Source organism: Corynebacterium sp. EPI-003-04-2554_SCH2473622, from assembly GCF_001665955.1.
GTDB lineage: Bacteria > Actinomycetota > Actinomycetes > Mycobacteriales > Mycobacteriaceae > Corynebacterium > Corynebacterium pseudodiphtheriticum.
In genome coordinates, this window is record NZ_LZMN01000041.1 from 1 (window position 1) to 183,975 (window position 183,975).

Below are 183,975 nucleotides of genomic sequence, written 5' to 3' on the forward strand. Positions count from 1 at the left end.
CGGGGCAGCAGGCCATGGTGCTCTAGCTGCGGCGGTTGGGCTCTAGCGCTGCGGCTGTAGTGTGCTGCCGTCGGCGGCTAAGGTGTAGGGCATGAAACGCCTCTTGCTCATCGACGGACACTCCATGGCCTTCCGTGCTTTTTACGCACTCCCGGCAGAAAATTTCTCTACCGCCGACGGCAGCACACTACAGCCGCAGCGCTAGAGCCCAACCGCCGCAGCTAGAGCACCATGGCCTGCTGCCCCGTTACGCTTGCCGACGGTCAAGCTCCTGCCATTCCACACTCAGTTCAGGGTTCAGCACAGCGCGCACCCGCTCGACGAGGAAGCAGTACAAGTTATCGGTGCCGTCTTCGATGCCGTCAGCAACGTCTTCTCCGGCGGAAGTGATCGCCACGATGGCCCGGCGCGAGTGTTCCCCGGCGTGTACTAACTGTGCTCCCCATCCACCTTCGCCACGATGGCCGTCTTCATCAGCCGAGAGGCTTTCCAGCCAGGCTTGGGCTAATGCGCAGGCGTCAGCACCTTCGAGGACCGCACGCACGGTAGCTGGGGTGCCGTCATTCCCGGGTGGTCTGCCCCAGAGCCAATCCAAGTTGACGCGGTAGGGATGAAGCATTGGGGTGATACCTTTCGCCGTATTCTTCCCTGGCATTCTAGCTCTGCGAGAATGGAAGAATGAGTGCGGTGGTTCGACAAGTTTGACTAAGGTGTAACGCAAAACCATTTTTGCTGAGCAGCCGACGTCTCGCACGTACGCTAATAGACGTACTCTAGCGTCTATTGCCATGCTAGATGGACGCAGCTCATTGTAGTTCGCAGAAAAAACAAAAATGGCAAGAAAATCGCCCAGGATCACCGAAACAGCTGCGACGGTAATTAAATCCCGAATGGTCCCCATACTTGTGGGACCTGAATGAAAGGAATCAACACAATGACCTTAAAACAAGCATCCGCCCTAGGAGGAATCGTTGTTGCTGCAGCGTATTCGATCATTGCTGATTCTCCGATCTGGGGGATAGTCGTGGCACTCGCGGCACTATCTGGCTACAACTTAGCGACGGCCACTTCCTCCAAAAAGAAAGACAGTGCAGCATAGAATCATTAACGTGGGCACCGACCAAGAACCATAGGCTGGGCAAAATGCACCAAGCACCTCGACCAGCAACCCCGTAAGGCATAATCGGTGCATGGCTACGTTTGAAGAAGTTCTAGACCAGCTACGTGAGAATCAACCACAGGGCAAATACGGTATTGCCTTCGAAAAACTCATGGTGAACTTCTTCCGCACCACACCATCGCTAGCCGAGCAGTTCGATGAGGTTTGCCGTTGGTCTGATTGGCGCTATAACAACGGCCAAACTGACACGGGCATCGATATGGTGGCCCACCGCGTGGCCGACGACAGCTGGGTGGCCATCCAGGCGAAGTTTTATAAGCCGACCACCAGCATCCAAAAAGGCCACATCGACTCCTTCTTTGAGGCTTCTGGCAAATCCTTCGAAACGGAAAACGGCCGGGAACATTTCTCGCACCGCTATATCATCTCGACGACGGATAAGTGGTCCTCGAATGCCGAGGCCGCGCTGGCGAACCAGATCATTGAGACCAGCCGTATCGGTATCGCAGATATTGCCTCTGCCCCGGTGAATTGGGATGTGGCATTCCCTGGTTCGGAGATCCAGGTGAAACTGGAGCGTAAGGAAGCTTTCCAGCCCCGCAAACACCAATCTGAGGCAATCGAAAAAGCCCTGGCTGGTTTCGCTACCCATGATCGCGGCAAGCTGATCATGGCCTGCGGTACGGGCAAGACATTTACGTCGCTGCGCCTGGCGGAACAGTTCGCCCGCGAAAACGGGGGGGGGTAAAGCCCGGGTTTTATTCCTGGTCCCGTCTATCGCGCTACTCTCACAAACCCTGCGTGAGTGGACTGCGCAGGCCACGGTGGACATGCGCAGCTTCGCGGTGTGCTCGGATACCAAGGTGGGCAAAGGCGCCGAGGATATTGCGCCGTATGACCTAGAAGTTCCAGTATCTACAAATGGTAAGCGCCTAGCGGAAGTTTTCAATACCGGCAAGCACTCTGCCGGTCTGCACGTGGTCTTTTCCACCTACCAGTCGCTGCCTACGGTGCACGACGCGCAGCACAACGGCCTTGACGATTTCGACCTGGTCATTTGCGACGAGGCCCACCGCACCACGGGTGTGACGCTGGCTGGCGAGGATGCCTCGAATTTCGTGCGCATCCACGACGCCGACTACCTCAAGGCCGACAAGCGCCTGTATATGACGGCAACCCCGAAGCTTTTCGACGACGATGTCAAAGACAAAGCCGCAGACCACTCGGCGGAGCTCGCCTCGATGGATGATGAAGGCACCTATGGCCCGGAATTTCACCGGTTAGGCTTTGGCGAAGCCGTCGAGCGCGGGTTGCTTACCGACTACAAGGTGTTGGTGATGACGGTCGACGAGGACGTCGCCGCAGAAGCCCTTGCCAACGCCCCAGGACAATTAGTGAACCTCACGACGGCCTCGGCGATCATCGGCGCGTGGAATGCACTGGCGAAACGCTCCGGCAAGTTGCAGGGCACCAAGGACGGCTTCGAGGTTAATGCCAAGCCGATGCAGCGCACGGTGGCTTTCGCGAAAGACATCAAGCATTCCAAACAGATCGCAGATTCCTTCCCTGCTTTGGTGGCCGCACACCAGGAATCGCTGCACGAGCACGCCGCGCTGGAAGACATCAGCCTGCACAACACGGATGTGGCTGTGGCAGCCCAGCATGTCGACGGCACCATGAACGCGATGCAGCGTTCTTCGCGGATCAACTGGCTGGAAGCCGATATTGCCCCGACGGAATCCCGGGTTCTGACCAACGCGCGTTGCCTGTCGGAAGGCGTGGATGTGCCGGGGCTGGATTCGGTGATCTTCTTCCAACCGCGAAACTCCATGGTGGACGTGGTGCAATCTGTCGGCCGCGTGATGCGTAAAGCAGAGGGCAAAGACTATGGCTACATCATCTTGCCGGTCGCGGTACCTCCTGGGGTGAGCCCATCGCAGGCGTTGAACGACAACACGCGTTTCAAGGTGGTCTGGCAGATCCTCAACGCGCTGCGTGCCCACGATGATCGCTTCAATGCCAAGATCAACTCCATCGCGTTGAACGAAGGAAACCCAGACGAGCTACCGGTTGTCGTGGACCCAGTTGCTAACCCGAAAAAGCCGATCGTCGATCCTGCTCCCTCCCCGACCGATAATCCCACTGACGAAGACACAGCGAAGCAGATCGCGCTGTTTTCTTTGGAGCAGTGGCAGGAAGCCATCTACACCAAGTTGGTGGATAAGGTTGGTTCGCGCACGTATTGGGAAGACTGGGCCGATGACGTCGCCAAGATTGCCGAAAACCAGGTCACCCGCATTACTAAGCTTGTCGACGGCGCGGATAAGCACTTGCGCGCTGAATTCGATGATTTCGTCGATGGCCTGCGTAATAACCTGAACGACGGGATTGGTGAAGCCGATGCCATCTCGATGCTTTCGCAGCACTTGATCACTGCTCCAGTGTTCAACGCTTTGTTCGATAACCACGACTTCATTGAGAACAACCCGGTGGCCCAGGTAATGCAGCGTATGACGGATGCGCTGCAAGATGCGCACTTGGACAGCGAAACGGAATCGCTGGAGAAATTCTACGAGTCCGTCCGCGTGCGCGCTTCCGAGGTGACCTCTGCTTCCGGTAAGCAGCAGGTGATCAAGGATCTGTATGAGCGCTTCTTCCGCAAGGCCTTCAAGAAACAAGCAGAAGCCCTCGGCATTGTCTACACCCCGGTGGAAATCGTGGACTTTATCCTGCGTGCTGCCGATGAGGTCTCCCGCAAGCACTTTGGCAAGGGGCTCAGCGATGAAGGCGTGAGCATACTCGACCCCTTCGCTGGGACCTCGACGTTTATGGTGCGTTTGTTGCAATCGGGCCTTATCAAGCCAGAAGATTTGGCACGTAAATTTGCCAAAGAGCTATTCGCCACCGAGATCATGCTGCTGGCCTACTACGTCTCTGCGGTGAATATCGAGACCACCTACAACGCCCTGCGTGAGGAAGCCGCGCAGCGCGACGGTGAACCAACACCGGACTACATGCCGTTTACGAATATCGCGCTTGCCGATACCTTCCAAATCCACGAAGACGGCGATATCCCAGACCTCAACATCTTCCGCGAGAACAACGCCACCATTGAGCGGCAGAAGAACGCTCCCATCAACGTGGTGATTGGTAACCCGCCATATTCTGCCGGCCAAAAGTCCGCCAACGACCTGAACGCTAACCAGAAGTACCCGGGCTTGGATAAACGCATCGCGGACACCTATGCGGCTAAGTCCACGGCGACTTCTCAGCGAACCCTCTATGATTCCTATTTGCGAGCTTTCCGCTGGGCTACCGACCGCATCGGTGATCAAGGTGTGGTTGCATTCGTATCCAATGGCGGGTGGATTGACGGCAATACGGGTGATGGCGTGCGCTTGTCGATGGCCGAGGATTTCACGGACCTTTATGTTTTTAACCTTCGTGGCAACCAACGTACGGCTGGCGAACAGTCTCGCAAAGAAGGTGGTAAAGTCTTCGGCTCTGGTTCCCGCAACTCCGTGGCTATCACCGTCGGTATCAAAGATCCTGTTAAGTCCGGTTTCCAGCTTCACTACCGGGACATCGGTGACTATCTGACAGCCGAAGAAAAGCTAGGGATCGTCGACTCCTCCGCGATTGAAGCCATTGACTGGCAGTCCATTGAACCAAATAAAGAGGGTGACTGGTTGCACCAGCGCTCTGAAGAATTTGAAAAGTGGCCGGTACTGGGTGACAAAAAGTCAAACAAGATTTCTGTTTTCAGGAATTATAGTCTAGGCCTCGCTACAGGCCGAGATGCTTGGGTTACAGGGGAGTCCAAAGCCGTAGTATTCGAAAAGATAAGCATTCTTGAAAACTCATATCGAGAGGCATTTGAGGCTTTCGAAGCCTATATACGCTCGGAGAACATGGACAAGCTTGGTGAGCAAGCGGTCAATGATTTTCTCTCTACCAGATCAAATTTTACTGATCCTCACCGATTTGCTTGGAATAGCAACCTTAAGCAACATCTCGCAAGGCAACGCAAACTTGAGCTAGATAAATCGCAAATCATTAAAAGTCTGTATCGCCCCTTTAAAACAACATGGACGTATTTCGAACGTGATTTGAATGCCAGAGTTTATCAGTTGCCCACGATGTTCCCATCCGAAACACACAGCAATTTTGGTTTTTCGGTCAGTACTCCGAAGGCAAGCTCAGAATTCAGACTTATTGGCTCAAAATTTCTTCCTAATTTAGATCTGCTCGGCCAAACAGGCCAATTCTTCTCCCGCTTCACCTGGTCTCCAGTCGATGCTGAGGACGGTGGTCTGTTCGGTGAGGGGAACGTCGTCAAGCAGGGCGAAACCAGTGCTTACGGCCAAGTCGGTGAGGTTGTTGATGGGTATGTGCGGGTGGACAACATCACGGATGAGATTAAGCAGATCTACCGGGATGCGTTGGGCGGTGATGTCACGGGTGATGACATCTTCCACTTTGTGTACGGCAAGTTGCATGATCCGGGTTATCGGACGCAGTATGCGGCAGATTTGAAGAAGATGCTGCCGCATATTGAAACGCCGTCGTCGCGTGCTGAGTTCGATAAGTTCGCTGCAGCTGGTAAGGAACTCATGGAGTTGCACGTGGATTATGAGTCCGTGGAACCGTGGCCGTTAGATATTCAGGTCAAGGGTGATGAGTCCAACCGTGAGACCTGGCGTGTGCAGAAGATGAAGTGGGCTAGGCGCAAGGATCCGGAAACGGGCAAGAACGTCAATGACGTGACCAAGCTGATCTACAACAAGCAGGTGACCATCTCCGGTATTCCGGCAGAGGCGGATGAGTACATGCTGGGCTCGCGCTCAGCGGTGGCGTGGTTGATTGACCGGTACCAGGTGAAGAAGGACAAGGCTTCGGGGATTGTGAATGATCCGAATGATTGGGCCGATGAGGTGGGCAACCCGCGCTACATCGTGGACCTGATTGGCAGAGTCACGCGCGTGGCGATGGAGACCATGCGGATTGTTGATGATCTTGAGGATTAAGGGACTGAGGAGTTTTCTGGGAAATAGGGGCAACTGAATGGTCAATATCCAAAACATAGTTGATCTCGATTCACACAAAGAACGCAGAGCCAGAAATGATTTGATTCTGCCTGAAAATGGCTAATAACGATTCCAGCCCCTCCCTTGCTCACAGAAGTGACAACAAAATTATTGGTGCAAAAGATTAAACAGCCCGTATGGACGAAAAATCGTTATTAACGAAGTAGTCACAAGCATAACCGGAAAGGCAGTCAGCGCATTAAAACACCCATGGAAGAGGTGTGCCCGTTATCATATAATATGAGCAACTGTCGGATGAGGTCGCCAAACCAAAGATGATGCCGGTGCCCTCGTTCGCTATATTCTGAATCAATAACCATCCACGGTCTCGATACTAGAAAGCTATCACGTCACGCTAAAAAAGGAATAGCTATGCGATTCGCATACTGGACTGTTCGCGTGGTTCCATGGACCTAATCGGGCGGCTGAGTCACGGTTAAAACTCGCGGAATAACGAGGAAACGTCAACACCACCCGAGTAACTGAAATAGTGCATATAACCCATTCACTCAGTTTACCTTTGGTTTAATCAGCCTCCAACAAATCCAATAGAGTATATTTTTTCGAGTTCCCTGCCCGGTCAAGGTGAAGAGATTTGAAGGCAACGGACGCAGCTAAATTCTTTGGATCCATCTCATGCTGGATGCTCGCGATAAGCAGTTGATCGATGCCATTTATTAAAAGTGGGATAACTTTATCCGTGATCGATTCAATGCCGTTACCTACAGCGCGTCCGCTGTGCACAATCAAGTTTCGCTTTCGATATAGACGCTGAAATTCTCTTTGAAGAATCTCGGACGTGCGGTCAAAGATTCTATTCGGATTATTAAAGGCTTCTTGCATCTTTTCGATAGCTAGCCGATCGACGTGGTCAAGAAGGTCGAAATCTTTTCGCTCCAGGATTACACCCTCCATTAGCTTTGATCGTATTATGCTAGCCCCTTCATTTTTGATCTGTGCCGCTATCGAGCATTTTTCTTTGTACCGATCTGCATAATTCTTAGCTAACCACGTCATCTCGGTACGAAAATAGCTTGCCGCGACTACGCGCGCCATCCTTTCGGCGCCAATTCGGTCGTCCTCGCCCGAATCCACCAAGAGAGATTCAATGGCAACCCATCCATTGACTAGCGCCACATGAGGGTTGTTCGTCTGAAGAGGCTCTATAATTGCCAGAATATTTCTGGGTTTAGTTCCGATTTCCAAGTCATGGAGAGCATCCGCTCTTTGGAATGCACGGAGTTTCAAGGGTTGGATTCCACGCCGGGTAGGAAAGGAGTTTCTTTTTTCTTTAGACCACATGATAGGAAGGATGGAGAACCGGTTTTCTGATCCAGATTCAAACTTAAAAGACAGCTGCGAAAGTAATTGTTGTGCTTGACTGGCCGCCTCATTTACGTCTCGCGCTTGCACAGTAAGTATAAAACCACCTTGATGGCGCGCAGTTTTTGCTTGAGGAGCATGCTTGTGTTTCCACTGTTTCAGTTGTTTTGCACTAAGCCACTCACATGGTGGCGTAGGTGAATGAAGGAAGTCAGGAGCACGGTCGACTGGAATTGCAAAGCTAAAATTCTTAGCATCAGATTTTATCTTTTTGTCCAGTTCACGCAGGAGGGTAGAAAATTCGTATCGTCCGTCTTCAGTTTTGTAATCGTGTATAACACTATAGATACTAGGGGCGGGCACACCACAATAAAGCAAGTGCGAAATGATACGCTTTGCAGTTCCCTCTATATCGAGACCTCCAGCTTTACTTGGACAATCGAATATATCTGCCCAGTTTTGTAGATAAGTCTCCTTCAAATCTTGTGCGTGCTTTTCAACTAGTTGTACATCGTGACTATTCTTATTGCTAGCAGAATCTATATTCTGCATGATCTTATTAAGGTTCTTTTGAATAGGGGGCACTCCCATATCGCTTCCAAGAGCTTTACTCATATGGCCGCGCAGCTCCTTTAATGCTACTTCGCTGGTCCCCGGGATTCGCGATTCATTTAAAGCCTCTTCGACTAGTTCGAGTGTTCCAGCGCGCCAATCTCGCCGATGCCAAGGGGTGGTGCGCGAGGTCAATTCAAGCATGCGAGGCACTATGCCCTCTAGTTTTTCTGGTTTGACGATGATCATCGGTGTGCTATCCTTAAACTTGCAAATGGGAATCACGTAAGAGCTATGTCATTACATTTGTGTATTGATCTACTCTTGCCTGTACTCCCATTCTAGCTTCAGAGACGCTCCCCTTCCCATGGGTTGAGCGTTTCTTTTTAGGTTAATGGCTTAGGCCTGGCTTGGGATATGCGACAAAAAGTGTGTCTGGGGTTGTTACCCCCGTGTCGGGGTTAGGTTCCTATCCATCCTTTCTGTACGCCTAGGTTGTGGTTGTAGTCGGTTGGGATAGCGTTGTCGTAGAGGGCTGGTCGTCCTGTTTGCTGGTCGGCTTCGTTCTCGTTGTGGGGCGTGGTGTTGACTTTGGCGAGTGCATCGCGCCCCCAGTTTTGTTGTTTGGCTATTTCGATAGGCGGTCTGGGGTTTTCGGTGTGCAGGTAGAGCCACCATTCGAGCATTCGTCGTTGTCGCTCGCCCGATCTGCCGTGGTGAAGTCTGGTCAGCAATTTCAGTTGCGCGTTGACTCCGCCTTCTAGGCTGTTGGTAGTCGATGCCCACTGGTAGTCGTTGGTTGTTGGTATTTGTGGCGGCTGGAGAAAGCTAAATAGCCATTGTTGCTTGAGGTTACCCTCGTTTAGTGGACACCTTATTAGTGCGGATCTTGTGTCCGTAAGAGAGGATGTTCATTGTGAGTCAACAGCGAAAGAAATACACACCTGAGTATCGACGTGAAGCCGCGAACCTAGTAATCGAGTCGCAGCCCCCAATCGCTCATGTAGCTCAAGGAGATTGACGTCGGACCAGGCCTTTAGGACGGTAGGTAAAAAAATGAGCGCGAACGCCAAGGAGCCTCCAATGGGCTAAGCCAGCCCGATCTTCGTACTGAGAATGCTCGTCTGCGCCGTGAGCTGGCACAAGCCAAGATGGATAATGAGTTTTGTCAAACCCGACAGCCTTCTTCGCTTTAAGGCAACGCGAGAAGAAAAGTTCGAACTAATGCAGCCAGAGCAAGGCGAATTGCAGTATCACACGCATGGCGCGCTTGTTGAAGGTATCTCGGTCCGGATACTACAAATGGGCCTGCACCCAGCAGCAACGGCTTTCCGGCAACGATGATCGCGCAGCATTCTACGCCGATGTTGACCATAAGATTCACCAGATTTGGAAAAACTCCGATCAGGTCTGCGGTGCCCCGCGGATCACCGCAGACCTTACCGAGCGCTACCGTATTTCGCTTAACCGTAAGACTGCGGCCAAGCGGATGCGCATGATGGGCATTGAAGGGATCTCCCCCGCGGGCCTTTGTCCCAGTGACAACGATTCAATCTAAGGTAAGTCCAGGCTTCCTGACCTGGTCAAGCGCATGCTTGATACAGGTGAGCTTAACCGGGTCTGGATGTCGAATATTACCTACCTGCGCACCAACGAGGGCTGGTTATATTTGTGCGCGGTCCGCGATGGCCATTCCCGCAGGGTACTGGGCTGGGCTATGGATAGCGCGCAAGATACTTCCCTGGTCGAACGGGCCCTGCGGATGACGCATACGCTTCCGCGGCGACGTTGCTGAAGGGCTGGTATTTCACGCTGACCACAGAACGCAATTTACCAGCGAGAAGCTGTGGGAAGTATACCGCGACCTTGGCGTTGCCCAGTTGGTGGGGCGTAGCGGTGTGTGCTTCGATAACGCGATGGCCGAGTCATTCTGGTCAACACTTAAAACCGAGTTCTACGACCGCAAGCGCTGGTCAGCCCGTGACGCTGCACGTGCGGGTGTCGCTCGCTGGATTGAAGTTGTCTACAACCGCCGACGCCGGCACTGAAGCGCTCGGGATGCTCAGCCCCGTCGACTTCGAGAACTATATTGGTCTAACCACCAGCAGAAAAGAAATAGCTGCCTAACTATTAGGTAGCTCTATTATGTGTCCACGATTTGCGGGCAACCCCACTGGCCGAGCAGTTCGATGAGGTGTGCTGCTAGTCTGATTAGCGCTATAACAACGGCCAGACTGACACTGGCATCGATATGGTGGCCCACCGCGTAGCTGATGATAGCTGGGTGGCTATCCAGGTGAAGTTCTATAAGCCGACCACCAGCATTCAAAAGTGCCTTATTGATTCATTCTTTGAGGCTTCCAGCAGGTCTTTTGTGACGGAGAAGGGCCGGGAGTATTTCTCGCACCGCTATATCATTTCGGCGACAGATCGGTGATCATCTAATGCCGAAGCCACGCTAGCGAACCAGATCATTGAAACGATCCGCATTGGTATTGCGGATATTAGGTCTCCAGCGATCGAAGAGAATGGGCCTACAGTACTATTCCGAATAGCCTTATGGGAGTGTTAGCAGTTCCCCCAGAGTAAATACGTTTCAATGACATTATTCTCTAGTATTCGACGCGCCTGATCGCAGTTGTTTAAGGTAACAATGACCCGCGAGTTGCACTCATTTAAAAACATAAGCCACAAATCTGAATGCCATGCTGCGGTAGCCATAACGACACCTTCAGAATCATTGTGCGTCTCCTCGATTAGTGAGCCAGCTACGTAATGCCATCCGTTTAATTCTCGTTCTTCACAGTCGCCTATCTCATAACCTTCCGGGAGGTACCAGCAATATTCAGGCCTTCCAAGTTCGGCGCGAAGCGGATACCATAAGAGGCTTAGGTTCGTATCGAAGGGCCATGACACCTTGTTTGCTATCTCAGACTTGAATTGAGTTTCGCTCATTTTTCCGAAAGCATTTCGGAAAGAGCGAGCAGGGAGAACTGGTCGATTAAGGGCCATTCCCACTTCCCGCCATGTACAGGCTCTATTGTCACCCAACGGTGGAAAAATGGAGGACTCCATCCGTACTTCTACTGCATACGAGTAATTCCGACTAAGCGTAGCGAGGCAACCACCGTCATTAATATCGTAAGGGAATATATCTGGGAATGGGACCTCTACAGAGCTTTGAAAATCCCACTTTGGTTCCCCAAATGAATCGTATCTATTGTATGTCTGCATCTAACTAGTATCGTTCTGTAGTTGGCCACTTATAGAAGCCACGTCGACTTATATAAACCGAAGTTTTCTTTACTGCTGGAACCTTCAGAAAACTGTACTGTAGCTAGACTTGGCTCGTCTCCCCTATAGGTCAGCAAATATCTTCCGCCACCGTTGTCTTCGAAGGAACATTTTTGACGGTTACCGCTACCGCTCTTGACGCAGTTTATCGCATGCTGCTCGATGGGCTGAAAGTTGCGGTCTAATTGAGAAGTAGAAACCTCTCTCCTCGCCCGTACCCGTGTTCACTTCAACAGTCTGCTGTACCGCAGGATGGGTGACTGAAGGAGGTACTTCCCCGTAACTCAGACCACTGGGACGGGAAGTTCGGCATGTTTCGACGTTTCAACTCGACGGAGCCCCGCGAAACCTCGCGCCCCACTTTCTGCCCTGCGAGTCCTCGGTTATGGAGACCAACCATGTAATCGGCGAGTTGACCAAGGGGCATTGCCCCCTTCGCCGGGACCTCGACGTTCATGGTGCGCTTGTTGCAATCTGGGCTCATCAAACCAGAAGACATGGCACGCAAATATGCCAACGAATTATTTGCCACCGAGAGCATGTTGCTGGCGTATCCCGCCGCGCGTTTGCACCCAGTTCAACGGCCACGAGCAGAGCCATCAATAGGTATGCGGCGGCGTCAAAAGGTTAAGAGTTCGTGTTGAGGATTCCATACTGAGAGGCCCAACGGTGCTGACGCAATGAGATTCTTTCGGCTTTGGTTGATGACGATCGCTACCGAGTACTGTGCCCGGGTCACCGCTACGTAGAATCCACAAGCACTCTTGTCTTTAAGCTCTTTACCTTTGAGACAGAAGTCCTGGATTGCTCCCGTCGCCAGGATGATCACCCGCTGGTAGGTACGCCCTTTTGAATTGCCAAAGGTTATCGGATTGCGCGCTGTTTGACCTCTCCATGAGCTACTTGAATACCTCAGAACAGTTGGGGTGAACTCAGCAACGTAATGGTCAAGATCTTCTTTTGCAACCAGAAAAATTCCATCGTGGGAAGACTCGTCGCTCATCCTTGACACGGTTGACGAGAATCCGAATCTTTTTGGGAAAATAGTGTCTGAGAAGTCCGCGATAGCCTGGTTGAATCGGTAGGTTTCAACTTTCTCGTCGATATTCAGACGTCCCGAATTCTCAAATTCCCGGTACCACCCCATGAGATTCTGCCGGTCGGCTTTCTTGTTCTTCCGGGAGGATAAGCTGCTGTCAAGGAGGGACTGTCGACTATCACCCACTAGCAGGCACCGAACCGAATCCTGACGCAGTAGACGTGTTATGACGTCTAAACCGCTACGGCTGATATCCTGCGCCTCGTCGATGAGGATTTCATCATAAATGAGGCGGAGACGGTTTTCTACCAGTCCGTCAGCTTTATCAATCAGTCCGGTAGCTAGCTCCTCGAGGTAGTCCTTGTAGATCATCCCGGTTTCATTAAAGTAGCGTCGAGGGTCTGTTTTTTCCTTATACAACAGGCTCATTCGTACATCGCCGGAATCAAAGATAAATCCGGTGACTCGTTGCTCGGGAAAGAGCAGCGGAAGATATGGGCGAACGACGTAGTTTATCAGGAATGCATACCAACCTGTTACGTCTGGCGCGGGTGCTGAGGGGTCGATGTTTTTCTGGAGACGTCCTTCGAGTTCATTCTGCCCGGTCAGCGTCAGTGTGATGATTAGTCGCCGAACGTTGGGTTGACCCTGGCTGCAGTGGTCTATAACGTGCTGGGTTTTTCCCGAACCTGCGCAGGCGTGGACGAATTGGTGCGTCATGACTCTGAGCCGATTCTTCTCTCGAGGGCATCCAATACGTCCTGGATGTATGGCGGTGGATTCAGGGTGTGCTCTGATGCGGCGATGGCTAGGGCCGCATCCGTCTTATTCTTCTGCATCCAAGCAGCAAACGGAGGCACTTTTGCTTTAGGGAACACGAGTTGCAGAGACTCGTTCGTGTTTGCACTTTCAATCTGGGGCTCTAACGTGTTTCCCAGATCCGGATCGCCAATGGACAGGATTCTCTGTCCTTCCTGGAGGTAGGATCTCATTTTTTCTTGCCAATGCTCTGGGGTATAACCGTCGTTGTCCCGGATAGCGAATAGAGAGCGGCCCAACAGAGTTGCCAGTTCAAAGCATCGTTCGAATGACACGCCATTGATGGACATCACGTCTACGCCACAGTCCAATGGTTCACGGCCAAACCTGTCGGTGAAAAACCTGGTGAAGACAATCTCATCGGAGGGCCCCTCTACGACCACGATCGTGTCAGCCAGGATGAGTCGGAGGGTGTCGAATCCGGAGAGCTTCTGGAAGTACCGGATCGTGTCATTTTTCAGCTTGTTGAACCGTGCGGGCGTCCCGTTGCTGAGCAGGGTCACTTGATCAAGTCCGAGTCGGTTGAGGATATAAGAGCTATGCGTTGTGATGAACACTTGCCGGTTTTGAGCAGAGCGTTCAATGTAGGAAATAAGCTGCCGCATTCGGGTGTAGCTGAGGTGGTTCTCTGGTTCTTCGATGAAAACGAGGCTGCTGGTGTCCGCATTTCGCCCCATTGCGAGGATGGTTTTGGCCACCGCCTGATTTCCCTGCCCAGCCATCGACAACGGAACGTCATCGACATCGGGGATGAGCGTGGCTTCCCATGAGGCTGAGCGAGACTGATCGATCTGTACCCCCACCACTGCTCCTGGGATCGACTGATTCTCTTCGGCAAGTTCCTCGTTGAGGTCGCACAGAACCTCGCGGCCAAGGGTTGCGCGGAGCTTGCGATAATCAACAGAGACACGGCTGCGGTCTTTCGGGTCGAGACGAGTTTCTAAGATTTGTCGCGTGTAGTATTCAACGCCACGCTCTGAGCGGATTGTTCGACTATCGATCAACGAGGTGCCGAGTTCCTTGGGGCGTCGCAGCACTGGATGTCCACCAAAGTTCAGCCATTCAACCATGTAATACTCGACTGGGAGAACTTCAGGGCAGTCTTCTTGCTGGAAGTACTCATTTAGCTCCTGCGTGTATTCCGGGTCAGGGTGTGCCCAGATGGACAGGCCAACCGAGTCCGCGTTCTCCATATTATTGACACCTCGGAGTTTTTCCAGCTCACCGCTTTCGACATCCAGGTAGACGTCAATGCGAAACGTTGGTGCATCGCGGTGACTGCGTTCGCTGGGCGGTTTCTCGAAAAAGTCGTGAACCATGGTGTGGTTAAACCAATAAGGATTCAGGTAATCTGCCGCGCGAACCCCGTTGACTCGCCCGGCTAAGGCTAACGTCATTGCTTCCAAAAGCGTTGATTTACCCGCCTCATTTCCACCGACGATAATGTTGGTTCCCACCTCAGGTTCAAACGTAAAGTCCTGGAACCTTCGATATCCTCGAATCTGCACTTTCGTGATTACTGGAGTCATTAGGCCACCACTTGTTTGATCATGGTCACGATGTCGTCGCGTTTGAGTTGCGGGGCGAAGTGGACAGAGACGTTCCCATCGCTGATCGACTCGAAGAACTTCCGAGCGGCCTTGATGCGTAGTTCCTCGGTTCCTCGCAAGTCAGCCTTGGAATCAACGTCCTTAGTCTCGACGATGAAGTTCAGCGACATTTTGCCATCAGCAGTTTTTAGCACGTACATGAAGTCCGGGCTGGTGGTCCCACCAAAATAAACCGGCACTTGGATCGATCGGCGTGGGATTTTGCCGTAGACAACGACCTCGTCGAGAACAGAGTCACGCATCGTGGTCTGTTCCTTCGGGGAGTCGTAGACGAACGCATCGTAGAGGAACTTCTCTGACACCTCGGAGGTGGTGTCGCGGTAGACACCGACGTTTCCTTGCGCAATCGTCTTCAGCGGTTGCCCATCAGGGTCGGTCAGCGCGGTGGCCCCCAGCGGCCCGTCGATACGGGTGTAGGAGAACCGTTTGACATATTCGCGCTGCATCCAGCCATGGAACTGCGCAGCAAACTCACCCAGTGTGGACTTGTTGAAGAAATCGCTAGGAAGCTTCTTCTTTGCGTTATGTCGCACCAAGCCAGCGTGGATCTCGCTGATGGGGAGATAGGTTTGGGTGTAGGCCAGTCTCAGCCACTGTCCATAGGGTATCGACCCGTCAACGGCGTAGGTTTCCTTCGTCGACGAGATGGTCGTCAGCACCCCGTCCGCGCCGGTCGTGAGCAGGTCTTGGGTGAACCTACCGGTTTGTGCCTTGTAGATGCCCTCGTCCAGGATCTCATCGATGCAGGTACTGATTTCGGCTGGTGTGAGGTCATCGAGTTTGAGGTAGTACTTGGCGTTGACTGCCTCCCATAGTTGCTTGAGTTCGGAGTAACGCTCCTTACGGATGCCGACTCGGGCTTTCTTTTCGTCGGTGACAACCTTGCCGGGTTTGAGCTTGCCTTCTGCGAATTGCGGATACAGCTCAAAGAGCGCCTCGGCTTTGCCTTCGATCAAGTTCTTGTCGCTATCAACCAGGCCCTTTTGGAGCAGTTCAATGAACAACTCAGTCTCGTCCCTACCTAGCTGGGCAGCCACACGCGGCAGCAACTCCTTAACCGACGGTGTATGGCCGCCGATGTCTGAGTTGATTTCAGTCACAAGACTGTTGGCGAAGGATTCCTCAGTGTAATCGATGAGGTAGGTCAGCCGGAAGTCCTCATCTGACAAACGGCTACCACTGACATCAACGGGAAGGCGCAGCCCGCGCCCGACCTCTTGGAGTTTCGAGATTTCCGATCCCGACGAGCGTAGTTTCACGATCTGGAAGACATTGGGGTTATCCCAGCCCTCACGCAGCGTCCACTTCGAGAACACAAACCGCATCGTGTTCGGCGACCCATCCGCTCTCGTGAATGACAGCATCGATTGCTTATCGCGAAGAATCAGGTCCACCTCGGCCTGGATCGCCTCATCGGTGGACGCATTATCAGCAGAGAAATAACCACCGTTTGTTGCCGATACATCAGCCAGCGAATTCTTCAAGTATGCGACATAGTCTTTGGCTGCCTGTGAGGTCTTGTCGGCGTGTTCGGCGATAACCTCCTTGAGCTTCGCAGCCAGCAGTTCCTCAAACCGGACGCGTAAGTGGCCTCGACCATCCTCGCCACGGTAGGACTCGATCGAATCAATGAAAAACAGTGTCAAGGTTTTCACACGGGTAGCGCGCCGGAAGTTCTCCCACTCCGTCTCGAAGTGGTTATCCAGCGCACGAGCGATCATCAGCTCTTGATAGGTCTGGGAGTACACTCCAGCCACCACGGTGTCGCCCTTGCCAAGGATCTGGCCGTTGGACAGGCTCACCCCAGACTTAATCGCCGGGTTCTCCGTCTTGCCGACCGCCTCAATCGTGATGCCAGCGAACGCTCCATCTGCCTCAGCCAACGAGCCACCCAACCCCACCGTCAAGGTCTTAGAAGTGTCAAGGTTGGTAAACGTTGCCTGCTTCGGTTTCCGAGCCGACAAACTTGTCAACTTTAATCTCGTGGAGTCTTGACCATCATCCTCCGGGTACTGCACAGCTACGCCTTTGACGAGTTGTTCGTTGAACGCCTCGACCGCACCGAGGTTGAACACCAGATTGTTGTAATCAATGTGACTGGTCTTATCGTCTTTCGGGAAGGTCGCACCAAACCTGATCACGGCTTGGGGTTGAATCTGGTCGATGATCGTCTGGTAGGCCTTATTCTCACGGCGGAACCGATGTGGCTCATCAATAATCACGACCGGACGAGTCGCTGCCAACGCCTCATACGGCTGGCTCGACATCCCCAATACGGTCTGGTCATAGATAGCACCCATCGTCGCTGCCGAGCGCAACATGCCATCAGTCATCAACAACGCATGCACACGGCCCTTGGTTAGCCGAGATGTCGACATGAAATTCGCCACCGCGCTAGGAAAGAACTTCCGCCCCTTTGACCGCTTCTGTGGATCAAGAACATCCAGATCCAGCTTGATGCTGCCACCATAGGTGTCATCGAAATAGCTACGCGCATAATCGGACGTAACGAATGACCTGGTGCCCTGCTTGATCGCTGTCGACGGCACCAGAACGATGAACTTGGTAAACCCATAAATCCTGTTGAGTTCGTACATCATCTGTGTGTAGACCAGCGTCTTACCCGTGCCGGTCTCCATTTTCACGTCGATACCGAGCACACCATCATCCACCCGGCCCCGCCAAGCACCTGGAATTGCAGGTACACCCTCAACCGCACCGTTCTGCAACTCAGAAATGTTATGAGCCAACTGCGGATCAGCCAGATCAAAGACCGGGTTGGCCTCCATCAACCCGCCAGAATCAAAATCCACGCCATGAAAAACACGGGTAATCGCCGTCAGCGCCCGCTGTTGGTGCTCAAGGGTCTGTAGCCTGATCTGCATCGCCTTACAGCCTCTCAATCACAGACACGGTACGACCAGATTTCAGCACCGAGAGATTCTTCTTCAACTCGTGCATCACACCAAACGTGACCGAGTACCCGAACACCACAACACGAGAAACCGCAAGATCCCCGTTCTCAAGCAGGCGAACAAGCTCCACCACATCATCACTCGTTAAACCTGGCGAAATGATATAAGCAGAATCACCACACACATCCAACTTGTAGCCAGCCAAGGCGACCTTCTGCGTGTGAGTGGTCAAACCGTGACCGTCCTCCACCAGCCACGTCGCCAACACCGTGTCATGGCCAGGCGTACCGTTCAGATCGAACTTTGAAACGTAATCGGCAGCCAGCAACGTGTCGTCCTGCTCTGGATCAAACGTCAACAGATCGTCAAGAACCCCACCAGAGGGTTCGTTCAGCCTGTAAAGCTTGAAGCCGTAATCGATATCTGCGCCAGTTTCTTTCTTTATCTTCGCCGCCGCGCGCGCAACGCGCTCACGCCCAATTTCATCAATCTTGCGAAAACCAGTCTTATAAGCATGCGCCGTCGGTTCTAAAACTTCAGGTAGCTGCACGAGTATCCACCGCCGATTCCCAGAGTCCTTGGCGTTCTGGCGCATTAGAGCCTCAGCCGTAGTAGCGGAACCCGAAAAGAAGTCGAGCACAATGTCCTGCTCGCTTTTTGTCCGAATCGTTGCGCCTTCAATTGCTTGCCGCACCAATTCCACAGGCTTGGGGAAACTGAAGTCGGCGGCTAGATTCAACCTATCAAGGTCATTCACTCCGAGTTTATTAAGATATTTCGCGTACCCGTCACCATCGAACTTCTTTAGGACTGTGTAAAACTTAGAGGTATCCTCGGAAATCTTCCTTAATCTACCTACAAGATGGTAGCCGCCCTTCGGAACAAGAACATAGTTCCCGCTCTCTAGTTCTTGATTAACTTCGTGAAGCTTTTGTTCGCCGAGAATTTCGGCAATCTCTTCATAAGGGCAGGTTCCGTACTTTCCAAACTCCTTTCTAAGCCAGTCAGTTTCAACCCAGTAGTCCTCTCCTCCTTTAGAGATAACTTGACCGCGTATATCTTTAGGCCGACCTAGTGGAACAAAGGCGTCGACATTCTTGCAATAGGCCGGTAGATAATCATGACCAATCACTGCCTGCTTGGCCAGACCTCCGCCTTCGGAACGAACGACAACAAATCCTGCGACAAAGTTTTGTTCACCAAAGACCTCATCACACAAAAGCCTAAGGTTAGCCTGTTCGTTATCGTCAATACTGATAAAGATTACGCCATCGTCAGCTAGGAGTTCTTTTGCAAGTTGCAGGCGTGGGTACATGAAAGTGAGCCATGCGGAGTGTGAGGACTTGCCACGCAAATCGAGAACTCGCTCTGCTTCATCTTCGGTGAGTCCGACTTTCTCAACTAGCTGTGGCGCGGTGAAGCTGAAATCGTCGTTGTAGACGAATCCGTCTGAGCCAGTGTTGTAGGGGGGGTCGATGTAGATGCACTTCACTTTCCCTGCGTAGGAGCCGATCAGGTGTTTAAGTGCATCGAGATTGTCACCGACAATGTAAAGATTCTCGGAATCCGCATTTATAGGCTTCGAGTTGTGCCCAAGGTCTGGCACAACCACCGTTTCGGTCTTTGTAGACGTGAGGTACTTCGCATAAGATTTGCCAAGAAAATTCAGCTCATATCCTTCACGAGTGAGATCAACGTCTCCGTCTTGGAACGCCTGTTGAAGTCGATCAATCTTGAAGTTGCCGTCACCGTCGAAGTACTCAGGTAGTAAAGATCGGATCCGTTCGATTTCATAGTCGTTAGGCTTAACAGTTTCGTTGTGTTCGCTAGTGTGTCTGATCATTTCGTTGGCTCCTCGGTAGCTTCACAGATGCCCACTATATCAACCACTATTGCCGTACATATTCGTGCAAGGACGTTGGTTATGACATTGCCGTCCCGCCCATCTTGGCGATGATGGCATCAGACAGACCGGTGGCTACGCGCAAGACTTCTTTGGTCAGACCTCGGCCGATCAGGAGTTTCCATATTGGCTTGAATCTAGCTGATAGAACCCCCGCAAGGAACCAACCAGCAAATGATGTGCGCAATCTGCGGGCTAAAATCAAAAGGCTTATCAAAATCAGCCACTTGTTCGCACTGCAATAAAAACTGATTCGACTCTTATCCTTGCGCAATATCAATTGACGCCAAACTGCGCAGTCATGAGAGAAGACACAGTGCTTGAACTCAACGAAGCATTCAACTTCGCGACTGCGAGTCCGAATACTCGTTTCGCAAATGTGGAAGCCTGGTCACTAAAAATCGAGAAAATGCGAAACACGAGTTCACAGTTAGAATTTGCAAATTCGCGAGTCGAAATCGACAACGATACAGACATCGTAGCCTTCTACTATGAACCTCAGAGTAACAGGCAATCTGATACCTTGAAGCGCGCGCAGGAAATTTGGGATGCTTCGCGAGTGCAATATCTGCCGATTGACGCTGTGGAATCGCGCGCAACCGAGTTAAGCAAGCGACTAGCCGCATGACATTTCGGAATTCGATGCGCCATTATTCATCTGACAAGACCTGGTCACTCCCACACGCCAGGCTGCGTTCGACCAGATAATTGAGTGGGTCGTTGAATTAGAGATATGCGACAAAAGGAAATACGGATTTTAGCAGTAGCCAGATTTTAACAGGTAGTACCTGGTAATAATCCTTCATTTCCGCCTGCCTTTTGGCATAAAATCAACTCCCGACCTGATAGCAGCCAGGGGTTGTTTTGAATGTGTTTTGAGTGCCGGAAAACGACATAAATTTAATTTAATTCAAGTTTACTAATGCCGTACCAGTACGGTAAAGTGATTAACATAAGGCGAAACGGCATTACAACAACTAAATAGAAGAGCTGAGAATGTCAATTACACAGACATCATTGCAACAATCACCTTGATTGTCATGATTTTAATCCGGCTCGACACTCGCAAGTAGTGCCGAATAGCCACTAACAAAAGTCCCGGCCATAATGAGGATGGCCGGGCACCCCCTCACTATACAACACGAAAGGAACATCATGCGTTTTACACTCATCTCCACCGCTGCAGCCACCATCATGACCTTGGCGGGCGCAAGCGCGTTCTTCATTCCTGCATTCATTGCCGTCGGCATTGCCATCGACAAGAATGAAAGGAAAAACTATGCAGCCTAAGATCATTGACGCAGACACGGGGAAAGAGCTTTGGCGCGCCGTAGAGTGCGCCAAACACTGCGACATCACCACTCGCACGTGGGCGAGTTACTACGCGAATGGGCGCACGCCCGACCCTGTGGCCATGCTCGATGGCCGTAGCGCATTGTGGTTCGCCGAGGATATTAAGCACTGGCACGCAAACCGGCCAGGCTCTCCGGCCCAGCTACGCCGGTAGCATTACCCTCCAACCGTTTCCCAGTTGTCAGCGATGCTTGGTTCGAAGCGATTCCCCGTGGGCCTGCCTAATTCTTAAGACCGAGCGGTTTGAGTTCCGGAAAACGACACAAAATTAATTTAATTCCAATTTACTAATACCGTACCAGTACGGCGGAATGATTAATGTAAGGTCGAAAGGCATTACAACAACTAAATAGAGAAGGGGGTGAAAGATGACGTCGATGGTGCGGCTTATCGCCCTAGCGATCATCTTGCGGCTATCGATAGAAGCAGCAAAAGTAATCTCAAACTACAAGATTGAGATGAAAAAGCTGGAGCTAGATAGCTAAGCCCCCCCCCGGGAGCTGAATATCTCTACTACTCAGCTCCCGGGGCGCACCCCCTCAAAATACCACAACCCAGAAAGGACACACCATGGACATCATGTCTAAAATTTCCACCGCACTAATCGTGCTCGCGATACTTATCGCAGTTACCCTAGGGAACACCCCACTATTCTGGATAGTCATGGCCGCCGTTGCGGTTACGCTCACAATTGAGATCGCCCAGCTCGTCCAGAAATGGCGGGAACATGCAGCCTAAGATCATTGACGCGGACACTGGCCAAGAACTGTGGACCGGCGCAGATTGCGCCGACCACATTGGAGTGAGCTACGCAGCGTGGCGTAACTACTCAGCCAATCACCGCACCCCAGAGCACGTCGCCATGATTTTAGGCCGCACACGGCTATGGCTTGCGGACGAGGTGCGCGAGTGGCACGCGAACCGGCCCGGGTCTCCCCATCAACTTCGTAAATAGTGCTAGTCCGCAATTCCGCTAGATCTCACATAGGCCCCTCATTAAGCAGACCCCATCCCTAACGCTGCGCGAATCGCCGCGCCAGCGGTATTGACATCATCAACCCTAAGTTCAATATCGGGTTGGCCCCATTTTTCGCGAACAACAGCAAGTGCTTCAGGCACCGTAAGATCATTATCCGCACAATCAATAATTAGCCCTTGTAATTTATTTCCGGCATCCCAGTCAACGATGTCATTATATACAGTTGAATCATCACAGGTGAAAATCCGTTTTTCATCGCAACACACTAGGCGCAACCGCACAGCCAGCAAAAACGCCCCAAAACTAGCCCACGTGACCCAGATTTGACCCACGTAATTCATTCAGCTTCACAGCCACAGAATCCAAGTCATCATCAAACAAATCCGCGTACACATCCAGCGTCATCGCCGCCGACGCATGCCCCAACTGGCGCTGCACCACCTTCCCATTCGCCCCCGCCGATACCAGCAGACCTGCCGCCACATGCCTAAGCCCATGCGGAGTCAGATCAACCCCGGCGGACTTCGCAGCCACCGAAAACCAGCCCCGACTATCCGGCAACCGCATCGGCCCGCCATCACGCGCCGGGAAAAGCCACGCCGTCGGCAACTTCCCCCGCGCCTGCTTACGCAGCATCTCGCACACAAAACCCGGCGCAGCCACCACACGCGACTCACCAGTTTTAAGCGTGCCAACCTCGATCAGTTTCCCCACTGTTACAGCGTTACGCTGCACATGGATACGCCCCCGCTTCAAATCCAAATCACCCACCTGCAATCCCGCTAGCTCACCCCATCTAAGCCCCACCGTCGCCAATGTCCACACAATCGTCGGATACTTCGACATATCCGCCAGGCGCTCCACCTCCCCCATGGACAAAAACACTTTCTTGCCCTTAGGTACCGCCGGCAGCCGCACACCCCGCGCCGGGTTCGAGTCGATCAGCCCATCCTTGAGCGCAATGTCGAGTATCTGTGCCAGCGCATTATGATTCCGGCGGATTGTTCCCGCCCCACGCTCCTGCGTGTTCACCCATTCCTGCACATGCGACGGCTTACCCCCCCCCCCGCACCGTGCGATGCCCCCACGCTGGCTCCACATGCTTAGACCACGCAACACGAACCGCCCGCTGCGATGATGGTTTCAGCTTGTCCACATTCGTTAACCACAACCCGGACAGGTCAGACACCTGTAGTTTTGGCGGATTTAGCGTCCACCCACTTCCCGGAATCCATATCTAAAGTATTTTGAGCCGCCCACCGCTCCGCTTCCGCCTTACGAGCAAAACCCCGCTTCGTCGTGGTCTTGCCGTCTGGTTTTACATACTTGACTTGCCACCTTTTTCCACGCGCAGTGGAGTACGCGATCACTGATGCCATGCTAAAATCAGCCTTGTCCTTTCATTACCAATGGGGACTAATCGCAGCTAGTTGACGCTAGCTGTCCATACGCCTCACGCATTGAGTTGCCGCTCACGTGAGGCGTTTCTTATATGGCGAAACTACATATTCGCGACACCATTCTCAGCAAAAACCCGATGACGAATCTCATCATTTTTACGCGCATACGCCTTATTGATAAGGAACGCGTCAATCAGTGCCCACATGCCCAGGCCGCCAAGGGTCAAGGTCATGCCGATGGCATAGCCGGTGTTGCCCAGGTAGTAGCGGTGGGCACCGATATAGCCGAGGAATAGCCAGAGCAGCCACATCACGGTTTGGTTCTTTTTGCGGTCGTCGTATTGCATTTGCGCCCGCTGTAGCACTGCGGGGTCAACCTGCTGCTGTTGGTTGGAGTATGGGTTGGTCATGAGTGGTTCCTTTCGGGAAGAGAATGTGATCCAAGTTTTACGACATTGCCCCGCGGGTGTGGTCGAAAAGCTGTTTAGGCCGCGAGTTCGGTATTACGTAGCCATACCTTTAGTAGGCGCTGGGCTACTTCGAGTTCATCCGCGATGGCAGGCAGGTGTCCTTGGTGCCAGATCGCAGCGTTTTCAAATTCTTCGGCGTTTATGAGTAGCCTTGCGGCGAATTGATCGACGCGGTGTTCTTGCCGCTGATCGAAGTGCCCATTACCGGTTGGCGTATCACCGTAGTAGGCGTGGGCTAGGGCGCTGCAGTATTGGGTTATCGATTGGCCGCGCCTGGTGCTGATTATGCGCTTGTCGTGGTTGTACCAGCCGGGTGGGCCGTTGTCATGCCTGACGATCCGTACATTCAGCGATTCCGCTAGTCGGTGAAGTTCAACCGCTGTAATCGTCATTAAACCCCCTTTCTGCGTCCTCATCCGGCCCGTTGTATGCGACGGCATTAAGCGGCATCTCGTTTTCCTTTTCGCGTTGTTCTAGCCGCTCAACCATGATTCGAGCTAGCTCAACATCATCGAGGTCTTCTACCGCATAAGTGGCAGCGTAAGCCATGATGTCTTCCCTAGTTATGGACCCAGCTGCAACCAGCCCGGGGATGGGGTTAACGCCATATGCTGAAGCTAGTTCCACTACTGCATCGGCTTCGCTGTTTTTTAAGCGCCGCTGAATCGTGCTGTGTGTCGTGTGTAGCTTTTCCGCGACATGGCGCCAGGAGTCATTGCCCGTCGTTTCGCTTACCCATTCAGGCAGTGCCATGTTTTCCTGCATGTCATAAATGGTACAAAAATAAGCCAGAAAAAATCAAGCTGACCTGCATGGATTGATAATAAGCCACCCCTATGTGTGTAACTGGTTGACCACAACGCCAAAATGGCTTAAATTTAAGTCATGCCAAGCAAGGAGGACCCAATGACAACAAGAATAAAAGCAAAAACAGAAGCGCTCATCAGCCTACAACGATCACTAAGAAAAACAACAGCGAAATGGCCAAACTTATCGGCTGCACGCGAAAAACCTACCAAAGCGCAATCGAAGGAGAAAACGTATCCGCAGGATTTATGGCCCGAGTCGCATTCACATTCAAATAACCGGGATAACTTTATCCCGCGTGCGGTAGACCATAGCAAGACCGGGTCGAGGCTCATGCGACCAAGCGCCGTAGTGCTTATTCGGCAGCATTTCCAAGCCCATTTCCTTATACCGATCAGACATCTTGACTGCCTTTCCTCCACATGTAGAACCGTCGTACCAGATTCACTAATTACACAACGGATTTCGAATTCAATTTGAAGTGCCCCGGGTTTTGTTTCTAGCGCACCAGTACTTACCCAAACCCCCACCAAGGTGGTGCCATCTCAATTACAGAAAGCTAAGCAGATTCATCAATACCATTCATGTTTACAGCCTGAAGGTAATCATCAGCCCAATCACGCGCACGCTTAATATTGTCCCAATTCGGCGCAATGAAATTAACCACACTCCTCGGGACCGGCCCCAATATGCCAGTAAACAAAAAAGCAATCCCTATCTCAGGATGTCCAGCATCCCTATCCATGCGGGCGTCCTCCAAATCTTCAGCAGAGATATTAATTCTGTCAGCAATATAGTCAAACAGCTCAAAACCGTCGACATGTCGTGCGTCAATGTTCATTTCTTTCTACCCACTTTCCTGAAACGGGATAGGCTGTCATATCATACGGCTCATTGTCCCTAATCCGGTACACAACCCGAATCTTTACACCGTCAACCTCACCAGAAATTGTACGCTTATCACCATTCTTCCTCGCGTTGATCTCCTTAGACTCTAAAAGATCACGCACGGCGTCAACAATCTTTTTGCTCTGACCACCCCGAGGAAACTTCGACGCACCAGAATACCGAGAATCCCACCCATGGCCCGCGCGAGTCGAGGCCAAATGCAACAGCATATCGCCATTATTCGTAGGCCGATCCCGCCCCGTACAACACAGGGCCTGCCCCCGGAAAGCGGACATTACAAAAATCCCTCCTTAAGGAACCTTGTTAGTTATACGAATTTGCCGTGCACCGGCCACGCATCAGGAAATGAATTATCCGGGGCATCTTCCTTCGAGGAAGCACCTGGCTTCATCTCGTCCACTGGGTAATCTGACGGAGGTGCGGCACGCTTAGCAGCCTGCGCCTGTAGCTCCCCAAGACGCTTCGCGTTGTCATCGAACTTCTGCGGGTCCGAGCCAAGCAGATCTGCGTTTTCCTCCGAGATTCCATACTTTGACAGTGCCTTCGACCGGGCAAGCTCCACCTGGAACTGTGTAGTTTTATTGCGCTCTGCTTCCAGTGCTTCCTGGGCGCACTGCAGCTCGGTCTTCTCGGCGTCCTGCATTTCACGGAACTTTTCAGCATCGGCTCGATACTCGTTACGTTCGGTGCGGTATTTCGCGTTTTCCTTGCGTAATTTTTCAGGCTCTTGCTGGTAGGACTCGGTGGTGCGCTCTGTTTTTGAGTTCCCCTCGTCCTGGGCGGGGTCCTGCTGGGCCACCTCGGCGGCTTCGTTTTGTCCGTCGTTGGTGGCGGTGGTTTCTTCTGCCATTGCGTAACCTCCTGGGTTATCTAATTTTGGGCATGAAAAAGCCCCCGCCACCAACCATGTGGTGTGGGGGTTGCGCGCTAAAGAGGAATCGAATCTCAACGAAATATCACCAGATAGCACAAAAGCCACCCCATAAAAACAGAGGTGGCCAAAGATTCAGATTAGATTAGCGAATGCTTTTCGTTAGTAACCGTTTGACTCCGCAACCACTTCATCAGAATCAGGTGCGAACATGGTTACTCGAAAGTTCAACAAGCTAGAAAGAACATCAAACAAAAAACGCTGCGCACTTAGATCCTCTGACTCATAAATGGCGAAACAAGTCTCGATTTCATCGTCGAAGATTTTTAGTTCTTCGGACAACGTAGCCGAAGCCCCGCCATCCACAACGAATCGGTAACAGTCACGATCATTGTCATAAGCGAGTTCACGCACCCTATCAACATCAGACAAAATCGTCAGCACGCGACCAACGGGAGCATCGGTAGTGATTCCTGCACTAGTCGACACGACTCCTCACCACCTCTTGTTTATCCTGGCTTATCACTGTAACTCGTTCTAATTCATCATAACTTTTTAAAGCCTGATCAACCTGATCTAAAGCTTTGTCCATTGCCATTTCGGTCCTGTATGAAGTGTCCTACCTCGCCCCACCACCAGCAACGCTTCAACCTGAAAGACTCAAGTCCACCACCAACACCCTAGAAGGCGGAATCAACGCCGAGGTCAAACGCTTAGCCAACACCCACCAAGGACTAACCCTAGAACACCAACGCCGCATGATCGATTGGTGGCTTTATCTCAAAACACAACTGCCTGACGACCCGCTAGAGATCGCCAGGCAGTGCAACTGGGGCCAAGACCAACTCGCCAAAGTCAATGCCTTGATCCACAAAGAAAACCACACCAACCAGCTACTTGGTCAGCCAGCCCTATACGACCCGGGTATCGATGTTGAATACACGCACTCAATCGGTATCTGGAAAGGCCAGATCTAGGGAATTGGCGACACGCCGTAAAACACACTTTTGTCGTTGAGCCCCATTTTTGACCCAGTTTTGACCCACTTTGACCCAGAACCGGCCTAAATCAGACCAAACCAAACTGAACCGAAAACCAAAAAATACCCAAACTACCTGGCATTTTGCCTGGCAGCTCGGGTTAAAGATGGTGCCCCAGGTGAGACTCGAACTCACACTGGACGGGTTTTGAATCCGTTGCCTCTGCCAATTGGGCTACTGGGGCGTGCGCTAAATAGCCTATAACACCATCCCCTTAATTAACTAATCAGCTGCTCATAAGCTATTTTCGTGACCTTTATCGAATGGCAACAGCTACCAATTACCGACACTTCCCGGTCGGGCCATTACTGGCGCCACACGATGCATATAATAGCGCGCATGGTTACTCATCTCCTCAACATTCTGCGCGGTGCGCTAATCGGTTCCGCAGAACTGGTTCCCGGCGTATCCGGCGGAACCGTCGCGTTGATCGTGGGCATCTATGAACGCGCCCTCCACAACGCCAACCTGCTGCTGAAAGCAAAATTCCGCGAAGTCGAATGGATCTTCCTGCTCACCATCGGCGTCGGCATGTTCGCCGCCGTATTCGGCCTATCCGGCATCCTGAGCTCCTTCGTGGAAGGCACCCCAGATGTTGCCCGCGCCCTATTCTTCGGCATGGTGGCGGTCTCCATCATCGTGCCACTGATGATGATTGACGAGGACCTGAGCAAAAAGAAAGGCCCGGCCATCATCACGTTCCTGATCGCCGCCGGGCTCGTCGCATTCGTTACCGGGTTCACCTCCGAACCGAACCGGGATCCTTCACTGATCACGGTCTTCTTCGCCGCAGCTATTGCGGTCTGCGCCCTGGTGCTGCCGGGTGTATCCGGCTCGCTGATCTTGCTGACCCTGGGCCTGTACAACTTCGTCATCGGCTCGGTCTCCGACCGCGACCTCACCGTGCTGGCTGTCTTCGCCGCTGGCGCACTGACCGGACTGGTGGCCTTCGTGAAGGTCATCAACTACTTGCTGGACCAGCACCGCACCCTGACCCTAGTGGCCATGGCTGGCCTGATGGTCGGCTCATTGCGCGCGATTTGGCCCTGGCAAGGCGACGGTGACGCGAACTTCCTGACGCTCATCCTGATGATGCTGCTTGGCGCGGCCATTGTCGCCGCCTTCGTTATCGCCGACCGCACACAAACGAAGAAGAAGGTACAGGTTTAACCAAACTTTTCGGCGATGGCTTTGGAAACTGGCTCCGGTAACAGGTCCGAAACATCGCCGCCAAAGCGGACGACCTCTTTGACCAACGACGAAGAGGTATAACCGTATTTTTCATCGGTGAGCAAGAAATAGGTATCAATGCCAGATAGCCGCTTGTTCATCTGCGCCATCGGCAGCTCGTATTCATAATCCAACGAGCTGCGCAGGCCTTTGACCAAACAATCAATGTTGTGCTCATCGGTGTATTTCACCAATAGATCACTCCAGGCATCGACACTGACGTTGTCACAATCAACAGAACGCCGGATCAACTCCATACGCTCTTCGACGCTAAACAACCCCTTCTTATTCGGGTTAGCTGTCACCAGCACCGTGACGTGATCAAAAGACTGCGCAGCACGGGTGATGATATCCACGTGCCCCATGGTCACCGGATCAAACGATCCCGGGCACACTGCCGTGGTGCGTTTATTCTGCTGGGTGTTATCGCTCATTGCTTCTCCTTGTGTTGCTGGGTATTCGGAAAGCCAAGGCCCCGGAATTTTCAGTCTGAAATTTCAATTTCGGGGTGTTAGTAGCAGGCTTATAATTATCAGCCGTCGTTCTCAGTTCCACGGTAGTTGGCCATATCCATCCGCGCTTTGCCGTAGGTGCGGCGTTTCAATTTCTGCGTGGTCGGAACAAAGCCTTCTGGCCACGGAGCTTCCGCTGAGCGCACTTCCCGCTCGATCACCACCATCGCATCTGGGTTGAGCACCCGTGGTAGCTGATCCAACAGCTCTGCCAGCTCGTCGTTGCCTACCGCATACGGCGGATCCGCCAGCACCAGATCAAAGCGCTCACCAGTGCGTGCAACATAATCCAGCGCGGGTGCGGCAACCACATCAATCTGGGCGCCGACATCAGCCAACACGGCAGCATTGCCATGGATGATTTCGCAGGCCTCCTGGCTGGCGTCGACAAGCACCACCCGGTCTGCTCCCCTGCTGGCAGCCTCCAGGCCCAGTGCGCCGGAACCAGCAAACAAATCCAACACCCGCGCGCCGGGAAACTCCAAACGCGCATTCAGCGCAGAAAACAGCCCCTCCCGGGCGCGGTCACTAGTCGGGCGAGTACCTTCTGCGGGCACCGCAATCTTTCTGCCACGGGCACTGCCTGCAATAATCCGAGTCATGCCCACCAGTGTAACCGGCGAAAACCTGGCAAACCGCGCTAGCCTAGCTAGGTCTTAGCTAAATACTCATAGCCATCATCGTCAATGCCTGCAACCATCGCGCGCGCCATCGCCACATCGTGTTCGATGATGCTTGCGGCTTGCACCTTCGCTTGCTCAATCAGCGCGGAATCATTCTGCACATCCAGCAACTTCAACTGCGAATGCACACCAGACTGTTCAGTACCCAAAACGTTGCCTTCCCTACGGTGCGCAAGATCAATCTGGGCGACGGCAAAACCATCGTTAGTACCCGCCACCTGCTGCAAACGCGCATTCGCCGGGTGGCCCTCCGGTGCCAAGGTGTGGAACAAACACACCGAAGGCTGGGTGCCACGGCCAATACGGCCACGCAATTGGTGCAACTGCGAAAGACCAAAGCGCTCCGATTCGCGCACGATCATCATCGTGGCATTCGGCACATCCACCCCCACCTCAATGACGGTGGTGGAAATCAACACGTTGATCTCACCAGCAGCGAACTTCTGCATCACCTCTTCTTTATCCGGCCCGCTCATCCGGCCGAACAACACACCAATGCGCGCGCCTGTAATCTCCGTGGGCACATCATCCAGCACCTCACGCTTCGGCGGCTCAAAAGCAGCAAACAACCCATCCTGCGGTAGTGGGCGCTCATCCTCGCCATAACGGGCGAACGGGTCCTCTTCTGCCAGATCCTCCGGGGCGGAATTCGGCATAGCCACCGGCGGGATCTCCGCACCCAGCTTCAGGGCGAGCTCAATCACCCCACCCGCACCATCAATGCGTGGGGTGACCACATACGCCTGGTGCCCGGCCGCGAGTTCTTCTTCCAGCCGGTGCCACATGCGATCGGTCCACCCCTGGTGCTCATGCTGCACCACCGAAGAACTAATCGGTTGACGCCCACGCGGGAGCTGCTTGATCGTCGATTCCGCCAGATCACCAAACACCGTCATCGCGATCGTGCGCGGAATTGGCGTTGCCGTCATCACCAACAGGTGCGCCACCGGGGAAGTCTTGGCGCGCAGCTTATCGCGTTGCTCCACACCAAAACGATGCTGCTCGTCGACGATAACCAAACTGAGTTCGCAAAACTCTACCGTGTCTTCCAACAAGGCATGCGTGCCGATGACAATATCCGCCTGGCCAGAAACAATCTGCAGCAGCGCCTCGCGCTTGGCTTTCACCGGCATGGAACCAGTCAGCAACACGACGTTTGCCTCTACCCTGGCCGCGCGCAAAGTAGCGGTGATGCTGCGGGCGTGCTGCGTCGCCAAGACCTCCGTGGGAGCCAACAACGCGGCCTGCTTATCGTTATCCGCCGCCTGCAACATCGCAGCGAGAGCAACCACCGTTTTGCCGGAGCCGACCTCGCCCTGCAGCATGCGCGACATCGGGAAATTACGCTGCATTTCCCCGCTGATCTCAGATAACGCCGATTCCTGGTCTTCGGTGAGCCGGTAGGGCAAACCGTCGACAAGCTGACGGTATTTGTCCCCCGGCGGCAAGGGGTTGGCACTAGCTTTTTGCGCATCCAACCGGCGCAGCGCCATCACCAACGCGAGGGTGAGCGCTTCTTTGTCTTTCAATGTTTCCACAGCCGGGCCATTGCCAAGAAAAGGTGGAAAATGCAGATCCCACAACGCCTCATTCAGCGTCATACCGCCATTGGCAGGATCTGGCAACAGCGGCATCGTGCGCAAAGATTCATAGATCGCGCCTAAAATCCGCGCAGATTCCAGCCCACCTTTTTGCCGGTAAATCGGAATGAAAGGCTGGGCGGCAAGATAGGTAGTCAGCCCCTCATAGCGCTCCAGCTTTTTCATCGCCCCACTGCTGAAAGTTTTCTTCGGCTTAGCATCAGGGCCTGTAGAAGAATTGCTAAACACCAAGCATTGCGGGTGCGTAACAGTCAGATGCTTCTGAAAAACCCGCACCTTACCAGTGACCATGATCGTCGCACCTTTCCACACCCCAAAAACCTGGTGGTGGAAAAACACCAAGGTCACACCGTTGCTAAGAGTAATCTCGGTGCGTTTTTTACCCGTATCAATCTTCTCCCAGCTCACCACCGTCGAGATAAAAGTAATCGGATCGGCAGAATTAAGATCCTCATCCGTGATGCTGTCATCCCGGCGCGAGAAAGCGCGGGGGAAATACGTGATTAACTCGCCGCACGTGCGGACCTCCAGGGCCTTGGCAATTGCCTTGGCTTCTTTCTCGCCGACGACGTCGGCAAGGTCCCGGTCATCACGCCAGCCCAGCACGTCATTCCACCCCTAGTTCAATTGGCCCTGTTTCCGTTGCAAATACGATGACTTCTACGCCCAGCTTGGCCAGTGCCTCGGCGTCAATAGCGGCCGGAAACGGGGTGAGTACGGTGATTTGTTCGGTGTCGTCGCCGACCAGGTTGGATGCCACGCGTAGTACTTCGGGGCCGAGCTGATCACCGAACTCGGTTGGGTTTTCGATTATTGCTGTGCGCATGGCATTAGCGGCCTCACACATGGTTTCGGTGGCTTCGGCTGGGGGCAGGGTTTTGTCGTACACCGAAATCGCGGCAATGCCCGCGCACAGTGAGGCGGTCTCGATGACCTCCGCGCCCTGGGAACGCCAGCGTTGATGCTGCTGGGCGTTGGTGTAGCCGTTGCTGAGCACGGTCAATTGCGAGAGGTTTGCGGGCGCGGTTGCGGTAGCTGCGCGCGTGTGCGAGGTATTGGTGGAAGTTGCCTTAGCAGAGCCCAGTACACCACGGTATTGTTCTACGAATTCCTGCGGCGCTGCCACTTGCGCACCGGCTTGTGCGAATAGTTCCGCGATTTTGGAATCATCCACCAAGGCCACTAACTGCCGGTGCTTGGTGCGGGATTTAGTGCGAGGTTTAGCGTGAGGTTTAGTGCGAGCAGCCGTGCCACTGTCACTGTCACTGTCATTGCCATTGCCATTGCCATTGCCATTGCCGATGGCATTACCTGTGGCCCCGGTTTGGTCTTCTCGGTGAGCGCCGTCGTCGCCTGCTGATGTCGCCGACAAAGTATCTGCTGATGCTACCGACAGGGCATCGGCCTGGGCATCGGGTAGCACCTCCAGGCGAATATCGCTCGGGCGGCCATGCTCCAGGCTTTCTTCAATCACTGCCCCGGCGCGGTGACTGTGAATGTGCACGGTGGCCTCGGTGTCGTTGACGCGGGCGATGATCAGGCTGTCGCCCAGTGGTGTGATGCCGGCTTCGAGCTGGTCGACGTCGCCGGTGAAAAAGAACATCACCTCCAGGTGGTGGCTGCGGTTCTGGTCGGCGTGCGAGACGAAAGTATCGGTGGCCAGTGCGCTGGCGTGTGGTTCTGTGCGGCCTTCCAGTTCGTCGACCAGCGTTTGCAGCAGCACTAGTAGGCCTACTCCCCCGGCATCGACGACGCCGGCCTCGCGGAGTTCTGGCAGCTGCGAAGGAGTGGCGGCGAGCGCTTGTTCGCCGGCATGGAGGGCACTGCGGGCGGTGGTGAGTAGGTCTGTCTCTGCGGCTTCGGTCGCTGCCGCGGGATCCGTGGCATGCGCGCATGCACGCAGCACGCTGATGATGGTGCCTTCTACCGGCGCTGCGATGGCTTTTTCTGATAATTCCACCGCGCTGTGCAACGCTAAGCGCAACTGTGGGGGTTGCAGGCAGCTATCCGGGCAGGAATCGGCAATGCCGCGTAGTACCTGCGACAGGATCACCCCGGAGTTGCCGCGTGCTCCGCGCGCAGCGCCCATGGCTAGTGCAGTAGCAACGTGGTTATCTGGAGTTTCGGCGGCTTGGGCCAGAGCCGAATCCATGGTGAACGACATATTCGAGCCGGTATCGGAATCCGGTACCGGGTACACATTCAGCCCGTTGATTTCGCTGCGCCGACGCTGCAGCTCTGTAGCTGCGCGCTGCGCCCAACGACGCAGACCTGCCCCGTCGAGGCGGGTGGCAGGTGCGGTGGCGTCGGCAAGAGTATCTGGGCGCAAAGACATGATGTTCTAGCTTACAATCTTATAATTGCCAATCAATTGGCTGGCAACCCTGGTCTGTCAGGTACTGGTTGGCGCGGCTAAACGGGCGGGAGCCGAAAAAGCCCCGGCGTGCCGAAAGTGGTGACGGGTGTGGGCTGGTAATGGCGGGGCAGTCGAGGAATTTCTCGCATTCCTGAGCTTGTTTGCCCCACAGAATGGCCACCAAGTTTTCTGCCGGTAGGGCGCGCAGGATGGCTCCAGTCACTGCCTCCCAGCCTTGTTTGCGGTGTGAGCCTGCTTGACCCGGCGCGACAGTAAGCACCCGGTTGAGTAGCAGCACGCCTTGCTCGTGCCAAGGGCGTAGGTCGCCGTCGGCGGTAACAGCATGCCCGGTATCGGCGGCGAGTTCTTGGTAGATATTCGCCAGTGAGCGTGGCGGGGCTCCGGTGGCTGCCGGGTGGGTGGAAAACGACAGTCCCATCGCGTGCCCGGGTGTTGGGTAGGGGTCTTGGCCGACGATGAGCACGCGGACCTTGTCCAACGGCAGGGATAGGGCGCGGAAGACGTCGTCTTCTGCTGGCAGGTAGTCTCCTTGGCTGGCGTAGCTCATGGCCGCGATGATCTCGTCGCTCACAGTGGATAGTGCTGGGTACCAGGACTTGTCGACGCGATTGAGCAGGCCGGGCCAGGCGGAGAGTTTCTGGGCAAGTTCGGCGCCTGCTTGGTTACCTGTGCTGTCGTGGTTAGCTGCAAGCTCAGTATCGGTCATTGGAAAGACTCCCATCCTTGGTTGGCTGCGCTGTGTTGGATTGGTGTGGCATCCATACAGACATTGTGCTGCGCGGATTTCGTCCCGGCGGTGATCTCACCGATGCGCCGGAAGCCCGACGGCGCGGATTTGGCAGTGGCTGCAAGCAGAGTATGATCTTCTCCCCCACCGAGTACCCAATCCCAGGGGTCCATGCCTAGCACCTGACCAGCGTGGACGAGCAAGTCATCCGGGGCAAGCGCAGCAGAGTCCAGATCGATGCCTACCCCAGAACGTTGACACAACAACTGCAGTTCGCGGAGCAACCCATCCGAGTTATCCGTCATCGCCGAAGCCCCTGCGGCACGGGCGATCATCCCACGGTTGGGGCTGAGCCACGGAGCGCAGTGGGCGTCAACAAGCGAGGTGAGCTCCCGGGGAATATCCGCCCGGCCAAACCGCTCCAGCAACGCCAGCCCAGCCGCCGACCACCCCAGACGGCCATGGGCAACCAGCTGCTGCCCGGCGCGCGCCCGGTCCAAAGTCAGCGGGCTACGGGAACCGCCCAACGAACCCACAGCGGTAATCGTGACAATGAGCTGGTTCGACTTTGTGACATCACCGCCGACCAACTCAGCAGTGTACCGGCGGGCCCGGGTGCCAATGCCTGCAGCAATACCCCGCACGACCTCCAGCGGTGTCTCCGGCGGAGCAGACAGCGACAACAACGCCGCAGTCGGGCGCGCACCCATGGCCTCAATATCGGCGAAATTTTGCAGGATGGCTTTCTGCCCTACCTCTTCCGGGCTGGACCAATCCAGACGGAAATGTCGACCTTCCACCAAGGTGTCGGTGGCGACTACCGTGCGCGAGTTGGGTTGGCCCGGAAATAGCACCGCGGCATCGTCGCCGTTAATCACTGACGGCGCAGCATCGGTAATAGCCTGGATGACCTCGCGCTCACTGACTTCACCGAGGGTACGGCGAGTTGACTGGGTTGGCTGGACTGTCTGGGCTGGCTGGGTCGGCTTATCGCTCACTCATAGCCTTTCATTCGATGCTGTTCGTTAGACTTTCGATTATGACTGCAGATCCCACCAACAATGCAGATAGCGCAGATGGCGCTTCACCAGACAACGAGCTGGCAGCTACCGACCCGGTGGAAGGCATCGGCCGCGCCCCCATTTACACCTCGCTGGGCTTATCACTAGGCCTGGTCGCGGTGGTACTAGCGGGTGCGCGCATCATTGGCGGTGGTGCCCCGACGGTGACACTATCGGATTTGCCCGCCGAACACGCAGATTCTGCCGAATGCCAACAGCTTATCGACTCGCTTCCCGACGAAGTCGCTGACCTCCCACGCGCAGAAATCGCCGAGCCCACCCCCGCCGGTGTGGCCGCCTGGGCCGCCGGAAGCTCTGGTGCTGGCGGAAACTACCGCGACCAAGTAAGCCTGCGGTGTGGCGTGGACACTCCGTTCCAATACAGCGAATATTCACACACGCAGGTGGTTGAAGCCGACGGTGCTAGCTCTAGTGAGAACTCTAGCGGCAGCGCTAGTGACGGTAATACAGCAACCGAATGGCTCGAGGTACAAGACCAAACCCCAGGTTCAACGCTAACCACCTGGTATTCCACCAACCGCTTTCCGACGGTCGCGGTCACCGTTGACCGCGCGGGTAATGGCACTGCCGGTGACGGCGGTGCAGACGGTGGCGCTGGCGGAAATGCTACGGCGCCAGATAGCGCGGCGGCAACCACCCGAGAGGCCCACAAAGCCATCGCGCAATTGACTGGAGCCACAGAGGCCTTAGAACTTCGCAAGCACCAACCGCACCCGGCCCCGTTGTCTGAACTCGCCTCCGGCAGCTCCGACGACCTCGCTGCCTGCCAGTCACTGATCAGCGCCGCTCAGGATGGTTTCACCCCGGCGGAAGGCTACGAACTGTACGACGACACCGCCAAAGACACCATCGCCTGGACGCACCCGGGCTACGAGCCGATCGTGCTGCGCTGCGGCATCGCGGCCCCCGACGTTCCCCTGGGTGAGCGTTTGCAACAAATCAACGAAGTGCCGTGGTTTGAAGACACCGTGCTTGCCGACGGCACTACTGCCTCCACCTGGTACCCGTTGGGCCGGGAAGTTGCGGTAGCAGTATCGACGCCGCAGGCGGCTGCGCAAGAATCACTCTCACGCATCACGGAGCTGCTGAAACAACACACTGCGGCCGCCCCCAATGCCGGTTAGCGCGCCGGGCTTGCCTAGCTGGCTGCTAGCGCGCCAGCGCGGTTTGGGTTGCTAGCGCGCCAGCGCCGTCTGGATCATGGTATCCAGCAACTCCGGGTAGGCAACACCGCTGGCCTGGAATACCTGCGGGTACATCGAAATCGGCGTAAAACCTGGCATGGTGTTGATCTCGTTGATCACCGGGCCGGATGCGGTAACGAAGAAATCCACCCGAGCCAGTCCCTGGCAATCAAGTGCCCGGAATGCGGCCTGCGCCATGTCCTGCAGCTGGCCGGTAACCTCATCGTCATACGGGGCCGGAATGGTCGGGGTGACAACGTCGGCAAGATACTTAGTTTCAAAACCGTAAAAGCCCTCTTCGCTGGCAGCAATATTGTTCAGCTTCGCTGGCACGGAAGCCACGATGCTGCCATCCGGATACTGCAAAACGCCGACCTCAACCTCGTCACCAACGATCTCGGTTTCCACGATCGCTTTGCCCGCCACATCCGCATCGCGCGCGGCATCCAGAGCCGCCGGGAAATCTTTCCAATCAGTGACCTTGGAAACCCCAATCGAGGAGCCACCGCGGGCCGGTTTCACAAACACCGGCAGTCCCAAGCGCTGCTTGTCGTCGTCGGCAAGCTCCTCGCCTGCCCCGACAACTGCCTCGGGGGTGACCGGCAGCTGCTCGGCAACCAGCAGCTTTTTCGTGTACTCCTTGTCCATGCTCGCTGCCGAAGACAACACACCGGTGCCCACGTACGGAATATCGGCTAATTCCAGCATGCCCTGGATGGTGCCGTCCTCGCCGAACGGGCCATGTAGGACAGGAAAAACCACATCGAACTCTGCGTGAACTTTACCGGTGGTGAGATTGTGCAGCACCCGACGCTGCGGGTTCAGCGATAATGCAAGCTCGTCGCGCAGCGTAACTTCCGGCAACTGGCCATCGACAATTTTTAAGCCCTGCTCGCCTACCGTGAACACACCGTCTTTAGTGATGCCGACAGGAATGACCTCATAATGGTCCCGGTCCAAGTGAGCCATGACCGCCGAAGCGGATACGCAAGAAACCGAATGCTCGGTGCTCCGGCCACCATAAAATACTGCCACGCGCGTCTTGTTTGTCATGCGCGTCATGCTACCACCGGCCAGTAGCGTTTCTGCGGCTTATCCGGGCTACTCGGACTTCTTCGACCGTCCCATCAGTGAAACCATCATGTCGGCCACCGCGAGATCTTCATGGCACACGGAATACACCGCCTGGGTCAGCGGCATATCGACGTTATGGTCCTGGGCAAGCTGAAAGATCGAATTCGACGAGATCACGCCTTCCGCTACCTGGCCTTTCGTTGCGGCTTTCGCTTGCGCCAAGCTATCTCCCAAGCCTAAACGCTTGCCAAAAGTGCGGTTGCGAGACAGCTCCGAGTTACACGTAGCCACCAGATCCCCCAAACCGGCCAGGCCCGCGAAGGTGCGCTCGTCGGCGCCCAGGGCGTTACCCAAACGAGTGATCTCCGCCAGGCCGCGGGTGATCAGCGTGGCTTGGGTATTTTCCCCCAGACTCAACCCGGTGGCCATGCCACAAGCCAGAGCGATAACGTTTTTACAGGCCCCACCGAGCTCACAGCCGATGACGTCGGTATTGGTATACGGGCGGATATAGTGATTCGCCACCGCGGCCTGCACCAGCTTCGCGCGATTTTCATCCACGCACGCGATCACGGTAGCCGCGGGCTGTTCCAAAGCAACCTCGCGTGCCAGGTTGGGCCCCGATAGAACAGCGACGCGGTCTTCTTCAATGCCGGCTTCCACGATGACTTCCGTCATGCGCTTCAACGTGCCGCGCTCAATGCCCTTCGAAATCGACAGTACCGTGGCATCGTTGGGAATCAGCGGCGCCCAGGCGCTGACATTATCGCGGAGAGTTTGCGAAGGCACGCCACACACCACGATTTCCGCACCGCCCAATGCGGCCGCGATATCAGTGGTGATTTCCAGGGCGTCGGGAAGCGTAATGCCAGGCAAATAATCCGGGTTTTCCCTGGTGTTGCTGATGGTTTCCGCGAGTTCTTGCCGCCGCGCCCACAAGCAGACGTGGTTTCCGGCATCGGCGAAAACTTTTGCCAGCGTGGTACCCCACGAACCAGCTCCCATGACCGCGACCCTCATTGCGCCTCCTTGAAATACATCCCCACCAGCCTACCGTTTGGGCGCACGCTGGTTATGCAAAATGCGGTGGTTTTGGGGAAAATAGACAGCATGGTGAAAAAATCCCAGATGAGCGAAGCCGATAAAGATAACCAAAGCGGATTTAACCTCTCCGCCCGTTATCACCAAATCGGGAAAAATCCAGGTGCCGAATATCGTAAACCAACGCTGGCAGCTGGTGCCGTGCTGTGGCGCCGCGGTGACAACGGTACTGCAGAGGTCGCGGTGATTCACCGCCCGCGATACGACGATTGGTCACTGGCCAAAGGCAAGGTTGACCCTGGCGAATCACTGGCCGGCTGCTGCGTGCGCGAAATCGCCGAGGAAACCGGTTATCAAGTCCAGCTCGGCTCACTACTGGGATCGGTCAACTACCCCGTGCAAGGACGCACCAAGGTGGTTTTTTACTGGAACGCGAATATCACCGGCGGAAAATTCCAGAAAAATGAGGAAGTCAACAAACTGCGCTGGCTCAGCGTAAACGAGGCACACGAGAAACTCACCTACGACACCGACCGGCGGGTCTTGGAACAAGCAGCCATCCGGCATGACGACGCCGTCGACACGCGCGTACTGTATGTGCGCCACGCCAAAGCACATGACCGCAAAACCTGGAGCGGTGACGACAACTTGCGCCCGCTGCATAAAAAAGGGCGTCGGCAAGCAGAATTTCTGGTGCCCATGCTGAGTGCGTACAAGCCGACCGCACTGTATTCCGCAGAACCTGCGCGCTGCCAATCCACCATTGCCCCATTGTCCGACGCACTAAGCCTGCCAGTGACCACTGAACAGATTGTGGGGGATGCCGGATTGGATGATCTCCCAGCGGCCACCGCGCGATTCCGAGAAATTGCTACCGGCGGTGGGGTTCCGGTCATCGTCTCACAAGGCGGGATGATGCCGGAGATCATCGAGACTTTAGCGGCTGAAGCCGACTTTGACATCGAACCGCGGGAATTTAAAAAAGCCGGCACCTGGGTGCTCGCGCTGCGCGAAGGCAAGCTCGTCGGTGCCGACTATCTGGCCTCGCCACTGCCAGTACGCTAGCTACGAACCTGTGGCTTGAAGCTTGGACGGCGCGATTCGAAATCACTAATCGCGTCGTCATTTTTTAATGTCAACCCGATATCATCCAAGCCTTCACGCAGGCGCCAGGCCGTGTAATCGTCGATTTCAAATGGGTAGACATTCCCGCCGACCTTCACGGAACGCGATTCCAAGTCGACCGTCGCCTCAGTGCCTGGTTCTGCTTCCAGCTGCTTCCAGATCAGCTCGATATCGGACTGTTCCATAATGCCCGCCAACAGGCCGGCCTTACCGGCGTTACCGCGGAAAATATCGGCGAACCGGGGCGAAAACACCGCACGGAAACCGTAATCACCCAGCGCCCAGACTGCGTGTTCACGGGAGGAACCGGTGCCGAAATCCGGGCCGACGAACAGCACGGATCCATTACGGAACTCTTCGCGGTTGAGCACGAAGTCATCGTTTTTACGCCAGTTGGCAAACAGACCGTCCTCAAACCCCGTGCGTGAGACGCGCTTGAGGTAGACCGCAGGAATGATCTGATCGGTATCAACGTTGGAATACGGCAGTGGCACACCAACGCCGGTGTGTGTGGTGAACTTTTCCATGGGTTGTGCTCCTCTTTGTCCTAGCTAGCTTTTACAGATCCGCCGGGCTGGCCAGGGTGCCTTTGATCGCAGTAGCAGCGGCTACGGCTGGCGAGACCAAGTGGGTGCGTCCGCCGGGGCCTTGACGACCTTCGAAGTTGCGGTTTGACGTCGACGCCGAACGCTCGCCTGGGCGCAGTTGATCTGGGTTCATGCCCAGGCACATCGAACAGCCAGCAGTGCGCCATTCCGCACCAAAGTCGATAAAGATTTTGTCCAAACCTTCTTCTTCGGCTTGCTGCTTGACCCACGCCGAGGACGGCACCACCATCATGCGGGTGTCCGCGGCCAACTTGTGTCCGCGGACAACCTCGGCGGCAGCACGGAGATCTTCGATGCGCGCGTTGGTGCAGGAGCCCAAGAAAACGGTGTCGATCTTGATATCACGCAGTGGGGTACCTGGTTGCAGGTCCATGTAGGCCAGGGCTTTTTCTGTAGCAGCGCGGTCGCTGTCGTCGGTGCAGTCTTCCGGGTTCGGCACCACCGCGTCTAGTGGCAAGCCTTGACCAGGATTGGTTCCCCAGGTGACAAATGGGCGCAGCGCAGAGCCGTCGATCTCCACAACAGTGTCGAACTCAGCACCCTCATCCGTCGGCAAGGTCTTCCAATATGCGACAGCTTCGTCGAAGTTTTCTGGGGCGAATTCGCGCCCACGCACGTAGTCAAAGGTCTTTTCATCCGGCGCGACCATGCCTGCACGCGCACCGGCTTCGATAGACATATTGCAGATGGTCATGCGCGCTTCCATCGAAAGCTTCTCGATAGCCTCGCCGCGATATTCAATGATGTGGCCTTGCCCGCCGCCGGTGCCGATCTTCGCAATGATCGCCAGGATTAGGTCCTTAGCCGTTACGTCTGGCTGCAGTTCGCCGCTGACCTCAATGGCCATGGTTTTGAAAGGCTTCAGCGATAAAGTCTGCGTGGCCATGACATGCTCTACCTCAGAGGTACCAATACCCATCGCAATCGAACCGAATGCCCCGTGGGTAGAAGTGTGCGAATCACCACAGACGATAGTCATTCCTGGCTGCGTGATCCCGAGCTGCGGACCGACAGTATGGACAATGCCCTGCTGCTTATCCCCCATGGAATGCAGACGGATACCGAATTCCTCACAGTTTTTGCGCAGCGTGCCCACCTGCGTGCGGGAGGTTTCCTCTTTAATCTCCAGCAGGTTACCTTTAGTAATGCCTTCGGTCGGGACGTTATGATCCTCCGTAGCCAAATGCAGCTCCGGGTGCCGCATGGTTCGGCCATTCATCCGCAGTCCGTCAAAGGCCTGCGGGCTAGTAACCTCGTGTAGCAGCTGGAAGTCGATATAGATCAGGTCTGGTTTGCCGCCTTCTCCTTGAACAACAACGTGATCGCGCCATACTTTTTCAGCCAGAGTGAGTTTTTCTGTCATGGTTTCCACCTCACTTGTTCTCCCACATGTTAGGAAGATAGTATCACGGTATGGGACGGTATAGTGAAATCTCGGGAATCAAGGTGCTCGATCGCGCGATTGCGATTATGAAAGCCACCGCGACAACCCCCATGAACCTCTCCGAACTGTGCACAGACACCGGCATCCCCCGCGCCACCGCACACCGTCTGGCCAGCGCATTGGAGATGCACCGGATTTTGGCACGACGGGCCGACGGACGCTGGGGTGCGGGCCCAGAACTTCCCGGCTCTCAGGACAAACTGGTGGCCACAGCTACCCCATTTATGGAAAAACTGATGGAATCAACCGGCGAATCCGTGCAGCTCTACCAGCGCCGCGGCGACGAACGCATCTGCATCGCAGCCTGCGAACCAGCTTCTGGCCTGCATAACGTGGTGCCGGTAGGTTCGACACTGACTTTGAATTCAGGTTCAGCCGCCCGGGTCCTGCTTGCCGCCATCACCGACACTGTCGAACGCGATCGGATCCTACACACCGCTTCCTACACACTTGCCGACGTCACCGATGCCGTCGAACGTGGCTGGTCAGAATCCATCGGTGAACGCGAACCAGGCCTAGCCAGCATCTCCGCACCAGTGCATGATGCCGCCAATACTGTGGTCGCAGTACTGTCCATCTCCGGCCCAATCGAACGCATGTACCCCAGCCCTAGCGAGTGCTACGCAGGCATTATCCAACAAACCGCACGGGAACTCAGCGCACAATTATAGATTTGCAATGGTTTAAGATTAGGTGTTGCACGCATGCCAAGTGAAAAAGACGCTCCACAGCCAGCACTGATGTGGTTTCGGGATGACCTCCGGTTGCAAGATAACGCGGCACTCGCTTGGGTTGCGAAGCAAGGCCCAGTAATTGCCGTTGTTATCGATGAAGATGCAACTGTGACAGGCGCCCGGGCACTGGGCGCAGCCACACGTTGGTGGTGGCAACGCAGCGTGCACCAGCTGCAACACAAGCTGCATGCTCACGGTGTTCCGCTGCTGTATTACCAGGGCGATCCGCGCGCGATCATTCCTGCCGTCGTCGAAGAGTTCGGGGTATCCGCGGTGGGCTGGTCACGGCGCTATCACAAGCCTTTGCGGGAACTGGATGCACAACTTAAGCGCCTACTGCAAGAAAAAGGCGTAGCTGCGAAAAGTTTTCCTGGACACTTATTAACCGAGCCCTGGGAAGTGCAGACACAACAAGGCAAGCAATATAAGGTCTACACCCCATTTGCGAAAACCGCCCGCGGAGTTGCCGAGGATAATGTTGCCAGCTACCTCAACAATGGCGATGATCAATCCCCTTCGTCGACAAGTCATGATGAACTGGGCCCAATTGGGTTCGCAGGCCCCGGGGCAGATTTGCCGTCCGCCCACCCGCTACCCGATTGGGACGAAGCCGACTGGACGCTTTCCTTAGCCCAACACTGGAGTCCCGGAGAAAACGCGGCCTGGCAGCTAGCCGAGGAATTTTTATCCCAATTAGCTGCAGCTTCAAAGCAGCGAGCCCCTCATTATGCTGCTGACCGTGACCGTTTGGATAAAAAAGCCACTTCCCGACTCTCACCGTACTTACGCTTTGGCGAAATCAGCATCCACCGCCTGTGGGCATTGATCACACAAGCCAGCGATAGTGGCCGTATCACCAATGAGGACGCGTCTGCATTCCTGAGTGAATTATTGTGGCGCGATTTCGCCTGGCACCGGCTCTACCACTTACCGGATCTGCACCAACGCAACGTACGGGAACAGTTCGACCATTTCGATTGGCACTGGGACGAAAATGAAGCCCGACGCATAGCTAGCACGCGCCGGGATCCGCGTTGGCCAGAAACCGAGAAAGACATTCCAGAGATCGCCACAGCCGACGATTTCCACAGCGTGTTTTCGGCATGGCGGGCGGGGAAAACGGGCATTGCGGTAGTAGATGCCGGGATGCGCGAATTGTGGGCAACCGGCACCATGCACAACCGGGTGCGCATGGTGGTGGCCAGTTTTTTGACGAAAAACCTCGGCATACACTGGCGCCACGGTGAAGCGTGGTTCTGGGACACCCTGGTCGATGCTGACCCAGCATCGAATCCATTCAACTGGCAGTGGGCTGCTGGTTGTGGCGATGACGCTGCACCATATTTCCGGATTTTCAACCCTGATACTCAGGCCACGCGCTTCGACCCCGATTACCGTTATATCCAGCACTGGGTTCCGGAGTACGCGACTCCGATATATCCGCAGCCGGTGGTAGAGCTGAAAGCATCTCGTCGCCAAGCCTTAGCCGCCTACGAAGAGATGAAAAACTTCCACCCGCGGCCCGAATAGACAGACCGCGGGTGGAAACAAATGACTTGTTAGTCAGTCACTTGTGCGCTTGTGCCAAGCACTTCTTAGTCGTTCGCTTCTTAGTCGTTGACGTAAAAGGACTGCTTGTTCACGAACTCATCAAGCGCCAGCACGGAAAGCTCACGACCGAAGCCAGAGTTCTTCACGCCACCGAATGGCAGCACTGGCGTCATGGCCTGTGGTAGGTTGACGTGGATCATGCCAGACTCGATCTTGTCGGCAACCTTCTTGGCACGTTCTTTATCTTCCGAGAAGACTGCGCCGCCCAAGCCGTAGTTCGAGTTGTTAGCCAGCTCGATGGCTTCTTCTTCCGAGCTCACGGAGTAGATCTCAGCAACCGGGCCGAAGAATTCGTCGTAGTAGGACTCGGAACCAACTGGTACATCCGTCAGCACAGCCGGACTGTAGTAGGCAGCGGACTCGTGCAGTTCGCCGCCGGTGTGCAGCGTGGCACCTTCTTGCACCGCACGCTGTACCTGGTCGTTGAGCTTTTCCGCAGCATCGCGGGAAGACAGTGGGTAGAACTCGCCCTCGTTCGGGTTGAGTGGATCGCCAGGCTTGTAAGATTTTGCAATACGCACCATCTCGTCAACGAACTCGTCGTAGATATCGTCCATGACGATGATGCGCTTGTTTGAGGTGCACGCCTGACCAGTGTTGTCGATGCGCTTGTCCCAAGCAACCTTTGCTGCGTCCTTGACATCATTCGTATCCAGCACGATGTATGGGTCAGTACCGCCCAACTCAAGCACGCACTTCTTCAGTGCTTTACCTGCCTGTGAAGCAACCGCGGCACCTGCGCGCTCGGAACCAGTCAAGGAAACGCCCTGAATGCGCTTATCAGCGATGATCGTGGAGATCTGGTCGTGATTAGCATAAACGTTATTGAAAACGCCTTCTGGTAGACCAGCCTCGAGGAAGATCTTCTCGAAAGCCGCCGACGACTTCGGGCAGATCTCGGCGTGCTTCAAAATAATGCCATTGCCGTTCATCAAGTTCGGGCCAGCAAAGCGGGCAACCTGGTAGTACGGGTAGTTCCACGGCATGATGCCCAGCAGAACACCGAGTGGCAAACGACGCATCACTGCCTTACCGCCAGGAACCTCAATTGGCATATCAGCGGAGTACTCTTCTGCACGATCCGCGTAAAACGCCAGAATATTAGCGGAGAACTCAACCTCGCCTTCCAGCTCTGGGATCTGCTTACCCATTTCTTCTGCAGCGATCTTTGCTAGCTCGGTTTTACGCTCACGCAGCAAATCCGCGGCCTTGTTCACAATCTTGGCACGCTCTGCGAAACTGGTGTTGCGCCAAGTCTGGAATGCCTCATGAGCCTTGCTCAAAACATCCTGGATTTCCTGGTCTGTCGCCGTATCAAATGATTCGATGACCTCGTTCGTGGCCGGGTTTTGTACGCGATATGGAATGGACATTTTTCTACTTCCTCCGATTACTCGGGTACGCATAGACGAATCATCTGTCGTTAATCAACCTATAAGGATCGATTGTGCCAACCGAGGATACACAAAAACCGGATTACCGTCAGAGCACGAAAAATCCAGTACGTTCTCAGCGAAGACAACTCGCCAGACCTACCAGCGTCCCACAACTGTGAAACCCACTAGCTTCTAATGAGAAACTTCTAATAAGAAAGGAGCCTTCAATGGCTACCCCACACCGCGCTGACCAGTCCCTTCCCACCATTGTCATCTGCCACCCTAAACGCACACCAGTGGGTCGTTACGGCGGCGCTCTCAAAAACGTACCTGCAGAAGATCTCGCCAGCACCGTCGTAACGGCAGTCATGAAAGATTCTGGGCTGGACCCCACAGCAATAGATGACCTGATTTTCGGCCAAGCCTCCCCCAGCAGCGCGGCACCAGCGTTAGGCCGCATTGTCGCCCTTAATTCTGGATTAGGCGAACGCGTGCCCGGCATGCAATTGGATCGGCGATGTGGTTCCGGACTGCAAGCAGTCACCACCGCCGCTGCACATATCGCTGCTGGCGCGGCTGATCTGATCATCGCCGGCGGCGCAGAATCCATGTCCCAGACAGAATACGCAGTAGACGGATCAATCCGCTGGGGAGTGCAAGGCGGAGCGATGGAGCTGCACGATCGACTCACACAGGGACGCGAGCAAGCTGGCGGTAAAAACCACCCGATTCCGGGCGGAATGATTGAAACCGCAGAAAATCTGCGCCGGGAGTACTCCATTCCACGAGACAAGCAAGACGAGCTTGCTGTCAGCTCCCACCAGCGTGCCGCGAATGCACAACAACAAGGATTCTTCGACGCAGAAATCGTGCCAGTACGTATCCCACAACGGAAAGGCGACGACATCATCGTCGACAAGGATGAACACATCCGCCCAGAAACCAGCATGGACTCCATGCAAAAGCTGCGTGCGGTCCGTTCCAAACTGGACGACGACGCCACGGTGACCGCGGGTAATGCCTCCGGCCAAAACGATGGCGCCGCCGCGATGATCGTCACCACCGAGAAAAACGCCGAAAAGCTAGACCTAGCCCCCGCCGTCAAACTCGTCGGCTGGGCCGTGGCCGGGGTAGCCCCAGAAACGATGGGTATTGGCCCGGTGGCCGCCGTCGACAAGCTGTTTCAACGCCTGCAGCTCAGCTTTGACGATATCGACCTGATTGAACTCAACGAAGCTTTTGCCGCACAAGCACTGGCATGTCTACATGAATGGGGCATCGACGCCGACGATCCGCGTTTAAACCCTTCTGGTTCTGGTATCTCTCTAGGGCACCCGGTTGGCGCCACGGGAGCTCGCATGATGGTCACTGCTGCCCACTATATGCACCGCACCAACGCACAGCGCGGGTTGATAACCATGTGTATCGGAGGCGGCCAAGGCCTGGCAGCGGTGATCGAAAAGGTCTAAACTTCCCTACCCCAGCTACACCATCCGCACCAGTACAACACCAAGGAAAATCCCCACCAGCCCACTGACCCGACGAACGGTCAGCGGGCGCTTTGTTGCCCCAATCCAACCGCGTGATTCCAAAAGCTGGCCTGCTGTGATGGTTCCTGACAACGCCGCGATCACCATCAACCCGGTACCCAAAATCGGGGCAAACAACGCTCCCCCGACGACGAAAAACGCGCCCAGAACACCGCCGAGCCATTTCCACCACGGCCCTACCGGGATCGGGCGGAAAACCCGAGAACGGCCAGGCAACACAAGGCTGAGAATGAACAACACCGCAACACCAACCGCAAGTGACAACAAACCGGCGTGAATTGGTGACCCGATAACCGCCCCCAAACGCCCATTAACGGCAGTTTGCGTGGCAGAACCCATGCCGATCGCGATACCAAACCCGCGCCAGGCCCAAGCAGCCACGCCTTGCGCGTTCCCCTCCCACAGGCGACCGCGGCCGATATCAAGCACCACCGCAGTAGCAACCAGAACGATGAGCGCTCCGAACAGGCGCAACGGGGAAATCGGCAACACCTCATAGCCAAACAGGCCAAAGTGATCGACGAGCAAGCCCATCAACATCTGACCAACGATTGGCATGATGACGGTATGCACACTGCCGATCTGCGGGAACAACAAAATATTGCCGACGATAAACGCCACCCCTAGCGGACCGCCTAAAAACAACCACAGTGGGGAGTCGGCAAGCAAAGCAAAATCCGGTAGTGGCTGGCCAGTCAGCAACCACGCGACTGGCAACAGGGAGGTGGTGCCGATAAGAAAAGAGTAGAGCGCCGTAACGACGGGGTCTCGCACGTCGGCACGCAAGCGCGTATTAATAGCAGTTTGTACTGGGACGATTGCGCCTACGCCAATGGCTCCGGGAAGTAACACCCGCCTTCGCTTTACCAGGTACCGGCGATAATATCGGCGATGTGGCGGTTGCCTTCATGCGTGTAGTGGAAGGTCATGTTGTACGGGTCCGACTGGTTGTCCAAGAATCCAGAAACCCAACGCTGCGCCTTCGGAGCGCACTGTCCATGGCCGTGCGTGGCACGCGCCAAATCGAAGTATTCGACGTTCTTATCTGCCGCTACCGTCCTCTGCCAGTCCGCCACTGCGCGCAGCGAGTTACCCAATGGGGCGAACGGGAAGTTGAGATCCACCTGGTTGAAATGAACCGGACACACAAAATCATGCGCGCCAATCATCTCCGGGTATCCCAGAATCTGGATGCGCGCATTCGGTGCGGCATGGCGGATACGGTCAATCTGGTGCCCGACGTAATCGCGGTACGCCTGCTTCTGGTGGGCGTAGATACCAAAACCCTTGAAGTTGTCGTTCAGCCCGATTTGCATGTGCACGTTGGTGGTGTGGGGGTTGAGTTGCTGAGAGTGCAACGCCTGATCAACCTGCATCGCCAACGGACTGTGATTATTCAAAGTGCCATAGGTAGCAGCGCCAGAACACGAGAAATCCGAGACCCGTGCACCATGCCGACGTTCCAGCTCCACCCCGACACGGTCAACGCCCTTCGGGCAGCTGCTGTGTTCTGCAAGCGTAACGCCCGTGGTAAAACCAGGGTTCACGAAATCCACAAATTTATGTGGTGGATTAGCCAGCAGAGAATCACCGAACAGAACGACATTACGCTGCTGTGCTTCCGCCACCGGCGCATGCGCCATTGCGCCGGTTACTCCCACTACTGCTGCAGCTGCAGCAGCGAGTACTTTACGGATCTTCATAGAACCCCTTAACGATCTTCCTTCATTATCACGCGATTCGGCCATCTGCCACCAGAACCACTCTAGTCACATATATGCATCGTAAATTTAGCATCGATCGTTTCATTGCATGGCTTCAGTACCCGAGTACGCTGCTTCAGTACCCGGACTGCACGGCCGCGCTCCGCTACGCTAACTCCCCCATGCTTAACGCCTATCGTTTGTTCTTGCCTTTCCGGCCAAACAAGAAGAAAGCGACAGGGCCCAGCACATCAACTAAACCTGTGACCGCAAACCAAGCTTTTCTGTTCCCACGCAGGCGTTTTTCCGGTGTGTGATACACGTGATGCCACGTAAAGGCTTTTTCTACGACGATATAACTGATTGTCCCTAGAACCAGCTTTTTCGCTTGGGAGCTCAGGTCATTCCATCCCTTGGCTTCTGCAATCTCATCAAGGAGTCCTTGCACTTTGAACCATGGCTTTTCCAACTGTTGTTTTGTACCCATAAACCCCCACCGTACGTGGGATGCGGAAAACGCGCAGGAGATCTTTTTCAGATCAACCTGCGCGCTGATTGTACCCCGTACGGGATTCGAACCCGTGTTACCGGCGTGAGAGGCCGGCGTCCTAGGCCTCTAGACGAACGGGGCTAGAACAAGTGAAACTACACAGCAGTCTCACTGCTGGCCTACCAGGACTCGAACCTAGAACGACGGTACCAGAAACCGCTGTGTTGCCAATTACACCATAGGCCATTGTCACAAAAACTTACGGAAGATATCAATTAACGCTGCTCGCGTTGTATCGATTGTATTTTATTGTCTTCCGTGTCGCTCTGTGCAACGGTTATATACTATAACCATCCATCTAATATTCCACCAAATCAGCAGTATATAGGCACTTTTTACAACATTTTAGGGTGTGTATACCGGTAGATTCATCAGACAATCTACCGGCTACCGGCAAATCCACCAGGCTTATTCCACCAGGCTTGTCCCCCAGCCTTATTCGGCCTTCTGCTCCCACGGAGTTTGCGCACGAGCAGCACGCAGCCGGGTCAACGTAGATTCCTTGCCCAAAAGTTCCATGGATTCAAAGAGCGGAGGCGATACCGCTGCTCCAGAAACGGCCACGCGCAGCGCCCCATAAGCCTTCCGCGGTTTCAGCCCAAGATCCTCAATCAAAGCCTTAGACAATACCGCTTCCAGCCTCTCCGTCTTCCACTCCTCATCGGCCACTACCGCAAGAGCAGCAATTGCCTCATCCAAAGGCTGGATGGCGTCTTCCTTCAGGTTCTTGCGGGCGGATTTCTCATCCAGTTCCAGATCAGCATCGGCGGTAACCAAAAACTTCAACAGGCCGTAAGCGTCGGAAAGTACCTTGATGCGAGTCTGCACCAGATCAGCGGCGACTGCGAATTTCTCCTCTGGGTAATCCGCGGGGAAATCCGTGTATTCGCTCAGGAACTCTCGTAGACGCCGGGTGAACTCGGCGGTGTCCAACAAGCGGATCTGATCCGCGTTGATTGCTTCGAGCTTTTTCTGATCAAAACGCGCCGGATTACCCAGCACATCCTTCACATCGAAAGCCGCGATCAGCTCGTCAACACTGAAGATGTCTTGATCGCTGGATAGGGACCAACCAAGCAGAGCCAGGTAATTGAGCATGCCTTCCGGGATGATTCCGTTGCTACGGTGGTTAAACAAATCCGATTGTGGATCCCGCTTCGACAACTTCTTGTTTCCCTCGCCCATCACGAATGGCAGGTGGCCAAATTCCGGAGTGGCTTCGGCGACGCCAATGCGTTGCAAGGCGCCATACAGCGCCAACTGACGCGGGGTGGATGAGAGGAGGTCTTCGCCACGCAGTACGTGAGTAATTCCCATCAGCGCATCGTCGACAGGATTCACCAAGGTGTACAACGGCTCACCGTTGGAACGGGCCACAACAAAATCCGGCTGCGTCGCGGCTTTGAACTCCACCTCGCCACGTACCAGGTCGGTCCAGGCCCAATCCTGGTCCGGCATACGCAAGCGCCACACCGGTTTACGACCCTCGGCCTCAAACTCGGCGATCTGGTCCTCACTCAAGTCGCGATCATAGTTGTCGTATCCCAGCTTCGGGTCACGGCCTGCTGCACGATGGCGCTCTTCTACCTCGTCCGCAGTCGAATAAGCCGGATAGACCTCGCCGGCATCAATCAGCTTGTTCAACACCTTGGCATAGATGTCTTTGCGCTGCGATTGCCGGTACGGCTCGTGCGGACCACCAACATTAACGCCTTCATCCCAGGCCAGCCCCAGCCAGTCCAGGCCGTCGATAATCGCCTGGTAGGACTCTTCCGAATCACGCTTAGCATCGGTATCTTCAATGCGGAAAATCAGTTTGCCACCGGTATGCCGGGCGTAGGCCCAGTTAAACAGGGCTGTGCGCACCAGCCCGACATGCGGGGTTCCGGTGGGCGAAGGGCAAAATCGTACACGTACATCACTCATAGCAGCCATGGTAGCCCAGTTATCGCACCACTTCGTAGGGGCGGTATTATCGACAGTTATGCAATCGTCCCGTCCTGCCACCGCACCGGATTTTTTGCTCTCTCGAGCACACGGATCTGTGCGCACCCAAGGCTGCGTGGACACCTACACCGACATCGATCAAGCCATCCAAGCGCTTGCCGACGGCCAGCACGAAATGATCGTCGGTGCACTTCCGTTTAACCCGAATGACCGTGCCGCCCTCACGGTGCCTGAATCCATCATTCGGGAAGACGGCCCACTGGAACCACCAGCGTTTTATCGACAGGGCGAGCTACGAGCACGAATCAGCTCGGTGGATCCGGAACCGCAAGAGCATTTACGGCGGGTGGAAGCCGCCATCGACACCATTGTCTCGTCCCGTTTGGAAAAGGTGGTGCTAGCCCGGGCGGTAGACTTCGAATTTCTTGCCGACGTCGACCCACGGCTGGTTGCTGCCCGTTTGATTGATAACTCCGCGCATCGCGACGGCTTCATCGCCGACCTGTCACCTGCTGGACGCGAAGGCCACATGCTGGTTGGTTCTTCGCCGGAGGTGCTGGTAAAACGCCAGGGCTCTACCGTCAGCGCCATCCCCATGGCTGGTTCTGCTGCACGGTCTGCCGATCCCGTAGAAGATGAAAACGCACGTTTTCACCTGCAAAATTCTACAAAAGATCTGCACGAGCACGGTTTCGTGGTCGAGCATTTGCGTACTGCGTTGTCTCCACTGTGCGAGCAGCTGAGCATTCCGGCGAAGCCACAGTTAATCAAAACAAACGAGATGTGGCACTTGGCAACCCCAATCAGTGGGCAATTAAAACAACCGCAATTGAGTGCACTGGACTTGGCAGCGCGCATCCACCCCACCCCCGCTATTTGTGGCACACCGACGGCCGCGGCCGATCACTTAATCCACACCGCGGAATCCGCCCGCGGGTTTTACGCTGGCGCAGTTGGCTGGTGCGATAGCACCGGCGACGGGGAATATTTGGTGGCCATCCGCTGCGCCGAGATTTGGGGTCGACAGGGCCGCACCTGGGCGGGTGGCGGCATTGTCGCAGATTCTGATCCAGAACAAGAATTGGCAGAAACCACAGCGAAGCTGCAGACAATCCTGCGCTCGCTGGGGTTATAAGGCCGCCGGACTTATCCGTCCGAGTGGCCCGGCTTTTAACTCTTAATGGCTCTTAAACAGCTTCTCCGGGCTAAGCGCGTTCTACTGGATTGCCCAGCTTGCCCAGACCAGGGATTTCAATTTCGATGAAGTCGCCTGGCACCATTTCTTCCGTACCAGCCGGTGAACCAGTACACACCACATCACCCGGTAGCAGGGTCATCGACGCAGTGATCTTTTCCAAGATTTGGCCAACAGTATTAATCATCTGCCCGGTGGAAGAATCTTGCTTAATATTCGTTTCGCCCTCGTGGGTGAGGTAGGCCTTGATCGGGTGATCCGATAGATCGAATTTATCGATATCGGTCTCAATCCACGGCCCCAACGGAGCGAAGGTGTCAATGCCTTTAGCGCGCGCCCACTGGCCATCAGAGAACTGCAAATCTCGCGAAGAAACGTCGTTAATGATGGTGAACCCTAGGGTGACGTCTTTCCACTGCTCGGCCTTCAAATTTTTGCACGGGCGAGAAATAACCAATGCCAATTCGCCTTCGAATTCAACGCGAGTGGCGAAATCTGGAATCTTAATCGGCGCGCCAGGACCAGTAATAGCTGTAGGAGGCTTCAAAAACAGTGTCGGCGGCAAGGAGTCTGCTGATTCCTTAAACACCTCTGCGACGTGATCAGCATAATTTCGCCCAAGTGCCACAATCTTCGACGGCAGCATCGGCGCCAATAGTTTTACATCGTCCAATTTCCATTCCTTGCCAGTGAACTCTGGCTCCGTGAACGGGGTAGAAGAAATTTCGCGGGCTACCAGCTCGTCGTCGCCTTCGATGACGACGAAAGCCATACCCTCTGGGTGAGCAATTCGTCCAAAACGCATGTCATCTACTGTACAAGGCCTGCCCCACAAGGCCTACTCTCTAATATCTTTTAATGTGTGCACGCGGCTCGCCGCGGTAATCGCAAGATAGACCTCGGCGCACGCCAGTGCGTCACTCAACGCGTTATGGCTGTTGTAATGCGGTAATTGGTAGCGCTCCCGGATTCGTGGCAGGCGTAGGTCCTCACCACGCGGGTAGGTGGCCATACGTTCCATGTGCCGCCGTTCCAAACTAAACGTGTCGACGACCGTAAGATCCGGGACTGCACCGTCGTACAGCTGCCGACAATGCTTGTGCACAAAGCCCGTTTCGAGTGCAGCAAAATGAGCCAACAGCACGCGCCCATGCAAAGCTTCCAATAACTGCTCCATCGCTTCTTCCGGCTTAACCCCCAACGCAATTTCGTCGTCGGTAAGGCCATGGATGGTGGCCGACTCCCCCACCTCCCCGCCAGCAACCACCACATAGCCCGCACCCGATAAATCAATACTTCGCCCATTTAATGGCACCCAGCCGATCGACAGCATCGTGTCCCGGGCAGGTTTAATTCCCGTGGTTTCCATATCGACCGCAAGCGCTGGCAAATCCTCCAGCGCGGTATCCGGGGCGGGTGCAGCGATATCGAAGGTTTTTTGCCCCCACAAACCACCGGAGATCGTAGAAATAGCAGAAAGAAAACTCATCAGCACTACCGCCTGTTTAAGAAATGCTACGCACGGGATATTTGTTACCCAATGCAGATTGCATCCGCTTGATCACTTGGAAGGAATCACGCAAATGCTCCCGATCCATCTTTGATAGCCGCTTCGGGTCAACGTGATAATCCGGTTGTTCACCGTGCCTCAACTTACGGGCCTGATGGCGCAAGGTGAGTGTGCGCAAGAAATAAAAAGCATCGGCAAGATCACGCGCGCCTTCCTTGGATACACCGACCCCGGCAGAGAGTTCTAACCGCGTAGCGGTATCAACAGCATCGACTCCGGAAGCGATTGCATACAACCGAGCCATCTGCACGATGCTATAGGTGCCTCCGGTTTTGATATTCAGCGTCCGCGCATAATCTCCTGAGCGTTCCACCACCAAACCTTTGAAGAAAGTCAAGGGTGGTTCCCGGCGCGCCGCCAAGCTTGCCAAGTGCGCGTGCAGTCGTTTGGATTCGCCTCCCATGCGCACCGCAGTGCGATGGACTTCGTCGGCAAGCGCGGTATCACCATAAACCGGGCGGAAATCGAAAAAGGTTTGGGCATGCAGCAAAGCATCGGCATCCGGCGCGGTGATCCAGCTGTGGAATGTATCTTCCCACTCCCGGGCTGTTTGACGCCACAACGGATTAGTCGCCATCATATCGCCGGGGCACCATGCCTGTCCGGCCTCTGCCAAACCTTCACACACCCACCGCGCCAGGTTGGCAAAGTACTCGCCATGTTGGTTCGGATTGTAATCATCGGACAAGACCATCGCGTTGTCTTGATCGGAGGATAGTCCCATTTCTCGTCGTCCCTGCGATCCCAGCACCACAAAGGCATACGGGACCGGTGGCGCGCCGAATTGTTCTTCTGCCAGCTCCAACAGCCGGCGGGCGATACTGTCTGCGGCGATAGTCATCATCTGCGCTGCTTCCGCAAAATCACCACTGCGATCGAGAAAACGCGCAATCACCGCGCAAGCCTCTCGATAAGCATCACGCAGTTCCTCGCGGGAAGTCCGTCGAGAAAAGTCTGCGGTTAAGTAAATGGGGTTCACCCGGAGCAAACGTGCAATATCGGCACCAGCGACTACCCCGACGACTTTGCCTTCTTCCAGCACTGGTAAGTGGTGGATTTTCAGCTCGGCCATCAGCAACATTGCTTCAAAAGCCAGTGTCTCTGGAGTGACGGTACGCAGGTCCCGCGTCATCACTTCGCTAACCGGCAAGGAAGTATCCAGTGACTGCGCAACCACGCGGCCGGTCATGTCGCGATCGGTAACAATGCCGCGCAGGGCTCCATCAGCAGTAATCAACAATGAGGAAACTGCTTGTTCCCGCATTTGCTGTGCGGCCGCGGCAATACTGGTTTCAGGCGCGGTTGCCTGTGGGTTCACGATCATGACGTCCCGTAGTGGGGTGCGTAAAACACCGGTGGCGGCGTCGTCGGCAAGATCTTGGGCTGCACTCCGAATTTGTCTGGTTTGTAAAGAATAAAACCGTTCGATATCAGGATGTTCGGCTGCCGCACGCTGAAAAGCTTCGCGCGGCAGTTCCAAGATCAGGCTGTCTTCGACTGCAACGGTGGTATAGCGTGACTCGGCAACCCCAGGATCTGCTACCAGAGTCGAATACCCAAAGCTCAACCCGGGTTCACGGCGGTCCAAAAGCCCACCTTCAGAATCCAAGACATCCATGGCCCCGGAACGGATCACGTGCAAGGTGTCGTTGCGCTGCCCGGCTTCTACGACGGTGGTCCCGCGCCGAATATAGCGCATAGTCATAGAAGCCGAAATTGCCGTTAGAGCATCTGACGGCAAGTGAGAAAACGGTTCGTGTTCAGCCAGAAAGCCGGTGACTTCCTCTACTTCTACGCTCATGCTCCTAGATTACTCGAGACGAACGTAAAAGTAGTCCTTTTCACACATACTTCTTGGCATGAACCAGATTACGAACTACTGGTAAGAAACAAACCACGGACGAGGATTGATCTGGTAGGTCTCTTCCGGCGTGAAGGTCGGGTTGTCTTCATCAATGAAGTTCTTCCACGCCATATACCAGCCGTCGGCAAGATCATTGCGGACCATATCCCAGGTAGCAAACTTCTCCGCTGGCGGGCCGTGTCCATCTGCGTGCAGCACGAAACCAAGCTCTGGGTAATTGGTGTTCACAGCCTCACGATTACGGATCATCTGGTGCTGGAACTGGTGCACCATAAGGCCTTTCTGTGGCAAGTTATTCTCGCGGACTAGCTCTGCCAACCATTCAGAGACCTCATTGATTTCCGCGGCGTCAACGTGTCCAACCTGCTGCAGGGGCACCTCATTAGGGCCTAGCTTCCACTCCGGGTCCAATGCCAGACCTACATAGGGCTGTTTCAACAGTTCCTCGTAGTGCTTGGCCTGTTCCAGCAGGCTTTCGCGGCCGGGTTGCAGGTCCAAGAAAGCATAGCCACCGTCTTCGATAGCAGCGTCGATATACGGTTGCAACTCCGCCGGATCAGTGTAGTTAGTGTACAAGCCATGTGGGCCCGGCTGTGCAGCCGCAATGGTTGCGATGATTTCAAAGGCCGGGATGACTGGTTGCTCATCCAAATGCTGGTACTGATCCACAAGCTCATGCGCGTGGCGAATGGCTTCTTCTGGTGGCATTTCACCCATCACGCCCAGAGCCGGGCCAGCTGGGTGTCCATACAGGGCGATCATTCGACGGCCGGGGAATACGAGTCCGCCCCCACCAGGAAGTTCACCATTTGCTGCCAGTGCAACGGTGCGATCCACGTAATCCTGGTCCCCGAATGCAGCGCCCAAAGTGATGATGTCGCCGTTGAGTGCGGCGTCCATCGATTCTGCGGTTGCGCGGATATCCGGCGCATCCAGCACAGTCACCTCATTGCCCGCAGCCAAAACTGAAGCGACCGAAGCCAAAGCAGTGTGCTCAGTGACGTAAATCGGAGTGGCATTCTTAGCAGAGTTGCCCGGCAGGTTTCCGTTTTCTTCTAAGTGATCCAACAGCCCAGCGATCCGTGGCCCGTCATACGCCCACGGCAACGCCGCAGGTTCCTGAATTGGTTGCGCAGAGTCCACAACGTCGACTGGCGCATCTGCACCGGTAGTAGCAGTCGTACCGGTGCTTTCGCTCGTGCCGTTTGCGGTATGCTCTTCGACTTTTGGCGACCATTCCGACCATTCGTGACCAGCCGGGGCTGTCGGATTTCCGACCGTGATGATGTTTTCGACATCGTGCGAACTGAAGAAATCGACTAAGTCCATTTCAAACTCAGCCATGACGGCGATCATCGGGGCTGCTTCTTCTACAGCAACAGTCGCGGCCGTCCGCTGGGCGCCCTCGTCCTCAGCAGCAACGATAACCGTCGAGAAATCATCATAAAAATCAGCAACGGTGACATCGCCAGTACGATTGCCGTCCGATAAGGCAGTTGCCACTGGTGGTCCAGATTCCTTACTCTCCGTAGATCCGTCGGCAGCCCCTTGCTCATGCGCAGAGCTCAACGGCGAGGTGTCCTCCTCCGCATCAGCACACGCGACCAGTGCGCAAGCCATCACAGCCGCCACACTCAGGCCGCCAGCTTTCTTGGCCCGGGAAGAAATTGCGCGTGATAACAATGACGAGCGTGACGACGAGTGCGACGCCGCTGAAGACGACGCCTTTGCAGAAGAGGCCACCTCGGGCAGATGTGCTTTCGAAAACGAAGGACGAGGATTCATGCTTACTATCCTATGCATTCACCGCCGCGGCGATACGGTCGCCCACCTCGGTCGTAGAAATAGCCTGGTTACCGCGGGAACTAATATCGGCGGCCACCGCTTGTTCAATCTTGGCCGCGTTATCCTCGTCACCAAGATGGCGCAGCAATAGAGCCACCGACAAAATCGCTGCGGTGGGATCAGCAACGCCAGTACCCGCAATATCCGGCGCAGAACCGTGCACCGGCTCAAACATGGACGGGTTTGCGCCCGAGGCATCAATATTGCCGGAGGCAGCTAATCCAATACCACCGGTGACAGCACCAGCGAGATCCGTCAAGATATCGCCAAACAAGTTATCGGTGACGATGACGTCGTAACGCTCCGGATCTGTCACCATGTAGATGGTGGCTGCATCAATGTGGTGGTAATCGACAGTGACATCCGGGTATTCCTGGCCTACCTCCTGTACCGTACGCATCCACAAACCACCGGCGTTGACCAACACGTTTGTCTTGTGCACCAGGGTGAGGTGTTTGCGTCGGTTCCTGGCGCGCGCGAAAGCATCACGGACAACACGCTCCACACCGTATCGAGTATTTTGCGAAACCTCAGAGGCTACCTCATGCGCAGTGCCTTCACGCAGCACGCCCCCGTTGCCGCAATACAGCCCTTCGGTACCTTCGCGAACCACCACGAAATCAATCTCACCGGGATTAGCCAACGGTGAAGAAGAAGTCGGATACAGCTTCGAAGGACGCAAGTTGACATGATGGTCCAAGGCAAAGCGCAGTTTGAGCAATAGGGCCCGCTCCAGCACGCCTGCAGCAACCTTGCGGGGGTCGCCAATAGCACCGAGCAAAATCACGTCGTGTTCGCGAAGCGCGGCGAGGTCCTCATCAGTGAGCGTGTCCCCGGTTTCCAAGTATCTGTCTGCCCCCAGATGGAAATCGGTCACGTCCACGTCGTCACGCACCGCATGCAAGACCTTCAATGCCTCTGCGGTAACTTCGGGGCCAATGCCGTCGCCAGCAATAACAGCGAGTCTCATAGAGTGGTATCCTTTCTCAAAAATGCGCTTTCCCATAGCGTACCCGAACAAGTGATCCCAAACACCAAAGCGAAGCTCAGCACCAATCAACTCGCTAAATAATCAACTTCTGCCACTGCCCCACATCCGGAAAATTCCGCTCACCATCCAACCAACGACGGAACACCTCAGAGGCCGTATGCAAATCCAATCCTCCAATCCCGAAATGTAATTCGGCCGCGCCATTACGCACTTCAATCCAGAAACCCTCATCCGCCATAATGTTGCCCTGCGTACCCACCGAACCCGAGGTCGCAGAATAAAAACACTGAATATAGTGCTGCGTATCCCACTGCGAACTCCGCTGGAAACTCCACTGCGTTTCCTGCTGCGTTTCTTGGTTCTCCTCCGCCGAGGCACTCTGCGCCCGTTCCCCTTCGCGCAAAGACTTTCCAGCATGGACACTGCGCGCAGGCTTGCGGTCAATAATTTTCACATAGTCAGCTCGCGAATATTCAGTGGTGCTCTGCTGCCGGTAAATCTCTTCCAGCACGTCAGCAATCCCGCTTGGCGACGACCAGCCCAAGGTATAGTGCGCCGTCGTCATAGGGTAACGAACCAGGTCATCGCCATAGGCAAGTGTCGTGTCGCGATCCAGATCGACCAGCCCCAGATGCTTCGGGATCACAGCCTGGAAAATCTTGGTCATTGCTGTTGGCTCTTGCTCTGGTGTTATCGCCACCAACACCGCCGCAGGTTGCAGGCTTCGCACGGTCGGCTTCGGGTTAATCTCTCCCAGCATGTCAACGGCATCGCGTAGCGAGCCATTAATTATGTCAAGGTTCAAATCAGGAGCCGAGATATCTGCTGCATACACCTCATGCGGACGGACAGACTTCGGATCAAAAATAGCTAGGTAGCGCGAACGCTCTGGCGTGCCTGGTGAAGCTGCAATCATATCCCCAGCCTAATAGCCAGCGCACTCGGCGGGCCTGCCCCATTCCCTGAACACTGTTTAGTGCAGCTCATCGCACCTATTCGCTTGTGCACCGACAGAGTCAGCGAACCTGTGATGGTTTAAAATATTCTCATGCCGGAGACCATGTATTCCATCAAAATGCGAGCCAGCCGCGCCGGGGCCCATATATCCGGGGCCGAGCGCATAGTACCCGCCGGTTTTGTGAGCCAGATCAGCGAACACCTGCATGCTCGCGCACTTGGGCACCCCAAAGGACGCCCGGATTCTATCGTGGTCACCACCACTGCACTTGCCAAAGACGACATTATCTACCTGCCAGAACTCGCCGTTTCTGAATTACCGTGCGCTTCCCCACACCAGGCTCGCGCACTGGTGACCGATTTGCTAGCGGAAGTAACCCCGCACAGCGAAGTCATCTGGAACTACCTACAAACAGTCACGGGGCTGCGTGGAGCGATGGTGATAGATAGCGCAACGGGCCAACGAGTCGAACCAGATAAGCAACGCGGGGTGCGCGCGAGCACCATGGACCACCGCAGCTCACTAAGTCTTGCTGCCGCAACCGAACCAGACAGCAAAAACTACGTGCGCGAAGCTCGTGTGCTCGCCGCAAAAGTAGCCTCGTGCCCACACGTACTTGCAGAAGTCTGCATCTCCGATGACCCGGACTACACCACCGGATACGTCTGCATACGAGGTCGTTACCATCGCATCGCGAATATGAAGCTGGCTGGTACCGACCAAGGAACTCGAGTGATTGTCGTGAGCCGAGCGGACCAAGAAGCACTCGCCGAAATCTCTGCCTATTTAGAAAACCAAGCAGTGATCGTCGGATGAACCTCACCGAGCTCGCCACCCAGCGTCTAGAAAAATGGCAACAGCAAGGGCTTATGCGCACCCCCATAGAATTTGTCGGACCACAAACCCCGCGGGCGCAGCTAAAAGATCAGCCCAGCGAACGCATCTTGCTGTCATCATCAAATTACCTAGGCCTTGCTACCCATCCAGAAGTTATCGCCGCAGCAAGGTCTGCACTGGAAGAATTCGGCACCGGGTCCGGCGGATCACGCTTAACGACGGGATCCACTACCTGGCATCGTCGCATAGAACGAGAACTAGCCAACTTTGTCGGCTTCGAAGATGCAGTCCTGTTTGCCACCGGGTACCAAGCAAACCTTTCCGTTCTGCAAACGCTGGCACACCCGGATCTGCATATCTTTTCGGATTCGCTCAATCATGCCAGTCTCATCGACGGCATTCGCTTAGCCACAACTTCCGGTACGAAGAAATCGATTTACCCACACTGCGACTACACAGCATTAGAACAACAGCTGGCAGAATGCACCGCTAGGTACAAACTAGTAGTCAGTGATGGGGTATTTTCTATGGACGGTGATATCGCCGACCTAGCCAGGCTGCGCGAAATCTGCACTCACCACGACGCCTGGTTGCTGGTTGATGATGCACACGGAATCGGGACTGTGGGCAAGCACGGGATTGGTAGCACTCAAGTACACAACACCCGCCCCGATATCCTGATTGTCACGGCTAGCAAAGCCCTGGGAGCAGAAGGCGGCTTCGTGGCTTGTTCGACACCGGTCGCAAATTTATTACGTAACCAAGCACGCGGCTACGTGTATTCAACCGCCTGCAGCGCAGCAAACTGCGCGGCTATCTCCGCTGCACTAGAGGTGATTCAAAAGCCACTGACACAGCAACACCCAGTGGTACGCCTCCAACAACGTGCTGCCGCGCTACGAGAAATCACCGGAATTCGCGTTTTCGACGGCGTCGATTCTGACAGCGTCCTTTTTGACAGTGCCCATTCTCCGATCATTCCCCTACCGGTCGGCGCTGAATCTGCTGCCGTGCGCCTGGCCTCCGAGTTAGCAGACCGTGGCTTTCATATTCCGGCTATCCGCTACCCAACCGTCGCACGCGGGCAAGCGATTCTGCGAGCAACTGCTATGGCCACCTTAGAGCTTGCCGACATTACGCAGTTTGCACAAACCCTCAGAGACCTTGGATGGCGACCACCCACACCTGCCAAAGCCATAAGCCCAGGACGATAAAACTAGCCCCCGCCACCATGCACACAAGCCCCTAGCACGACGAACGGTCTGCCCAAATAAAGGACAGACCGCTCGCCAAACCTAGGAGAACTCAGCCAACTAGCTCTAGAACACCAGCTGGAACGATTCTGCAGACAGCTTGTCTGCGATCGTCTTCTCAAGCTCAGCTGGAACTTCTGCTTCCACACGCAAAATCAAAATAGCGCCATCACCCTTAGCAGCCTGGGTCAACGCCGCTGCTTCGATGTTGATGCCAGCGTTGCCCAGTTCAGTGCCAACAACTCCCAGAGCACCAGGAACGTCAGTGTACTGGAAGAACAAGTTACGCCCCTCGGCACGCATGTCTACACCGCGACCATCAATCCGTACGATCTTTTCGATGCGTTCTGTACCAGTCAGCGCACCAACCACCGTGGCTGAAGCACCATTAGAAGCAACAACTTTCACCTGAAGCGAGGAACGGTGGTAAGCAGATTCACTCTGGCTATCCACGCTAATCTGCAAACCACGCTGTTGCGCAACTTGCGGAGCATTAACGAAAGTAATCGCTTCATCCGTCACACCACTGAACAGACCACGGACTGCGGACAGACCCAAAACGTCTAGTTTCTCCGTGGACAGCTCACCGCACCCTGTTACCTCCAGAGAAACTGGGGCACCATCCAAGAAACGAGCGGCCGCAACCCCCAACTTCCGTGATAATTCCAGCCAAAGGGCAACTTCTTCATCAACACGGCCACCAGAAACATTGACGGCATCGGCAACGAATTCACCACGCAGCGCCTTCAGAACAGATGCTGCAACGTCGGTACCTGCCCGGTCCTGTGCCTCCACGGTGGACGCTCCCAAATGTGGGGAAACCACGGTTTCTGGCAACGCAAATAATGGAGAATCAGTGCACGGCTCGGATTCATACACGTCAAAACCGGCGCCACGGTGGTGTCCGGATTTAATAGATTCTGCCAATGCCGATTCGTCAACCAAACCACCGCGAGCCGCGTTGATGATGATCTGGCCCTTCTTCGCCTTTGCCAACAAATCGGCGTTGAACATACCAGCAGTTTCTTTGGTCTTCGGCAAGTGAATGGTCACAAAATCCGAACGCGACATGAGCTCATCGAGCTCCACCAACTCCACGCCTAATTGCGCGGCACGCGCCGGGTTCGCGTAAGGGTCATAGGCGATAATTTCGGTTTCGAATGCTGCCAGACGTTGTGCAAACAACTGGCCAATGTGGCCGAATCCGACGATACCGATAGTTTTATTGAAGATTTCCACGCCTTTGAACGACGAACGCTTCCATTCGCCGTCGCGCAGAGTCTTATCAGCGGCCGGAATCTGTCGCGCTGTAGCCATCAGGAGCGCAATGGCTTGTTCACACGCAGAATGAATATTTGATGTTGGGGCGTTTGCAACCATGACGCCACGTTCAGTAGCTGCATCAATATCAACATTGTCCAACCCGACACCTGCGCGCCCAACGATGCTGAGCTTTGGTGCGGCCTCGAGCACTTCCCTGTCGACGGTCGTTGCCGAACGCACCAGCAGCGCATCCGCATCGCCAACTGCAGCCAGCAGTTCCTGGCGATTTGGGCCATCAACCCAACGAACTTCGACGGCATCGCCCAGGGCGTCGACCGTGGACTGCGCTAGTTTGTCTGCGATTAAAACCACCGGCTTGGTCACTGAAATACTCTCCTGCGAAAATTGGCTTGAATAGAGGTGCTATGAACTTGGGATGTGGTTTGGATTATACAACCAGGTTGGTGTGGCGGCGCGAGCTCCACCGGGATTAAAATTCGTGAAGCGCAACCGCTTAAGACTTGGTATTTTTGCTCTTCGAAACGGTGGTATTTTCTGCTCGCTGTGCAGAAAGTTCTGCAACCCGAATTTTGTGCGAAAACTCCCGTGAGGTTCCAAATTGACGCCCAAAAGCGATCAATGGCCCGTCGGCAAGACCTGCGACCATAGCCAAAGACTCAAAATTACTGGTGAGATCGGTCTCTGGCATCACGCGCACTTTAGCTCCGAAAGCCGTGGCATTAGCTACCGAAATTGCTGGCGATTCATTAGTAGCCACCATCACCGGCGCCATTTCTTTATCACGCCGCGATTGTGCATAAACCGCGGGCAAGGGATCGTGCTCCCGGGTTTCCAACGGATCCCATGTAGCCACCACTTCTTGCTTGCCACCAGGGGTCAGCTGAGATAAAGCGTGTACGAGATTGGCAGGATCACTGACTTCGATTTGTTCAAATTCGTGCGCTGAAAAATCCGCCAAAGCTTGATCGGTGCCAGGGTCATTGAACACTTCGAACGCGCCTGTACTATCTGCGATCCCCACTTTACCGACGGTAAGAACCCTTTCGACCCTTAAGTCTTCAATTAATTGGCGGATTTCGCCGTGCACGCTCCGGTCATAGATCACCACCGGAGCGTATTGTGCTATGCCAATCGACGCTCCCCGGGCAATAGCCCCATCGCGGTTTTCAACCACAATCAGTGTGCGTGATTGTCTAAAGAATTCCCGCACAGTCTCCAAACCGAAGTCCTCCGCGATGACTTGTACCCTATTCGGATAGGCATCATCAACGAACCGGTTCAGATTTTCTGAACGCGCCTGATTAATAGCGGTGGGAATAGCAGAGGTGGTCTTTTCGAAAGGGCGCGATTCAAAATTTTGCTGCACCGAACTACACGAAGAGACCACCAATCCACTGGCAGCGATGACCGCTGCCACCACCGATCTATGGTTAAGCCGTGGCATCAAGTGGGTTTTTCACCCAGCTCATCAGATCGCGAAGCTTCGCGCCTGTGGTCTCAATCTGGTGCTCGTTGGTCTCCTTACGTAGATCCTCGAGCTCCTTGTTGCCGTTTTCCACGTTGTCGATCAGACGCTTGGTGAAAGTACCGTCCTGAATGTCGCTCAGGATATCTTTCATGCGCTGCTTGGTGTCATCGTTGATCACACGTGGACCCGACAGGTAGCCACCGAACTCAGCGGTGTCAGAAACCGAGTAGTTCATGTTGGTCAGACCACCCTCGAACAACAAGTCCACAATCAACTTCAGCTCATGCAGGCACTCGAAGTAGGCCATCTCTGGCTCGTAGCCGGCCTCGACCAGAACTTCGAAACCTGTCTTCACCAGCTGCTCAGTACCACCACAGAGAACTGCTTGCTCACCGAAAAGGTCAGTGACGGTTTCCGCTTCAAACGTGGTTGGGATAACGCCAGCACGAGCACCACCAATTGCAGAAGCATAAGACAGGCACAGGTCATGGCCTTCCTTCTTCGGATCCTGCTCAATAGCGATCAAACAAGGAACGCCTTTGCCGTCTGCAAACTGGCGACGAACTAGGTGCCCCGGCCCCTTTGGTGCAACCATGCCGATAGTGATGTTGTCAGCGGGTTCAATCAGCTTGAAATGGATGTTTAGACCATGGCCGAACAGGACAGCGTCGCCATCCTTCAAATTTGGTGCGATCTCATTGTTATACAGATCTTTCTGAGCAGTATCTGGCGCAAGAACCATGATGACATCTGCCCATTCGGAAGCTTCCGCGTTGCTCTTGACGGTGAAGCCAGCTTCCTCCGCCTTAGCGCGGGACCGGGAATTTTCGCGCAGACCGATAACAACCTCAACGCCGGAATCACGCAGGTTTTGAGCGTGTGCGTGTCCCTGAGAACCGTAGCCAATGATGGCTACCTTGCGACCCTGGATGATCGACAGGTCCGCGTCGTCCTCGTAAAAAGTTTCAATAGCCATAAAAGATCCTTTCTGTCGGATTCTATATTAGAAATAGCTTCTAACCTGATTTTAATCTACCACAATGCGTATCACGCTATGAGACAGATCTGCCACTAGGTGAGATCATTTTCCGGGGGCCATGATCTTCGGGCCACGAGCCAGCGCGATCCGACCACCCATAACGAGTTCACGAACCCCAAATGGCTCAAGCACATCCAACAATGCGCGGAGCTTACCCGAAGTTCCAGTGGCCTCAATGACAACGGATTCCTTAGCGACGTCGACAATCCGAGCCCGGAAAATATTCGCAGCATCCACTACCTGTGGGCGGTTGGAGGCATCCGCAGATACCTTAACCAGCATGATCTGCCGCGCAATTGATTGCGACTCTTCCAGTCGAACAACCTTAAGCACCTCGATCAGCTTGTTCAGCTGCTTCGTGACTTGTTCAATTACGACATCATCTGCATCAACAACCACGGTCAAGCGGTTGATACCAGATTTTTCGGTGCGTCCAGAAACTAGAGAAATGAGGGAATAACCGCGGCGGGTAAACAGCTGCGCAACGCGGGAAATAATACCGTCGACGTCTTGGACTAGGACAGACAACGTGTGGCGAGTCGTCTCATATGCAGCCATGGTTATTTCTCCTGTTCCGGATGCTCTTGCACGGTCTCATGAATTTGTGCTGGGGATTCCCCAGCAGAGTTATCTTCGTCGAAAAGTGGACGCAAGTCTTTCGCGTACTGAATATCCGAGTTCGACGCCCCGGCTGAGACCATCGGCCAAACTTGCGCGTCCTCCCCAACGACGAAATCGATGACGACCGGACGGTCGTTGATCTCCCGTGCTTTCGCAATAGCAGGCGCGACTTCTTCCTTTTTAGTGACCCGCAACGCGACGCAGCCCATCGCCTCAGAGAGCTGCACGAAGTCCGGCACGTAATCGCTGTTTTCTTTCTTCAATTTGGTATTGGAATAGTGCTCGTTGAAAAACAGCGTCTGCCACTGGCGCACCATACCCAAGTTACCGTTGTTAATCAGAGCCACCTTAATCGGGAACCCCTCCATGAAACAGGTGGTGAGCTCCTGGTTGGTCATTTGGAAACAACCATCGCCGTCGATAGACCAGACTTCTTTTTCTGGACAACCGGCTTTTGCACCCATAGCAGCAGGAACGGAATAGCCCATGGTTCCCAAACCACCAGAATTTAGCCACGTGCGTGGCTTCTCAAAATCAATAAACTGCGCAGACCACATCTGATGCTGTCCGACGCCCGCGACATAGACGGCATCCGGACCAGCTGCCTGCGAAAGTTGCTCAATGACATACTGTGGTGACAACGCACCGTCAGCCTGCTCGTCGTAGCCACGAGGGAAACGTTCCTGCAGGCCATGCAAGTAGGTCATCCACGGAGTCAGATCGCGAACCGCGCGGGAAGAATTGTTCTGGAAAGCTCGCAACAGACCCAGCAAAACTTCCCGGGCGTCCCCGACGATCGGAACATCCACTGCCCGAATCTTACCGATCTCCGCCGGATCCACATCAGCGTGGATAACTTTGGCATCCGGCGCAAAGGTAGAAGTATCACCCGTAACCCGGTCATCGAAACGCGCACCGATCGTGATAAGCAAATCGGCACGTTGCAAAGCTGCAACCGCGGGAACCGAACCATGCATGCCCGGCATGCCCATGTGCAGTTCATGCGATTCCGGAAATGACCCCAGCCCCATCAGCGTGGTCACGACCGGGATACCCGTGTATTCTGCAAACTCCCGCAACTCACGGTGCGCTTCCGCCTTAATCACACCACCGCCGATATACAACACCGGTTTGTCCGCCGCGGCTATCAGATCAGCTGCAGCAGTCAGTTGTCGCGGGTGTGGGTTGGTTACTGGCTTATAACCTGGAAGGTCCACCGTCGTCGGGAAAATATAGTCTAACTCTGCAACCTGCAGATCTTTCGGGATATCCACCAACACCGGCCCCGGACGTCCCGTCGACGCCAGGTGAAATGCCGAAACAATCGCTTCTGGGATTTCTTCTACATGCGTAACCATGAAATTATGCTTGGTCACAGGCATTGTGACGCCACGAATATCGGCTTCCTGAAAGGCATCAGTACCCAACATTTTGGAACCTACCTGCCCGGTAATCGCTACAACCGGGACAGAGTCCAACATAGCGTCAGCAAGCGGGGTTACCAGGTTGGTGGCTCCTGGTCCAGAGGTTGCGATCATCACGCCAACCTTTCCAGATGCTTGCGCATAGCCCTCTGCCGCATGGCCAGCCCCTTGTTCGTGGCGTGCCAGCACGTGACGTAGTTTTTCTGAGCTATACAGCGCATCGTATAGCGGGAGCACCGCACCGCCAGGAATGCCGAAAGCAATATCTGTACCAAGGTCTTCCAAGGTTTTCACGATGGCTTCTGCACCGATCATGCGCGTGCTTGCGCTCTTGGAACCGGCGCCGGATGCAGCTACCGACGGGCTGGGCTGGTTTGTGGCCGACACGTTATGGTCTCCATTCCATCAAGGTTTTCTATGTTTCACGCTCGGGTGATCATGCCGAAGACGCAAAATTGCGGTGTTTTATTGCGGTCTTCTCACAACAAAAGCCCCCGACATTCGCACTATGGTGGGTGCTGTCGGAGGCGTGCGTTAATGCGGCTGCAAGTGTGTCCCGTTCGGGCACGCCCCCTAGGGCACTACTACTTGAAGTCGAATTTCGTTGATCACGAGATCTACATTACACAATGATGTGAGAAAACTCGATTTCACCCCCATCTGGCTCACAGCACCCCGTCGATGAAGTCTAAGATACGATTCATGACGCTAGATTTCGTGCTGGAACAGATCTGGCGCTGGTCGATCGAACGTGGCGTAGACTTCGCCTTGCTGTTCATCGGCGCGCTACTCGTTCCTCGGGCAGGACGCCTGGCCCACCGCTGGTCACAACACAGGTCACAGCGCATCGCCGATTTTGATGAATCTAAATCATCACTTGCCGTCGCCGGTGTTGCGATTTATATCGCGCAGCTCATTGCCTACTTCGTGCTGTTCGTGTTTTTCCTGCAGCAACTAGGCTTCTCTCTCGTGGGCGCTACCATCCCAGCTACAGCCGCTTCCGCTGCCGTAGGTCTGGGCGCGCAATCGATTATTGCTGACTTTCTCGCCGGGTTTTTTATTCTGTCCGAAAAACAATATGGCATCGGCGACTGGGTGAAGTTTGAAGGCAACGGAATCGAAGTCGAAGGCACAATCATTCAGGTGACAATGCGCGCCACCCGTATCCGGACCTTGAATGAAGAGACCATCATCGTCCCAAACAGCACCGCCCGCGTCTGCATCAACCATTCGCACTACTGGTCCTCAGCCGTCGTCGTGATGCCAGTCCCGCTGCTCGAAGTGAAAACCCCATGGGAGGCCGTCGAGAGATTCCAAAAAGCAACGCAGCGCGCACTCGAAGTCCCAGAAATCGCCGAAGTCCTCAAAGGCGATTTGGAAATTCACCCAGCGGTCGGCAACGGCATCAACCCTCCCCAGGTAGTTGGAATGCCCTGGACCGTAAATATCCGTGCGATGATTATGACTGAAGCAGGTATGCAATGGATGGTTGAGCGTGGCATCCGCCTGTCTGTAATGGAAGAGTTTTGGAGCGAATACGGTTCAGCCCCAACTATTAACGGCGACCTACAGGGCGAAGTCTCCCTACGAAAGAAACCGGAATATACCGAAAACACCTCAGGTTCTTATGCCAACAACCCATGGGTGGATCTATCCCTTGGCACCACCACACCAGAAGAAAACAGCCAGGAGATCACCGAGCTAACCGCACAAGACTCCGAGCATTACCGCAGGCTGGACCCGCGCACGCTCGTCGGCAAGTTATTGTCGTTCAATGGCAACCTTCGCCCTTCAACAACGGGCCTATCGTTATTGTTTATCGCTCTGCTCATTGTGCGTATTCTCGGCTCCAGCATAGAAATCGACGGCGAACTGGTACACGGTCCGCTGGCACCCCCTGCGACAGAAACCACACTGAAGGTATCCACGAATTAAAGATTTTTCCTTCATCCCGTAGCATGGTCGCCATGAGTGTTGCAGAAAACCCAGCCCAGGGCACCAGTTTCCGCCCAGAGCGCACCCACATTATTGCCGCTGTACTCATCATTGGCATTGCAATCATGGGCATCGCCTGGGCTCCCCTTGTGCTTGGTTGGTTGTTGCTTTTCCCGTTGGCCTTTATCTACTGGGCTCTACGCGCAAAAACAACCGTCACCGCAACAGGCATTACGATTACCTATGCCTTCAAATCCGATGTCACCATCGCCTGGGAGGAATTCCAAGGCATTGGGTTTCAACGATCCCGAGTTTTTGCCAGCACACGGGACGGCAAACAATTCAACCTTCCCGGGGTGACTTTCCAATCACTTCCCGCATTAGAAACCGCATCTCAAGGACGAATCCGAGACGTCCTCACCGAGGGCAAAGAAGCCGCTGACGAAAAAGTTGTGATCACTCATCGCGACGGTCAGCGCATCATGATGACACGGGACGAATTTGAAAAATACGATGGCGTTGCTGCCCAGCACTACGAATCGCACCCGGCCTCTCGCAAACAGCAGCACCAACAAGTCCACGAACACAAGCCAGACCACAGCCCCCGGAAACCACATAGCAAGTCGCGTCAGCAACAACAGCAACGCCGACGTTACCAAGGGGACAGCTGAGAAAACCGGATTTAGGTTATTTCTCCCTGCTTCGCCGACTAAACCGCACAATAGAAAGGCATCCTTGTGTACCCTCTTCGCTCGAAAGTAACAACCGTTGGCCGCAATGCTGCAGGCGCGCGCGCTTTATGGCGTGCCACCGGCACCCGGGATAATGAGTTCGGTAAGCCAATCGTGGCAATCGTGAATTCCTACACGCAATTCGTGCCCGGTCACGTGCACTTAAAGAACGTCGGAGATATCGTTGCCGAGCAAGTACGCGAAGCCGGCGGTGTACCGAAAGAATTCAACACCATCGCGGTGGACGACGGAATCGCCATGGGTCACTCGGGCATGCTGTATTCCTTGCCTTCTCGGGAAATCATCTCCGATTCTGTCGAGTACATGGTTAACGCTCACACTGTCGACGCCATGGTGTGCATTTCCAACTGCGATAAGATCACCCCGGGCATGCTTAATGCAGCTATGCGCCTAAACATTCCCACTGTTTTTGTTTCCGGCGGCCCGATGGAAGCCGGAAAAGCCGTCGTCATCGACGGCGTTGCGCAGACGTCTTCAGACCTTGTCGACGCCATCTCCGCATCGGCTAACGACAAAGTTTCTGACGACGAACTTGCCAAAATCGAGGAATCGGCCTGCCCTACCTGCGGATCATGCTCCGGCATGTTTACAGCCAACTCGATGAACTGTCTGACCGAAGCCCTTGGTTTATCTTTGCCAGGCAACGGCACCACGTTGGCAACACACCAGGCACGCCACGGTTTGTTCCAAAAAGCAGGCCAGTTAATCGTCGACATGTGCGAGCGCTATTACGGTAATGAAGACGAATCCGTCTTGCCACGCAGCGTCGCTACGAAAAAGGCGTTCCGCAACGCAATGGCGCTCGATATGGCCATGGGCGGTTCCACCAACACGATTTTGCATACCCTCGCTGCAGCCCAAGAAGGCGAGGTCGATTTCGATCTACGCGATATCGAGGAAATCTCACACCAAGTGCCGTGTCTGTCGAAAGTCGCTCCCAATGGGGTCTACCACGTAGAAGATGTGCATCGCGCCGGTGGCATCCCCGCGATCTTGGGCGAACTGCGACGCGGCGGTTTGCTGGACGAAGATGTTCATACGGTGCAGTACGACACCCTGGACGGCTGGCTTAACGACTGGGACATCCGCGGGGGCAAAGCAATCACGGACGCCGAGGATCTGTTTTATGCAGCACCAGGCGGTGTGCGCACCACTGAGCCATTCTCCAGCACAAATCACTGGGAATCATTGGATACCGATGCCGAGACAGGTTGCATCCATGATGTTATGCACGCCCATTCTGCCGACGGCGGGCTCGTCGTCTTGCGCGGCAATCTCTCGCCAGATGGCGCTGTACTGAAAACCGCGGGTGTAGACGAAAACCTTTGGGAATTTAGCGGTCCGGCACGCGTGCTGGAATCCCAAGAAGCTGCTGTCAGCGCAATCCTCAAGCGCGAAGTACAACCTGGTGAGGTCGTCGTAATCCGTTACGAAGGCCCTGCCGGAGGTCCAGGGATGCAAGAAATGCTGCACCCTACCTCCTTCTTAAAGGGCGCTGGGCTGGGCAAAAAGTGCGCTCTGATCACGGATGGCCGGTTCTCCGGAGGCACTTCAGGGCTGTCCATTGGGCATATCTCACCAGAAGCTGCAGCAGGTGGTTTAATCGGATTGATCGAAAATGGCGATACCATCCGCATTTCCGTCAAGGACAGGAGCTTAACCCTAGAACTTGCCGACGAAGAAATTGCACGTCGTCGCCAAGAAATGGAAAACCGTGCGCAACCGTGGCAGCCCACCGAACGTAAGCGCACCGTAACCAAGGCGCTGCGTGCTTATGCCAAGATGGCTACCAGCGCAGATAAAGGGGCCGTACGCCAAGTTGACTAGCAGAGACACTAGTTTGCGGCACCACAGTGCTCCATTGCTAACCATTATCGGGCTAATTGCTGGGCTAGCCGCAACGTTTTATCGCATCAACAAAACAGCGTCGCCGGTGGATATGGTGATCTACCGGCAGGGCGTTGACGCATTTTTGCACGGTCGGGAAATGTATTCCGAGCCCATGTTTGCCGGCGACCTCGCGCTGCCATTTATCTATCCGCCGTTTGGCGCACTATTTATGGCACCCCTCAATATAATCCCTGGGATTGATGACACCTTCGCCGGTCGTATCGTCATCGCACTCTCCAACGCACTCTTGCTGCTCTGCTTATGGTTGGTATGGCGCTGGCTACTCGACGCTAACCGCTGGGCCATGCCAGCCGCAGCTATTTCTTGGGCGTTGGCTTTAATCAGTGAGCCGGTGGAGCTCAACCACAGCTTCGCCCAGATTAACGTCATCCTCATGTCGTTGGTGGTACTCGATCTTGTACCCCGCAAACGCACACTCCCACAAGGATGGCTAATCGGCATCGCCGCCGCAATCAAACTAACGCCATTGGCAATGCTGCTCTATTTCCTGCTCCGCAAAGACTTCCGAGCAATAGTCACCGCCGGTATTTCTGCTGCACTCGCAACACTGCTTGCCGCTATCGTGCGCTTCGATGCCACCTGGGAATTTTATGGTGCTCGCCTTCTGGGAATGGGTTCAGGTGGAGATTTCGGAGTCAATACCTCGTACCAATCAAACAGCTCCTGGCGCGGCATGATCCAGCGCTGGTTTAGCAGCGAGCAAGCTTTGGAAGATTCCGGACACCTCGTGACTGCTCTCTGGGCAGTGTTGGTAATTCTAACTATCACCACTGGCGCATGGATCATGATCCAGTTATTGCGCCGTGGCTATCTCGTCGACGCCTGGCTTATCAACGCAGTAATCATGCTATTAATTTCTCCAGTGTCGTGGTCCCACCATTGGGTCTGGTTAGCCGTAGCGGTTCCGGTGTGGTTCTGGCGGGCACATAGCATGCGTGATTACGGCCTTGGGGCTACCGTCGCGCTCTGGATTTCCGTTCTGGTAGTCCTCGAACAACCACCGAAATGGTGGTACGGCGATGCCATCGAAGTACACGCATTAAGCTTTTGGCCGAAGGTATTTGTTAGTGATTTCGTCTGGCTCGGCTTAGCAACCCTGCTCGTTATCGCCTGGGAATGCCGACCACAAGGCAAGTATCACCAGCACAAGAAATCGCTAGCAGGATTGCCCAGCCAAACCGGGACGAGCGATAAAATAACGCTTTAAGCCGACAGTGGGTTGGTTCCTGCCAGCAACCACCATGCGACCACGACTGCCGCAATGCCGAGGATCATAAAGAGCCAGGAGGAGGCTAGCGGGCGTCGTGCCCAGCCGCGCGCACCATCAAGCGCATATAATCCGGGCCCGGTAAATTGAACTACCAGCGCAAGAACTGCTGCCATCACCGGCACCCACAAAGTTTCTTCCCAGTTAAAAACGTTGAGACCAGTTTGCGCCTGGGCAAGCTCGTGGACGACCAAAAACCCAGTCACAATCCACGCAAGCATGGCAGCAACTGGTGCTAACAAGCCAAGCAGCAAGAAAATACCAGCAGCCAATTGTACGGACGGAACTGCGATGGCCACTAAATGTGCTTGGTTATAAGCAGCAAAATCAGATTCTAAGCCTGCAATACCCTCATGGGAGCCCAGTGTGAAAAACGTCCCGGTCGCTTGAATGATCAGCCACGCAGAGAGCGCAATGCGCAGCAGGAACAGCCCCAAATCAATAGTCCCGCGGCGAGTATCAACCGTGGTCACCGGCTCTGCACTAGCAGCGTTGCCAGGCGTTTCGGCTAAGACACCAGTTCCCTGTGCATAAGGCCCATCAACCGGAATCTGTTCATCGTTGGCGAGACCTTGCTGCCCCTGTGGAACACCTTGCTGAGGTGGCCCCGAATACCCGGCTTGTTGTGGTGTAGCAGATGCTGCAACCGGTATGGTGGTCTGCTTGCCAGCAGGATCAATGACTTCGGTAGCGGCAAAATCTTCATCCCGGTATTCCGGACGATGCTCATCCATTGCGTCCGACACGCCAGCATCCGCCGCGCCAGCATTCGGTGCACCAGCATCCGTAGCGCCAGTATTAGTAGCTGCCTCTGGCTGGGCAAACTGCGTCGTTGGCTCGGAATCAACGCTCGCACCAGTAGCGCGGTTTTCGCTAGAATTCGGCTCGATCACCTGAGGAGCTGCCCGGCCAGCTCGTTCGAAAATAGTTGTACGAGCTTCTGTAGACGGAGAAGTTTTCTCTGCGTCAGCTTTTGCCCGTTGTGGTTTTTCGGAAGGTTGGGTCGCCGATGTTTGCGGCCCCTCATAGGTGGGGACGTCGAATGCGTCATCGTGAAAATCCGCTTTATCTGGTTTTCGGCCAGCGTTGCCACCTTGGGCTGTGTTGGAAGTATTTTTTCGATCGCTCATGGACCCAATTTATGCGATCACCCTGCAGAAACCAGGCACCAACCCACCGATAAACCGAAGAGGTTACTAGCACTGGTCCAACAATTCGCCAAGCACTCGATGTTCAGCGTCAGTAGCCCATAACCCGTAAACATATTTCACGTGAACCTGGATACGCCCATAATCGCAACGAAAAGCCTTGTTGGGTGGCAACCAACTGGCAGCATCAGCTGCACCTTTCGCGCGATTGCTGGATGCGTCCACGGCCAAGAGATTAATCGGGTCATTCGCGAAATCACGGCGCTTAGTTTCACCCCATTCGAAAGCCCCCTTCACCCAGGCGTCGCCAAGCGCAACTACGTGTTCGATATCTACCTGATTGTCCCCACGACGAAAGTCAATGTGTTCACCGGTATACGGGCTAGTAAACTCGCCACTTTCCACAAGGCATCCATGGGTCCCATTGCGAACAGAGATCTGAGCTAGATCGCGTTGCAAAATATCATTGCGAGTATCACAGCCATTACGTCCACCAGCGACATTCACATCGTCAGTCCACGCAGAACCAAAACGCTCCCTATCATAGCCGGTTTTCGGGGCTCGGCCTTTGATCTCCAAGCTCTGATGCATGGCACGGTAATCCAGCGAGTCGTCTGTATAGACACCTGGTTGCGCATGCGGAAACGGATGCTGCGCACTCTGATTCTCCGATGCTTCCGCATTCGTTTCCGCAGCCTGTGTGGTGGTAACCGTGGTAGACACCGTGGTAGTTGTAGTCGCACCAGCTTGCCCCTGGGTGGAATCTGCACCCCCAGAAACAGTGCAGCCTGATAACAGCACAGATACTGCGCCCATCAGGGCAATCCCCGTAGTTTTTCTTAGCGCTCGCATAGTGCGCTTAGATTACCACAGCTTTTGCTATAGTTGACACGTCATACAGTTTCCGTTTTAGAGAGAGCAATTACGCATGCCACAAACAGATGATTGGGCCGGAGACGCCCACAACGCCGCCACTAGCGGAGAATTCCGACGCGATACCAACTACATCGGGGACCGTATCCTCGCATCAGTAAGCACCACCCAGGCGCAACTAGCAGAGCAGAACGTCATGCATTGGCCAGTCCAACCACACCGGTACCGACTGGTAGCGGCACGCGCCTGCCCCTGGGCACACCGCGCAGTGATAGTGCGCCGACTACTAGGTCTAGAAAACGTCATTTCCCTAGGGCTAGCCGGCCCTACACACGACAAACGTTCCTGGACCTTCGACCTGGACCCAGGCCAGGTCGATCCTGTACTACGCATTCCTCGTCTCCAGGACGCCTACTTTAACCGCTTCCCCGACTATCCCCGCGGCATCACAGTGCCCGCACTAGTAGAAGAATCTAGCCGAAAAGTAGTCACCAACGATTTCTCGTCGCTCGTGCGCGATTTCCAGACCGAATGGACAAAATACCACCGCGAAGGAGCCCCGAACCTACTCCCACCGCGGGAGCAACACGCAGAAATGCACGAGATTAACGAGTTCATCTTCAAAAAATTCAACAATGGCGTCTACCGCTGTGGATTCTCCGCATCGCAAGAAGCCTACGAACAAGCCTACGCAGATGTCTTCGAAGTATTGGACTGGCTCGAACAGCGCCTAGCATCCCGGCGTTTCATCATGGGTGAGCACATCACCGAAACCGATATCCGGGCTTACGCTACCTTGATTCGCTTTGATGCCGTTTACCATGGTCATTTCAAAGCCAACCGCAACAAAATCAGCGAAATGCATAACGTCTACGGCTACCTGCGCGAACTATTCCAAACCCCTGGGTTTGGCGACACGACGGATTTCACTGAGATCAAACAACATTATTACATCGTGCACCGCGAAGTTAATCCTACGCAGATCGTGCCCGCTGGCCCAGACATGTCCGGGCTGGCACAACCACACGGGCGTGACCATCTAGCTGGTGCACCATTCGCGGAAGGCACCAGCCTCCCCGGCGCACTACCCGAAGAAGAAAAACTAAAAAACCCGACCCAAATGCAACGCGAACTTTTCCGCTTACATTAGGTCGGGTAGAAAACTAAACGCCCATCCGATTAATCGGCTTGCGACCGCTTCTCTTCTTTTTCAGAAGGAGACTCATCTGCAGGCCGCACGGAATCCTGGGCGAGAGAATCCGCATAAGTATCTGCCGTCTTTTCTTCCTTGGCTTCTGCTTGGTTTTCGTCGGCAAGCAACTTGTAGTCTTCGCCGATGCTGAAATCGACATCATCGTCATCATCCAGCTGGGTGGCGACTTCATCCGAAATGTAGTTGTACAGTTCCTTGTCGCCCAAGTTGGACTCCGAAACCAACTTCTGCATTTCTTCGTTGTGCTTCCTTTCAAGCTCCTTATCAGGGTGCAAAGACAAGTACATCAGTTGGCGCAAGCGCGCGCGTTTAGTGGCTTCATCGCGAATCCGCGAGAAAGACTTAACCCAGGCACCAACCAGCACCACAACCATGAACATGCCCATGTAACCCAGAACTGGGTAAACGTATTGCATCAGGATGTCGAAGCCGATAAAGCTGACGGCAAATCCCAGCAAGGTGCCCACAATGAAGATCACGCGGTACTGGTTCTCGCGGCCAGCGGAAAGGCGCTTACCGAGAGCGTAGAACATACCAATTGCGGTGTTAAACACCATGGCGAAGATCACTAGCGCCATGATCAGGCCGAGGTTTTCGTTGATGTCATCAACCAGGGTGAGCATCGGAATCGAGGTTCCATCAATCAACTCTGCATTGAACAACATCGCCATGGTCGCCAGGACCAACATGATGGCGTAAGCGATACCACCGAACAAGCCACCCCAACCAGCTTCACGTGGATCCAGGTAGTCGCCACCAATAACCAAGGTCATCGAGACCGCAAGGATCAATGCGAGACCGTTGTAGTTAAGAGCCGACAACAGCCAGTTACTAATTGGGCTCTCAATTTCAGCAGAACGTTGCGCAACCAAATTCACATCGTCTGGCCAGTTGAAGAAGGTATAGATGGCAACAGAAACAATCGCGATGATAATCAACGGCGTAAGCAAACCGATGATGCGCGAAACTTTATTGACATCCAACATTCCGGCTACAAGAACCAGCACCAGCATAACCGTGGAACCAATCCATGGCTGCCACCCGAACTGCTGCTCTAAGTTAGAACCGGCACCTGCAAGCATCACAAAGCCGATAGAGAACAGGGTGATGACTACCGAAATGTCCAACAAGATGGAGACGATTGGATGTGTGGTGCGTTTAAACACCAAGCGGTGTTCGCGGGCATGGAAATAACTACCCAATTGCAGAAACACAGTTCCAGCCAGGGCCATAATGATGCCTGCTACCGCAGCACCTGCTAGCCCCCACATTCCATAGGACGAGAAATACTGTACGACCTCACGGCCGGTAGCAAAACCTGCACCGACAACGAGGCCCACAAAGGACAGGGCAATACCTGTAATGCGTGTATAAGACACGAATCATCGCTCTTTCTTAGTGTAAGAACATTGTCTTCGAAGAATTGACGTTCCTACGATACACGCACTAAGGCATTTTGTATTGTTGAGCGTTTATTCCGCTAGCTTTTCCGCGATCAATTTGTTGACTTGACCTGGGTCAGCTTTACCCTGCGTAGCTTTCATCACGGCACCGACGATAGCGCCAGTGACCTTCTTGTTTCCGGCGCGGTACTTCTCCACAATATCCGGGTTATCAGCCAAGGCGTCGTCAACTGCTTTTTCAATCGCACCATCATCACGAACGACCTCAAGACCGCGCTTGGCGACGACCTCGTCGACATCGCCCTCGCCTTCCAAAACTCCGTCGACGGCCTTACGCCCCAGCTTCGTGGTCAACTTTCCTTCCTTGACCAACTCCACGACGCGCGCAACCTGTGCCGGGGTAATCTGCAACGCGGCCAGTTCCAGGCCACTTTCGTTGGCCTTGCCAGACAAGTAAGAAACCCACCAGGCACGAGCCTCATCGGCGGTCGCACCGTGCTCCGTAGTCTCAATGATTAGCTCGAGCGCACCCGCGTTGACGAGATCACGCATCTCTTTATCTTTCAGGCCCCACTCTTCCTGAATACGCGCACGGCGAATCCACGGCATTTCTGGAAGGGTCTGCTTGATTTCTTCTACCCATTCGCGCGGAGCAGATACCGGTGGCAAGTCTGGATCGTTGAAATAGCGGTAATCTTCCGCAGTCTCTTTCGGGCGTCCCTGGGCCGTCGAACCGTCCGACTCCTGGTAGTGGCGAGTTTCCAGGGCAATCTCTTCGCCGTTATCCAATGCATAAGCTTGGCGCTGCATTTCGAACCGTACGGCCTGCTCTACTGATTTCAACGAGTTGATGTTTTTCGTCTCGGTACGAGTTCCGAATTCCTCGCTGCCCTTTGGACGCAAGGAAAGGTTGGAATCTACACGCATTGATCCCTGATCCATGCGAGCATCAGAGACGCCGAGCGCTGCAACCAGTTCACGTAAAGCGGTCACATAAGCGCGAGCAACCTCCGGGGCCCGCTCGCCGGCGCCGACGATTGGCTTAGTCACAATCTCGATCAACGGAATGCCAGCACGGTTGTAATCAACCAATGACGCAGTCGCACCGTGAATACGACCATCAGCGCCACCCAAGTGGGTCAACTTGCCGGTGTCTTCTTCCATATGCGCGCGCTCAATTTCTACACGCCACTCGGTGCCGTCATCCAATACCACATCGAGGTAGCCGTCGTAAGCAATCGGCTCATCGTACTGCGAAATTTGGTAGTTTTTCGGTTGATCCGGATAAAAATAATTTTTCCGGGCAAACCGGGAAGATTCTGCAATCTGGCAATTCAATGCCAGGCCAATCTTGATAGCCCATTCCACGCCTTTGGCGTTAACTACAGGCAGTGCGCCAGGCAGCCCCAGCGACACCGGATCGACATTTGAGTTTGGTGCATCACCGAAATGCGCCGAGGAGGTAGAAAACATCTTGGTTTCCGTCCCCAACTCAACATGGACCTCAAGACCCATCACCGGGTCGTACTTTTCTAGGACTTCGTCGTAGTCCAGCAAATCATACATCGCAGCAGTCATAGCCACCATGGTAATGGTTTTGGCCGGGACTTCGTGCACGGGGCTTCAGCACCGCTATTTAGCCGAACAGCGCCTGGGCAATTTCGTAACGACGCATAGGCACAGTTTTGAGCCTAGAGACGACTTCTGCCAGCGGAAGCGTCTCGATATACTCTCCTTTTAACACCACGCAGGAGCCAAATTCGCCGCGATGGGCCGCGCGGGTGGCATGCACGCCAAATCGGCTGGCGAGGACACGGTCAAACGCGGTGGGGGTACCTCCACGCTGCACATGTCCCAGTACGGTGGTCCGCACGTCATAACCAGTAGAACGTGATATTTCCTCCCCGATCAACTGCCCCATACCACCGAGCCGACGGTGGCCGAATTCGTCGACCCCCTTGTCATCAACCGCCATAGTGCCTGGTCGCGGTTGCGCACCTTCCGCGACCACGATAATGCCGTACTTCTCCCCCATCTGGAAACGCCGTTCCATCGACTTGGTGATTTCACTGACATCGAAAGGAACTTCCGGAATCACGATATGGTGAGCACCTCCGGCTAAACCTGCGTGCAAAGCAATCCATCCGGTATGCCGCCCCATGACTTCCACGATAAAGATCCGCTGGTGTGATTCCGCAGTAGCGTGCAGGCGGTCAATTGCGTCAGTAGCAACCGCGACTGCACTATCAAATCCAAAGGTGTAATCAGTTGCCAACACATCATTATCAATGGTTTTCGGCACGCCAATCACAGGGACACCGTTATCAGCCAACCATTTCGCGCCTTTCAGCGTGCCTTCACCGCCAATTGCGATTAACGCATCGACGCGGGCGTCAGCAAGATTATCCTTGATCGTTTCTAAATTAGCTTTGAAAATATCCGGGTGTAAGCGTCCGGTTCCTAAAATAGTGCCACCGCGAACCAAAATCTTATCGATGGCGTCATCGTCGTAAAGGTCGACACGATCGTCATCCAACAAGCCCAACCAGCCGTCGCGGTAACCGACGACAGTGGAATCATGTTCCTGATTCGCCGTGCGAACGACGGCACGGATAACGGCGTTCAGACCTGGACAGTCGCCGCCCGAAGTCAATGTGGCAATACGCATGCTTCTACTGTAGGCAAGCCAGCGCAGAGTTGCAGCGTGCGGTACGTCTCGCTACCGACTACTCCCAATTTTTAGCATTCTCGCCATAGCCACGAATACCTGTTGCCGGCCGAATTCTAAATAGTTTTACGATAAAACAACGAGGTCAACAAACCGATGGCCAATACCACCACGAGCAACAAGAGCGCATTGGCAGCCCCCACCGCTAAACCCGAAGCAGCGACAGTGATTTGCAGCAACGCCGATAAAATAGACACACCGAACACCGAGCCTAATTGCCGCGCGGTGTTATAAACGCCTGAGGCAGCACCCATGATTCGAGGTTCCACATCACGCATGGTAGTAGCCGAGTTCGTGCCCCAGACAAAAGACTGGCCGATTCCCAAAAGGCTCACGGCAACCGCAAGCCACCAAAGAGGAAACTCATGAGCCATGATCCACCAGCATGCTGCGCACGCACTCAGCATCGTGCTAAACCCAGCGACGACAAGATTGCGCGGATGGAATTTATCCGCCATGATGCCCGCGATCGGCGACACAAATAACGAGGTCAACGCCATAGGAACCATCAACAGACCCGCGCTAGCAGAGTCCAAGCCCTGACCGTCTTGCAACCACAGCATGATCGGTAGCATCAACGACGCCGCCATAAAACCCATGCACGCGATGATGATAATCCCCAGCCGGTAATTGTGATTCCGGAATAAAAACAACGGGATCATGGCTTCCATGCCACGTGCCTGCGCAGTAGCTTGCAACCTAATAAAGCCATACAAACCAGCGATGCCGGCCAACAGCATGAGCCAAATCCACCACGCCCAGTCGGCCTCCGGCGCCTGCTGGATCGCACCAACCAATAACAGCATAGAAAGCAAGGACACTGCCACGGACAGTGGATCTAGCTTTCGGGCATAGGTCGGCATACGAGGTACCCACAGCGTCGCCAAGACAACGGCTAGGACGCCTAAAGGCACGTGGATAAGAAATACCGCCTGCCATGAAGACGAGTTAATTAGTGCGCCACCGAGTACCGGCCCGGTAATCGCAGCTACCGAGCCGATAATTCCCCATACCCCTAACGCGCGCCCACGACGCTCACGGGCAAAAACTCGGTTGATTACCGACATAGTCTGCGGCATTTGAATGGATGCGCCGAGTCCTTGTAAGCAACGAGCAGCAATCAATAATTCGATACTAGATGCTGTAGCGGAAGCGACCGCACCAATAACAAAGACGGTAATACCAATGCGAAAGAGGCGTCTTTGTCCGAACCGATCTCCCAACCGACCGGTAAACAACAAAGGAACCACCACGAACAGGAGAAACCCGGAAGATACCCAAAGGGTTTGTGCCAACGAAGCATCGAATTCTCGTCGTATGCTCGGAAGTGCCACCGCAACTAGGGTTTGATCCAGCAAAGACATGAAAAAGCCCAATGAGAGGGCGAACATAGCCTTCCATGCCTGGGCTTCTGGGAGCACTGTCGATTCGGCAGCGGTATGCCTATTTTCTGCGGACGTCTGTCGTCGGCCGTGCGAGGGAGTCACTCCGCTGATCCTAGCGCGGAACCAGTGCTGAGGCCTAGACTAACGGGCATGGCATTAATCGATAAGAAATCTCCGCAAGAAGTATCGACGGCAACCACCACCGCTTTCGGTTTGGTGGGCGGCTATCTCACCGCCGTCCAGACCGGAATCCGCCCCCTCGGTGGTGTGATACTCGGCTCTGCTGGTTACTGGGCGGCACGCTCGTGGGCTGCTAAGACCACTCCGGCAACCACGGCTGGATTGCTGGGCGGATACATCGCAGCATTCGGCCTATCGCATCCTTTGGCCAAGAAGATCGGTTCCTGGCCAGCAGTTGGCGTGGTAACCGCAGCCACCGCGGGTGCGGCGTACGCCCTATCCGATCGGAAATAAAGCACTGGTGGATCGTACCCGGCACCGCCCCTAATACTTGGCCAGCACCGGGTACGTCCTATTTCATTTTAATTGCGCACTAAAGCCTCGTAGGCTGCACCAACGCGGTACAAACGTTCGTCGGCGAAGGCCGGAGCCATAATCTGTAGACCGGTTGGCAACTGGGTATCTCCCGCCATACCAGAAGGTACGGACATACCGCAGACACCAGCCAAGTTCAACGGCAGTGTGCACAAGTCGAAGTTGTACATCGCGGTTGGATCTTCAACCTTTTCCCCCAGAGGAAAAGCTGTAGTCGGCGTCGTTGGTGATACCAGCACGTCGACTTTTTCGTATGCACGGGCAAAATCTTGCGCCACCAGGGTGCGAACGCGCTGCGCTTGTAGGTAATAAGCATCATAATAGCCGACCGACAACGCGTAAGTTCCGACCATGATGCGCCGTTTGACCTCTGGGCCGAAGCCAGCTTCGCGCGAAAGTTCCATGACCCGGTTAGCGGAATTTTCTCCGTCATCACCCACGCGCTTGCCGTATCGCATACCGTCGAAACGGGCCAAGTTGGATGACACTTCACACGGCATGATCAGGTAATAAGCTGCCAATGCGTCGTCGAAGTGCGGGCAATCTACTTCGACGACTTCCGCGCCATTATCCACCAGCGTCTGTACTGCCTTGTGATATTGCTCCATCACGCCAGGCTGCCATCCATCGCGTTCGAACTGCTTGATGACACCAACTTTGAGCCCGGTCAGATCGCCGTTTGCGCCCGCACGGGCGGCAGCAACAACGTCCGGGACCGCTTTATCGATACTGGTGGCATCGTAGGGGTCATGCCCCGCAATTACCTCATGCAGCAATGCGGTATCCAACACAGTGTTCGCACACGGGCCTGCTTGATCCAGTGAAGAAGCAGCAGCAATCAAACCATAACGCGAAACCGTGCCATAGGTGGGCTTCACACCGACAGTATTTGTCAGTGCGGCTGGCTGGCGAATCGAACCGCCGGTATCCGTACCAATGCCCAATGGTGCTTGCCCAGACGCCAAGGCTGCTGCCGTACCGCCTCCAGATCCGCCCGGGGTGCGGTTAGTGTCATAAGGGTTACGCACCGGCCCGTAGGCCGAGTTTTCGTTTGACGAACCCATAGCAAATTCATCCAGGTTAGTTTTTCCTAGGATAGGAATGCCTGCTTCGCGCAAGCGACGAGTCACGGTTGCGTCATACGGGCTATTGTAGCCCTCCAGCATTTTCGAGGCCGCGGTAGTCGGCGCATCAGTGGTAACCAGCAGGTCCTTCAACGCGAGCGGAACCCCAGCTAATGCAGAAGCCGGCTTTTCCCCGTTATCAAGGGCCTTATCCACCGCATCTGCAGCGGCCAATGCCTCTTCTGCACCAACGTGCAAGAACGAATTCAGAGTCTCGTTAGTGTCGTTGATGCGGTCCAGATACGCCTGGGTCACCTCACGCGAAGTAATCTCGCGGTCGTGGATACGCTGCGCCAAATCCGCCGCGGTTTCCGAGGTGATGCCATCTGTTGGGCGGGTAAATTCAGTCATTAATTCTCTACCTCTATCGCTTGTGCAGTATTTATCATGCGCTCACAGGTGAGCACTGAACTAGCCACGAATCTTGGGAACCACGAAACGGTCATCACGTACGTCCGGTGCCTGATCCAAAGCCTGCTCAGAATTCAGCGTGCGCACGACTTCGTCGCTACGCATGGTGGCGTTCACCGAATGTGGATGGCTCATGGGTTCTACCCCGGCAGTATCCACATTTTGTACCGCAGAAACAGCGTTCACAATGCCGTCAATTTGTTCTGCATAAGTCGCGATTTCTGCATCGCTTAAAGCAAGACGCGATAGCTTCGCCAGGTGCTCGATTTTTTCGCGGGATATTTCTGACACAGTCGATTCAATCCTTCAATATTCGTGAATCAATTTTCTCCCGTACTATGCTACGCCACTGGAACCAGTAGCTAAGCAACGCCTGATAGTCCGGTACGTGAGACAACAAAACAAGGTTTCGCCCAACTAAGCAACGCGCCAGATTGCTACGATGGTGACAGCGAACTCGAAGTTCAGAAAGTGGTGGCAATAAATCATGTCGTTTTTGATCCGTGTCCTGCTCCCAGACACTCCCGGAGCGCTCGGACAATTAGCTGACGCCATCGGCCAAACCGGCGGCAATATTCAATCCGTCGACATTATTGAAGCATTTTCTGCTGATGCCGTCATGGACGATATCGTCGTCGACTTGCCCCAAGGAGTAATGGCAGATGCTTTAATTACTGCAGCCAACTCCGTTGACGGTGTCGAAGTTGACTCTATTCGGCCGTTTTCCGGCCGCGTCGACCGCCGCGGGCAAATCGAAATGTTGTCACATCTGGCGACCAACCGCGGCGGGTTACGTACGTCCTTACAAGATTTTGTCTCTGCTTTCCCGAAGGCCTTAACTTCGTCCTGGGCGATCATCGTCGACACAACCGACAAAATCACGCGCGTGGCTGCCTCCAGCGCCGCCCCAGAAGACGACGGTTCGATCCCTGCGGATATTGACATCACTTCTGCCCGTGTTTTGGTTGCCGATAGCGAAGACTGGATCCCTGATTCTTGGCGCATCTTGGATTCGGCTCTCGCTGGCGCGCCACTAGGCGACAGCGGACTGGTCTTAATCATCGGGCGCGCCGGCGGCCCAGACTACCTGGCCAGCGAAGTAGTACACCTAGGCCACCTGGGAAACATCCTGGGCAAGCTGATTGATTAGTGCTCAGCAATTAACGCGCCGTCGAGAAGCTGCACAAACTCCTCTTCCGACAAGATCCGCACGCCCAAATCACGAGCCTTGGTTTCCTTCGAGCCGGCGTTTTCTCCTGCCACCAAATAATCAGTCTTTTTCGAGACTGAGCCGGTAGCTTTTCCGCCGCGCGAAACAATAGCTTCTTTGGCACTATCGCGGCTAAACCCTTCCAGCGTTCCGGTGACCACAATCGTCTTCCCTTCCAACGTTTGTTCCATACGCTGGGAGGCCTCGACTTCCATAGTCACCCCGGCCTGAGCCCACTTGTCGACGATGGCTCGATGCCAATCCACGCTAAACCAATCTTGCAGAGAATTGGCGATCGTCATTCCAACGCCATCCACATCGGCAATCTTGTCGACGTCGGCATCCCGCAATGCCTGCATCGAACCAAAACGCGTGGCCAATGCCCGTGCCGCAGTAGGCCCTACGTGCCGGATCGACAAAGCAATAAGCACACGCCAAAAATCAGCCTGCCGTGCGGTTTCTAGATTCTCTAAAAGTTTCCGACCCGAAGCATTGATCTCACGTTTAGTCTTGTCTTTTTTAACCGTACGGGTATAAACAGTGGAGTTCATCAGCACTTCTTCGTTGATGCCAAACAAATCTGATTCATCAACCACCACCCCACTGGCAATCAAATCGTGCGCTCCCTTTTCTCCCAAGGCTTCGATATCGAATGCTTTACGGGAGGCAAGATATTCCAAGCGCGCCCCTAGTTGTGCCGGGCAAGAGCGGGCATTCGGGCAGCGCCAATCGGCATCACCTTCTTTTTGCGGCGCTAGGGTACTGCCACATGACGGGCATTCACTGGGGAATCTCCACTCATACTCGCTGCCATCACGCTGCGACACCACCGGCCCTAAAACCTCCGGAATGATCTCTCCGGCTTTTCGGATCACCACCGTATCGCCGATCAATACTCCTTTGCGTTTGACCTCTGTCTGGTTATGCAAGGTAGCCATCGAAACGGTAGTGCCTGCGACAAATACCGGCTCCATCACTGCGTACGGCGTCACACGACCAGTCCTACCGACGCCTACCTCAATCCGCAACAGCTTGGTGGTAACTTCTTCTGGCGGGTATTTAAAGGCGATCGCCCACCGCGGTGCGCGTGAGGTTGCTCCAAGCGCACGCTGCGTCGACAAGTCATCGACTTTGACGACCAGGCCATCCATTTCGAAGAAAGCATCATGGCGATGCTCTCCCCAGTACTCCACTTGTGCAAGGACTTCCGCACTGCTCGTTACCCGTTTGGTGTACGGCGATACCGGAAGCCCCCAAGCCTCCAAAGCCTTATAAGCATCCCACTGCGAGTCGGGTGCAAAACCTTCCCGGGCGCCAAGACCATGCGCGATCATGCGCAGCCGACGCTTCTTCACCTCCTCGGTATTTTTCATCCGCAAGCCCCCCGCTGCCGCATTACGCGGATTAGCGAATGTCTCTGGCTTTTTACCTTGCCCTTCAGCGAGTTTCACGCGTTCTTCGTTGATGACCGCGAAATCTTCGGGGTTCATATAAACCTCACCGCGAATTTCGATGAGTTCCGGAACCGGGTATTCCTCGGTAGCAGTGAGTTCGTGTGGAATATCCTCAATGACCCGGGCGTTGGCGGTAATGTCTTCGCCAGTGGTTCCGTCACCACGGGTGGCTGCTCGATCCAGCCGGCCATTGCGGTAGACCAAATCCACCGACAACCCATCGATTTTTAATTCGGTGAGGTAGGCCGGAGCCGGGGTACGCGCAAGCCAATCACGCAGCTCGCCGTCGTCAAAAGCATTATCTAAGCTCAGCATAGGCGCCAAGTGCTCAACATTGGCGAAGCTGGACTCTTCGGGCACCGGCGCGCCGACTTCCATGGTGGGTGAGTCAGGCACCGCCAGTTGCGGGTAGTCTTTCTCCAGCTTCGCTAACCGACGAAGTAGCTCATCGAATTCCGCATCCGGAATTTCGGGTTGCTCGTTGTAATAGCGTTCACGGTGGTAGCGAACCTCGTCGGCAAGTTCATTCCAGCGGCGGCGCAATCCTGCTTCATCAAAACCTGCTTCATCAAAATCACTCACGTGCATCCATTCTAATAGGAGCTCAGCTTCCGTTGAATGTTCGAACCAGTGCGCCTGTCTGTGGACAAGCGCGTCTAGGCTGTAGGTCATGAGTTTCAACGCTTCCCGCATGCTTGCCTTCGACTTAGAAACAACCTCGAACATTCCTCAGGAGGCCCGGATTGTCACCTCCGCCCTGGTCTCAATTGAAGGCTCGACCGTGGATTCGCAAGAAATGCTGGCAAACCCCGGCATAGAAATTCCGCAACCAGCCACCGATGTACACGGAATTACTACGCAATACGCTCGCGAGCACGGCCAAGACCACGATGAAGTACTCGCAAAGACCATCGCAGCAATCAAGAAAGGCTGGGACGAAGGCAAAACGCTGATTGTTTATAACGCGAATTACGACCTGACTGTGCTCCGGAGTTTAGACGAGGATTTCACAGTGACCGGCCCCGTCTTTGATCCGTTCGTTATCGACAAACTGAAAGATAAATACCGCAAAGGCCCACGCACATTAAGCAAAGTGTGCGAGGAATACGGTGTACCACTGGATAACGCGCACGAAGCCACCGCCGATGCCATGGCTGCGGCTCGTGTTGCCTGGAAACAGGTGAACCAGCGGTTCCCGGAGTTAGCAAAGATGGACGATGGTGAGCTAATGGAGTATCAAGCCGTGGGTTACTACGAAATGCAGATGGAATTTAAACGCTACCTGGCTTCCCGTGACCGAGACGCCTCGTCGGTAGCAACTTCTTGGCCAATGCAGGGCTAATTGTAAGATTGGCAGCATGAAAAAGTCACTCGCAACCGCACTCATTGCCGGTCTAGCGGTGCTGTTTGGTGCCATTGCCCTGGGTCCACAACGCATTGCGCTCGCAGACCAAGCAACCGGCAATAAACGACTGGCTGCTGAACTAGCCGAATTAGCCGTTCCCGGACATAATCAGCTCACCGCATTGACTATCGACGATGGCGTGACAGAATACGCTGGTTGGGGTGCTGATAGCGAAACTGAGGTCGAAATCGGCTCAGTCACGAAGATGATGACAGCCGAGCTTCTGCGCCACGAAATCAAAAACAAAGAGGTGGAGTTAGACACCACCCTAGGCGAGTTAATCGACGAACTACACGAACCAGTCGCCTCAGTCACACTGGAAGAAGCCGTCAACCACACCGGCGGATTGCCCCGGATGGCGGGAGTCAATTTCGCTTCAAACTTGGGCTTTTCCGTGCTGGGCACCAACCCATACGAAGGCATTGGGCGTGACGACATTTTTGCCGCTGCCAATGACATCGAAGAATTGGAAAACCGTGGTGAAGAACAATATTCCAACCTGGGTTTCGCATTGCTCGGCTGGGCGCTAGCAGAAAATGCCGGCACCACCTACGAAGAAATGCTTAACGACGTACTTTTCCGGCCGTTAGGCATGCACGATACCTACGTGGCTAGCCAACCGCTTCCCGACGATCAACCGGCAGGCCTACTCAACAACGGGCGGCATGCTCAGCCCTGGGTGACGGAAGGTTATGCACCTGCGGGCATGGTGCGCTCCACCGCTGCTGATATGGCGAAATTTGCGGAATATCTCTTAGAACAAGGCCTGCCCGATTACGGTTGGGCTCCAACCGTTTCTACAGACGACAAAGACAGCGGCGCAGGTTGGCACAACGGACAAACTGGCGGCTATTCTGCCATGCTGGTCGTCGCGCCTGAGACTGCACGAGCTGCCTTCGTCGCAGGCAATACCCCGCGCGGTGTAGAACAAATTGGATTGCAGCTAGCAGGAGAGGAAGTACGGTAATGAACGCAATCATCAACCTCGTCCTGGTATTCTTGTTGATTTTCAACTGGGGATTTGCCGCGTGGAAAGCGCGGGAGAAAAAGGGCTCCTTATCGATCCAAATCATCAACTTATTGGTGAATATCGGGCTAACGATGTTCATTGCCTACGTCGTCGCCTGGAACTCCTTGGTTCCCATTTGGGTCTGGTGGGGTTTAGCCGTGCTCATGGCCGCATCGGTAACGCTCATCGTTTATTACATACTGGAAAGCCATAACCGCAAGGTTCCCAGTTAGAGGTCTCCGATATCCTCGGCCAGCATGCGCGCTACCTCCCTGCTAAGCCGGTAAGTGCGGGCACAATCCAAGATGGTCTTTCCGGGTATCCCCGGTTGCGGGCAAATATCAATCAGTCGGGAACCCGCCAGCCGCTCGATGCCGAGAGTGTCGAGCAAGCGGGCAATTCGCACGGCAAGGCGGCGGGGATTTTCTCCCTGATCATCCCAGATCAGATCTGGAGGCACGCAAGCCAAACCAACCCGTACCCCGGCATCAATCAACTCGGCGAGCTGATCAAGTTTCGCAGTGCCAGTTAACTGGTGTTGATCAATGATGATTTCCCCTACTCCGCCACTATTGCTGACACTTGCTTGCTGTTTATTGTCAGCAACCGCATCAGCAATCACCTGATGTAACGCGTCATGATCTGTCTCCGAAACATTGAGATATTCAACTGGCCCTTCGGAACAACGTGCCAACAAAGCTGCGAAATCATCTGGGTCCAGCGGGGCAATTTTGTGGTAGTCCGTCGCACCCGGAATTTCGCCGCGCACGCACTGGGCTAGGTATGGTTCGTCAATTTGCAGCACGGTCGTGGCAGAAAAACGCCGAGTCATATCGGCACGGAAATTCGCAATCCCCACAGCCAGAGCATCAGCAAGATCGAATAACGCCGAACGGTCACTAAGCACACGATGGCCGTCGGCAAGCTCGATCTGGCTTGCCAAGCTCACCGGACCCATGACCTGTAATTTGATCTCCTGTCCTGCGTGCTGCCAGGTTTCTTCGAGCACATCAATGTCACGCTCGCGGAGATCTTTTAAGAACCAAGACCACCGTTGTGGGCGGGCGCTCAGCTGCCAACTACGAGCTCCGCGATCAACACTTAATGATTCCAGCAGCGCAGCGCTATAACCAACTGCGTCGGATCCCAATCCGCGTTGCGGCAAATGCGGCAAGTGTAACTGGTCACCAAATTCACTGATAACCATGTCCCCGGCTGCCGCCATCGAAGTGCCGGCCAGCGGACCAAGCGCTAGTGAACCCGGGAAAAGTTTTGCCGCTTGTTCTTGCTCTCCAGGTTGGTGCTGTGCCTCCGCTGATTGCAACGTTCGAAACTCCATCCGGCTCATCAGCCCTAGCCCTAAGAACCTGTAGAACAGATAGTTCCAGAGCCCAGCACAATATCGCCCAAACCATCATCGGTTGGCATATACAACACAGCTGCCTGGCCGCGTGCTACGCCTGAAAGCGGTTCTTGCAGGTCCAAATGCATCGAGTCAGCTTCACGATCCACCACCGCACGACACGGCACCACAGAGCCGTGCGCACGCACCTGCACCAAACAATTCAGCTCGCCCTCCATCGCCGGATGCAGATATTTCAGTCGGTCGGCACCGATAGTCTGGATGCGTAAGTCTTCACGCGAGCCCACAGTCACAGTTCCAGTGTTGGCGTCGATATCAGTGACATAGCGCGGACGACCATCCGCTGCGGGGGTTTTAATATCCAGCCCCTTGCGCTGGCCAATCGTATAATTCCACGCCCCGTCGTGCTCTTTCAGCTTTTCTCCGGAATTCTTATCGACGATCATGCCTGGGCGCATGCCAATCGAACGACCCAAGAATGCTTGGGTCCGCCCATCCGGGATAAAACAAATATCATAAGAATCGGGCTTCGCAGCTGTAGAAAAACCATAGCGAGCTGCTTCTTCCCGAATCTGCGGCTTCGGTGTATCGCCAACCGGAAACATGCAATGGGCTAGCTCATCAGCGCTAATCACCCCGAGCACGTACGACTGGTCTTTATTTTGATCCGGTGACCGACGCATATAACCTTCATCGTCAATGGTGGCATAATGCCCGGTAGCGACGGCATCAAAGCCCAGAGCCATGCCTTTTTCCAGCAACGCACGGAATTTAATCTTCTCATTGCAGCGCAGACACGGGTTCGGGGTTTCCCCGATCGCATAAGAATCAACGAAATCATCAATGACTTCTTCTTTAAAGCGCTCAGAAAAATCCCAAACATAGTACGGGATACCCAGCTTGTCGCAAATGCGACGGGCATCGGCGGCGTCTTCCAACGAGCAACAACCACGCGCTTTTTCCCTGGTTTGCTGTGCATCTTGGTGCAGAGCCAAATGCACGCCAACCACATCGTGGCCAGCTTCTACCGCGCGTGCAGCTGCCACTGATGAATCGACGCCGCCGGACATTGCAACCAATACTCGCATGCCTCATAGTTTAAGCCCAGTGTCAAAGCCATGCTTTCAGCCTTCACCAGAGACGAGATCTACCTGCAAAATCCGTCGGCAAGCCCCGTAGAATGACACGCTATGGGACGCAAACGGGCAAGAAACCAAGCGCAAACAGCTTCATCAATCATCGGACGATATGAGATCAGCACAGGGTATGCGGAGATCAAGCCTGATTCATTCCACGACAACGGCTACTACCTTTATGTCAACGGCGTTCCCAGCTCGCACGTACTGCTCGGCGAACCAGACTATTTGGATTTTGCGTATATGCGCTGGTTTGCAGCCAGCATAGAAGAATTTGTACGCGCACACAGCTGGGATACAGGCCGGCTACGAATCACACACCTGGGCGGCGCAGGCTGTTCCATGGCCCGCTACCTAGCGTGGCGTTGGCCAAAAACTCGCCACACCGTCGTGGAACTCGACGCCAGCTTAGGTGAACAGGTACGCAATTGGTTCGATATACCACGCGCCCCAACTGTAAAAATTCGCCCTGGCGAGGCAGCTGAGGCCACTGCCAATTTTCGCCCAGCCAGCCGAGACATCATCATTCGCGATGTGTTCTCTGGCGATACCACCCCGCGCTCGCTCACAAGCACAGAGTTTTACCAGCATGCGCATCAAGCATTAATACCTGGCGGCCTTTTTGTTGCTAACTGCGGTGCACGCCACGGCGCCGCCGAAGTACAAGAAGAAGTTTCCGGTTTAGACAGGTTTTTCCGCCAAGTAGCGCTGATAAGCGATGCGGGTACGCTGCAAGGCCGCAGTGGCGGAAACATAGTGCTCCTGGCGTCCGATTCTGAGCTACCGCAGGCGGGAACTCCTATTTACGATCAAATGCGCAGTGCGCTACTTCGAGGTGCCATGCCCGCAAAATATCTTGATGCCGCACAGACACAACAGTGGGCTCAGGAATAGCAGACCAGGGCTAGAGGCCTGCAACTTTTCGGGCGGTGGCAATAATATCCGGCAGCTGTTGGCACACAACCGCTATATCTTCTTCAGTAGTGCTGTACCCAAGACTAAATCGCAATGCACCACGCGCACGCGCCTCGTCAGTTTCCATGGCTTCAAGCACATGACTGAAACGATTTACCCCGGCTGCGCACGCTGATCCTGTGGAAACCGCAATACCTGCGCGGTCCATCAGCATGATCAAACTATCACCATCGGTGCCTAAGAAAGAGACGTGGAGATGCGTCGGTAAAGCTGGCTCTACCGTGTTAACAACTACATCATCGATATGCGTGGTGATAAAGGAACGCAGTTTATCTCGTAACTGCGCCAGGCGCACACGTTGTTGTTCATGCTCCTCTAAAGATTCCCGCAATGCCGCTGCCAAACCCGCTGCACCAGCGACATCGACGGTACCTGGACGAATTCCACGTTCTTGTCCGCCACCCAAGTAGACCGGTTTCGGCGCCGGGGTACGTTTCGCTAACAACAAACCAGCGCCCCGTGGCCCACCAAATTTATGTGCGCTAGCCGCCAAGGTAGTCGCCTGTAATTCATGGAAATGAATCGGAAGCTTGCCGACGGCTTGCACTGCATCCACGTGCAAGGGAGTCCCGGCTGCTGCTGCACGTTCAGCAATTTCGGGGATCGGCTGAATGGTACCGATCTCATTGTTCGCATACATACAAGCGGCTACAGCCGCTTGGGTGTCGAGAGCAGAAAGATCACATACACGGGCCGCCCCGTCGACAGGAAGATCCACAATCTCTGCCCCCTGGCTAGCCAACGCGTTGGCTACGTCACGGATAGCAGAATGCTCCGAAGGCGGGAGGATAATCCGCCTCGATTCGCTAGCGGCGTATAAACCCTGCAGAGCAATATTGTCGGCTTCGGTACCAGAGGCAGTAAAAATCACCTCAATCGGTTCACACCCCAATAGCTCCGCAACGGACTCGCGTGCGGAATCCAGAACACTACGCGCTTTCCTACCCGCAGCGTATTGCCCGTTTGGGTTCAGTTCACCGGCTGCGTGCACCCACGCGTCAATCGCCGACTGGCGCATAGGAGTAGTGGCAGCGTGATCAAGGTAAGTCATAGACTCCACTCTACTTCCCTATTCCATGGCGCCACGAGGCCCTGCCCACGGCGCCAGTGCGTCCTCGCTGAACCTAGCTCTGTGCTCGTGCTCGTAGCTCCGCAGTTAGGGCGGGCGCTATCTCATGCAAATCGCCCACTACACCCAGATCTGCGACGGCGAAAAACGGCTCATCCGCATCCTGGTTGACGACGATGATGTGTTCTGCAGTCTGCATACCTGCTAGATGTTGGATTGCACCAGAAATTCCGAGACCGATATACAGCTTCGGGCTGACGGTCACACCGGTTTGTCCAATCTGGTGTGCAGGAGCGTACATACCATCATCCACCGCATCACGCGTGGCGCCTACGGCCGCACCCAAGCTGTCTGCCAGTGGCTCGATAACGTCGGCGAAATTCTCTGCCGAACCGACTCCCCGTCCGCCAGCAACCACGTTTTTCGCTTGCAGCAAATCTGGCCGGTCGCCTTTGACGGCGGGAGTAAAGGAAGCAACACGTGCTTCATTCTCAGCGGCGCCGCCGAGCACAATCTTTTCGAGGTTGCCTGCCCCTTGCACGGGATTGGCCTCCGGTTCTACTGCACCGGGACGCAAGCTATACAACGGGCAATCACCCTCTGCTTGCGCAACAACATCCACCGAGCCACCAAAAATACTGTGTTGCGCAGTACCATCAGCATTGATGCCCACTACATCACTAAGAATTCCAGACGCCAGACGTGCACCCAGACGGCCGACGATTTCGTTACCCGCCGTGCCCGCGGCAACCACAATCGGGCCGGGATTCGACGCAGCAACTGTAGACAGCGCATCGACTTCTGGCAGCACTAAACGCTGCTCATAATCCGCAACCTCCGCAGAATAAATCTTGTCCACTCCGGCACTGGCAAGCTCGGCGGGCAGTTGTTCACAACCACCAGGTGCGCTGACGACGACAGCATGCACCGACCCCAAAGGCCGTGCTGCAGCAATCAATTCCTTATTAACCGGATTCAGTTGCCCGTTTTCATGTTCTATCAGCACGTATACGTGTGCCATATCAGTATTGCTCCCTAATTCGCGAAGTTAAATGAGGTTGTTTTCTGCCAGGTAATCAGCAATTTTGCGAGCTTGTTCTTCCGGGCTTCCGGAATCGATCATTACACCAGCACTGCGCGTAGGGCGCTGATTATGGCTGATCACATTCGTGGTGGCGTTAGCCGCTCCAACCATATCGGCATCCAGGCCGATGCCAGCTATATCAACCGTCTTCATCTCATGCTTTTTTGCTTGGCGTAAGCCTTTGAACTTCGGGAATCGCGGGCTATCAGCTTTATCAGTCACCGTCACTAATGCTGGTAACTTAGCTTCGAGCTGCCAGGTGCCTCGGTTATCTTCACGAACCGCAGATACGGTATCTCCATCCACGGAAAGCGAGTGCACAGCAGTGAGCGCGGGAATCTCTTGGAATTCTGCTAGAAGTCCAGGCACGGTGCCAGTAGAACCGTCAGAGGAATAGTTACCCCCGATCACAAGCTGCACATCATCAATGGTCTCGAGCGCGCTATGCAGGGCAAAAGCAGTGCCCAAAACATCGCTGCCAGCCAGTGCCTCATCCGTGATATGCACCGCATCGTCGACCCCCATAGCAATCGCTTTTCTAAGAGCGTCCTCATGATGAGCCGGCCCCATGCTCAAAGCAATCACTTGATATTCAGAGCCTTGTTTCACTGCCTCTTCGCGAACCCGAAGGGCCTGTTCGACGGAGAACTCGTTGATCTCATCAATAATGACGTCGACAGATTCGCGATCCAAACGTGCGTCGTCACGCAACGTCTTGGTGGACCAGGTATCCGGCACGGTCTTCACCAAGACCACGATGGTTGGCATCATTGCCACCTGCCTTTCTTTCACAGTTCAGAATTTGTTTGTGTGGTTCGTTATTAATGCAGACGCGTCTGGTCTCTGAAGCGCATCATACAACGGTGCACTGTACCTGCTCGTTACATGCGATAGGTGACCTACCGCAAACAACTGTACCACTCGGTCTAGTTAAAATAGACCGACCGTTGAATTAGATAGCTAAGATTACGGCATTTTCCCAATCCGATCTTCCGGTTGAAACTCCAAAAATTCTCGATACGCAGGATCTTCCCAACATTTACCAACAATCGGATGAATCACCGTTTCATCGGCGCACCGCATCGCCTCATCAACAGTCTTACACCCGGCTAGTTTTTGTAACTGCGCCCATGTAGGCAATACAAACCGAACTAACCCTGCTCGCCAACCGTCGAGAAGCAGCTGCGGGGAAAACCAATTCGCGTCTTCCGCTTCGCCGCCCGGATCAGGAGCCGGGCGCTGACCATCAGGAACACGGGCAACAAAAGAAAAAGTATCGAACCACAGATGCGTACGATCAGATTTTCCGACCCACCGGGCCCACGGACGCAACAAATCCGAGCGAACCTTCAAATCATGTTTGTGCATGAGATCAGATAGCGCGATCTCATGCGATTCCAAGCTGCGACGCGCATAATCATATGGAGCCACGTTCGCAATTGGTGCACCGTCGCCATGTACCGCCAATAGCGCGCCTGCTTCTTCGAAAAGTTCTCGGACTGCAGCAAACACCAACGCGTGGGCTTTATACTTATTGGTTTCCATTCTGCGCGCCAGCGAAACTGCCGATGGCCCGCACCAATGTTCACCAGAGTCCCACGATCGAGCCGGGAAATCGCGATGATCAACCCCGCCGCCAGGAAACACAGTAATTCCCGGAAAATTGCGCATGGTCGACACCCGCTCTTGAGCGAAAACTTCAAGACCTTGCACACCATCGCGGACCAACAAGACGGTGGCCGCCAACCGAGCCCCCCGGTAACCAGTCATTTCCGCCGGATCAATCGCATCTATTTGATCGCTATGATGCTGACAGTGAAATTGCGTATGCGTCGAAAAATCTGGCATGAAAACCTCAACCGACCTATCCGGCGCGGTGCGAACCACGGCCCCGACTCGTACGCCGAGCAAAAAAGCGTGATCCCAACCGATCCACCTGAATCGGTTGATGGAAGGCTTTCGTGAGGTTTTCTGAAGTCAAAACATCATCCAGCAAACCTTGTGCCACGACTTCGCCTTCGTCCAGCAGCATGGCGTGAGTGAAACCTTCCGGGATCTCTTCCACATGATGGGTAATCATCACGATTGCTGGTGCATCAGGATCCAACGCGAGCTCACCCAGATACCCAACCAGATCCTCTCGTCCCCCTAAATCCATACCTGCAGATGGTTCATCCAAAATCAACAGTTCTGGATCCGTCATCAAAGCGCGAGCCAGCAAAACTCTTTTTCGTTCGCCTTCCGACAACGTTCCCCAAGTGCGCTCCATAAGGTGAAAAGCACCAACCTGCTCCAGGGTATCGTATGCTCGTTCAAAATCCAGTGATTCGTAGTCTTCCCGCCAACGGCCTAGCACCGCATAACCAGCAGAAACCACTAAGTCGTCGACACGTTCACCAGCAGGAATACGGTTGGCGAGAGCCGCGGAAGAAATTCCGACCATCGCTCGTACGTCACGCATATCGGCAGCCCCAAATCTCTGCCCCATCACAAAAGCAGTACCTTCCGAGGGAAATTCTTCGGCTGAAGCCATACGAACCAATGAAGTTTTACCGGCCCCATTGGGACCAATAATTACCCAGCGCTCATCCAGCTCGACCTGCCAATCGACAGGTCCAACCAAACGATTTCCACCGCGGCGTAATCCGACTTGTCGGAAATCGATCAACAAGTCTTCGCTAGTTTCAGGTGTGAGATGTGCGGAGTTCGAAGTCATAATCTAAATCGTCTCTTTCTTCGCGGTGCAAAAACTATTCCTAAGTTCTCCAGGATTGAATGAGCTTCCGGCCTTGCCGCGGTTTTCTAGGCTCAGATCACGCAGTCTCAAACTCATGGATACTCCTCCTCTAGCTTATGCCACGAGCCGAAAAAGGGGATGAAAAGTCTCAAGCGCCAGACCAGATCTTTCTCACCGTTAATCCCAGTCAATTTAGGGCTCATCGAGGACGGAATGCTGCAAACGCTGCCTTGCACTGGAACTCGCGAATAGTTCTTAAAATAATGCGCTCGCCAAATCAGTACGAGCTTGTTTTACCCGTGGGTCTGCCGGATCAAATAATTCGAACAACGAGATAACCCGGGTCCGCAAACGATCTTTGTCTGCACCTGCAGTCAGCTTCATAGTGGAAATCAGGCGAGCAAAAGCTTTCTCTGGTACCCCGGCTAATACTTCGGCGTCAGCAGCATCGAGTTGCTTATCGACGTCGTGCGGCGCCGCATCTCCATCTTGTACAGCATCACCGCTGCGGTTTGCTGGATCGAACCGCTCGATGACTTCCACGGTCTTAAGAGCTAAATCAGCCTGTTTGTCGTCTGGATTATCCTCCAAAATAGCATCATAATGCTCACGTGCCTGCCCATAATCTCCTCTAGCCAGGGCTTGTTCAGCAGCATCGTGCCGCGGGTCGATTTCCGAATCAGTATCCTGCTTTCCAGTAGCATCTGCTGGATTAACGATTGGCTGCGATGTTCCGGGCAGTTTAGAACCAATCTGTTGAATTAACGCGTCCACCCACTGCTGCAAAACCCCAACGGGTTGAACACCTTGAAATTGAGTGAGCGGCTGCCCTTGCCCCAAAGCCACCACAGTTGGTACCGCTTCTGCTCTAAAAGCTTGCACGATGGCTGGGTTTTTATCAGCATCCACATAACCGAAAATAATCTTGCCCAGCGTGGAATCTTTTACAACCAGCTCTTCAAAGTTGCGCTTCATCTCATCCGACTCAGCAGCTCTCGAAGTACCCAGCAACACGACAACGGGCACTTCCGCAGAACGACGAACCACATCAGTTTCGAAATTGTGCTCGTTTACCTCGAAATAAGCAGGTATTTGCGCCCCTGTGCCGCGATCTGGGCGTGCGTTTCCGGTATGACCAGTCGCCCCTGTGCCGGCGGAATTAGCTAAGCCAGCGGTGTTTGCACCACCGGCGGTTGCTTGGGCACGATTTTTCAGTTGTTGCAGATCCACCGCCGATGCGGCGAAACGTGCTGGTTCTTGCCTAGCTGAATCAGGGCGGTCCCCGGGGTTCTGGTCGGCTGGTTGCTGCGGAATAGTCATTAAAATTCTGCCTTCCTAAAAATCCTCAAGGTTGTGATGGGAACTAGCAACCAAGAAAATCGGCGATAGAGCTAGAGCTTCACAACGATCTGTCTTCATTGTTTTCAGCGGGACCGCGGTATTAATCCCCTCTTGATGCATTCTCCGAAGTTTCTGCGAGATGCCGGTTCACGGCGTCGACCTTGGCAGTCAAACCGTTGGTTACGCCCTGGCGAATATCCGCTTTGATAACCAGTGAAACACGTGGAGAGACAGCCTCTACTGCGGAAGTCGCTTTCTTAATCACCGCGAAGACCTCATCCCACTCACCTTCCAATAAGGTAAACATCGAATTTGTCTCGTTCGGCAGCCCCGATTCACGGACGACGCGCACGGCCTCAGCGACCGCTTCAGACATTTCACCAGTCTCATTTGTGGTAGTGGGTGCTACAGAAAAAGCCACAATCATATCTTCCAGGCTACCTGTTTCTGCAAAGACAACGCGCACCGCATTCTTAACGACGCTGCCAACAGCGCGCATGCCAATGACGGCGATCATCCCCTCGCCCACCGGAATCGCGCGGCCAAGCAACAATATGCGCGACCCCCGGCGGAATGTCGAGATTGCAGCCAGGGCACACATAGTATTTAACTGCGCGCACCGCCGCGATCTGCCGATATTGATACGGCCTACCGAAATCCCAACTTGGGCCTTCAGTCACTTGTGTGCCAAACAGGGAACCCCCATCAGCCGGGATACTGAACGGCCTATGTTGCGCCCGCCATGCTTTACCTGACTTCTTGCCTTTTGGGCCGCGAGGTTTCTTCGCTCCCACTTAGAACAACCGCAATTCGTTAGTTTCCAGCCCGCGCAGTTCTTGATAATCCAGCGTCACACACCGAATACCCCGGTCTCGGGCCAGGGCTTTGGCTTGTTCTTTAATTTGTTGTGCCGCAAACACTCCATGCACTGGAGCCAAGAGGCTATCCCGGTTCAACAGCTCAAGATACCGAGACAGCTGCTCAACCCCATCAATACCACCGCGACGTTTAATCTCAACAGCGACGGTTTCACCAGCCGCATTGCGCGCCAAAATATCTACCGGGCCGATACCAGTCGGATATTCTCGGCGCACGAGTGTGTAACCATCACCAAGCGTCGTAATATGTTCCGCAAGCAATTCCTGCAAATGCGCTTCCACCCCGTCTTTGACCAAACCTGGATCCTCCCCAAGATCGTGGCTCGAATCATGGAATACGCGATGCAGAGTAATGCGCAACTGCTCACCTTGGGGGTTTTCAACTACCCAAAGTTTTTCTTCAGTATCTTCCCCATCGATATCAGTAATCGGGGATTCAGCCAATGTACACGGGGAAGTCATCCAGTTCAGCGGTTTATACGCACGGTTGTCCGCATGGACCGAGACAGATCCATCCGATTTGACCATGATCAAGCGATCAGCAGCGGGCAAATGGGCATCCAACCTGCCGACATAGTCGACAGAACATCGGGCAATCACTAAACGCATGCCCACTACCCTAGCGCAGACGCTGCGGCTTGTACCTTTCTTGCCGGCTATCCGGAGCAGATTCCAGCCATGAGCAGAGTGCCATCGCCGTAGCGTTATCTACGGCTAATTCAAAGTGGTCGTCGGGTGTCGATACTTCGAGCACCTGAAGTGATGAGGACATAAAAGAACCCTCGGCATCTGTCACTGAACGTTGACGGTGGAGCGTCAATTCTTGACGTTCGAGTATTACATCTGCAGAGGGTGATAATGAACGAAGCTTGTACATATTTAGCTGCTGGCCATCACAGACTATCCGGCCATGACGCCAGCCGTGTGTACCCTTCGCAGGAAGACGCCGAGCTATGACCGCATTGCCTTTCGACCGCAGAGTGAAGAACCGCCACGCAGCCAACCCTGCGACGAAAACTAGCGCCAATAATACGCATACTGGTAAGAAGCTACCCATAATATCCTGCATTAAGCTGCCACCTTAACTAACAGAAGAGATTTCAGACCAGTTTAATGCGTGACATAGCGTTTGTGAAATGTTTTCATCGGCAAACTGCGGTACGTACGCAAAAAGGCTTTTCCCGAGTTTGGGAAAAGCCTTTCCGATTAACCGTCTGTGTTGGAGCCAGACAGCAGGATTAGATTAACTCTGCGCGACGCTGGGCACGGCGTGCGGTAATTCCGTGCGCACGGACGTATTCATCGTCGGAGGTTTCGTATTCTTCGACGGTAGAAGAATCCCACTCTTCAGATGTGATCGCCCAATCAGCCAAGACCGTGACCTTCTCCTTGGATACGGAGAGGAAACCGCCCTGTACGCCAAAGACAACACGATCGCCATTGGCACCGGTAATCGTCACAACACCGTTGTCCAACAACTGACCGAGTAGGGGCTGGTGCCCAGGCAACACGCCGAGCTCACCATCGGTGGTCTCAGCAGTGACCATGGTGGCCTGGCCGGACCAAAGCTTACGGTCGACCGCGACGAGTTCCACGGTGAATTCAGCCATGTGTGTCGCCTACTTCCTACTTCTCGTTCATCTTTTTGTATTTTGCCTCGACATCATCGAGGCCACCCAAACCATCGAAAGCCATCTCTGGATAGTGGTCAAACTCACCATCACAGATGCGTTCGAAAGCGTCGATGGTTTCTTCCAGAGGAACGGTAGAACCTGGCAAGCCGGTGAACTTCTCTGCGACGTAGAAGTTCTGTCCCAAGAAGCGCTGGATACGACGGGCCCGCTGAACGGTCACCTTGTCTTCTTCTGACAACTCATCCATACCCAAGATGGCGATGATGTCCTGCAATTCCTTGTTCTTCTGCAGGATGTTGATGACGCGCTGTGCGATCGCGTAGTGGCGCTCACCCACGATGCCAGGCTCGAGGATACGGGAGGTCGAAGACAGTGGGTTCACGGCAGGGTAAATACCCTTCGACGCAATCGAACGATCCAGCTCGGTTGTCGCGTCCAAGTGCGCGAAGGTAGTAGCTGGAGCCGGGTCGGTGTAGTCGTCGGCGGGGACGTAAACGGCCTGCAGGGAAGTAATTGACTTACCACGTGTAGAGGTAATCCGTTCCTGCAAAACACCCATCTCATCAGCCAATGTTGGCTGATAACCCACGGCGGAAGGCATACGGCCCAACAGCGTGGAAACCTCGGAACCTGCCTGAGTAAAACGGAAGATGTTGTCAATGAACAACAAAACGTCCTGGTTTTGAACGTCGCGGAAATATTCAGCCATGGTTAGACCAGACAAGGCCACGCGCATACGAACCCCTGGTGGTTCGTCCATTTGACCGAAGACAAGGGCGGTGTCTTGCAACACGCCCATCTCTTCCATTTCCAGGAACAGGTCAGTACCCTCACGTGTACGCTCGCCGACGCCGGCGAACACGGAAGTACCGGAGAAGTTACGAGCGATACGAGTGATCATTTCCTGGATAAGAACGGTCTTGCCGACGCCGGCGCCACCGAACAGACCAATTTTGCCACCCTTAACGTACGGGGTAAGGAGGTCGATAACCTTGATTCCAGTCTCCAGAATCTCGGTTTTACCCTCCAGCGCATCGAATGGTGGCGGATCGCGGTGGATTCCCCACTGTTCGCCGTCGCGGCCCAATCCTGGTTCGTCCAAACACTCACCGAGCGCATTGAAGACGTGTCCTTTGACGGCATCGCCGACGGGAACAGTAATTGGCTTACCAGTGTCGATAACCTCAGCGCCACGGACGAGACCGTCCGTAGGTGCCAACGCAATGGTCCGGATCAGGTTATCGCCGAGGTGCTGTGCAACCTCAAGCGTGATGGTCTTGGCGACTGCCTCGAGGGTGACCTCGACAGTCAGCGCGTTGTACAGAGCAGGCATCGCTCCACGCGGAAATTCCACGTCGACGACCGCACCGGTGACGCGCACGACGCGGCCGGTAGCGTTGGCGCTACCTTCCTGCGTGTTCTGCTCATCGAGAGCTGTAGTCATGATTTAGTCACTTTCTCCGCTGCCGGCAAGCGCACCAGCGCCACCGACGATCTCGTTGATTTCCTGGGTAATCTGTGCCTGACGAGCCTGGTTAGCAACGCGCGACAGGTCGTTGACCAACTCGGTCGCATTATCCGTCGCAGCTTTCATGGCTGTACGGCGCGCGGCAGACTCCGCAGCCGATGCTTCCAGAAGCATTGCGTACAGAATACGTGAGACGTACTTCGGGAGCAGGGATTCCAGTAATAATTCTGGATCCGGCTCGAATTCCATCTGAGCTTCAGTTTCGCCGTGAGTAGTCGAAAAACCTTCGTCGACGACTTCTTCCTCTTGGTAAACAGGCTCAATTGGAAGCAACTGATGAACGTTTACTTCCTGTACGAGCATAGATTCAAACGTTGTGTGAACTACGTGGACCGAATCAAAGCCGAGCAGGTCTTCACCTTCGACAACATTGACTCCGTCGCGATGTGGCGCAGTTCCTTCAGAGCTTGCTTGGAAGCCTTCGATGAGATGCTGGCGCATATCATGGGTAGCTTCCATGCTTGGGTCCTGGGAAAAACCAGTCCACTGCCCTGCGATGTCGACGCCACGGAATTGATAGAAGTCAACGCCTTTACCGCCGGCAACGTAACGCTTGACCTCATAGCCTTTTTCGTCCAAGAGTTTCTCCAACTCATTGGCACGTTTCAGCACGTTGTAGTTGTAACCACCACACATGCCGCGATCAGAAGTAATGACTAGCACTGCGGCCGTCTTTACGTGCTCGCGTGGCTTCAGCATAGGGTGTTCCAGCGTCGTTGCAGACGCCAGGCGCTCCATCACTTCTTGCATCTCCTCAGCGTATGGCTGTGCTTCTTCCACACGAGCCAAAGCTTTGTTAATGCGCGAGGTGGCAATCATTTCCTGCGCTTTGGTGATTTTCTTCGTTGAGTTAACCGACCGAATTCGGTCGCGTAATTCGCGAAGAGTAGCCATGGTTTCCTTCCCTCCCTTCTTTCCTTATCTCGAAGCAATCAGAGTTACTACTGCTAGTTACTTCTTGACGCTCTTTCGGGAGACGTTGAGCTGGTTCTTTTCCACTTCAGACTCCTCCAGAGGATCTTCGTGGTTGTCGATCACAGGCTCACCGGAGGTGGTTTGGAAACCCTTCGCGAATTCGTCGTTAGCATTGCGCAAAGCTTCCTTGGAGTCATCATCCAAAGGCTTACCGCCCTGGATTTGCTCGTATACCTGTGGAACCTCACCCTGCAAGTACTCGTGGAGTTCGGTTTCGTATCGGCGAGTGTCCTCAACCGGAACGTTGTCGAAGGCGCCTTCCGAAGCCAACCAAATCGAGACGATTTGGAATTCCACATTCTGAGGGCTGGACTCTGGCTGCTTCAACAGTTCAACCAGGCGCTGGCCGCGATCAAGCTGGGCCTTGGACGCAGCATCCAGATCCGAAGCAAAGGTGGCGAACGCTTCCAAGTCACGATATGCGGCCAGATCAAGACGAAGGTTACCTGCAACCTTCTTCATGCCCTTGGTCTGAGCAGCACCACCGACTCGGGATACCGAGATACCGACATCGATAGCTGGGCGAACGCCCTGGTTGAAGAGATCGGACTGCAAGAATACCTGGCCGTCCGTAATCGAAATGACGTTGGTCGGAATAAAGGCGCCGACGTCATTTGCCTTAGTTTCAATAACAGGCAACGCAGTCATCGAGCCTGCTCCGAGCTCATCGTTAAGCTTTGCAGCGCGCTCAAGCAAACGGGAGTGCAAGTAGAAAACGTCACCTGGGTAAGCTTCACGTCCTGGTGGACGGCGCAACAGCAACGAGATTGCGCGGTAGGCCTCAGCCTGCTTGGTCAAGTCATCGTAGATAACCAAAACGTGCTTGCCTTCATACATCCACTGCTGGCCAAGGGCAGCACCGGAGAACGGTGCCAACCACTTGAAACCAGCGGCATCAGATGCTGGTGCAGCAACGATGGTGGTGTATTCAAGAGCCCCATGCTCTTCCAACGTGCGACGAACACCGGCGATGGTGGTGCCCTTTTGGCCAATCGCAACGTAGATGCATCGCACCTGTTTGTCCGGATCACCGGACTCCCAGTTTGCCTTCTGGTTAAGGATGGTGTCGATGCACAGAGCGGTCTTACCGGTCTTACGGTCGCCAATGACCAGCTGGCGCTGGCCGCGTCCGATTGGAGTCATCGCATCAATCGCCTTGATGCCAGTCTGCATTGGTTCTTCGACCGGCTGCCGGTCAAGAACGCCAGCGGCCTGCAACTCAAGTGCGCGTTCTTTGTCAGATTTGATCTCACCCAGACCATCGATTGGTTGGCCCAGGGGATTAATCACGCGGCCAAGAAAGTCTTCGCCTACGGGGATGGAAAGTACTTCTCCGGTCCGTTTAACCTCATCACCTTCTGCCAGTGATTCGAAGTTTCCCAGAACTACGACACCGATGGAATCAGTGTCCAAGTTCTGTGCGACGCCAATAACGCCGCCCGGGAACTCCAGGAGCTCATTCGCCATAACGGACGGTAGGCCAGAGACGTTGGCAATACCGTCGGCTGCCGAAATGACCACGCCGACCTCCTCACGGGAGGCCGCCGCGGAATAGCTCGAGGTGTAGTTCGCAATCGCGCTACGGATCTCGTCGGAGGAGATCGTTAGCTCCGCCATGTTCTTCCTGCTCTCGGTTGTGTTTTCCAGCAATTATTTTATAAGGATCGTTTATTACGTCAGCACTGTCAGAAACGCTCTAACCAACGCTTAGCGCTGAACGCATACGCGCCAGCTTAGCCTTGGTCGAGCCATCGATGACTTCGTTACCAACGTGGATGCGCACGCCACCGAGGAGGCTGGGGTCAACCTCATTGTGGATGGACATCCGATGATCATAAATCGTGTGAAGTTTTTCTGCGAGGGCTTCCCGCTGTGCACCAGTCAAGCTTCCAACACTGACTACACGAGCCACCTTGTGGCCGCGCAGTTCGGCTGCCTGCTCAACGAGTGCGGCAACATCGCTAGCCGGATCTTTTTCAATCCTGCCAACCGCATGCAACACGAGCGCCTCGCTAAACATCGTGATGTTTTTACCTTCGAGGAGTCGAGCAAGCAGTGAGCGTCGTTTCGAAGCCTCAACCCGGCGATCAGACAGCAGCATGCATAGCTCGCCTTCCCGGTCCAGTACACGAGACAAAGAAAACAGCTCTTGCTCAACCTGTTCTAACTGGTTTTTGTATTCCGCTCCCCGCAATAAGATGCGACGAGCTCCCGCAACCAAACCGGTTCTTAGGTCTCGTGGGGTTGACCAAGTTAGCCCCACTGCTTTTCTCAGAACATTCAGAGCGTTGGAAGAAAGGTGTTGCGTAAAAACCTCGTCTGCCAAAGCCACTCTTTGTTCAGCAGAGGCTGCATTGTTGGCAAGCGCAACGCGTAGGGGTCGATCACCTTCGATCGCTTCAACGACCTCAAAGATCTCCAAACCGGTCTGCGAGTCAACCTCGACAGCATTCGAAGACTGAGACGAAGTCTCGTCAATAGCTGCGTAAAGTTGTTGCAATGCTTCGCGGCTCGCTGCTTTCATGCTTGCCTACTTTCTTGCGGCTGGTGCCACGTTGTCGAGTTCGGACAAGAACGAATCTACCGTTCCGGATTGCTTAGTAGCATCCGATAGTTCGGTGCCGAGCAAACGCTCAGCCAAGTTAATCGAGTTTTGTCCCAGATCTGATCGCAGATCCGCAATGACTTGTTCGCGGTTCGCAGAAAGCTGCTTGTTGCCAGCTTCAATGATGCGAGTAGCTTCTTCTTCAGCCTTTGCTTTGTGCTCGGCTTCGATTTGCTCGCCGCGCTTACGAGCATCCTCACGGATGGTCGCAGCTTCTGCACGGGCATCCGCCAGTTGTGCGTTGTATTTTTCCAACGCTGCCTTTGCTTCAGCCTGGGCGGCTTCAGCGCGGTCCATCCCGCCTTTAATCCGGTCCTCGCGCTCGTCAAGAACTTCTTGGAATTTCGGGATCACAAATTTTGCGAAGAGGAAGACGACAACTGCAAGCGGAATGATCGACCAGACGATGTCGTAGTTCGCAGGCAAAAGGAGGGAGTTCCCACTTTCGAGTGGCAATTCCTCTCCATGCTCCGCAAGCAAATAAGTGACGTTCATAGGCTCTCCAGTCTTAAAAAGTGTGGTGTTATTTCCGCGCGCTTTTTAGAACAGGAAGCCTGCAACGAGGCCGATAAGGGCAAGAGCCTCAACGAAGGCGATACCAAGGAACATGGTGGTACGAAGCTGGCCAGCCATCTCAGGCTGACGTGCCATACCTTCCACGGTCTTACCAACCAAGATACCGATACCCAGACCAGGGCCAATGGTTGCCAATCCGTAGCCGATGGCGCCCAGCTCGATGGAGGACTCAGTTGCCTGTGCCAAGATGATCTCGTTCATGTGAAAGTCAATCCCTTTCGTGGTTCTCGGTAAGGTTTACCGAGAGTGTAGTTGCTGTGGGGTTATGTAATTAGCCGCGTGGTTCGCGAGTTTGTCAGTGTGCGTCTGCGTGCAAAGACAATTCGATGTACACCGCAGTCAGCAAGGCGAAAATGTAAGCCTGCAAGAAGATGATAATCACTTCGTACAGGGTAAACAGGACCGCTGCCAATACCGTCACACCGGATAGTGCTGTCCAGCCATTGAGCTGCCAGAAGAAGAAGTTAGTGGCGCTAAACAGCAAGACCAAAATAATGTGACCGGCAAGGAAGTTTGCCATCAGACGCAGTGCCAGCGTGATCGGACGCAGGATGAACGTCGAGAAGAATTCGATCGGCACGACCAGAACGTGCAGTAATGGTGGCAGATTAGGAATCACCACCGAAGACTTCACGAATTTGCCGAACCCATAGCGCTTTGCACCGGCATAAATCATGGTGATATAAGCCAGTAGCGCAAGAGCGATCGGCATTCCGATACGTGCATTTGCCGAAATGTTCAGGCCCGGAATGATCGTCGAAACATTCATGAACAAAACTGAGAAGAAGATTGCCGCGAGAATCGGCAGGAACCTTCTACCTTCCTTTTTGCCCAAAATGTCTTCGGCAATGTGGATCCGAACAAAATCCAGCGCGTACTCCATGACGTTCTGCAAACCTGAAGGAACCAGCTTGGGGCTCCTAAAGGCGACGAGGAAGACCACCAGCATGATCGCCAGCATTAGCAAGCGAACAAGCATCAAGCGGTCTAGCGCGAACCAACCACCCAAGAAATCATCAAGGATGATGTGGCCATAGTATTGCCCCGGGAAAAATTCTGGGTCCAGTTCAGGCGAGTGGAACTCACCTCGAAAGGCCATAGTTGTAACGCTCAGCGTTCTCTCCCGTGTTCGGGCCGCATGAATAACTCATACGGTGCGATGGACGTCTTCAAACTCGCTGCCGTTACCACGGACTCCGTCGCACATCAGCGCGGCAACAGCAGGGGAAACAGCGCAGCATTTCAGTCACACCCTTACAGTTACCTGTGAAAGGCGCACCACTATTGCGGTTACCCGTGCAGTATATTATCAGCGTAATCCGATTCTGTCGCCTTGTGGGGGTAACTTTTTCTATTAATAAGCTGACCTGCACAAATTCGCAGTTATTTTTCGCAAAAGTCTCTCACTTTTCATGCAATTAAAGTCACAGAGTTGCGGCAGTGTTTGCCTTTGCCGGGGCCACTTTATCCAACAAAAGTAACTTTGGATGTAACGATGGCCCAGACTTCCGTACCTAAAGTAAGGATGAGCACTACAACGACCGTCACGAATAATGAAACAGTGTGGTAGAAGTCCAAATCTCGGATTGCAAACAGAACCAACACCAACAGCGTAATTTTTAGTAACCAACTCCCAAGCACAACGGCCATCGTTGTGGACGGTGTGGTATTTGCAGTGAGCAATACGCTCACAGCAGTAAACAGCACGAAACTTCCCCCGATACCCGCGCCAAGAAGCACCCCCGATAATCCCGGCAGTCCCGCAATTGCACCCCAAAGCACGAGTGAAGCGATTGTCGCGATGATCAGTGCGCGAATTCCCAACCGCAACCCTCGTTTGAGGGGCAAACTATGATCCTCGTAGGGTGATAACCCCTGAGCGTGATCGTGATTCTTCGCGCCATCAGGACCATCGCCCGTGTTATATCCCTTATTTTTCGCTAGATTCATTAAATCTTTCCTGCCCCTATATCGTGGAAACTCTTTTACCTTTATTCACGGCTTCCGCCTCCCCATTTAACAGATCGCAATTGCTTCAGCACAGTACTAACTATGTATGAAGCACGCTTGACCGTATTAAATAGGTGACTGATTGGACACAAATTTGAGTGCTCGATCGTTGCGACCAAGTTTTCCAGCCTTTAACGGAATCATCGTCACAAGACCTGCTATCAGAAGCGCAAACACCGTCCCAGCCAGCGCTATCCAGGCTGGAACGACAGAAAAACTCACTGCACCAAATGCGACTACAGCAACCCAAAGGTACAACACCAAAACTGTTCGTCGGTGCGTGTGCCCGAGCGATAGCAATCTGTGATGAATATGCTGCTTATCCGCCGCCATCGGCGATTGCCCACGAGCTACCCGGCGCACCACAGCGAGAATAAGGTCCAATACCGGCACAAAAACCGCTGCCAACACAACAATGAATGGAGAAACCAGCGCCACCACATCTGCTGCACCGTATAAGGACATATTAATCTTGCCGCTCGCTGAGGTCGCCGCCGCCGCCAACAATGTACCAATCAGCATTGAGCCGGAATCACCCATAAATATCCTTGAAGGCTCAAAGTTATGAGGCAAAAATCCCGCACAGATACCGACCAAACCCGAGGCGATGATCGCTGGTGGATATGCCGAAACTGCTCCCCCTTGGTCATATAACACTGTCAGGGAAAACACTAAGATCGCGCCTCCCGCAATCATTCCCAAACCAGCTGCTAAGCCATCCAAACCATCTACAAAATTTATGGCATTAATGAGCATCACGGTGAACAACACGGTCAAGATTAGAGACTGGACTTGATCGAGTACGACCGTGGTTCCGTCCCCAATCGGCAGAAAAAGCAGCGTCCAGGTTAATCCCAACAGGCTCATCAAACAGGCTGCAACAATTTGTCCCACCAACTTGAGCACCGCAGTTAGCTCAAATAAATCATCCAACACGCCAACGATGACAATGGCAAAAGCCGACCACAATACCGCCGTCATTTCCGGGGTCACTGGCATAAAACCGCGGTTCAACGCGGGTAACTGCATTGCGAGAGCAACCGCGAGCAAAAAGCCGCTGAACATAGCAACCCCACCAAGCCGGGGAGTTGGCTGAGTGTGCACATCACGCGCGCGGATTTCCGCTATGCGTCCGGAACGCACCATTACACTGCGAACCAGGCCAGTGATCAGAAACGTCACGGCTGCTGCAACCAAAAGCACCAGTCCGAGTTCCCGTATCGGGATTCCCGCCGCTCCCATCAGTTTTTCTCTTTATGCAGTGCCTCCGGCGAAAGCCCAAGCACTTCTGCAATTCGGTCCGTACTAATTGCACCCTCACGCAAAACCACCGGGTGCGACCCCGACAGATCAACGATGGTAGAGGCTTGCCCCACAGGACTATCACCATCATCCAAGTAGACAGCGACATTGCGCCCAAGTTGCTTTTCCGCCTCAAACACCGATTTCGGTGGCTTCTGTCCAGAAATATTTGCCGAAGAAACCGCCATTGGGCCAACTTCCTGCAGGAGCGATATAGCCACGGGGTGCAACGGCATGCGCAACATAACCGTTCCACGCGTATCGCCCAGATCCCAAGGCAGCGAAGGAGCCTGCGGGACGATAAGAGACAGTCCACCTGGCCAAAATGCTTCAATCAGGGTTTTGGTTTGTTCAGGGAATTCTCGGACCAGGCCCTGGACCGTCGCCCACGAACCAACGAGCACGGCTATTGGCATGTCTCGCCCCCGTTGTTTCGCCTCGAGTAACCGAGCGACAGCATCATTGTCAAAAGCATTACACCCTAGGCCGTATAGAGTGTCAGTCGGCATAACCACCAACTCGCCAGCACGTGCTGCCTCTACTGCTGCGCTTATTCCGGCGTTGCGTTGATTACTGTCATCGCAGGAATATGTTGTGCTCATTGCGCCTTTGCCTTTCTCATACCTCACGTGATCGCTGTCGACTTCTCCGTGCCCACACGGGCCGGTCATGGCTACTCGAGATCGCTATATAGATGTCCCTCGGAGCCGCAGCCAATACGTGCTTAGTCTACGCGCTAAGATTTTACGCGTTTGGCAGCAGTCACAAACCGCTTCCTGCCGGTCAAATCAGCTAACGGGGTAACGGCACAAAAATCTGCTTCTGCTTTAAACACCTGGAGTGATTGTTCTGAAGTTGCATCATCATGTTCGAAACCTACTAAACCGCCAGGTCTTAATAAGCGCGCACATTGCACAGCGAGCCCATTAATAACATCCATCCCGCTCTCGCCGGCGAAGACGGCATCATCAGGATCCGCATACACCTCAGCATCTAACGTGTCATCGCGCGGAACATACGGAGGATTGCACACTATGAGATCCACCTGCCCCGCAATGTCGGCTAGCAGCGTCGGATCGAGTACATCTCCGTCGACTAACTCATAGTTGAGGCCACAATGTTGCTGCAAGTTGTACAGGTTTTTTTCCGCCCATCGCATGGCTCGTGAAGAATATTCCACGCCAATGACCCGGGCGGCGCTGAACTCGTGCGCAATATAAGCGGCAAGAGCGCCAGTCCCGGTGCACAGATCTAACACCACCGGGTGCTCGGAAGTAATGTCGCCGACAAGCTTGTCGACGGCCCATTGCGCAAGCACTTCCGTTTCTGGCCGTGGAATGAAAACGCCTGGCCCGACGAGCATATCCAGCGGTCCAAAGGGAGCAGATCCGATAATGTGTTGCAGCGGCTCACGACGTTCTCGCCGCTCAATTGCCGAAGCTAAACCTTTGGGAGCAGGTTCGCGCAAATGAAGAAATACTTCAGCGGACCCTACAGCAAGATAGTGTCCCGCAAGTAAACGAGCCTCACCTGCGGCGTTTGCAATACCGGCAGCAGAGAAACGACGAATGGCTGAATGCAGCACCGCGTGTAGCGGTGGCTGCTTATCCGGCACCGGAAACTCCACGCGTTACTTCGCCTCTAAGCGCTCAGCACGTTCTTGATCCTGTAAAGCCTTGATCAAATCGTGCATATCGCCATTGAGGACGCTATCCAAGTTACTGGCTTTGTATCCGATGCGGTGATCCGCAATCCGGTTTTCCGGCCAGTTATAGGTCCGAATTCGTTCTGAACGGTCCATCGACCGCACCTGCGAAGCTCTTTGTTCACCCGCTTCTTCGTCTGCTTTTTCCCGCTCAATCTGATCCAACCGCGCCTGCAGCACCTGCATGGCCCGTGCTTTGTTTTGGATCTGTGAACGCTCCTGCTGGCAGGTCACCACCAGCCCGGTCGGCAAGTGCGTGATACGAACTGCGGAGTCCGTGGTGTTGACTCCTTGTCCACCTTTGCCTGAAGAACGGTAGACGTCGATACGCAAGTCTTTTTCGTTGATGTCGACCGATTCCACTTCTTCCGGCTCCGGGTAGACCAGAACACCAGCCGCGGAAGTCTGGATGCGCCCCTGGGATTCGGTTACCGGCACGCGCTGTACACGGTGCACTCCGCCCTCATACTTGAAAAATGCCCAAGCGCCATCACGACCAGGGTTTTTCGCACGGAAAGAAATCGTCATATCTTTAACGCCACCGAGATCAGATTCATTCAGCGCAAGTACGTTCCAGGCAAAACCGGCCTTATCGGCGAAACGCTCGTACATGCGGGCAAGGTCAGCGGCGAACAATGCGGCCTCTTCCCCACCTGCACCAGCCTTGATCTCCATAATGATATCTTCAGAATCTTGCGGATCCCGCGGTGCTAACAGGTCAGCAAGCTTTTCCTGCAACTGTTCTACTCGTACCGCAAGTTCATCAGCTTCCGATTGAAAATCATGATCCTCGTAAGCCATCTCCCGCGCAGCTTCTAGATCTTCTTTCGCTGCGGTCAGCTCTTCATAGGTGAGCATGATAGGCCGCAATTCGGCATAGCGTTTCGAGAGCTTACCGAATTGTGCCTGGTCACCGGCAATTGACGGATCTGACATCTGGGCTTCAATGCCACGATATTCAGAAACGACATCGTCGACAAGTGATACCTCATTAGCCATTAATTAGTCCTCTTCTTCAAGCGCCGCTGCCATCGGAGCCGACGACGCAACCTGCATCAAGAATTCGCCATTCGACTTCGTCTTCCGCAGCTGTTTAATCAACAAATCTATAGCCTGGTGCGAATCCAACGCGGACAAAATCCTGCGCAGCTTCGTCATAATGCGCGCTTCTTCTGGCACCAACAGCAACTCGTCTTTCCGCGTGCCCGATGGGTTGACATCAACCGCCGGGAAGACACGGCGCTCGGAGATTCCACGGTCCAGCTTCAGCTCTGCGTTTCCAGTGCCCTTGAACTCTTCAAAGATCACGGTGTCACCAGTCGAACCGGTCTCCACCATAGCGGTCGCAATGATCGTCAATGACCCACCGTTTTCAATGTTGCGGGCCGCACCAAGGAATCGCTTCGGTGGATACAGTGCGTTCGAGTCGACACCACCCGAGAGGATACGACCAGACGCTGGTGACGAATTATTGTATGCACGGCCCAGACGGGTGATCGAATCCAACAACACAACGACGTCCTGGCCCTGTTCTACTAAGCGCTTAGCACGCTCAATAGCAAGTTCGGCAACTGCGGTGTGCTCTGAAGGTGGACGATCAAAGGTTGACGCAATGACTTCACCATTGACGTTGCGTTGCATATCTGTAACTTCTTCTGGGCGTTCGTCGACAAGCACGACCATCAGATAGCATTCCGGATTGTTCGTCGAGATTGCGTTCGCGATGTTCTGCAAGATGGTCGTTTTACCAGCCTTTGGTGGCGAAACGATCAACGCTCGCTGGCCTTTACCAATCGGCATGATCAAGTCAATCACGCGGGTGGTTAGAATCTTCGGCTCAGTTTCCAGACGCAGACGCTTATTCGGGTACAACGGCGTGAGCTTACTGAATTGTGGTCGCTGCTTGGCTTCTTCAGGGTGCAAACCGTTGACGGTCTCCACGAACACCATCTGGTTATACTTTTTCCGATTACGGCCTTTGCCGTGCGACTGTCCACCCCCGGTCATTTTCACCTTGCCGGTTAGATAATCGCCAGTACGCAAATGGAAACGGCGAACCAAATTGGTGTTGACGAAAACATCAAGCGAACTCGGACGATATCCCGTAGTACGCAAGAAGGCAGCATTGCCATCGACTACTTCCAGAATGCCCGCGACTTCTTGCAGACCGTTATTGCGGTTGTCATTGTTACCGCCTTGGTCATTGCCACTATCGTGGTTACCCCCCTGATTATTTCCAGAGTGATCGTTGCTTAACTCGTTATTGTCGCGGTTGTTACCACGATTCCGGTGTTCCCGTGGACCCCGGTTGTCACGGTCGTCGCGGCCACCACGTGCATTGCGGTTACGGTGGTCATGGTCAGTACGATCTTGACGCTCAGATTGGCCACCCCGATCTGCTACCTCAACAACATTGTTGTCAGTACTGCTGTGGTTCTGGGAATCATTTTGTGCCGCTTCCTGCTGGTGATTGTTTTCACCTAAGCGACGAACGCGCCGACCTCGACGCCCTCTGCGGGTGTTAGCAGCCGGGCTAGTATGTTGCACAACGGGCTGCTGCTCCTGGTCTTGCGCTTGAACCGCTTCATCAGCCTCCGACACCTGTGTAGCCTGCAACGATTCGCGACGGGAATCATTGTCGTTCCGGCGATTCCGGTCATGTTCATGCTGCTGGTTGTGCTGGTTGTTGTTAGCGCGAGCTTTAGCACGTGCCCGGCGCGCACGGCGAGCTGCTGCAGGCGAAGGGGTCTCTTCCTCTTGTGCAGCACCAGGGGTGTTCTTTTCTAGACCCGGCTGTTGCTGTCCTTCTTTGCTGTCCCTAGCGCGGTCGCCACCATCCACAGTGACATTTTGCTTTACAGATACGGACTGCTCAGTGTGCTCGGTTGAGGCCGGAGCCTCCTTTTCAGGCGAATTCCGTACGCTGTCTGTTCCGGATTCCTGAGCGGCCAATCGCGCGGCACGCTGTGCTTCTAACTCGGACTTCTTCATTCGCGGCAACGGTTTCTCAGTGGATTTACGTGGCACCTTACCAGTTTCAATTGCTACGATCAGCTCTCCCTTACGCAGGGCAGTGATACTTTTCAACCCTTTGGCGATGGCAAGCTCCCGCAGTTCAGGAAGCTTCATGGAATACAGGTCTGGGTTGTCCGTTGTGCTCACGGATATCCTTTCGCGTCGATTTTTCTCGCGTGATTCAGGTAGCCCCGATAACCGGGGATCCCGGACTACAGCCTGGGCGCGGGCAGTGCGCAACGCGTGCGCGGAAGAAATTGTGAGATGCCTTGGCATCACTTCCGGCTGCTTGCTTTCTGCGCGCAACACCGTGGCAGTAGTGAAAAGTTAAAAGACTAATTCCAAATTTCTCATTCGGATCCCGCTCGGCGAAATACCGCAGCATCTTCGCTCGGGCATTCCTGGTTGTGAGAATTTAGAATAATCGTGCAGACGGTGTGAATACTCTGCCTACCGATTTCACGCACCAGTGTAGCGCACATCAATGTTTTTTCGTATTTACCCCCTAATGGAGCCATATTCCCCTTCGTTCTCTAACCTTTTACTGTCCCGCTAGGCATTATTCGGCAGCCACTATCTAATGCCTGCAGTCACCGCTAAAATTGGGTTCATGCTCTCGACGATGCAGGATCTGCCGCTGTCTGTGTCCAGAATTTTGGAATACGGTCGTAGCACGCACGCCACGACGAAGGTCACCACCTGGTCTCCGAATGGCCCACAGGAAACGACTTTTAGCGCGATCGCGTCCCGGGCAGCGGCATTTGCGCACGCATTACGTACACGTTTTCAGATTGATGGCGACCAGCGGGTCGGCACCTTGCTTAATAACTGCGCCGAACATCTCGAAGTCATGTTTGGCGTGATGTCAATGGGTGCGGTCTTCGCTCCACTCAACAAGCAGTTGATGCTGGATCAATTAACGCACATCGTCAATCACAGCCACACCGAGATACTGGTAGTCGACCCGCGGATGATCAACCAAGCGCGAAAGATTACGGAAGAGGCACCGTGTGTACACACCGTGGCCTTCATTGGTTTACCAAGCCCTAATGAGCTCGCGGATTTCGCGGAGCAGTTACCAGCTCATATTTCGGTGTATTCCTATGAATCCCTATTAGATGGCCAACCAACCACTTTTGTTTGGCCAATAGTTGACGAGCGTGATGCTACCGCGCTGTGCTATTCGACAGGCACAACTGGAGCACCGAAAGGCGTGGTCTATTCACACAGAGCAATCTACTTAGCAGCACTACAACTGCGTACCACTGATTCTCTTGCCATCACTCATGGTGAATCATTTCTGTGTGGTGTTCCGATCTATCACGTGTTGTGCTGGAGCGTCCCCTTCGCTGCTTTTCTATCCGGCGCTCCCTTAGTACTCCCCGACGCTGACACCTCTGCACCGACACTCGCCACGATCATAGAAGCAACACACCCGAGACGCGCGAACGGCGTGCCCAGCCTCTGGATCCAGCTGATGGTGCATTATCTGAAGAATCCACCAGAGCGGATGTCGCTGACAGAAATATTCGCTGGAGGCTCACCAGCGCCACCGTCGTTGATTAAAATCTGGGAAGAGCGCTACGGTGTCGATATCGTCCATGTCTGGGGAATGGCGGAAACTACCACCATAGGCACTGTTTCGCGCCCACCATCAGGCGTATCTGGAGAAGCGCGCTGGGGATACCGGATTTCGCAGGGGCGTTTTCCGTCGATGCTGGAATACCGCGTAGTAAACGACGGAGAAATCGTGCCGAACACCGACCGCAATGAGGGTGAGATCCAAGTTCGGGGAAATCTGGTTACTGGATCATACTTCCATTCTGCTGCAGAAGCGTCCAACGGAACCGCAGCAGAATTCCGAGGCCAAGATGTCGCCGATGATATTGATGCCGCTCGTAACAAGTTTACTGACGACGGCTGGTTACGGACTGGCGATGTCGGTTCCATCACCAAAGATGGTTTTTTGACGGTATCCGACCGTGCCCGGGATGTGATCAGATCCGGCGGCGAATGGATTTATTCCGTTGGGCTGGAAAACATGGTGATGGCTTCCGACAGGGTTGTGGAATGTGCCGTAATTGGCTACCCAAACCCGAAATGGAATGAGCGCCCGTTAGCAGTCACCGTGCTGCACGCTGGTGTACCACGCACCGAAGCTACAGCCAACGAACTGCGCAATTACCTTCGCGAATCACTGCCGAATTGGATGGCACCGGAATATTGGGCTTTTGTCGATTCCATCGATAAGACCTCCGTCGGCAAGTTCGACAAAAAAGATCTCCGTGAGCACCTCGAAGCTGGTCGCTTGGATATCATTGCCTTGCCAGGTCCTGGTGTGCGCATCGAGCAAGAAGATGGCACAGAAGATTCAGAACTCACAGATGGTACATCATGATCATTCCCACTGTCAGACTCATTGTGCCTGCCGCACAGGGATATTAAAATAGGAACTAATATGTCCACATCTGTTGCGCTGCCTGATCCTACTACCCCTCCGACCTCGCCTGTGCAGGATATCGCTAACGATCTTCCTGCAGCCAATGCCGACGGCACCCGTCTACTCCTTGATCGTTACGGGCGCACCGCACGCGACCTACGCGTTAGTCTCACAGACAAATGCAATTTACGCTGCACTTACTGTATGCCAGCCGAAGGCCTGCAGTGGATGCACAATAGCGCAGTGCTTACCGACGACGAAGTTATCCGTTTAGTTCGCATCGCCGTGGAAAAACTGGGGGTTCGAAAATTACGGTTCACCGGTGGCGAGCCCTTACTGCGTAAATCCTTGCCCAGCATCATCGAACGCAGCAAAGCCTTGACAACAGATACCGGGGATGCGCCAGAAATCGCCCTGACTACCAACGGGCTCGGGCTAGATAAGCGCGTGGCTAGTTTGTCAGCTGCCGGACTAGATCGGATTAACATATCCTTAGACACCATCGACAAGGCAAAGTACACGGCCCTAACACGCCGTGACCGTCTGGATCATGTGCTGCGCTCAATCGATAAGTGTGCCGAAGCTGGTTTAAGCCCTATCAAAATCAATGCCTTGGTAATGAAAGGCGTCAATGAAGACGATGTCGTCGATCTCGCGGCTTTTGCACTCGATAAAGGGGCGCAGCTGCGATTTATCGAGCAGATGCCACTAGGACCACGCGAGGCCTGGTCCCGGGAAGATATGATCACCGCCGACGAAATACTAGCGAAGCTGCAATCGTCGTTTATTATGACACCGGCAAAACAACCACGCGGTTCTGCCCCTGCTGCTTTATGGGATGTGTGGAAAAATGCAGATCATAGCGTGCACCGAGGCAAACTGGGCATCATCAGTTCTGTCTCCTATCCGTTCTGCGGAGACTGCGACCGCACTCGCCTTACCGCAGATGGGGCAATTCGCACGTGCCTATTTAGCAACCGCGAAACCCAGTTACGCGATTTGCTTCGTGCTGGTGCCAGCGACGACGAACTAGCCACCATCTGGGCAGCTGCCATGTGGGAAAAACTTCCTGGCCACGGCATCAATGACGAAGGCTTTTTGCAACCTGCACGCACAATGTCTGCTATCGGTGGTTAAGGTGGCGACACAATAATGATTACTTCTTCAGTCTCGGTTGCAGAACACCTAAAGCGTGTACGTGAACTCATACAACCGACCAAGCCCCAGCACCTATCGGTAGAGGAAGCTCATGGACGCTACCTTGCGCAGACTGTGCAGGCCCGCGTCGCTATCCCCTCTTTCCACAATTCCGCGATGGATGGTTTCTTGGTCGATGACAAAGATCTTTCTGGATCTGGTCCGTGGACGCTGCCGGTATCCGGCGAAGTTGCGGCCGGCGGGCTTCCGCAAGAAGTTGTGCCGAATCAAGCCCTTCGCATTATGACGGGGGCCCCGATTTCCGGGGATGCAAAATCGTTGCGGGTGATTCCGTCAGAATTCACGGACGCATCGCTAGGACCCGCACAATTGCCAACACAGGTAACCATCCACGAGGTACCAAAGAAGCGACATATCCGGTTGCGCGGTGAAGTAGTAACACCAGGCGAAGACATCGCTCACCCCAACACACTTATCGACGCTGGGACCCTGGCATTTTTTCTCACCGCTGGTGTCTCTCACGTGTCGGTATACCGTCGCCCGCAGGTTGCTGTGATTTCTTCCGGAGATGAATTAGTTTCCACCGCCAACGTCGGTGCCGCAGCTACTAACAATGTCGACAACGCTGCCGGTGTTGCTACCGGTGTCGGAACCGCAGATGAAAATGCGGATTACCGCATTGCAGATTCCAATGGCCCAATGGTTGCCAATTTGTTGGCTGAGCACGGCCCAGTCGACGTTCGCCGATTCCACGTCGGCGATGGAACCGACAAGCTCACTGCGCTTCTCGACGAACTTACGTCATCAAGCGCACAGCCAGTAGATCTCATCGTTACCACCGGTGGGATCTCACAAGGCGCTTTCGACGTGGTCAAAGCTGCCGCTGTAGATTCCCCAAACGCGGATTTCTGGTTCGGAAACGCAGCGCAGCGACCCGGTTCACCACAAGGCGCCGGCCTATGGAATGGCACGGCTGTCGTAACCCTACCGGGCAACCCTGTTGCTGCCTATGTCTCTGCGACGATATACGTACTTGCCTGCCTATATATTTTGCAGGGTCGCGTAACCTCCACCCCAGCCGAGGCCAGGAGCACAACCGAGTGGTGGCCACACTGCGCTGCCTTAGTTCACGCTCACCCAACCCTGCCACTCCCGAGGCCTGGAAAAACCCAATTGGTACCTGTCCAGGTCGTTCCTGCTGACACCGGATTGCTCGCGGTTCCAAATACCGGAGGAAATCCCGGTTCACATTTCGTCAGTACACTCATAGGAATCGACGGTCTAGCAGTGATTCCGCCAGCAGAAGACGCAGAGCACCCTGATTCCCCTGGAATGGCAACCGTACTCGGCTGGTCTCGTTAACTTCTTGATAGGAAGCGAAAATATATGAAACAACCCCCGCATTTAGACAGTTCCGGCAACGCCTACATGGTCGATGTGACAGAGAAGAAACCAACTGTTCGCGCAGCAACCGCTGTAGCTTCTGTTGTGTGCTCCAAGGAGATTCTGGAAGCCTTACGCAATGGAACCGTCCCCAAAGGTGATGTCTTCGCTGTCGCGCGTATCGGCGGTATCTCTGCTGCGAAACGGGTTCCAGAACTGCTCCCATTGGCTCATACAATCGGGGTTCACGGGTGTGAGGTTTCCCTCGACTTGCTGGAAGATCGCCTGCGCATCGAAGCCACAGTACGAACCGCGGACCGAACAGGCGTGGAAATGGAAGCCCTCACTGCGGTCAACGTTGCCGCACTCAACGTAATCGACATGGTCAAAGGCGTCGATCGAAGCGCATATATTAGCAATTGCGCGATCATTAAGAAATCCGGTGGCCGTTCCGGCGACTGGTCTCGCCCGGAGCCGCAATAGGTCACAAAAACACCACCACGTAAAAGCTATGACCAACGCAAATCAGCCAGAAATTCTTGCCGACGATTCCCCCGCCTACGACGACCTTGCCGTCATTATTTTGGCCGGGGGCCGTTCAGAGCGGATGGGCGGAATTGATAAATCCACGATCCGTCTCAACGGTACCCGGTTAATAGACCATCAACTTGCGGGTGTGCTGTCACTCGGTGTTGAGAAGCAAGCGATCGTGATCGTTTCCACCAAACAGCTAGCTGCAGAAATCTCGCACACTGCAGAAAATCCAGCCTTCGGTGGGCCATTAGCCGGGATTTCTGCAGGATTATCAGCAATTCCGACAGGTGCACAACGTGTAGCAATCTTGAGCGTAGACGCGCCGGACTCGTGGCAGCTACTACCCGCACTTATGGCTGAACTGACACGGCATACGGAACGGGATGCAGCAATCATTGAAGATGCGGCGGGAATCGCGAACCCATTGTGTTCAGTTTGGAAACCGGAACGCCTGCAGGTTAATCTCGCAGAAATTGGTACTGCGCACAACAAGCCAGCCCGTGCTTTAGTGCGTCACGCAGATTGGATTGGCGTCGACGGTGGCGGGCTTGAGGTAGATTACGACAGTCTCGCTGAGTTGAAAGTACGTGGCGCGGTAGAGCTACCTACAGATAATTCCCGCTAAATTTGCACGACTATGTGCTTCTATACTCTGCAGTTACTCGAGCTTGCGGTTCTGCAGAAGAAGTTTATTCAGCCTGCCGCGTGAGCCAGCCGTCAATCCCACCACGCAAATTTCCCAGGCGGGTCATACCCGTCGCCTGTAGGTACGCGATTGCTTGGCTTGAACGCTTACCTGCTGCACAATAAATGACTACCGGGTGCTGTGGATCATGTGCACGAACGGTGCTGATGACTTGAGCTGCGACAGTCTCACCGGCGATTACAGAACTCGCTTGCTCACCAGGGCGCTGAGCACTGCCGTTAAAGGTCGATAGCGGGATATTTAATGCACCAGGAACCGAGTATTCAGCATATTCATCGGGTTCACGGACATCAATGACCACAGCATCCTCTGGAATGTCATCGACCACTAGGCCTTCTTCGAGCTGATTTCCGGGCTCCTCATTAGCGTCTGCCCTTATAGGACCGCTAGACAATACAGACTCACGCGTGATTGCATTAGCTCGTACTGGGATATATTCCCATTCCCCCAACAGCGCGTCGAAGTAACCCAGACGCCCTGATAGCGGCTTTCCAATGCCTGTGAGTACTTTTATTGCTTCTAACGCCATAGCCGAGCCCACCACTCCGACCACTGGTCCCAGCACTCCTGCTTGTGCGCAAGAAGGAACCGAACCAGGCGGTGGCGGCGTAGGAAAAACATCCTCATAAATTGGACCATCGCCTAAACCGAACACTGAAACTTGTGCGTCAAATCCCAGAATTGAACCCCATATATGCGGGATTCCGCTGCGCAATGCAGCCCACGAAATAAGGTATCTGGCACCTAAGTTATCGGTGCCATCTATCACCAGATCAGCCCCAGCAAAAATCTCCCGCGCGTGTTCCCTATCTAGTTCAGCATTGATGACAGCAACCGCTATATGTGGGTTCAGGGTTTTGATAGTATCCCTCGCCGAAGCAGCCTTCGGGGTACCGATTGTCTCAGTGGTGTGGATAATCTGACGGTGCAAATTAGATAACGAGACTTCATCACCATCAATGATGGTTAGCGCGCCTACCCCTGCAGCGGCCAGATACAGCAGCGCTGGAGAGCCTAATCCACCGGCGCCAACCACAACGACGTGCGAACCAGCTAACTTTTCTTGTGCTTGTCGGCCAAAACCGCGCAAGCTAAGTTGTCGCTGATAACGCGCAACCCATTGCGGATCAAACTCCATGTACTCTTTGCCTCCCTAGTGATGCTGTCTCCCTTATGACGTTATGACGATTCACCGTCTAGTCCAGGCCGACCCATTGCGTTGAGCCATCAGTAAGAAATTGTTCTTTCCAAATTGGCACTGTAGCTTTGACACGATCTGCCAATTCAGCACAAGCAGCAAATGCTTCCTTACGGTGTGCACTCGCTACCACAACGGCGAAAGCCAGCTCTCCGATCCCAAGCTTGCCTGTGCGATGCGCAGCCCACAGGCGCACATCCGGGTACTCGGCGGCAATGTCAGCGACGACATTTGACAATTCCTTCTCGGCGGAGGGGTGAGCGGTATACACGAGCTCGTCGACCAAATGTCCGTGGTCATGATTGCGGATAATACCGTCAAAAGTAACAACAGCCCCGGCAGTCGCATCGGGCACCAATCGCTGCGCTTCTTCGCGTAATGGCTCCAACGGCTGGTCAGTAAGGGCAGTACCGATGATGCGCGCGTTTAGCATGCTCTCTCCCGCTTGGTTCGCCGCAGCTGTGGGTTCTCCAGAAGAATTAGGAATGATGTTTGCCATGATTGGTGACTTGGCGTCCTTTCAAAATATTAATTGCATGGACCAACACGTCTTCTAACACCTTGACGCCGTCGCGCACTCCTCCCGGTGAGCCAGGCATAGCCATCACGAAGGTCTGCCCGACAGTGCCTGCTAGCGCACGAGATAGTGTTGCAGTCGGCGTTTTTTCCAGACCTTTTGACCAAAACGCGTGTGCAATACCAGGCAGCTCCCGATCCAGATGTGCTTGGATCGACTCAATCACCTGATCATCTGGACTAATTCCTGTTCCACCTGACGTTAAAATCACGTCAGGCCTGTCAGAACTAGCGAAAATTTCAGCAATAACACGGGATACATCTTTATCCGCGACCACGCGTGCATCCGGGGTGCAAAAGCCTTGCTCCCGTAAAAATCTCACGGCAATGGGGCCGGATTCATCAGTGTAGAGTCCGGCTGCGGCACGAGTCGAGGACACCAGCACCAATCCTCTAGGTGCAGGATGCCCAGCATGCTCTGTATTTTGGTCATGCCCAAACTCAAGAGTATCTACAGTATCGCTACGCGCCATGCTGGCCTTTCTGCTGTGGTGAGCTCACATTCGCCGCACGATCAGTACGGGCTTTCTGCCCCCAATCTTATTCGAAAACCCGCATACCGCGATAGAATGTGCGAATCTCACACTGCTTAGCACACCGTGATATTGCTATCCAGTAAACAATCCTGCCGCGCGTACCATCGTGTCCCATAGCCCGAAGGCCAAACTCACACCGATAAAAATACCCAGAATGAGGGAAACCGCGTTGTGCGCGAAACTAGAGTTGCCTTTTGCCTGACCGCTCTCCTTTGCTTCCCGTTCAGCTTCTTCAACAGCTTTGCGGTCAGCAGCTTCTTTTTGCTTGACGACGTCTACATCGACATAGTGTTTCTCATTGACAGGTTTGATCAAAAGGTTCGCGACGACACCGACAGCCAGCAATCCACACATCAACAATAAACTTGCCCGATACAAGTCAGCACCTTCTAAGCCCGCATCGGCACGGGATTCCACCACCGTGTTCACGATCAGTGGGCCTGCGACACCGGCAGCAGCCCATGCCGTGAGCAACCGACCGTGGATCGCTCCGACGTTGTAGACACCGAATAGATCTTTCAGGTAGGCGGGCACTGTAGAAAAGCCACCGCCGTAAAAAGAAATGATAACCAGCGTACTGAGAACGAAAATGGCCAGCGACGCTGAAGAGAAACTGGCAACCACCAAGTACAAGAGTAATCCGAGACCTAAGTAGAGGAAATAGGTGTTTTTCCTGCCGATCCAGTCTGACACCGTTGACCAGACAAAACGACCCCCCATATTCGCTAGCGACAGCAAGCCAACGTAACCTGCGGCTGCGCCCGCCGTAATTTCTGCGAAATAATCCTGCACCATCGGGGCCGCATTTTCTAAAATTCCAATGCCGGCCGTGACGTTCACGAAAAGCACCACCCACAGCAGCCAAAATTGTGGGGTCCGCAAGGCTGTATTTGCTGACACATTTCCCGTGGTTTTCATCTTCGTTCCGGAGTTATTCTCCGGTTGATATCCCTTAGGTTTCCAGTCTGGATGCGGTAACCGGATCGCATAAGCCCCTAGCGCAATGACCACCAGATACAAGATAGCCAAGGTCAGGAACGTCCCATAGAGGCCGTCGGCAAGATTCGCGGTACCTGAGCCGCCGCCAAAGAATTCCATCATGGTATTGGAAGCAGGACTCGCGATTAAGGCACCGCCGCCGAATCCCATAATCGCCATCCCAGTAGCCAGACCGGGTTTATCTGGAAACCACTTCATCAAGGTTGATACTGGGGAAATATAGCCAATCCCCAATCCGATACCACCGATTACGCCATAGCCCAAATAGACCAGCCATAACTGCCCAATTGCGAGACCAAATATAGCGACGAAAAAGCCAATAACCCAGAACAGGCCAGCAGTTGCCATTGAGGTTCTCGGCCCAACTTTTTCAACCCAGTTTCCAGCAACGGCTGAAGAAAGCCCCAGCATTCCAATAGCAAGGGAGAAGATCCACCCCACAGCCACTTCACGGACAGCAAAAAACTCCATCAACGGGGCTTTAAATACCGAAAAGGCATAAACCTGGCCGATCGATAAGTGAATTGCCAATGCAGCTGGTGGTATTAACCAGCGATTAAATTCTTTCGGCGCAATGATCCTAGTACGCGCAAAGAATGAGGTGGCCGTTGCCATAAGTGTCTCCCCATAATTATTGTAAGTTAATTCACTAACTCTAGTGTGCTAAACATAATAGAGGATGGTGACCCAGACAGCAGAAAATAGGCCGACCTTGTAGTCGTTTTGGGGCTTCCCGGGTTTTCGCTCACATCTTGGTGTCCTAAAACCTCATAGCCCCGTGCAAGGCAAACCAGCTAAAGCGGGTAAGCCCACAACCGCTGACGCGCGTTAACGGTAGCACCAGCCGGAACCCGCACCAGCGCGTCTGCGGCTACTGCCTGCTGCAACAGGTGCGAGCCAGGCCCAGAAACGACTCGCGCTCGAACATGCCCGCTGGAATATTCAAATCGGGCCCGTAAAAATTGATCTTTGTCAGATAGCCCCGTCAAAGGCTCCGCAGAAATAACCTTAATTGGCTCCGGGACCAATCCCACCGCAGGAGCAACGAATAACCGGAAACTCACCAACGACGAGACCGGGTTACCCGGCAAACAAATGCACGGTACACCTGCAAAACTTCCATAACCTTGCGGCCCACCAGGTTGTTGGGCTACCGCACCAAACCAGGCGCCGTCTCCGTCGGCAAGCAGCTGCCGCACGACCTCATATTTCCCTTTGCTAATGCCGCCTGAGGTAACGACCAAATCTGGCTGATGCACGTCGATAGCCTGCTGCAAGCTAGTAGCAAGTGAATCAACGTCATCATCAATATGCACCCGGCCTACCGGCTCTAGCCCGTAGCGCTGTGCTTGCGCCGCCAACATGGGGAAATTCGCATCCGGAATGACGGCGGAGCCAGCTTCCGCATCCAATTCACCAATCTCGGCAACCTCTGCCCCACCGGTAGCAATCAGAACCCGCGCGCGCTTGCGTACCTCAACAGTCGAAACCCCCTGGAATGCCAAAGCTGCAATCGCAGTTGGGCTCAACACCTCGCCGGAATCAACAATAACCTCGCCAGCTCTGCTATCAATGCCTTGTTGCCGTATGAACTGCCCTTGCTGCGCCATAGAAATTTCCCGGCGCGGTGCTGTGGGCTTGCCCCGGGAGGCGTCTGTATTCGTGCCATTAGTACCATCGTTGTGAGTATTTTCCGGAAATTCCGGTGGTAGAGCGTCTTCAACACGCACAATGGCTGCTACGCCTGCGGGGATTTTAGCTCCGGTCATGATTGGCACGATCGTCTCACCGCTATTGTCAGGGTCAATCCCCTGTGGATATTTCAGCGCCGGATCAGCTCCGGCTGGAATATCCGCCCCCACGGAGAAGCTACCCGGCAGGCGGTCCAAGGCTGCCTGGCTTAGGGCATACCCATCGACCTGTGAATTGGAAAACCGCGGCGAATCATACGGCGCGGGAACAGCTGTAACGAGGTAACGGTCTAAAGCATCAGCCACCAGAATGGATTCTGTACTCGGCCAGGTACCGAATTGGGCAATCAATTCGGTGATATTAGCCAAGTGTTCTTCTGGAGTTAGCTTTGTGCTTCCAGCCGCTTGCTGTCGACAGTTGCTCATAATTCTATTTAAGCACTGTTCTATTTAAGGTGTGTTCTATTAAGCAGTGTTCTGTTTAAACACCATGTATTCCAAAAGCGTTATTTAGCCCCTTCCAACGCTCTCAGCCGGGTATGTTCTAGAACATGTTGAGTCTAGAAAATGTTGAGTCTGACTCAGATTTTCAAGCTATTGCATACTCCCGAGCCAACCAGGCAGAATAGTGGTTATCATGCTGAGCATTCATTATTTTTCCGCCGCACGAGCCGCCGCCGGAACCGCAGAAGAAGTAATCACCGAAACTGACCACGAAACACTAGGGGAACTCCTCGATTCCCGCGCCCAGTTGCATACCGGGACCACAGATTCTGGGATGAGTTTGGCAGACATTTTCCCGCGGTGCAGTTTTCTCGTCGACGGTGCTTCCGCGACTCGGTCTACTTCACTGGCTGGAGTGCAACGCATCGACGTATTGCCGCCCTTTGCCGGTGGTTAAAGCACTACCGCAGACTGTCGCCAACGGATATTCCCCGTTAAGTCACTAAACCCATTAAGCATTTGATCTGACCAAGCACCTAAACTAATGACATGTCTGGAGCACAGGAAGGCACGGGGCCTGGTAGAAAAACTGCACAATCCGCTAAAACTCTAAAACCCGCTAAAACCGCAAAAATCAAGGCTGCCCCCGAAGAAGTCGCTGCCAGTACTTGGCTTACCACCGCGACCTCGGCACTTGACGTCGATCCGCGAGTACTTCGTGCCAGTATCAAGGATGTCCTCGACCTCACCAGTATTGTCGCCCACGAACACTCCCGTCCGGCTGCACCGGTGACAGCATTTCTAGCAGGTTTGGCCGCTGGTCAACGCACTGCTGGGAGCACCCATGCTGCACAAATCGAAGCTATACAACAACACCTAGCGCACCTAGCTGATTTAGCACGCGGTACCAGGTAGGTTGTCCGATATGGCGCGAAGGCTTACATCCCGTACTCCGATCACCCGCGTATACCGCGAAGAAATCAACCCTGATATTGCTGCTACAACGGACGCCAGTACTAAGGCACAGCGTGTCAGTCCCGCCGACTCTCGTATTGTTGTCTCCGAGCGCATCGATTCACTCGCGGTCGAAGAACCCTTGCAGATCCGCGTCAATGGCACAGATTTCTTAACGACGATGCGCACACCGGGCAATGATTTCGAGCTCGTCCACGGGCTCCTGCATGCTGAAGGCATCATCAGCCGGGCGTCGGATATTGCGACAATTCGATACTGTGGCGGGGCAGTCGGCAATGACGGCCTCAACACGTATAACACCCTTGATGTGGCTCTAACCCCTGCAAAAACAGAAGATAGCAACCAAGATTTTGCCACTGTCACCGCAGGCAAAAGCGACAGTCAGCCGTTTTCATTGCCTGTACGCTCAGTGCTCACTACCTCAGCTTGCGGCATTTGCGGAACCACCTCGATCGATGACGTCGAAAAGCGTAGTTCCTACCCGATTCACCCAGTTCGCCCCACCGCAGAATTTGTCTTGTCCTTACCAGCGGCACTAGAAGCTGGCCAAAAAGCATTCCGCCGTACCGGTGGTATCCATGCTGCAGGCGCTGTCAGCAGTGACGGGCAACTCATTCTCGCCCGCGAGGATGTGGGGCGGCACAATGCTGCGGACAAGGTAATCGGTGCGATGTTGATGCATGATGATTTGCCGGCAAAACAGATGTATTTGGTGATGACCTCGCGCGCCAGCTTCGAGCTCGTACAAAAAGCCGTACTTGCTGGATTCTCCGGATTGGTGACTGTATCAGCGGCCACATCATTAGCGGTTGATCTTGCACGTCAATCCGGATTTTTTCTCAGCGGATTCACTCGTGAAAATCGTTTTAATTTGTACAATGGATTCTTAGAAGATACCCCCTAGTTATCAGGAGAAATTCATGCTTTCTCGTAACCGCGCAACCGCTATTCGCCGCATCGCCATGGGTGCTGTCGCGGCCAGCGCCATCACTCTGGCTGGTTGCCAATCCAGTGGCGGAGACACCTCCGACTCCACCGCTAACGATTCCAAAGACGCTACTGCAGCGCAGGATGTCACCCTGTTCGCCGCAGCTTCTACCCGCGTAATCGGCGATGAGCTGGTAGAAGAAGCGAAGAAGCTCGACCCACCAGTGAACTTAACGATCAGCAATGCAGGATCCACCGATTTGGTAAATCAAATCAAAGAAGGTGCGCCTGCCGACGTCTTGTTGACCGCAGATACCAAGTCCATGGACAAGGCCAAAGCCAACGGTGACGTCGAAGAATCCAAGATGGTGGCCGCAAACACACTAGTAATGGTGGTTCCCTCCGATAATCCGGCCAATATCAACAGCATCGAAGACCTCAACGAAGACACCACCCTGGTCCTCTGCGACCCGTCGGTTCCATGCGGCAATTTGACAGAGCAACTGGCAGCGGAAAACAACTTAGAGCTACATCCATCCTCGCTGGAACACTCCGTCACCGACACCCTGGGGAAGGTTACCTCCGGCCAGGCTGATGCAGCATGGGTTTATAAAACCGATGCTATTGCTGCCGGTGATAAAGTCGAAGTCATTGAAATTCCCAACTCTGAGGGTTTCGTGAATGACTATCCTGCAGCGGTTCTAAAAAATACGACGAACGCGGAAGCTGCTCAGGCTATTCTCGAATTGCTCCACGGTGAAGCAATGCGTTCGGTGTGGGAAAACGCTGGATTTTTGCCAGCAGCCGCCAAATAAATCACCGTTGAAAATACCGCGCCATGGCACACCCGCATTCTGCTGATTGGACCCCATCCCCAGTTCGACCGAAAAACCCTATTGCCCTGGTTTTTCTCGCTGCGGTAGCCGTGGTGACGGTACTGGGCCCGCTGTTAGCCCTAATCTTGCGTGTCCCTTGGGATCGCTTTACCGAAATTGCCACTAAGGCTTCCACGCTAGAAGCCTTAGGCTTATCCCTGTACGCCGCAGTTTTATCGACGCTCATCACCTTGGCGCTAGGCATTCCGCTTTCACTGTGGTTATTGCAAAGCCGTGCAAGCGGTTGGTTCATTCGCTTACTTTTTGTATTACCGTTAGCAATGCCACCTGTGGTCGCCGGTTTGGCACTCACCGCAGCAATCGGCCGACGTTCTTATACTTCCGGAGTCTTGGATGCGCTTGGCATTAACATCGCTTTTACCTTTAATGGTGTCGTCGCTTCTCACGTCTTTATTACATTACCGTTCATCATCGTGTCCGCAGACTCTGCGCTGCGCCAAATTAACCAAGAAATCATAGATTCCGCACTCAGCATCGGCATGAGCTACCGTCGCGTGATCTGTCACGTGATCCTGCCAACGATTTTGCCTGCGGTCGGCACAGGTGCGGGGTTAGCCTTGGCTCGTTCACTGGGAGAATTCGGCGCCACACTCACTTTCGCTGGTTCCTTACCCGGTGAAACTCGGACGCTCCCATTAGCGATATATCTTAACCGCGAAGTAGACGCAGATATTGCATACGTACAAGCAGCATTGCTAATCTTCATCGCCATCATCGTTCTCTGCCTGTCGGCTCTTCCAGCAGTATGGAGAAAGCGCCATAAGCACCGCGTAAGTCGCAATATCGGGCTCGATCGGCAGCGGCTGGGTGAGCTCACAGGCGCAACCACTAGCCCCGTGGGAATCAACGTGAATGGTTGCCACGTTGAAGCAGGTTCCACCACCGCGGTGGTAGGCGCCAATGGTGCCGGGAAAACGACGCTTATGAAAGCAATCGCGGGACGCTTGGGCGGGGCCGAACTGGATTTTTTTGCTGCTTCTGGCCACGAATCCGTCGATAAGCCGCGAGTCATCATCCTCACCCAAAACCCAGCACTGCCTCCGGCTTCCACTGTGTTACAGGCAATCACCATGGCAACACGAGATACGGGACGTGCGGAAGAATTGTTAAACGCAGCTGGGTTAAGCGAACTAAAATCTGTCCCCGTTCCGGCCTTATCCGGAGGCCAATCACGCCAGGTAGCCATCGTCCGTGCTATTGCGGCCAGCCCAGAAGTTTTGATTTTGGACGAGCCATTTGCCGGTCTGGATAGCTCTATTGCTGCCCAATGGAAAGCTTATTTCCGCTCTACCTCCCAACAACGCACAACATTGCTAGTCACGCACAATGGCCATGACATTTCTTCCTTGTCTGATTACGTAATGTCAGTTGCGGCTGGCAAAATTGTCTCGTATGACAAAACTACGAAACTCACTTCTGCACCAAGCACGAAGTTTCTCGCCACGACTCTAGGGCTTAACGCCCTTGTAGCGCGCTTGTCACAGAATGTAGGGGCAAACGCACTGGGTAGCGGTAGCGTGCAAATTAGTTGCGGGCAGCTCTCACTAACCGTGGGGGAAAAACGCATTGAACTTAGCGACGAAGACTTAAAGGCAAACAACGGAGAAAAGCTCCAAGTCCTTGCAACCTGGTTACCTTCAGATGCCTGGTTAAAGAAGGGCGAAGCGAAAGAGACTACCGCTGAAGAAAATTGTTGGGTCGGCACGATCACGGACATCTCCGTGCCGCACCCCACAGTGTGTGACATAACTGTTTGTACTCACGGCGAACAAGTAAAGATTACTGTCTCGCCACTCGTTGCTTCCGAACTCGGATTAGAACTCGATGATGAAATCACCTGGGGCGTCAGTGCCGATAAACTGGCTGTAACCAGCCTAGCTGCAGAAGAACATAAGAACTAAGAAAATTCCGCAAACCATCTGGTGGTGAGCACTGCCCACCGCCCCGCCAAAGACACAGCGTCCCCTAGACAGAAAAAACTAGGAGCCCGAAGGCATACACGAACTTGCGGGCTCCTAAAATTCTCAGCGCTATTTTTTAGCGACATTCCTCGGCGCAGTGAAAACTAAGCGTGGCTCACACTAGTTTCCACAGGTCCGGCGACTCCAAGTTCAACGACTTTGAGGTTCTGTTCGCGGGCGTCAGCAAGTAATGCTTCGTCAATATCCTCGGTGTGCAAGACCATGATGGTCGGGCCTGCTCCAGACAAATAGGCAGCATAACCGCGATTGCGCAAACGGTTGACCCACTCGGCCGTCACTGGCAGCACATCAGAGCGGTACGGCTGGTGCAACCGATCGCGGGTACCTTCCCACAGCAAATCCGGGTGATGCTGGATGGCCACCGTCATGACGGCTACACGGGAAACATTGAATGCGGCGTCGCCGTGTGTGACGTGGCTCGGCAGCACCCGGCGGACTGCCGGTGTTGAAGCATGGAAATCTGGGACAATCGCAGTCGCACGAATCTCATCGTGTACATCAAGGCTTACAGCCTTATATTCTGGGGCAGAACGTCCGTCCACCGGCACCGTCATCCACGATACCGTGGCTCCACCGAGCACCGAAGCAGCAGCATTATCCGGGTGTCCTTCAAATGCTGAAGACAACTGCACCACCTGGTCGTCGGAAAGAGGATATCCAGCAAGGGCATTCGCGGCAGCCACACCAGCGACGGCCGAAGATGCCGAAGATCCTAGGCCACGCGATTGCGGAATGGCGTTGGTACATGTGACTCGTAGGCCGGGCGCAGTAGCATCAGCTGCGTTTAACCCAGATCTTAAAGCTTTGACGACCAAATGTGAGCCGTCCCGTGGAAGGTCATCTTCACCTTCCCCATAGATCTCGATTTGCAGGCCGGATGAGATAACCTCGACTTCGATGACATCATAAATGCCCAATGCAAGACCTAATGTATCGTAGCCTGGTCCCAGGTTTGCTGAAGATGCAGGAACGCGAACGGTCGCTTTCGTGCCGATTTCAAGTTCAGTGCTCATAAACTGCGTAGCTCCCCTGATTCCCTAAACATCCAAACGGATGACAGAATGCACTTTCTTGACGTCTGAAGACTTCTTCAACGCCTCGACGGTGTCGTGCAATACAGATTCTTTCGCACTGTGGGTGACAACAATAAGACGGGCGATACCGTCTTCATTCTCCTCCTGGCGCACAGTGCGCAAAGAAATCCCCTGTTGTGCGAAAGTGGCAGACAGATCAGACAAAACTCCGGCGCGATCAACCACTTCCATGTCGATATGGTAGCGCGTGTGCACCTCACCAAAATCTGCGATTGGCAAGTTTGCGTAAGTGTTATCGCCCGGTGCTCGGCCGCCATGCACTTTATTCCGGGAAGCTCCCACGAGGTCGCCCAGCACGGCAGAAGCAGTTGGGTCGCCACCGGCACCATTACCGTAGAACATCAGCGAACCAGCGGCTTCTGCCTCCACGAAGATCGCGTTATAGGACTCATTAACCGAGGCCAGAGGGTGATCTTTCGCCACCAGAGTTGGGTGCACCCGCGCATTAACGGCGTCGTTGCCCTGATCGTCGGTGATCTTTTCACAGATTCCAAGCAGCTTAATGACATACCCTGCTTTATCTGCAGCCGCGATGTCTGCAGCGGTGATGTCACGGATACCTTCACAGTGCACATCTTTGAAGTTGACGCGCGTATAGAACCCAAGTGAAGCCATGATCGCTGCCTTGGACGCGGCGTCGTGGCCATCAACATCGGCAGTGGGATCTGCTTCCGCATAGCCCAAGTCGGTAGCAATTTGCAGAGCCTCGTCGTAGCCCATGCCCTCGGTAATCATCTTGTCCAGAATGAAGTTCGTCGTACCGTTGACGATTCCAGAAATACGCTGAATCTGGTCACCGGCTAGCGAACGGCGCAACATACCGACGACTGGGATCGCCGCGGCCACAGCTGCCTCGAAGTATAGATCTACTCCAGATTCTTCTGCAGCTTGTGCGAGTTCATCGGCATGAGCTGCGACAAGCGCTTTATTTGCCGTAACCACAGATTTACCAGCACGCAGCGCAGCAAGCACCAGCTCGCGGGGATATTCAATGCCGCCAATGAGTTCAACGACCACGTCGACGTCGTCACGCGCGATCAAAGCGTGTGCATCGCCGGTAATCATTTCCGGATCTACACCGCGGCGCGGCTTGGAGGTGTCGTCAACTGCAACTCCGCGCAATTCCAATGGGCCCCCGACGCGCTGACGGAAATCCTCGGAATTTTCCGCAAGCAGGCGGATTACCTCGGTACCGACGGTACCCATTCCTAATACCGCAATTCCAACAGGCTTGCCAGCATTGTTCTCGGTATAGGTTGGTGAATTAGCGACCATGTTGTTTCGCATTCCTTCGTAAATCGTCGTTAGTCAGTTACTCAAACGAGCAATTACGTATCTACGCAATCACTCATTCGGCGGTTTTCACGGGCGTGCGCATTCAATGGTACCGGCTTTAACGGCAGACTTAACTTGCTTGGCGAAATTTATTCAGGCCGCATTCGCTTCAGCATCTGTGCTCAGTACGCGCTTCCACTCCACATAGTCAGCTCAATCCGCGTCCCACACCACCTCGAGGCTAAGCAAATCCTCAATGGTTTCGCGACGTAGCATAAGCTCCGCTCTTCCGTCCCGTACTGACACCACTGCTGGGCGGGTAAACGCGTTATACCGCGATGACATCGGATAACAATAAGCTCCCGTCACAGCTAGACCCATCAAATCACCAGTACGAACATCCGCCGGGCAAGCAAAGTCTGGGATCAGAATATCCCCAGATTCACAATGTGCACCCACGAGGCGGGTAGATTTTTGGTGTCCATCAGTAAATCGTGAGACCACTCGCGCATCGTAATCTGCGCCGTAGAGTGCGGGACGAATATTATCCGACATTCCACCATCTACCGCAAGATACCTGCGGTAACGCCCCTCGTCGATTTGCACGTTTTTATCAGTACCGACTTCGTAAACCGTTACCGCTGCCGGACCGACAAGTGCACGACCAGGCTCGACAACAACTTTCGGCGGTTCAATTCCCAAAAAAGCCGCCTTATTATGCACTGCAGTAATCAAATCTTCGGCAATTCCTGCAATGTCCAGCTCGGAGTCATCGGCGAGATACGGCACTCCGTACCCCCCACCCAGGTCCAAAATGGGTAGCTGCAACTCCAAATCTTGGTGCACGCGCGCAAACAATTCCAGCAAGCGATCCGCGGCTAGCTTGAAACCATCAGCATCGAATACTTGTGAGCCCACATGGCAATGGATTCCGTGCAGATCTAAGTTGTTCGCCTGGTGCGCGTCGACGATGGCCTGCCAAGCATCACCAGCGGCTAAGGAAAAGCCAAATTTTTGGTCTTCGTGACTGGTAGCAATGAATTCATGCGTGTGTGCATCCACGCCAGGCGTCACTCGCACCAAAACTGGCTGCTTCCTGCCCAGCTCGGCAGCAATCTCATTAAGTTCGACAAGTTCGCCAGGCGCGTCCAGCACCACGTGTCCTACGTGTGCGGCAACGCAATGTCTTAAAAACTCCCGGTTTTTGGTATTGCCGTGCACCGTAATGTGTTCGGCTGGAAATCCGGCGCGTAACGCAATCAACAGCTCATTAAGTGAGGCTACGTCTAAAGATAAGCCCTCGTCATTGACCCAACGGACAATATGCGTCGACAACATTGCTTTCGAGGCGTAATGCACATTCCTGGCCCCGTGAAACGCCTGCGCCATATCCCGGCATCTGGATCGGAAATCATCTTCATCAAACACCATGACGGGAGTGCCGTATTTCTCGACGATTTCTGGCAAAGACACTCCAGCAATAGCCACCGTGCCGTCGTCCTCACGGCAGGCATTACGGGGCCAAACATGGCTAGGTAGTTCGTTGAAATCAGAAAGGTGCATGCTCATGCGACTACATCCGTTCCGGAGCGTTAACCCCCACCATAGTCAAACCGTTATGCAGTACCTGTCGCGTTGCCCGTGCCAATGCCAACCGAGCGCTATGAATTGGTTCTGCGTCTTCACCAGCTTTTGGCAGAATCTGGCACTGGTCGTAAAAACGGTGAAAAGTCGCTGCCAAATCTTCTACGTAACGAGCGATTCGGTGCGGTTCACGCAACTGCGCTGCGGTGGCTACTACCTCCGGGAAATCACCCAGAGTACGGATCAAGTCGCCTTCCTTATCGTGCAACAACAGACCGAGATCGGGGTCATTGCCGTCGACTTTGAGCTCAGCAGCTTTACGTTCGATGGAGCACAGCCGAGCGTGACCATATTGCACGTAATACACCGGATTGTCGGCAGACTGCGCAGTCCACAATTCCAAATCAATGTCCACCGAGGTATCAACGCTGGAGCGCACTAACGAGTAACGTGCCCCGTCCGTACCAATGGCTTCGACCAAATCCTCCAGGGTAATCACGGTTCCAGCACGTTTCGACATGCGCACCGGTTTGCCATCGCGCAGCAGGTTAACCATTTGACCAATCAATACTTCGACGTTGTCTGGCTCATAACCCAGCGCCTGTGCCGCAGCACGCAAACGTCCGATGTAACCATGGTGGTCGGCACCTAGCATATAGATTGCTAAATTGTGGCCACGATCAAATTTATCGGCGACATACGCGATATCACCAGCAATATACGCGTGGTCACCATCCGATTTAATCACGACACGGTCTTTATCGTCACCAAATTTTTCTGCGCGTAACCACCAGGCACCGTCAGCTTCATACAAATTGTCGTTGTCTTTCAGCATGGTAATTGCTTTTTCGACTGCACCAGACTCATATAAGGAGTTTTCGTGGAAATAAACGTCGAACTCAACACCAAATTCGCGTAATGAGGCTTTGATCTGCTCGAACATCATCTCTACGCCGAGCGCACGGAAGTTTTCCTGTACTTCGGCTGGCTCACCATCAAGTGCTGCGGGGTTCTTTTCGACGACTGCACTAGCGATTTCCCGGATGTAATCGCCTCCATAGCCATCTTCGGGAGTCGGCTCACCTTGCGCAGCAGCCACCAACGACCGCGCAAAGCGGTCAATTTGCCCGCCGTGGTCATTGAAATAATACTCTCGGGTAACTTCTGCCCCGCAGGCTTCCAATACGCGGCCCAAAGAGTCCCCAACCGCGGCCCAGCGAGTTCCACCAAGGTGGATGGGGCCGGTAGGATTCGCCGAGACGAATTCCAAATTGATCCGCTGACCAGACAGTGCATCCGAATTTCCGAATGCTTCCTCTTCCCGTAGGATCTTGGCGACGATTTCCCCCTGTGCGTCGGCAGCCAGGCGAATGTTCAGAAATCCCGGGCCCGCAATTTCTGCTTGGTCAATCGCGGAATTTCCTGCTAATGCTGCCGCCAGCCAGCTGGCGAAATCGCGCGGGTTTGCCCCTGCCTTTTTCGCTACCTGTAGAGCCAGATTACTGGCGTAGTCACCATGCTCCGGGTTGCGCGGCCGTTCCACTGTCACCACCTCAGGCAACGCAGACGTGTCTAAGCCGCGCTCTGCCAAGATGGTGGTGGCGGTGTCTTTAATTAATTGCGAAAGATCAGCTGGAGTCATAGCTCCTTAGTGTAATAGACAAGCAACCTGGCTTAAGAAACAGGCAAATTGAACATTTTTAGAAGTCCACAGAACGGTCGTACGGTGTCCGGCGTTTCCCGACACCTTGCACAACTTAAACCGCTAGCATCGCATGAAGTAACTATTTTCACTTTCGCCACTTTTGGAAGGACTTGTCAGTGCGATCGACACCATTTTTTCAACGGAGCCGTACCACTATCGCCAGCGTTGCTTGCCTGGGCGCTTCCGTTGCGTTGTTCCAACCTTTAACAGCACACGCCGGCATCGCACAACACCCCGCCCGCAATGCGGAGATTACCTGGGAAGACTGCCCCGCGCAGGTGACCGACGACAACGCAGCATGCGGCCGCATCGACGTTCCGACCTATCACGACAACCCAGAAGCTGGCACCATCTCCGTCGGCTTTGTCCGACAGAAAGCTACTGGAAACTCGCGGGGTGCACTATTCGGCAACCCGGGCGGACCTGGCGGAGACGGTTATTCTTACTTCGCAGGTGACATGTTCGAATGGCCGGATGGCATCACCCAAGAATGGGACCGTATCGTCGTTCAGCCGCGAGGCCTACCGGGCTCTACGCCTGTGCGCTGCGATGAACCCCGAGATATCATCGTCAATAATCCCATCGCCCGCCCCGGCGGATTCTGGAAAGATACCTGCGAGAATTCCACACCGGGATATACCGACTCCTTGACCACACAAAACACCGCGCATGATTGGGAGTGGGTACGCCAGGCTCTGGGATATGACGAAATCTCGATCCTCGGCTTGTCCTACGGCACCTACTTGGGATCTGCCTACGCAAGCGCGTACCCACAACATACAGATCGGTTAATCCTCGATTCCGCCATGAACCCCTATGCTTCCTGGGGTGGTGTGCTCGCACAACAAAAACGGGGATACGACAACGCCTACGAAGATTTTTTCACCTATGTGGCTGACCGCAATGACATTTATGGCCTCGGCACCACCCCGCTAGCCGCCTATAACTCTTGGTCGCACAAGGTTTTGGATGAATCCGGAGTAAACCCCACCAATCTGCCCCCAGCTGCCCGAATTGGTGACCTACCAGCAGGATTGGAATGGTCCGGTGCAATCGGCACAGAAATCATCAATGCCACTAGTCAGGGTTCTGCCCAGCTGGAGCATTTAACGCGTTCCGCACTCGTCCCTGGCGCCAGCCTCGATAAATCCCTGACCGCTATCGTGACCCACCAGTTGGTTCCGCAACCACGGCAATGGGACAAGCTCGCGAAACATATCAATGGCAGCGAGGATATGCTTGCTGAGCAGGAACAGCCTACCGAACTCAGTGATGAAGAAATTGAGAAGATCCAGCAAGCGCAAGTTGCCACGATCGCGACGCAGCAGTTATTAGTCTGCAATGAGAACACCGCCCCCACAAACCCGATCTTACTGCCAGAATATCTGTGGGCAAGGTATATCGTCAGTGATATTCCTACTGCCAATTCTTACAGCATGGCGGCTGGCCACACCTGCAACGGTGCGGCGCCGATTACCGGAGTGGCACACTTGGATGGCGCCGAACTTGCCGTGCAACCGCTTCAGGTCAGTGCCACTGGAGACCCACAAACCGTATACGCTGACCACGCAGCTCTTGCCGACGTCATGAACGCGCACGTTCTCACCGTCCATGGCCCAGGCCACGGCCATGTGGGCAACGGCAACAAAGTCATCGACGATATCGTCGTGGATTATCTGCGCACTGGTAAGGCTCCAGAGCAGTCTGATGCACCAGGTTACTTCGAGCAATAACCAGCCCTATTTTTCACAGAAGCACCCGCGACCTGCTAATTATCGCCTATGAGTGACGAGATGTTAGTATTTAGGTCGCGGTAAATTCCGCCGGATTGCCCCCGTAGCTCAGCGGATTAGAGCGTCGGTTTCCGGTACCGAAGGTCGAAGGTTCGAACCCTTTCGGGGGCACACTGTATTGTCTCGAGACATCGTTGCTGTTTTCAACGGTGTCTCGAGACTTTCGTCGTTTAGCTAATTTTCTCTCGCACATAAGCCTGTTAATTATCCGGCCCGGGAGCAGACGATGCAGACGGCGGACACCCATCGGTTGCTTCGTATCCAGGGATATTGTCCACCGCGAGCACGGCATTCATAAAGCGTTGAATGCTTGGTTTATCGTCCTCATCTAAGTGATCGAAAATCAACCTGCGCACCGACTCCACGTGATCAGGCACTGCTTTTTGCAGCCGCTGCATACCGTCATCGGTGAGCACCACGCTGACGCCGCGGCCGTCACCGCTGAAGCGTTCTTTACGTAGCAATCCCCGCTTTTCCATACGCGTGATCTGGTGCGAAGTTCTGGATCGGTCCCACACCAATTCATCGCATAGTGCGCACAAGCGCAGGCAGTGATTAGGCGCTTCCGAAAGAACGACAAGCACCCCGTATTCCGCAGTCGACAATCCGCTAGCATTCAGCAGTGTCTCGTCTAAAACGCGATTGATCTTACGGTTTGCCTGCAAGATGCTACGCCACAGGTCTTGTTCATGATCATCAAGCCAACGTACTGGTTCCGCCATGACCATATACTAACGAATTTTGTTGACAAGTCAGATTTCACCGGATTGATCACTATCCTGCTGGTTATTTCAGATGCGTGCTTAATGAACTAACCGGCGGTCAATTCACGCATCGAATAGCGCTGGGCGCCCACCACCCGGGAATAGCGTTCCGGCATACACGTCAACACGAATACCTGAGTCTGTCGGGCAATTTCACTAAATAACGTCGCCATAAGCCGGAGCCGTCGTGCATCAGTCGATCCCAGCGCATCGTCGACCATAACCGGCACAGGAATTATTGGCAGCTCACCTGCAGCAGTACTGCCCTGCTGGCCGTGAGCAGTCAATGCAGCAACCGCAAAACGAACCAACAACGCCAATTGCTCCTGGGCTCCGCCAGATAGATGCTCAGTCTCTAAAGCCTCATCACCAATGATGCGCTGAGAAATCGCGAGGCTTTCATCTAATTCGAAACTGACAGATTGATCAAAAACCACGCGGGCGAAACGCTCAAGTTCACGGGCAAATGGTTCCATGTATCGCTGGCGTGCAGCATCCCTATGCCGGATTAACGTCTCCCGCAGGCGGGCTGCAGCGTGGGCCCGTCGTTCGACGACGGCATAGTCAGCTTTTCGGTTCTCCAGCTGCGCCTCGGCCTTGTGTAGCCGCTCCGCCGCGCCGGTAGCGGCCTCGATGTGCGAGGTTAGGGCTAGTTTACGATTCTCGGCTTCGCGTATGGTCCTTTGTAACTGAACAAGATGGGCTTTTGCACCCTCCCAGTTCCGCATGGCCATGGAAACATCAGCATCATCGGCAGCGGCTTGTGCAGCTTCCCGTTCGTTGATCGCTTGCTGCCAATGCATATTCGCAAGTTCAACATTTTCACGCAGCTTCTCCATCGAAGCAGAATCCGCACTCACCGAAACTTTTTCTTTAGCGTTAACAACGCGCTCAGTGGCCAGACTGTAGCGTTCACGCACACGCATCGCTTCCGTGTCGGCAGGCCGACCATCATAAACTGCAAGCCTGTTTGCTGCGGCTTCCAATTCTTCACGGGCCTGTTCTTCAACTGCTTCGGCAGTACTCAGTTCCGTTGCAATCTCATCAGCAGTCAATCCTGCTAGCTGGTCCGCGCTCGTTTCGGTGCCAGTTTCGGTGCCAGGTTCAGTACCCGAATCCGCGACTCCACCATCATTGACATACTGATCTAACCCGGCAAGCTCTTGGACCACATCGTCGATATTCTTATCACCTACGACACCAGCTCGCCGGTTCCGCAAAGCAGTGATTTCTCCATCAAGCGCATCGCACGTGGTATAAATCTTTTCTGCACTCTCCAGATCAGAACACTGGAATTCACGCAATAGTTCGTCTAAATGTGCCCGAGCCTGTTCCAGTGCAGATAGCGCGGACTGGGTGTCTTCCTGTTCCCGCTGTGCACTGCGATAGATCGCAGTAATATCGCCGAACTGCACCGACATGCCGTCGGAAAGCGCAAGGCTGTGTTCCGGCTGGAATTTTTCGGTAGCTTGCTCGTCATGTTCTCCGGCCCCGCTCAGCACAGGCGACCCGAGAGAAATTTCGCGGCTACCGGTGTCATCTACGACAGTGACCGTAGTTGGAGAACCTGCACACAGTTCCAGTCGCGCAGCATGGGCGTCGGCAAGCTTTTGTTCAACCACCACATCATCATGAGCTTGGCGCAGACGTTGCCATGCAGACCGATCTATATACGCGGGTAGAGCCGCCAGCTCCGCACGAGCTTCCCCGATCTTTGTATCAATCCCCTCTACCTGGTCTAGTAAGTGACGCAGTTCCTGTGCCCGCTGTGCGTTGCGTAGTTTGCTCGAGGCCACACGGACTGCCTTGTGCCGATCCCGTTGCGCTCGGTATTTTGCATCAGCCTTGTTTTTCGTATCCTGCAGCTGGTCAATGATTACTGCTTCTTGCCTTGCCGCTTCTTCTGCCTGCTGCAGCTGCTCTGACAGTTCGTCCCGGCGCGATTGCTCCTGCTTAAGTTCGTCGATCAGAGCAGTACGGGCTTCTAATAGCTCTAATTGCGAATTTTTCTGCTGCATTGCTTGCCGTACCGATTCCACAGCGTCGCTCAGCCGTTGCTGTACTGTTTCCGCATTCTGCTTCGCAGCTTCCGAATTGGCATATTCGTGCTCTGCATCGGGGATTTCGCCCGCGGCGAGTTTTTCACGTTCACTGAGTTCTTCGTATTCTGCAACGTATCCAGCTACGTGGTCGAGTTGCTTTTTTGCCTCGTCATAACGGGATTGAGCAGCGTTGAGTTCTTCTTCTGCAGCTTTCAACTCTTTCGCAGGCTTACCGGTCTTTGCAGTGTAATAACGTGCGTATTCTGCATTGACGGCCGCAAGCAGCCGTGATTCTTCCTGCGCTTGTTCCGTGCTCGTGCCTGACACAGGAGAAAAGTCAACGTTTTCTGGGATCTCGATTGCTGTGCCTGCTATGTCCTGGGCCGTCGTATTCACGGAGCCGTTGCCTTCATACCATACATGCCCGGATTGCAATGAGCTTTCCACGCTAGGGATGCCGGCTGCGGCGAGCGAATGGTGTAGTTTTCCTTGTCGGACAAACAATGCATCCAACAGGTCGGTATCAAGATATTCACTGATGATCACGCGGAACTCGTTTTCGGCTTCATCACCGCGCAAACTTGCTTTTTTCGGGCTTTGGAATTTCAGCTCGCATTTTTTGCTCGCGGCCGAGCTGGAAAATTGTTTGTAGATTTCCATGCGGTACGGACCAATCGACAGGTCAAGCCGTATCTCTGGCCATCCGGAGCCGTCGGCAGGAACGAGAGACTTAATATCCTTCGGAAACCCCGAATACTTATAATTCAGGCACGCGTCGATGGCGTCCATGATGGTGGATTTTCCCGCCTCATTATCACCATGAATCACGACGACGCCTGTCTCGGGTAACTCAGAAAGCTCCAGCTGGCTAATTCCTCGGACATTGTGCAGGTTGAGTGAGTGTATACGCATCATCGGCGCGCCTCCTTCGTCAATCGGAATAGTAAGTGTGCGCCGTCACGCGCGGCATCGTCGTGGTCAGCATCATTCAACAACTCTTCAAGCGCAGCCCGGGCATAGCCACTAACGTCGAGATTTTCTAGCTCATCTGCTTCTGGCTGGAGATTCAGCCCCTGCGACGACCGCGATTCATACAGTGCCCCGAAGCTAGGGCGAAGCTCCGCTAACTCACGCTCCAACCGCATGGTATCGGTCAAGCTCAACGCACCGCGCAGATAATATTTCACCACCGTGCGTCGCTTGTTGGCGTAACTGTGCAGGTAGTTCAGAAACCCATCAACGGTAGCGGCATCATCGAGTTCGGGTTGAAGTGCGTGAAATTGCCACTGGCCAATAGTGTGCTTGACGACGCTTACTGCTGCTTGCTGCACGGAGTGTGTGGCGGGCTTGGTGATACTGACGACCAACACGTTCCCAGAATCGGTTTCTCCGCCGTCTGTGGGAAAACCCCAGTCCGTTAGTTTATGAAAATCCGTTGTTTCTGGTGCCCCGGAGAACCATACTTTTCCGGTGGTGCCCAGTGACGCCGTGGAATGGGTATCACCAAGAGCGAGATAATCGATAGTCCCTGACTCTAAAGCTGTTTCCACACAATTCAGATCAATCAAATCGGGCTTGATCTCATCGCCATACGATTCCACCTGCCCGTGGCCCACCATCACGCGGATGGCATTTGTTGGTTTCAGCCCCTCTAGTGCGGCAGCTACCAAATCATGGTCCGGGCTTTTCACCAGCAAGGGAGCGCCAACGAGTTCGACACCATCTGCTACTTCCTGTGGCGTGTTGTTATCGATGACGTGAATATTGGACAATTCCCGTGCACTGAAAAAGATGGAATCCGCCACGAGTGGGTCATGGTTTCCGGGAAGCAAATACACCGGCACCGGTAGCGATTGCATCGTCTCTAATGCGCGATCTAATGTCCGTCGCTCTAAGGAATTATCGTCGAAGACGTCACCTGCAACAAGGATGAACGCGCAGCCTTCTTGCTGAGCAAGCTCACCTAATTTTTCAATCGCTAACAGACGTGATTCTTCAAAGCGTGCGCCTGCATCGCCGTCAAGGAAACGTCGATGCATACCCAACTGGAAATCGGAAGTGTGGAGGAAAGTGACGGTCTGATCTGTGCTCGAATGCTTCACAACTACATTGTTAACACAGCCGTCTCACATTACTGCTTCCTGTGCGTTAAATGATGGTACATATCTTCGATATCGGATACGGCACGCAGCAAATCAATATTGGTGTGGCTAACCGCGCGCAATGCTTTGCGCAGAAGGTCTGGGTCTGAATCATCCAGCGCACGGGCGATCTTTGGGCTGGGCACGGCTGGTAATTCCCTGCCACTCCAAAAAGTTTCTGCACCATCTTCGGTGGCTTTGCGGGCGACGTCCTGTGCAGAGGCAGCGATCATCTCTTCGAGTTGCCGCAGTGAGATTCCGCGCAGATGAAAAACGGCTGCCGGATCGGCGTCCAATTTTCCGCCCAGCTCCTCGGCAAATGCGACCAGGTGTTTACAGATCCACGCACTGTCGGGACAATCGCAATAACAGCGAATATCACTATCATCTTCTGCCAGCAGCACTGCCAGGACGTCGTCGGCAAGCTCACCGGCACGAACTCGCTCCATCGCCCCGGAAGTTTCGGCCAACATCCGCCCTACGGAGTTCAATTCAGAAACCGACCGCGGCGGGAGTTGGATAAGCACCGAAAACGGTTGATTCTGTGAGCCGGCTACCTTGCCATGCGCAGCACCGTTGTGAATATCGATCTCCACTACATGACCGCTGCGGGCGTAATCGATACCACGCTGATAGCGTCCGTTATCCGCATTCTCTAGGATCATCCGACGTAGCTCCAAGCCAGCAGATCCCTGCAATGGGCGTGAGCGTTGCATTTGTCGGACGGTCTCATGCAAATCAGGGGCTTTTTCTACCCGCTTTCGTGCCCCAAAGTTCGCATAAATGACATTATCCGACCCGGAATCCGATTCAGAGTCTTTCACACCCTTGGGTACCCCATTCTGCCTACGCTTATCATTCATAGCTATTGCTCACGGTAACTCATTAATTCTGCCAATTGTTGTGGGTCCAATTCAGTAATCCAGCCTTCACCTTCACCCACGATGGCGCCTGCCAAATGTGTCTTTCCGTCAAGAATATCCTGAATGGATTCCTCCATCGTCCCAGCGCTGATCATCTTATACACCGCCACATTCTTCTGCTGGCCAATGCGGAAAGCCCTGTCAGTCGCTTGGTTTTCCACCGCCGGATTCCACCACCGGTCCATGTGCACAACCATCGAGGCCGCAGTGAGATTCAAGCCGGTCCCGCCTGCTTTCAACGACAGAATCATCACGGCCGGACCGTCGTCTGCCTGGAAATCACTCACTAGCCGGTCGCGCTTTTGTTGCGGAACGCCGCCGTGCAAAAAAGGCACGCTTTCTCCGAGTTGCTCGCTCAAATATGGCTGCAGAATCTCCCCAAATGCCCGGTATTGCGTGAATACCAGCATGCGCTGGCCAGACTGCACGGCGTGATCCACCAGCTCCATGAGTTTCTCAATTTTTCCTGAGCGATGTTGGCCTTTCAGCGTCACTGGTGAGCCATCGCCTAAGTAATGTGCCGGATGATTACAAATCTGTTTCATCCGCGTCAGACTGGCCAACACCATGCCCCGGCGCGCCATGCCTTTATCTTTGGTCTCGAGCTGGCGTTGTACGTCATCAACTAGAGCTTTGTACAGGGCAGCCTGTTCATCGCTCAACGTGACGGTGAGCACTTCCTCTGTTTTTTCCGGAAGATCATCGATGATGGCGGGATCTGTCTTCAGTCGCCGGAGAATAAACGGTGCTGTCAAACGTCGTAACCGATCCGTTAATGCCTCATCATTATCGCGTTCAATTGGTTTCGCGAAGTGGTGTCGGAAAAAGCTTGCCGAGCCCAGCACACCCGGATTGGTGAAATCGACAATGGAACGCATCTCGGACAGGCGGTTTTCTACCGGGGTACCCGTCAAAGCAATGCGATGGCGAGAAGGCAAAGAACGCACGCTTTTCGACGCACGCGTCGACGAGTTTTTAATAGCCTGCGCCTCATCTAGCACTACGCGATCCCATTCTATGCGTCCCAGAGCAGAAAAATCGCGACTCACAGTGCCATACGAGGTAATAACGAGATCACGTTCTGTCGCCACACGAACAAACTCATCACCAGTGGCACGCTGGCTGCCGTGGTGCACCAAGATTCGCAGGCTAGGTACGAATTTCGCTGCCTCCCGGGCCCAGTTTCCTACCACTGAGGTCGGCGCCACGACGAGTGTGGGACCAGTCGATTGTTCGCGGTGTTTTTCGATCGCAGTCAAAGACAACAGTTGCAGTGTCTTTCCTAAGCCCATGTCGTCGGCAAGCACAGCCCCCAGGTTGTTGCGCGACATCCAGTACATCCAATCCACGCCGCGGCGCTGATAATCACGCAACTGCGCATGCACGGTATCTGGGATCTCTACCCTCTGGGGTGCTGGTGTTTCCATGCCTCCGAGCAGGCTAGCGTGCCAGTTCGATCCGGTAAATTCGATGGGCTCATCGGCCATCGACTGTAGCGCCAGCTCGCGGAGATCACCGACGGTCACTTCCTGGGCACTAAAACCCCCATTGCCTGGTGAGCCATCTGCATGGGCGGCACCTGCGTTGTTCTTGACAGCGTCGTTATAGGCCTGTCGCAATCTTTCGGCTTCTGCCGCCAGTTCGTCAGCGTCGGGGGAATCCGCCAAGCGTGCCATCTCCGCTAAGCGTGCGGCTTTTTCCATCCGCTTTTTCGCGCGCTTCGTGGCAGTTTCCGACAGCTGATCCATATAGCTACTGATGCGGTTGAGGGCCTGCGTATCTGCCATAACCCAGTTACCGCGTAACTTGATCAAGCCGGATTTCGAGTTCACCAATTCCGACATTTCGTCGTCGCTCAGTTCCTGGTCGCCGATGGAAAGCCGCCAGTTGTATTGCACGAGCTTATCCATGCCCAGTTGCGATTGGGTTGCTTTCTCATTGACCTCGCGAGTTTCTAGTTTGGCGGTGGTTTCGAGCTGCGACCAGGCACGTGGCAGCATGACAGTAAACCCCGCTGTACGAAGATCAGTAATGTCTGAACTCACGAAGTCCACAACATCTTCGGTATCGACGTAGACATCCCAATCACCTGCATTAGCATCGTCGTGCCGACGACGCATGCGCTCTACCGGGTCCAGGTTTGGTTCCAACATCGGCGACACCCGGATTGCTTCCAGGTGCGATTTACGAAGCAACTCGACGCTCGAGTGGTCGAGCTGGTCTGTACGAATGGGCTGTGGAGAATCTGTTCCGGAACGAACTTGCACTCGGATAGGCCACTGCGCATCCGGTTCATCTGGCGGTTCATTCACAATCACGACTAATTGCAAATCAACAGAAGTAATCGAGTCGTTCCAGTCGTTTAGACCACGTAAAAGCGCTCCTTTACCCCGCCGGATAGGTTGACCTTTCAACAGAGCTTGCGAAAAATCATGCCATGGATAAGGGCGGGGTTCGCTAGCTAATGACTGTAACTGCGCAATGGTTATCCAATGCACCAGGTGGTGGGACAGCTCATCGGAAAGATCACGGTTATTTACCGTCAAAATACCCGGACATGCAGCAATCATTTCGCTAAGCCAGCCACGTTCTGACAATCCGGTAGCAAGGTGCCACTGCGGGAACCATTCACCTGCTTGATAACTCAACCGTATAGTGACTCGCCCAGCCTGAACGAATTTCGTCAGCCCCGTATACATACGAATAAGCCAATATAAATCCGGAGCGATCGCATTGCGCTGAGATTCGGTTGCCGCAGGGGATGCGCTGTCAAGAAACTCGAGTTCACTCAGGATTTTCACAGAATCTTCTGGGGCAAAAAGCCCCATCGGAACCATAAGCGAGACGTCTTTGCCCTTGGGGGTGCGCAAGGATATTCGCGCACGATTACGGAAGCTCCGCCGCTGCAACAAAGACTCCACGATCGGAGGAAAAGTACCCGCTGGGACCTGCTCCGGTAGGACAATTTTCCGTCCTTCTACCCTCTCGATCCATAAACTCAAGCCAGAAACAGGCAGCCATAGACCATGCAGAAGGAACGAAGACATAATGGACAGACTACCAGTTCGTAATCGCGACAGAATCCAATTGTTATTATTCTGTTACTTTTGTCAGTGTTCCCTGCTAAGAGCCTAAAAATCCTGATATTTCTCTGAGTTTGACGCAGCTAACATTTGGGTGAGCTGCGAATTCTCACTACGGTAAGGCATTGGTCCACAAAAACCAGGCGTTTTGCTGTGCACGTCAACAACAGTGACCACCGACAAGGTGCTCGCGGTGGCTTGACCACGCAGGAGGCTGCCAGGTTTTCAGTGGTAAGCAGAGCTCGACAAAACTCTTGCCTGGCCGACTAACGCCAGGCCGTGTACAAGAAACACGTATTTTACAGTACGTCAGATGTCTATTTATTAGGAGTAACGGTGACAGAATCAACCTGGTTTGTCATCGCGATCATCATCTACATGTTCGGGATGCTCGCGATTGGCTACTGGAGCTATAAACAAACAGATCAATACGACGACTACGTCCTCGCCGGCCGTGGCCTACCACCGTTCGTGGCCGCCTTATCCGCTGGCGCATCGGACATGTCCGGATGGTTGCTCATGGGACTTCCGGGCGCTTTGTTCGCATCCGGCATGGTTGAGCTGTGGATCGCCATCGGCCTCACGATTGGTGCATGGGTCAACTGGAAGGTTGTCGCCCCACGACTGCGTGCTTATTCCGAGATCGCCGATGACTCGATTACGGTTCCTTCCTTCTTCGAAAACCGCCTAGCAGATAAATCCCGTGTCCTGCGTGTTCTGTCCGCAGCGGTTATCATCTTCTTCTTTACCTTCTACGTTTCGTCTGGCATGGTCGCCGGCGGCCGCTATTTCGAGTCAACATTTGATGGTGACTACCTGCTAGGCCTGCTGATCGTGGCTGCCATCACGGTTGCCTACACCTTTATTGGTGGATTCTTAGCGGTTTCCTACACCGACACCGTTCAGGGCATCATCATGTTCCTGTCCCTGATGATCGTTCCGGTCATGGCGTTCGTTTCTTTGGACAACGGCTCCGATATCTTTAGCTTCGCAGCAAACAACAACTACGCCACCGACGGCGTTGTTGAAGCAAACCCCGAATTCTTTAACTTGTTCAACGTTGGTTCTGCTGCAGCCGTGGCAGCCATCGTCGGTAACTTCGCTTGGGGCTTGGGTTACTTCGGCCAGCCACACATCATCGTGCGTTTCATGGCTCTGCGTAACTCCACCGACGCCCGCGCCGGCCGTTTCTGGGGTATCGGCTGGATGCTGCTCTGCGTCATTGGCGCAGTATTCGTAGCCTTGGTCGCTACTGTCTTCTTCACCCAGACCGGTAACTCCATCACCGATCAGGATTCCTTCGAGACCGTATTCTTGGACATGGCACGGGTAATGTTCCACCCATTGCCAGCAGGCTTGGTCCTGACTGCAGTTCTGGCAGCGATCATGTCCACCATGTCCTCTCAGCTACTAGCGGTGTCCTCCTCTCTCATCGAGGACCTCTACAAGATGTTCGCCAAGCGCAAGCCAAACGAGCAGGTCCTGATCAACCTGTCCCGCACTTGCGTTGTTGCCGTTGCCGTTCTTGCAGGAATTCTGGCAGTGAACCCAAGCGATTCCATCCTTGGCTTGGTTGGATTCGCCTGGGCAGGATTCGGTTCCGCATTCGGTCCAGTCGTGCTGTTCTCCCTGTACTGGAAGCGCCTAAACGCTCCTGGTGCTATCGCCGGTATGGCCACCGGTGCAATCGTCTCGGTTGTCTGGGGCGTATGGTTCTCCGACATCATCTACGAAATCGTGCCAGGCTTCGCCGCCTCGGTAATTGTGCTGGTACTGGTCACCTTGGCAACCAAGGAACCAGAGACAAAGGTCAAGAAGCAGTTCGATCAGGCTTCCAAATTGACTGACATTGCTACCGAGAACGAAGACGTAGATTTCGACGAGGCAGCACAAGAGGTTAAGAAGTAACTTCTTCTTTTCCACCTCCGATTATTCTCGTGGCACGAGATCCTACGGCTGCGGGAATATAAGACATCGATAGCCTTTGGGCGAGCAACATCTCGCCCAAAGGCTATTTTTATGGTCGTACGGAAACTGTTCGCAAATTAGGCGATATCGGTTGGCTTAGTGGAGCATGGAACTTTAGTGCAATCTTTGCCGTCCAATCGCTTATGACCGCTCAACTGATGCCGCTGACTCGCACGAAGACCGCAGAGCCGGAAAAACCATCGGCTAAATCTGACAGCTCACATTCGGTAGGCACGCTGATCTACCGTGCATTTTTGCTGCTTTTATCCATAGCAACCATAACTGCATTGGTGATGGGTGCATGGTCCAAACTAAACCCCACGACGTATGACAACGCCCTCATGCTCCCTGAGTGGCAGGAGTTAGAGAACCAATTAATAACGACACCACAAAGGCAAAAAATTCCAGGATACGAACGGGACCGCTTCGGCCGTGGTTGGGGCCAACAAGGAGCCTGCTCGACGCGAGAAGCCGTGCTTCTTGCATCGAATATGCAGCCACGTTCTGAAGAATATCGCCGTCACTCCAATGAACTACCACAGCCCACCAAACCAGAATCCTGCAAGATAAAGAATATCGAGATTTGGGATGAATATGCCGGTGGCTCCGTTTCGATTGTAGATTCAGCGCGCCACGTAGATATTGACCATATTTTCCCGCTTTCCGCGGCTTGGGACTTAGGGGCACATTCCTGGGAACAGACCCGTCGCCAAGATTTTGCAAACGATTACCGGAACTTGGTTCCTACCGATGCAAGTGCAAACCGAGAAAAATCAGACTCCCTACCAAACGAGTGGATGCCATCTGACGTCTCAGCACATTGTTGGTACGCTCGCAGGGTTGCATATATCGCAGTGCTCTATGAGCTATCGATTCCCGAACCAGACGTTAAGCGAATGAATAAGGCGTGCCGACTCTTCGGTCTCTTCGCTGGCTAACTATGCGCTGGTAGAGTGGCATGCGGAGTTTTTGCCCCCATTAATTTCCTTACCGAAAGGGATAGTCCATGACAAGTTTTTTGATTATTCTGCACATAGTCGCGGCGGTACTGTTTATCGGCCCGTTAATGGTTGCTACTTCTGCATTCCCTGCACAAATCCAAGAAGCCAAATCCGGTACCGCTACCGCAAAAGGTGCGGCTTCAGTCCTCTACCGGATCACCAAAGCCTACGGCTTCCTGTCCGCGCTTGTTCCGCTGTTGGGTCTCGTAGTTTTCCTTAGCGATATGGAAACCTACGGCACCCAAGGTAAATTCCACGCATCGATTTTATTGGCAATTATCGCTTGGGTTATCTTGCTCGTGGTCATTCTTCCACGCCAACGCACCGCCTTGGGAGCATTGGGGATGCTTCCAGAAAGCGAGGCTTCACCAGAAGAAGACAAGATCGCTAGCTGGTCTCAGGTGAAGAAACAACTATCTATGTACGCCGGAATCTTTAATCTCATCTGGATTGTGGTTCTGGTTCTGATGTTCGTATAAGTCAAACAGATCCCAGAATTCCCGTAGCTTAGCCAGCAAACAGCAACGCCCGGGCCAGGAATATTTTCCTGGCCCGGGCGTTAATTATCTACAGCATAGCTACTTAGAGCACCCTACTAGCTCAGGATAATAAGCTAGCAGGCTGGACGGGAGCTGGCTAATTACGGAATTTTCCGCCTTTGCGGCCGCTCTTGTTCTGCCGACCACCGCCGTCACCGCCTCTGAAACCACCGCGCGATGGCGCTCCATGATCTTTCCGGATCTTAATCAATTCACCAGAGATCCGGGTATCAGACAAGCGGTCCAATACTGCGGGATCCAAATCGCGTGGCAGCTCAACAATCGTATGCTCGGCTCCGATGTTAATACGGCCGAAATCTTTGCTACTCAAACCGCCTTCATTTGCCAATGCTCCGACGATGGCACCTGGACGTACGTGTTGGCGTTTACCCACTGCCAAGCGGTAAGGCTGGAAGTTACCATCTCGGTTATTCCGGCCACCGCGATCACGACCGCCACGATCACGGCCACCACGTCCACCTCGGTCATCAAAGTCACGGCCACCGCGTTTATCATTGAAACGGTCTTTGCGCTTATCAGCCGGCTGTTCTTTCAGCAGGAATTCTTTGTCGCCTTGCATCTTCACAGCCAGAGCTGCAGCGATATCGTCCATGGCAACGTCATTGTTCTTCGAGTACTCACGAATCATGGTACGGAAGAAATCTTTGTCCTTCGCTGCAAGCGCCTCAGTGATGCTCTGTGCGAAGTTTTTCTTTCGCACTTCATTTACTTCATCAACCGTCGGCAACTGCATCTCTTCGAGCGTCGCCTTGGTAACTTTCTCAATGGAACGTAGCATGCGACGCTCGCGTGGAGTTACAAACAAGATCGCTTCACCACTACGTCCGGCTCGAGCTGTACGGCCGATACGATGCACATAAGACTCGGTATCGCCAGGGATATCGAAGTTAATAACGTGCGAAATACGCTCTACGTCTAGGCCTCGTGCGGCAACATCAGTTGCAACCAGAATATCTAGACGACCAGACTTCAGCTGTTCAACGGTACGTTCGCGCTGGTTTTGTGCAATGTCACCATTGATTGCCGCTGCGCTATAACCCGCTGCGCGCAGTTTTTCCGCAACTTCTTCTGTCTCATGCTTCGTGCGAGTAAACACGATCATGCCGTCATAATCGATGACTTCCAAGATACGGATGAACGCATCAAACTTAGCGCGGTGCTGCGTAAAGAGGTAGCGCTGAGTGATGTTTTCGTTAGTACGCGCCTGGGACTTAACAGTTACTTCTGCTGGGTCATTCAGGTACTGCTTAGATAAGCGGCGAATACCATTGGGCATTGTGGCGGAAAATAATGCAACCTGTTTTTCCTCAGGAGTATCGGCCAAAATGCGCTCAACATCTTCTTGGAATCCCATGTTGAGCATTTCATCTGCTTCATCGAGCACAAGGTACCGGAGCTTGGAAATATCCAGGCTGCCTTTTTCCAAGTGGTCGATGACACGGCCAGGCGTGCCGACGATAATTTGCGCACCACGCCGCAACCCGGCTAGCTGAATCCCGTAGGCTTGCCCACCATAGATCGGCAAGACCTCGATACCACCGAGGTGTTTGGCAAAAGACTCAAAGCTATCTGCAACTTGCAGTGCTAGCTCGCGAGTAGGTGCCAATACCAAAGCTTGCGGGAATTTCTCGGTGGAGTCCAGCTGAGCCAGAACAGGTAGAGCAAAAGCTGCAGTTTTTCCTGTACCAGTTTGAGCCAAGCCCACCACATCGCGACCCTGCATAAGGATCGGGATGGTTTGTTCTTGAATTGGAGATGGCTTTTCAAAACCTACGGCTTTTACCGCTTCTACCACATTGGTAGGCAGGTCGAGGTTGGAAAAACCCTGAGGACTATCGTTGGCCGTAGCTTGCGCTGCAGCGTCGGTGTGCTCAGAAGTTTCGCCACTCTTAGCAACGGCACCTGCGGTGTCCTTGGTGTTGCCTTGCGAATTTTCCTGAGATTCCGACCTAGTCGATGGAGACTGACTGAAGTTATCCGGCTCGTTGTCGCCGCCGGTGGCGTTATCGGTAATGCTCATTGCTTGATACACACTACGTCAGCAAACAGAAAAACACCATTTAGCGCCAATTTTCGCACACCCGAGTTCCCCACAGCACAAAGCCACCAACCTAACAGTGAGGTGAAACACATTATTTTTCTCTATACTTGTGGCATGACTTCTCATTCAGCTGTTTCCTCTACTCCACACCACTGGGATGGACGACACGATGGCGATGGTCCAGAATTCCACCGTTGGCATTCAGTTATCGACACAATACGAAGCAAGCCTGGAGCCGCAATTCTCGGCTTCGCATGTGATGAAGGAGCCCGGCGTAATGGATGCCGTCGTGGCGCCGCCGAAGGCCCGCATGTACTCCGCGAAGCTCTAGCTAACCTTCCAGTTCACAACGCACTACCCTGATACGACGCCGGCACCGTCACAGTCAACGGCACCGATATGGAAGGCGCCCAGAACGAGCATGCCAAACTGCAAAAATAGTCGCTACCGCGCAACAGGCATTTCCTGAAGGTTAGCGTCACGGCTAAGCAAGGTTTCACGTCCCGGGATCCAAGCAAAGAATGCCAACGCAGCTACTCCAGCACTGAGTAAGAATGCCCAAGTAAAGCCCCAGTTATCAGCGGCAGCACCTATCGCGAGAGGACCGAAGATCATCCCAAGGTCCATGGACATTTGAAATGCTGCGAGGACTTTGCCTCCGGAGCGTTCATTGCCAATTACATCAGCCAGTGTTGCCTGCTGCGCAGGAACTGCAATCCCAGCTGCTGCACCACTCAGGGTTGAAAGAACAAGCAGAAGCCACAATGTGTCTGCTGTTCCATAAAGCCCGACACAAAGCGCACTAGCTGCGAACCCCACCATAATCATGGGCTTACGGCCGATCCGGTCAGCTAATCGACCCGAAAACTGCAATACTATGGCGTTACCAGCTGCATAGGCAGCTAACGCATACCCGGCAGCAGCTGCACTATCGGTAAATACCGCAGCAGCAAACAATGGAATGACTGCGACGCGCACCCCCATATTGACCCAGCCATGCGCAAAATTCGACACCAGCACGCTACGAAATGCAGTATCCTGCATAGCTTCCCTATAAGTCATTTTCGCATTGTTCGTGGGCTGCTGCGTCGAAGCATTCATTCTCGGCATTAATATCCAGACCACCACCGCTGCGAAACACAAACCGATACCATAGATCAAAAACGGCCACCGAAAACCCAAAAAAGCAAGAGCTGAACCCACTAATGGCCCGAGGATGCTGCCTAACAAAAAACTCGTGGCATAGGTGGCAGAACATTTACCTCGAATTTCTGGCGGTGCGAGTTTCACGATCAGGCCCATTGCAGAAACGGTAAACATAGTGGAACCGATTCCTGCTAAAAAGCGCAGCAACAAAATTTGCCAATATTCTTGTGCGATAGATATGAGTCCGGTGTTGATCGCGACCAGCAGCAATCCCGTTATGTATACCCGCCGAACACCGAGTTTGTCAGCTAAGATTCCCGCACCTGTCGCAAAGATGAGACGCGATACGGAAAACACCGAAATAACAGCCCCTGCAGCGGCCATACCAACATCAAAGCTCACGACGAATTGTGGCAATAAAGGCGCTATTAAACCGTACCCCAAAGCAACCAAGAAAAACGCTGCGACCAGGACCCAAATTTCTTTGGGGATCTGCGGCCGTTCTGACTGGCTTTCAGGCTCGTAAGCATCTTTATTGGGGTTCGCAATAGGCATAGTTCTTGCGAGCCTACTCCGCAAGAACTATCAGTGTGGTGTAACCAGCCAGAATCACACCTAACACATAACGAACAAAAATTCGAACTTTTTATATCTCGTGTGCTCCCAGTTCCCTATTATCCAGCGTATGACTACACAACACGCACTTACGCACATCTCGCACACCACCCATGACGTTGTAACCGAGATTCAGACAACCGCGAGTGATCAGCTCTTCAAGCTGGACAGTGTGCTACATCATCCGCGTTCACTAGCACGACCAATGGCAAACTGGCGTCCGCCACATCTGACCCTTGCAGTCGGTAAACATCGCCAGCTGAAAGCAACTCTTTCACGTTACCGAGTTGGCCCGCTAGCGCAATCAAGAATTCGCGGATACGGCGAACAGCGCACCCCAGCCTATGCCGTCAGCGTACGGCTCACAGACCCGGCCGGAACACCTCCGCCCATGGTTGTGGCCGAGGCCTGGATTCGGGCTATCGTGCCCCAGGACATGATCAATGCAGTGCACCTCATCGACAGGAAAGATGACACCGCGGCAATCTACGTTTGGCTCGTTGATGCAAATTATGTGCCGATACACTCACCGGCTTCAATGTTTGCAGGTTTTTCTAAAGCAGCATAGAAATCCTTTTGAGATCTATGCTGTGTTCCTAACCAGGGAGCTAAGGGCACAACACAAATTTTTATTGTGACTCAATGCCGTCATCACACGGTTTTAGCTGGAGTTCCCAGTCGTCGGCCTGCTCAACGCATAAGGACAAGACCTCAAACAGCCGGTCAAAGTCAGTGAAAGTTCCCAACTCCAGAATTTCAGGCTCTCCCCCATACTCCAAATCCCCTACTCCGGAAAAATCACTGTCAGTGTCCTGGTCATCTTGATCAACAGGCTCGCCTAAGGGCGATATCAATTCCGCATTCGCATCGGGGGTATAAGCCAGGAAAGACAAGCTGGCGGTTGGTACTCCGTCAGACAATTCCACTGACACGCGCAAATGAGAATTTTCTGCAACGTCCGCGAGCACCACCGCAGGATCATGATGGTGATGCTCAAATTCTAAGTCCGCGATCCGTTCGTCCCGTCCCTCCAGCAAATCGCGGAGGACTGTAACCACTTGGTCTGTAGCAATATGTTCGGCGACAGTAGCCACGGCATCTTCCACAGAAAATGCTACTGACACCAGCGCAGCTTCGAAATATTCATCGTCTTCGTCAACATCAGCCGCCGCAATATAGACATTTGCGGCTGGCAATACCGCATCAATTTCCACAAACTGAATCTCTATATCCGAGGTTATTGGCACAAACAGCACATCGCCATTTACGCGTGATTCCACCCCTTCGGCATCGAGGGCAGCAGCTATATCTTCAAAGAAGCTCATAAGCGCTAATCTACTACGGTAAAGCTAATCATCGACGCGGAATCCTAAATCTCTCAATAATTCTGGACGCCCAGCGCCCCATTCCAGCACGTTATATCCCTTCCAAGCTCGACGCTTGTCAGCTTTAGGGTCGTATTCCACACGAGACTGCGCATCGAAAACCATAGTTGGACGTAAGTGGTGCTGATCAGTCGGCGGTTTATATTGCGGCCAGTCAGAACCCGGTTGACCACTAGAAATAAAACTCGCCCAATGACGCTGCATTTCTGCGGTCAGCCGCTGCATGGCTTCGTCATCACGTCCAACTTTGGAGAGTAAACGAGTTTTCGAAGCTTCCGGGGTGCCAAAAACATTTGATAACTCAGCAGAATGGGCAGCGCCAATTCCGAGCTTCCGCATTAGTTGCGGGGCAAAATCAAAACGATACATCCAGGTTGGGGCTACTTCATTGTGATGGCTAGCGATCCGCACAGTCGGTGCCCAAAACAAAGCATCCGTTACTAAGTCTGCAAATTCCGCACGGCTGCGCGCGCCACCATAAGCTTTCAAAACGGTATCCGTATGTTCTGGATCATAGGGATAGAGCAAGCGTCGCCCCGCTTTAGCACGCCGAGCCGTTCGCTGGAAAAAATAGCGGGTAATCCCTGCTTCATCCAGGTTTGTTCCCAACATCAAAGGAACACGTGCCTGCCTGCCATGCTGAAATGCCACCATCGGGTGTTCCGGCAGAGACTCCGACTCCACCGTCGGCCCGAACGTCGAGTTCAGGAATTGTAACTCCCCTGCTCGCCACATCATAGACATGCCAGCACGCACTAATTCATCCGCACTAAAAGTACGCAGATCTTCTACTGTACTGTCGTGCGACAATCCCAAACGGGTCAGCAGTTGCCGCGCCCATAATTGTGACTGTGCTTTAGAATGAATCAATCCGATAGGCGGTGATTGCGCAATTGCGCGATGGAAAAGGCCGTGCGCCGGCGGTGAGCACAACAGTGCCAACACGGCAGCTCCCCCCGCTGACTCCCCCATGATCGTCACCGAATCCGGATCGCCACCAAATTGCGCGATATTTTCACGAACCCATTCCAAGGCCAAAACTTGGTCCCACAAAGCAGGATTAGCGACGCAATCTCCACCCAGACTGCGTAGATCGAGGTAGCCAAGCACGCCAAGCCGGAAATTCAGAGATACATAAACAACATTCATTACGCGGGCTAAGCGATAACCTCGCAGCATGTTTTGATGGCTTGCACCCATCAGAAAAGAACCACCGTGAAAATAGACCACAACCGGCAATCTTTCCACGGAATGTGGACGCACAATGTCCAAATGGAGGCAATCCTCATCCCCTATGAGCCGTTCACTGAGTCCATAGTTCGGTTGCGGGGCCGGTGATTGGTAGCGTGTGCAATCTAAAATTCCTTGCCATGGCCGTGGTGGTTTCGGCCGACGAAACCGCCCTGCACCACCCGTAGGCGCACCAAACGGGACCCCTTTCCAGACTGCAATAGTGCCGTCCTGAGCGAATTCACCTTGAATTTCTCCACTACTGATGCGTACCCGCGGATAATCCGACGTCAGGTGTGACGATTCATCCATAATGCCCCAGGCTAGTTACCCCAGCAAGGATTAGCACGTACCGTCGCAAGCAGTGAAATACACGCGTTGGCATATGAGGTGCCATTACACAACGCATAAGCGCGTAGAATGAATGCAAACTGTCTATTAAGCTTGAAAAGAGCGTAAGTCAGACAGCAAATGCGCAGATTAAACGAATGCACGCAAATTAACGGAAAGAGGCGAGCACCTGCCGTGAGCACTAACAATCCCTTCGGCTTGAGCACCTGGCTAGCAGACGAGTTGTACCAGGAGTACAAGAAAGATCCACAGTCGGTGGATAAAGAATGGCGCGAGTTATTTGATAAGCACGGCGCCCCATCCAGCATTGCCGAGTCATCGGAAGCCAATTCCGAGGAAACCGCCGGCACCACCAAAGCCCAAAAAGCTCAAGGTGGAAAAGAGGCTGCTAGTGTGGCACCACCGACACAGAAATCGTTGTCGCATAAGCGGGAACAACGTGAGTCTGTAGTAGAAGAATCTGCACGTAAGGCTAAGAACAAGGCAGGCGTTGATAAGCGCGACGTCGCTCCAAAAGCGCCGAAGAAGGCACCTTCACCGTTAGACGAACTACCGGACTACGAGGGCGGCGAATCCAAGGCTCTCAAAGGCATGTTTAAAGCCATTGCCAAGAACATGGATGAATCTCTAGAGATTCCAACCGCTACTTCCGTGCGTGATATTCCAGTCAAGCTTATGTGGGAAAACCGCTCCCTAATTAACGAGCACTTGAAGCGCACCCGTGGTGGCAAGATCTCGTTCACTCACATCATCGGTTATGCCCTGGTCAAGGCGACCCAGAAGCACCCTGACATGAATGTGCGTTATGAACTTGTTGATGGCAAAAAACCCACCGTGGTTTACCCAGAAGACATCAACTTGGGCTTGGCCATTGACTTGCCCCAAAAGGATGGTTCCCGCGCGCTCGTAGTTGCCGCACTGAAAAAGGCGCAGGAGAAGAACTTCGCCGAGTTCATCGAAGCCTACGACGACATCGTAGCGCGGTCCCGCAAAAATAAACTGACCGCAGCCGACTTCCAAGGTGCAACGATTAACCTAACCAACCCAGGTGGCATCGGCACCCGACACTCCATTGCGCGTTTGACCAAGGGGCTTGGAACCATCATCGGTGTTGGATCCATGGACTACCCTGCCGAGTTTGCTGGTGCCTCTTCCGACCGTCTGGCAGAACTTGGAGTCGGCCGTTTGGTCACTCTGACCTCTACTTATGATCACCGCGTCATCCAAGGCGCAGAATCCGGCGAATTCCTGCGCACCATGTCACAGTTACTTGTCGACGACGTCTTCTGGGATGAGCTGTTTTCCGACCTGCAAATTCCTTATGAGCCAATGCGCTGGGCCCAAGATATCCCGAACACAGGAATCGATAAGTCCACCCGCGTCATGAACCTCATCGAGGCATACCGTTCGCGTGGTCATCTGATTGCTGATACCAACCCGCTGCGTTGGAAGCAACCGGGCTTGCCTTCCCCGGACCACCGTGACTTGGATATCCGCACCCATGGCCTGACGCTCTGGGATCTGGACCGCACCTTCCATGTCGGTGGATTCGGCGGTAAAGAATCCATGACTTTACGTGAGGTTCTCTCACGCCTACGTGCCGCCTATACGCTCAAGGTCGGCTCTGAGTTCACCCACATCATGGACCGTGATGAGCGTGAATGGCTGCGCGATGCCCTTGAAGCCGGAATGCCAAAGCCAACCAATGCCGAACAGAAATACATTCTGCAAAAGGTGAACGCTGCTGAAGCATTTGAGAACTTCCTGCAGACAAAGTACGTCGGCCAGAAGCGTTTCTCCCTGGAGGGCGCAGAAGCTCTGATCCCTCTGATGGACTCGGTCATCGACACCGCCGCGGGCCAAGACCTCGACGAGGTGGTCATCGGCATGCCACACCGTGGTCGTTTGAACGTGCTGTTCAACATCGTCGGCAAGCCACTGGCAGAGGTCTTTAACGAGTTCGACGGTAACTACAAGGGCGGCCAAGCTGGTGGCTCGGGTGACGTGAAGTATCACCTCGGCGCTGAAGGCGAGCATCTCCAGATGTTCGGTGATGGTGAAATCAAGGTCACCTTGACTGCGAACCCTTCACACTTGGAAGCTGTCAACCCGGTGGTAGTTGGTATTTCCCGGGCAAAACAAGACATCCTGGACCGCATCGAAGGCAGCCATGACAAGCGAGTCGTGCCTCTGTTGCTGCACGGAGACGCATCCTTCGCTGGATTAGGCATTGTGCAAGAAACCATCAACTTGATGGGACTAGATGCTTATAACGTAGGTGGTTCCATCCACGTAGTCGTCAACAACCAGGTTGGTTTCACGACTACTCCAGACTCTGGTCGCTCCACTCTGTACTCCACAGATCTCGCGAAGGGCTTCGATTGCCCAGTTTTCCACGTCAACGGTGATGACCCGGAGGCTGTTGTTTGGGTTGGTCAGTTGGCCACGGAATATCGTCGACGCTTCGGCAAAGATGTCTTTATTGACCTAATTTGTTACCGCTTGCGCGGACACAATGAGGCAGACGACCCATCAATGACCCAGCCACTGATGTACGAGCGCATCGGAAACCGCGATTCGGTTCGCCAGAAATACACTGATGAGCTCATCGGTCGTGGTGACCTCTCTGAGGAAGACGCTGAGGCGGCCGCTCGAGACTTCCGCGACCAGATGGAATCCGTGTTTAACGAGGTTAAAGAAGCCGAAAAGAATGGGCCGCAAGAACAAACTGGTATTGCCGCTTCTCAGGAGCTGACTCGCGGTCTGGATACCTCAATTTCGGCAGATACGTTACGTGAGCTGGGTGAAGCTTATCTGAATCTGCCAGAAGGCTTCGAGCTACACGACCGCGTCGCACCAATCGCGGAAAAACGTGCCAAGTCAGCCGTCGAAGGCGGTATTGACTGGGGCTGGGGCGAGCTCATTGCTCTGGGTTCTCTGGCGAGTGAAGGCAAGCAGGTTCGTTTGGTTGGTGAAGATTCCAAACGCGGTACATTCACTCAGCGCCACGCAGTGACTTTCAACCCGAACACCGCTGAGCAGTACAACCCGCTACACGCACTGGCTCAAGAAACCGGCAATGACGGCAGCTTCGAAACCTACAACTCGGCGTTAACCGAGTTCGCTGGACTGGGCGTTGAATATGGTTATTCTGTCGGTAACTTGGATGCTGTTGTTGCTTGGGAAGCGCAGTTCGGCGACTTCGTCAACGGTGCGCAAACCATCATCGACGAGTACGTCTGCTCTGGTGAGGCTAAATGGGGCCAGTTGTCCAAGGTCATCCTTCTCTTGCCACACGGTTACGAAGGACAAGGCCCCGACCACTCCTCTGCGCGCATTGAGCGTTTCCTGCAACTAGCTGCAGAAGGCTCCATGACCATCGCCCAGCCATCGACGCCAGCAAACCACTTCCACTTGTTGCGTCGTCACGCACTGGGCACAATGTCTCGTCCGCTCGTGGTCTTCACGCCGAAATCTATGTTGCGTGCAAAGGCTGCAACCTCTGAGGTAGCAGAATTTACCGAGGTAACCTCTTTCCGTTCTGTTATCAACGACCCTCGTTTGGTCGATGCCGATAACAACGTCATCGGTGACGCAGACAAGGTGAAAACTGTGATGCTGTGTTCCGGTAAGGTCTACTACGAATTGGAAAAGCGTCGCCAAAAGGATGAGCGTGAAGACATCGCGATTGTCCGTATCGAGATGCTGCACCCAATCCCGTTCAACCGCCTGTCGGAAGCATTCGACAGCTTCCCGAACTTAGAAGAGATTCGCTTTGTTCAGGATGAGCCAGCTAACCAGGGTCCATGGCCGTTCTACAACGAGCATTTGCACGAGCTGATTCCAGATATGCCTCGTATGCGTCGTATCTCTCGCCGTGCACAGTCTTCGACGGCTACCGGTATTGCTAAGGTGCACCAGCTGGAGCAAAAGCAGCTCATCGACGAAGCATTCGCTGACTAAAACCTGGTTCCAGTACGCGCATTCGCTTAACCCGCTTGCGGTGAGCCAAGGCATCTGTTGTCTTGCATCACCGTAAGCCCCAAAAAGCCATGCAACTGGTCTTTGTAGCGCCCTCAAACGGACACCGCTACATTTCGACGGTGCTGGCTGCAGACTTCCTATCTCTGCAGCCAGCACCGTCGCACCATTGCATGGCTTTTCTGCTGCGCAAACTTAAGTTCGAAGCCTTCGGGAACAACCAAGGCGGCACAACTTTCCAGCTCGCCATCACACCAAGGCGGCACAACTTTCCAGCTCGCCATCACAAGGGTCCAATCCCTACCGAAGCTTGCGCGGCTTTACAGACGCTAAGCCCCAACCTCGTGCAATCAAGCCTCGTCGCTAACCGAATCTAGGGATTCCCCAGTTACGTTGACGCTAGCCCATTGCCCAACCGCATCCTCGGCGCTGAGACCGTCGGCAAGCTTGTCTTCTAGTTCTTCCAAGGCCCGCTTATCGATCAGCCGAGTAACGCCCTCAATTGCTCCAAATTCCTCTCGGTCAAACAAACGAGAGCTAAACAGTGGTGTGAAATCTTGCGGAAGATCCAATTCTGCATCCGGACAGCCTTCAGCAGATGACGGATTGGTAGTCACGATATGCACCGGTAAAAGGCCCATAACCTCACGGTGTAAGTGTTCGTGAATATCCGTCGCGTTAGGATCACGCTGTTCGTCCTCATCTTGCTGGCTGGCAAGCTCCTTCGCGAGTACCGGGCTCGTGTCTTCCACGAATTTTCCAGTACAAGTAATCATGAAATCTGCTTTTCCGGTCTGCAACTGTTCCCAGCGGTCCGCGGTACTAACGGCGTCGTCGCCGAGTACGTGGGCTTCACGGCCAGACTCACGAAGTACTTGACGGTAAATATACGCCCACAAGAGTTGCTCGGTTGATGAACTGTCTGCAGTAATGCGCACTGCACGGTCTTGAGCATCAGCTGCGGCGGTACGAGAATCTGATTGCTCTTTATTGTTTGCCTGCTCAACCTGATTAACATTCTCTGGTGAGGAGCATGCAGTCAACAGCACGGTGGTTGCCAGCACAGTTACAAGCGAGCGTTTTTTCACGTTATTCATCGTTATTCATCCTAGCCACGCTGTGCAGTTTACAGATTAACTAGCAGGACTAAGATGGGTAATAATGAGTGCCATTACAGAATCAGCAGTCCGCGAAGCCTTGGCGCGCGTCGAAGACCCGGAGATCGGAAAACCAATTACTGATCTCGGCATGGTGAAATCCATAACAATCGACGGCGCCGACGTTAATGTCGAGGTGTACCTCACCATTTCTGGGTGTCCGATGAAATCGACAATTCAGTCGAATACCCAGGCAGCCGTTGCCGAAGTCGACGGCGTGGAGAATGTCTCGGTATCGCTTGATGTCATGAGCGATGAACAACGCAGGGAGTTACGTAACTCCCTGCGTGGATCGCAGCGCGAACCAGAAATCCCGTTTTCCAAGCCAGAAAGCACCACGCGAGTTTTCGCCGTCGCTTCGGGTAAAGGCGGCGTCGGCAAATCGTCAATGACTGTTAACTTGGGGGCTGCGCTAGCAAACCAAGGATTAAAAGTCGGCATCGTCGACGCCGATATTTACGGCCATTCTGTGCCCAATTTACTGGGATCTACTGAGGCTCCGACCGTGATCGACGATATGCTCATGCCTCCGCAAGCCCATAACCTAAAATTTATTTCCATCGGGCAGTTTGTGGAAGGTAACGCCCCTGTCGTGTGGCGTGGCCCAATGCTGCATCGTGCAATCCAACAATTTCTTGCCGACGTATTCTGGGGCGATCTCGACATTCTGCTGTTGGATCTACCACCGGGAACTGGAGATATTGCGCTCTCAGTCGCGCAGTTGATTCCTAACGCCGAGTTGTTAGTAGTCACTACGCCACAAGCGGCAGCAGCAGAAGTCGCAGAGCGTGCAGGATCGATCTCCCAACAGACGCGGCAACGCGTAGCCGGCGTTATCGAGAATATGAGCGCCATGGTGATGCCGGATGGTTCCACAATGGACATCTTCGGTTCCGGTGGCGGAGAAATCGTTGCTCAACGCCTGACTACACTGGTAGGTACAGAAGTTCCGTTGCTGGGACAAGTGCCACTCGATCCCCCTTTGCGTTCACACAGTGACGAAGGCACCCCCGTGGTTTTGGCAGAGCCCGGCAGCCCGGCTGCAAAAGAAATCACAAAAATCGCTGCCGGTTTAGCGAAACGACGCACCTCACTGGCTGGCAAGCCACTAAACCTTGGGGTTAATTAAATTCTGCAGGGTTGCTCCACGGGATAATTTCTCCGCTGGGGCATCATTTAGGTACGGCACCTCGCCAGCCTAAATCACATCAGCCCAGTTAAATTCCGCTTTACCGCCGGGGTTCTGATAACCTGTGCCTGATTGCCGGGGTCGGCGAGCCTGCTCATCGATGGTATTTTCCTGGTTTCCGGCCCGCTGTTTACCGGCTGAGTCACCTCCGGAGCTTTCTAAGCGATGCTTATGCTCCGGCTGCACCTGGGTACGCTTTTCTTGGCCCTGAGACGTTTTTGCAGAGCCCAGTCCGCTAGCAGCATCTTTCCCGCGCCCCTGTTCTTTCAAAATGGTGCGGGGGTCAAATTGGTTGAAGAAGTCATCGTCTTCGTCGAAAAGCGTCTTCGCGATAGCAGCACGCGGGCCCATACGGCTCAATTGACCAACTTTTTCAAGAGGTGCACGGAATTGTTCAAACTCAGTGCCGAGTTCTTCGAACTCGCCGTTAAGTTCTTTTTTCGCATTATTGATGGCCTTACGGGCGGCAAATACCGCGGCTCGAATATCCTGTAATAGCCCAGGTAAACGCTCGGGACCGATGACGATAATCGCCACCACAATGATGACGGCAATCTCCGACCAACCGATATTGGAAAACACGAAACTAGTTTAGCGTCTAGTCGGAGCGATTTCGAAGCACCGTACGTCCCAACTTTTCAAGACGACGCAGCAAATCGGACTGTGTTTTTTCACATCGGGCATCATCTGATTGGGAATCGTTAGATACATCCGCTATCCCTCGCAGTCGGTGTAACAACGATTCAGGCACTTGCACCTGCTGATCACCGTTGCAGCTACGCAAAGCCTGGGCTGCGCGACGTTGTCTATGGACATCAGCACGGCAACTTTCGCAAAGCACAAGATGTACCCGTGCGTTGTGTTCTGATTTGCGTGTCATTTCCCCGTCCACAAACGCGGTGATGGCCTCAGGTCCTAGATGGTCGAATCGACGGCGGGGTTTTGCGACACGCTTCTTTTTCTCCGGGCCGGATTCTGCAGGCGTCATGATAAAAATTGACTCGCCTCCCTCGTGAATACTCAGGTTAGCCACGTCCACATTACTAACGTGTACGCAGCAAGATCTGGGTTTCTTCGTTGTGGGTCGCTTCTTGCTCTAGGTAGGCACGCAGTTGTGAACGCCCGCGGTGAATACGGGAACGCACGGTGCCCATCTTCACACTCAGCGTAGCGGCAATTTCCTCATAGCTCATCCCTACGACATCACACAAAACGATTGCGACTCGGAAATCCGGTGCAAGCTCATCCAATGCTTTTTGCAACGCAGGATCCAAATTGGCGACATTATAAGCCTGTTCAGGCGTCATACCGTTACCAGCAAAACGCTCATAATCCTCTGGTAGCGATTCCATACGAATCTTGGAGCGATGCCGCACCATGTCTAAGAATAAGTTGGTCGTGATCCGGTGCAACCAACCAGCGAAAGTACCGGGTTGATAATTTTGCAGCGAGCGGAATACACGCATGAATGTCTCTTGCGTGAGGTCTTCAGCATCTTGTGGATTTCCCGCTAAACGAAACGCTAAGCGGTAGACGCTATCAGCGTGCTCAACCACTAACTCGTCCCAGTTTGGCATCGCACCAACACCTTCATCGAATGCTTCGGTGCCGCGCAGTTCCGCGGTGGATTCTATGCTCCCTGGGGCGCCATCCTGGATCGTCATAAGCATGATTGTGCTACAAGTCTCTCAAGAAAGCCAACCTACTACCTGTGTTATCACTGTGAACCACTAACAGCACCAACCAGGCGCTATGCACCGCAACAACCGAGAAACACTACAGACAAAGTCTTCAGCAAAATAACACAGCAAAGCACGCTGGAGAGGACTATGAACACTCGCTGCTGCTTGGGAAAAATTTAACTAAAGGCGTTTAGCAACGGTTTTCGCTAATCACCCGCGCCACGTTGCAGCGTATACTGCAAAAAATATTTAGACTGTTGGTGTGTCTACTTCAGAGAATTCTCCGCACACTTCACCAGTCTCAGCCATGCTCGGATATATTGACTCCACCGCGGTGGTTTCTGAAGGCCTGCAGGCTGCACTCGCCCACGCCCAGGAATATTCGCTGCCTGCCCCGGATGCTACTGTCGGGCAACTTTTAACCACCCTCGCTGCAAGCGCCACGCATCCAGACAACCCAAAAAGCGCAGGCGTAATCGCAGTCAGCCCAGCGTCAAGCGTGGTTGGCCTATATCTCTTGCAAGGCTTACCCGAAAAAGGAGTTTTGACCTGCATTGACCCCGAGGTGGAACATCAGCGACATGCCAAACATGCATTTCGGGAAGCCGGATACAGTGCTTCGCGAATCCGCTTCTTACCGTCACGTCCACTCGACGTAATGGGAAGATTGGCTGCAGCCTCGTACCAAGTGATTTATGCCGACGTACCGTCGACCGATCTCCCGAAATTGGTCGAAACCGCCTGGCCATTATTGGGGCGCCGAGGCACCTTAGTCCTGGCAAATTCGCTTCTCGACGGCACCATTGGTGACTCCTCACGCAACGACCGCGCAACCCACGCTGCACAAACCGCAGATGAATACTGCAGGAAACTCGACGACGCTATCGTCACCCGCCTACCCCTGGGCTCAGGGTTGACTCTGGTCACAAAACTGTAAGCACAAACCTATCCTGACCTGCAGTGCCCCACTTTTAGCAGGCATTCCTGCTGCAAGACATTGCAAACATCACTACCCTGGTCGTGAGTTCAAAGACCCAAGGAGAAATCATGACTGAGATCCATCGACCGGAACTCCACATCACCCCAGAACGTGGCGTGCTAGATGCCCCTGCTGGAGTTCTGCTCGACGGTAATGATTGGCACGTGTTCTATCAGTACCGCCCCGAGGTTCCGGGACCGGCACGCTGGGCACATACGATCTCTCAAGGTGATCCGTTCTCGTGGTTCGAATGCGATGACGTATTAGCACCGGTCGGTGGGGAGCTGACGATTCGTGCTGGTTCTGTGGTTCCTATCGACGGAGACGGCACACAAGATGCCAACTTATATTTCACTTCGGTAACTTCCGCTGGCACGAATATTCAGCTCGCAAAGATGAATGAGCTTACCGCGGATTGCCCGCTGTCTGAAGAACACACAGCCTTAAACCCAGCGATCAATCGTGTCTCGGCGGTGCTCGAAAATCAGGAAGGTTTCCAACGTTTCCGTTCACCGTGTGTGGTTCCGAATTGGCAAACCCCGGTCAATCGAGAAGCTGGGCATGCTGGCTGGTTGATGTTGGCTTTAACTGGTGATGCGGAGACTCCTACCCCGGTTATCGCCACGTCACAGGATGGTCAGTCTTGGGATTTCCAAGGGGAACTGGAATTTGAGGGTGAGCTCGGTTTAGATCTTTCCCCGGAAGAAGGCCAGCTCTCCACTATCGTTGCCCCACGTATTTTGCGTTTGCGTGATGAGGTCGACGGCGAAATCTATGATATTTTATTGCTCACTCTAGAGCGCGCTGGCGTGGATATTTCCGGTTACCTCGTCGGCACGTTACGCGGGACAACCTACCATGTGCGCAGTGGCTTCCGCCGTATCGACCACGGCCATGATTTCACACGCCCACGCAACACCAACATGACCACAGGCACTACCCTGCGGGGATCCACGAATAACTCGACAAACCCGGCTGATTATTACACAGAAGCCGCTCTCTTTGGATTCATCAACGGGGTAGGTCGACACGACGATCCAACCCAGCATCCTTCGCTTACCGACGAAGGTTGGGCGAATGCTTTAACGCTGCCACGCATGATTTCTCTGCAGGACGGTCTGCTGTACCAAACACCACCTGCTGGGCTACCGGAAGCTATATCTGCATCTGAGCGAGCACATGGCTACACCGTTTTGTGTGAGGTTCCGGCCGATGAAGGTTCCGCTCTAACGGTGTCGTTAATGGACTCCAACGGCAAAGAAACTGCCCGTATCACGCATTCCGGTGACACGCTAAGCATTGACCGTAGCGTCGGTCCTAGTGATCGATACCGGGACGAAGCCCCCGCTGTAGCAGAACTTGCCGATGGCGACAGCGATTCTTTGACCATCATTGTTGATGGTTCCACGGTCGAAGTTTTCGCGGATGGCGGCTGCGTGGCAATGACTTCGCGCGTATATTTCGACGGTGGATGCTCTGCGATTGAAGCTAAAACTACTGGGCATGCGAAAATAGAGCGCGACTGGCACCGCAGCGCTTCCTAAATTTAAACTCCCCATGCTCGATGCATGTGAAGAGCTGCGCTCAAGCGGGTTTGCTGAAGCAGTCCACGCGCCCCCGCGCAGTCACTGTCATGATTTCCGGTAGTTTCGCTAAACGCTTTTCCAAGTCTGTAGCAGCAATATGGCGCGCGGACGGGCTCATGCCAATCTGGGCGCTGATCGAGGACTTATCCAAACGCATCGTAAATTCGACGAACGTCGGATCGTCCAATGAAGTTAATAGTCCTTCGGCTTGGTCATGTAGCCGAGCAACCTTGTCTTCTTCCACGTCAACGATGCCCAAAGGTTCCCGCAATTCTTGCAAATGCCCAGCATGGGGAGTCAGCACAACCAGTTGACCACCAGGTTTGAGCACCCGTGCAAATTCCGGCATGTTCCGTGGAGCAAAAACCACAGAAAGAGCATCAGCGCAAGCGCTAGCGATTGGTAGCCGTTGCCACACGTCTGCGACCACAGCTCCTGCTTTCGGATGGCATTTAGCTAGTTGTTTCGCGGCCGGGGTGGAAATATCCAGCCCTATCCCGCGTGCTCCTGCAATGCTATCGAGAGTATGTGACAAGTAATATCCAGTACCTGCGCCCGACTCAATAACTACCGGGGCATGATCGCTACCGGTCAATGCTGCAGTATTAGCCAAATCAACCGCCGCCACCATCGCAGAAGTGACGGCCTCCACAAACGGCGCAAAATGCCCGTGCGAAAGAAACGTTTCCCTCGCTTGCACCATTGCTGCGCTATCACCATCGTGCTTGCGGCCCGCCCCCGGAAGCAGCGTAACGTAGCCTTGTTTAGCAACGTCGAAACTATGGCCAGATTCGGATACTAGACGGCGAAATTCATCTTCCCCGTGCAACGCTGTCCCATCGTTCGGATCAGCCAGCAGGTCAACTACCTCATGGAGCATCTCGTTCTTCCTTTTATCTCTCAGTATCCTGTGCACGTTGTGCATGCGGGGCTTGTTGCGCACGCAGGCGGTCTATTTCTGCTTGACATTCGGCTAGTACCGCATCAACTTGATCCGCACGGTAGCCACGCGGCACAACCGAAAATTCCACCGCTGCAAGCTGCCCGTGTGCGACAGCTCTTCGGTTAGCAGAAACAATCTGGCTCTCCGTCTCTTGGTGTGCAGCATCTGCAGAGTCCCCACTGCTTTGTGCGCTACCAGGGTGGGCTGCCAAGTCATGAATGCCGAAAAATTTAGCCCAGAGCACAATTCCCAATATTACGAGAACCGCGATGATGAGCACTAGAAAAATCCATGATAGAAACATCGGCCCGAATTATTCCTTGTCATTAGTAGTCTACGAAATTATCTAGAATGCTCATGCCGGTTTAGCAGACCCCATAGTCAGATAGACTCGGGCGTTCTAGACTTTGTGTCTGCGTTAGCGCTGATATTGCCCCATTCAACTTTAAATGTGTCGCTTCGGTAGTTCGTCCTAGTTTGTCTGAACCAAGGCAAGGATACTGTTCGGCCCGTCCAAGAATTGTGGCCGCAACTACATCTGCCATTGGGGCTAATTCTGCCAGGGGTTTGTTCCGATGATGTCGGGTACCTAGCTCTACCTGAGTAATAGCAGCAGCACCATAGGCGCCAGCAATATCGATCAACAATCCAGCTTCGACACCAAATCCACCGACAAAAGGAAGCGTTAACGCCGCTGAACGTCGAATCGCATATTCCCCACCCAAAGGTTGCGCGATGTGTGCCAAATGCGGAAATAGTAGTCTTAGCAGGGGTTTCGCAGTTAGTTCCGTCACCCGTCCGCCGCCACTATCGGCACCCTGGTAGCCCCGACGATAGATTGGTTTCACAAGTTGCTTGGTACTATCTTCTGCCAATGGTCGCGCAAGTCTGCCGACTAGTTCAGCAGGGGGCTCTACCAAATCGGCGTCGACAAATACGACATAATCCCCGCATGCTTCTGCAACTCCACGCCACAACGATTCTCCTTTGCCTGGCTGTGTTGGCACACCGCGGCCCGGCGCAGCATCCTGCCAGTTAATAACCTTGGCACCAGCAATTTTCGCACGATGGGCAGTGGCATCGGAAGAATCAGCATCGATAACGATGATTTCTCCAGGCTGCTCTGCAGCAATTGCAGCCACTACTTGCCCAACAGTATTTTCTTCATCGAGTGCGGGGATCACTACGCTTACGCGGTGCATGAAGTCGGTAGCCTGCATCATAATAGCCCGCGAATGGTGTCTTCAGGCGCGCGTAAACCTGCAATTGCTTCTGTCATTTTAATGACATCGAGAGTTTCTGCCACCTCGTGTACGCGGAAAGCTGCTACCCCACGAGCAGCAGCCCATGCGGTTGCTGCCAGTGTCCCGACGACTCGCTCACGGGGCGCTCGTTGTAATGTTTCGCCGATAAAATCTTTATTCGACAGTGCCATAAGAACCGGCCATCCGGTCGCAACAAGTTCATCGCAACGGCGCAATAATTCCAGCCCATGAAAGGTATTTTTTCCGAAATCATGCGTGGGGTCAATGAAGACCTTATTTTCCGGCACACCGCAGGCTACGGCACGTTCTGCTAATGACGTGGTCTGTGCAATCACATCAGCTACCACGTCGTCGTAGTGCACGCGATGTGGGCGGGTGCGCGGAGTGTTGACTCCGGTATGCGAGCAAACGTATCCGACCCGGTGTGCCCCGGCAACTTCAATGAGTTCTGGGTCATATCCGGCCCACGTATCGTTAATGAGCCTAGCTCCGGCGCCAATCGCTGCCTCGGCGACATCAGCACGCCAGGTGTCCACAGAAATGGTGACGTTAGGGTTTAGCTCATACACAGCAGCGATCGTTGGGATTACCCGGTCGATTTCCTCTGCGACATCAACGTCGTCACCGGGCCCAGCTTTTACTCCTCCAACGTCGATAATGCTCGCCCCATCGGCAATGGCTTGTTGTGCACGTGCCAACGCGGAATCTTCGGCAAAAGTCGCGCCTTTATCATAAAACGAATCTGGGGTGCGATTAATAATCGCCATGATCTCAGTCATCAACTCTAGCCTTACTATCTGCGGTGTTCGTCTCAGTAAAACGTTCGTGGACGCGCACAATATGGGCAATAGCCTCGTCTACGTCGTCAGTCACGATGAAGAGATCTAGATCGGCCTGATCGATCATACCTTCTGCGACCAGACGTTGCTGCAACCAATCCACCAGGCCAGACCAAAATTGCTTCCCGACAAGCACGATCGGAAAGCTAGTAACTTTTTTGGTTTGCACCATGCACAGGACTTCAAATAACTCATCGAGCGTTCCCAAACCTCCAGGTAAGCAGACGAATGCTTGGGAATATTTCAAAAACATGGTCTTGCGTGCAAAGAAATAGCGGAAATGAATACCTAACCCAATATAGTCATTGAGTTGCTGCTCAAATGGCAGCTCGATGCCTAGCCCCACGGACCGGCCACCGGATTCGAAGGCTCCTTTATTGGCGGCTTCCATCAATCCTGGTCCACCCCCGGTGATCACTGCGTAATCATTCTCAACTAGTTTGGCAGCGATCTGCTCGCCCCACTCGTAGTATTCCTGCCCGCGTGGGATTCGGGCAGAACCAAAAACCGTCACCGCTTTCGGCAACTTCGCCAAGGCATCAAAGCCAGATACAAATTCGCCCTGGATGCGTAAGATCCTCCAGGGGTCGGCATGCATCCAGTCATGGTCAGCACTGCGTTCCAATAAGCGCTGGTCATAAGTTGATTGCGAAAGGTTTTCGTCGCGCGTGATCACCGGACCCCGCATATTCATTTCCCGACGCTGGCCGTCACGCCTTGCATCACTATTGTCAGCTTCGTGGGCGGAGTAATCTGCATGCGGGGAACATTGTTCATGCGGGGGCACTGAACGCTCTTTGGGGGTTTCTGCAGCCATATTAGGAAGGTAATTCCTCTTTCTGGAGGTAGTCAACAAGTTGTTGCGCTACCTGGGTAATCTGCGCTGTCGGGCATTGTTCATCGCGTTTATGCGCAAATCCTGGGTCCCCGCAACCGAAGTTGACGGCTGGCACACCTAGCGCACTGAACCGAGCTACATCGGTCCAACCAAGTTTCGCGCGATAATTTCCGCCTACCGCTTCTAATAAGCGCTTAGCGACGGGCGCCCCCAGGCCTGGTAACGCTGCGCCTGCACTGTCATCAATTTCCACGCTCAGTAGCGAATCGTCGGCGAGATTTCTAAGCCCCAATACCTCGAGTGCGTGTGCGAGTGCTTCGTCTTCACTACGGTCCGGGGCGTAACGGAAATTCACGAACATCCATGCATCATCCGGAATAGTATTTGTCGCAACTCCTGCTTCCAGGTGCACAATATTGAGGCCCTCGCGATAAGTACAGCCATCAATCGTCACTTTACGTGCCTCATAATCGGCGACTTTGACCATCACCGGCGCCAGAGTATGGGCTGCATTCGATCCCAACCATGACCGAGCAGAGTGCGCGCGTTGTCCACGCGCAGAGATTTTCAACCGCAGAGTTCCCTGACAGCCGGCTTCAATCATGCCGCCTGATGGTTCACCCAGTAGTGCCAGGTCGCCAGCCAACCACTCAGGGTGATCGCGTTGCAGATGGTACAGACCGTTGTACTTGGTGGCTACCTCTTCGCCCTCATAGGCGATCATCGTGAGATCGCACGAAAGATTGCCGGTTTTTACCAACCGCGCAAAAACGTGTAGGTAAACAGCCAAACCAGATTTCATATCGGTAGTTCCGCAGCCATGCATGATTGTTTGCCCATTCGCATCCTCAGTCAAATGGTGCGGCACGTTATCCGCAATAGGAACGGTATCCACGTGACCTGCGAGAACAACGCGGGTATCACGCCCGGTATTGGTTTTTGCGCAGACCGTATTGTTATAACGCTGCACCACAAAATCGATTGCTGCATGCTTCCGAACTGCGTAGAGCGCGGATTCGATGGCATCAGCAATATTCTTTTCATCATGGGACGGTGATGCAATGTCTACCAATGCCGCAGTCAAAGAGACTGGGTCAGCATCGAAATCTAAGTACGGCACAGCCTGCTCCCCGGAATTCCGCGAGCTATCTTCTTGTTCACTAGACGACTGATGTTTTTGCTCGAGTGGTGTCTTCACAGTGCCCAAGCCTACCGCGCTTGCGGTCTGCATTCGCACCCTATTTTGCACAAACTGCCGGTTCACTCCCCTTCGATACCGCAGCAACTAGCATATTTTCTTGCTCGTGAGTCCACGATCCGGACCATCCGAGGACAAGTAACCGGCATTTACTTCGCCCCGTATCGTGAGCAAGAAAACGTTCTGGACTAGGGTGTTGAGTATTCTGCAAAGCGATTGTTCATTTTAAGCAACAGTCACCGGAGCCATCGGACGCAGATCGACCGGCCATAGCGGGACCGGCCGAAGAGAAAAAGAAAGGCGCAACTCATGTCGCAACCGCAAGCTGGGGCGTCACCAGCGAAAAAACAGGGCGCGAACCTGATGAAAACCCGCCATCTGACCATGATGGGGCTGGGTTCTGCTGTCGGTGCAGGGCTGTTCTTAGGGGTCGGTCTGGGAATCCAAATTTCCGGCACCTCAGTATTGCTGTCCTATATCGTCGCCGGAATTCTTGTCACCCTGATCATGCGCATGTTGGGTGAAATGGCCGCCGCCCGGCCATCATTGGGCTCTTTTTCGACGTTTTCTGGCATGGCTTTCGGTAACTGGGCACGATTCACCAACGGCTGGATTTATTGGTTCATGTTAGTCATGGTGATGGGAGCGGAAATCACCGGAGCATCAGCGATTATTGGTGCCTGGTTTGGTATTGCACCAGTGATTCCGGCCCTCGTCGTTGTTGTCCTTTTTGCTCTGGTGAACTTCGCTAACGTCCGTGGTTTCGGTGAATTTGAGTTCTGGTTCGCCATCATCAAAATTGTGGTGATCATTGGTTTTATTGGCATAGGTTTGCTACTGATTTTCGGCTTGTGGCCGAATGCTACAGGCGCTAACCCCGGCGAGTTCATTGAAAACTTTGCCCCTAACGGTCTCTCCGGCATTGCCGCTGGCCTATTGGCAGTTGCTTTCGCATTCGGTGGCATCGAACTAGTGACCATTGCTGCCGCAGAATCAGAAGATCCAGCAAAAAACGTCAAGACAGCAGTCAATGCGATCATTTTCCGTATTCTTTTCTTCTATATCGGATCCGTACTGGTCATCACACTGCTCTTACCTTTTGATTCCATCCAAGACGCAGACGTTGCTGCAGACTCACCGTTTACCCAGATTCTGTCCATGGCTAATATCCCTGGGGCAGCTGGATTCATGGAATTGATCATCGTTATCGCTCTGCTTTCAGCTTTCAACGCACAGATCTATGCCACCTCGCGCCTGGTATTTAACATGAGCCGCGATGGAAATGCCCCAGCAATTTTCTCCAAGGTCAACAAGGCATCAGCACCACAAAACGCGGTCGTTCTCTCAGTTATCTTCGCTTTTGGTTCAGTCGCACTGCAATGGTGGAATCCACCTGGGCTACTGGAATTCTTATTCAACGCCGTGGGCGGATGCTTGTTGGTAATTTGGATTCTCACCATTTTGTCGTACTTGAAATTGCACCCAGTGATGAAGCGCAACGGAGAACTGGGAGAACTCAACGCCGGTTTTTACCCATGGGACGCATATATCTCGTTGGCTGCGCTGGCTGGCATCATGATCCTCATGCTGACCGACCCAGGAGCGCGCGGTCAACTACTAGCAGTCGCTGTACTGCTTTCGGGGTTGCTCATCATTTCGATATTCGTGGGACAAAACCGCAAACGCAAAGGCCTATCCAACGTCGTTAAGCAATAAAACCACAATATTTCGGGTATGCTCGAACTCGGATAGCAAGCCACAATTGCACCCGCAATCACAGTTGTGACATGCACAGTTGTGACTTGCGCGCTTGTGACTTGCTTTGACAGTTTCCGAAACAGAATAGGTAGCAGCTTTTCTATGACTTCAGCATCGGCACGTGGACTCGCGACTGTCACTCATGACGGCACCGTCCTCGACGTCTGGTATCCCGCACCAAAGCTCGGAGAATCCGTCTCCTCCAGCAAAACGAGCAAACTAGACGAGGTTCCCCAACAATTCGCCGACCTGGTGGGGCCAGACGAAGAGCGAGGGGTCGCGCGTATAGCTGTGCGTACTGACATCGCCGATTTAGACCAAGCCCCCAAGGATACTTACGACGCTTACCTGCGCCTGCACTTGCTATCGCACCGCTTGATCAAACCCCATGAGCAGAACCTCGAGGGTTTATTCGGCCTGTTAGCAAATGTTGTGTGGACTAACTACGGACCATGCGCAGTGGAAGATTTCCAAATGGTGCGAGGCCGCTTGGCAAGCCGTGGCCCAGTTACCGTCTACTCTGTCGATAAATTCCCGCGTATGGTCGACTACGTAGTGCCATCAGGAGTGCGCATTGGTGATGCAGACCGGGTACGCCTCGGCGCTTATCTCGCAGAAGGTACCACCGTCATGCACGAGGGCTTTGTCAATTTCAATGCCGGTACTCTTGGCTCCGGCATGGTCGAAGGCCGGATATCTGCCGGTGTAGTCGTAGATGACGGTTCTGACGTCGGCGGCGGAGCTTCGATCATGGGCACTCTTTCCGGTGGCGGAAAAGAGGTTATCTCCGTCGGTAAGCGCTGCTTGCTTGGTGCTAATGCCGGAATCGGTATCTCCTTGGGCGACGACTGCGTCGTAGAGGCCGGATTGTATATCACCGGCGGCACAAAGCTCACCGTCTTCGGACCGGTGGCCGAAGCCATCGGAGTGTCTCATGGATCAACGGTCAAGGCCAGCACCCTCAGTGGTGCCAGCGGTATTTTGTACCGCCGCAATTCAGTCTCCGGTTCTGTGGAGGCCACCGAATGGAAGGCTTCGGCGGTCCAGCTCAACGAGGAACTACACAATAATTAAGGGCTAAAACCGAAGCGCTTCGGCATAGCTTCCGGTGACGGAAAGCACCGCAACCTAAGATATTGGGGAGTCGAGAACCACTCGGCTCCCCTTTGGGCTTTTTCGGAAGGTCCAAAATTTATTAATCACGAAATTAACTGGCATAGAAACCAGTATCGACAGCGCACTGGCCCAATAAAACTTCGTGCGCAGCCCAGTGGAATCGTCAAAGACACTTTCTGAGAGTGCAATTGGCGAGCCTGGGTTCATGAGCAACACCAAAACAATCTGTGATACCACAAGAGCACCAATGCCAGTGATCATAAATGGCACAAGTCCGCGAATCCACCCCACCGAAGACACGCCTTTAAACGTCCACGACCGGTTCAACTGATAATTCCAAATATTCGCAATGACGAACGCCACCACGGTAAAAACGTTATACCAGCGGATGTTGAAATCAGTGCCCAAAAGTGGCAGAAAAACCTCACGCTCGTTTAACGCAAAAACCACCTCTGCGAATTTTTTGCAAATATATACAACGATGAGGTTGACGATCACTCCGGAGCCACCGACCATCCCAAATTGGATGAATTGACGGAGGCTCGCTAACGTCTGCACCGTCTTCGGAGAAGTTTCGGCCACAAAGTCCCTTTCGACGATTGACCAAGCCACTATTTATCAGAGCACAGTCGCGAAACCGCGGCTGCTATACGCTCATCCGTTTCGGTCAGCGAAATACGCACATGGTTTTTACCCTTAGGGCCGTAGAAGTCTCCGGGAGCAACGAGAATGCCACGCTCCGCAAACCAGTTCACAGTGTCACGACAGGACTCATCGCGGCTCGCCCACAAATACAGCCCGGCCTCAGAATTATCAATCCGGAAACCAGCGTCCGATAACGCGCCAAGCAGCTTAGCTCGCCGTTCACCGTAAATCTGTTTTTGTGCTAACTCATGGGCGTCGTCGTCCAAGGCTGCCACCATCGCTGCCTGAATTGGCCCCGGAACCATAAGACCAGCGTGCTTACGTGCCTGCAGCAAAGCGTCGATAATTTTCGGGTCTCCCGCCAAATATCCGGCCCGATACGATGCGAGATTAGAAGTTTTCGATAAGGAATGAATGGCAATCAAGTTGGTAGTATCACCGTCACACACCCTCGGATCCAGGATAGACAATGGTTCGTCTTCTCCCGCAGACTGCCACCCGAGACCTAAATAGCATTCGTCAGACGCGACAATGACACCGCGAGATTGCGCCCACCCCACCACTTTGCGCAGGTGCTCAATGCCCAAAACTTTACCAGTTGGGTTCGATGGGCTATTGATAAACAGCAAATCGGGGCGCGCTGGGCCGATCTGTGTCAAAGAATCTGCACGAAGAACATTTGCTCCTGCCAAGCGCGCAGAAACTTCATAAGTCGGATACGCCAGCTCCGGTATCACCACAAACTTGGCGCCCAGCAATGTTGGTAACCAGGCAATCGCTTCTTTTGTTCCGACGACCGGCAAAACTGCCTCTACGTGCATGTGATATCTACGCCGCAGCGCAGACGAAATCGAATCGCGTAGCTGCGCAGTGCCAGCAGTTTGTGGATATCCTGGTGCGGAACCGGATTCTGCCAATGCCAGCTGGATGCCTGGGGCTACTGGGTCGACTGGGGTTCCAACCGATAAGTTAATGATCCCGTCGGCATGCGATTCCGCAATCTTTTTCGCGTCGGTCAAGCTATCCCACGGAAAATCTGGAAGAGAAGGGGTACGCATCATGATTTTGGTCCTTAATCGCTAGTTATTCACCGACGTGGGCTAAGGGATTTTTCTCCCTGGGCAGGCAAGCGCGCCAAGTAGCCAATTAGGCGTCCACGTCTTGGTTTTGTGGCGGAAGCTTGGCAATCATTGGATGGTCAAAGTCTTGTGGCCCCAAGCCAGCGGCACCACCTGGTGAGCCGAGGTCATCAAAGAATCCGACGTTGGCATCGTAATATTCTTCCCACTCGTCAGGGGTATCGTCTTCGTAAAAAATTGCTTCTACTGGACAAGCTGGCTCACAAGCACCACAATCCACACATTCATCCGGGTGAATGTACAGCATGCGCTTGCCTTCATAGATGCAGTCGACCGGGCATTCTTCCACGCAACCGCGATCCATCACATCCACACACGGTTGGGCAATGATATAAGTCATGGGCTCTCCTGATTGATATTCACTATTTCGGTACGACAGCTTTGTGGTTTTTGATGACCGACCAAGCTGCTCCTGCTAAGACGGCACATACCAAAGCCACCACGTACGCGACCGCAGCTGACGTGGGCGACATCAGCCCAACTACTCCCACCCAGACTACCGCGGGCAGTAGCTGAATAAGGTAGTTTGCCGACCACAACGTGGCGGTTTTCACCAAAACCATGACCCAGCCGTAGGCTAATGGAATAGTCCACGGCAGGTTCGTAACCTCTACTGTGATGGTAGCGGGCAAATACCAGAGACAAAAAACCGCACCTATTGCGGCAAAAGTACAGAGCCAGGCTAGTGCCCCGACAACCTCACTACGACTGAATTCGGTTCGTATTACGCGTTGTCCCACCGGTGCTGCTCCTGTGCTCGAGCAACCGGTCCGGGACCAAACGGCAACTGATAGTGTTCAGTTCGCAAAATGGGATAAGCATATAGGTTCGACAAGGCGTATACCCCGGCAATGGCATCATCATGAGAGGCCATCACCCTATCCGGATTGACGGTCGAAGCTCTTCCGTCGGCGATCCAAACTTGCGTGGCGTGTGCTGCCATTGCTTCACGTTTAGCAGTCACTTCAGCTGGGCTGAGTTCCAAGCCGACATCGACAAAATCATCGGTTCCGTTAAATAAATATTCCTGCCCCGGCCATTGCCACCCCTCTGGCAAAACAAACTGTTGCTGCCCATCTATTACGTCTTGCCGGTACAACACTGACCACCACACTTCAGGATCAATTCCAGATGCATGAACCCGAGACAACGCCTCGTGCGTAGCATTGTGTGCGGCAATGTGATCAGGGTGCCCATATCCCCCGTCAGGGCCATAGGTAATCACCAGATCAGGCGCCTCGGCCCGGAGAAAATCCTCTATAGCAGCTGCCGCTTGTTCGATATTATTTACCAATGCGTTAGGATGCTGCGCGGACTCAGCCCCGGCCATACCGGAGTCTCGCAGATTCAAACGTTGGCCAGAAACTTGTAAGACCTCTAGCGCTTCTGCCAGTTCGCCCAAACGAAATTGAGCCAGATCATCAACGAGTTCCGCCCTGCCAATAATTTCGCCTTCCTCGCCATTCGTGCATGTCAGCACTGTGACCTCGGCGCCTTGTTTAGCAAACCGTGCTAACGCCCCGCCTGTCCAAATAGATTCGTCATCCGGATGCGCGTGGACGGCTAAAACCTTCATTATCTTCCTCCGAGGATAGGGGCCGGGTACCGTGAAATCTGATTGTACCCAGTCCACGTACTACCCTTCTTGCGGGTTTTCTATCTGGAGCCCTCGACCAACACCGCCCACGCCGGCTTTATCCCCAGCAGTCAATAAACGCCACTGTGGAGCCGATTTCAGCCCAGCTGGCCACCGCTCTAACTGTTCTTCCGGGCCAATAATCCCACTGCCCAGAACCCGGATTCTTCGTTCATCGAGCACAGGAATTTGCAATACGTATTCGGAATCTAAGCTACTAACTAAATCAAGTCCGTATTCGGCATCTACACTGCCTTCGAGAACCTGAATCCACGCATCGTCGAAATCTGGTAGGCACTGTGGAATCCACGCGGCTTTCTCAGTACTCAACCCCGGGGCACGACAGAGTAATTCGTCGGCGAGGTTCACAGAAGAAGCACTCGTATCTTGCCAACTCACCACTGCATCGACGTCCCCATTTGGCACCATTTCTCTGGCGATAGTAGCAAAATCATTTGCAACGACCTCAGCATGGACTCCCACCGCGACCAACTTATCAACCACTGCAGCTGCTGCAGCACTAGCAACGGGATCGGTGGGATCAGCGGCAATCCTTAGTGGGCGCTGCAGAGTGCTGCTTTCGCGTAACCGTTCCACTTGCGCGGCAGTCGCGTCACCGTCAATAGTGTTTTTGTTGGCATCGGGTGCTTCCTCACCTCGGGTTTCACTATGGGCGCCGGATTCTGCATATCCCGGGACTCTCACGTCCGTTCGTCGACCAGCCGCTTGTACGGCTACCTCGGGTCTATCAATCAATCTGGCAAACTCGGATCGAGCCAATTGTTGGCTAAAAATCGGTGACTGCGTCAACAAATCAATCTGCATTTGCCTCGGAGTATTGAAGCGGAAAACCTGTGTTCCCGGCAACGAGTTGTAGGCAAGGAATGTGGTTTCTTCAGGGGTGAGATCTGCAAACGATATCTGGCCGGAACGCATGAGATCAAGCCCTTGCCTGGGGTTTCTAATCTCTGTCAGTTCAATCACGTCGATGTTGGCCGGGTCGGCACCCCAGAATCGATCATTACGATGCAATGTTAGCTTGCCACGTGCCCAATCAACACTGTCGATTTGGTAGCGACCTGCACTGGAAGGTATTTCTCTTACTGCTGCGAACGGGGCATTCATCAAGTGCGCCGGCAAGAGATAATGGAATAATTCTTGCCAGTCGTGTACACGCTGGGAAAAAGCAACTTCAACCACTTTGCCCCCGGCGGTAGAGGTGATGTCCGAAATTGCAAAATATCCTGAAGCGCGCACCACACCCGGAGTTGTCGTCATCTGCTGCCACAAATAAATAAAATCTTCGCCGGTAATTGGGGTTCCGTCAGACCATTGCGCTTGCTGTGCGATTTCGTAACGGACTCGCTGCACGACGACTTGGTCTTCAGCACCTTCCGGTTTGGGCTCTGTGGCAACGGCGTCTGTGTCCACGCCTGTTAGTTCCACTTCTTCGGCCGAGTCCAATAATTCCGTAATTTCGCCGTTCACAAAAGCAGATGGCAAGGCCAATGCTGCAATATCATCGACGACGGCTTGTTGGTTCGCCTGCAAATGTGGATTCAGCCCGTTGTGTATTGGGTCAATCCCAATGCCTACTTGGGATTCTTCTACCGAATTGCGGCGGCCTCCTGAACGTTCTTTTGCACCATGATCCGCCCCTGCGTGGTTTTCCGAGGAATTAGAGCTTGCCTTGGCATCACCACGGGCTACATCCGCCGCACTAGATTCAGCTTCTTGTCCGGTTTCGATCGGTGGTGGCCCTGGGTTGGCCACGCATGAAGTCAATAAACCAGCAGCAGCCACGATGACTAACGGAAATCTATAGCTCCGGGTGACTTTCATCACCCAATTTTTATCCGCGCCTATCGCGGCGGCATTTCCTAATCTGCGCATCATGGCTGTTGGTGCGGATCTATCCGCTGTTTCTGCGAATTACTTCTGATTTTTCGCACGCGAGGCTGCACGACGACGTTCAGAAGCGTTCAGCTCAACCTTACGTACTCGTAGAACCTCCGGGGCTACTTCAACGCACTCGTCATTGCCGCAGAACTCCAAGGCTTCTTCCAACGACAAAGTCTTAGCTTTTGCCAGCGTAACGGTAGTGTCCGCGGAAGCTGCGCGCATATTCGTCAGCTTCTTTTCCTTCGTGATGTTGATGTCCATATCTTCATCACGGTTATTAGCACCGACGACCATGCCTTCATAAGCTTCGGCGCCCGGTTCAACGAAGAAGTTGCCACGATCAGCCAGCGACATCAAAGCAAACTGGGTGATCTTGCCCGAACGGTCAGCCACAAGCGAACCGGTTGCGCGCGACTTGATCTGCCCGGCCCAAACATCCATGCCATCAGACATGGAGTTCGCGATGCCGGTACCACGGGTTTCAGTCATAAACTGTGTGCGGAACCCAATCAGGCCACGGGCTGGAATACGGAAGACCATGCGAACCCAATCGCCTTCTTTGATGTCCATGGACTGCATCTGGCCTTTCCGGCCTGCCAATAGCTGGGTGACATTACCTTGGAATTCACCAGGCACGTCGATCGTGACGATCTCATAAGGCTCATGCACCTGTCCGTTAATCGTCTGTGTAACAACCTCTGGCTTACCAACGGTCAACTCAAAACCTTCGCGACGCATCGACTCAATGAGAACCGACAAAGCCATTTCGCCTCGTCCTTGCACTTCCCATGCATCTGGCTTTTCAGTCGGCAAAACGCGCAGCGAGACGTTACCAATGAGTTCCTGGTCCAGACGGTTTTTCAGCAACCGAGCTGTCATCTTGTCGCCACCGCCGCGTCCAGCCAACGGAGAAGTATTCACGCCAATCGTCATGGAGATTGCTGGCTCATCGACAGCGATACGAGGTAGCGCCTTTGGAGATTCTGGATCAGCGACGGTATCGCCGATCATGATTTCAGGGATACCTGAGATCGCAACGATGTCACCTGCGATAGCTTCTTGCGCTGGTTTGCGATCGAAGCCTTCTGTACGCAGGCAAGATTACCAAAGGGCAGCAGGTGGCCTGGATTCACTACGACGAAGACGGCAACGAAAAGACTACCAATGTCAAGGTTGCCGAGCTGCTGCGTACAGAAGGCTTCGATCGCAAACCAGCGCAAGAAGCTATCGCAGGTGACATCGTTGCGATCTCAGGTATGCC

164 protein-coding genes, 4 tRNA genes and 4 pseudogenes are annotated in these 183,975 nt (G+C 53.9%); 56 read left to right on the forward strand and 116 right to left on the reverse strand.

The window, feature by feature from the left end; translation table 11 throughout:
* Positions 1 to 247: 247 nt before the first annotated feature.
* Complete coding sequence (locus tag A5774_RS03955; RefSeq protein ID WP_197490250.1) at positions 248 to 619, reverse strand: hypothetical protein; 372 nt, start codon at positions 617 to 619, stop codon at positions 248 to 250.
* Between the two features lie 315 nt (positions 620 to 934).
* On the opposite strand from A5774_RS03955, the gene A5774_RS11200 reads away from it, so the two are divergent.
* The 3 genes from A5774_RS11200 (at position 935) to A5774_RS03960 (ending at position 6,147) form a co-directional block, all read left to right on the forward strand.
* Positions 935 to 1,099 carry a hypothetical protein gene (locus A5774_RS11200; protein WP_021352231.1) on the forward strand — a complete coding sequence of 55 codons (165 nt, stop codon included), beginning with the start codon at positions 935 to 937 and terminating at the stop codon, positions 1,097 to 1,099.
* Between the two features lie 91 nt (positions 1,100 to 1,190).
* Positions 1,191 to 1,868 (forward strand): DEAD/DEAH box helicase family protein, encoded by a 678-nt coding sequence (locus A5774_RS11910; protein WP_284862174.1) that lies wholly within the window; start codon positions 1,191 to 1,193, stop codon positions 1,866 to 1,868.
* Positions 1,869 to 1,917: 49 nt separating this feature from the next.
* A complete protein-coding gene (locus A5774_RS03960; RefSeq protein ID WP_369815522.1) occupies positions 1,918 to 6,147 on the forward strand; it encodes a type ISP restriction/modification enzyme in 4,230 nt (1,409 codons plus the stop codon).
* A 585-nt stretch (positions 6,148 to 6,732) separates the two neighbouring features.
* On the opposite strand, the gene A5774_RS03965 is transcribed toward A5774_RS03960, so the two are convergent.
* Entirely contained in the window at positions 6,733 to 8,331 is a 1,599-nt protein-coding gene (locus tag A5774_RS03965) for a hypothetical protein (RefSeq protein WP_023019560.1), read from the reverse strand.
* A gap of 212 nt (positions 8,332 to 8,543) precedes the next feature.
* Positions 8,544 to 8,921: pseudogene (locus A5774_RS03970) on the reverse strand (IS256 family transposase); the annotation flags it as partial.
* Between the two features lie 422 nt (positions 8,922 to 9,343).
* Here A5774_RS03970 and A5774_RS10865 point away from each other — a divergent pair.
* From A5774_RS10865 to A5774_RS11920, 4 genes and pseudogenes are all read left to right on the forward strand, one after another.
* Entirely contained in the window at positions 9,344 to 9,640 is a 297-nt protein-coding gene (locus A5774_RS10865; protein WP_023019562.1) for an IS3 family transposase, read from the forward strand.
* Between the two features lie 33 nt (positions 9,641 to 9,673).
* Positions 9,674 to 9,877: an IS3 family transposase gene (locus A5774_RS10870; RefSeq protein ID WP_023019563.1), complete on the forward strand. Its 204-nt coding sequence runs from the start codon at positions 9,674 to 9,676 to the stop codon at positions 9,875 to 9,877.
* 121 nt (positions 9,878 to 9,998) lie between these two features.
* On the forward strand, positions 9,999 to 10,130 hold the full coding sequence (locus A5774_RS11915) for an integrase core domain-containing protein (protein ID WP_369815523.1): 132 nt from the start codon (positions 9,999 to 10,001) through the stop codon (positions 10,128 to 10,130).
* A gap of 182 nt (positions 10,131 to 10,312) precedes the next feature.
* Positions 10,313 to 10,519: pseudogene (locus tag A5774_RS11920) on the forward strand (hypothetical protein); the annotation flags it as partial.
* A gap of 1,086 nt (positions 10,520 to 11,605) precedes the next feature.
* Here the strand turns inward: A5774_RS11920 and A5774_RS11215 are convergent.
* The 5 genes from A5774_RS11215 to A5774_RS04010 all read right to left on the reverse strand — a co-directional run bounded on the left by A5774_RS11215 (position 11,606) and on the right by A5774_RS04010 (position 19,602).
* On the reverse strand, positions 11,606 to 11,908 hold the full coding sequence (locus A5774_RS11215; protein ID WP_155896231.1) for a hypothetical protein: 303 nt from the start codon (positions 11,906 to 11,908) through the stop codon (positions 11,606 to 11,608).
* Between the two features lie 87 nt (positions 11,909 to 11,995).
* Positions 11,996 to 13,135: a UvrD-helicase domain-containing protein gene (locus A5774_RS03995; RefSeq protein ID WP_027017810.1), complete on the reverse strand. Its 1,140-nt coding sequence runs from the start codon at positions 13,133 to 13,135 to the stop codon at positions 11,996 to 11,998.
* On the reverse strand, positions 13,132 to 14,763 hold the full coding sequence (locus A5774_RS04000) for an ATP-dependent endonuclease (RefSeq protein WP_064833496.1): 1,632 nt from the start codon (positions 14,761 to 14,763) through the stop codon (positions 13,132 to 13,134). The genes A5774_RS03995 and A5774_RS04000 overlap by 4 nt, the downstream gene beginning before the upstream one ends.
* A complete protein-coding gene (locus A5774_RS04005; protein WP_027017808.1) occupies positions 14,763 to 17,729 on the reverse strand; it encodes a type III restriction-modification system endonuclease in 2,967 nt (988 codons plus the stop codon). Before A5774_RS04005 ends, A5774_RS04000 begins: the two co-directional genes overlap by 1 nt.
* Positions 17,730 to 17,733: 4 nt before the next feature.
* Entirely contained in the window at positions 17,734 to 19,602 is a 1,869-nt protein-coding gene (locus A5774_RS04010) for a site-specific DNA-methyltransferase (protein WP_035000550.1), read from the reverse strand.
* Between the two features lie 361 nt (positions 19,603 to 19,963).
* Between A5774_RS04010 and A5774_RS04015 the strand changes: the two genes are divergently transcribed.
* The 5 genes from A5774_RS04015 to A5774_RS04025 all read left to right on the forward strand — a co-directional run bounded on the left by A5774_RS04015 (position 19,964) and on the right by A5774_RS04025 (position 21,970).
* Positions 19,964 to 20,290, forward strand: coding sequence for a hypothetical protein (locus A5774_RS04015; protein ID WP_155896230.1), 327 nt, complete (start codon positions 19,964 to 19,966; stop codon positions 20,288 to 20,290).
* Positions 20,291 to 20,817: 527 nt separating this feature from the next.
* Positions 20,818 to 20,952, forward strand: a complete 135-nt coding sequence (locus A5774_RS11825) for a hypothetical protein (protein WP_255364721.1) — start codon at positions 20,818 to 20,820, stop codon at positions 20,950 to 20,952.
* Positions 20,942 to 21,169 (forward strand): hypothetical protein, encoded by a 228-nt coding sequence (locus A5774_RS04020; protein ID WP_027017805.1) that lies wholly within the window; start codon positions 20,942 to 20,944, stop codon positions 21,167 to 21,169. The genes A5774_RS11825 and A5774_RS04020 overlap by 11 nt, the downstream gene beginning before the upstream one ends.
* 425 nt (positions 21,170 to 21,594) lie before the next feature.
* Positions 21,595 to 21,753 carry a hypothetical protein gene (locus tag A5774_RS11475; protein ID WP_208853940.1) on the forward strand — a complete coding sequence of 53 codons (159 nt, stop codon included), beginning with the start codon at positions 21,595 to 21,597 and terminating at the stop codon, positions 21,751 to 21,753.
* Positions 21,743 to 21,970: a hypothetical protein gene (locus tag A5774_RS04025; protein ID WP_021352245.1), complete on the forward strand. Its 228-nt coding sequence runs from the start codon at positions 21,743 to 21,745 to the stop codon at positions 21,968 to 21,970. Before A5774_RS11475 ends, A5774_RS04025 begins: the two co-directional genes overlap by 11 nt.
* Positions 21,971 to 22,011: 41 nt before the next feature.
* On the opposite strand, the gene A5774_RS04030 is transcribed toward A5774_RS04025, so the two are convergent.
* From A5774_RS04030 to A5774_RS04070, 10 genes are all read right to left on the reverse strand, one after another.
* Complete coding sequence (locus tag A5774_RS04030) at positions 22,012 to 22,275, reverse strand: hypothetical protein (RefSeq protein ID WP_231892337.1); 264 nt, start codon at positions 22,273 to 22,275, stop codon at positions 22,012 to 22,014.
* A 22-nt stretch (positions 22,276 to 22,297) separates the two neighbouring features.
* A complete protein-coding gene (locus A5774_RS04035; RefSeq protein WP_051619257.1) occupies positions 22,298 to 23,026 on the reverse strand; it encodes a site-specific integrase in 729 nt (242 codons plus the stop codon).
* A gap of 149 nt (positions 23,027 to 23,175) precedes the next feature.
* Entirely contained in the window at positions 23,176 to 23,373 is a 198-nt protein-coding gene (locus A5774_RS11925; protein ID WP_051619256.1) for an Arm DNA-binding domain-containing protein, read from the reverse strand.
* Between the two features lie 122 nt (positions 23,374 to 23,495).
* Positions 23,496 to 23,804: a TM2 domain-containing protein gene (locus A5774_RS04040; protein ID WP_027017803.1), complete on the reverse strand. Its 309-nt coding sequence runs from the start codon at positions 23,802 to 23,804 to the stop codon at positions 23,496 to 23,498.
* 74 nt (positions 23,805 to 23,878) lie between these two features.
* Positions 23,879 to 24,256, reverse strand: a complete 378-nt coding sequence (locus tag A5774_RS11480) for a hypothetical protein (RefSeq protein WP_027017802.1) — start codon at positions 24,254 to 24,256, stop codon at positions 23,879 to 23,881.
* Positions 24,237 to 24,629, reverse strand: a complete 393-nt coding sequence (locus A5774_RS04050; RefSeq protein ID WP_155896229.1) for a hypothetical protein — start codon at positions 24,627 to 24,629, stop codon at positions 24,237 to 24,239. The genes A5774_RS11480 and A5774_RS04050 overlap by 20 nt, the downstream gene beginning before the upstream one ends.
* Before the next feature lie 312 nt (positions 24,630 to 24,941).
* On the reverse strand, positions 24,942 to 25,073 hold the full coding sequence (locus A5774_RS11830; RefSeq protein WP_255364722.1) for a hypothetical protein: 132 nt from the start codon (positions 25,071 to 25,073) through the stop codon (positions 24,942 to 24,944).
* Positions 25,074 to 25,230: 157 nt separating this feature from the next.
* A complete protein-coding gene (locus A5774_RS04055) occupies positions 25,231 to 25,512 on the reverse strand; it encodes a hypothetical protein (protein WP_027017800.1) in 282 nt (93 codons plus the stop codon).
* A gap of 375 nt (positions 25,513 to 25,887) precedes the next feature.
* A complete protein-coding gene (locus A5774_RS04065) occupies positions 25,888 to 26,430 on the reverse strand; it encodes a hypothetical protein (protein ID WP_027017798.1) in 543 nt (180 codons plus the stop codon).
* Positions 26,431 to 26,613: 183 nt separating this feature from the next.
* On the reverse strand, positions 26,614 to 26,940 hold the full coding sequence (locus tag A5774_RS04070; RefSeq protein ID WP_027017797.1) for a hypothetical protein: 327 nt from the start codon (positions 26,938 to 26,940) through the stop codon (positions 26,614 to 26,616).
* A 131-nt stretch (positions 26,941 to 27,071) separates the two neighbouring features.
* On the opposite strand from A5774_RS04070, the pseudogene A5774_RS04075 reads away from it, so the two are divergent.
* Positions 27,072 to 27,428 (forward strand): annotated as a pseudogene (locus A5774_RS04075) (IS256 family transposase); the annotation flags it as partial.
* A gap of 170 nt (positions 27,429 to 27,598) precedes the next feature.
* On the opposite strand, the gene A5774_RS04080 reads toward A5774_RS04075, so the two are convergent.
* A tRNA-Leu gene (locus tag A5774_RS04080) sits at positions 27,599 to 27,675 on the reverse strand.
* Between the two features lie 155 nt (positions 27,676 to 27,830).
* Here A5774_RS04080 and A5774_RS04085 point away from each other — a divergent pair.
* Entirely contained in the window at positions 27,831 to 28,661 is an 831-nt protein-coding gene (locus tag A5774_RS04085; protein WP_023019580.1) for a DUF368 domain-containing protein, read from the forward strand.
* Here the strand turns inward: A5774_RS04085 and coaD are convergent.
* The 6 genes from coaD to A5774_RS04115 all read right to left on the reverse strand — a co-directional run bounded on the left by coaD (position 28,658) and on the right by A5774_RS04115 (position 35,619).
* The gene (gene coaD, locus A5774_RS04090) at positions 28,658 to 29,155 is read right to left on the reverse strand and encodes a pantetheine-phosphate adenylyltransferase (protein ID WP_023019581.1); all 498 of its coding nucleotides are present in this window, start codon (positions 29,153 to 29,155) and stop codon (positions 28,658 to 28,660) included. The two genes, A5774_RS04085 and coaD, sit on opposite strands and share 4 nt — an antisense overlap.
* A gap of 98 nt (positions 29,156 to 29,253) precedes the next feature.
* Positions 29,254 to 29,835, reverse strand: coding sequence for a 16S rRNA (guanine(966)-N(2))-methyltransferase RsmD (gene rsmD, locus A5774_RS04095; protein WP_023019582.1), 582 nt, complete (start codon positions 29,833 to 29,835; stop codon positions 29,254 to 29,256).
* A 47-nt stretch (positions 29,836 to 29,882) separates the two neighbouring features.
* Positions 29,883 to 32,123 carry an ATP-dependent DNA helicase RecG gene (locus tag A5774_RS04100; RefSeq protein WP_082936093.1) on the reverse strand — a complete coding sequence of 747 codons (2,241 nt, stop codon included), beginning with the start codon at positions 32,121 to 32,123 and terminating at the stop codon, positions 29,883 to 29,885.
* Position 32,124: 1 nt separating this feature from the next.
* Positions 32,125 to 33,852 carry a DAK2 domain-containing protein gene (locus A5774_RS04105; RefSeq protein ID WP_064833498.1) on the reverse strand — a complete coding sequence of 576 codons (1,728 nt, stop codon included), beginning with the start codon at positions 33,850 to 33,852 and terminating at the stop codon, positions 32,125 to 32,127.
* A gap of 19 nt (positions 33,853 to 33,871) precedes the next feature.
* Complete coding sequence (locus A5774_RS04110; protein ID WP_231892338.1) at positions 33,872 to 34,600, reverse strand: uracil-DNA glycosylase; 729 nt, start codon at positions 34,598 to 34,600, stop codon at positions 33,872 to 33,874.
* The gene (locus A5774_RS04115; RefSeq protein ID WP_064833501.1) at positions 34,597 to 35,619 is read right to left on the reverse strand and encodes a thiamine-phosphate kinase; all 1,023 of its coding nucleotides are present in this window, start codon (positions 35,617 to 35,619) and stop codon (positions 34,597 to 34,599) included. Before A5774_RS04115 ends, A5774_RS04110 begins: the two co-directional genes overlap by 4 nt.
* Positions 35,620 to 35,660: 41 nt before the next feature.
* Here A5774_RS04115 and A5774_RS04120 point away from each other — a divergent pair, with 41 nt between their 5' ends.
* Entirely contained in the window at positions 35,661 to 36,827 is a 1,167-nt protein-coding gene (locus A5774_RS04120) for a DUF3515 domain-containing protein (protein ID WP_156519539.1), read from the forward strand.
* Positions 36,828 to 36,878: 51 nt separating this feature from the next.
* On the opposite strand, the gene A5774_RS04125 is transcribed toward A5774_RS04120, so the two are convergent.
* Positions 36,879 to 37,940 (reverse strand): D-alanine--D-alanine ligase family protein, encoded by a 1,062-nt coding sequence (locus tag A5774_RS04125; protein WP_064833591.1) that lies wholly within the window; start codon positions 37,938 to 37,940, stop codon positions 36,879 to 36,881.
* Positions 37,941 to 37,988: 48 nt separating this feature from the next.
* The gene (locus A5774_RS04130) at positions 37,989 to 38,981 is read right to left on the reverse strand and encodes an NAD(P)H-dependent glycerol-3-phosphate dehydrogenase (protein WP_064833504.1); all 993 of its coding nucleotides are present in this window, start codon (positions 38,979 to 38,981) and stop codon (positions 37,989 to 37,991) included.
* A 90-nt stretch (positions 38,982 to 39,071) separates the two neighbouring features.
* On the opposite strand from A5774_RS04130, the gene A5774_RS04135 reads away from it, so the two are divergent.
* A complete protein-coding gene (locus A5774_RS04135) occupies positions 39,072 to 40,067 on the forward strand; it encodes a bifunctional NUDIX hydrolase/histidine phosphatase family protein (RefSeq protein ID WP_064833593.1) in 996 nt (331 codons plus the stop codon).
* Here A5774_RS04135 and leuD read toward each other — a convergent pair.
* Both leuD and leuC read right to left on the reverse strand, forming a co-directional pair.
* Complete coding sequence (gene leuD / locus A5774_RS04140; RefSeq protein WP_021352331.1) at positions 40,064 to 40,654, reverse strand: 3-isopropylmalate dehydratase small subunit; 591 nt, start codon at positions 40,652 to 40,654, stop codon at positions 40,064 to 40,066. The genes A5774_RS04135 and leuD overlap by 4 nt on opposite strands.
* Positions 40,655 to 40,685: 31 nt before the next feature.
* Positions 40,686 to 42,098: a 3-isopropylmalate dehydratase large subunit gene (gene leuC / locus A5774_RS04145; RefSeq protein WP_021352332.1), complete on the reverse strand. Its 1,413-nt coding sequence runs from the start codon at positions 42,096 to 42,098 to the stop codon at positions 40,686 to 40,688.
* Between the two features lie 50 nt (positions 42,099 to 42,148).
* On the opposite strand from leuC, the gene A5774_RS04150 reads away from it, so the two are divergent.
* On the forward strand, positions 42,149 to 42,850 hold the full coding sequence (locus A5774_RS04150; RefSeq protein WP_064833506.1) for an IclR family transcriptional regulator: 702 nt from the start codon (positions 42,149 to 42,151) through the stop codon (positions 42,848 to 42,850).
* Between the two features lie 33 nt (positions 42,851 to 42,883).
* Positions 42,884 to 44,443: a deoxyribodipyrimidine photo-lyase gene (locus A5774_RS04155; RefSeq protein ID WP_064833508.1), complete on the forward strand. Its 1,560-nt coding sequence runs from the start codon at positions 42,884 to 42,886 to the stop codon at positions 44,441 to 44,443.
* Between the two features lie 80 nt (positions 44,444 to 44,523).
* On the opposite strand, the gene A5774_RS04160 is transcribed toward A5774_RS04155, so the two are convergent.
* Positions 44,524 to 45,897, reverse strand: a complete 1,374-nt coding sequence (locus A5774_RS04160; protein WP_064833510.1) for an NAD-dependent succinate-semialdehyde dehydrogenase — start codon at positions 45,895 to 45,897, stop codon at positions 44,524 to 44,526.
* Between the two features lie 230 nt (positions 45,898 to 46,127).
* Between A5774_RS04160 and A5774_RS04165 the strand changes: the two genes are divergently transcribed.
* Entirely contained in the window at positions 46,128 to 47,369 is a 1,242-nt protein-coding gene (locus A5774_RS04165) for an acetyl-CoA C-acetyltransferase (RefSeq protein ID WP_064833512.1), read from the forward strand.
* Positions 47,370 to 47,384: 15 nt separating this feature from the next.
* On the opposite strand, the gene A5774_RS04170 is transcribed toward A5774_RS04165, so the two are convergent.
* The 6 genes from A5774_RS04170 to gltX all read right to left on the reverse strand — a co-directional run bounded on the left by A5774_RS04170 (position 47,385) and on the right by gltX (position 51,638).
* The gene (locus A5774_RS04170; protein ID WP_064833514.1) at positions 47,385 to 48,302 is read right to left on the reverse strand and encodes a DMT family transporter; all 918 of its coding nucleotides are present in this window, start codon (positions 48,300 to 48,302) and stop codon (positions 47,385 to 47,387) included.
* An 11-nt stretch (positions 48,303 to 48,313) separates the two neighbouring features.
* Positions 48,314 to 49,153: a GDSL-type esterase/lipase family protein gene (locus tag A5774_RS04175; protein ID WP_021352339.1), complete on the reverse strand. Its 840-nt coding sequence runs from the start codon at positions 49,151 to 49,153 to the stop codon at positions 48,314 to 48,316.
* A gap of 193 nt (positions 49,154 to 49,346) precedes the next feature.
* Complete coding sequence (locus A5774_RS04180; protein ID WP_023019597.1) at positions 49,347 to 49,640, reverse strand: hypothetical protein; 294 nt, start codon at positions 49,638 to 49,640, stop codon at positions 49,347 to 49,349.
* A 71-nt stretch (positions 49,641 to 49,711) separates the two neighbouring features.
* Positions 49,712 to 49,784 (reverse strand) — tRNA-Glu (locus A5774_RS04185).
* A gap of 33 nt (positions 49,785 to 49,817) precedes the next feature.
* Positions 49,818 to 49,889 (reverse strand) — tRNA-Gln (locus tag A5774_RS04190).
* Positions 49,890 to 50,138: 249 nt separating this feature from the next.
* Positions 50,139 to 51,638, reverse strand: coding sequence for a glutamate--tRNA ligase (gltX, locus tag A5774_RS04195; RefSeq protein WP_064833516.1), 1,500 nt, complete (start codon positions 51,636 to 51,638; stop codon positions 50,139 to 50,141).
* 49 nt (positions 51,639 to 51,687) lie between these two features.
* Between gltX and A5774_RS04200 the strand changes: the two genes are divergently transcribed.
* Positions 51,688 to 52,785: an isochorismate synthase MenF gene (locus A5774_RS04200; protein WP_064833595.1), complete on the forward strand. Its 1,098-nt coding sequence runs from the start codon at positions 51,688 to 51,690 to the stop codon at positions 52,783 to 52,785.
* 70 nt (positions 52,786 to 52,855) lie between these two features.
* On the opposite strand, the gene A5774_RS04205 is transcribed toward A5774_RS04200, so the two are convergent.
* From A5774_RS04205 to A5774_RS04230, 6 genes are all read right to left on the reverse strand, one after another.
* A complete protein-coding gene (locus A5774_RS04205) occupies positions 52,856 to 53,650 on the reverse strand; it encodes a fumarylacetoacetate hydrolase family protein (protein ID WP_064833518.1) in 795 nt (264 codons plus the stop codon).
* A 33-nt stretch (positions 53,651 to 53,683) separates the two neighbouring features.
* On the reverse strand, positions 53,684 to 54,334 hold the full coding sequence (locus tag A5774_RS04210; RefSeq protein WP_064833520.1) for an exonuclease domain-containing protein: 651 nt from the start codon (positions 54,332 to 54,334) through the stop codon (positions 53,684 to 53,686).
* Between the two features lie 16 nt (positions 54,335 to 54,350).
* Positions 54,351 to 56,216, reverse strand: coding sequence for a DUF294 nucleotidyltransferase-like domain-containing protein (locus A5774_RS04215; RefSeq protein ID WP_064833522.1), 1,866 nt, complete (start codon positions 56,214 to 56,216; stop codon positions 54,351 to 54,353).
* 75 nt (positions 56,217 to 56,291) lie between these two features.
* Positions 56,292 to 58,064, reverse strand: a complete 1,773-nt coding sequence (locus A5774_RS04220) for a hypothetical protein (RefSeq protein WP_082936095.1) — start codon at positions 58,062 to 58,064, stop codon at positions 56,292 to 56,294.
* A 10-nt stretch (positions 58,065 to 58,074) separates the two neighbouring features.
* On the reverse strand, positions 58,075 to 59,094 hold the full coding sequence (locus A5774_RS04225; protein WP_027017768.1) for a 3-isopropylmalate dehydrogenase: 1,020 nt from the start codon (positions 59,092 to 59,094) through the stop codon (positions 58,075 to 58,077).
* A gap of 94 nt (positions 59,095 to 59,188) precedes the next feature.
* A complete protein-coding gene (locus A5774_RS04230) occupies positions 59,189 to 60,031 on the reverse strand; it encodes a hypothetical protein (RefSeq protein ID WP_064833524.1) in 843 nt (280 codons plus the stop codon).
* A 132-nt stretch (positions 60,032 to 60,163) separates the two neighbouring features.
* On the opposite strand from A5774_RS04230, the gene A5774_RS04235 reads away from it, so the two are divergent.
* Both A5774_RS04235 and A5774_RS04240 read left to right on the forward strand, forming a co-directional pair.
* Positions 60,164 to 60,889 carry a 6-carboxyhexanoate--CoA ligase gene (locus A5774_RS04235; RefSeq protein WP_064833525.1) on the forward strand — a complete coding sequence of 242 codons (726 nt, stop codon included), beginning with the start codon at positions 60,164 to 60,166 and terminating at the stop codon, positions 60,887 to 60,889.
* Entirely contained in the window at positions 60,886 to 62,124 is a 1,239-nt protein-coding gene (locus A5774_RS04240) for an 8-amino-7-oxononanoate synthase (protein WP_064833526.1), read from the forward strand. The genes A5774_RS04235 and A5774_RS04240 overlap by 4 nt, the downstream gene beginning before the upstream one ends.
* A 105-nt stretch (positions 62,125 to 62,229) precedes the next feature.
* Here the strand turns inward: A5774_RS04240 and serA are convergent, their stop codons facing one another.
* The 5 genes from serA to A5774_RS04265 all read right to left on the reverse strand — a co-directional run bounded on the left by serA (position 62,230) and on the right by A5774_RS04265 (position 68,386).
* Positions 62,230 to 63,810: a phosphoglycerate dehydrogenase gene (gene serA / locus A5774_RS04245; RefSeq protein WP_023019607.1), complete on the reverse strand. Its 1,581-nt coding sequence runs from the start codon at positions 63,808 to 63,810 to the stop codon at positions 62,230 to 62,232.
* A gap of 130 nt (positions 63,811 to 63,940) precedes the next feature.
* Positions 63,941 to 64,867 (reverse strand): hypothetical protein, encoded by a 927-nt coding sequence (locus A5774_RS04250; protein WP_156519541.1) that lies wholly within the window; start codon positions 64,865 to 64,867, stop codon positions 63,941 to 63,943.
* A gap of 10 nt (positions 64,868 to 64,877) precedes the next feature.
* A complete protein-coding gene (gene ilvC, locus A5774_RS04255; protein ID WP_021352354.1) occupies positions 64,878 to 65,891 on the reverse strand; it encodes a ketol-acid reductoisomerase in 1,014 nt (337 codons plus the stop codon).
* Positions 65,892 to 65,996: 105 nt separating this feature from the next.
* On the reverse strand, positions 65,997 to 66,512 hold the full coding sequence (ilvN, locus tag A5774_RS04260; RefSeq protein WP_021352355.1) for an acetolactate synthase small subunit: 516 nt from the start codon (positions 66,510 to 66,512) through the stop codon (positions 65,997 to 65,999).
* A 2-nt stretch (positions 66,513 to 66,514) separates the two neighbouring features.
* Positions 66,515 to 68,386, reverse strand: a complete 1,872-nt coding sequence (locus A5774_RS04265) for an acetolactate synthase large subunit (RefSeq protein WP_021352356.1) — start codon at positions 68,384 to 68,386, stop codon at positions 66,515 to 66,517.
* A 315-nt stretch (positions 68,387 to 68,701) separates the two neighbouring features.
* On the opposite strand from A5774_RS04265, the gene A5774_RS04270 reads away from it, so the two are divergent.
* The 4 genes from A5774_RS04270 to A5774_RS04285 all read left to right on the forward strand — a co-directional run bounded on the left by A5774_RS04270 (position 68,702) and on the right by A5774_RS04285 (position 73,804).
* Positions 68,702 to 69,934, forward strand: a complete 1,233-nt coding sequence (locus tag A5774_RS04270; protein WP_021352357.1) for a mechanosensitive ion channel family protein — start codon at positions 68,702 to 68,704, stop codon at positions 69,932 to 69,934.
* A 32-nt stretch (positions 69,935 to 69,966) separates the two neighbouring features.
* Positions 69,967 to 70,605, forward strand: coding sequence for a PH domain-containing protein (locus A5774_RS04275; protein ID WP_231892339.1), 639 nt, complete (start codon positions 69,967 to 69,969; stop codon positions 70,603 to 70,605).
* A gap of 66 nt (positions 70,606 to 70,671) precedes the next feature.
* Positions 70,672 to 72,513 carry a dihydroxy-acid dehydratase gene (ilvD, locus tag A5774_RS04280; protein ID WP_064833528.1) on the forward strand — a complete coding sequence of 614 codons (1,842 nt, stop codon included), beginning with the start codon at positions 70,672 to 70,674 and terminating at the stop codon, positions 72,511 to 72,513.
* A 34-nt stretch (positions 72,514 to 72,547) separates the two neighbouring features.
* Positions 72,548 to 73,804: a glycosyltransferase family 87 protein gene (locus A5774_RS04285; RefSeq protein WP_031267992.1), complete on the forward strand. Its 1,257-nt coding sequence runs from the start codon at positions 72,548 to 72,550 to the stop codon at positions 73,802 to 73,804.
* Here A5774_RS04285 and A5774_RS04290 read toward each other — a convergent pair.
* Entirely contained in the window at positions 73,801 to 74,994 is a 1,194-nt protein-coding gene (locus A5774_RS04290; protein ID WP_064833529.1) for a DoxX family membrane protein, read from the reverse strand. The two genes, A5774_RS04285 and A5774_RS04290, sit on opposite strands and share 4 nt — an antisense overlap.
* Positions 74,995 to 75,060: 66 nt before the next feature.
* The gene (locus tag A5774_RS04295; protein ID WP_051619247.1) at positions 75,061 to 75,828 is read right to left on the reverse strand and encodes an HNH endonuclease family protein; all 768 of its coding nucleotides are present in this window, start codon (positions 75,826 to 75,828) and stop codon (positions 75,061 to 75,063) included.
* A gap of 112 nt (positions 75,829 to 75,940) precedes the next feature.
* On the opposite strand from A5774_RS04295, the gene A5774_RS04300 reads away from it, so the two are divergent.
* The gene (locus A5774_RS04300; protein WP_064833532.1) at positions 75,941 to 77,035 is read left to right on the forward strand and encodes a glutathione S-transferase C-terminal domain-containing protein; all 1,095 of its coding nucleotides are present in this window, start codon (positions 75,941 to 75,943) and stop codon (positions 77,033 to 77,035) included.
* Positions 77,036 to 77,064: 29 nt separating this feature from the next.
* Here A5774_RS04300 and A5774_RS04305 read toward each other — a convergent pair whose 3' ends face one another.
* From A5774_RS04305 to A5774_RS04320, 4 genes are all read right to left on the reverse strand, one after another.
* On the reverse strand, positions 77,065 to 78,477 hold the full coding sequence (locus A5774_RS04305) for a hypothetical protein (protein WP_064833534.1): 1,413 nt from the start codon (positions 78,475 to 78,477) through the stop codon (positions 77,065 to 77,067).
* 93 nt (positions 78,478 to 78,570) lie between these two features.
* Positions 78,571 to 80,079, reverse strand: a complete 1,509-nt coding sequence (gene gatB / locus A5774_RS04310; RefSeq protein WP_024272668.1) for an Asp-tRNA(Asn)/Glu-tRNA(Gln) amidotransferase subunit GatB — start codon at positions 80,077 to 80,079, stop codon at positions 78,571 to 78,573.
* A 58-nt stretch (positions 80,080 to 80,137) separates the two neighbouring features.
* Entirely contained in the window at positions 80,138 to 81,169 is a 1,032-nt protein-coding gene (locus tag A5774_RS04315) for a 6-phosphofructokinase (protein WP_023019615.1), read from the reverse strand.
* Between the two features lie 116 nt (positions 81,170 to 81,285).
* Positions 81,286 to 82,716, reverse strand: a complete 1,431-nt coding sequence (locus A5774_RS04320) for an MFS transporter (protein ID WP_255364727.1) — start codon at positions 82,714 to 82,716, stop codon at positions 81,286 to 81,288.
* A 48-nt stretch (positions 82,717 to 82,764) separates the two neighbouring features.
* Here A5774_RS04320 and A5774_RS04325 point away from each other — a divergent pair, with 48 nt between their 5' ends.
* Positions 82,765 to 83,088 (forward strand): hypothetical protein, encoded by a 324-nt coding sequence (locus tag A5774_RS04325; RefSeq protein WP_021353126.1) that lies wholly within the window; start codon positions 82,765 to 82,767, stop codon positions 83,086 to 83,088.
* Between the two features lie 68 nt (positions 83,089 to 83,156).
* On the opposite strand, the gene gatA is transcribed toward A5774_RS04325, so the two are convergent.
* The gene (gatA, locus tag A5774_RS04330; protein ID WP_064833536.1) at positions 83,157 to 84,644 is read right to left on the reverse strand and encodes an Asp-tRNA(Asn)/Glu-tRNA(Gln) amidotransferase subunit GatA; all 1,488 of its coding nucleotides are present in this window, start codon (positions 84,642 to 84,644) and stop codon (positions 83,157 to 83,159) included.
* 60 nt (positions 84,645 to 84,704) lie between these two features.
* Positions 84,705 to 84,995 carry an Asp-tRNA(Asn)/Glu-tRNA(Gln) amidotransferase subunit GatC gene (gatC, locus tag A5774_RS04335; RefSeq protein ID WP_021353124.1) on the reverse strand — a complete coding sequence of 97 codons (291 nt, stop codon included), beginning with the start codon at positions 84,993 to 84,995 and terminating at the stop codon, positions 84,705 to 84,707.
* A gap of 196 nt (positions 84,996 to 85,191) precedes the next feature.
* Here gatC and A5774_RS04340 point away from each other — a divergent pair, with 196 nt between their 5' ends.
* On the forward strand, positions 85,192 to 85,854 hold the full coding sequence (locus A5774_RS04340; RefSeq protein WP_021353123.1) for a hypothetical protein: 663 nt from the start codon (positions 85,192 to 85,194) through the stop codon (positions 85,852 to 85,854).
* On the opposite strand, the gene ligA is transcribed toward A5774_RS04340, so the two are convergent.
* Positions 85,851 to 87,956 (reverse strand): NAD-dependent DNA ligase LigA, encoded by a 2,106-nt coding sequence (ligA, locus tag A5774_RS04345; RefSeq protein WP_064833599.1) that lies wholly within the window; start codon positions 87,954 to 87,956, stop codon positions 85,851 to 85,853. The two genes, A5774_RS04340 and ligA, sit on opposite strands and share 4 nt — an antisense overlap.
* 82 nt (positions 87,957 to 88,038) lie before the next feature.
* On the opposite strand from ligA, the gene A5774_RS04350 reads away from it, so the two are divergent.
* The 3 genes from A5774_RS04350 to A5774_RS04360 are packed head-to-tail and all read left to right on the forward strand — an operon-like array spanning position 88,039 to position 90,015.
* Positions 88,039 to 88,710, forward strand: coding sequence for a 3'-5' exonuclease (locus tag A5774_RS04350; protein WP_021353121.1), 672 nt, complete (start codon positions 88,039 to 88,041; stop codon positions 88,708 to 88,710).
* Positions 88,711 to 88,726: 16 nt separating this feature from the next.
* Positions 88,727 to 89,740: a serine hydrolase gene (locus A5774_RS04355; protein ID WP_064833538.1), complete on the forward strand. Its 1,014-nt coding sequence runs from the start codon at positions 88,727 to 88,729 to the stop codon at positions 89,738 to 89,740.
* Entirely contained in the window at positions 89,740 to 90,015 is a 276-nt protein-coding gene (locus A5774_RS04360) for a hypothetical protein (protein ID WP_064833540.1), read from the forward strand. The genes A5774_RS04355 and A5774_RS04360 overlap by 1 nt, the downstream gene beginning before the upstream one ends.
* Here A5774_RS04360 and A5774_RS04365 read toward each other — a convergent pair.
* Entirely contained in the window at positions 90,012 to 91,121 is a 1,110-nt protein-coding gene (locus A5774_RS04365; RefSeq protein ID WP_082936097.1) for a hypothetical protein, read from the reverse strand. The two genes, A5774_RS04360 and A5774_RS04365, sit on opposite strands and share 4 nt — an antisense overlap.
* Before the next feature lie 20 nt (positions 91,122 to 91,141).
* Positions 91,142 to 92,233, reverse strand: coding sequence for a tRNA 2-thiouridine(34) synthase MnmA (mnmA, locus tag A5774_RS04370; RefSeq protein WP_024272798.1), 1,092 nt, complete (start codon positions 92,231 to 92,233; stop codon positions 91,142 to 91,144).
* Between the two features lie 102 nt (positions 92,234 to 92,335).
* Between mnmA and A5774_RS04375 the strand changes: the two genes are divergently transcribed.
* Entirely contained in the window at positions 92,336 to 93,175 is an 840-nt protein-coding gene (locus tag A5774_RS04375; RefSeq protein WP_064833542.1) for a spermidine synthase, read from the forward strand.
* Between the two features lie 10 nt (positions 93,176 to 93,185).
* Here the strand turns inward: A5774_RS04375 and A5774_RS04380 are convergent, their stop codons facing one another.
* The 24 genes from A5774_RS04380 to rho form a co-directional block, all read right to left on the reverse strand.
* The gene (locus tag A5774_RS04380) at positions 93,186 to 94,307 is read right to left on the reverse strand and encodes a cysteine desulfurase family protein (RefSeq protein ID WP_021353114.1); all 1,122 of its coding nucleotides are present in this window, start codon (positions 94,305 to 94,307) and stop codon (positions 93,186 to 93,188) included.
* A gap of 73 nt (positions 94,308 to 94,380) precedes the next feature.
* The gene (locus tag A5774_RS04385; RefSeq protein ID WP_021353113.1) at positions 94,381 to 95,346 is read right to left on the reverse strand and encodes an electron transfer flavoprotein subunit alpha/FixB family protein; all 966 of its coding nucleotides are present in this window, start codon (positions 95,344 to 95,346) and stop codon (positions 94,381 to 94,383) included.
* A 27-nt stretch (positions 95,347 to 95,373) separates the two neighbouring features.
* Entirely contained in the window at positions 95,374 to 96,177 is an 804-nt protein-coding gene (locus tag A5774_RS04390; protein WP_027017754.1) for an electron transfer flavoprotein subunit beta/FixA family protein, read from the reverse strand.
* Positions 96,178 to 96,375: 198 nt separating this feature from the next.
* Complete coding sequence (locus tag A5774_RS04395) at positions 96,376 to 97,257, reverse strand: NUDIX domain-containing protein (RefSeq protein ID WP_024272797.1); 882 nt, start codon at positions 97,255 to 97,257, stop codon at positions 96,376 to 96,378.
* A gap of 16 nt (positions 97,258 to 97,273) precedes the next feature.
* Entirely contained in the window at positions 97,274 to 98,125 is an 852-nt protein-coding gene (locus tag A5774_RS04400) for an ABC transporter ATP-binding protein (RefSeq protein ID WP_023019627.1), read from the reverse strand.
* Positions 98,126 to 98,401: 276 nt separating this feature from the next.
* Positions 98,402 to 99,466, reverse strand: coding sequence for a tetratricopeptide repeat protein (locus A5774_RS04405; protein WP_082936098.1), 1,065 nt, complete (start codon positions 99,464 to 99,466; stop codon positions 98,402 to 98,404).
* A gap of 121 nt (positions 99,467 to 99,587) precedes the next feature.
* Complete coding sequence (locus A5774_RS04410) at positions 99,588 to 99,914, reverse strand: MTH1187 family thiamine-binding protein (RefSeq protein WP_024272796.1); 327 nt, start codon at positions 99,912 to 99,914, stop codon at positions 99,588 to 99,590.
* Positions 99,915 to 99,960: 46 nt separating this feature from the next.
* On the reverse strand, positions 99,961 to 100,203 hold the full coding sequence (locus tag A5774_RS11665) for a hypothetical protein (RefSeq protein ID WP_081703801.1): 243 nt from the start codon (positions 100,201 to 100,203) through the stop codon (positions 99,961 to 99,963).
* Positions 100,204 to 100,281: 78 nt separating this feature from the next.
* Entirely contained in the window at positions 100,282 to 100,974 is a 693-nt protein-coding gene (nucS, locus tag A5774_RS04415; RefSeq protein WP_023019631.1) for an endonuclease NucS, read from the reverse strand.
* Positions 100,975 to 100,984: 10 nt separating this feature from the next.
* Positions 100,985 to 101,434, reverse strand: coding sequence for a DUF2550 domain-containing protein (locus A5774_RS04420; RefSeq protein ID WP_021353106.1), 450 nt, complete (start codon positions 101,432 to 101,434; stop codon positions 100,985 to 100,987).
* 169 nt (positions 101,435 to 101,603) lie between these two features.
* Entirely contained in the window at positions 101,604 to 101,975 is a 372-nt protein-coding gene (locus A5774_RS04425) for a F0F1 ATP synthase subunit epsilon (protein ID WP_021353105.1), read from the reverse strand.
* 16 nt (positions 101,976 to 101,991) lie between these two features.
* Complete coding sequence (atpD, locus tag A5774_RS04430) at positions 101,992 to 103,443, reverse strand: F0F1 ATP synthase subunit beta (protein ID WP_021353104.1); 1,452 nt, start codon at positions 103,441 to 103,443, stop codon at positions 101,992 to 101,994.
* Between the two features lie 3 nt (positions 103,444 to 103,446).
* On the reverse strand, positions 103,447 to 104,421 hold the full coding sequence (locus A5774_RS04435; RefSeq protein WP_021353103.1) for a F0F1 ATP synthase subunit gamma: 975 nt from the start codon (positions 104,419 to 104,421) through the stop codon (positions 103,447 to 103,449).
* Positions 104,422 to 104,478: 57 nt separating this feature from the next.
* Positions 104,479 to 106,152, reverse strand: coding sequence for a F0F1 ATP synthase subunit alpha (gene atpA, locus A5774_RS04440; RefSeq protein ID WP_024272794.1), 1,674 nt, complete (start codon positions 106,150 to 106,152; stop codon positions 104,479 to 104,481).
* A 46-nt stretch (positions 106,153 to 106,198) separates the two neighbouring features.
* Positions 106,199 to 107,026 carry a F0F1 ATP synthase subunit delta gene (locus tag A5774_RS04445; protein WP_064833544.1) on the reverse strand — a complete coding sequence of 276 codons (828 nt, stop codon included), beginning with the start codon at positions 107,024 to 107,026 and terminating at the stop codon, positions 106,199 to 106,201.
* A gap of 6 nt (positions 107,027 to 107,032) precedes the next feature.
* Positions 107,033 to 107,602, reverse strand: a complete 570-nt coding sequence (locus A5774_RS04450) for a F0F1 ATP synthase subunit B (protein WP_021353100.1) — start codon at positions 107,600 to 107,602, stop codon at positions 107,033 to 107,035.
* A 45-nt stretch (positions 107,603 to 107,647) separates the two neighbouring features.
* Entirely contained in the window at positions 107,648 to 107,884 is a 237-nt protein-coding gene (locus tag A5774_RS04455) for an ATP synthase F0 subunit C (RefSeq protein ID WP_018120014.1), read from the reverse strand.
* A 94-nt stretch (positions 107,885 to 107,978) separates the two neighbouring features.
* Positions 107,979 to 108,782 carry a F0F1 ATP synthase subunit A gene (gene atpB, locus A5774_RS04460; RefSeq protein ID WP_021353099.1) on the reverse strand — a complete coding sequence of 268 codons (804 nt, stop codon included), beginning with the start codon at positions 108,780 to 108,782 and terminating at the stop codon, positions 107,979 to 107,981.
* Between the two features lie 365 nt (positions 108,783 to 109,147).
* On the reverse strand, positions 109,148 to 109,633 hold the full coding sequence (locus tag A5774_RS04465; RefSeq protein WP_027017750.1) for a hypothetical protein: 486 nt from the start codon (positions 109,631 to 109,633) through the stop codon (positions 109,148 to 109,150).
* Positions 109,634 to 109,759: 126 nt separating this feature from the next.
* Positions 109,760 to 110,935, reverse strand: coding sequence for a glycosyltransferase family 4 protein (locus tag A5774_RS04470; RefSeq protein ID WP_021353097.1), 1,176 nt, complete (start codon positions 110,933 to 110,935; stop codon positions 109,760 to 109,762).
* The gene (locus A5774_RS04475; RefSeq protein WP_027017749.1) at positions 110,935 to 111,597 is read right to left on the reverse strand and encodes an L-threonylcarbamoyladenylate synthase; all 663 of its coding nucleotides are present in this window, start codon (positions 111,595 to 111,597) and stop codon (positions 110,935 to 110,937) included. The genes A5774_RS04470 and A5774_RS04475 overlap by 1 nt, the downstream gene beginning before the upstream one ends.
* Before the next feature lie 134 nt (positions 111,598 to 111,731).
* A complete protein-coding gene (gene prmC / locus A5774_RS04480) occupies positions 111,732 to 112,622 on the reverse strand; it encodes a peptide chain release factor N(5)-glutamine methyltransferase (protein ID WP_021353095.1) in 891 nt (296 codons plus the stop codon).
* A 3-nt stretch (positions 112,623 to 112,625) separates the two neighbouring features.
* A complete protein-coding gene (prfA, locus tag A5774_RS04485; protein ID WP_021353094.1) occupies positions 112,626 to 113,699 on the reverse strand; it encodes a peptide chain release factor 1 in 1,074 nt (357 codons plus the stop codon).
* 3 nt (positions 113,700 to 113,702) lie between these two features.
* On the reverse strand, positions 113,703 to 115,862 hold the full coding sequence (gene rho / locus A5774_RS04490; RefSeq protein WP_064833546.1) for a transcription termination factor Rho: 2,160 nt from the start codon (positions 115,860 to 115,862) through the stop codon (positions 113,703 to 113,705).
* 463 nt (positions 115,863 to 116,325) lie between these two features.
* Here rho and A5774_RS04495 point away from each other — a divergent pair, with 463 nt between their 5' ends.
* Genes A5774_RS04495 through A5774_RS04515 form a run of 5 tightly spaced genes read left to right on the forward strand, consistent with a single transcriptional unit; the run spans position 116,326 to position 121,855 of the window.
* Positions 116,326 to 118,113: a long-chain fatty-acid--CoA ligase gene (locus A5774_RS04495; protein WP_064833605.1), complete on the forward strand. Its 1,788-nt coding sequence runs from the start codon at positions 116,326 to 116,328 to the stop codon at positions 118,111 to 118,113.
* A gap of 60 nt (positions 118,114 to 118,173) precedes the next feature.
* Positions 118,174 to 119,292, forward strand: a complete 1,119-nt coding sequence (gene moaA / locus A5774_RS04500) for a GTP 3',8-cyclase MoaA (RefSeq protein ID WP_064833548.1) — start codon at positions 118,174 to 118,176, stop codon at positions 119,290 to 119,292.
* Between the two features lie 15 nt (positions 119,293 to 119,307).
* Entirely contained in the window at positions 119,308 to 120,675 is a 1,368-nt protein-coding gene (locus tag A5774_RS04505; protein WP_082936099.1) for a molybdopterin molybdotransferase MoeA, read from the forward strand.
* A 24-nt stretch (positions 120,676 to 120,699) separates the two neighbouring features.
* Positions 120,700 to 121,179 (forward strand): cyclic pyranopterin monophosphate synthase MoaC, encoded by a 480-nt coding sequence (gene moaC, locus A5774_RS04510; RefSeq protein WP_021353089.1) that lies wholly within the window; start codon positions 120,700 to 120,702, stop codon positions 121,177 to 121,179.
* Between the two features lie 28 nt (positions 121,180 to 121,207).
* Positions 121,208 to 121,855 (forward strand): molybdenum cofactor guanylyltransferase, encoded by a 648-nt coding sequence (locus A5774_RS04515; protein ID WP_023019644.1) that lies wholly within the window; start codon positions 121,208 to 121,210, stop codon positions 121,853 to 121,855.
* A gap of 64 nt (positions 121,856 to 121,919) precedes the next feature.
* On the opposite strand, the gene A5774_RS04520 is transcribed toward A5774_RS04515, so the two are convergent.
* From A5774_RS04520 to A5774_RS04540, 5 genes are all read right to left on the reverse strand, one after another.
* The gene (locus A5774_RS04520) at positions 121,920 to 123,074 is read right to left on the reverse strand and encodes a ThiF family adenylyltransferase (RefSeq protein ID WP_023019645.1); all 1,155 of its coding nucleotides are present in this window, start codon (positions 123,072 to 123,074) and stop codon (positions 121,920 to 121,922) included.
* A 58-nt stretch (positions 123,075 to 123,132) separates the two neighbouring features.
* Complete coding sequence (locus A5774_RS04525) at positions 123,133 to 123,633, reverse strand: molybdenum cofactor biosynthesis protein MoaE (RefSeq protein ID WP_082936100.1); 501 nt, start codon at positions 123,631 to 123,633, stop codon at positions 123,133 to 123,135.
* Entirely contained in the window at positions 123,614 to 124,183 is a 570-nt protein-coding gene (locus A5774_RS04530) for a MogA/MoaB family molybdenum cofactor biosynthesis protein (protein ID WP_021353085.1), read from the reverse strand. The genes A5774_RS04525 and A5774_RS04530 overlap by 20 nt, the downstream gene beginning before the upstream one ends.
* A 135-nt stretch (positions 124,184 to 124,318) precedes the next feature.
* Positions 124,319 to 125,860 carry an OFA family MFS transporter gene (locus A5774_RS04535; protein ID WP_064833550.1) on the reverse strand — a complete coding sequence of 514 codons (1,542 nt, stop codon included), beginning with the start codon at positions 125,858 to 125,860 and terminating at the stop codon, positions 124,319 to 124,321.
* A gap of 179 nt (positions 125,861 to 126,039) precedes the next feature.
* Positions 126,040 to 127,362 carry a molybdopterin molybdotransferase MoeA gene (locus tag A5774_RS04540; RefSeq protein WP_064833552.1) on the reverse strand — a complete coding sequence of 441 codons (1,323 nt, stop codon included), beginning with the start codon at positions 127,360 to 127,362 and terminating at the stop codon, positions 126,040 to 126,042.
* 211 nt (positions 127,363 to 127,573) lie between these two features.
* Between A5774_RS04540 and A5774_RS04545 the strand changes: the two genes are divergently transcribed.
* The 5 genes from A5774_RS04545 (at position 127,574) to A5774_RS04565 (ending at position 132,079) form a co-directional block, all read left to right on the forward strand.
* On the forward strand, positions 127,574 to 127,837 hold the full coding sequence (locus A5774_RS04545; RefSeq protein WP_023019650.1) for a MoaD/ThiS family protein: 264 nt from the start codon (positions 127,574 to 127,576) through the stop codon (positions 127,835 to 127,837).
* A 92-nt stretch (positions 127,838 to 127,929) separates the two neighbouring features.
* A complete protein-coding gene (locus tag A5774_RS11485) occupies positions 127,930 to 128,295 on the forward strand; it encodes a DUF6457 domain-containing protein (RefSeq protein WP_197490252.1) in 366 nt (121 codons plus the stop codon).
* Between the two features lie 10 nt (positions 128,296 to 128,305).
* On the forward strand, positions 128,306 to 129,259 hold the full coding sequence (fdhD, locus tag A5774_RS04555) for a formate dehydrogenase accessory sulfurtransferase FdhD (RefSeq protein ID WP_082936101.1): 954 nt from the start codon (positions 128,306 to 128,308) through the stop codon (positions 129,257 to 129,259).
* A gap of 16 nt (positions 129,260 to 129,275) precedes the next feature.
* Entirely contained in the window at positions 129,276 to 130,097 is an 822-nt protein-coding gene (modA, locus tag A5774_RS04560) for a molybdate ABC transporter substrate-binding protein (RefSeq protein ID WP_064833554.1), read from the forward strand.
* Positions 130,098 to 130,120: 23 nt separating this feature from the next.
* Positions 130,121 to 132,079 carry an ATP-binding cassette domain-containing protein gene (locus A5774_RS04565; RefSeq protein WP_064833556.1) on the forward strand — a complete coding sequence of 653 codons (1,959 nt, stop codon included), beginning with the start codon at positions 130,121 to 130,123 and terminating at the stop codon, positions 132,077 to 132,079.
* A 164-nt stretch (positions 132,080 to 132,243) separates the two neighbouring features.
* On the opposite strand, the gene thrB is transcribed toward A5774_RS04565, so the two are convergent.
* From thrB to argS, 4 genes are all read right to left on the reverse strand, one after another.
* Positions 132,244 to 133,173, reverse strand: coding sequence for a homoserine kinase (gene thrB / locus A5774_RS04570; RefSeq protein WP_064833558.1), 930 nt, complete (start codon positions 133,171 to 133,173; stop codon positions 132,244 to 132,246).
* A gap of 24 nt (positions 133,174 to 133,197) precedes the next feature.
* Positions 133,198 to 134,529: a homoserine dehydrogenase gene (locus A5774_RS04575; protein ID WP_021353076.1), complete on the reverse strand. Its 1,332-nt coding sequence runs from the start codon at positions 134,527 to 134,529 to the stop codon at positions 133,198 to 133,200.
* Between the two features lie 213 nt (positions 134,530 to 134,742).
* Entirely contained in the window at positions 134,743 to 136,098 is a 1,356-nt protein-coding gene (lysA, locus tag A5774_RS04580; RefSeq protein ID WP_064833560.1) for a diaminopimelate decarboxylase, read from the reverse strand.
* Between the two features lie 4 nt (positions 136,099 to 136,102).
* The gene (gene argS, locus A5774_RS04585; RefSeq protein ID WP_064833562.1) at positions 136,103 to 137,755 is read right to left on the reverse strand and encodes an arginine--tRNA ligase; all 1,653 of its coding nucleotides are present in this window, start codon (positions 137,753 to 137,755) and stop codon (positions 136,103 to 136,105) included.
* A gap of 179 nt (positions 137,756 to 137,934) precedes the next feature.
* Here argS and A5774_RS04590 point away from each other — a divergent pair, with 179 nt between their 5' ends.
* Together A5774_RS04590 and A5774_RS04595 are read left to right on the forward strand one after the other, a co-directional pair.
* Positions 137,935 to 139,551, forward strand: coding sequence for an alpha/beta fold hydrolase (locus tag A5774_RS04590; protein ID WP_082936102.1), 1,617 nt, complete (start codon positions 137,935 to 137,937; stop codon positions 139,549 to 139,551).
* 97 nt (positions 139,552 to 139,648) lie between these two features.
* Positions 139,649 to 139,722: transfer RNA gene (locus A5774_RS04595), tRNA-Arg, on the forward strand.
* 89 nt (positions 139,723 to 139,811) lie between these two features.
* On the opposite strand, the gene A5774_RS04600 is transcribed toward A5774_RS04595, so the two are convergent.
* From A5774_RS04600 to A5774_RS04620, 5 genes are all read right to left on the reverse strand, one after another.
* Positions 139,812 to 140,333: a MarR family winged helix-turn-helix transcriptional regulator gene (locus A5774_RS04600; RefSeq protein ID WP_064833617.1), complete on the reverse strand. Its 522-nt coding sequence runs from the start codon at positions 140,331 to 140,333 to the stop codon at positions 139,812 to 139,814.
* A gap of 89 nt (positions 140,334 to 140,422) precedes the next feature.
* Positions 140,423 to 143,332 (reverse strand): AAA family ATPase, encoded by a 2,910-nt coding sequence (locus A5774_RS04605; RefSeq protein WP_064833564.1) that lies wholly within the window; start codon positions 143,330 to 143,332, stop codon positions 140,423 to 140,425.
* Positions 143,329 to 144,519, reverse strand: coding sequence for a metallophosphoesterase (locus A5774_RS04610; RefSeq protein WP_027017731.1), 1,191 nt, complete (start codon positions 144,517 to 144,519; stop codon positions 143,329 to 143,331). The genes A5774_RS04605 and A5774_RS04610 overlap by 4 nt, the downstream gene beginning before the upstream one ends.
* Positions 144,520 to 144,548: 29 nt before the next feature.
* Entirely contained in the window at positions 144,549 to 145,421 is an 873-nt protein-coding gene (locus A5774_RS04615; RefSeq protein WP_156519542.1) for an SWIM zinc finger family protein, read from the reverse strand.
* Between the two features lie 2 nt (positions 145,422 to 145,423).
* Entirely contained in the window at positions 145,424 to 148,528 is a 3,105-nt protein-coding gene (locus tag A5774_RS04620; protein ID WP_064833566.1) for a DEAD/DEAH box helicase, read from the reverse strand.
* A 372-nt stretch (positions 148,529 to 148,900) separates the two neighbouring features.
* On the opposite strand from A5774_RS04620, the gene putP reads away from it, so the two are divergent.
* From putP to A5774_RS04635, 3 genes are all read left to right on the forward strand, one after another.
* Positions 148,901 to 150,472, forward strand: coding sequence for a sodium/proline symporter PutP (putP, locus tag A5774_RS04625; protein ID WP_021353066.1), 1,572 nt, complete (start codon positions 148,901 to 148,903; stop codon positions 150,470 to 150,472).
* A gap of 203 nt (positions 150,473 to 150,675) precedes the next feature.
* Positions 150,676 to 151,470 (forward strand): HNH endonuclease family protein, encoded by a 795-nt coding sequence (locus tag A5774_RS04630; protein ID WP_082936103.1) that lies wholly within the window; start codon positions 150,676 to 150,678, stop codon positions 151,468 to 151,470.
* Between the two features lie 68 nt (positions 151,471 to 151,538).
* A complete protein-coding gene (locus tag A5774_RS04635; RefSeq protein WP_021353064.1) occupies positions 151,539 to 152,012 on the forward strand; it encodes a hypothetical protein in 474 nt (157 codons plus the stop codon).
* Positions 152,013 to 152,169: 157 nt separating this feature from the next.
* Here A5774_RS04635 and A5774_RS04640 read toward each other — a convergent pair whose 3' ends face one another.
* Entirely contained in the window at positions 152,170 to 154,113 is a 1,944-nt protein-coding gene (locus A5774_RS04640; RefSeq protein WP_021353063.1) for a DEAD/DEAH box helicase, read from the reverse strand.
* A 196-nt stretch (positions 154,114 to 154,309) separates the two neighbouring features.
* On the opposite strand from A5774_RS04640, the gene A5774_RS10895 reads away from it, so the two are divergent.
* Entirely contained in the window at positions 154,310 to 154,465 is a 156-nt protein-coding gene (locus A5774_RS10895; RefSeq protein WP_197490254.1) for a hypothetical protein, read from the forward strand.
* Positions 154,466 to 154,578: 113 nt separating this feature from the next.
* Here A5774_RS10895 and A5774_RS04645 read toward each other — a convergent pair whose 3' ends face one another.
* On the reverse strand, positions 154,579 to 155,835 hold the full coding sequence (locus A5774_RS04645) for an MFS transporter (RefSeq protein ID WP_064833568.1): 1,257 nt from the start codon (positions 155,833 to 155,835) through the stop codon (positions 154,579 to 154,581).
* A gap of 130 nt (positions 155,836 to 155,965) precedes the next feature.
* On the opposite strand from A5774_RS04645, the gene A5774_RS04650 reads away from it, so the two are divergent.
* Complete coding sequence (locus A5774_RS04650; protein WP_082936104.1) at positions 155,966 to 156,463, forward strand: hypothetical protein; 498 nt, start codon at positions 155,966 to 155,968, stop codon at positions 156,461 to 156,463.
* Positions 156,464 to 156,524: 61 nt separating this feature from the next.
* On the opposite strand, the gene A5774_RS04655 is transcribed toward A5774_RS04650, so the two are convergent.
* Together A5774_RS04655 and A5774_RS04660 are read right to left on the reverse strand one after the other, a co-directional pair.
* The gene (locus A5774_RS04655) at positions 156,525 to 157,220 is read right to left on the reverse strand and encodes a hypothetical protein (protein ID WP_023019669.1); all 696 of its coding nucleotides are present in this window, start codon (positions 157,218 to 157,220) and stop codon (positions 156,525 to 156,527) included.
* A gap of 24 nt (positions 157,221 to 157,244) precedes the next feature.
* On the reverse strand, positions 157,245 to 158,822 hold the full coding sequence (locus A5774_RS04660) for a carboxylesterase/lipase family protein (protein WP_064833570.1): 1,578 nt from the start codon (positions 158,820 to 158,822) through the stop codon (positions 157,245 to 157,247).
* A 213-nt stretch (positions 158,823 to 159,035) separates the two neighbouring features.
* Here A5774_RS04660 and A5774_RS04665 point away from each other — a divergent pair, with 213 nt between their 5' ends.
* Positions 159,036 to 162,824: a multifunctional oxoglutarate decarboxylase/oxoglutarate dehydrogenase thiamine pyrophosphate-binding subunit/dihydrolipoyllysine-residue succinyltransferase subunit gene (locus A5774_RS04665; protein WP_064833572.1), complete on the forward strand. Its 3,789-nt coding sequence runs from the start codon at positions 159,036 to 159,038 to the stop codon at positions 162,822 to 162,824.
* 368 nt (positions 162,825 to 163,192) lie between these two features.
* On the opposite strand, the gene A5774_RS04670 is transcribed toward A5774_RS04665, so the two are convergent.
* Positions 163,193 to 163,939: a hypothetical protein gene (locus A5774_RS04670; protein WP_064833574.1), complete on the reverse strand. Its 747-nt coding sequence runs from the start codon at positions 163,937 to 163,939 to the stop codon at positions 163,193 to 163,195.
* A gap of 64 nt (positions 163,940 to 164,003) precedes the next feature.
* Here A5774_RS04670 and A5774_RS04675 point away from each other — a divergent pair, with 64 nt between their 5' ends.
* Complete coding sequence (locus A5774_RS04675; protein WP_035000538.1) at positions 164,004 to 165,128, forward strand: Mrp/NBP35 family ATP-binding protein; 1,125 nt, start codon at positions 164,004 to 164,006, stop codon at positions 165,126 to 165,128.
* Positions 165,129 to 165,197: 69 nt separating this feature from the next.
* Here A5774_RS04675 and tatB read toward each other — a convergent pair whose 3' ends face one another.
* Both tatB and sigE read right to left on the reverse strand, forming a co-directional pair.
* Positions 165,198 to 165,770: a Sec-independent protein translocase protein TatB gene (gene tatB / locus A5774_RS11670; protein ID WP_027017720.1), complete on the reverse strand. Its 573-nt coding sequence runs from the start codon at positions 165,768 to 165,770 to the stop codon at positions 165,198 to 165,200.
* Positions 165,771 to 166,231: 461 nt separating this feature from the next.
* Positions 166,232 to 166,858 (reverse strand): RNA polymerase sigma factor SigE, encoded by a 627-nt coding sequence (gene sigE / locus A5774_RS04690; RefSeq protein ID WP_023019674.1) that lies wholly within the window; start codon positions 166,856 to 166,858, stop codon positions 166,232 to 166,234.
* A gap of 319 nt (positions 166,859 to 167,177) precedes the next feature.
* Here sigE and A5774_RS04695 point away from each other — a divergent pair, with 319 nt between their 5' ends.
* Both A5774_RS04695 and A5774_RS04700 read left to right on the forward strand, forming a co-directional pair.
* Entirely contained in the window at positions 167,178 to 167,807 is a 630-nt protein-coding gene (locus A5774_RS04695; RefSeq protein ID WP_023019675.1) for an O-methyltransferase, read from the forward strand.
* A 110-nt stretch (positions 167,808 to 167,917) separates the two neighbouring features.
* Positions 167,918 to 169,393, forward strand: a complete 1,476-nt coding sequence (locus tag A5774_RS04700; protein WP_027017718.1) for a GH32 C-terminal domain-containing protein — start codon at positions 167,918 to 167,920, stop codon at positions 169,391 to 169,393.
* Positions 169,394 to 169,433: 40 nt separating this feature from the next.
* Here the strand turns inward: A5774_RS04700 and A5774_RS04705 are convergent, their stop codons facing one another.
* The 6 genes from A5774_RS04705 to dapE form a co-directional block, all read right to left on the reverse strand.
* Positions 169,434 to 170,315: a methyltransferase domain-containing protein gene (locus tag A5774_RS04705; RefSeq protein WP_021353048.1), complete on the reverse strand. Its 882-nt coding sequence runs from the start codon at positions 170,313 to 170,315 to the stop codon at positions 169,434 to 169,436.
* Between the two features lie 13 nt (positions 170,316 to 170,328).
* Positions 170,329 to 170,622 carry a DivIVA domain-containing protein gene (locus A5774_RS04710; protein WP_161970010.1) on the reverse strand — a complete coding sequence of 98 codons (294 nt, stop codon included), beginning with the start codon at positions 170,620 to 170,622 and terminating at the stop codon, positions 170,329 to 170,331.
* 121 nt (positions 170,623 to 170,743) lie between these two features.
* Positions 170,744 to 171,601, reverse strand: coding sequence for a glucosyl-3-phosphoglycerate synthase (locus A5774_RS04715; protein ID WP_231892340.1), 858 nt, complete (start codon positions 171,599 to 171,601; stop codon positions 170,744 to 170,746).
* Positions 171,598 to 172,422, reverse strand: coding sequence for a dihydropteroate synthase (folP, locus tag A5774_RS04720; RefSeq protein WP_197490255.1), 825 nt, complete (start codon positions 172,420 to 172,422; stop codon positions 171,598 to 171,600). Before folP ends, A5774_RS04715 begins: the two co-directional genes overlap by 4 nt.
* Complete coding sequence (locus tag A5774_RS04725) at positions 172,415 to 173,176, reverse strand: TIGR00730 family Rossman fold protein (protein WP_051137479.1); 762 nt, start codon at positions 173,174 to 173,176, stop codon at positions 172,415 to 172,417. The genes folP and A5774_RS04725 overlap by 8 nt, the downstream gene beginning before the upstream one ends.
* Before the next feature lie 124 nt (positions 173,177 to 173,300).
* Positions 173,301 to 174,518, reverse strand: coding sequence for a succinyl-diaminopimelate desuccinylase (gene dapE, locus A5774_RS04730; protein ID WP_369707485.1), 1,218 nt, complete (start codon positions 174,516 to 174,518; stop codon positions 173,301 to 173,303).
* Between the two features lie 309 nt (positions 174,519 to 174,827).
* Between dapE and A5774_RS04735 the strand changes: the two genes are divergently transcribed.
* Together A5774_RS04735 and dapD are read left to right on the forward strand one after the other, a co-directional pair.
* Entirely contained in the window at positions 174,828 to 176,234 is a 1,407-nt protein-coding gene (locus A5774_RS04735; RefSeq protein WP_021353042.1) for an amino acid permease, read from the forward strand.
* 144 nt (positions 176,235 to 176,378) lie between these two features.
* The gene (gene dapD, locus A5774_RS04740) at positions 176,379 to 177,350 is read left to right on the forward strand and encodes a 2,3,4,5-tetrahydropyridine-2,6-dicarboxylate N-succinyltransferase (protein ID WP_064833576.1); all 972 of its coding nucleotides are present in this window, start codon (positions 176,379 to 176,381) and stop codon (positions 177,348 to 177,350) included.
* A 54-nt stretch (positions 177,351 to 177,404) separates the two neighbouring features.
* Here the strand turns inward: dapD and A5774_RS04745 are convergent, their stop codons facing one another.
* From A5774_RS04745 to A5774_RS04775, 7 genes and pseudogenes are all read right to left on the reverse strand, one after another.
* On the reverse strand, positions 177,405 to 177,908 hold the full coding sequence (locus A5774_RS04745; RefSeq protein WP_156519545.1) for a GtrA family protein: 504 nt from the start codon (positions 177,906 to 177,908) through the stop codon (positions 177,405 to 177,407).
* A 95-nt stretch (positions 177,909 to 178,003) separates the two neighbouring features.
* Complete coding sequence (dapC, locus tag A5774_RS04750) at positions 178,004 to 179,098, reverse strand: succinyldiaminopimelate transaminase (RefSeq protein WP_064833580.1); 1,095 nt, start codon at positions 179,096 to 179,098, stop codon at positions 178,004 to 178,006.
* 85 nt (positions 179,099 to 179,183) lie between these two features.
* Positions 179,184 to 179,516 (reverse strand): ferredoxin, encoded by a 333-nt coding sequence (fdxA, locus tag A5774_RS04755; RefSeq protein ID WP_021353038.1) that lies wholly within the window; start codon positions 179,514 to 179,516, stop codon positions 179,184 to 179,186.
* 22 nt (positions 179,517 to 179,538) lie between these two features.
* Complete coding sequence (locus A5774_RS04760) at positions 179,539 to 179,808, reverse strand: hypothetical protein (protein WP_126849615.1); 270 nt, start codon at positions 179,806 to 179,808, stop codon at positions 179,539 to 179,541.
* Positions 179,809 to 179,900: 92 nt separating this feature from the next.
* Entirely contained in the window at positions 179,901 to 180,752 is an 852-nt protein-coding gene (locus A5774_RS04765; protein ID WP_064833582.1) for a PIG-L family deacetylase, read from the reverse strand.
* 60 nt (positions 180,753 to 180,812) lie between these two features.
* Positions 180,813 to 182,654, reverse strand: a complete 1,842-nt coding sequence (locus A5774_RS04770; protein WP_064833584.1) for an ABC transporter substrate-binding protein — start codon at positions 182,652 to 182,654, stop codon at positions 180,813 to 180,815.
* Between the two features lie 90 nt (positions 182,655 to 182,744).
* Positions 182,745 to 183,809, reverse strand: a pseudogene (locus tag A5774_RS04775) (translational GTPase TypA); the annotation flags it as partial.
* Positions 183,810 to 183,975: the final 166 nt, after the last annotated feature.

Excerpts from the sequence above, each read along its gene's own strand:
- A5774_RS03955 (WP_197490250.1), bottom strand. The coding sequence starts at position 619 with ATGCTTCATCCCTACCGCGTCAACTTGGATTGGCTCTGGGGCAGACCA.
- A5774_RS11200 (WP_021352231.1), top strand. The coding sequence starts at position 935 with ATGACCTTAAAACAAGCATCCGCCCTAGGAGGAATCGTTGTTGCTGCA.
- A5774_RS11910 (WP_284862174.1), top strand. The coding sequence starts at position 1,191 with ATGGCTACGTTTGAAGAAGTTCTAGACCAGCTACGTGAGAATCAACCA.
- A5774_RS03965 (WP_023019560.1), bottom strand. The coding sequence starts at position 8,331 with ATGATCATCGTCAAACCAGAAAAACTAGAGGGCATAGTGCCTCGCATG.
- A5774_RS10865 (WP_023019562.1), top strand. The coding sequence starts at position 9,344 with ATGGCGCGCTTGTTGAAGGTATCTCGGTCCGGATACTACAAATGGGCC.
- A5774_RS10870 (WP_023019563.1), top strand. The coding sequence starts at position 9,674 with ATGCTTGATACAGGTGAGCTTAACCGGGTCTGGATGTCGAATATTACC.
- A5774_RS11915 (WP_369815523.1), top strand. The coding sequence starts at position 9,999 with ATGGCCGAGTCATTCTGGTCAACACTTAAAACCGAGTTCTACGACCGC.
- A5774_RS03995 (WP_027017810.1), bottom strand. The coding sequence starts at position 13,135 with ATGACGCACCAATTCGTCCACGCCTGCGCAGGTTCGGGAAAAACCCAG.
- A5774_RS04000 (WP_064833496.1), bottom strand. The coding sequence starts at position 14,763 with ATGACTCCAGTAATCACGAAAGTGCAGATTCGAGGATATCGAAGGTTC.
- A5774_RS04005 (WP_027017808.1), bottom strand. The coding sequence starts at position 17,729 with ATGCAGATCAGGCTACAGACCCTTGAGCACCAACAGCGGGCGCTGACG.
- A5774_RS04010 (WP_035000550.1), bottom strand. The coding sequence starts at position 19,602 with ATGATCAGACACACTAGCGAACACAACGAAACTGTTAAGCCTAACGAC.
- A5774_RS04015 (WP_155896230.1), top strand. The coding sequence starts at position 19,964 with ATGAGAGAAGACACAGTGCTTGAACTCAACGAAGCATTCAACTTCGCG.
- A5774_RS11825 (WP_255364721.1), top strand. The coding sequence starts at position 20,818 with ATGCGTTTTACACTCATCTCCACCGCTGCAGCCACCATCATGACCTTG.
- A5774_RS04020 (WP_027017805.1), top strand. The coding sequence starts at position 20,942 with ATGCAGCCTAAGATCATTGACGCAGACACGGGGAAAGAGCTTTGGCGC.
- A5774_RS11475 (WP_208853940.1), top strand. The coding sequence starts at position 21,595 with ATGTCTAAAATTTCCACCGCACTAATCGTGCTCGCGATACTTATCGCA.
- A5774_RS04025 (WP_021352245.1), top strand. The coding sequence starts at position 21,743 with ATGCAGCCTAAGATCATTGACGCGGACACTGGCCAAGAACTGTGGACC.
- A5774_RS11925 (WP_051619256.1), bottom strand. The coding sequence starts at position 23,373 with ATGGCATCAGTGATCGCGTACTCCACTGCGCGTGGAAAAAGGTGGCAA.
- A5774_RS04040 (WP_027017803.1), bottom strand. The coding sequence starts at position 23,804 with ATGACCAACCCATACTCCAACCAACAGCAGCAGGTTGACCCCGCAGTG.
- A5774_RS11480 (WP_027017802.1), bottom strand. The coding sequence starts at position 24,256 with ATGACGATTACAGCGGTTGAACTTCACCGACTAGCGGAATCGCTGAAT.
- A5774_RS04050 (WP_155896229.1), bottom strand. The coding sequence starts at position 24,629 with ATGCAGGAAAACATGGCACTGCCTGAATGGGTAAGCGAAACGACGGGC.
- A5774_RS11830 (WP_255364722.1), bottom strand. The coding sequence starts at position 25,073 with ATGTCTGATCGGTATAAGGAAATGGGCTTGGAAATGCTGCCGAATAAG.
- A5774_RS04055 (WP_027017800.1), bottom strand. The coding sequence starts at position 25,512 with ATGAACATTGACGCACGACATGTCGACGGTTTTGAGCTGTTTGACTAT.
- A5774_RS04065 (WP_027017798.1), bottom strand. The coding sequence starts at position 26,430 with ATGGCAGAAGAAACCACCGCCACCAACGACGGACAAAACGAAGCCGCC.
- A5774_RS04085 (WP_023019580.1), top strand. The coding sequence starts at position 27,831 with ATGGTTACTCATCTCCTCAACATTCTGCGCGGTGCGCTAATCGGTTCC.
- coaD (WP_023019581.1), bottom strand. The coding sequence starts at position 29,155 with ATGAGCGATAACACCCAGCAGAATAAACGCACCACGGCAGTGTGCCCG.
- rsmD (WP_023019582.1), bottom strand. The coding sequence starts at position 29,835 with ATGACTCGGATTATTGCAGGCAGTGCCCGTGGCAGAAAGATTGCGGTG.
- A5774_RS04105 (WP_064833498.1), bottom strand. The coding sequence starts at position 33,852 with ATGTCTTTGCGCCCAGATACTCTTGCCGACGCCACCGCACCTGCCACC.
- A5774_RS04110 (WP_231892338.1), bottom strand. The coding sequence starts at position 34,600 with ATGACCGATACTGAGCTTGCAGCTAACCACGACAGCACAGGTAACCAA.
- A5774_RS04120 (WP_156519539.1), top strand. The coding sequence starts at position 35,661 with ATGACTGCAGATCCCACCAACAATGCAGATAGCGCAGATGGCGCTTCA.
- A5774_RS04125 (WP_064833591.1), bottom strand. The coding sequence starts at position 37,940 with ATGACAAACAAGACGCGCGTGGCAGTATTTTATGGTGGCCGGAGCACC.
- A5774_RS04130 (WP_064833504.1), bottom strand. The coding sequence starts at position 38,981 with ATGAGGGTCGCGGTCATGGGAGCTGGTTCGTGGGGTACCACGCTGGCA.
- A5774_RS04135 (WP_064833593.1), top strand. The coding sequence starts at position 39,072 with ATGGTGAAAAAATCCCAGATGAGCGAAGCCGATAAAGATAACCAAAGC.
- leuD (WP_021352331.1), bottom strand. The coding sequence starts at position 40,654 with ATGGAAAAGTTCACCACACACACCGGCGTTGGTGTGCCACTGCCGTAT.
- leuC (WP_021352332.1), bottom strand. The coding sequence starts at position 42,098 with ATGACAGAAAAACTCACTCTGGCTGAAAAAGTATGGCGCGATCACGTT.
- A5774_RS04150 (WP_064833506.1), top strand. The coding sequence starts at position 42,149 with ATGGGACGGTATAGTGAAATCTCGGGAATCAAGGTGCTCGATCGCGCG.
- A5774_RS04155 (WP_064833508.1), top strand. The coding sequence starts at position 42,884 with ATGCCAAGTGAAAAAGACGCTCCACAGCCAGCACTGATGTGGTTTCGG.
- A5774_RS04160 (WP_064833510.1), bottom strand. The coding sequence starts at position 45,897 with ATGTCCATTCCATATCGCGTACAAAACCCGGCCACGAACGAGGTCATC.
- A5774_RS04165 (WP_064833512.1), top strand. The coding sequence starts at position 46,128 with ATGGCTACCCCACACCGCGCTGACCAGTCCCTTCCCACCATTGTCATC.
- A5774_RS04175 (WP_021352339.1), bottom strand. The coding sequence starts at position 49,153 with ATGAAGATCCGTAAAGTACTCGCTGCTGCAGCTGCAGCAGTAGTGGGA.
- A5774_RS04180 (WP_023019597.1), bottom strand. The coding sequence starts at position 49,640 with ATGGGTACAAAACAACAGTTGGAAAAGCCATGGTTCAAAGTGCAAGGA.
- gltX (WP_064833516.1), bottom strand. The coding sequence starts at position 51,638 with ATGGCTGCTATGAGTGATGTACGTGTACGATTTTGCCCTTCGCCCACC.
- A5774_RS04200 (WP_064833595.1), top strand. The coding sequence starts at position 51,688 with ATGCAATCGTCCCGTCCTGCCACCGCACCGGATTTTTTGCTCTCTCGA.
- A5774_RS04205 (WP_064833518.1), bottom strand. The coding sequence starts at position 53,650 with ATGCGTTTTGGACGAATTGCTCACCCAGAGGGTATGGCTTTCGTCGTC.
- A5774_RS04210 (WP_064833520.1), bottom strand. The coding sequence starts at position 54,334 with ATGAGTTTTCTTTCTGCTATTTCTACGATCTCCGGTGGTTTGTGGGGG.
- A5774_RS04215 (WP_064833522.1), bottom strand. The coding sequence starts at position 56,216 with ATGAGCGTAGAAGTAGAGGAAGTCACCGGCTTTCTGGCTGAACACGAA.
- A5774_RS04220 (WP_082936095.1), bottom strand. The coding sequence starts at position 58,064 with ATGAATCCTCGTCCTTCGTTTTCGAAAGCACATCTGCCCGAGGTGGCC.
- A5774_RS04225 (WP_027017768.1), bottom strand. The coding sequence starts at position 59,094 with ATGAGACTCGCTGTTATTGCTGGCGACGGCATTGGCCCCGAAGTTACC.
- A5774_RS04230 (WP_064833524.1), bottom strand. The coding sequence starts at position 60,031 with ATGATTGCAGCTTCACCAGGCACGCCAGAGCGTTCGCGCTACCTAGCT.
- A5774_RS04235 (WP_064833525.1), top strand. The coding sequence starts at position 60,164 with ATGCCGGAGACCATGTATTCCATCAAAATGCGAGCCAGCCGCGCCGGG.
- A5774_RS04240 (WP_064833526.1), top strand. The coding sequence starts at position 60,886 with ATGAACCTCACCGAGCTCGCCACCCAGCGTCTAGAAAAATGGCAACAG.
- ilvC (WP_021352354.1), bottom strand. The coding sequence starts at position 65,891 with ATGGCTATTGAAACTTTTTACGAGGACGACGCGGACCTGTCGATCATC.
- ilvN (WP_021352355.1), bottom strand. The coding sequence starts at position 66,512 with ATGGCTGCATATGAGACGACTCGCCACACGTTGTCTGTCCTAGTCCAA.
- A5774_RS04270 (WP_021352357.1), top strand. The coding sequence starts at position 68,702 with ATGACGCTAGATTTCGTGCTGGAACAGATCTGGCGCTGGTCGATCGAA.
- A5774_RS04275 (WP_231892339.1), top strand. The coding sequence starts at position 69,967 with ATGAGTGTTGCAGAAAACCCAGCCCAGGGCACCAGTTTCCGCCCAGAG.
- A5774_RS04290 (WP_064833529.1), bottom strand. The coding sequence starts at position 74,994 with ATGAGCGATCGAAAAAATACTTCCAACACAGCCCAAGGTGGCAACGCT.
- A5774_RS04295 (WP_051619247.1), bottom strand. The coding sequence starts at position 75,828 with ATGGGCGCAGTATCTGTGCTGTTATCAGGCTGCACTGTTTCTGGGGGT.
- A5774_RS04300 (WP_064833532.1), top strand. The coding sequence starts at position 75,941 with ATGCCACAAACAGATGATTGGGCCGGAGACGCCCACAACGCCGCCACT.
- gatB (WP_024272668.1), bottom strand. The coding sequence starts at position 80,079 with ATGACTGCTGCGATGTATGATTTGCTGGACTACGACGAAGTCCTAGAA.
- A5774_RS04315 (WP_023019615.1), bottom strand. The coding sequence starts at position 81,169 with ATGCGTATTGCCACATTGACTTCGGGCGGCGACTGTCCAGGTCTGAAC.
- A5774_RS04325 (WP_021353126.1), top strand. The coding sequence starts at position 82,765 with ATGGCATTAATCGATAAGAAATCTCCGCAAGAAGTATCGACGGCAACC.
- gatA (WP_064833536.1), bottom strand. The coding sequence starts at position 84,644 with ATGACTGAATTTACCCGCCCAACAGATGGCATCACCTCGGAAACCGCG.
- A5774_RS04340 (WP_021353123.1), top strand. The coding sequence starts at position 85,192 with ATGTCGTTTTTGATCCGTGTCCTGCTCCCAGACACTCCCGGAGCGCTC.
- ligA (WP_064833599.1), bottom strand. The coding sequence starts at position 87,956 with ATGCACGTGAGTGATTTTGATGAAGCAGGTTTTGATGAAGCAGGATTG.
- A5774_RS04350 (WP_021353121.1), top strand. The coding sequence starts at position 88,039 with ATGAGTTTCAACGCTTCCCGCATGCTTGCCTTCGACTTAGAAACAACC.
- A5774_RS04355 (WP_064833538.1), top strand. The coding sequence starts at position 88,727 with ATGAAAAAGTCACTCGCAACCGCACTCATTGCCGGTCTAGCGGTGCTG.
- A5774_RS04360 (WP_064833540.1), top strand. The coding sequence starts at position 89,740 with ATGAACGCAATCATCAACCTCGTCCTGGTATTCTTGTTGATTTTCAAC.
- A5774_RS04365 (WP_082936097.1), bottom strand. The coding sequence starts at position 91,121 with ATGGAGTTTCGAACGTTGCAATCAGCGGAGGCACAGCACCAACCTGGA.
- mnmA (WP_024272798.1), bottom strand. The coding sequence starts at position 92,233 with ATGCGAGTATTGGTTGCAATGTCCGGCGGCGTCGATTCATCAGTGGCA.
- A5774_RS04375 (WP_064833542.1), top strand. The coding sequence starts at position 92,336 with ATGGGACGCAAACGGGCAAGAAACCAAGCGCAAACAGCTTCATCAATC.
- A5774_RS04380 (WP_021353114.1), bottom strand. The coding sequence starts at position 94,307 with ATGACTTACCTTGATCACGCTGCCACTACTCCTATGCGCCAGTCGGCG.
- A5774_RS04385 (WP_021353113.1), bottom strand. The coding sequence starts at position 95,346 with ATGGCACACGTATACGTGCTGATAGAACATGAAAACGGGCAACTGAAT.
- A5774_RS04390 (WP_027017754.1), bottom strand. The coding sequence starts at position 96,177 with ATGCCAACCATCGTGGTCTTGGTGAAGACCGTGCCGGATACCTGGTCC.
- A5774_RS04395 (WP_024272797.1), bottom strand. The coding sequence starts at position 97,257 with ATGCCAGATTTTTCGACGCATACGCAATTTCACTGTCAGCATCATAGC.
- A5774_RS04400 (WP_023019627.1), bottom strand. The coding sequence starts at position 98,125 with ATGACTTCGAACTCCGCACATCTCACACCTGAAACTAGCGAAGACTTG.
- A5774_RS04405 (WP_082936098.1), bottom strand. The coding sequence starts at position 99,466 with ATGACTATTCCGCAGCAACCAGCCGACCAGAACCCCGGGGACCGCCCT.
- A5774_RS04410 (WP_024272796.1), bottom strand. The coding sequence starts at position 99,914 with ATGATTGTGGCTTTTTCTGTAGCACCCACTACCACAAATGAGACTGGT.
- nucS (WP_023019631.1), bottom strand. The coding sequence starts at position 100,974 with ATGCGTTTAGTGATTGCCCGATGTTCTGTCGACTATGTCGGCAGGTTG.
- A5774_RS04420 (WP_021353106.1), bottom strand. The coding sequence starts at position 101,434 with ATGCAGGATATTATGGGTAGCTTCTTACCAGTATGCGTATTATTGGCG.
- A5774_RS04425 (WP_021353105.1), bottom strand. The coding sequence starts at position 101,975 with ATGGCTGAATTCACCGTGGAACTCGTCGCGGTCGACCGTAAGCTTTGG.
- atpD (WP_021353104.1), bottom strand. The coding sequence starts at position 103,443 with ATGACTACAGCTCTCGATGAGCAGAACACGCAGGAAGGTAGCGCCAAC.
- A5774_RS04435 (WP_021353103.1), bottom strand. The coding sequence starts at position 104,421 with ATGGCTACTCTTCGCGAATTACGCGACCGAATTCGGTCGGTTAACTCA.
- A5774_RS04445 (WP_064833544.1), bottom strand. The coding sequence starts at position 107,026 with ATGAAAGCAGCGAGCCGCGAAGCATTGCAACAACTTTACGCAGCTATT.
- A5774_RS04450 (WP_021353100.1), bottom strand. The coding sequence starts at position 107,602 with ATGAACGTCACTTATTTGCTTGCGGAGCATGGAGAGGAATTGCCACTC.
- A5774_RS04455 (WP_018120014.1), bottom strand. The coding sequence starts at position 107,884 with ATGAACGAGATCATCTTGGCACAGGCAACTGAGTCCTCCATCGAGCTG.
- atpB (WP_021353099.1), bottom strand. The coding sequence starts at position 108,782 with ATGGCCTTTCGAGGTGAGTTCCACTCGCCTGAACTGGACCCAGAATTT.
- A5774_RS04465 (WP_027017750.1), bottom strand. The coding sequence starts at position 109,633 with ATGAATCTAGCGAAAAATAAGGGATATAACACGGGCGATGGTCCTGAT.
- A5774_RS04470 (WP_021353097.1), bottom strand. The coding sequence starts at position 110,935 with ATGGGAGCGGCGGGAATCCCGATACGGGAACTCGGACTGGTGCTTTTG.
- A5774_RS04475 (WP_027017749.1), bottom strand. The coding sequence starts at position 111,597 with ATGAGCACAACATATTCCTGCGATGACAGTAATCAACGCAACGCCGGA.
- prfA (WP_021353094.1), bottom strand. The coding sequence starts at position 113,699 with ATGGCTAATGAGGTATCACTTGTCGACGATGTCGTTTCTGAATATCGT.
- A5774_RS04495 (WP_064833605.1), top strand. The coding sequence starts at position 116,326 with ATGCTCTCGACGATGCAGGATCTGCCGCTGTCTGTGTCCAGAATTTTG.
- moaA (WP_064833548.1), top strand. The coding sequence starts at position 118,174 with ATGTCCACATCTGTTGCGCTGCCTGATCCTACTACCCCTCCGACCTCG.
- A5774_RS04505 (WP_082936099.1), top strand. The coding sequence starts at position 119,308 with ATGATTACTTCTTCAGTCTCGGTTGCAGAACACCTAAAGCGTGTACGT.
- moaC (WP_021353089.1), top strand. The coding sequence starts at position 120,700 with ATGAAACAACCCCCGCATTTAGACAGTTCCGGCAACGCCTACATGGTC.
- A5774_RS04515 (WP_023019644.1), top strand. The coding sequence starts at position 121,208 with ATGACCAACGCAAATCAGCCAGAAATTCTTGCCGACGATTCCCCCGCC.
- A5774_RS04520 (WP_023019645.1), bottom strand. The coding sequence starts at position 123,074 with ATGGAGTTTGATCCGCAATGGGTTGCGCGTTATCAGCGACAACTTAGC.
- A5774_RS04525 (WP_082936100.1), bottom strand. The coding sequence starts at position 123,633 with ATGGCAAACATCATTCCTAATTCTTCTGGAGAACCCACAGCTGCGGCG.
- A5774_RS04530 (WP_021353085.1), bottom strand. The coding sequence starts at position 124,183 with ATGGCGCGTAGCGATACTGTAGATACTCTTGAGTTTGGGCATGACCAA.
- A5774_RS04535 (WP_064833550.1), bottom strand. The coding sequence starts at position 125,860 with ATGGCAACGGCCACCTCATTCTTTGCGCGTACTAGGATCATTGCGCCG.
- A5774_RS04540 (WP_064833552.1), bottom strand. The coding sequence starts at position 127,362 with ATGAGCAACTGTCGACAGCAAGCGGCTGGAAGCACAAAGCTAACTCCA.
- A5774_RS04545 (WP_023019650.1), top strand. The coding sequence starts at position 127,574 with ATGCTGAGCATTCATTATTTTTCCGCCGCACGAGCCGCCGCCGGAACC.
- A5774_RS11485 (WP_197490252.1), top strand. The coding sequence starts at position 127,930 with ATGTCTGGAGCACAGGAAGGCACGGGGCCTGGTAGAAAAACTGCACAA.
- fdhD (WP_082936101.1), top strand. The coding sequence starts at position 128,306 with ATGGCGCGAAGGCTTACATCCCGTACTCCGATCACCCGCGTATACCGC.
- modA (WP_064833554.1), top strand. The coding sequence starts at position 129,276 with ATGCTTTCTCGTAACCGCGCAACCGCTATTCGCCGCATCGCCATGGGT.
- A5774_RS04565 (WP_064833556.1), top strand. The coding sequence starts at position 130,121 with ATGGCACACCCGCATTCTGCTGATTGGACCCCATCCCCAGTTCGACCG.
- thrB (WP_064833558.1), bottom strand. The coding sequence starts at position 133,173 with ATGAGCACTGAACTTGAAATCGGCACGAAAGCGACCGTTCGCGTTCCT.
- A5774_RS04575 (WP_021353076.1), bottom strand. The coding sequence starts at position 134,529 with ATGGTCGCTAATTCACCAACCTATACCGAGAACAATGCTGGCAAGCCT.
- lysA (WP_064833560.1), bottom strand. The coding sequence starts at position 136,098 with ATGAGCATGCACCTTTCTGATTTCAACGAACTACCTAGCCATGTTTGG.
- argS (WP_064833562.1), bottom strand. The coding sequence starts at position 137,755 with ATGACTCCAGCTGATCTTTCGCAATTAATTAAAGACACCGCCACCACC.
- A5774_RS04600 (WP_064833617.1), bottom strand. The coding sequence starts at position 140,333 with ATGGCGGAACCAGTACGTTGGCTTGATGATCATGAACAAGACCTGTGG.
- A5774_RS04605 (WP_064833564.1), bottom strand. The coding sequence starts at position 143,332 with ATGATGCGTATACACTCACTCAACCTGCACAATGTCCGAGGAATTAGC.
- A5774_RS04615 (WP_156519542.1), bottom strand. The coding sequence starts at position 145,421 with ATGAATGATAAGCGTAGGCAGAATGGGGTACCCAAGGGTGTGAAAGAC.
- A5774_RS04620 (WP_064833566.1), bottom strand. The coding sequence starts at position 148,528 with ATGTCTTCGTTCCTTCTGCATGGTCTATGGCTGCCTGTTTCTGGCTTG.
- A5774_RS04630 (WP_082936103.1), top strand. The coding sequence starts at position 150,676 with ATGACCGCTCAACTGATGCCGCTGACTCGCACGAAGACCGCAGAGCCG.
- A5774_RS04635 (WP_021353064.1), top strand. The coding sequence starts at position 151,539 with ATGACAAGTTTTTTGATTATTCTGCACATAGTCGCGGCGGTACTGTTT.
- A5774_RS04640 (WP_021353063.1), bottom strand. The coding sequence starts at position 154,113 with ATGAGCATTACCGATAACGCCACCGGCGGCGACAACGAGCCGGATAAC.
- A5774_RS10895 (WP_197490254.1), top strand. The coding sequence starts at position 154,310 with ATGGTCCAGAATTCCACCGTTGGCATTCAGTTATCGACACAATACGAA.
- A5774_RS04645 (WP_064833568.1), bottom strand. The coding sequence starts at position 155,835 with ATGCCTATTGCGAACCCCAATAAAGATGCTTACGAGCCTGAAAGCCAG.
- A5774_RS04650 (WP_082936104.1), top strand. The coding sequence starts at position 155,966 with ATGACTACACAACACGCACTTACGCACATCTCGCACACCACCCATGAC.
- A5774_RS04655 (WP_023019669.1), bottom strand. The coding sequence starts at position 157,220 with ATGAGCTTCTTTGAAGATATAGCTGCTGCCCTCGATGCCGAAGGGGTG.
- A5774_RS04660 (WP_064833570.1), bottom strand. The coding sequence starts at position 158,822 with ATGGATGAATCGTCACACCTGACGTCGGATTATCCGCGGGTACGCATC.
- A5774_RS04670 (WP_064833574.1), bottom strand. The coding sequence starts at position 163,939 with ATGAATAACGTGAAAAAACGCTCGCTTGTAACTGTGCTGGCAACCACC.
- A5774_RS04675 (WP_035000538.1), top strand. The coding sequence starts at position 164,004 with ATGAGTGCCATTACAGAATCAGCAGTCCGCGAAGCCTTGGCGCGCGTC.
- sigE (WP_023019674.1), bottom strand. The coding sequence starts at position 166,858 with ATGCTTATGACGATCCAGGATGGCGCCCCAGGGAGCATAGAATCCACC.
- A5774_RS04695 (WP_023019675.1), top strand. The coding sequence starts at position 167,178 with ATGCTCGGATATATTGACTCCACCGCGGTGGTTTCTGAAGGCCTGCAG.
- A5774_RS04700 (WP_027017718.1), top strand. The coding sequence starts at position 167,918 with ATGACTGAGATCCATCGACCGGAACTCCACATCACCCCAGAACGTGGC.
- A5774_RS04705 (WP_021353048.1), bottom strand. The coding sequence starts at position 170,315 with ATGCTCCATGAGGTAGTTGACCTGCTGGCTGATCCGAACGATGGGACA.
- A5774_RS04715 (WP_231892340.1), bottom strand. The coding sequence starts at position 171,601 with ATGATGCAGGCTACCGACTTCATGCACCGCGTAAGCGTAGTGATCCCC.
- folP (WP_197490255.1), bottom strand. The coding sequence starts at position 172,422 with ATGACTGAGATCATGGCGATTATTAATCGCACCCCAGATTCGTTTTAT.
- A5774_RS04725 (WP_051137479.1), bottom strand. The coding sequence starts at position 173,176 with ATGAATATGCGGGGTCCGGTGATCACGCGCGACGAAAACCTTTCGCAA.
- A5774_RS04735 (WP_021353042.1), top strand. The coding sequence starts at position 174,828 with ATGTCGCAACCGCAAGCTGGGGCGTCACCAGCGAAAAAACAGGGCGCG.
- dapD (WP_064833576.1), top strand. The coding sequence starts at position 176,379 with ATGACTTCAGCATCGGCACGTGGACTCGCGACTGTCACTCATGACGGC.
- A5774_RS04745 (WP_156519545.1), bottom strand. The coding sequence starts at position 177,908 with ATGGTCGGTGGCTCCGGAGTGATCGTCAACCTCATCGTTGTATATATT.
- dapC (WP_064833580.1), bottom strand. The coding sequence starts at position 179,098 with ATGATGCGTACCCCTTCTCTTCCAGATTTTCCGTGGGATAGCTTGACC.
- fdxA (WP_021353038.1), bottom strand. The coding sequence starts at position 179,516 with ATGACTTATATCATTGCCCAACCGTGTGTGGATGTGATGGATCGCGGT.
- A5774_RS04765 (WP_064833582.1), bottom strand. The coding sequence starts at position 180,752 with ATGAAGGTTTTAGCCGTCCACGCGCATCCGGATGACGAATCTATTTGG.
- A5774_RS04770 (WP_064833584.1), bottom strand. The coding sequence starts at position 182,654 with ATGAAAGTCACCCGGAGCTATAGATTTCCGTTAGTCATCGTGGCTGCT.